The organism is Pseudomonas sp. 2024-210, from assembly GCF_045062345.1.
Taxonomy (GTDB): Bacteria; Pseudomonadota; Gammaproteobacteria; order Pseudomonadales; family Pseudomonadaceae; genus Aquipseudomonas.
In genome coordinates, this window is record NZ_JBJGEJ010000003.1 from 222,671 (window position 1) to 446,584 (window position 223,914).

At 55.5% G+C, this 223,914-nt stretch carries 202 protein-coding genes and 3 pseudogenes; 108 read left to right on the forward strand and 97 right to left on the reverse strand.

Annotated elements, in window-relative coordinates:
• Positions 1-3: 3 nt before the first annotated feature.
• Positions 4-420 carry a hypothetical protein gene (locus ACI7MX_RS05735; RefSeq protein ID WP_405584212.1) on the reverse strand — a complete coding sequence of 139 codons (417 nt, stop codon included), beginning with the start codon at positions 418-420 and terminating at the stop codon, positions 4-6.
• 119 nt (positions 421-539) lie between these two features.
• Between ACI7MX_RS05735 and ACI7MX_RS05740 the strand changes: the two genes are divergently transcribed.
• Complete coding sequence (locus tag ACI7MX_RS05740; RefSeq protein ID WP_405584209.1) at positions 540-1,589, forward strand: aminopeptidase; 1,050 nt, start codon at positions 540-542, stop codon at positions 1,587-1,589.
• Here the strand turns inward: ACI7MX_RS05740 and ACI7MX_RS05745 are convergent.
• Entirely contained in the window at positions 1,586-2,221 is a 636-nt protein-coding gene (locus ACI7MX_RS05745) for a dual specificity protein phosphatase family protein (RefSeq protein WP_405584206.1), read from the reverse strand. The two genes, ACI7MX_RS05740 and ACI7MX_RS05745, sit on opposite strands and share 4 nt — an antisense overlap.
• A gap of 290 nt (positions 2,222-2,511) precedes the next feature.
• On the opposite strand from ACI7MX_RS05745, the gene ACI7MX_RS05750 reads away from it, so the two are divergent.
• Genes ACI7MX_RS05750 through ACI7MX_RS05760 form a run of 3 tightly spaced genes read left to right on the forward strand, consistent with a single transcriptional unit; the run spans position 2,512 to position 6,302 of the window.
• Positions 2,512-3,249, forward strand: coding sequence for a gluconate 2-dehydrogenase subunit 3 family protein (locus ACI7MX_RS05750; RefSeq protein ID WP_405584203.1), 738 nt, complete (start codon positions 2,512-2,514; stop codon positions 3,247-3,249).
• A gap of 2 nt (positions 3,250-3,251) precedes the next feature.
• Complete coding sequence (locus ACI7MX_RS05755) at positions 3,252-5,036, forward strand: GMC family oxidoreductase (RefSeq protein WP_314482925.1); 1,785 nt, start codon at positions 3,252-3,254, stop codon at positions 5,034-5,036.
• A gap of 12 nt (positions 5,037-5,048) precedes the next feature.
• The gene (locus tag ACI7MX_RS05760; protein ID WP_405584199.1) at positions 5,049-6,302 is read left to right on the forward strand and encodes a c-type cytochrome; all 1,254 of its coding nucleotides are present in this window, start codon (positions 5,049-5,051) and stop codon (positions 6,300-6,302) included.
• A gap of 93 nt (positions 6,303-6,395) precedes the next feature.
• On the opposite strand, the gene ACI7MX_RS05765 is transcribed toward ACI7MX_RS05760, so the two are convergent.
• The 5 genes from ACI7MX_RS05765 to ACI7MX_RS05785 all read right to left on the reverse strand — a co-directional run bounded on the left by ACI7MX_RS05765 (position 6,396) and on the right by ACI7MX_RS05785 (position 10,664).
• Entirely contained in the window at positions 6,396-7,625 is a 1,230-nt protein-coding gene (locus tag ACI7MX_RS05765; RefSeq protein WP_314482920.1) for a nucleoside recognition domain-containing protein, read from the reverse strand.
• A gap of 101 nt (positions 7,626-7,726) precedes the next feature.
• Positions 7,727-9,046, reverse strand: coding sequence for a glutamate/aspartate:proton symporter GltP (gene gltP, locus ACI7MX_RS05770; protein ID WP_314482916.1), 1,320 nt, complete (start codon positions 9,044-9,046; stop codon positions 7,727-7,729).
• 600 nt (positions 9,047-9,646) lie between these two features.
• Positions 9,647-10,111 (reverse strand): inhibitor of vertebrate lysozyme family protein, encoded by a 465-nt coding sequence (locus ACI7MX_RS05775; protein WP_314482913.1) that lies wholly within the window; start codon positions 10,109-10,111, stop codon positions 9,647-9,649.
• 2 nt (positions 10,112-10,113) lie between these two features.
• Complete coding sequence (locus tag ACI7MX_RS05780) at positions 10,114-10,278, reverse strand: DUF1328 domain-containing protein (RefSeq protein WP_122786217.1); 165 nt, start codon at positions 10,276-10,278, stop codon at positions 10,114-10,116.
• Between the two features lie 86 nt (positions 10,279-10,364).
• Positions 10,365-10,664, reverse strand: a complete 300-nt coding sequence (locus ACI7MX_RS05785) for a hypothetical protein (RefSeq protein ID WP_314482909.1) — start codon at positions 10,662-10,664, stop codon at positions 10,365-10,367.
• A 420-nt stretch (positions 10,665-11,084) separates the two neighbouring features.
• Between ACI7MX_RS05785 and algB the strand changes: the two genes are divergently transcribed.
• The gene (algB, locus tag ACI7MX_RS05790; protein WP_314482907.1) at positions 11,085-12,431 is read left to right on the forward strand and encodes a sigma-54-dependent response regulator transcription factor AlgB; all 1,347 of its coding nucleotides are present in this window, start codon (positions 11,085-11,087) and stop codon (positions 12,429-12,431) included.
• Positions 12,432-12,441: 10 nt separating this feature from the next.
• Complete coding sequence (locus tag ACI7MX_RS05795; protein ID WP_405584192.1) at positions 12,442-14,229, forward strand: ATP-binding protein; 1,788 nt, start codon at positions 12,442-12,444, stop codon at positions 14,227-14,229.
• A gap of 13 nt (positions 14,230-14,242) precedes the next feature.
• Here ACI7MX_RS05795 and ACI7MX_RS05800 read toward each other — a convergent pair whose 3' ends face one another.
• The 5 genes from ACI7MX_RS05800 to ACI7MX_RS05820 form a co-directional block, all read right to left on the reverse strand.
• Complete coding sequence (locus ACI7MX_RS05800) at positions 14,243-15,025, reverse strand: N-acetylmuramoyl-L-alanine amidase (protein WP_314482903.1); 783 nt, start codon at positions 15,023-15,025, stop codon at positions 14,243-14,245.
• 76 nt (positions 15,026-15,101) lie between these two features.
• Positions 15,102-17,090 carry a GGDEF domain-containing protein gene (locus ACI7MX_RS05805; protein ID WP_405584189.1) on the reverse strand — a complete coding sequence of 663 codons (1,989 nt, stop codon included), beginning with the start codon at positions 17,088-17,090 and terminating at the stop codon, positions 15,102-15,104.
• Positions 17,087-17,965, reverse strand: coding sequence for an endonuclease/exonuclease/phosphatase family protein (locus ACI7MX_RS05810; protein WP_405584186.1), 879 nt, complete (start codon positions 17,963-17,965; stop codon positions 17,087-17,089). The genes ACI7MX_RS05805 and ACI7MX_RS05810 overlap by 4 nt, the downstream gene beginning before the upstream one ends.
• A 15-nt stretch (positions 17,966-17,980) precedes the next feature.
• Positions 17,981-18,628, reverse strand: coding sequence for a thiol:disulfide interchange protein DsbA (gene dsbA / locus ACI7MX_RS05815; protein WP_314482898.1), 648 nt, complete (start codon positions 18,626-18,628; stop codon positions 17,981-17,983).
• Positions 18,629-18,826: 198 nt separating this feature from the next.
• Complete coding sequence (locus tag ACI7MX_RS05820) at positions 18,827-19,447, reverse strand: c-type cytochrome (RefSeq protein ID WP_314482897.1); 621 nt, start codon at positions 19,445-19,447, stop codon at positions 18,827-18,829.
• A gap of 463 nt (positions 19,448-19,910) precedes the next feature.
• Here ACI7MX_RS05820 and yihA point away from each other — a divergent pair, with 463 nt between their 5' ends.
• Positions 19,911-20,564, forward strand: a complete 654-nt coding sequence (gene yihA / locus ACI7MX_RS05825; RefSeq protein WP_314482896.1) for a ribosome biogenesis GTP-binding protein YihA/YsxC — start codon at positions 19,911-19,913, stop codon at positions 20,562-20,564.
• 214 nt (positions 20,565-20,778) lie between these two features.
• Here the strand turns inward: yihA and rpiA are convergent, their stop codons facing one another.
• Positions 20,779-21,450, reverse strand: a complete 672-nt coding sequence (rpiA, locus tag ACI7MX_RS05830) for a ribose-5-phosphate isomerase RpiA (protein ID WP_405584182.1) — start codon at positions 21,448-21,450, stop codon at positions 20,779-20,781.
• A 267-nt stretch (positions 21,451-21,717) separates the two neighbouring features.
• Here rpiA and ACI7MX_RS05835 point away from each other — a divergent pair, with 267 nt between their 5' ends.
• The 8 genes from ACI7MX_RS05835 (at position 21,718) to ACI7MX_RS05870 (ending at position 31,869) form a co-directional block, all read left to right on the forward strand.
• Positions 21,718-22,299, forward strand: a complete 582-nt coding sequence (locus tag ACI7MX_RS05835; protein WP_314482891.1) for an alpha/beta hydrolase — start codon at positions 21,718-21,720, stop codon at positions 22,297-22,299.
• A gap of 49 nt (positions 22,300-22,348) precedes the next feature.
• Positions 22,349-23,245, forward strand: coding sequence for a sigma 54-interacting transcriptional regulator (locus ACI7MX_RS05840; protein WP_314482888.1), 897 nt, complete (start codon positions 22,349-22,351; stop codon positions 23,243-23,245).
• A gap of 138 nt (positions 23,246-23,383) precedes the next feature.
• Positions 23,384-24,166, forward strand: a complete 783-nt coding sequence (locus ACI7MX_RS05845; protein ID WP_405584177.1) for a MetQ/NlpA family ABC transporter substrate-binding protein — start codon at positions 23,384-23,386, stop codon at positions 24,164-24,166.
• A 152-nt stretch (positions 24,167-24,318) separates the two neighbouring features.
• The gene (locus ACI7MX_RS05850) at positions 24,319-25,449 is read left to right on the forward strand and encodes an RHS repeat-associated core domain-containing protein (RefSeq protein WP_405584174.1); all 1,131 of its coding nucleotides are present in this window, start codon (positions 24,319-24,321) and stop codon (positions 25,447-25,449) included.
• Positions 25,450-25,578: 129 nt separating this feature from the next.
• Positions 25,579-26,670 (forward strand): efflux RND transporter periplasmic adaptor subunit, encoded by a 1,092-nt coding sequence (locus tag ACI7MX_RS05855; RefSeq protein WP_314482880.1) that lies wholly within the window; start codon positions 25,579-25,581, stop codon positions 26,668-26,670.
• Positions 26,667-27,746, forward strand: coding sequence for an efflux RND transporter periplasmic adaptor subunit (locus ACI7MX_RS05860; protein ID WP_405584171.1), 1,080 nt, complete (start codon positions 26,667-26,669; stop codon positions 27,744-27,746). Before ACI7MX_RS05855 ends, ACI7MX_RS05860 begins: the two co-directional genes overlap by 4 nt.
• Positions 27,743-30,805 (forward strand): efflux RND transporter permease subunit, encoded by a 3,063-nt coding sequence (locus ACI7MX_RS05865; protein WP_405584168.1) that lies wholly within the window; start codon positions 27,743-27,745, stop codon positions 30,803-30,805. The genes ACI7MX_RS05860 and ACI7MX_RS05865 overlap by 4 nt, the downstream gene beginning before the upstream one ends.
• Positions 30,806-31,128: 323 nt before the next feature.
• Positions 31,129-31,869 (forward strand): SDR family oxidoreductase, encoded by a 741-nt coding sequence (locus ACI7MX_RS05870; RefSeq protein ID WP_405584165.1) that lies wholly within the window; start codon positions 31,129-31,131, stop codon positions 31,867-31,869.
• A gap of 78 nt (positions 31,870-31,947) precedes the next feature.
• Here ACI7MX_RS05870 and ACI7MX_RS05875 read toward each other — a convergent pair whose 3' ends face one another.
• The 5 genes from ACI7MX_RS05875 to dadA form a co-directional block, all read right to left on the reverse strand.
• Positions 31,948-32,367, reverse strand: coding sequence for a c-type cytochrome (locus ACI7MX_RS05875; protein WP_405584162.1), 420 nt, complete (start codon positions 32,365-32,367; stop codon positions 31,948-31,950).
• A gap of 169 nt (positions 32,368-32,536) precedes the next feature.
• Positions 32,537-33,085 (reverse strand): cupin domain-containing protein, encoded by a 549-nt coding sequence (locus ACI7MX_RS05880; RefSeq protein ID WP_122786198.1) that lies wholly within the window; start codon positions 33,083-33,085, stop codon positions 32,537-32,539.
• A gap of 127 nt (positions 33,086-33,212) precedes the next feature.
• On the reverse strand, positions 33,213-34,286 hold the full coding sequence (gene alr, locus ACI7MX_RS05885; RefSeq protein WP_314482864.1) for an alanine racemase: 1,074 nt from the start codon (positions 34,284-34,286) through the stop codon (positions 33,213-33,215).
• Positions 34,287-34,386: 100 nt separating this feature from the next.
• Positions 34,387-34,740: a RidA family protein gene (locus tag ACI7MX_RS05890; protein ID WP_314482861.1), complete on the reverse strand. Its 354-nt coding sequence runs from the start codon at positions 34,738-34,740 to the stop codon at positions 34,387-34,389.
• The gene (dadA, locus tag ACI7MX_RS05895; protein WP_122786195.1) at positions 34,712-36,013 is read right to left on the reverse strand and encodes a D-amino acid dehydrogenase; all 1,302 of its coding nucleotides are present in this window, start codon (positions 36,011-36,013) and stop codon (positions 34,712-34,714) included. The genes ACI7MX_RS05890 and dadA overlap by 29 nt, the downstream gene beginning before the upstream one ends.
• Positions 36,014-36,169: 156 nt before the next feature.
• On the opposite strand from dadA, the gene ACI7MX_RS05900 reads away from it, so the two are divergent.
• Positions 36,170-36,658, forward strand: coding sequence for an Lrp/AsnC ligand binding domain-containing protein (locus ACI7MX_RS05900; protein WP_122786194.1), 489 nt, complete (start codon positions 36,170-36,172; stop codon positions 36,656-36,658).
• A gap of 186 nt (positions 36,659-36,844) precedes the next feature.
• On the opposite strand, the gene ACI7MX_RS05905 is transcribed toward ACI7MX_RS05900, so the two are convergent.
• Positions 36,845-37,198, reverse strand: coding sequence for a YkgJ family cysteine cluster protein (locus tag ACI7MX_RS05905; RefSeq protein ID WP_026014186.1), 354 nt, complete (start codon positions 37,196-37,198; stop codon positions 36,845-36,847).
• Between the two features lie 147 nt (positions 37,199-37,345).
• On the opposite strand from ACI7MX_RS05905, the gene ACI7MX_RS05910 reads away from it, so the two are divergent.
• Positions 37,346-38,647, forward strand: coding sequence for an FAD-binding oxidoreductase (locus ACI7MX_RS05910; protein WP_314482849.1), 1,302 nt, complete (start codon positions 37,346-37,348; stop codon positions 38,645-38,647).
• Positions 38,648-38,651: 4 nt separating this feature from the next.
• On the opposite strand, the gene ACI7MX_RS05915 is transcribed toward ACI7MX_RS05910, so the two are convergent.
• Complete coding sequence (locus tag ACI7MX_RS05915; protein WP_314482846.1) at positions 38,652-38,897, reverse strand: DUF1127 domain-containing protein; 246 nt, start codon at positions 38,895-38,897, stop codon at positions 38,652-38,654.
• 169 nt (positions 38,898-39,066) lie between these two features.
• Between ACI7MX_RS05915 and ACI7MX_RS05920 the strand changes: the two genes are divergently transcribed.
• Entirely contained in the window at positions 39,067-40,503 is a 1,437-nt protein-coding gene (locus ACI7MX_RS05920; protein WP_314482843.1) for a PLP-dependent aminotransferase family protein, read from the forward strand.
• Positions 40,504-40,515: 12 nt separating this feature from the next.
• Positions 40,516-42,069 carry a phospholipase D family protein gene (locus ACI7MX_RS05925; protein WP_405584153.1) on the forward strand — a complete coding sequence of 518 codons (1,554 nt, stop codon included), beginning with the start codon at positions 40,516-40,518 and terminating at the stop codon, positions 42,067-42,069.
• Between the two features lie 80 nt (positions 42,070-42,149).
• Here the strand turns inward: ACI7MX_RS05925 and ACI7MX_RS05930 are convergent, their stop codons facing one another.
• The 8 genes from ACI7MX_RS05930 to ACI7MX_RS05965 form a co-directional block, all read right to left on the reverse strand.
• A complete protein-coding gene (locus ACI7MX_RS05930; RefSeq protein ID WP_405584150.1) occupies positions 42,150-43,040 on the reverse strand; it encodes an ABC transporter permease subunit in 891 nt (296 codons plus the stop codon).
• Entirely contained in the window at positions 43,037-43,918 is an 882-nt protein-coding gene (locus ACI7MX_RS05935; RefSeq protein ID WP_405584625.1) for an ABC transporter permease subunit, read from the reverse strand. The genes ACI7MX_RS05930 and ACI7MX_RS05935 overlap by 4 nt, the downstream gene beginning before the upstream one ends.
• 35 nt (positions 43,919-43,953) lie before the next feature.
• A complete protein-coding gene (gene potA / locus ACI7MX_RS05940; RefSeq protein ID WP_122786187.1) occupies positions 43,954-45,096 on the reverse strand; it encodes a polyamine ABC transporter ATP-binding protein in 1,143 nt (380 codons plus the stop codon).
• Between the two features lie 69 nt (positions 45,097-45,165).
• Positions 45,166-46,260 (reverse strand): polyamine ABC transporter substrate-binding protein, encoded by a 1,095-nt coding sequence (locus tag ACI7MX_RS05945; RefSeq protein WP_405584146.1) that lies wholly within the window; start codon positions 46,258-46,260, stop codon positions 45,166-45,168.
• A 186-nt stretch (positions 46,261-46,446) separates the two neighbouring features.
• On the reverse strand, positions 46,447-47,559 hold the full coding sequence (locus tag ACI7MX_RS05950; RefSeq protein WP_314482829.1) for a polyamine ABC transporter substrate-binding protein: 1,113 nt from the start codon (positions 47,557-47,559) through the stop codon (positions 46,447-46,449).
• Between the two features lie 183 nt (positions 47,560-47,742).
• Positions 47,743-49,107, reverse strand: coding sequence for an aspartate aminotransferase family protein (locus ACI7MX_RS05955; RefSeq protein ID WP_405584143.1), 1,365 nt, complete (start codon positions 49,105-49,107; stop codon positions 47,743-47,745).
• A gap of 57 nt (positions 49,108-49,164) precedes the next feature.
• The gene (locus tag ACI7MX_RS05960; RefSeq protein WP_314482824.1) at positions 49,165-50,523 is read right to left on the reverse strand and encodes a glutamine synthetase family protein; all 1,359 of its coding nucleotides are present in this window, start codon (positions 50,521-50,523) and stop codon (positions 49,165-49,167) included.
• A 36-nt stretch (positions 50,524-50,559) separates the two neighbouring features.
• Positions 50,560-51,336, reverse strand: a complete 777-nt coding sequence (locus ACI7MX_RS05965) for a gamma-glutamyl-gamma-aminobutyrate hydrolase family protein (protein WP_405584140.1) — start codon at positions 51,334-51,336, stop codon at positions 50,560-50,562.
• A 278-nt stretch (positions 51,337-51,614) separates the two neighbouring features.
• Here ACI7MX_RS05965 and ACI7MX_RS05970 point away from each other — a divergent pair, with 278 nt between their 5' ends.
• The 3 genes from ACI7MX_RS05970 to ACI7MX_RS05980 all read left to right on the forward strand — a co-directional run bounded on the left by ACI7MX_RS05970 (position 51,615) and on the right by ACI7MX_RS05980 (position 54,593).
• Positions 51,615-52,991: a glutamine synthetase family protein gene (locus ACI7MX_RS05970; RefSeq protein ID WP_153377536.1), complete on the forward strand. Its 1,377-nt coding sequence runs from the start codon at positions 51,615-51,617 to the stop codon at positions 52,989-52,991.
• 178 nt (positions 52,992-53,169) lie between these two features.
• Positions 53,170-53,898, forward strand: a complete 729-nt coding sequence (locus ACI7MX_RS05975) for a carbonic anhydrase (protein WP_405584137.1) — start codon at positions 53,170-53,172, stop codon at positions 53,896-53,898.
• A gap of 47 nt (positions 53,899-53,945) precedes the next feature.
• Entirely contained in the window at positions 53,946-54,593 is a 648-nt protein-coding gene (locus ACI7MX_RS05980; protein ID WP_314482814.1) for a TetR/AcrR family transcriptional regulator, read from the forward strand.
• 115 nt (positions 54,594-54,708) lie between these two features.
• On the opposite strand, the gene tauD is transcribed toward ACI7MX_RS05980, so the two are convergent.
• Genes tauD through tauA form a run of 4 tightly spaced genes read right to left on the reverse strand, consistent with a single transcriptional unit; the run spans position 54,709 to position 58,232 of the window.
• Positions 54,709-55,542: a taurine dioxygenase gene (gene tauD, locus ACI7MX_RS05985; protein ID WP_314482811.1), complete on the reverse strand. Its 834-nt coding sequence runs from the start codon at positions 55,540-55,542 to the stop codon at positions 54,709-54,711.
• Positions 55,543-55,597: 55 nt separating this feature from the next.
• Positions 55,598-56,434, reverse strand: a complete 837-nt coding sequence (gene tauC / locus ACI7MX_RS05990; RefSeq protein ID WP_314482808.1) for a taurine ABC transporter permease TauC — start codon at positions 56,432-56,434, stop codon at positions 55,598-55,600.
• Complete coding sequence (tauB, locus tag ACI7MX_RS05995; protein WP_405584132.1) at positions 56,431-57,225, reverse strand: taurine ABC transporter ATP-binding subunit; 795 nt, start codon at positions 57,223-57,225, stop codon at positions 56,431-56,433. The genes tauC and tauB overlap by 4 nt, the downstream gene beginning before the upstream one ends.
• Before the next feature lie 29 nt (positions 57,226-57,254).
• Positions 57,255-58,232, reverse strand: a complete 978-nt coding sequence (tauA, locus tag ACI7MX_RS06000) for a taurine ABC transporter substrate-binding protein (protein WP_314482803.1) — start codon at positions 58,230-58,232, stop codon at positions 57,255-57,257.
• 501 nt (positions 58,233-58,733) lie between these two features.
• On the opposite strand from tauA, the gene ACI7MX_RS06005 reads away from it, so the two are divergent.
• The 9 genes from ACI7MX_RS06005 to ACI7MX_RS06045 all read left to right on the forward strand — a co-directional run bounded on the left by ACI7MX_RS06005 (position 58,734) and on the right by ACI7MX_RS06045 (position 68,431).
• Positions 58,734-60,092, forward strand: coding sequence for an OprD family porin (locus tag ACI7MX_RS06005; protein ID WP_405584128.1), 1,359 nt, complete (start codon positions 58,734-58,736; stop codon positions 60,090-60,092).
• 295 nt (positions 60,093-60,387) lie between these two features.
• On the forward strand, positions 60,388-61,026 hold the full coding sequence (locus ACI7MX_RS06010) for a peroxiredoxin (RefSeq protein ID WP_314482796.1): 639 nt from the start codon (positions 60,388-60,390) through the stop codon (positions 61,024-61,026).
• A 288-nt stretch (positions 61,027-61,314) separates the two neighbouring features.
• Positions 61,315-63,417, forward strand: coding sequence for a TonB-dependent siderophore receptor (locus tag ACI7MX_RS06015; protein WP_405584125.1), 2,103 nt, complete (start codon positions 61,315-61,317; stop codon positions 63,415-63,417).
• Between the two features lie 326 nt (positions 63,418-63,743).
• A complete protein-coding gene (gene ssuE / locus ACI7MX_RS06020; protein ID WP_314482791.1) occupies positions 63,744-64,337 on the forward strand; it encodes an NADPH-dependent FMN reductase in 594 nt (197 codons plus the stop codon).
• A gap of 79 nt (positions 64,338-64,416) precedes the next feature.
• On the forward strand, positions 64,417-65,382 hold the full coding sequence (locus ACI7MX_RS06025) for a sulfonate ABC transporter substrate-binding protein (RefSeq protein WP_314482789.1): 966 nt from the start codon (positions 64,417-64,419) through the stop codon (positions 65,380-65,382).
• A gap of 32 nt (positions 65,383-65,414) precedes the next feature.
• A complete protein-coding gene (gene ssuD, locus ACI7MX_RS06030) occupies positions 65,415-66,563 on the forward strand; it encodes an FMNH2-dependent alkanesulfonate monooxygenase (RefSeq protein WP_314482786.1) in 1,149 nt (382 codons plus the stop codon).
• Between the two features lie 40 nt (positions 66,564-66,603).
• Positions 66,604-67,377 carry an aliphatic sulfonate ABC transporter permease SsuC gene (gene ssuC / locus ACI7MX_RS06035; RefSeq protein WP_405584622.1) on the forward strand — a complete coding sequence of 258 codons (774 nt, stop codon included), beginning with the start codon at positions 66,604-66,606 and terminating at the stop codon, positions 67,375-67,377.
• Positions 67,374-68,180: an aliphatic sulfonates ABC transporter ATP-binding protein gene (gene ssuB / locus ACI7MX_RS06040; protein ID WP_314482781.1), complete on the forward strand. Its 807-nt coding sequence runs from the start codon at positions 67,374-67,376 to the stop codon at positions 68,178-68,180. Before ssuC ends, ssuB begins: the two co-directional genes overlap by 4 nt.
• A gap of 35 nt (positions 68,181-68,215) precedes the next feature.
• Positions 68,216-68,431 carry a molybdopterin-binding protein gene (locus ACI7MX_RS06045; RefSeq protein WP_003444581.1) on the forward strand — a complete coding sequence of 72 codons (216 nt, stop codon included), beginning with the start codon at positions 68,216-68,218 and terminating at the stop codon, positions 68,429-68,431.
• Positions 68,432-68,504: 73 nt separating this feature from the next.
• Here the strand turns inward: ACI7MX_RS06045 and ACI7MX_RS06050 are convergent, their stop codons facing one another.
• The 6 genes from ACI7MX_RS06050 to exbB form a co-directional block, all read right to left on the reverse strand.
• Positions 68,505-69,914 carry an HDOD domain-containing protein gene (locus ACI7MX_RS06050; protein WP_405584118.1) on the reverse strand — a complete coding sequence of 470 codons (1,410 nt, stop codon included), beginning with the start codon at positions 69,912-69,914 and terminating at the stop codon, positions 68,505-68,507.
• 70 nt (positions 69,915-69,984) lie between these two features.
• Entirely contained in the window at positions 69,985-72,060 is a 2,076-nt protein-coding gene (recG, locus tag ACI7MX_RS06055; RefSeq protein WP_405584115.1) for an ATP-dependent DNA helicase RecG, read from the reverse strand.
• Between the two features lie 11 nt (positions 72,061-72,071).
• Positions 72,072-72,992 carry a LysR substrate-binding domain-containing protein gene (locus ACI7MX_RS06060; RefSeq protein ID WP_314482774.1) on the reverse strand — a complete coding sequence of 307 codons (921 nt, stop codon included), beginning with the start codon at positions 72,990-72,992 and terminating at the stop codon, positions 72,072-72,074.
• Positions 72,993-73,151: 159 nt separating this feature from the next.
• Complete coding sequence (locus tag ACI7MX_RS06065) at positions 73,152-73,898, reverse strand: energy transducer TonB (protein WP_122786163.1); 747 nt, start codon at positions 73,896-73,898, stop codon at positions 73,152-73,154.
• Positions 73,895-74,320 carry a TonB system transport protein ExbD gene (exbD, locus tag ACI7MX_RS06070; RefSeq protein ID WP_405584111.1) on the reverse strand — a complete coding sequence of 142 codons (426 nt, stop codon included), beginning with the start codon at positions 74,318-74,320 and terminating at the stop codon, positions 73,895-73,897. The genes ACI7MX_RS06065 and exbD overlap by 4 nt, the downstream gene beginning before the upstream one ends.
• A gap of 6 nt (positions 74,321-74,326) precedes the next feature.
• The gene (gene exbB, locus ACI7MX_RS06075; protein ID WP_405584108.1) at positions 74,327-75,307 is read right to left on the reverse strand and encodes a tonB-system energizer ExbB; all 981 of its coding nucleotides are present in this window, start codon (positions 75,305-75,307) and stop codon (positions 74,327-74,329) included.
• 188 nt (positions 75,308-75,495) lie between these two features.
• Here exbB and ACI7MX_RS06080 point away from each other — a divergent pair, with 188 nt between their 5' ends.
• A complete protein-coding gene (locus ACI7MX_RS06080) occupies positions 75,496-76,350 on the forward strand; it encodes an SDR family oxidoreductase (protein WP_405584105.1) in 855 nt (284 codons plus the stop codon).
• 50 nt (positions 76,351-76,400) lie between these two features.
• On the opposite strand, the gene ACI7MX_RS06085 is transcribed toward ACI7MX_RS06080, so the two are convergent.
• The 7 genes from ACI7MX_RS06085 to ACI7MX_RS06115 all read right to left on the reverse strand — a co-directional run bounded on the left by ACI7MX_RS06085 (position 76,401) and on the right by ACI7MX_RS06115 (position 82,614).
• Positions 76,401-77,144: a hypothetical protein gene (locus ACI7MX_RS06085; RefSeq protein ID WP_314482761.1), complete on the reverse strand. Its 744-nt coding sequence runs from the start codon at positions 77,142-77,144 to the stop codon at positions 76,401-76,403.
• 68 nt (positions 77,145-77,212) lie between these two features.
• Positions 77,213-77,593, reverse strand: a complete 381-nt coding sequence (locus ACI7MX_RS06090; protein WP_122786158.1) for a RidA family protein — start codon at positions 77,591-77,593, stop codon at positions 77,213-77,215.
• A gap of 24 nt (positions 77,594-77,617) precedes the next feature.
• On the reverse strand, positions 77,618-79,723 hold the full coding sequence (gene spoT / locus ACI7MX_RS06095; RefSeq protein ID WP_153377556.1) for a bifunctional GTP diphosphokinase/guanosine-3',5'-bis pyrophosphate 3'-pyrophosphohydrolase: 2,106 nt from the start codon (positions 79,721-79,723) through the stop codon (positions 77,618-77,620).
• Between the two features lie 60 nt (positions 79,724-79,783).
• Entirely contained in the window at positions 79,784-80,047 is a 264-nt protein-coding gene (rpoZ, locus tag ACI7MX_RS06100) for a DNA-directed RNA polymerase subunit omega (protein ID WP_003437783.1), read from the reverse strand.
• A 167-nt stretch (positions 80,048-80,214) separates the two neighbouring features.
• Entirely contained in the window at positions 80,215-80,835 is a 621-nt protein-coding gene (gmk, locus tag ACI7MX_RS06105; protein WP_314482753.1) for a guanylate kinase, read from the reverse strand.
• Positions 80,836-80,848: 13 nt separating this feature from the next.
• A complete protein-coding gene (locus tag ACI7MX_RS06110; protein ID WP_405584099.1) occupies positions 80,849-81,712 on the reverse strand; it encodes a YicC/YloC family endoribonuclease in 864 nt (287 codons plus the stop codon).
• A 149-nt stretch (positions 81,713-81,861) separates the two neighbouring features.
• A complete protein-coding gene (locus tag ACI7MX_RS06115; RefSeq protein WP_314492611.1) occupies positions 81,862-82,614 on the reverse strand; it encodes a hypothetical protein in 753 nt (250 codons plus the stop codon).
• A 149-nt stretch (positions 82,615-82,763) separates the two neighbouring features.
• Between ACI7MX_RS06115 and ACI7MX_RS06120 the strand changes: the two genes are divergently transcribed.
• Genes ACI7MX_RS06120 through ACI7MX_RS06130 form a run of 3 tightly spaced genes read left to right on the forward strand, consistent with a single transcriptional unit; the run spans position 82,764 to position 84,666 of the window.
• The gene (locus ACI7MX_RS06120; protein WP_405584096.1) at positions 82,764-83,399 is read left to right on the forward strand and encodes a 2OG-Fe(II) oxygenase; all 636 of its coding nucleotides are present in this window, start codon (positions 82,764-82,766) and stop codon (positions 83,397-83,399) included.
• A complete protein-coding gene (locus tag ACI7MX_RS06125) occupies positions 83,396-83,920 on the forward strand; it encodes a DUF523 domain-containing protein (RefSeq protein ID WP_314492605.1) in 525 nt (174 codons plus the stop codon). The genes ACI7MX_RS06120 and ACI7MX_RS06125 overlap by 4 nt, the downstream gene beginning before the upstream one ends.
• Positions 83,921-83,952: 32 nt before the next feature.
• Positions 83,953-84,666, forward strand: a complete 714-nt coding sequence (locus tag ACI7MX_RS06130; RefSeq protein WP_314492603.1) for a carbonic anhydrase — start codon at positions 83,953-83,955, stop codon at positions 84,664-84,666.
• Positions 84,667-84,675: 9 nt separating this feature from the next.
• On the opposite strand, the gene ACI7MX_RS06135 is transcribed toward ACI7MX_RS06130, so the two are convergent.
• Positions 84,676-85,311, reverse strand: coding sequence for a hypothetical protein (locus ACI7MX_RS06135; RefSeq protein ID WP_314492600.1), 636 nt, complete (start codon positions 85,309-85,311; stop codon positions 84,676-84,678).
• Between the two features lie 328 nt (positions 85,312-85,639).
• Between ACI7MX_RS06135 and coxB the strand changes: the two genes are divergently transcribed.
• From coxB to ACI7MX_RS06175, 8 genes are all read left to right on the forward strand, one after another.
• Positions 85,640-86,764 (forward strand): cytochrome c oxidase subunit II, encoded by a 1,125-nt coding sequence (coxB, locus tag ACI7MX_RS06140; RefSeq protein WP_405584091.1) that lies wholly within the window; start codon positions 85,640-85,642, stop codon positions 86,762-86,764.
• A gap of 46 nt (positions 86,765-86,810) precedes the next feature.
• Entirely contained in the window at positions 86,811-88,397 is a 1,587-nt protein-coding gene (gene ctaD, locus ACI7MX_RS06145; protein ID WP_405584088.1) for a cytochrome c oxidase subunit I, read from the forward strand.
• Between the two features lie 528 nt (positions 88,398-88,925).
• Positions 88,926-89,450: a cytochrome c oxidase assembly protein gene (locus ACI7MX_RS06150; RefSeq protein ID WP_314488016.1), complete on the forward strand. Its 525-nt coding sequence runs from the start codon at positions 88,926-88,928 to the stop codon at positions 89,448-89,450.
• An 11-nt stretch (positions 89,451-89,461) separates the two neighbouring features.
• A complete protein-coding gene (locus tag ACI7MX_RS06155) occupies positions 89,462-90,349 on the forward strand; it encodes a cytochrome c oxidase subunit 3 (protein ID WP_405584085.1) in 888 nt (295 codons plus the stop codon).
• A 12-nt stretch (positions 90,350-90,361) separates the two neighbouring features.
• Positions 90,362-91,099 carry an SURF1 family protein gene (locus ACI7MX_RS06160; RefSeq protein WP_314488011.1) on the forward strand — a complete coding sequence of 246 codons (738 nt, stop codon included), beginning with the start codon at positions 90,362-90,364 and terminating at the stop codon, positions 91,097-91,099.
• Complete coding sequence (locus ACI7MX_RS06165) at positions 91,074-91,667, forward strand: hypothetical protein (protein ID WP_405584082.1); 594 nt, start codon at positions 91,074-91,076, stop codon at positions 91,665-91,667. The genes ACI7MX_RS06160 and ACI7MX_RS06165 overlap by 26 nt, the downstream gene beginning before the upstream one ends.
• 12 nt (positions 91,668-91,679) lie before the next feature.
• The gene (locus ACI7MX_RS06170; RefSeq protein ID WP_405584079.1) at positions 91,680-92,696 is read left to right on the forward strand and encodes a COX15/CtaA family protein; all 1,017 of its coding nucleotides are present in this window, start codon (positions 91,680-91,682) and stop codon (positions 92,694-92,696) included.
• 47 nt (positions 92,697-92,743) lie between these two features.
• Positions 92,744-93,379: an SCO family protein gene (locus ACI7MX_RS06175; RefSeq protein WP_405584076.1), complete on the forward strand. Its 636-nt coding sequence runs from the start codon at positions 92,744-92,746 to the stop codon at positions 93,377-93,379.
• A gap of 54 nt (positions 93,380-93,433) precedes the next feature.
• Here ACI7MX_RS06175 and ACI7MX_RS06180 read toward each other — a convergent pair whose 3' ends face one another.
• From ACI7MX_RS06180 to ACI7MX_RS06190, 3 genes are all read right to left on the reverse strand, one after another.
• The gene (locus ACI7MX_RS06180) at positions 93,434-94,207 is read right to left on the reverse strand and encodes a MetQ/NlpA family ABC transporter substrate-binding protein (protein WP_405584073.1); all 774 of its coding nucleotides are present in this window, start codon (positions 94,205-94,207) and stop codon (positions 93,434-93,436) included.
• A gap of 82 nt (positions 94,208-94,289) precedes the next feature.
• Complete coding sequence (locus ACI7MX_RS06185; RefSeq protein WP_122783473.1) at positions 94,290-94,964, reverse strand: methionine ABC transporter permease; 675 nt, start codon at positions 94,962-94,964, stop codon at positions 94,290-94,292.
• Positions 94,964-95,971: a methionine ABC transporter ATP-binding protein gene (locus tag ACI7MX_RS06190; protein WP_405584069.1), complete on the reverse strand. Its 1,008-nt coding sequence runs from the start codon at positions 95,969-95,971 to the stop codon at positions 94,964-94,966. The genes ACI7MX_RS06185 and ACI7MX_RS06190 overlap by 1 nt, the downstream gene beginning before the upstream one ends.
• 249 nt (positions 95,972-96,220) lie before the next feature.
• On the opposite strand from ACI7MX_RS06190, the gene katE reads away from it, so the two are divergent.
• Positions 96,221-98,362, forward strand: a complete 2,142-nt coding sequence (gene katE, locus ACI7MX_RS06195; RefSeq protein ID WP_314488023.1) for a catalase HPII — start codon at positions 96,221-96,223, stop codon at positions 98,360-98,362.
• 69 nt (positions 98,363-98,431) lie between these two features.
• Here the strand turns inward: katE and ACI7MX_RS06200 are convergent, their stop codons facing one another.
• Genes ACI7MX_RS06200 through ACI7MX_RS06215 form a run of 4 tightly spaced genes read right to left on the reverse strand, consistent with a single transcriptional unit; the run spans position 98,432 to position 101,237 of the window.
• Positions 98,432-99,148: a PA5502 family lipoprotein gene (locus ACI7MX_RS06200; protein WP_405584066.1), complete on the reverse strand. Its 717-nt coding sequence runs from the start codon at positions 99,146-99,148 to the stop codon at positions 98,432-98,434.
• A 37-nt stretch (positions 99,149-99,185) separates the two neighbouring features.
• A complete protein-coding gene (gene znuB, locus ACI7MX_RS06205) occupies positions 99,186-99,974 on the reverse strand; it encodes a zinc ABC transporter permease subunit ZnuB (RefSeq protein ID WP_314487991.1) in 789 nt (262 codons plus the stop codon).
• Positions 99,967-100,755 carry a zinc ABC transporter ATP-binding protein ZnuC gene (gene znuC, locus ACI7MX_RS06210; RefSeq protein WP_314487988.1) on the reverse strand — a complete coding sequence of 263 codons (789 nt, stop codon included), beginning with the start codon at positions 100,753-100,755 and terminating at the stop codon, positions 99,967-99,969. The genes znuB and znuC overlap by 8 nt, the downstream gene beginning before the upstream one ends.
• Entirely contained in the window at positions 100,755-101,237 is a 483-nt protein-coding gene (locus ACI7MX_RS06215) for a Fur family transcriptional regulator (protein ID WP_122783479.1), read from the reverse strand. Before ACI7MX_RS06215 ends, znuC begins: the two co-directional genes overlap by 1 nt.
• A gap of 66 nt (positions 101,238-101,303) precedes the next feature.
• Between ACI7MX_RS06215 and znuA the strand changes: the two genes are divergently transcribed.
• Positions 101,304-102,224, forward strand: a complete 921-nt coding sequence (gene znuA / locus ACI7MX_RS06220) for a zinc ABC transporter substrate-binding protein ZnuA (RefSeq protein WP_405584061.1) — start codon at positions 101,304-101,306, stop codon at positions 102,222-102,224.
• A 121-nt stretch (positions 102,225-102,345) separates the two neighbouring features.
• Here znuA and ACI7MX_RS06225 read toward each other — a convergent pair whose 3' ends face one another.
• Together ACI7MX_RS06225 and ACI7MX_RS06230 are read right to left on the reverse strand one after the other, a co-directional pair.
• Entirely contained in the window at positions 102,346-103,296 is a 951-nt protein-coding gene (locus ACI7MX_RS06225; RefSeq protein ID WP_405584058.1) for a homoserine kinase, read from the reverse strand.
• A 57-nt stretch (positions 103,297-103,353) separates the two neighbouring features.
• Positions 103,354-103,629: a DUF2782 domain-containing protein gene (locus tag ACI7MX_RS06230; protein ID WP_314487978.1), complete on the reverse strand. Its 276-nt coding sequence runs from the start codon at positions 103,627-103,629 to the stop codon at positions 103,354-103,356.
• Between the two features lie 74 nt (positions 103,630-103,703).
• Here ACI7MX_RS06230 and polA point away from each other — a divergent pair, with 74 nt between their 5' ends.
• On the forward strand, positions 103,704-106,472 hold the full coding sequence (gene polA, locus ACI7MX_RS06235; protein WP_405584055.1) for a DNA polymerase I: 2,769 nt from the start codon (positions 103,704-103,706) through the stop codon (positions 106,470-106,472).
• A 71-nt stretch (positions 106,473-106,543) separates the two neighbouring features.
• On the opposite strand, the gene ACI7MX_RS06240 is transcribed toward polA, so the two are convergent.
• Both ACI7MX_RS06240 and ACI7MX_RS06245 read right to left on the reverse strand, forming a co-directional pair.
• Positions 106,544-107,449 carry an SdiA-regulated domain-containing protein gene (locus ACI7MX_RS06240; protein ID WP_405584052.1) on the reverse strand — a complete coding sequence of 302 codons (906 nt, stop codon included), beginning with the start codon at positions 107,447-107,449 and terminating at the stop codon, positions 106,544-106,546.
• Positions 107,450-107,539: 90 nt separating this feature from the next.
• Complete coding sequence (locus ACI7MX_RS06245) at positions 107,540-108,472, reverse strand: SdiA-regulated domain-containing protein (RefSeq protein WP_314487969.1); 933 nt, start codon at positions 108,470-108,472, stop codon at positions 107,540-107,542.
• A gap of 532 nt (positions 108,473-109,004) precedes the next feature.
• On the opposite strand from ACI7MX_RS06245, the gene ACI7MX_RS06250 reads away from it, so the two are divergent.
• The 7 genes from ACI7MX_RS06250 to ACI7MX_RS06280 all read left to right on the forward strand — a co-directional run bounded on the left by ACI7MX_RS06250 (position 109,005) and on the right by ACI7MX_RS06280 (position 116,397).
• Positions 109,005-109,769 (forward strand): hypothetical protein, encoded by a 765-nt coding sequence (locus ACI7MX_RS06250; RefSeq protein ID WP_314487966.1) that lies wholly within the window; start codon positions 109,005-109,007, stop codon positions 109,767-109,769.
• Between the two features lie 214 nt (positions 109,770-109,983).
• On the forward strand, positions 109,984-111,225 hold the full coding sequence (locus ACI7MX_RS06255) for an SfnB family sulfur acquisition oxidoreductase (protein ID WP_405584049.1): 1,242 nt from the start codon (positions 109,984-109,986) through the stop codon (positions 111,223-111,225).
• Positions 111,226-111,242: 17 nt separating this feature from the next.
• Positions 111,243-112,439, forward strand: a complete 1,197-nt coding sequence (locus tag ACI7MX_RS06260) for an SfnB family sulfur acquisition oxidoreductase (protein WP_405584046.1) — start codon at positions 111,243-111,245, stop codon at positions 112,437-112,439.
• Positions 112,439-113,800: an LLM class flavin-dependent oxidoreductase gene (locus tag ACI7MX_RS06265; protein WP_405584044.1), complete on the forward strand. Its 1,362-nt coding sequence runs from the start codon at positions 112,439-112,441 to the stop codon at positions 113,798-113,800. The genes ACI7MX_RS06260 and ACI7MX_RS06265 overlap by 1 nt, the downstream gene beginning before the upstream one ends.
• 29 nt (positions 113,801-113,829) lie before the next feature.
• Positions 113,830-114,639, forward strand: a complete 810-nt coding sequence (locus tag ACI7MX_RS06270) for a MetQ/NlpA family ABC transporter substrate-binding protein (protein ID WP_314487955.1) — start codon at positions 113,830-113,832, stop codon at positions 114,637-114,639.
• A 2-nt stretch (positions 114,640-114,641) separates the two neighbouring features.
• A complete protein-coding gene (locus ACI7MX_RS06275) occupies positions 114,642-115,763 on the forward strand; it encodes a methionine ABC transporter ATP-binding protein (protein WP_405584040.1) in 1,122 nt (373 codons plus the stop codon).
• On the forward strand, positions 115,753-116,397 hold the full coding sequence (locus ACI7MX_RS06280; protein ID WP_314487949.1) for a methionine ABC transporter permease: 645 nt from the start codon (positions 115,753-115,755) through the stop codon (positions 116,395-116,397). Before ACI7MX_RS06275 ends, ACI7MX_RS06280 begins: the two co-directional genes overlap by 11 nt.
• Before the next feature lie 4 nt (positions 116,398-116,401).
• Here ACI7MX_RS06280 and ACI7MX_RS06285 read toward each other — a convergent pair whose 3' ends face one another.
• Positions 116,402-117,289, reverse strand: coding sequence for a lysophospholipid acyltransferase (locus tag ACI7MX_RS06285; RefSeq protein WP_122783491.1), 888 nt, complete (start codon positions 117,287-117,289; stop codon positions 116,402-116,404).
• Between the two features lie 162 nt (positions 117,290-117,451).
• Positions 117,452-118,009, reverse strand: a complete 558-nt coding sequence (locus tag ACI7MX_RS06290) for a DNA-3-methyladenine glycosylase I (protein ID WP_314487944.1) — start codon at positions 118,007-118,009, stop codon at positions 117,452-117,454.
• Positions 118,010-118,090: 81 nt separating this feature from the next.
• Here ACI7MX_RS06290 and glyQ point away from each other — a divergent pair, with 81 nt between their 5' ends.
• The 4 genes from glyQ to ACI7MX_RS06310 all read left to right on the forward strand — a co-directional run bounded on the left by glyQ (position 118,091) and on the right by ACI7MX_RS06310 (position 122,489).
• Entirely contained in the window at positions 118,091-119,044 is a 954-nt protein-coding gene (gene glyQ / locus ACI7MX_RS06295; protein WP_019828634.1) for a glycine--tRNA ligase subunit alpha, read from the forward strand.
• Positions 119,041-121,095, forward strand: a complete 2,055-nt coding sequence (gene glyS, locus ACI7MX_RS06300; RefSeq protein ID WP_405584034.1) for a glycine--tRNA ligase subunit beta — start codon at positions 119,041-119,043, stop codon at positions 121,093-121,095. The genes glyQ and glyS overlap by 4 nt, the downstream gene beginning before the upstream one ends.
• Positions 121,096-121,099: 4 nt before the next feature.
• Positions 121,100-121,639: a D-glycero-beta-D-manno-heptose 1,7-bisphosphate 7-phosphatase gene (gene gmhB, locus ACI7MX_RS06305; protein WP_405584619.1), complete on the forward strand. Its 540-nt coding sequence runs from the start codon at positions 121,100-121,102 to the stop codon at positions 121,637-121,639.
• 79 nt (positions 121,640-121,718) lie between these two features.
• The gene (locus tag ACI7MX_RS06310; protein WP_405584031.1) at positions 121,719-122,489 is read left to right on the forward strand and encodes a lysophospholipid acyltransferase family protein; all 771 of its coding nucleotides are present in this window, start codon (positions 121,719-121,721) and stop codon (positions 122,487-122,489) included.
• A 331-nt stretch (positions 122,490-122,820) separates the two neighbouring features.
• Here ACI7MX_RS06310 and ACI7MX_RS06315 read toward each other — a convergent pair whose 3' ends face one another.
• Positions 122,821-124,443, reverse strand: a complete 1,623-nt coding sequence (locus ACI7MX_RS06315; protein ID WP_405584028.1) for an MFS transporter — start codon at positions 124,441-124,443, stop codon at positions 122,821-122,823.
• A gap of 91 nt (positions 124,444-124,534) precedes the next feature.
• Positions 124,535-126,190 carry a GMC family oxidoreductase N-terminal domain-containing protein gene (locus tag ACI7MX_RS06320; RefSeq protein ID WP_314487933.1) on the reverse strand — a complete coding sequence of 552 codons (1,656 nt, stop codon included), beginning with the start codon at positions 126,188-126,190 and terminating at the stop codon, positions 124,535-124,537.
• 123 nt (positions 126,191-126,313) lie between these two features.
• Here ACI7MX_RS06320 and ACI7MX_RS06325 point away from each other — a divergent pair, with 123 nt between their 5' ends.
• Positions 126,314-127,201, forward strand: coding sequence for a LysR family transcriptional regulator (locus tag ACI7MX_RS06325; protein ID WP_405584024.1), 888 nt, complete (start codon positions 126,314-126,316; stop codon positions 127,199-127,201).
• A gap of 117 nt (positions 127,202-127,318) precedes the next feature.
• On the opposite strand, the gene gyrB is transcribed toward ACI7MX_RS06325, so the two are convergent.
• The 4 genes from gyrB to dnaA are packed head-to-tail and all read right to left on the reverse strand — an operon-like array spanning position 127,319 to position 133,526.
• A complete protein-coding gene (gene gyrB / locus ACI7MX_RS06330; RefSeq protein WP_405584021.1) occupies positions 127,319-129,736 on the reverse strand; it encodes a DNA topoisomerase (ATP-hydrolyzing) subunit B in 2,418 nt (805 codons plus the stop codon).
• A 5-nt stretch (positions 129,737-129,741) separates the two neighbouring features.
• On the reverse strand, positions 129,742-130,845 hold the full coding sequence (gene recF, locus ACI7MX_RS06335; protein WP_405584018.1) for a DNA replication/repair protein RecF: 1,104 nt from the start codon (positions 130,843-130,845) through the stop codon (positions 129,742-129,744).
• 21 nt (positions 130,846-130,866) lie between these two features.
• The gene (dnaN, locus tag ACI7MX_RS06340) at positions 130,867-131,970 is read right to left on the reverse strand and encodes a DNA polymerase III subunit beta (protein ID WP_122783501.1); all 1,104 of its coding nucleotides are present in this window, start codon (positions 131,968-131,970) and stop codon (positions 130,867-130,869) included.
• 38 nt (positions 131,971-132,008) lie between these two features.
• Complete coding sequence (gene dnaA, locus ACI7MX_RS06345; protein WP_405584014.1) at positions 132,009-133,526, reverse strand: chromosomal replication initiator protein DnaA; 1,518 nt, start codon at positions 133,524-133,526, stop codon at positions 132,009-132,011.
• 564 nt (positions 133,527-134,090) lie between these two features.
• On the opposite strand from dnaA, the gene rpmH reads away from it, so the two are divergent.
• The 24 genes from rpmH to cfaB all read left to right on the forward strand — a co-directional run bounded on the left by rpmH (position 134,091) and on the right by cfaB (position 158,935).
• Positions 134,091-134,225 carry a 50S ribosomal protein L34 gene (gene rpmH / locus ACI7MX_RS06350; protein WP_003213577.1) on the forward strand — a complete coding sequence of 45 codons (135 nt, stop codon included), beginning with the start codon at positions 134,091-134,093 and terminating at the stop codon, positions 134,223-134,225.
• A gap of 16 nt (positions 134,226-134,241) precedes the next feature.
• A complete protein-coding gene (rnpA, locus tag ACI7MX_RS06355; protein ID WP_199750893.1) occupies positions 134,242-134,643 on the forward strand; it encodes a ribonuclease P protein component in 402 nt (133 codons plus the stop codon).
• Positions 134,636-134,881 carry a membrane protein insertion efficiency factor YidD gene (gene yidD, locus ACI7MX_RS06360; protein WP_048402126.1) on the forward strand — a complete coding sequence of 82 codons (246 nt, stop codon included), beginning with the start codon at positions 134,636-134,638 and terminating at the stop codon, positions 134,879-134,881. The genes rnpA and yidD overlap by 8 nt, the downstream gene beginning before the upstream one ends.
• Positions 134,882-134,883: 2 nt before the next feature.
• Positions 134,884-136,572 carry a membrane protein insertase YidC gene (yidC, locus tag ACI7MX_RS06365; protein WP_405584009.1) on the forward strand — a complete coding sequence of 563 codons (1,689 nt, stop codon included), beginning with the start codon at positions 134,884-134,886 and terminating at the stop codon, positions 136,570-136,572.
• Positions 136,573-136,652: 80 nt separating this feature from the next.
• The gene (gene mnmE, locus ACI7MX_RS06370; protein WP_405584006.1) at positions 136,653-138,020 is read left to right on the forward strand and encodes a tRNA uridine-5-carboxymethylaminomethyl(34) synthesis GTPase MnmE; all 1,368 of its coding nucleotides are present in this window, start codon (positions 136,653-136,655) and stop codon (positions 138,018-138,020) included.
• 157 nt (positions 138,021-138,177) lie between these two features.
• On the forward strand, positions 138,178-139,794 hold the full coding sequence (locus tag ACI7MX_RS06375; RefSeq protein WP_405584003.1) for an ABC-F family ATP-binding cassette domain-containing protein: 1,617 nt from the start codon (positions 138,178-138,180) through the stop codon (positions 139,792-139,794).
• A 503-nt stretch (positions 139,795-140,297) separates the two neighbouring features.
• Entirely contained in the window at positions 140,298-142,190 is a 1,893-nt protein-coding gene (gene mnmG / locus ACI7MX_RS06380) for a tRNA uridine-5-carboxymethylaminomethyl(34) synthesis enzyme MnmG (protein ID WP_122783576.1), read from the forward strand.
• A complete protein-coding gene (rsmG, locus tag ACI7MX_RS06385) occupies positions 142,187-142,831 on the forward strand; it encodes a 16S rRNA (guanine(527)-N(7))-methyltransferase RsmG (protein WP_405584000.1) in 645 nt (214 codons plus the stop codon). Before mnmG ends, rsmG begins: the two co-directional genes overlap by 4 nt.
• A gap of 18 nt (positions 142,832-142,849) precedes the next feature.
• On the forward strand, positions 142,850-143,641 hold the full coding sequence (locus tag ACI7MX_RS06390; protein WP_122783507.1) for a ParA family protein: 792 nt from the start codon (positions 142,850-142,852) through the stop codon (positions 143,639-143,641).
• A gap of 9 nt (positions 143,642-143,650) precedes the next feature.
• Positions 143,651-144,523 carry a ParB/RepB/Spo0J family partition protein gene (locus ACI7MX_RS06395; protein ID WP_314492950.1) on the forward strand — a complete coding sequence of 291 codons (873 nt, stop codon included), beginning with the start codon at positions 143,651-143,653 and terminating at the stop codon, positions 144,521-144,523.
• A 147-nt stretch (positions 144,524-144,670) separates the two neighbouring features.
• Positions 144,671-145,078: a F0F1 ATP synthase subunit I gene (locus ACI7MX_RS06400; protein ID WP_003437994.1), complete on the forward strand. Its 408-nt coding sequence runs from the start codon at positions 144,671-144,673 to the stop codon at positions 145,076-145,078.
• Positions 145,079-145,094: 16 nt separating this feature from the next.
• Positions 145,095-145,964, forward strand: coding sequence for a F0F1 ATP synthase subunit A (gene atpB / locus ACI7MX_RS06405; RefSeq protein ID WP_122783509.1), 870 nt, complete (start codon positions 145,095-145,097; stop codon positions 145,962-145,964).
• A gap of 123 nt (positions 145,965-146,087) precedes the next feature.
• Entirely contained in the window at positions 146,088-146,345 is a 258-nt protein-coding gene (gene atpE / locus ACI7MX_RS06410; RefSeq protein ID WP_002555987.1) for a F0F1 ATP synthase subunit C, read from the forward strand.
• A 57-nt stretch (positions 146,346-146,402) separates the two neighbouring features.
• Positions 146,403-146,873 carry a F0F1 ATP synthase subunit B gene (locus ACI7MX_RS06415; protein ID WP_323369157.1) on the forward strand — a complete coding sequence of 157 codons (471 nt, stop codon included), beginning with the start codon at positions 146,403-146,405 and terminating at the stop codon, positions 146,871-146,873.
• A 12-nt stretch (positions 146,874-146,885) separates the two neighbouring features.
• The gene (locus tag ACI7MX_RS06420) at positions 146,886-147,422 is read left to right on the forward strand and encodes a F0F1 ATP synthase subunit delta (protein WP_153377605.1); all 537 of its coding nucleotides are present in this window, start codon (positions 146,886-146,888) and stop codon (positions 147,420-147,422) included.
• A gap of 21 nt (positions 147,423-147,443) precedes the next feature.
• Positions 147,444-148,988, forward strand: coding sequence for a F0F1 ATP synthase subunit alpha (atpA, locus tag ACI7MX_RS06425; RefSeq protein ID WP_122783511.1), 1,545 nt, complete (start codon positions 147,444-147,446; stop codon positions 148,986-148,988).
• A 50-nt stretch (positions 148,989-149,038) separates the two neighbouring features.
• Complete coding sequence (gene atpG, locus ACI7MX_RS06430; protein ID WP_122783512.1) at positions 149,039-149,899, forward strand: F0F1 ATP synthase subunit gamma; 861 nt, start codon at positions 149,039-149,041, stop codon at positions 149,897-149,899.
• A gap of 27 nt (positions 149,900-149,926) precedes the next feature.
• Positions 149,927-151,306, forward strand: coding sequence for a F0F1 ATP synthase subunit beta (atpD, locus tag ACI7MX_RS06435; protein WP_122783513.1), 1,380 nt, complete (start codon positions 149,927-149,929; stop codon positions 151,304-151,306).
• Between the two features lie 56 nt (positions 151,307-151,362).
• Positions 151,363-151,782 (forward strand): F0F1 ATP synthase subunit epsilon, encoded by a 420-nt coding sequence (locus tag ACI7MX_RS06440; protein WP_405584615.1) that lies wholly within the window; start codon positions 151,363-151,365, stop codon positions 151,780-151,782.
• Between the two features lie 112 nt (positions 151,783-151,894).
• Entirely contained in the window at positions 151,895-153,262 is a 1,368-nt protein-coding gene (gene glmU / locus ACI7MX_RS06445; protein WP_314489947.1) for a bifunctional UDP-N-acetylglucosamine diphosphorylase/glucosamine-1-phosphate N-acetyltransferase GlmU, read from the forward strand.
• Positions 153,263-153,550: 288 nt separating this feature from the next.
• The gene (locus tag ACI7MX_RS06450; RefSeq protein WP_314489948.1) at positions 153,551-154,318 is read left to right on the forward strand and encodes a DeoR family transcriptional regulator; all 768 of its coding nucleotides are present in this window, start codon (positions 153,551-153,553) and stop codon (positions 154,316-154,318) included.
• A 9-nt stretch (positions 154,319-154,327) separates the two neighbouring features.
• On the forward strand, positions 154,328-156,163 hold the full coding sequence (gene glmS, locus ACI7MX_RS06455) for a glutamine--fructose-6-phosphate transaminase (isomerizing) (RefSeq protein WP_405583987.1): 1,836 nt from the start codon (positions 154,328-154,330) through the stop codon (positions 156,161-156,163).
• 156 nt (positions 156,164-156,319) lie between these two features.
• Positions 156,320-157,654: a serine hydrolase domain-containing protein gene (locus ACI7MX_RS06460; RefSeq protein ID WP_405583984.1), complete on the forward strand. Its 1,335-nt coding sequence runs from the start codon at positions 156,320-156,322 to the stop codon at positions 157,652-157,654.
• A 99-nt stretch (positions 157,655-157,753) separates the two neighbouring features.
• A complete protein-coding gene (gene cfaB, locus ACI7MX_RS06465; RefSeq protein WP_122783518.1) occupies positions 157,754-158,935 on the forward strand; it encodes a C17 cyclopropane fatty acid synthase CfaB in 1,182 nt (393 codons plus the stop codon).
• Here cfaB and ACI7MX_RS06470 read toward each other — a convergent pair.
• Both ACI7MX_RS06470 and cls read right to left on the reverse strand, forming a co-directional pair.
• Positions 158,926-159,408 (reverse strand): hypothetical protein, encoded by a 483-nt coding sequence (locus ACI7MX_RS06470; RefSeq protein WP_405583980.1) that lies wholly within the window; start codon positions 159,406-159,408, stop codon positions 158,926-158,928. The two genes, cfaB and ACI7MX_RS06470, sit on opposite strands and share 10 nt — an antisense overlap.
• Before the next feature lie 134 nt (positions 159,409-159,542).
• Positions 159,543-160,982 carry a cardiolipin synthase gene (gene cls, locus ACI7MX_RS06475; protein ID WP_314489955.1) on the reverse strand — a complete coding sequence of 480 codons (1,440 nt, stop codon included), beginning with the start codon at positions 160,980-160,982 and terminating at the stop codon, positions 159,543-159,545.
• A 134-nt stretch (positions 160,983-161,116) separates the two neighbouring features.
• Here cls and ACI7MX_RS06480 point away from each other — a divergent pair, with 134 nt between their 5' ends.
• On the forward strand, positions 161,117-161,638 hold the full coding sequence (locus ACI7MX_RS06480) for a DUF3617 domain-containing protein (RefSeq protein ID WP_405583976.1): 522 nt from the start codon (positions 161,117-161,119) through the stop codon (positions 161,636-161,638).
• A gap of 45 nt (positions 161,639-161,683) precedes the next feature.
• Here the strand turns inward: ACI7MX_RS06480 and folE2 are convergent, their stop codons facing one another.
• Positions 161,684-162,580: a GTP cyclohydrolase FolE2 gene (folE2, locus tag ACI7MX_RS06485; RefSeq protein ID WP_405583973.1), complete on the reverse strand. Its 897-nt coding sequence runs from the start codon at positions 162,578-162,580 to the stop codon at positions 161,684-161,686.
• Between the two features lie 141 nt (positions 162,581-162,721).
• On the opposite strand from folE2, the gene zigA reads away from it, so the two are divergent.
• The 3 genes from zigA to ACI7MX_RS06500 all read left to right on the forward strand — a co-directional run bounded on the left by zigA (position 162,722) and on the right by ACI7MX_RS06500 (position 165,631).
• Positions 162,722-163,930 (forward strand): zinc metallochaperone GTPase ZigA, encoded by a 1,209-nt coding sequence (gene zigA, locus ACI7MX_RS06490; protein WP_405583970.1) that lies wholly within the window; start codon positions 162,722-162,724, stop codon positions 163,928-163,930.
• A complete protein-coding gene (locus ACI7MX_RS06495; protein ID WP_405583967.1) occupies positions 163,927-164,580 on the forward strand; it encodes a DUF1826 domain-containing protein in 654 nt (217 codons plus the stop codon). Before zigA ends, ACI7MX_RS06495 begins: the two co-directional genes overlap by 4 nt.
• Before the next feature lie 61 nt (positions 164,581-164,641).
• Complete coding sequence (locus ACI7MX_RS06500; RefSeq protein ID WP_405584612.1) at positions 164,642-165,631, forward strand: CobW family GTP-binding protein; 990 nt, start codon at positions 164,642-164,644, stop codon at positions 165,629-165,631.
• A gap of 251 nt (positions 165,632-165,882) precedes the next feature.
• Here the strand turns inward: ACI7MX_RS06500 and ACI7MX_RS06505 are convergent, their stop codons facing one another.
• Positions 165,883-166,290 carry a DUF3301 domain-containing protein gene (locus ACI7MX_RS06505; RefSeq protein WP_314489961.1) on the reverse strand — a complete coding sequence of 136 codons (408 nt, stop codon included), beginning with the start codon at positions 166,288-166,290 and terminating at the stop codon, positions 165,883-165,885.
• A 114-nt stretch (positions 166,291-166,404) separates the two neighbouring features.
• On the opposite strand from ACI7MX_RS06505, the gene pdxY reads away from it, so the two are divergent.
• Positions 166,405-167,277 (forward strand): pyridoxal kinase PdxY, encoded by an 873-nt coding sequence (pdxY, locus tag ACI7MX_RS06510; protein ID WP_314489963.1) that lies wholly within the window; start codon positions 166,405-166,407, stop codon positions 167,275-167,277.
• A gap of 57 nt (positions 167,278-167,334) precedes the next feature.
• Here the strand turns inward: pdxY and ACI7MX_RS06515 are convergent, their stop codons facing one another.
• On the reverse strand, positions 167,335-167,820 hold the full coding sequence (locus tag ACI7MX_RS06515; protein ID WP_153377625.1) for an acyl-CoA thioesterase: 486 nt from the start codon (positions 167,818-167,820) through the stop codon (positions 167,335-167,337).
• 286 nt (positions 167,821-168,106) lie between these two features.
• Between ACI7MX_RS06515 and ACI7MX_RS06520 the strand changes: the two are divergent.
• Positions 168,107-169,867: pseudogene (locus ACI7MX_RS06520) on the forward strand (cation:proton antiporter).
• Positions 169,868-169,959: 92 nt separating this feature from the next.
• On the opposite strand, the gene ACI7MX_RS06525 reads toward ACI7MX_RS06520, so the two are convergent.
• The 3 genes from ACI7MX_RS06525 to uvrD form a co-directional block, all read right to left on the reverse strand.
• Positions 169,960-170,367, reverse strand: coding sequence for an SMI1/KNR4 family protein (locus ACI7MX_RS06525; RefSeq protein WP_122783528.1), 408 nt, complete (start codon positions 170,365-170,367; stop codon positions 169,960-169,962).
• A 134-nt stretch (positions 170,368-170,501) separates the two neighbouring features.
• Positions 170,502-171,353 (reverse strand): Tim44 domain-containing protein, encoded by an 852-nt coding sequence (locus ACI7MX_RS06530; RefSeq protein ID WP_405583962.1) that lies wholly within the window; start codon positions 171,351-171,353, stop codon positions 170,502-170,504.
• 337 nt (positions 171,354-171,690) lie between these two features.
• Complete coding sequence (uvrD, locus tag ACI7MX_RS06535; RefSeq protein WP_314489969.1) at positions 171,691-173,874, reverse strand: DNA helicase II; 2,184 nt, start codon at positions 173,872-173,874, stop codon at positions 171,691-171,693.
• 433 nt (positions 173,875-174,307) lie between these two features.
• Between uvrD and ACI7MX_RS06540 the strand changes: the two are divergent.
• The 3 genes and pseudogenes from ACI7MX_RS06540 to ACI7MX_RS06550 all read left to right on the forward strand — a co-directional run.
• Positions 174,308-175,984 (forward strand): annotated as a pseudogene (locus ACI7MX_RS06540) (putative bifunctional diguanylate cyclase/phosphodiesterase); the annotation flags it as partial.
• A gap of 136 nt (positions 175,985-176,120) precedes the next feature.
• On the forward strand, positions 176,121-176,987 hold the full coding sequence (gene hexR / locus ACI7MX_RS06545) for a transcriptional regulator HexR (RefSeq protein ID WP_314489971.1): 867 nt from the start codon (positions 176,121-176,123) through the stop codon (positions 176,985-176,987).
• Positions 176,988-177,130: 143 nt separating this feature from the next.
• Positions 177,131-177,343: a PA3496 family putative envelope integrity protein gene (locus ACI7MX_RS06550; protein WP_314489973.1), complete on the forward strand. Its 213-nt coding sequence runs from the start codon at positions 177,131-177,133 to the stop codon at positions 177,341-177,343.
• Here the strand turns inward: ACI7MX_RS06550 and ACI7MX_RS06555 are convergent.
• Positions 177,285-178,247 carry a LysR family transcriptional regulator gene (locus ACI7MX_RS06555; RefSeq protein WP_314489975.1) on the reverse strand — a complete coding sequence of 321 codons (963 nt, stop codon included), beginning with the start codon at positions 178,245-178,247 and terminating at the stop codon, positions 177,285-177,287. The genes ACI7MX_RS06550 and ACI7MX_RS06555 overlap by 59 nt on opposite strands.
• 190 nt (positions 178,248-178,437) lie before the next feature.
• Here ACI7MX_RS06555 and ACI7MX_RS06560 point away from each other — a divergent pair, with 190 nt between their 5' ends.
• Positions 178,438-179,853, forward strand: coding sequence for an acetyl-CoA carboxylase biotin carboxylase subunit (locus tag ACI7MX_RS06560; protein WP_122783536.1), 1,416 nt, complete (start codon positions 178,438-178,440; stop codon positions 179,851-179,853).
• Positions 179,854-179,864: 11 nt separating this feature from the next.
• Positions 179,865-181,673: a sodium-extruding oxaloacetate decarboxylase subunit alpha gene (gene oadA, locus ACI7MX_RS06565; RefSeq protein WP_405583955.1), complete on the forward strand. Its 1,809-nt coding sequence runs from the start codon at positions 179,865-179,867 to the stop codon at positions 181,671-181,673.
• A gap of 112 nt (positions 181,674-181,785) precedes the next feature.
• Here the strand turns inward: oadA and ACI7MX_RS06570 are convergent, their stop codons facing one another.
• The 4 genes from ACI7MX_RS06570 to ACI7MX_RS06585 all read right to left on the reverse strand — a co-directional run bounded on the left by ACI7MX_RS06570 (position 181,786) and on the right by ACI7MX_RS06585 (position 185,110).
• Positions 181,786-182,763, reverse strand: coding sequence for a hypothetical protein (locus ACI7MX_RS06570; RefSeq protein ID WP_405583952.1), 978 nt, complete (start codon positions 182,761-182,763; stop codon positions 181,786-181,788).
• A gap of 564 nt (positions 182,764-183,327) precedes the next feature.
• Positions 183,328-184,008 (reverse strand): GNAT family N-acetyltransferase, encoded by a 681-nt coding sequence (locus ACI7MX_RS06575; RefSeq protein ID WP_405583949.1) that lies wholly within the window; start codon positions 184,006-184,008, stop codon positions 183,328-183,330.
• A 14-nt stretch (positions 184,009-184,022) separates the two neighbouring features.
• Positions 184,023-184,475, reverse strand: a complete 453-nt coding sequence (locus tag ACI7MX_RS06580; RefSeq protein WP_314491396.1) for a GNAT family N-acetyltransferase — start codon at positions 184,473-184,475, stop codon at positions 184,023-184,025.
• A 5-nt stretch (positions 184,476-184,480) separates the two neighbouring features.
• Positions 184,481-185,110: an FMN-binding negative transcriptional regulator gene (locus tag ACI7MX_RS06585; RefSeq protein ID WP_405583945.1), complete on the reverse strand. Its 630-nt coding sequence runs from the start codon at positions 185,108-185,110 to the stop codon at positions 184,481-184,483.
• An 89-nt stretch (positions 185,111-185,199) separates the two neighbouring features.
• On the opposite strand from ACI7MX_RS06585, the gene ACI7MX_RS06590 reads away from it, so the two are divergent.
• Positions 185,200-186,747, forward strand: a complete 1,548-nt coding sequence (locus tag ACI7MX_RS06590; RefSeq protein ID WP_405583942.1) for a PLP-dependent aminotransferase family protein — start codon at positions 185,200-185,202, stop codon at positions 186,745-186,747.
• A 48-nt stretch (positions 186,748-186,795) separates the two neighbouring features.
• Here the strand turns inward: ACI7MX_RS06590 and ACI7MX_RS06595 are convergent, their stop codons facing one another.
• The 5 genes from ACI7MX_RS06595 to aspA all read right to left on the reverse strand — a co-directional run bounded on the left by ACI7MX_RS06595 (position 186,796) and on the right by aspA (position 193,353).
• Positions 186,796-187,833, reverse strand: coding sequence for a histone deacetylase family protein (locus tag ACI7MX_RS06595; RefSeq protein ID WP_405583939.1), 1,038 nt, complete (start codon positions 187,831-187,833; stop codon positions 186,796-186,798).
• A gap of 146 nt (positions 187,834-187,979) precedes the next feature.
• On the reverse strand, positions 187,980-188,972 hold the full coding sequence (locus tag ACI7MX_RS06600) for an AraC family transcriptional regulator (protein WP_314491407.1): 993 nt from the start codon (positions 188,970-188,972) through the stop codon (positions 187,980-187,982).
• Between the two features lie 62 nt (positions 188,973-189,034).
• Positions 189,035-190,039, reverse strand: a complete 1,005-nt coding sequence (locus ACI7MX_RS06605) for an asparaginase (RefSeq protein WP_405583936.1) — start codon at positions 190,037-190,039, stop codon at positions 189,035-189,037.
• Positions 190,040-190,097: 58 nt separating this feature from the next.
• Entirely contained in the window at positions 190,098-191,519 is a 1,422-nt protein-coding gene (locus ACI7MX_RS06610) for an alanine/glycine:cation symporter family protein (RefSeq protein ID WP_314491410.1), read from the reverse strand.
• 409 nt (positions 191,520-191,928) lie between these two features.
• Positions 191,929-193,353 (reverse strand): aspartate ammonia-lyase, encoded by a 1,425-nt coding sequence (gene aspA, locus ACI7MX_RS06615; RefSeq protein ID WP_405583933.1) that lies wholly within the window; start codon positions 193,351-193,353, stop codon positions 191,929-191,931.
• A 180-nt stretch (positions 193,354-193,533) separates the two neighbouring features.
• On the opposite strand from aspA, the gene ACI7MX_RS06620 reads away from it, so the two are divergent.
• Complete coding sequence (locus ACI7MX_RS06620) at positions 193,534-194,445, forward strand: LysR substrate-binding domain-containing protein (protein ID WP_314491414.1); 912 nt, start codon at positions 193,534-193,536, stop codon at positions 194,443-194,445.
• A gap of 54 nt (positions 194,446-194,499) precedes the next feature.
• Here ACI7MX_RS06620 and ACI7MX_RS06625 read toward each other — a convergent pair whose 3' ends face one another.
• Both ACI7MX_RS06625 and ACI7MX_RS06630 read right to left on the reverse strand, forming a co-directional pair.
• Positions 194,500-196,251, reverse strand: a complete 1,752-nt coding sequence (locus ACI7MX_RS06625; RefSeq protein WP_405583929.1) for a dermonecrotic toxin domain-containing protein — start codon at positions 196,249-196,251, stop codon at positions 194,500-194,502.
• A gap of 561 nt (positions 196,252-196,812) precedes the next feature.
• Positions 196,813-197,055: a hypothetical protein gene (locus ACI7MX_RS06630; RefSeq protein ID WP_405583926.1), complete on the reverse strand. Its 243-nt coding sequence runs from the start codon at positions 197,053-197,055 to the stop codon at positions 196,813-196,815.
• A gap of 581 nt (positions 197,056-197,636) precedes the next feature.
• Between ACI7MX_RS06630 and purE the strand changes: the two genes are divergently transcribed.
• The 4 genes and pseudogenes from purE (at position 197,637) to ACI7MX_RS06650 (ending at position 200,181) form a co-directional block, all read left to right on the forward strand.
• Entirely contained in the window at positions 197,637-198,128 is a 492-nt protein-coding gene (gene purE / locus ACI7MX_RS06635; protein WP_122783549.1) for a 5-(carboxyamino)imidazole ribonucleotide mutase, read from the forward strand.
• 11 nt (positions 198,129-198,139) lie between these two features.
• A complete protein-coding gene (locus tag ACI7MX_RS06640) occupies positions 198,140-199,225 on the forward strand; it encodes a 5-(carboxyamino)imidazole ribonucleotide synthase (protein WP_405583922.1) in 1,086 nt (361 codons plus the stop codon).
• Positions 199,226-199,330: 105 nt separating this feature from the next.
• Positions 199,331-199,579, forward strand: a complete 249-nt coding sequence (locus ACI7MX_RS06645) for a GlsB/YeaQ/YmgE family stress response membrane protein (protein WP_314491425.1) — start codon at positions 199,331-199,333, stop codon at positions 199,577-199,579.
• An 82-nt stretch (positions 199,580-199,661) separates the two neighbouring features.
• Positions 199,662-200,181 (forward strand): annotated as a pseudogene (locus tag ACI7MX_RS06650) (DUF3299 domain-containing protein).
• 164 nt (positions 200,182-200,345) lie between these two features.
• Here the strand turns inward: ACI7MX_RS06650 and ACI7MX_RS06655 are convergent.
• Together ACI7MX_RS06655 and ACI7MX_RS06660 are read right to left on the reverse strand one after the other, a co-directional pair.
• Positions 200,346-201,245 carry a D-hexose-6-phosphate mutarotase gene (locus ACI7MX_RS06655; protein WP_405583918.1) on the reverse strand — a complete coding sequence of 300 codons (900 nt, stop codon included), beginning with the start codon at positions 201,243-201,245 and terminating at the stop codon, positions 200,346-200,348.
• A gap of 58 nt (positions 201,246-201,303) precedes the next feature.
• Positions 201,304-201,705, reverse strand: coding sequence for an acyl-CoA thioesterase (locus ACI7MX_RS06660; protein ID WP_314492991.1), 402 nt, complete (start codon positions 201,703-201,705; stop codon positions 201,304-201,306).
• Between the two features lie 373 nt (positions 201,706-202,078).
• Here ACI7MX_RS06660 and ACI7MX_RS06665 point away from each other — a divergent pair, with 373 nt between their 5' ends.
• From ACI7MX_RS06665 to ACI7MX_RS06695, 7 genes are all read left to right on the forward strand, one after another.
• Positions 202,079-203,368, forward strand: coding sequence for an MFS transporter (locus ACI7MX_RS06665; RefSeq protein WP_314492994.1), 1,290 nt, complete (start codon positions 202,079-202,081; stop codon positions 203,366-203,368).
• Between the two features lie 156 nt (positions 203,369-203,524).
• Positions 203,525-204,511: a phosphate ABC transporter substrate-binding protein PstS gene (locus tag ACI7MX_RS06670; protein WP_094999526.1), complete on the forward strand. Its 987-nt coding sequence runs from the start codon at positions 203,525-203,527 to the stop codon at positions 204,509-204,511.
• Positions 204,512-204,731: 220 nt separating this feature from the next.
• The gene (locus ACI7MX_RS06675) at positions 204,732-207,017 is read left to right on the forward strand and encodes an ABC transporter permease subunit (protein WP_405583913.1); all 2,286 of its coding nucleotides are present in this window, start codon (positions 204,732-204,734) and stop codon (positions 207,015-207,017) included.
• Between the two features lie 15 nt (positions 207,018-207,032).
• Positions 207,033-208,703 carry a phosphate ABC transporter permease PstA gene (gene pstA / locus ACI7MX_RS06680; RefSeq protein ID WP_405583910.1) on the forward strand — a complete coding sequence of 557 codons (1,671 nt, stop codon included), beginning with the start codon at positions 207,033-207,035 and terminating at the stop codon, positions 208,701-208,703.
• A 111-nt stretch (positions 208,704-208,814) separates the two neighbouring features.
• The gene (gene pstB, locus ACI7MX_RS06685) at positions 208,815-209,648 is read left to right on the forward strand and encodes a phosphate ABC transporter ATP-binding protein PstB (RefSeq protein WP_122783559.1); all 834 of its coding nucleotides are present in this window, start codon (positions 208,815-208,817) and stop codon (positions 209,646-209,648) included.
• A 112-nt stretch (positions 209,649-209,760) separates the two neighbouring features.
• Positions 209,761-210,522 (forward strand): phosphate signaling complex protein PhoU, encoded by a 762-nt coding sequence (phoU, locus tag ACI7MX_RS06690; protein WP_314491233.1) that lies wholly within the window; start codon positions 209,761-209,763, stop codon positions 210,520-210,522.
• A gap of 118 nt (positions 210,523-210,640) precedes the next feature.
• On the forward strand, positions 210,641-211,528 hold the full coding sequence (locus ACI7MX_RS06695) for a response regulator (RefSeq protein WP_314491232.1): 888 nt from the start codon (positions 210,641-210,643) through the stop codon (positions 211,526-211,528).
• Positions 211,529-211,659: 131 nt separating this feature from the next.
• Here ACI7MX_RS06695 and ACI7MX_RS06700 read toward each other — a convergent pair whose 3' ends face one another.
• From ACI7MX_RS06700 to ACI7MX_RS06745, 10 genes are all read right to left on the reverse strand, one after another.
• Entirely contained in the window at positions 211,660-213,609 is a 1,950-nt protein-coding gene (locus ACI7MX_RS06700; RefSeq protein ID WP_405583905.1) for a DUF4105 domain-containing protein, read from the reverse strand.
• 8 nt (positions 213,610-213,617) lie between these two features.
• The gene (locus tag ACI7MX_RS06705; protein WP_314491226.1) at positions 213,618-213,938 is read right to left on the reverse strand and encodes a DUF2388 domain-containing protein; all 321 of its coding nucleotides are present in this window, start codon (positions 213,936-213,938) and stop codon (positions 213,618-213,620) included.
• A 26-nt stretch (positions 213,939-213,964) separates the two neighbouring features.
• Positions 213,965-214,258 (reverse strand): DUF2388 domain-containing protein, encoded by a 294-nt coding sequence (locus tag ACI7MX_RS06710; protein WP_314491223.1) that lies wholly within the window; start codon positions 214,256-214,258, stop codon positions 213,965-213,967.
• A gap of 102 nt (positions 214,259-214,360) precedes the next feature.
• The gene (locus ACI7MX_RS06715; RefSeq protein ID WP_314491220.1) at positions 214,361-214,678 is read right to left on the reverse strand and encodes a DUF2388 domain-containing protein; all 318 of its coding nucleotides are present in this window, start codon (positions 214,676-214,678) and stop codon (positions 214,361-214,363) included.
• A gap of 300 nt (positions 214,679-214,978) precedes the next feature.
• The gene (locus ACI7MX_RS06720; protein WP_122783566.1) at positions 214,979-215,194 is read right to left on the reverse strand and encodes a DUF1127 domain-containing protein; all 216 of its coding nucleotides are present in this window, start codon (positions 215,192-215,194) and stop codon (positions 214,979-214,981) included.
• A gap of 316 nt (positions 215,195-215,510) precedes the next feature.
• Positions 215,511-217,001: an acetyl-CoA hydrolase/transferase family protein gene (locus ACI7MX_RS06725; protein ID WP_314491215.1), complete on the reverse strand. Its 1,491-nt coding sequence runs from the start codon at positions 216,999-217,001 to the stop codon at positions 215,511-215,513.
• Between the two features lie 181 nt (positions 217,002-217,182).
• Positions 217,183-218,619 carry an NAD(P)(+) transhydrogenase (Re/Si-specific) subunit beta gene (locus ACI7MX_RS06730; protein WP_314491212.1) on the reverse strand — a complete coding sequence of 479 codons (1,437 nt, stop codon included), beginning with the start codon at positions 218,617-218,619 and terminating at the stop codon, positions 217,183-217,185.
• Positions 218,616-218,939 (reverse strand): NAD(P) transhydrogenase subunit alpha, encoded by a 324-nt coding sequence (locus ACI7MX_RS06735; RefSeq protein ID WP_048381665.1) that lies wholly within the window; start codon positions 218,937-218,939, stop codon positions 218,616-218,618. Before ACI7MX_RS06735 ends, ACI7MX_RS06730 begins: the two co-directional genes overlap by 4 nt.
• A gap of 11 nt (positions 218,940-218,950) precedes the next feature.
• Positions 218,951-220,072 (reverse strand): Re/Si-specific NAD(P)(+) transhydrogenase subunit alpha, encoded by a 1,122-nt coding sequence (locus tag ACI7MX_RS06740; protein ID WP_314491207.1) that lies wholly within the window; start codon positions 220,070-220,072, stop codon positions 218,951-218,953.
• Between the two features lie 436 nt (positions 220,073-220,508).
• Positions 220,509-221,405 (reverse strand): LysR family transcriptional regulator, encoded by an 897-nt coding sequence (locus ACI7MX_RS06745; RefSeq protein ID WP_405583896.1) that lies wholly within the window; start codon positions 221,403-221,405, stop codon positions 220,509-220,511.
• Between the two features lie 157 nt (positions 221,406-221,562).
• Here ACI7MX_RS06745 and ACI7MX_RS06750 point away from each other — a divergent pair, with 157 nt between their 5' ends.
• Both ACI7MX_RS06750 and ACI7MX_RS06755 read left to right on the forward strand, forming a co-directional pair.
• Positions 221,563-222,744 (forward strand): acyl-CoA dehydrogenase, encoded by a 1,182-nt coding sequence (locus ACI7MX_RS06750; RefSeq protein ID WP_122783571.1) that lies wholly within the window; start codon positions 221,563-221,565, stop codon positions 222,742-222,744.
• Positions 222,745-222,758: 14 nt separating this feature from the next.
• The coding region (locus tag ACI7MX_RS06755; RefSeq protein WP_405634560.1) for a CaiB/BaiF CoA transferase family protein at positions 222,759-223,914 on the forward strand (1,156 nt) is incomplete at its 3' end.

Genomic DNA, 223,914 nt, shown 5'->3' on the forward strand with positions numbered 1-223,914 from the left:
TCGCTACGGCAAGCAGTTCACCCGTCGCTCCTCGGTCAACACCTCACCCTGAGCGTTGTACAGCCGGGCGTACGCGTTGAATCCCAGAGAGCGTGCTTGCAGCCGGTAACGTTGTCCCGGCTGGAAGTTGTCGTAATCCAGCGTGATGTAACACAGGCGCTCCTGAGGGTCGCTGAACAGACTCCTGCCACCGACCATCACCTCATAATCGAAACGCACCATCAACTCATGCCCCCCGGGCGTGACTTGAAAATAACGCCCGTCTGCCACGCGCTGGCCATCTAGACGTTCAGCCATCACCAACTTGCCCGAAAGTGTCTGAAGATCGACCCACGCCATGTTCGGGTCTACCGGGGGCAACGGCGTGCTGGCACAGGCACTGAGCAAGCAGCCTACGAGCAACAACAGAAGGGTGCGCATGGTGTTATCCACAAGATGATGAAAGATAAGCATAGCGTTGAACGCTCGCAGAGGCTGCAAGGCTGTTCTCTTGAGTGCCCTCCCAGTAATCTTGCCTCACACCCCCACTGGAACGCGTTATGACAATGCGTATTCGCTGCCTGCTGGCCTTCGCCTTGCTGTTACTGCTCAGCGGTTGTTCCAGTGTGCGCTATTACTCACAACTGGCCACTGGCCAATGGCATTTACTGAAGTCACGCGAGTCGGTTGAGGCGCTGATTGCCGACCCGCAACAGCCCATCGCTTTGCGCCAGCAACTGACCCAAGCACAGGCGGCGCGCACCTTCGCCACCCAGCAGTTGCACTTGCCCGATAACCAGAGCTATCGCCTGTACGCCAATCTTCAGAGACCCTTTGTGGTGTGGAATGTCTTCGCCACGCCAGAATTTTCACTGACGCCTATCACACACTGTTTTCCTATTGCCGGGTGCGTGGCCTACCGAGGCTATTACAGTCAGGGCGACGCACGAGGCGAAGCGGCCCTTGCGCGCCAGCAAGGCAGAGATGTGTTTATCAGTGGCGTCGAGGCCTACTCCACCTTGGGTTGGTTCGACGACCCGATCCTCAACACCATGCTGAACTGGGGCGATGAGCGTTTGGCGACGCTGATTTTTCATGAATTGGCGCATCAGCGGGTTTACGTCAAAGACGACACGGCGTTCAACGAGTCTTTCGCCAGCTTTGTTGAGCAGGAAGGCACGCGCCAATGGCGAGCACACCAAGGCTTGCCACCCCTCCGCACGAAAGGCACGCAGCAACGCGATCAATTTATTGAGCTGGTGTTGGGCACCCGTCAGCGCTTGCAAACACTCTATGAACAACCCTTGCCAGAGCCCGTCATGCGCCAGCGTAAAGAGCAAGAATTTGAGCGTATGCGCCATGAATACCGACAGCTGCGCGACCAGCAATGGGGCGGTAATCGCGGCTATGAGGCATGGGTCAATTCACCGATGAACAACGCAAAGCTTCTGCCGTTTGGCCTCTATGACCAATGGGTGCCCGCCTTTGCCGCCCTGTTCAAAAAATCGGGAAATGATTGGCAGGCATTCTATGCCGAAGTTGAAAAGGTCGGCCAATTGCCGCCTCTTCAGCGTAACGCCGCTTTACGCCAGTGGGCCGCCGCCCATTAGCGGGTCTTTAACCAGGCCATCAAGGCACAAGACGCAAACGCGCTGGTGCTGCAGGCACCACTGCTTAAGGCAGCCCGTAGTCGTGGAATATCGGCTTTCATCATGTAACTCGCCCCATCCTTGAAGTGCGCGTTTTCGCCATAACCGCCCTGAGTCATCTCCTCCAGGGCGTCCTCTTTACTCCAGTCCTGCACAACCACCCGGTACATGGCAGCTATCAAGCCCGTGCGATCCACGCCGTGCTTGCAGTGCATCAGCACTGGGCCTTGCGCTTGTGCTGTCTGAATGGCCCGCAAAGCGGCCACTACATCGGCGTCATCGACATGATGGGTGCGATACGGCAACTGGACTTGTTGGATGGCAGAGGTTTTCAACCAGCGGTCATCTGACTCCGACAAGAAGTTGATAACGGTGCGGATGTGCAGCGCGTCAAGCAGAGGGTTAGCGGCGTCGTCCGGCAAGGCGCTGCGGTACAAGGTCGGCGACATTTGATACAGGTTGTAGTGCTCATTAATGGGTTGGGCCCATTGATTGAGCCGGGGTGGTGATGGCTCATCGGCCCACGTCAGGGGCATCGTACACGGGGATAAAAGTGTCAGGCACAGCGCAATCAAAAACCGGGACTTAGGCATTTCTGTTCGATCACTTCATCTGGAAATTATTGTAAGAGGTGATCAGGTTGTGCAAATCACGATCAAAATCGCGTGAGTAGTTTGTAAAAGAATCATGACGGGGTGGCATTCAGGTGCGGCAAAATTACGCATGAAACGATTCATCGACTGCCCGGGCCTGTTAGTATTTGTAACTAATAGTTGCCTGCGTGTGCTGTTTGCCGATCGATTTCGGTTCGTGCTGCTACCAAAACGACAAACTGCCATTGAGCAGTTGTAACCCGTGATTGCCCGATGAGAGGCCCCCTTGAATGTCTGATCAAGACAACCCGCGGCGTGAGTTTTTGCGCAAAACCCTGACCCTGATTCCCGTGGTCACCGTTGCCAGCACTGGCTTGGGTGGCTCCATGATGATGACCACGCCTGCGGTCGCCGCGCCTGAACCACAACCGCGCCATACAACCCCTGCCCAAGCGTATGAGCCAACTTGGTTCACCGCTGAAGAGTGGGCGTTTGTAAACGCGGCCGTAGCACGCTTGATCCCGGCTGACGAGCAAGGCCCCGGCGCATTGGAAGCGGGTGTACCTGAATATATTGATCGGCAGATGAACACCCCTTACGCCACCGGCGCTCTGTGGTTTATGCAAGGCCCTTTCAATGCCGACGCCGCACCCGAGATGGGCTGGCAGAGCAAACTGGTGCCTCAGCAGATTTATCGCTTGGGCATTGCCGCTACGGAGGCACTGTGCAAAAAGGCCTATAACTCAACATTTGCTGGCCTAGACAGCGCTACCCGAGACAAAGTACTCATGCAGTTGGAGGCTGGTAAGCCTGACTTCGAGAGCGTCCCGGCCAAAATGTTTTTCAGCTTTTTGCTGCAAAACACCAAGGAAGGCTTCTTTTGTGACCCCATTCACGGCGGCAACAAAGGCATGGTCGGCTGGACCATGATCGGCTTCCCCGGCGCTCGCGCTGACTTTATGGATTGGGTAGAACGCAATGAGCAGTACCCCTTCCCCGCCGTATCCATTCGCGGCGAGAGGGCTTGAGCATGTCGACCGTTATGAAAAAAGTTGATGCAGTCATTGTCGGTTTCGGCTGGACCGGCGCGATCATGGCCAAAGAGCTGACGGAAGCGGGCCTGAATGTTGTGGCCCTTGAGCGTGGCCCGATGCAGGACACTTACCCGGACGGCAATTACCCGCAGGTCATCGACGAACTGACCTACAGCGTGCGCAAGAAGCTGTTTCAGGACGTCTCGAAAGAAACCGTGACCATTCGCCACAGTGTCAACGATGTGGCGCTGCCCAATCGTCAGCTGGGCGCTTTCCTGCCGGGCAACGGAGTCGGTGGCGCGGGCTTGCACTGGTCGGGCGTGCACTTTCGAGTCGACCCTATAGAACTGCGCATGCGCAGCCATTACGAAGAGCGCTACGGCAAAAAATTCATTCCTGAAGACATGACCATTCAAGACTTCGGCGTCAGCTATGAAGAGCTGGAACCGTTTTTTGACTATGCCGAAAAAGTCTTCGGCACCTCGGGTCAGGCCTGGACTGTCAAAGGCCAATTGGTAGGGCAAGGCAAAGGCGGCAACCCTTACGCGCCGGACCGCTCCCATCATTTCCCGCTCGAATCACAGAAAAATACTGTCTCGGCGCAGTTGTTTCAGAAAGCCGCCAATGAAGTAGGTTACAAGCCTTACAACTTGCCCTCTGCCAACACCTCAGGGCCTTACACCAACCCTTATGGCGCGCAAATGGGGCCGTGCAATTTCTGCGGCTTTTGCAGCGGTTATGTCTGCTACATGTATTCCAAAGCGTCACCCAACGTGAACATTCTGCCCGCGCTCAAGCCGTTGCCCAACTTTGAGCTGCGCCCCAATGCTCATGTGATCCGGGTCAATCTGGACAGCACTAAAACCAAAGCCACGGGGGTTACCTACATCGACGCATCGGGCCGTGAAATCGAGCAACAGGCCGATCTGGTGATTCTGGGTGCGTTCCAGTTTCACAATGTGCGGTTGATGCTGCTCTCGGGTATCGGCAAGCCATACGACCCAAAAACCGGTGAAGGTGTGGTGGGCCGTAATTTCGCTTATCAAAACATGGGCACCATCAAGGCCTATTTCGATAAAGACGTGCACACCAATAACTTTATCGGCGCGGGCGGCAACGGCGTGGCGATTGACGACTTCAACGCAGACAACTTCGACCACGGCCCGCACGGCTTTGTCGGCGGCTCGCCGATGTGGGTGAATCAGGCAGGCAGCCGCCCGATTGCGGGCACGTCCAACCCGCCGGGGACCCCGGCCTGGGGCAGCGCCTGGAAAAAAGCCACTGCCGATTACTACACCCACCAAGTGTCGATGGACGCCCACGGTGCGCATCAGTCTTACCGTGGCAACTACCTTGATCTTGATCCGGTGTACCGCGATGCCTATGGCCAGCCGCTCCTGCGCATGACCTTCGACTGGCAAGAAAACGACATCAAAATGAACCGTTTCATGATGGAAAAAATGGGCAAGATCGCCGAGGCGATGAACCCCAAAGCCATCGCGCGTATAGGCAAGCAGGTGGGTGACCACTTCAACACCGCGTCGTACCAGACCACTCACCTCAACGGGGGAGCGATCATGGGCACCGACCCGAAAACCAGCGCGCTCAATCGTTACTTGCAGAGCTGGGATGTGCATAACGTATTTGTGCCGGGCGCATCGGCCTTCCCGCAAGGTTTGGGCTACAACCCCACAGGTCTGGTGGCGGCTCTGACCTATTGGTCGGCGCGGGCAATCCGCGAGCAATACCTGAAAAACCCCGGCCCACTGGTTCAGGCATAAGGAGCGATGACCATGAAAGCAGTTGTTATCGCGACCCTGACCTTGCTGGGCAGTTTCTCGGCGGTTGGCGCTGAAGTTGACCCGCAGGCGCTGATCAAGCAAGGCGAATACCTGGCCCGCGCCGGCGATTGCGTGGCCTGTCACACGGTCAAGGGCGGCAAGCCTTTCGCTGGCGGCCTGGCGATGGAAACCCCGATTGGCACCCTTTACTCGACCAATATCACCCCTGATCCGAGTGGCATCGGGGCTTACAGCTTTGATGATTTCGACAAGGCGGTGCGTCATGGCATTGCCAAAAATGGCAGCACCTTGTATCCGGCCATGCCCTACCCGTCCTATGCGCGGGTTAATCAGGCCGATATGCAGGCGCTGTATGCCTACTTTATGAAAGGCGTTGAGCCCGTCGCTCAAGCCAACAAAGATTCGGATATTCCCTGGCCGATGAGTATGCGCTGGCCTCTGGCGATGTGGCGTTGGGCCTTTGCGCCCGCGGTAGCGGACTTCACACCAGTAGCAGGGCAAGATCCAGTCGTGAGCCGTGGTGCTTATCTGGTGGAAGGGCTTGGACATTGCGGCGCTTGCCACACGCCCCGGGCACTGACCATGCAGGAAAAGGCGCTGGGTGCCAACGACGGCAGCGCATTCTTGTCGGGCAGCGCCCCGCTGGAGGGCTGGATCGCGAAAAATCTGCGGGGCGACCATAAGGATGGACTCGGCAGTTGGGACGAAGCGCAACTGGTGCAGTTCCTGAAGACGGGGCGCAGCGACCGCAGTGCGGTCTTTGGTGGCATGAGCGATGTGATTGAACACAGCATGCAGTACATGTCGCAGGCTGATTTGACAGCCATTGCCCGCTATTTGAAGTCCTTGCCTGCCGTCGACCCGGCAGACAAACCGCATAAATACGATCCCGCGGTGGCTGATGCCTTATGGAACGGGGATGACAGCAAGCGCGGCGCGGCGGTGTATATCGACAACTGCGCCGCGTGTCATCGAACCGACGGTAACGGTTACAAGCGGGTATTCCCTGCGTTGGCGGGTAATCCGGTGTTGCAATCAGAGGACCCGACTTCGCTGATTCATATTGTGCTTAAAGGTGGAACACTGCCCGCCACCCATACCGCGCCTTCGACCTTCACCATGCCGGCCTTTGACTGGCGCCTGTCGGATCAGGAGGTGGCCGATGTGGTCAATTTCATCCGTACCAGTTGGGGCAACAAGGGCGGCGATGTGATGGCGGATGATGTTAAGGGCATGCGCGACTAACCGTCTTTTGCCAGGGCTCCCACCGTTTTAATACCTGCTGAGCCAGGGGTGGGAGCAGGCTTGCCTGCTCAGCCCAACACCCGCCAGATCAGGTTAGCCAAAGAACCAGTAGCAAACGCTAATGGCCGCCACCACGCCCGCAAACTCGGCCAGCAAGGCACACCCTACCGCATGTCGCGCACGCTGAATGCCCACGGCACCAAAGTACACGGCCAGTACATAAAAGGTGGTTTCCGTACTGCCCTGAACCGTCGCCGCCACCAGTGCCGGAAAGCTGTCCACCCCTTGGGTCTGCATGGTTTCGATCAGTAAAGCGCGGGCCGCACTGCCCGAAAACGGTTTGACCATCGCGGTCGGCAAGGCGTCGACAAAACGAGTGTCCCAGCCCAGCCATTCAACCGCATGACGAATGCCGTCCAGGCCAAAATCCAGCGCCCCCGAAGCCCGTAGCACCCCTACCGCACACAGCATGGCAACCAGATAAGGCAGCAGGTTTTTTGCCACATCGAAGCCTTCTTTGGCGCCTTCGACGAATGCTTCGTAGACCTTGACCTTGCGCAGTGCGCCTATCACCAGAAACAGCATGATCAAACCAAACAGCGTCAGGTTGCCCAGCAGGGAAGACAGGCTCGCCAGTGCCGCCGCCGACAAACTCGCCAGCAATGCCATAAACCCGCCAAGGATCAACGCCCCCGGGATGAGGTACGCCAACACCACCGGGTCCCACAGGCGCAAGCGCTGCATAACGGCCACCGAGAGCAGGCCAACAAGTGTCGAGGCACTGGTCGCCAGCAGAATAGGCAGAAACACCAGTGTCGGGTCGGGTGCACCCTGCTGAGCCCGATACATGAAGATGGTGACCGGCAATAACGTCAGCGATGATGCGTTGAGCACCAGAAACAGGATTTGTGCATTACTGGCACTGGTCGGGCTGGGATTCAGCTCTTGCAAGGCGCGCATGGCTTTAAGGCCGATCGGCGTGGCCGCGTTATCCAGACCTAAACCATTGGCCGCAAAGTTCAAGGTAATAAACCCCAGCGCGGGATGGCCAGAAGGGACTTCCGGCATGAGGCGTTTGAACAGAGGCCCCAGCGCCCTGCCCAGCCAGTCTACGATCCCGGCCTTCTCGGCAATACGCAAAAACCCCAGCCACAAGGTCAGCGTACCGAACAGCAGCACCATGACTTCAACCGAAAGCTTGGCCATGGCGAAGATGCTTTCCACCATCGCCGCGAAAATTCCGGCATTGCCACCCACAAGCCATTGGGCAAGTGCCGACACCGTAGCGACGACAAAAAAGCTGAGCCATAGGCCGTTGAGCATCGGAAAACTCCTAGAAAGTACGGCGAATGATAGCGGCCATAACCCAGAAACAACAAACCCCGGACAAGTCCGGGGTTTGGGAGCGAAGCAGCCTTGAGCGATTATTCGCCTTTTGGCAGGGCTTCCTTGCTGCGCCAGTGCGGCAGCGAGTTCCAGTAACGTTCGCCTTTGGCCTGATCGTACATGCCTTCCCAGCGGGAAATAACCAGCACGGCCAACGCGTTACCAATCACGTTCAACGCGGTACGGGCCATGTCCATGACACGGTCGACACCGGCGATAAAGGCAAGGCCTTCCAGCGGGATACCGACACTGCCCAAGGTGGCCAGCAGCACCACAAAGGAAACGCCCGGTACACCGGCGATGCCTTTAGAGGTCACCATCAAGGTCAGTACCAGCAGCAGTTGCTGGCTGATCGACAGGTCAATGCCATACAACTGGGCGATGAAGATCGCCGCAATGCTTTGGTAGAGCGTCGAACCGTCAAGGTTGAACGAGTAGCCGGTCGGCACCACAAAGCTACAGATCGCTTTCGGGCAGCCGTAGGCTTCCATCTTCTCGATCACACGCGGCAACACGGTCTCAGAGCTGGCGGTGGAGTACGCCAGTACCAGTTCGTCCTTGAAAATGCGCATCAGCTTGAGCACAGAGAAGCCGAACAGCTTTGCAATCAAGCCCAGTACCGCAAACGCGAAGAACAGAATGGCGGCGTAAACCAGCACCACCAGTTTGGCCAGCGGCACCAGCGACGCGAAGCCGAAGTTGGCCACGGTGACAGCGATCAGCGCAAACACACCAATGGGTGCGTAGTTCATGATCATGTGTGTCACTTTGAACATTGACTCGGACACGCCCTGAAAGGTTCTCACCAGCGGGTCGCGCAACTCAGCGTTCAAGCTGGACAAGCCAAGACCGAACAGCACCGAGAAGAAGATGATCGGCAACATTTCACCGCGAGCCATGGCCGCGAAGATGTTGGAGGGGATCAGGTTAAGGATGGTCTCGATGAACGCATGTTCATGGGTGACCTCGGCGGCGGTGGCTGCGTATTTCGAAATATCGACCGTGCCCAGGGTGCTCATGTCGATCCCGGCACCAGGCTGGACCACATTGGCAAGCACCAGACCGACCAGAATCGCGATGGTGGTCACGACCTCGAAGTAAATGATGGTTTTAAACCCGATACGACCAAGCTTCTTCGCATCCCCAACGCCTGCAATCCCGACAACCAGTGAAGAAATCACAATTGGGATCACGATCATCTTGATCAGACGGATAAAGATATCGCCAGCAGGTTGCAGAACGTTACTGATCCACCAGGCCTTTTCAGCACTGAAATGGTTGAGCAGCGCGCCGATTGCAATCCCGAGGACCAGACCGATGAGGATCTGCCAGGCGAGGCTAAGTTTTGCCTTCTTCATGTCATTACCCTTACTTCAAGTGGACTCGGGCAGAAGCACAAGCTAGAGCGCTCAGAAAGCGCACAAAGCCAATGCATCCACCCCCGTAGAAGGTCGCCCAAAACGAACCATACTGGCTCTTTGGCAGGCGAAAAAAGGCGCAACTATTCCCATGCAGGAGTAAACCGTCTAATGCCGTAAACGCCTACCCTATGCCGAATCGGCATGGGGATTGTCAGACAAGAGCTTATACACCTGGACGTTAGAACGGTAATAGTAGACGACATAAGCGCCGTACACCGGCTGTTTCAAGGTCTTTGATGTAGCGATTGGCGGTTAAATTTCAACCTCAGCCATCAGAAATATCTGACAACACAAATCGGAAATGCAGAAGAAATGATTTTGCGGATAGTCGATATACGGTCGACGTTTCTCACACCTGTCCAAGCCACATTCAGAATGAAAAAAATCAATTGGCTGAAGGGATTAGGAGAAATACGAGAGGGGGGACAACGCTTGAAACGAATGGCTTCAACGCACAGTTTGCACCCCGAAAGAGCGCTGCGATAAACGCTATACCGCTTATCGCAGCGTCCTGTGCTGCCTGATCGGTGTTAGCGATCAATACCAGTTGGGGTCTTTCTTCAACTGCTCTTTAAGCAAGGCCTGAACACCTTCATCAGGCTCGCCCAAAAAACGGTAATCGGCATGACGCGTCGGTGACTTGTCGGCAGGTAACCCTGCAGGCACCTCTACTAACATCGCGTAGGCATGTTTCTTGTCAAAGCTGACGGCCACAATCAGGCGCTTGTTAAGGCACGTTTGCGCTGTTTCACATAAAGGGCCGACCAAGTATTTGTCGCCATCTTCTATGACCGCGGTCATTTGCTCAGCACTGCCTGAAAGGTTAATCACCCACTCAGGAAGGCGCTCTTCCTTTTTCACGACCTGCTGCCACGCCTGCCGATATTCAGGATCATTCAGTAAATGGTCAGCATACGACTGGCCTGCATTATCGGCCAAGGCCATGGCACTGCCGCCCATCAACAGGGCGGCAACCATTGCCTTATAAGAGAGGCTCAACATACTCAGCCTTTACCGCGACGGCCAAAGATGAAGGACACCACGAACATTACCAGGAACACGACAAAGAGAATCTTGGCGATGCCGGTCGCGGTGCCTGCAATACCACCGAAGCCCAAGACTGCAGCGATGATGGCGATAATCAGGAAGGTAATAGCCCAACTCAACATGGTGATTCTCCTTATTTACTGTGCGAAAGGGGTAAAGCCAGTCTTGCTACATGAAACCCCAACCAGGGCCTCATGGTTGTGAACACTTAAAACACCCAACGTTCCGGTGCAGGTTGCGAATTTGCAATCTGCGTGTCTTCAGCCGCAGCCAGATCAAATCGACCTGCGTCCTGCACCCGGGTGACCAAGGCATTGGACTTGATCGCGGTGAAATGCTTCTGCTGCTTATTAATCACGGAGTAAGCGGCGTCAGGCGCCTGGGCTTGCTCCCAGCGAGCGAATTGCTGACCACCGATCAGCGTCACCATCAACGTCAGGCTGGCGAACAGACCCTGTTGAAGATGCCGTGAAGAGATACGCATGCCGGCGAAACCTTGACGATTCATGCTCAAACTCCTGCCAATCAGTGGTTAATAAAGGGGGAGGTCGACAGCGATAGCCCGCTGTACGACTTCGTAACTATGTATTGCAGGGCACATGCCAACTTTTATAAAAACAAAAAAGACATATATATCAATGACTTACAATCGATTATCGAACTGAGTAACGCTCATCCTGCACGATGCCCGAAAGATCGGTCGTGCGTTCTGCACGACTCTTGCGGTGTAATAAATGAAGACCTTGGGTAAACACGAGACAGGCACTCAACGTAAAATCTGGCAGGCGCAGTTAATTCTTCAAAATCAGCACGTTAGGGAATGCAGCGGTGCGTCTTCCCTGCTAGCCTCCAAACAATCCTGAAAAATCATGCAACTTGCCCGATTATTCCGACACTAACGAAGATCACTTATTGAGGAAGGCCGGACATGGAATCAGCCAAAGAAAAGCAGGGCCGCATTCTGCTGGTCGACGACGAGTCCGCCATCCTGCGCACATTTCGCTATTGCCTCGAAGACGAGGGCTATACCGTCGCCACAGCCAACAGCGCGGCGCAGGCCGAAGCGCTGTTACAACGCCAGGTGTTTGACCTGTGCTTTCTGGACTTGCGCCTGGGCGAAGACAATGGCTTGGATGTTCTGGCCCAAATGCGCACGCAAGCACCGTGGATGCGGGTGGTGATCGTCACGGCTCACTCGGCAGTCGATACCGCGGTCGATGCTATTCAGGCCGGTGCGGCAGATTATCTGGTTAAGCCCTGCAGCCCTGACCAGTTGCGCCTGGCCACCGCCAAACAGCTGGAAGTGCGCCAACTGTCGGCCCGCCTCGAAGCCCTTGAAGGTGAGGTGCGTAAACCCAAAGATGGGCTCGACTCCCATAGCCCAGCCATGATGGCGGTGCTGGAGACCGCCCGTCAGGTGGCCGCTACGGATGCGAATATTTTGATTTTGGGTGAGTCCGGCACGGGTAAAGGCGAGCTGGCCAAGGCAATTCACAGTTGGAGCAAACGGGCCAAAAAAGCGTGCACCACGATTAACTGCCCATCACTGACCGCCGAACTGATGGAGAGCGAACTGTTCGGTCACACCCGAGGTGCGTTCACCGGCGCCAGCGAAAGCACATTGGGCCGGGTCAACCAAGCGGACGGCGGCACATTGTTCCTGGACGAAATTGGTGACTTCCCGCTGACACTACAACCCAAGCTACTGCGCTTTATTCAGGACAAGGTGTATGAGCGTGTAGGTGACCCCGTGACCCGCAATGCCGATGTGCGCATTCTGGCGGCCACCAACCTCAATCTTGAAGACATGGTGCGTGATGGCCGTTTCCGCGAAGATCTGCTCTATCGCCTGAATGTCATTACCTTGCACCTGCCGCCTCTGCGCGAGCGCAGTGAAGACATCTTGACCTTGGCCGACCGCTTTCTGGCACGCTTCGTTAAAGAATATGCCCGCCCGGCCCGAGGGTTCAGCGAAGCGGCGCGCCTGGCGCTGGCCAATTACCGATGGCCGGGCAATATTCGCGAGCTGCGCAACGTGGTGGAGCGCGCAAGCATTATTTGCCCTCAAGAGGTGGTCGAAATCAGCCACTTGGGCATGGCCGAGCAAACAGTGCCAAACACCCCGCGCATCGGCGCGGCACTGAGCCTCGACCAACTGGAAAAAGCCCACATCGGCGCAGTGCTGGCCACCAGTGAGACGCTGGATCAAGCTGCCAAAACCTTGGGCATTGATGCTTCTACGCTCTACCGCAAGCGCAAGCAGTACAACTTGTGAGCCAGCTGCGATGAAACTGGCGATCAAGTTACGAACCAGGCTGTTTCTCAGTATCTCGGCATTAATCACGGTGGCGCTGCTGGGGCTAGGGCTCGGCGTCGTCAGCGTGATGCAAATGGCCAAGACCCAGGAAGCATTGATCCGCAATAACACCGTCACCCTTGATCTGGGACTCAAGCTGCGTCAAACCTTGGGTGACCACCTCATCCTGCTGTTGCGCAACCACGAGGATCCTCAGGCTTTACAAGCCGCAACGCGCCAATACCTGGCCTTGCTGGACCAGGGCATTGAGCATGAGCGCAATAACCATCTGCACAGCGGTTTTGCTCAGGCCCGTATCGATTACGAAAACTTTTTAACCGCCCTGGATGAAGCCCAGCGTAATACCTTGGACCTGAGCTCTGACAGCGAACTGACCAATCGCTTCAATCAGTTGCGCAACGGCTTGATCGCCGAACATCGCCAAGCACTCGACAACATCTATAACGCGCAGGCTGCCGCCCGTGACCGCGCGCTGATCATTGCCTTGTTGCTGGGGCTGATCGGGCTTGCGGTGCTGATCATCGGTTTTATTACCGCTCATGGCATTGCCCGACGCTTTGGTGCACCCATCGAAGCGCTGGCCAAAGCGGCTGACAATATAGGCAAGGGCAACTTTGAAGTGGTACTGCCGCTCTCTTCAGCCGCCGAAATGAACCTGCTGACACGGCGCTTCGGAATCATGGCCGAGGCCTTGCGACAGCATCAGGCGACTAATGTCGATGAGTTACTGGCCGGCCAGCAACGGCTTCAAGCCGTGCTCGACAGTATTGATGACGGCTTATTGATGGTTGATCCGCAAGGACGCCTGGAATTATTGAATCCGGTGGCTCAACGCCAATTAGCCTTGACTGACGCGCTTCAGGGTCAATCACTGGGCGAAGCGTTCAGCCGCCCGGAGTTGGATCAGCAACTGCGCACCGTTTTGCGCGGAGGCAGCCTTGAGCGCGCGCCTGAAGATTTGAGCGTAGTGATTGAAGGTGAAAATCGACTGCTGACCTACAGCCTCACACCGGTAAGTCAACCTAAAGGCCCCATTCTGGGCGCAGTCATGGTGCTGCATGATGTGACCGAGCAGCGCGCGTTTGAGCGTGTGCGCAGTGAATTTGTGCTGCGGGCGTCTCATGAATTACGAACACCGGTGACAGGCATGCATATGGCCTTTGGGCTTTTTATGGAGCGCGCGCGCTTTGACCCGCAATCCCGTGAGCTGGACTTGTTAAACACAGTCAGCGAAGAAATGCAGCGGCTCATGCAGCTCATCAATGATTTGCTGAATTTCTCCCGTTATCAAAACGGCATGCAAAAGTTGTCGGTGGCACCTTGCGACATTGAGCAAATGCTCAAAGACACACGCGAACGTTTCGCCGTAGAGGCCGCGGGCAAGCTGATAGAGATCCAGATCGACCTGCCAGTACCGTTGCCAGCGCTTAACGCCGACCGAGCGCAACTGGATCGAGTGCTGGATAATTTGGTGGAAAACGCTCTGCGGCATACCCCAAGCGGCGGGCAAATCCGGCTACAAGCACGACGTCATGGCGAGCGAGTCATTATCAGTATCGAAGACAATGGCGAAGGCATTGCCTATGGCCAACAAGGGCGCATATTCGAGCCCTTCGTTCAGGTAGGCCGTAAAAAAGGCGGTGCAGGGCTTGGCCTGGCGCTGTGCAAAGAGATTGTGCAGCTGCATGGCGGCCGCATTGGCGTGTACTCCCGCCCGGGCCAGGGCACGCAGTTCTACATGGCCCTGGCGCTATAACCTGTGCGTCAATTCATCGGCTTTTTTGGGTGTTGAGCACGTTCAAAATGGCTGCACTTTCAGCATCGGGCGTGCCATCGAATTTCGAGGGACGGAAATGCATCTGAAAGGCAGCCAGTACATGACGGGTGGCCACATCCAGTTCCCCCGTCTGCGGCGTTTCGTAGCCCAATAACGCTAACTGTTGCTGAAACCAGGTGATGCTAGGCATCTCGCTGGCAAATCGTGCTTGCTCGCGGGCAACGGCCTGTTCATTTGGCCAGACACCAAAGCCCGCTTGTGCCAATCGCTTCCACGGAAATAGCGGGCCGGGATCAAGCTTGCGCAGTGGCGCAATATCACTGTGGCCAATAATATTTTGCGGATCAATTTTGTAGCGCGTCGAAATGTCCTTGAGTAGCGCGATCAGTGCTTGAATCTGCCCTTCGGTGTAGGGGTACCAAACTCGCCCGCTTGGCGTATCTCGATAGCCTTTATTGACGATTTCGATACCGATGGAACTGGAGTTGAGCCAGGTACGTCCTTTCCATTGGCTTTCACCCGCGTGCCAGGCCCGCTGGTTTTCATCCACCAGCTTGTAAATCGTGGGCGGTGCATCGCCAATCAAATAATGGCTGCTGACCGGGCCTGTCGTCAGCAATTGCAAAGAATGCTCAAGGGAGGTCGAGGTGTAATGAAGCACCACAAACTGCACACGACTGTCCTGATTGGCCGAAGGATGGCTGGTATCCATACGAGGGCCGCTGGCGCAGCCAGCCAGCAGTGCAAGAGACATGAGAAGCGCAGGTAATTTCATGGCAGAGGCCACACAGGAAAATGTTAATGGGCCAGCATACCTTACTGATCCTGTCTGTATCTGACACCGCATGCCTTTATAACGCAGTGCCCTGTTCATCTGAGGGCTGCACAGCCTTGTCTGAAATCGACTCAACACAATTTCGGCCTTTGTATTTAGCCTGATAGAGCGCTTCGTCAGCCCGTTTGAGCACCTGTTCGCCCCGATCGCCCGCTTTGAACGCTGAGACACCGATTGATACGGTGATGGTGACCGGCTCGCCTTTGAAATGGAACGGGCAGGCCTCGATTGCAGCCCGCAATTTTTCGGCGAGTGCAATGCCCTCAGCCAGCGCAGTACCGGGCATTAACAGCACAAACTCTTCGCCACCAAACCGGGCCATAAAGTCGCCCGCCCGCAGGTGTTTGCGCAGTTGTGCCGCGATGATTTTGAGCACCTTGTCACCCGCCAGATGACCGTAACCATCATTGATGCGTTTGAAATGATCAAGGTCGAGCATGGCGATCAGCAGGGGGTTGCCGCGAGTCTGCCAATGGGCAACTTCCAGCGCCAGCCGCTCGGCCCAGGCGGCACGATTAGGCAAACCGGTCAGCGGGTCGATCAGGGCTTTCTTGCGTTGTTCTTCCAAGTGGTCTCGGTAACTTTGGGCCTGCTGTTCCATTTGCACCACGCGCTCGGCCAGCCCATGCAGATGCACCGCGACTTCTTGTTCGCGCGCGTCCCGTTGCTGGCGGTGCTGGTTCAGCGTGCCGAGCAGCCCTTCAAGACGATTATCCAATAAATGCTTAAGGCTCGGCAGGTCGACGGCGTCGTGCAGGCTGCTTTGCAACCCGTCGACGTGTTCGCGCAACTGGTCATGCAGGTCAGCCGCTGCACTGCGACCTTCTGCGTGACCTTCACTCGCCGCTTGCAGGTTGTTCTGGATGACCTCAAGACGCCCATCGAGCTGCTTGAGGTAAGCCTCGAATTCATGCTGGCCACTGTCGGTCACGGCTAACATCAACACGGCCAGATCGTCGAGAATAGGCAGCAATTCGTACCAGTTAAGGCCTTTTTCGAGACGTAATTGCAAAGCTTGCGCTTGCGGCCGATGGTGCTCGGGCAGCGACAGGTCGCTGAGTAACCCGAGCAGTGTGGACTCAATATGCACCGCAACCGAGCTATAGGACGGCTCAGGGGTTTCTGGCAAGGCATACCCGGTATCTGAATCGGCTGGGGCACAAGCTTCGGCGATCTCAATGGAGGCGATGTCGCTCTGATCTTCAGGCAGGCTACGTGCGGCGTCACTTTGCGGCGTATCAGGCTCTCGTGCGCCCTTTGAAGCGTGTTCAATACAGGTTTCAGGTGCACGTATCTCTGGCTCCGCCAACCGCTGCTCAGGCGGCTGCTCAACGTCCAAAGACGTGTGACCATCTTCAACAGCGGGTTGCTGCCCGTCGTCAACAACCCGTAAAGGCTCGCCGGGGTCCCCGCAAGCAGTGGGCCGAGGTGAGGCGACTTCAAGCAATGGAGCAAGTTCGGGCGGCCTCGTTTGCCTGCCATCAGCCCCGAACAGCCGTTGAAACAACCCTGGCTTGACGGGCTCAGACTCGTGTACTTGCCGTCCCAGTACCAAACCTTGCAACTGGCTGAGTTCGCCAAGCAACAGGGGGATTTCGCGCGTCTGGGTCACCCGGCTGTCGAGCTGCTTGGCAAACGCCTTTAGCGGCTTGCTGACTTCTCGGGGCAGCGGCATGGCTTGCAACTGGGTGACCAGGGCAGTGAGCGCGGTGCTGATTTGCTCGACACGGGTTTCGCGACGCTGCTCGGAATCGAGCACGGCCTTTTCGAGGCGCGGCAGCAAAGCCGCCAGCGCAGCGTCCATGTCATCCGTGCGCACGGCTTCGCGCATCTCTTTCATGCACTGGTCGACGGTACGGTCTGTACCCTCGGCGGCCAGCGTGCTGCGTACCAAGCCACGGCGCAGCAAGTCAAAGCGGGCATTCCAGCGCCGCTCAAGCTTTTCGTGTTGCTCGATACTTTTGAGGTACTTTTCTTTCCAGCGCTCAGCGTCGTCGGCGGTCATGCAAGGGGCTCATTGCCGGTCGGGCTTGCCACGGGCAACGAATCGACGCCCACAGAACCGGGCAGGCGTATATCAACCGCCACAGGCAAATGGTCAGAAATGGGTTGATCCAATACCTGCACGCGTTCAAGTGTCAGGCTGGGACTGAGCAAAATATGGTCAAGGCAACGTTGTGGCCGCCAGCTGGGGAAAGTGGCCTCCAGTTGTGGCGCCAGCAAACCGAGGTCGCGCAAAGGGGACGTTTGTAACAGGTCTGCGGCATGGGTATTCATATCGCCCATCAGCACTTGATGCTGATAGCCGCTCACCAGCTCGCGAATATAGGCCAGTTGCAGCGTTCGGGTTTTGGTGCCCAGCGCCAAGTGCATGATCACCACAGCCAGCGCGTCTGCACCTTCACCAAAGCGCACCAGAATGGCACCACGGCCCGCAGGGCCGGGCAGGGGATGATCCTCAATCGCTGAAGGACGCAGCCGGCTGAGCACGCCGTTGCTATGCTGGGCCAAGCGTCCGAGGTTGCGATTGAGTTGTTGATACCAATAGGGGAATTCGCCCTGCTGGGCGAGGTACTTCACCTGATTGACGTAGCCAGATCGATGGCTGCCGCCATCCGCTTCTTGCAATGCCACCAGATCAAAGTCGCTCAGCAAATCGCCAATTTTATCCAGATTACTCGTCCGCCCTTTGTGTGGCAGCACGTGCTGCCAACTACGGGTCAGATAATGGCGGTAACTTTGCGTGCTGTTACCGACCTGAATATTGAAACTGAGCAACCGTAAACGTCGGTCATCCGGCAACCCGCAGGTCGCCAGATGATCCTCATTGACCTGCGCTTCGTGCAGACCAACGATTCGTTCGCTTCTCCAGCGGCGCATAGAGGAGGGCGCCGCTTAGTTTTTAGCCGTTTTTGCTGCGCGTTCTTTGGCGATCAATTGATCAGCAACGTTCAACGCCTGCTCAGGGCCACCTGCCGTGCCGAGATCAAAGCGGTATTTGCCGTCAACGACCATGGTCGGCACACCCGAAATCTCATATTTTTTAGCGAGATCTTTGGCTTTGGCAATCTGACCCTTGATCGCAAACGAGTCGAAGGTCTGCAGGAATTTTTCTTTATCGACGCCCTGAGTGGCCAGGAAATCAGCCATTTCGGCCTTGTCGGTCAGACGCTTGCCTTCTTTCTGGATGGCGTTGAAAACCGCCGCATGAACCTTGTGCTCAACACCCATGGCTTCAAGGGTCAGGAACATTTGACCGTGTGCGTCCCAAGGGCCGCCAAACATGGCGGGCAGGCGAACAAAATTCACGTCGGAAGGCAGTTTCTCAGCCCAAGGGTTAACGACAGGTTCAAACGCGTAGCAATGGGGGCAGCCATACCAGAACAGCTCTACCACTTCGATTTTGCCGGGCACGGCAACGGGTACAGCGTTGCTCAGCTCAATGTATGTTTTACCCGCTTCGAGCGGTACATCAGCAGCGTGAGCGGTCATGCCAAACAGGGTGGCACTGACGAGAGCGGCGCTGAGAATCAGGTTACGCATGCTTTACTCCTGGACATCGTGAGGTCGCTTCAACGTGACCTGTCTGACAGGCCCGTTGTAACTTGAGTTCGGTAGTGTAGCGGTAGATGCTACGAAAAAGGGCAGCCTAAGCTGCCCTTTCAGGTTCACAGTCATACATTAAACGATCGTTAACGTCGCCAAAAGCACCGGCCTTGGGCGTTGACGACCGTTCAAGCTTCAGTGCAGACCTTGAATGTAACTGGCCAGCGCCTTGATGTCCTTGTTACTCAGCTTGGCTGAAATGCTGCGCATGGTCATTGTGTCGCCGTCATTGGTGCGGTCGCCTTCGCGAAAACCGATTAGCTGTTTCTCAATGTAATCGGCGTGTTGGCCGCCCAGATGTGGGAAACCGGCAGCGGCATTGCCCACGCCATCCGGGGAATGGCAACCCGTGCAGGCGGGCAGGCCTTTACTCAAGTCTCCCCCGCGGAACAAGGCTTGACCCCGGGCAACCAGCGCCGGGTCAGCAGCGCCGACCGAATTTTTCTGTTGCGCATAGTAAGCGGCAATATCCGCAAGATCCTGATCGCTCAGGTTGGTCAGCTGGCCAGTCATTTCCAGCACCTGACGCTTGCCATCCTTGATGTCGGTCAGTTGCTTGAGCAGGTAGCGCTCACCTTGCCCTGCGAGTTTTGGAAAGTTTGGGGCCGCGCTATTGCCGTCCGGGCCATGACAGGCACCGCATACGGCGGTTTTTGCCTGACCGGCTGATGCATCGCCCACAATGGCGGCACTTGCCGCTTGAGCCATACCGGTCACGCCCAAGGTCAACAGCAGACTCACGAATAATTTGCTCATCAGCTAATCCAACTACGGCTAAGGGTTAAAGAGTTGTGGCCGGGCTTACTCCGTCATCCAGAGGATGAATCTTCGGTAATCCTCGGCACAGCGGTCCATGCACACACTTCACGCGGCGGCATCGCCTTGAAACCCCGAGTCACGCGCTGTAACAGCGTCTGCATGCCGTGCTGGAACATGGCGTGCGCCGGTTAAAGGGCTACAGGCAAACCTGTATGGCAAACAATTTAACGCGGTTGAACACGGTCTTCGATTGCGGTGTAGCCTGAATGCTGACAAATGGCATCAAGACACGGGGAGCTGGCTGCGTTCTAATGCGCAACCTGGTTTTAGCTTCCGCGTACTTCATCCTGCGCTGGGACAAAGCACACACAAAATCTGCGGCATTATATACTGGCGCCACTGAAACGGAAACGACACGCTCGCCGCGTCCCTTCCTGACGCCGCTCACATCGGAAATCCCATGCAACTCAAGAACCCCATTCTCGGTCTGTGCCAACAGGCTACCTTTATGCTCAGCGCTGCCAAAGTGGAGCAATGCCCTGACGACGAAGGTTATGAAGTCGCTTTTGCCGGGCGCTCCAACGCCGGCAAGTCCAGCGCACTCAACACTTTGACCCACGCCAGCTTGGCCCGCACCTCGAAAACGCCGGGTCGTACTCAGTTGCTGAACTTCTTCAAGCTGGACGAAGAACGCCGCCTGGTTGACTTGCCGGGCTACGGTTACGCCAAGGTGCCGATCCCGTTGAAGCTGCACTGGCAGCGTCACCTTGAAGCCTATTTCGGCAGCCGCGAAAGCCTTAAAGGCGTGATTTTGATGATGGACATCCGTCATCCAATGACTGATTTCGACCTGCTGATGCTCGACTGGACAGTTTCCAGCGGCATGCCGATGCATATTTTGCTCACCAAGGCAGACAAACTGACGTACGGCGCCGCAAAAAATACGCTGCTCAAAATACAGTCTGATATTCGCAAACAGTGGGGCGATGCAGTCACCATCCAGTTGTTCTCCACACCCAAGCGCATGGGCCTTGAAGAGGCTTACACCGTGCTGGCTCGCTGGATGGAGCTGCCCAACAAGGGCGAAGAACTGGTTGAAGAGGCCGCAGAGTAAGAAATTGCAGGCAAAAAAAACCCCGGACTTCGTATTGGGGGGAGAAGTTCGGGGTTCAAGTGCTGGACCGCTAGGTCCAGCCATCTGCCAACACTTAACACAACATTAGGAGCATTGAAGGGCTTCATCAGCCATTCAAAAAATCTGAGTCGTGTTGGACAGATTTAGTTCCTTGAGGCGGAAAAATTTCGCCTCAAAGGCGAAGTCCTGCGGGTTACTTGCTGAGGGTTTTGACGCCCTCAGGAGTGCCCAGCAGCAGCAAATCAGCCGAGCGGGCAGCAAAGAGCCCATTGGTGACAACACCCACAATGTTGTTGATTTGACGTTCGAGTTCTACCGGATTGGTGATCTGCATGTTGAACACGTCGAGGATGATATTGCCGTTGTCTGTCACCACGCCCTCACGGTAAACCGGGTCACCGCCCAGTTTGACCAGCTCGCGGGCCACGTGGCTGCGGGCCATGGGAATCACTTCTACCGGCAACGGGAATGCACCCAACACAGGCACCAGCTTGCTGGCATCCGCGATGCAGATAAATGTTTTGGCCACCGCCGCAACGATCTTCTCGCGGGTCAGAGCTGCGCCCCCGCCTTTGATCAAATTCAGGTGCTCGTCGCTTTCATCGGCCCCATCAACGTAAAACTCCAGGTCACTGACGGTGTTCAATTCGTACACGGGAATACCGTGACCTTTGAGGCGTGCAGCAGTCGCTTCAGAACTGGCCACGGCGCCGTCGAATGCACCTTTGTGCACTGCCAAGGCGTCAATGAAGCAATTCGCCGTGGAGCCGGTACCGACACCCACGACGCTCTTGTCATCCAGTTTTGGAAGGATGAAGTCGACAGCAGCCTGGGCAACGGCCTGTTTGAGTTGATCTTGGGTCATACGGGCTCCGGAGCGGGACTGGAAACAGAAAGTGCGCATTATACGGTGATGTGCACGGGATCAAATGCCCCAATGGGTGCTGATTGGCTGTTATCCACAGAACCTGTGAAATCTTCGCCATTGATGGCATTCCCCTATTGATGAAGGGCGTATCACACGCAACAACCTGCTTTTTAGTTATTAACAAATAGCTTCTTATTCCTTAGCGAATCTAAAAAGCGTCCCTATACTGGCTTGGTAACACCCCTACAGCAGGAGGCGCCCCCCATGGGAAACGAGTCGATTCGCTATTTGATAGTGCCGGGCTGGCAAGGTTCGTCTGACGATCATTGGCAAACCCACTGGCAAAACAGCTTGCCGAACAGTGCCCGTGTGGAGCAGGCCGACTGGCTGACGCCGCGCCTTGAAGACTGGATTGCAGCACTCGCCGAGGCCATCGCCTGCGACAACACACCGGTCATCCTGATTGCCCATAGCTTGGGCTGCATCACCGTCGCGCATTGGGCCCAGCGTGCGCCTGCCAGCCAGCTGAGTCAGGTACGCGGGGCTTTGCTGGTCGCCCCGGCCGATGTCGAGCGTCCTGCCTGCGTCCCGGCCTTGCGTAACTTTGCACCGATCCCTGGCCAAAGGTTGCCGTTTCCCAGCCAGATTGTCAGCTCCGACAACGACGCAGCCGTCAGCGCCCCCCGGGCAATGGAGTTCGCTCAGCAATGGGGCGCCAAGATCGGAATTATCAGCGGTGCCGGTCACATCAACGTCAAATCCGGGCATCAACGCTGGGAGCAAGGGTTCGCTTACCTGTACCTCCTGCAAACCCGCATCGAGCACGACGCCCTGCGCCGCGCGTAATTTTTAGTAACGCCCGCGCCCACCCTCCGGCGGCGGGCGGGAGCCTGCCATGAGCCTGCACGAAACCTTTGGCCAGCCATTGCTGACCTTTCCCGACGCTGAAAAAAGCCCCCTGAGCATCCGCGCCAAGGCTCTGGTGTTTGTCGACCCGCGCTCGCGTCAGTTGCGCGACGACCTGGAGCGTTTGGCGGCGCGTGCGCTGCCCGTGTTGATACGCGGAGAAACCGGCAGTGGCAAAGAACTGCTCGCCCGACACATTCACCGTGCCAGCGACCGGACCGGGCTGTTTGTCTCAGTGAATTGCGGGGCCATCAGCCCTACTTACGCCGATGCGGAGCTGTTTGGCTACGCCCCGGGGGCGCACACCAGTTCGGCCAGCAGCCGCGCGGGGTGGTTCGGCTCCGCCAATGGCGGCACCTTGTACTTGGATGAAATCGGCGATTTGCCACAGGCCATTCAGGTCAAACTGCTGGCCGCGCTTGAAACGCATGAAGTGACGCGAGTCGGGGCCCACCACCCCAATCCGGTGGATGTGCGTTTGGTGGCCGCTACCAGCATCGATCTGGCGCAAGCAGTGAAGGCCGGCAAGTTCCACGAACGTTTGTACCACTACCTCAGCGAGGGCCGTCTTGACTTGCCGGCGTTGCGTGAGCGAGTGGGCGATATCATGTCGTTGGCCGAGTACTTCTTGGGTATCTACAGCCAGCGTTTGAATTTACCGGTGCCGTTTATCAGTGACAGCGCGCAGCGTGTGCTGGAACGCCATAGTTGGCCCGGTAATACCCGGGAGTTGGAAAATGTGATTCATTTTGCGTTGCTGGTGAGCACGGGCGATGAGATTTTGCCCGAGCATTTAAACCTGCCTGATTCGCTCAGCCAGATGGCGGCCTTCGTGCAAGGGGCGACGCCGCAGGAATTGGCGGCGCTGAAAAAACTGCTGACTTGAACGACAAAAGGCAAGTGAACTAAATGGAATAAGAAGCTGAATAAATATTATTGTTCGGGAATAAAGATTCTCGGTATTGTCCGCTTCGTCTTCCAAAAAAAACCGTCACTCAAGCGGTCACTCACGTAAGGGCATTGCATGAAAAAGGTTCTGTTGTTTACCGCATTGGCGGCTGCTTTAACGGCAGGCCTGGCGCAAGCGGGCGAAAAACTGGTAGTGGCTGCGACCCCGGTTCCGCACGCCGAAATCCTTGAGCTGATCAAGCCGACCCTCGCCAAAGAAGGCGTTGACCTGGAAATTAAAGTATTCACTGATTACGTGCAGCCCAATGTGCAGCTCGATCAGAAGCACCTGGACGCCAACTATTTTCAGACAAAGCCGTACCTGGACAGCTTCAATAAAGGCAAAGGCACTGATCTGGAAACAGTCATCGGCGTTCACGTTGAGCCGTTCGGTGGCTACTCGAAAAAATACAAAAGTCTGGCTGAACTGCCAGATGGCGCAACGATCGCCATCCCTAATGAAGGCAGCAACAGCGGCCGTGCTTTGATTCTTCTGCAAAAAGCCGGTTTGATCGAACTCAAAGACCCGACCAACGCTGTTTCTACGCCAAGGGACATCGCCAAGAACCCGCGCAACTTCAAGTTCAAAGAACTTGAATCTGCCATGCTGCCGCGCGTACTCGACCAGGTTGATCTGGACATGATCAACACTAATTACGCACTGGATGCCGGTCTGAAACCGAGCACAGATGCACTGGTTATCGAGGGCGCGGATTCGCCATACGTCAACTTCCTGGTGGCTCGCCCCGATAACAAGGACAGCGTTGCAATCCAAAAACTGGCCAAGGCGTTGACCAGCCCTGAAGTAAAAGAATTTATTGCCAAAAAATACGACGGCGCAGTGTTCCCGGCGTTCTAAATTAACCCGCGCGTCACTGAAAACGCCGACCGCATTATTAATGCTGTCGGCGTTTTTTATTGCCTGCAAAAAACTACCTGCCCTTTTCAACAGGTAGTCAATTATTGGTCAGAGGTCGACTCTACAGCTCTATTACGTGAGGAGTCGCCATCATGGCCAAAAAAAACAGCTTGATAAAAACCTATGCCTACGACCCGCTTGACCGGCTTACGGAGGCACGCTCAGGGCAAAAAAAACATGAGCAGTTTTTCTATAATCGCGAGCGTCTGATTACCGAGACGGAAGGGGGGGTATCGCGTTCGTTGATGCACGTTCAAAACCAATTGCTGGCGCAGACGTGCATTGACAATCAGTCGTGCGAGACAATGCTTTTGAGCGCCAACCGCCAGTGCAGTGTTTTACATTCAGTGAGCCTTTCAACTGTACACACTCAAGCGTTCACGCCTTTCGGGCATCATCACATTCAGGAAGGGGCGCAAGGTTTACCGGGCTTTAATGGCGAGCGTCCTGACCCGCTCACCGGGCACTATCATTTGGGTCAAGGCCATCGTGCTTATAACCCGCATTTGATGCGCTTCAACAGCCCGGACCAGTTGAGTCCTTTCGATGCGGGAGGCCTGAATGCCTACGCTTATTGCGCCGCAGACCCTGTTAACCGATCCGATCCGAGTGGCCGGGCTTCTATCAACGATATTCTTATAGCTGGCCTGGGCGTGGTAGGTGTATTAGGGGGCGGGCTCGGGATGTATGCGACTCTAAAAGCCGCGCGTGCAATGAAAACTGCCAGGCTCAGTACCGTTGTGGCTACTAAGGTCGCCGGCTCAGCGTTGACCATTGCAGGTGGTTTGATCGGGGTTACCCGACTTTCAATGGGGGCCTCGGGAGAAGACTCGGGTAAAAGTGGAATGGTTATTGCGAGTACAATTCTGGCCCTATCTGGGTTTGGACTATCCGCATTTGGTACCCGCCTCGGTGTGGTGAACGCTCGGCGTCAGAGGAAGCTTGCCAATGTTAAAATCGGTTCAAATTCGAATTCAAATTCAAATATAAGTAACTCTTCGAGCAGCCACTCTACAGTTGAAACGCCCCTGTCCTCCACATCATCAGGGTCGGAAACGTCATCCAATTACAGTGGCTCAAATACGCTTGCCTCAGCACCGTCCCAGAGCCAACTCCTGCAAGACGTTATCGTGAGGCAAAACGAAATGATCTTCAGATCGCTACCGAGCAGCAAAAATCAAATAACCACCAAAAGCGGTCTCATTAGACGCGATTCAATTTGACCTGGCCCTACACTAAACCCGCTACTTCAGTTCAAGGCCAGCGCCAATAAGAGTCCCACAGTTACTGAACGCTGTTCTACGCTGTCAGTCGTATCGGAATGTTAATCAGCATCACGCAAAGGAGCATGCATGGCGGGTCCACTGAACACGAGCATTTTGGGCTTGAGCCTGTTGGTATTCCTGACAGCGTGCAGCAAGGAAGGCCCCCAAGAGCCGCTGGCACCACGGGTGTATGTGCAGCAAGTGAGCACCCGCGAACTTGCGCCCCCCATTCAGCTCAGCGGCGATATTCAAGCGCGGGTTGAAACGCAGCTGTCTTTTCGCGTGGGCGGCAAGATTATCGAACGCAAGGTGGATGTGGGCGACCATGTCCAGGCCCATCAAGTGTTAGCCCGCCTTGACCCCAAAGACCTGAAAATTCAAGTCGAAACAGCGCAAGCTGGCGTTAATGCGCAACAAGCCCAAGTGGTGCAAACCCGCGCTGCGTTTATTCGCCAGCAAAAATTGCTGCCCAAGGGGTACACCAGCCAAAGCGAATACGATGCGGCCAATGCGGCCCAATTGAGTGCAAAAAGCGCATTGGCAGCGGCACAGGCGCAACTGGCCAACGCGCGCGAACAACTCAGTTACGCTGATTTGGAAGCGGAGGCGCCGGGGGTGATTACGGCGCGGCAGGCCGAGGTCGGTCAAGTGGTGCAGGCCACCATGCCGATTTACACCCTGGCCCGGGATGGCGCCCGCGACGCGGTGTTCAACGTGTATGAATCGCTGTTTATCGAACCGCCCAAAGACCCCACCGTGCAGGTTACGTTGCTGAGCAACCCGGCCATCACCGTGAACGGACAGATTCGCGAAATCACCCCCACGGTGTCGGCACAAAGCGGCACCTTGCAAATCAAGGTGCAACTGGACGCACTGCCCAAAGGAATGGATTTGGGCTCAATCGTTACCGTTAACCTCACCCCGCATCCAAGCCCCAGCATCGAGTTGCCGTGGTCTGCCTTGACCAAAGATGTCAGCGAACCCGCCGTGTGGATTACGGATGCACAAAACAATGTGCGGCTCCAGCGCGTCAAAGTCGGCCGTTACCTGACCGGCAGCGTGATTGTCAGCGAAGGCCTCAAGGATGGAGAAAACGTCGTGGTCGCAGGCGGTCAATTGTTACACCCCGGCATGAAGGTCGAAGTGGTACCGCTCCCGGCGCAGGGGACACAATTATGAGCCGCATTCCCCGCCACCCGTTATGGCTGCTGCCACTCGCTGCCATCCTGCTGGGTTGCTCTGAAAAAGAAGCGCCAGAGCCCATTCGTCCGGCGTTGTATGTCGTGGCGCAACCCTTGCTCAGCGACAACCTGGGGCGCTTTGCCGGTACGATCGAAGCGCGCTACGAGAGCACCCTCGGCTTTCGGGTGCCGGGACGTATCGTGCGGCGCAATTACGATGTCGGCGCGGTGGTCAAACAGGGCGATATTCTGGCTAACCTCGACCCCACCGATCAGCAGAATCAGTTGCGTGCAGCCCAAGGCGATCTGGCTAAAGTACAGGCCCAACTGATCAACGCCCAAGCCAATGCCCGTCGCCAACAAGAATTGTTTGACCGAGGGGTTGGCGCTCAAGCGCAATTGGACACGGCACAAGCGGATCTCAAAACCACGGCAGCTTCGGCGCAGCAAGCCCAAGCGGCCGTCAATCAGGCCAAGGATGAGCTCAGTTACTGCAACCTGCGCGCCGACCATGACTCCGTCATCACTCAATGGCAGGCCGAGGCCGGGCAAGTGGTGAGCGTCGGTGAGTCGGTGGTGACCTTGGCCCGCCCGGACATAAAAGAAGCCGTGATTGATTTACCGGGACCGTTGGCCGAAGCCCTGCCCAAAGGTATTGAGTTCCGCGTCGCCGGTCAGCTCGACCCGGGCGTCAACACGCTGGCACATGTGCGAGAAATTGCTCCGCAAGCCGACAGCGCCACCCGCACCCGGCGCACGCGTCTGACCCTGGATCAAACGCCGCCAGCCTTTCGCCTGGGCAGCTCGGTCAGCGTGACCGTCACCTCACCAATTGCCGAACACTACTCATTACCGCTCACCGCCGTGCAAGAAACTGACGGCCATACCCGCGTGTGGATCATCGACAAAACCACCCACACCGTTACCCCGCAGGACGTCAATATAGTGCGCCGCAATCAGAAAACCGTGCTGCTGGAAGGGGGATTGAAAGCCGGCGATTACGTGGTCAGCTATGGCGTGCACAGCCTTACGCCCGGACAGACCGTCAAACTCGATAAGGAAAGCGCGCAATGAATGGCAACTTCAACCTGTCCGAGTGGGCGCTCAAGCATCAGTCTTTTGTCTGGTATCTGATGTTCATGGCCGCCGTTGCCGGGATTTTTTCTTATATCAACCTAGGGCGCGCAGAGGACCCTTCCTTCGCCATCAAAACCATGGTGATCCAGGCTAAATGGCCGGGCGCCACGGTCGATGAAACACGCCTGCAAATCACTGATCGCATCGAGAAAAAGCTCGAAGAACTGGACTCGCTCGACTACGTGCAAAGCTACACGCGACCGGGCGAATCAACGGTGTTTGTGTTCCTCAAAGACACCACTAAAGCGGATGCCATCCCGCATATCTGGTACGAGGTGCGGAAAAAAATCGGCGACATTCGCGGCGATTTCCCCCAAGGCATTCAAGGCCCTGGGTTCGACGATGAATTCGGTGATGTGTACGGCACCATCTTCGCCTTTACCGGCGATGGATTTACCATGCGCCAGCTGCGCGATTACGTCGAAAAGGTACGCACCGGCATTCGCGACGTGCCCAATCGCGGCAAGATCATGACCATCGGCGAGCAGGACGAAACCTTCTACCTGGATTTCTCCACGCGCAAACTGGCCGCGCTGGGCCTGGATCAACAACAGGTGCTCTCAAGCCTGCAAGCACAGAATGCCGTGACCCCGGCGGGTGTCATCGAGGCGGGGCCGGAGCGCATGTCAGTGCGCACCTCGGGTCAATTTCACAGCGTGGCCGACCTTGAGGCGGTCAACTTGAGGGTCAATGACCGCTTTTATCGACTGGCCGACATTGCAGACATTAGCCGCGGTTACGTCTACCCGGCCACGCCGATGTTCCATTACAACGGTAAACCCGCGATCGGTCTGGCCATTGCCATGGTCGATGGCGGCAACATCCAGGAGTTTGGCCAACAACTGCAACAACGCATCAACGACCTGACCGCAGAACTGCCGGTAGGCGTGGACGTGCACATGGTGTCCGATCAGGCGCAAGTGGTTGAAGTGGCCGTGAGCGGCTTTACCAGCGCGCTGTTTGAAGCGGTGATCATCGTACTGGCCGTGAGCTTTATCAGCCTTGGCCTGCGCGCAGGGCTGGTGGTCGCCATCTCGATCCCCTTGGTGCTGGCCCTGGTGTTCGTGTTCATGGAGTTCACCGGCATTGCCATGCAGCGTGTGTCACTGGGTGCACTGATCATCGCCCTCGGCCTGCTGGTGGATGACGCGATGATCACGGTAGAAATGATGATCACGCGGCTCGAACTGGGCGAAACCAAGGAACAGGCCGCGACCTTCGCCTACCATTCCACGGCGTTTCCGATGCTCACCGGCACCCTGGTCACGGTGGCCGGCTTTGTGCCCATTGGCCTCAACAACAGCTCGGCGGGTGAGTACACCTTTACTTTGTTCGCCGTGATTGCCGTAGCGATGTTGGTCTCCTGGGTGGTGGCGGTCTTGTTCGCCCCCGTTCTGGGCGTGCACATCCTCAGCGCCAAGGTCAAACCCAAGTCCGAAAAACCGGGGCGCCTGGCCCATGCCTTCGACACCGGTCTGTTGTGGTGCATGCGCAATCGCTGGTGGACCATTGGCGCGACGGTGCTGATGTTTGTGCTGTCGATCGTCGGCATGACGTTTGTACAAAATCAGTTCTTTCCGGCCTCTGACCGCCCGGAAATACTGGTGGACCTGAACCTGCCGCAAAACGCCTCGATTGAAGAAACCCTCAAAGTCACCCAGCGCTTTGAAGACACCCTCAAGGGTGACCCGGACATCCTGCGCTGGAGCTCCTATATCGGGGAAGGGGCGATTCGTTTCTACCTGCCACTGGATCAGCAACTGCAAAACCCCTTCTATGCCCAACTGGTCATCGTCAGTAGCGGGCTTGAAAGTCGCGATGCCCTGATGGATCGTCTGAACAAACGCCTGCGCGAAGATTTCGTCGGGGTCGGCAGCTTTGTCCACACCCTCGAATTGGGCCCGCCCGTGGGGCAGCCCCTGCAATACCGGGTCAGCGGCAGCAATGTCGATCTGGTGCGCAAATATTCTCTGGATCTGGCCTCGGTACTCGACGCGAACCCCAACGTGGGCGAAACCATCTTTAACTGGAACGAACCGGGCAAGGTGCTGCGCGTCGACATTGCCCAGGACAAAGCCCGCCAGTTCGGGTTGTCGTCCGAAGACGTTGCGAACGTGATGAACAGTATTGTCAGCGGCGCGGCCGTGAGCCAGGTCAAAGACGATATCTACCTGATCAACATTGTCGGCCGGGCCATTGGCAATGAACGCGACACCCCACAAACCCTGCTTAACCTGCAGATCACCACGCCGAGCGGCACTTCCATCCCGCTTTTGGCATTTGCCACCGTGCGCTATGAGCTGGAGCAACCGCTGATCTGGAGCCGTGACCGCATCCCCACCTTGACCCTCAAGGCCTCGGTCCGCGGTTCAATCCAACCGACGGATCTGGTCGCACTGCTTAAACCTGAGGTCGATAAGTTCGCCGCTAACCTGCCGCAAGGCTACACCCTGCAAACCGGCGGTACAGTCGAACAAAGCGCCAAAGCCCAAGGCCCTATCGCCAAAGTGGTGCCCTTGATGCTGTTTCTGATGGCCACTTTCCTGATGATCCAGCTACAAAGCGTGCAGAAAATGTTCATCGTGGTGAGTGTCGCGCCGCTGGGCCTGATCGGCGTGGTGCTGGCGCTGGTGCCTACGGGTACGCCGATGGGCTTCGTGGCGATATTAGGGATCTTGGCGCTGGTGGGCATCATCGTGCGTAACTCGGTGATTCTGGTCACTCAGATCGACCAATACGAACGGGACGGCTATGACCCGTGGCACGCCGTGATGCAAGCCACCCAGCACCGCCGTCGGCCGATTTTGTTGACGGCGGCGGCGGCCAGTCTGGGCATGATACCCATCGCCCGCGATGTGTTCTGGGGCCCGATGGCCTACGCCATGATTGGCGGCATCATCTCCGCCACCTTGCTTACCCTGTTGTTCCTGCCAGCGCTGTACGTGGCCTGGTACAAAATCAAGGAGAGCAAAGACACACCGCCTGCGCACGCATAAGATGACTTTGCAGGAGCCGTCGGTTGAGGCTCCACAACGCTTCATCCAACTTTGTAGACGCTTGTAGTCGCTGATGAAGGCTGCGATCGAGCGAGAAGCGGTCGCGAAATGAGACACCTTGTTGCGTCAGGTTTTAGGGCGGCTTTACCGCCCATCGCAGCCTTCGTGCCTCGTCAGCGGCTTCAAACTCAGCTTGACCCGCAACAGAGCGCCTACAGGGATTATTGTGAATTTACGAATACCGCTATCAAATTCTCCCTCTTTATCCCAGAAACCTGACATGCAAACCTAGCCAAACGCCTTAGACATTGCGGAGTGTTGCCATGAGTACAGCCAACCCTAAAGTCGCCCTCATCACGGGCGCTTCACGCGGCATCGGCGCCGTCATTGCCCAGCAATTGGCTAAAGAAGGTTTTGCTGTCGTCATCAATTACGCTAACAGCGCCAGTGAAGCCACAGCGCTGGTGGCTGAGCTGCGAGAGGCCGGGCATCAAGCCATTGCGGTGCAGGCCAATGTGGCCAATGCCACCGACGTGGCGCGGTTGTTTGATGAAACCGAACAACAGTTGGGCAAGGTGGATGTGTTGATCAATAACGCCGGTGTGCTCAAGGTTCTACCCTTGGCCCACTACAGCGACGAAGATTTTGAACAGACCTTCAGCATCAACACTCGCGGCACCTTCAACACCTTGCGTGAGGCGGCCACCCGACTGAACAGTGGCGGGCGAATTGTTAATTTTTCCAGCAGCACGGTGGGCATGAACCTGCCCGGTTATGCGGTGTATATCGCCAGCAAGGCGGCAGTAGAATCGCTGACCCACGTGTTTGCCAAAGAATTACGTGGTCGGCAGATCACCGTCAACGCCGTTGCACCGGGGCCGGTGGCGACTGAATTATTCCTGCACGGCAAGACCGAAGAACAGATTGAGGCGTTTTCAAAAATGCCGCCTCTGGAGCGTTTAGGTCAGCCACAAGACATTGCCAATATCGTCTCGTTCCTGGTGAGCCCGGAGGCGGCATGGGTCAACGGACAAGTGCTAAGGGGCAATGGCGGTCTGGTTTAAACCGGCTATTGGCGTTGATACAGATAAATCGAACTAAAAAGCCGCTTTTCAGCGGCTTTTTTTGCATCAGATCGCTTATTACAAACCCGACATCTTCTCGATGGCTGACTTCAACTCGGCATCTGAACATTCAGAACAGGTGCCTTTAGGCGGCATGGCGTTCAACCCGGTAATGGCCTTGGCCAAAAGCCCATCTAGCCCGCCTTCCTTGTCAGCACGTTCTTTCCAGGCCGCGGTGTCACCCACTTTGGGCGCTCCCAATAAGCCAATGCTGTGGCAAGCGGTGCAATGGGTTGCAATGATGTCGTCAGCCGATTTAGCAGCACCTGCGGCAGAAACGGCCACGTCCATCCCTTGGCATTCCTGACCCTGCACGCACACTTTACCCACCGGTTCGAGACGCTTGGCAATGTCGTCGTGGGTTGAGGCTTGAGCGGTGACGGCCCAAAGGGCTAACACGGCGGCTGGTACAGCCAGCATTTTCGAAATCAGGTTCACGCGTTCACCCTCAATGGTGGCTATTCACGCCCACAACCACGGTTTTGCAGGCGGCGAAAGTATAACGGTTAGCCCGCCACTGTGAAACAACCCTATATTTAAAGGGGGCATTAGCGGTGGCGAAATACAACAACGGGTGCCTCTGCACGTGTGCAGGGCGCCTCTTTTCTTAGAAATTCGCCGGAGTGGCTGCGCTGATTAGCCGCGCTGCAACGTCGAACGGGTTACGAAAACGATGTGGCTTGGCGCTTTCAAAATAATAGCTGTCGCCGGCTTCAAGCACGAAAGTCTCAAGACCTACGGTCAATTCCAGCCGGCCTTCAACCAAAATGCCGGTTTCTTCGCCTTCATGGGTCAGCATTTCGTCCCCGGTATCTGCGCCCGGTGGATAAATTTCGTTCAGAAAGGCAATCGCGCGACTCGGATGGGCCTTACCGACCAGTTTCATGGTCACGGCGCCATCAGAGATATCGATCAGTTCATTGGCTTTGTAAACAATCTGTGTCGGTTTTTCCTGAAGGATCTCTTCGGAAAAAAACTCGACCATAGACATGGGAATGCCACTCAGCACTTTTCTCAGGGAGCTTATTGAAGGGCTCACGCTGTTCTTTTCGATCATCGAAATAGTGCTGTTGGTGACGCCCGCGCGCTTGGCGAGTTCACGCTGTGACAAGCCTTTGAGTTTGCGGATGGATTGCAGTCGTTCACCGACGTCCAATGCGGGAGCCTCCTAGGGATCAGATTCAGGTCGAGAAGTCGCCATCATGGCGATAGCGTTCAGTATTTACAACACTTCGACTTCAAACCTGTGCGCCCCATTGGCCCCACACGTTGGATACAACCTATCAAGCCCCGGAATAGACGCGTGGCACTCGTTTAAGGTTGCAAAATATCTGGTAAGGAATGGTGTCCGCCTGAGCGGCCACTTCGCTGGCAAGAATGTTTTTACCCCACAACTCAACGGTTGAGCCAAGACCGGCGTGCGGCACATCGGTCAGATCGATGCACAGCATGTCCATCGAGACGCGGCCCAACAACTGGCTACGAACACCGTCCACCAGAACCGGCGTCCCGGTGGGTGCCTGACGTGGGTAGCCGTCGGCATAACCCATCGCCACCACGCCAATACGCATCGGTTTCGGGGTAACGAATTTAGCGCCATAACCCACCGGTTCGCCCGCCGGTAACTCACGCACGCAAATGACCTTGGATTCCAAGGTCATGACCGGTTGCAGGCGCGCGGCGACAGCCTGCGGCTCTTCAAAGGGCGTGGTCCCGTAAAGCATCAACCCAGGACGTACCCAATCACTCGGCACCTTCGGCCAACCCAGCACAGAGGGCGAGTTGCGCAAACTGACTTCAGCTGTCAGAGCAGCGCGAGCGCCGAGAAATACAGCCACTTGTTCGACGCTGCGCACACTGTCCAGCTCATCGGCGCGGGCGAAGTGGCTCATCAGTACTATTTTGGAAACATTGGCGCTGGCTTGCAGGCGCTGATACGCGGCCTGGTAATCACTGGGGTGCAAGCCAACCCGGTGCATGCCGCTGTCCAGTTTTAACCACACGTGAATCGGTTTGCTGAGCGCGGCCTGTTCAACAGCGTCGAGCTGCCACAACGAATGGACGACGCACCACATGTCGTGTTCAACGATCAATGGCAGCTCATCGGCTTCAAAAAAACCTTCAAGCAGCAGCACCGGCGCACGAATGCCCGCCGCCCGCAACTCCAGCGCTTCTTCGATACAGGCCACAGCAAAACCATCGGCCTCGGCTTCCAGCGCTTGGGCACACTGCACGGCACCATGACCGTAGGCATCGGCCTTGATCACAGCGAGCGCCTTGGCTCCTGTCACCTCGCGGGCCAGTTGATAGTTATGACGCAGGGCTTGAAGGTCGATCAGGGCACGGGCTGGGCGCATGGCGGCGGACTTCTAACGGCTATTGAATAAAAAAGCGGCGCTCACCCGTGGCAAGCCACGTGCTGCACCGCAAGAGGGACTCTTTACTGCATCAATGGATCTAGGGCAGCGCGGCGATAACGGACAGTTCAACCAGAATTTCCGGTTCGCACAATTTGGCTTCAACCGTTGCGCGGGCAGGGGCAACGCCTTTCGGCAGCCATTGATCCCACGCACGGTTCATGGCCACAAAATCGGCATCGATATCTTTCAAATAAATCGTCACTGAAAGAATGCGTGTTTTGTCGGTGCCTGCCAGATCCAGCAAATGCTCAATATTTTTCAAGGTTTCACGGGTTTGCTGTTCAACCCCGGCGGTCATGTCATCGCCGACTTGGCCGGACAGATAAACAATCCCGTTATGAGCCACAATCTGGCTCATGCGTTCATTGGTGAGCTGGCGCTGGATTGCCATGTTTTGCAGTCTCCTGGTGGTTTCCGTAACGGGAAATATCAAGGCCTTCGGCGCTGATCTGTGGCGTCTTTTTGGCCATCACGTCAGCGAGGAAGCGACCGGAGCCGCAGGCCATGGTCCAGCCGAGTGTGCCATGCCCGGTGTTCAGGAACAGGTTTTTAAACGGGGTGGCGCCCACAATCGGCGTGCCATCCGGTGTGGTTGGCCGCAAGCCTGTCCAGAAGCTGGCTTGAGACAAATCACCGCCCTGAGGATAAAGGTCGTTGACGATCATCTCCAGCGTTTCACGCCGACGCGGGTTCAGCGACAGGTCAAAACCGGCGATTTCAGCCATGCCGCCGACGCGGATGCGGTTATCGAAACGGGTAATGGCGACCTTGTAGGTCTCATCCAGAATCGTTGAAGTCGGCGCCATCGCCGGGTTAGTGATCGGGATGGTCATCGAATAACCCTTGAGAGGGTATACCGGCGCCTTGATCCCCAGCGGCTTGAGCATCTGCGGCGAGTAGCTGCCCAGTGCGAGTACGTAGCGGTCAGCGGTTTCGAGCTTGCCGTCGATCATCACACCGTTGATGCGATCGCCCGCGTAGTCCAGACGCTGAATATCCTGACTGAAACGGAATTCGACACCCAGATTCTTGGCCATTTCAGCCAGGCGTGTGGTGAACATCTGGCAATCACCCGTCTGGTCATTGGGCAGACGCAGGGCACCGGCCAGAATGTCGGTCACACTGGCCAGCGCTGGTTCAACCCGGGCAATGCCGGCGCGGTCGAGCAGCTCGAACGGAACACCTGACTCCTTGAGCACGGCAATGTCTTTGGCGGCACCATCAAGCTGAGCTTGAGTTCGAAACAATTGCGTCGTACCGAGGTTTCGCGCCTCGTAAGCAATACCGGTTTCAGCGCGCAGTTCATCAAGGCAGTCGCGGCTGTATTCGGACAGGCGAACCATGCGTTCCTTGTTGACGGCATAACGGCTGGCGGTGCAGTTACGCAGCATCTGCGCCATCCACAGGTATTGATCAATGTTGGCTGTGGCCTTGATCGCCAGAGGCGCGTGACGCTCCAGCAGCCACTTGATCGCTTTGAGCGGTACGCCCGGCGCAGCCCACGGCGAAGCATAGCCAGGAGACACCTGGCCGGCGTTAGCAAAGCTGGTTTCCATGGCAACGGCTGGCTGACGGTCGACGACCACCACTTCGAAACCGGCTCGGGCCAGATAATAGGCGCTGGCAGTACCAATAACGCCGCCACCCAATACCATAACTCGCATATTTATTTCCCTCATCGCGGCCAGCCGCAGACGTTTATTGTTCAAAGCGAAGATGAGCGAAGTATAAGAAGCATTGGTCAGTGGATTTCACTGTATAAGCAGCTATATTTGGCGACAATTCTCGGCGAAAACGCTTTTCACAAAGGAGAATCTCCTATGCGTACAAATCATCAAACAAAGCGGGAATTGGACAAGATTGATCGCAACATTTTGCGCATCTTGCAGGCGGATGGGCGCATCTCGTTTACCGAGCTTGGAGACAAGGTCGGGCTGTCGACCACACCTTGCACAGAGCGGGTACGCAGGCTGGAACGCGAAGGCATCATCATGGGCTACAACGCCCGGCTTAACCCGCAGCATTTGCAGGGCAGCTTGTTGGTGTTTGTCGAGATCAGCCTGGATTACAAGTCAGGCGATACCTTTGATGAGTTTCGCCGCGCAGTGCTGAAACTGCCCCATGTGCTGGAATGCCATCTGGTGTCGGGGGATTTCGACTACCTGGTAAAAGCGCGTATCAGCGAGATGGCCTCGTACCGTAAATTGCTGGGCGATATTTTGCTCAAGCTGCCCCATGTGCGCGAATCCAAGAGCTATATCGTAATGGAGGAAGTGAAAGAGAGTCTGTGCTTGCCGATTGCGGATTGACTGCCCCCTCACCCCAGCCCTCTCCCGAGGGAGAGGGAGCCCTATTGGGGTGCTGCACAGCTCTGTTTTTGCCTTTAGTCCTCCTATTTTTTAAATAAGGAGAAGGCCCCAATTGTGGTGTTGCACTGCTCTGTTTTTGCCTTTAGTCCCCTCTCCCTTTGGGAGAGGGTTAGGGTGAGGGGCCTTTTAAACCAACACCTGCCGCGTACTGGCGATGTATTCATGCACCAATTTTTCGGCGCTCGGGTGAATCAGCTCGACCGGGCGCCGACCATTGGGGCACGGCAACGTCGGGGTTGTGCCGAACAGGCGGCAAATCAGTGGGCGCTCTTCATACACCGTGCAGCCGTTAGGCCCCAAGTGCACACAGTTCAATTCATCCATAGCGGCTTCTTGCTCTGCCGCCGTTTTGCGCGGCAAGCGTGCCATTTCTTCGGATGAGGTGGTCACCGGCCCACAGCAATCATGGCAACCCGGCACGCAGTCGAATGACGGAATTTGCTGCCTGAGAAAGCGGATTTTATGACTGTTGCAGCTCATCTAAGGCTTACCGGATGTGAAAAGGCCGCAAAGTCTGCCCCAAAAGCCATGCAATGAACAACGCCGTCTGGCTGTTCTTGCCCCATGTGAAGGGCGCGGCTTATGCTCCGTAAAATTTTCCAAACACACCTAATCGGGATTACGCACATGGACGCCCCTGTTCAGCGCAGCCAGCACACCGCTTCTTACTACGCCGCCAGCAGCCTGCCGCAGCCTGATCATCCGGTGCTGCAAGGCGAGTGGGTGGCCGATGTCTGCGTCGTGGGCGGCGGCTTTTCTGGGCTCAATACGGCACTGGAACTGGCCGAGCGCGGCATGAGTGTCATCCTGCTAGAAGCTCACAAGATCGGCTGGGGCGCCAGCGGTCGTAACGGTGGTCAACTTATTCGCGGTGTCGGCCACGGCCTTGAACAGTTTGAAGGCGTCATCGGCAAGGAAGGCGTGCGGCAAATGAAACTGATGGGCCTGGAGGCGGTGGAAATCGTTCGCCAGCGCGTCGAGCGTTTCAATATTGCCTGCGACCTGACTTGGGGGTATTGCGACTTGGCCAATAAACCCAGCGACCTCGAGGGTTTTGCCGAAGAGGCCGAAGAATTGCGCAGCCTGGGTTATCGCCACCCAACACGCTTGCTCCAAGCCAGTGAGATGCGCAGCGTGGTGGGGTCTGACCGTTATGTCGGTGGCCTGATCGACATGGGCTCAGGCCATTTGCACCCGCTGAATCTGGCGTTGGGCGAAGCAGCGGCGGCGCAACAGCTGGGCGTTCAACTGTTCGAGAACTCCGCCGTTACCCGCATCGACTACGGCCCAGAAGTGAAGGTTCATACGGCTTTAGGGACGGTGCGGGCGAAGAGTCTGGTGCTGGGGTGTAATGCCTACTTGAAAGACCTCAACCCGCAACTCAGTGGCAAAGTGCTGCCTGCAGGCAGTTACATCATCGCCACCGAGCCATTGAGTGAAGCCCAAGCACACGCCTTGTTGCCACAAAATATGGCCGTCTGCGATCAGCGTGTGGCGCTGGATTACTACCGGCTTTCCGCGGATCGGCGTTTATTGTTTGGCGGCGCATGTCATTACTCGGGCCGTGACCCGCAAGATATTGGCGCTTACATGCGGCCGAAAATGCTCGAGGTATTCCCGCAGCTGGCTAACGTTAAAATCGACTACCAGTGGGGCGGTATGATTGGCATCGGCGCCAACCGTTTGCCGCAAATTGGCCGCCTGCACGATCAGCCTAACGTGTACTACGCCCAGGCCTATTCGGGTCATGGCGTGAACGCCACCCATTTGGCAGGCAAGTTACTGGCCGAAGCGATCAGCGGCCAACACAGTGATGGCTTCGATTTGTTTGCTAAAGTCCCACACATCACCTTCCCCGGCGGTAAATACCTGCGCTCACCCCTGCTGGCTCTGGGCATGCTGTGGCATCGACTCAAAGAGCTTCGTTAAGTGCTCATGAACGCCAAAACGGCTTGCAGCCTTCTCTTCGGGCCTGCTCTTGATTCAATCCAACGTCGCGCAGTTGATCTGCGTCCAGAGTGCGCAAGACACGACGCGTGTTGAAACGATGGGCAAATAAACCCCAGCGCCCCAAACCGGCAGGGGCGCTGCAGGCTCGAAAAACGTCTTTCACGGCTTCGTGCTCGGCTTCTAACTGAGGGCCGTGCAACGTCAGGCGCACATCGCTCAAACCATTCATCAGGCAGCTCCTTTTGACTCAGGTGACAGGAGTCAGCATCATGGCCGCGAGCTATAAACCATGACAGATTCAGCAAGTAGTTATTAAAGCCATACAGAAACCCTTGCCGAGGCGCTGAATCCTTAGTTTTAGCGCCATCTGTACTGGTTATTCTTCAGAGAGTCGGGCCATGACCCTTTATGTGAATCTTGCGGACCTTCTGGGTACGCGCATCGAGCAAGGTTTTTATCGTCCCGGCGACCGTTTGCCTTCGGTGCGCGCCTTAAGCGCTGAACACGGGGTGAGCCTGAGCACCGTGCAACAGGCTTACCGCTTGCTGGAGGACAACGGCCTTGCCTCACCTCGCCCCAAATCGGGCTATTTTGTGCCGATGGAGCGTGAGCTGCCGGCACTGCCGGGCATGGGCAAACCTGCCCAGCGGCCTGTAGAAATTTCTCAGTGGGAACAGGTGCTGGAGTTGGTGCGTTCGGTGCCACACAAGGACGTCATTCAGTTAGGCCGCGGCATGCCCGACGTCACCACGCCCACGTTGAAACCATTGCTACGCAGCCTGGCGCAGATCAGTCGGCGTCAGGATGCGCCTGGGCTGTATTACGACAACGTTTACGGCGTGCTAAGCCTGCGCGAGCAATTGGCGCGTTTGCTGCTCGACTCGGGCTGCCAGTTGGGTGCCGAGGATCTGGTGATCACCACGGGTTGTCATGAAGCGCTGTCCTGCAGCATTCGGGCAGTGTGCGAACCGGGCGATATTGTGGCCGTCGACTCGCCCAGTTTTCACGGTGCCATGCAAACCCTAAAAGGGCTGGGCATGAAGGCGCTGGAAATTCCCACCGACCCGCTGACCGGCATCAGCCTGGAGGCTTTGGAGCTGGCCCTGGAGCAATGGCCGATCAAAGCCATACAGCTCACCCCAAGTTGTAATAACCCGCTGGGTTACATCATGCCCGAGGCACGCAAACGGGCGCTTGTAACACTGGCGCAGCGCTTTGATGTGGCCATTATCGAAGACGATGTGTATGGCGAGCTGGCCTACACCTACCCACGCCCGCGCACCATCAAGTCGTTCGACGACGATGGCCGGGTGCTGTTGTGCAGCTCGTTCTCCAAGACCCTGGCCCCCGGGTTACGCGTGGGCTGGGTCGCGCCCGGGCGCTATCTGGAGCGTGTGCTGCACATGAAATACATCAGCACTGGCTCCACGGCGCCACAACCACAATTGGCGGTGGCCGACTTTTTGAAAAACGGTCATTTCGAACCCCATCTGCGCAAAATGCGCACTCAATATCAGCGCAATAGAGACCTGATGCTGAGCTGGGTGAGCCGCTACTTCCCCGCCGGTACTCGCGCCAGCCGACCGCAGGGCAGCTTTATGCTGTGGCTTGAGCTGCCGGAAGGGTTTGACAGTTTACGCCTCAATCGCGTGTTGCTTGGCCAAGGTGTACAGATCGCCGTGGGCAGCATTTTTTCAGCCTCGGGCAAGTACCGTAACTGCTTGCGGATGAACTACGCTGCCAAGCCTACGTCTGAGGTTGAAGAGGCCGTGCGCAAGGTCGGGGCCGCGGCCAGCGCGCTGTTGATGGATGTGGTTGAACGTGCTGACAGTTGAGCGGGGCATCGCATGTTGAAAGCACTCTGCACACTGTTCTTCGCACTGTTACTGGGAGGGTGCAGCACCTTGGATGAACCCCGACAATCGAGTCAGGCCACGCCTGCAGCGACGTCATCCTTTGGGCGGTCCATTCAGAGTCAGGCAGCGGCCTACAATGGCCGCTCGGGTTTTCGCTTGCTGCCTAACAGCAGCGAAGCATTCCGGGCCCGTGCCGAACTGATCCGCAGGGCGCAAAGCAGCCTGGATTTGCAGTACTACATTGTCCATGACGGCTTGAGTACCCGCATGCTGGTGGATGAACTGCTCAAAGCGGCAGACCGCGGGGTGCGCGTGCGCATACTGCTCGATGACACGGCAAGCGACGGACTGGACGAGATTCTGGCCACGCTGGCCGCCCATCCCAATATTCAGGTTCGCGTGTTCAACCCGTTGCAACTGGGCCGCAGCACGGGCGTAACCCGGGCCGTGGGTCGTCTGTTCAACCTTTCACGCCAGCACCGGCGCATGCATAACAAGCTGTGGCTGGCAGACAACAGTGCGGCGATTGTCGGCGGGCGCAATTTGGGCGATGAATATTTCGATGCTCAGCCTGACCTCAATTTCACCGACATCGACTTGCTGGGCGTTGGCCCGGTGGCCGAGCAACTGGGGCAAAGCTTCGATCAATACTGGAACAGCGCCCTGAGCCAACTCATTGGCGATTTTGTCTCGACCCGCCTTTCAACCCAGGAACTGGCTCAGGCACGCGCGGTACTGGAGGCGTCGCTGAAACTGGCAAAACAGAGCAACCCTACGCTCTATCAACAATTGGCATCTTATGAAACCAACCCGCAGTTGGACGCATGGCGAAAAGACCTTATCTGGGCCTGGAATCAGGCGCTTTGGGATGCTCCGAGCAAGGTCTTGGCCAAGGATGAGCCTGACCCGCATTTATTGCTGACAACGCAGCTGGCGCCGGATCTGGCGGCGGTGAACAAAGAACTGATTTTGGTCTCGGCCTATTTTGTACCGGGGGAAACAGGGCTGGTGTACCTCACCGGCCGGGCAGACGCTGGCGTCGATGTACGTTTATTGACCAATTCGCTGGAAGCCACCGATGTGCCCGCCGTGCATGGCGGGTATGCCCCGTATCGCAAGGCATTACTTGAACATGGCGTTAAGTTGTACGAGCTGCGCCGCCAGCCGGGCAGCACCAGCGGCAGCGGCCCCCATCTGTTCAAGACCAGCATGAGCAGTGACTCCAGCTTGCACAGCAAAGCCATGATCTTCGATCAGCAAAAGTCATTTATCGGCTCATTTAACTTCGACCCGCGTTCCGGATTGTGGAACACCGAGGTCGGTGTATTGGTTGATAGCCCTGAGCTGGCCGCTCAAGCTCGCGAACTGGCGTTGCAGGGCATGGCACCCGACCTCAGTTATGAGCCGGTTCTGGAGCAGGGAAAAATTGTCTGGGTGACTGAAGACAATGGCCAGTTGCACACCTTGCGCCATGAACCGGGCAATTGGTGGCGCCGACTTAATGCGTGGTTCAGCAAACGTGTCGGGCTGGAGAAGATGCTCTGACCGCAGGGAGCGGGGAGCAAGTGCAAGGCCATAAAAACCTCGCCCCCGTTAAAGGGAAGCGAGGCTTTCAGAGAACGACCTTAAACCGCGTTTGGCGATTTAGGTCGGCGTACATCCGGTTGCTTCCAGGACTCGGCCATCGATTCATCGATGGCTTGCTGGATGGCTTTTTTGCGGTGTTCTTCTGCACGGCGGCTGAAGAACCACACCAGGAAGGTCACCAGCGACACCGCCAGCAGAATCAAGCTGGCCACAGCGTTGATCTCAGGTTTAACCCCCAGACGAACCGCCGAGAACACTTCCATCGGCAAGGTTGTCGACCCCGGCCCGGACACAAAGCTGGCCAGTACCAGATCGTCCAGAGACAGGGCAAAGGACATCATTGCACCCGCCGCCAGCGATGGCGCAATCATCGGGATAGTGATCAGGAAGAACACTTTCCAGGGCTTGGCGCCCAGGTCCATGGCGGCTTCCTCAATCGACAGGTCCAGCTCACGCAAGCGTGCAGACACAACGACTGCCACATAGGCCGCACAGAAGGTGGTGTGGGCGATCCAGATGGTGACGATACCGCGCTCTTGCGGCCAGCCAATCATCTGCGCAATGGCCACGAACAACAGCAGCAACGACAGGCCGGTGATCACTTCAGGCATCACCAGCGGTGCCGTCACCAGCCCGCCGAACAACGTGCGGCCCTTGAAGTGCGAGATACGCGTCAGCACAAAGGCTGCCAACGTGCCCAATGCCACTGCTGCAATCGCCGTGTACAAGGCGATTTCCAGCGAGCGCATCACCGAGCCCATCAGTTGCGTGTTATCCAGAAGGCCCGTGTACCACTTCAGCGACCAGCCGCCCCACACGGTGACCAGCTTGGAGGCGTTGAACGAGTAGATCACCAGAATCAGCATCGGCAGGTAGATGAACAACAACCCCGCGACCAACATAAAGCTAGAAAAACGGAAGCGATTCATATCTTGCCCTCCAGTTCTTTAGCCTGGCTGCGGTTGAACAGAATGATCGGCACAATCAGGATTGCCAGCATCACCACGGCAAGCGCGGACGCTACGGGCCAGTCACGGTTGTTGAAGAACTCTTGCCACAGCACTTTACCGATCATCAGCGTTTCCGGACCACCCAGCAGTTCCGGGATCACGAACTCGCCCACGACCGGAATGAACACCAGCATGCAGCCGGCGATGATGCCGTTTTTGGACAACGGAACGGTGATTTTCCAGAAGCTGTTGAACGTGCTCGAACCCAAGTCAGACGCCGCTTCCAGCAAGCTGTGATCGTGTTTAACCAGGTTGGCGTACAGCGGCAGGATCATGAATGGCAGGTACGAATACACGATACCGATGTACACCGCGATATTGGTGTTGAGGATCTGCAAGGGTTCGCTGATCCAGCCCATCGACATCAAAAAGCCATTAAGCAGGCCGTTGTTGCTGAGGATGCCCATCCACGCGTAAACGCGAATCAGAATGGCGGTCCAGGTCGGCATCATGATCAGCAGCACCAGTACGGTCTGCATCTCTTTACGCGCATTGGCAATCGCATACGCCATCGGAAAGCCGATCAGCAGGCAGAGCACCGTGCTGAAAAAGGCCATCTTCAATGAGCCCAGATACGCGGCGATATACAACTCATCGTCGCCCAAAAGGGCGTAATTGCCGAGGTTCAGCAGGATCTGAATCTTTTGATCAACGTAGCTGTAGATCTCGGTGTAAGGCGGAATCGCCACGTCCGCTTCTGCAAAGCTGATCTTCAGAACGATGAAGAACGGCAGCATGAAGAACAGAAACAGCCACAGGAATGGAATCCCGATCACCGCATGGCGGCCATCGGGGATTATTCGATGCAGTCGACGTTTGAATTTGCGCATGTTCATGAGCGCAATACCACGCCGCTGTCGTCTTCCCACCACACGTAGACTTCGTCATCCCAAGTCGGACGCGCGCCGCGACGTTCAGCATTGGCCACGAATGATTGCACCAGCTTGCCGCTCGGCAGCTCGACGTAGAACACCGAATGGCCACCCAGATAAGCGATGTCATGCACTTTGCCGCGCGACCAGTTGTACTCGTAGGTCGGCTTTTCGGTGGTGACGAGCATTTTTTCCGGGCGAATGGCGTAGGTGATGTGCTTGTCTTCAACCGAGGTGCTGACGCCGTGCCCGACGTAGATGTCGTTTTCCAGCTCCGGGCAGTCGATGCGCGCATAACCTTCGGCGTCGTCGACCACTTCACCCTCGAACAGGTTGACGTTGCCGATGAACTCGCACACCAGACGGCTGACCGGGGTTTCGTAGATGTCGATCGGGCTGCCGATCTGGGCGATCCAGCCTTGATGCATGATCGCGATGCGCTGGGCCATGGTCATGGCTTCTTCCTGATCATGGGTCACCATGACGCAGGTCACGCCAACGCGCTCGATGATTTCCACCAGTTCCAGCTGCATTTGCGAACGCAGTTTTTTGTCCAGCGCGCCCATCGGCTCATCAAGCAGCAACAACTTTGGACGCTTGGCCAGGGAGCGGGCGAGGGCAACACGCTGACGCTGACCGCCAGACAACTGGTGCGGCTTGCGCTTGGCATACTGGGTCATGTGCACCAGTTTGAGCATTTCGCCGACGCGAGCGTCAATCTCGGCAGTGGACATTTTGTCCTGCTTGAGACCGAACGCGATGTTCTGGGCCACGGTCATGTGCGGGAACAGGGCGTAGGACTGGAACATCATATTGATCGGCCGTTCATACGGCGGCATATCAGTGATGTCTACGCCATCGAGGAAAATACGGCCTTCTGTTGGGCGCTCGAAACCGGCGAGCATGCGCAGCAAGGTGGATTTGCCCGATCCCGATCCGCCGAGCATGGCGAAAATTTCGCCTTTGTTGATTTCCAGGGACACATCGTCCACGGCAATCGTCTCGTCGAATTTTTTCGTGACCCGGTCGATTTTGACCAGCACCTGTTTAGGGGTCTGGTCGCCCTCGAGGGCTTTCTTATAGGCGCCGGAGGCAACAGCCATTTACGAAACTCCCAACAAATTTAGCAGCCCGATCAAGAGTGTCGGGCCTTGGATAGGTGGTCAGGCGAGCTATTTGCCCGTTTTGACCTTGGTCCACGTACGCGTCATCAGACGCTGAACTTTCGGCGGCAGCTCGGTCGAAACGTAGGTTTTGTCCAGCACCGCTTGTGTTGGGTAAACCGCCTCGTCGGTGCGGATGGACTGATCCATCTCCTTGTCAGCTGCCGGATTAGGGTTGGCATAGCCGACATAATCACTGACCTTGGAGATCACCTTGGGGTCCAACAAGTAGTTGATGAACGCGTGAGCTTCCTTGACGTTGCTGGAGTCCTTAGGAATCGCCAGCATGTCAAACCACAGTGCGCCGCCTTCCTTGGGAACGATGTAGGCGATGTTGACGCCCTTTTTCGCTTCCTCGGCACGGGACTTGGCTTGAAATACATCACCGGAGAAGCCAATGGCCACACAGATATTGCCGTTGGCAAGGTCCGAAATGTATTTGGAAGAATGGAAGTAGGTGACGTAAGGGCGCACCGACATCAGGGTTTTTTCTGCTTTTTTGTAGTCTTCAGGGTGAGTGCTGTTGGCATCCAGGCCCAGATAGTTGAGCACAGTCGGCAGCATTTCATCGGCGGAATCAAGGAAAGCCACGCCACACGATTGCAGCTTCTTCATGTTCTCGGGTTTGAACACCACGTCCCATGAGTCGATCGAATCGACACCCAGCACTTCCTTGACCTTGTCCACGTTGTAACCGATGCCATTGGTGCCCCACAGATAAGGCACGGCATATTGGTTGCCCGGATCGTTAGCCTGAAGACGCTTGAGCAGGGCCGGGTCGAGGTTGGAATAGTTAGGCAACTGAGACAGGTCGAGTTTTTGGAACGCGCCCGCTTTAATTTGCTTGCCCAGGAAGTGGTTAGACGGAACGACCACGTCATATCCGGTACGTCCGGCCAGCAGTTTGCCTTCCAGCGTCTCGTTGGAATCAAACACGTCATACACCGGTTTGATACCGGTGGTTTTCTCGAAATCAGCCAGCGTGGTCGGGGCGATATAGTCCGACCAGTTATAAATATGCACGGTAGGTGCCGCTTGTACGCTGACGGCAAGCGTCAAACCAGCTCCGACCAGCAGGGTCTTGCGAAACAAAGATTTAGACACGTGGTGGTCCTCAAAATAGTTGGGCTTGGGTTGCCCGCGTCACACGGCAGCAAAACCGCCAAAGACAAAACCGGCGCGCAACTTACCCTCGATAAACCGACACAGCAAAGTTTTCTGCAATTAATTGCATATGCGTCCGATTCTGTAGTCGCTGCCGCAGGCTGCAACAGCGTCTACAGAGCCTGTTTATTTACCGGATTTGATCTTGGTCCAGCTACGTGTCAGCAGCCGTTGCGTGGCAGCCGGCAGATCGCTGATGGCATACAGCTTGGCTTTCACTTCATCCGACGGGTAAATAGCTGGATCACCCGAGATGTCTTTATCTACCAGTGGCGTTGCCGCCTGGTTACCGTTCGGGAAACGCACGCTGTTGGTGATTTCAGCCATCACTTCGGGTTGCAACAGGAAGTTCATGAACTGGTAAGCCGCGTCGACGTTCTCGGCATCCTTGGGAATGGCGACCATGTCGTAGAAGCTGCCAGCACCTTCTTTAGGAATGCTGTAGGCCAGTTTGACTTTGCCACCCGCCTCGGCCGCACGGGTTTTGGATTGTTCAAGGTCACCCGAGTAACCCACGGCGATGCAGATGTTGCCATTGGCCAGGTCGGAGATGTACTTGGACGAGTGGAAGTAACCCACTGAGGGACGGATCTTCAGGAACAGATCTTCGGCTTCCTTCAATTGCTTCTTGTCTTGCGAATCGGTCGGGTAGCCCAAGTAATGCAAGGCCACCGGAATCATTTCGGTTGGCGAGTCGAGGAAGCTTATGCCGCAGCTTTTTAGCTTGGCTGCGTTTTCTGGCTTGAACAGCACGTCCCAGGAGTCGATGGTGTCGACGCCCAGCGCTGCTTTGACTTTCTCAGGGTTGTAACCAATGCCGATAGTGCCCCACATGTACGGGAACGCATGTTTATTACCCGGGTCACTGGCATCGCCCACGGCTTTAAGCAACGCAGGGTCGAGGTTTTTCCAGTTAGGCAGCTTGGACTTGTCCAGCTCCTGGTAAACCCCGGCCTTGATCTGCTTGGCCAGGAAATTGTTCGACGGCACGACGATGTCGTAGCCGGACTTGCCCGCCAGCAGCTTGGCCTCAAGGGTTTCATTGCTGTCGAAGACGTCGTAGACAACCTTCACACCGCTTTGTTTTTCAAACTTGGCCACGGTGTCTGGCGCGATGTAATCGGACCAGTTGTAAATGTGCAGCACCTTATCTGCCGCCTGTGCCGCCCCGGCCATCACACCCATCAAGGACAGGGCAAGAAGGGTCTTGCCCGCTTTTTTAAAACCTGATGCCTTCATCTGTAATGCTCCAATTGTTCTTTTAAAACCACCGATTAACGACCTGAACTCAAGGTGGCTAAAGCTGGCGGCTAGTCTGGCAAGATACAGGGCAGGCTTTCAAGGGAAGAGCCTTGATTCTTAAGGCTCCGAACGCATTTACCTACGCTAAAGCTGCAGATGTCTGCGCTCAGAGCCAAAACGTCAACCTTGCAAAGTTTCCAAGGTCAAATCCAGGCACTTACGAGCCTTGGTCACTAGCTCATCGATCTCGTCTTTGCTGATGACCAGTGGTGGCGAAATGATCATGGTGTCGCCCACGGCACGCATGATCAGTCCGCTATCGAAGCAGAATTGGCGGCAGATCATGCCGGCTCCACGGCCTTCGTAACGTTTACGAGTGGCTTTGTCCTGCACCAGTTCAATGGCACCCAACAAGCCCACACCCCGTACTTCGCCCACCAAAGGATGATCGTTCAGTTCACGTAACCGCTTTTGCAAATACGGTGCCTTTTCGTTGTGAGCCTTCTCAATAATTTTTTCGTCGCGCAGGATGCGAATGTTTTCAAGCGCAACGGCGGCGGCTACCGGGTGACCCGAATAGGTAAAACCGTGGTTGAAGTCGCCGCCCTCGTTCAGCACGGCCACGACTTCGTCGCGCACAATCAAACCACCCATTGGGATATAGCCCGAGGTCAGGCCCTTGGCGATGGTCATCATGTCCGGTTTAAGGTCATAGAAATCGCTACCAAACCACTCACCGGTGCGACCAAAGCCACAGATCACTTCGTCGGCCACGAAAAGAATGTCGTACTTGGCCAGGATCTCTTTGACACGAGGCCAGTAAGTCTCTGGCGGCACGATCACGCCACCTGCGCCTTGAATGGGCTCGGCAATAAATGCACCGACATTGTCCACGCCAATTTCGAGGATCTTCTCTTCGAGTTGGTTGGCAGCCCAGACCCCGAACTCTTCCGGCGACATGTCGCCGCCTTCGCCGAACCAGTACGGTTGCGCGATATGGGTGATGCCCGGAATCGGCAAATCGCCTTGTTCATGCATATAGGTCATGCCGCCCAGACTGGCGCCAGCAACGGTTGAACCGTGATAGCCGTTCTTGCGGCTGATGATGACTTTTTTGTTTGGCTGGCCCTTGATCGCCCAATAGTGGCGAACCATTCGCAGCATGGTGTCGTTGCCCTCGGAGCCGGAGCCGGTGAAGAACACATGGTTCATGCCTTCAGGGGCAATCTCGGCAATCACTTTGGCCAGCTCCAGCACGGGCGGGTGAGCGGTCATGAAGAACAAGTTGTAGTAGGGCAATTCGCGCATTTGCTTGCTGGCGGCATCGGCCAGCTCGTCACGTCCGTAACCAATGGCGACACACCACAGGCCGGCCATGCCGTCGAGAATTTTGTGGCCTTCGCTGTCCCACAGGTACACGCCCTTGGCGTGCGTAATAATGCGTGGGCCGACTTCCTTGAGCTGCTTGAAGTCGCTGAACGGTGCCAGATGGTGATCGTTACTCAGATTTTGCCAAGCGAGGGTTTGCGGGTTTTTATTTGTCATACAGCGCTCCTTTATTCAGTTGGGGGGCTGACACTCCTGAAGTCAGCCCCCTGCGTGTCAGACGGCGAACAGCAGGAATTCCCGCTCCCACGAACTGATGACGCGTTTGAAGTTTTCATGCTCGGCACGTTTGACCGCGACGTAACCGGTGATGAATTTGGTGCCCAGATACTTTTCGACCGTCTTGCTGTTTTCCATCCGCTCCAGAGCGTCTTCGATGGTCAACGGCAGGCGCAGGTTGCGGCGTTCATACCCGCGACCGACCACGGGTGCACTCGGATTGATGTGTTCGACCATGCCGATGAAACCACACAGCAAGCTGGCAGCAATCGCCAGATACGGGTTGGCGTCGGCCCCCGGCAAGCGGTTTTCAACCCGGCGGTTTTGCGGCCCGGCATCGGGTACACGCAAGCCAACGGTGCGGTTCTCTTCGCCCCACTCCACGTTTACCGGCGCAGACGTATCTGGCAGGAAGCGGCGGAAGGAGTTCACATTGGGTGCAAACAAAGGCAGCAGTTCAGGGATGAACTTTTGCAACCCGCCAATATGATTGAGAAACAGCTGGCTCATGGTTCCGTCTTCATTGGAAAAGACGTTTTTGCCGGTCTCGATGTCAATAATGCTCTGGTGCAAGTGCATGGCACTGCCGGGCTCGCCGGTCATGGGCTTGGCCATGAACGTGGCGGCAACATCGTGCTTGAGCGCGGCTTCACGCATGGTGCGCTTGAACACCAGAATCTGGTCGGCAAGCGACAGTGCGTCGCCGTGACGGAAGTTGATTTCCATCTGTGCCGTGCCGTCTTCATGGATCAGGGTGTCCAGATCCAGTTCTTGCAACTCGCACCAGTCGTAAACGTCTTCGAACAGCGGATCGAATTCGTTGGCGGCTTCTATAGAGAAGGATTGGCGACCTGTTTCTGGCCGCCCTGAGCGCCCTACTGGCGGCTGCAACGGGTAGTCCGGGTCATCACTGCGCTTGGTCAGGTAAAACTCCATCTCTGGCGCTACGATCGGCTGCCAGCCATGGTCGGCGTAGAGTTTCAGTACCTTTTTGAGCACGTTGCGCGGCGACAACTCAATCGGGTTGCCCTGCTTGTCATAGGTATCGTGAATCACCTGAGCCGTTGGCTCTATCGCCCAAGGCACGACAAATACGGCGTTCTGATCGGGACGGCAAACCATGTCAATGTCAGCCGGATCGAGAAGCTCGTAATAAATATCGTCTTCGACGTAGTCGCCCGTCACGGTTTGCAGCAGGACGCTTTCGGGCAGGCGCATGCCTTTTTCGGCAATGAACTTATTGGTCGGCGAGATCTTGCCGCGAGTAATCCCGGTAAGGTCGGCGATCATGCATTCGACTTCTGTGATCTTGTGGTCTTTCAACCAATCGGTGAGCTGGTCGAGGTTGTTACTCATAAATGCCTCTGGGCTGAGTGTCCTGACTTGAATAAGTCAGGGGTTTACTGACGCATCGGCGTCGCGTTGTGTTGCGCGCCGCCTGCAGGCATCTCCAAATGCCTGAAAGATGGCGAGATAAAACGGGTTAGAGCTTACCTGCCATTCGGGGTGCCATTGAACCGCTAAAGCAAAAGCCTTGCCGCCGTCGACCGAAACGGCTTCTACCAGGCCGTCCGGGGCAGTGGCTTCAACCCGCAAGCCGGGGGCCAACTGATCAATACCCTGGGTGTGGATCGAGTTGACCGCCAAGGTCGTCGGCAAGCCTAGACCCGCCAAAACGCCGCCGGGTTGAATATGCACGGCATGGCTGGGACCGTACTGCACGTCGACCGGTGCGCTGGTGTCTTCTCGGTGCTCGATAAACCCTTCGACTTCATGCAGTTTCTGGTGAAGTGAGCCACCCAGGGCTACATTCAATTCTTGAAAACCGCGACAAATGCCGAGCACAGGAACACCGGCGGCCAAGGCGGCGCGGATCAAGGGGAGAGTGGTGCGATCACGATCAGGGTCATGCAAGGTGCCAGGTGCGCTGGCGGGGCCGTGATACAAATGGGGCTCGATATTGGACGGTGAGCCTGTAAAAAGCAGGCCGTCCAGGCCGTCAAGAATATCGGCCGGATCAATCAGTTCCGCTAATGAGGGAACAATCAGAGGTAAGCCTTTGGCTGCCACTGCAACAGCTCGCACGTACTTGTCACCCGTGACGTGATAAGGATGCAAACCGATCTGCTTGGTGCAGGCGGTGACGCCGATTAACGGCAGGCGTGGCATGTAGCACCCCGGTATTATTGCTGTTATGGGTTTGAATCGAGCTTAGCCTTGTTCATTTTTTTCCACAACACCCCCGTAAAAAATACTACACGGCCCGCTCAAGCCAGCGGCAGGCAAGCTTTATTTAAGTGCAAAGCCGCCCTAAAAAGCGTCAAAAATGGCCCTCCGGCGCTTTTTTAGGGCAGAAAATCAGCTGCTTGACTTCGGTAGGGCGTTCGGGTTGACTGAAACCCGTAGCGCTCAATGATTGATATTTTTAACAACAAAGGTGTTGCATCATGTCGGTACCCCCGCGTGCCGTTCAGCTTAATGAAGCGAACGCGTTCCTTAAGGATCATCCTGAGGTTCTGTACGTAGACCTTCTAATTGCGGATATGAATGGTGTGGTGCGCGGTAAGCGCATCGAACGCACCAGCCTCCACAAGGTTTACGAGAAAGGCATCAACCTGCCTGCCTCTTTATTTGCACTGGATATCAATGGCTCGACCGTAGAAAGCACTGGTCTGGGTCTGGATATCGGTGACGCTGACCGAATCTGTTATCCAATTCCTGACACCCTGTGCAACGAACCTTGGCAAAAACGCCCCACCGCGCAATTGCTGATGACGATGCACGAACTAGAAGGTGAACCGTTCTTCGCCGATCCGCGCGAAGTGCTCCGTCAGGTTGTTACAAAATTTGACGATATGGGCCTGACCATCTGCGCCGCTTTCGAGCTGGAGTTCTACCTGATCGACCAGGAGAACGTTAACGGCCGTCCGCAGCCACCCCGTTCGCCGATCTCCGGCAAGCGTCCACACTCGACTCAGGTTTACTTGATCGACGACCTCGACGAATACGTCGACTGCCTTCAGGACATTCTGGAAGGTGCTAAAGAGCAAGGTATTCCTGCTGACGCCATCGTCAAGGAAAGTGCACCGGCGCAGTTCGAAGTGAACCTGCACCACGTCGCGGACCCGATCAAGGCGTGCGACTACGCGGTACTGCTTAAACGTCTGATTAAAAACATCGCCTACGACCATGAGATGGACACCACCTTCATGGCCAAGCCTTATCCGGGCCAGGCGGGGAACGGGCTACACGTTCATATTTCGATTCTGGATAAAGAAGGCAAAAATATTTTTGCTAGCGAGGATCCCGAGCAGAACGCCGCATTGCGTCATGCGATCGGCGGTGTGCTCGAGACCCTACCGGCGCAAATGGCGTTCCTGTGCCCTAACGTCAACTCGTACCGTCGTTTCGGCGCACAGTTTTACGTGCCGAACTCGCCGTGCTGGGGGCTGGATAACCGCACTGTGGCTATTCGGGTACCGACCGGCTCAGCCGACTCGGTGCGTATCGAACACCGGGTTGCCGGCGCCGATGCCAACCCGTATCTGTTGATGGCCTCTGTGCTTGCCGGTATTCACCACGGCCTGACCAACAAGATCGAGCCGGGCGCGCCCGTCGAAGGCAACAGTTACGAGCAGAACGAACAAAGCCTGCCAAACAATCTGCGCGATGCGTTGCGCGAACTGGATGACAGTGAAGTCATGGCCAAATATATCGACCCGAAATACATCGATATCTTTGTAGCCTGCAAAGAGAGTGAGCTGGAAGAGTTCGAACACTCCATCTCCGACCTCGAATACAACTGGTACTTGCATACCGTGTAAGCGATTGCAGTCTGGAAAAAACGCCACCGGTTCACGCCCGTGGCGTTTTTTCTGTCTGATCGATAGTCAATTTCTCAACTTCTTAAGGAAATGGCCTACATAAATAAATACTAAAAGCTTCCAAGATTCGCGGCGTATTTAACTTGCCACGACGGCCCCCCTTATGAAGTTTCACTTAATGCCTGTGATGGTTTTTCTACTGGGGGTGAGTTTCGGTACAAAAGCTTATTCAAACGAACCCACGTGGAGCTATTCCGGAGCCACCGGCCCTGAACACTGGGCTGAGCTAGACCCTGCCTTCGCGTTATGCCGCTCAGGCAAGTTTCAATCCCCGATCAATATCGACGACACCTCCCCTGCAGAGCTGCCAGCACTGAATCTCAACTACTTGCCGAGCCCTTCAACCCTCCTGCACACCGGGCATACCCTGAACATCAAACCTTCTTCAAAGGGCTGGATCAGTGTAGGGCCAGATATTTTCGATTTTCAGAGCGTGAACATTCATACGCCCAGTGAAGTACAGGTAAACGGTCGACGTTTTCCTCTCGCCGTGTACCTGGAGCACCGTAACCCGGCGGGCCAGCCCTTAATGGTGGTCATCCTGTTTGAGATCGGTGCCAAAAACCTTGTGCTGGAGCAATTTTTCTCCTCAATCCCTGCTCAAAGAGGCGACGTCCTGACGCTGGGCCGTTTTGATGTGACGCAGTTGTACCCCGCACAGCGCGATTACTATGACTTCAGTGGGTCAATGACCACCCCACCTTGCAGCGAGGGCGTACGTTGGATAGTCATGAAGACACCTGTGCAACTCTCTGAAGCTCAGTTGTATACCTTCCAGCTGACGTTCCCGATGAGTGCCCGCCCCATCCAGCCGTCCAACAACCGCACCATACAGGTCGGTGGCTAACATCAAACCCGGCTCGTACAATGCCGGCTGCCCCGCAGGAGACAGCCATGACGCGCCCCGCCCTTCCACGCCCTCGCAAGCCCCGCGCAGGTAGCCAGAGCCGAATCGACACTATTCTTGATGCTGCCCGTGCATTGCTCGCCGCAGAAGGTGTGAGCAGCCTGTCGATTTACAGCGTGGCCGAACGTGCCGCAATGGCGCCCTCATCGGTCTATCACTTTTTTGCCGGCGTACCGGCCTTGCTTCAAGCGTTGACGGGGGATGTGCATGCGGCGTTCCGCGCGTGCCTGCAAGCGCCGATTGCGCATGAGTCACTGAAAAGCTGGCGCGACCTGTCGCAGATCGTTGAGCACCGCATGTTGGAGATTTACAGCAACGATGCGGCGGCCCGGCAGTTGATTTTGGCCCAGCACGGGCTGACCGAAGTGACACGGGCTGATCGTCAGCACGACCTTGAATTGGGCCAGTTAATGCAGGGGTTGTTTACGCGCCACTTTGAATTGCCCGTATTGCCGCACGACGTCGATGTGTTTGCACTGGCCATGGAGTTGGGCGACCGGGTGTATGCGCGGTCTATACAGATTCACGGCGTTATCACCGAGCGCATGGCGGAAGAAGGGGCGCGGGTGGTGGATGCGTATTTGGGGTTGTACTTGCCGCCTTTTTTGCCAAAACGCCAAAGCCCCTCACCCTAACCCTCTCCCGGAGGGAGAGGGGACTAAAAGCAAAAGCAATAGTAAAGCAGACCAAGCCCCCTCTCCCTCTGGGAGAGGGTTGGGGTGAGGGAAAAGGGTTTGCGTGGACTTCAAATCAAAACGGCGCATCACCCAAAATAGTCGCTCGGTGCATCACACGCCGGTTCGGTCGGTAATCATCTACCGCGTAATGCTGGGTCACGCGGTTGTCCCAAAACGCGACGTCATTTTCCTGCCAGCGCCAACGAATGGTGTACTCGGGCCGGGTAGCGTGGGCGAACAATAACTTCAGAATGGCTTCGCTTTCCGCCTCTGACAGTTCATTGATTTTGGTGGTGAAACCTTCGTTGACGAACAACGACTTTCGCCCACTCACCGGATGCGTACGAATCACCGGATGAGACAGAGGCGGGTTGTTTTTGCGGGTTTGCTCCCAGCGCGCCAAATCCTCTGGCGTCGAACCAAAACGCTCCAGCGGGAAGGACTTGGTGAAATCGTGGGTCGCCGTCAAGCCATCCAGCAACACTTGCAAGGGCTTGGACAAGCCTTCAAACGCCGCAATACCGCTGGCCCATAACGTATCGCCACCAAATGCGGGCAATTGCTTGGCGCTCAGCACCGCGCCCATTGCTGGCGTCGGCAAAAAGGTCACGTCGGTGTGCCACACCGCATTATCACGCACGTCAGTGACGGCCGTATCCAGCACCAGTACCTCGGGTTGCTCAGGCACATTGGGGTAAATCGGGTGAATATGCAGATCGCCAAAGTTGGCGGCAAAGCGCGCCTGTTGCTGTGGGGTGATCGATTGGTCCTTGAAGAAAATAACCTGATGCTTAAGCAACGCCTGCTCAATGGCAGTGCGCTGTTCCTCACTCAAGGGCAGCGTCAGGTCAACGCCGTCAATTTGGGCGCCAAGGGCAGAGCTAAGCGGGGTAATGGTCAGGCTCATGGTGATCTCTTCATCAGCGCGCCGATTGATCAGCGTCGAATGTTACTAAAAAGGGTTAGTGAGCCTGGCCGTGCCACGGCACCAGCTTGCGTTGCAGGGCGCGCAGACCCATTTCCATGGCGAAGGCGATAACAGCGATGACCAGGATGCCCAACACCACCACGTCGGTGACCAGAAATTGCGCCGCCGATTGCACCATGAAACCCAGGCCACTCGTGGCAGCGATCAGTTCGGCGGCCACCAACGTCGACCAGCCCACCCCGAGACCAATGCGCACACCGGTCAAAATATCCGGCAGGGCGCTAGGCAAGATCACATAGCGAATCAATTGCCAGCGGCTTGCACCTAGCGACTGGGCGGCGCGCACTTTGGCCGGGTCGACCGTGCGTACGCCGGTGGCGGTGGCAATGGCGATCGGGGCGAAAATCGCCAGATAGATCAGCAACACTTTCGACAGCTCGCCAATGCCGCACCAAATCACGATCAGCGGCAGGTAAGCCAACGGCGGAATAGGGCGGTAAAACTCGATCAGCGGATCGAAAATGCCTCGCGCGATACGGTTGTGACCAATGGCTATACCGACCGGCACGGCTGTTAAAATCGCAAACCCCAGACCTAGACCGATACGGGTCAAGCTCGCGCCCAAGTGCTGCCACAAGGTGGCATCCATGTAACCGGTGGTGGCCAGTAACCAGCCTTTTTCCAGCACGGCGCAGGGCGGTGGCAAAAACAGCGGCTCAATCAAACCCGCCGCTGTGACGGCCCACCACGTGGCGATCAATGTCAGCAGAGTCAGCACGCTGATCCAGCGCGTGCTCAGGCTTCGTTTGGCCGGACGCGGCGCGGGGGCAGCGACAATCGGGGCGCACGGCGCCGCTTCATAGGTACTCATGCGCGCTCCTGCCGCTGGGCGGCACCGCGTTGTGAAAAGACCCGCTCCAATACGTGCTCACGGGTTTCGATAAAACGAGGGTCGGACTTGATGGAGCGCGCCGACTCGCCTGCGTTGTAACGCTGGCCGAAGTCCAGCGTCAGGCGCTCAACGATACGACCCGGGTTGGGTGCCAACAGGACCAGGTCCGTGGCCAGAAACACGGCTTCTTCGATGTCGTGAGTGATCAAAAAAACCGGTTTGTCGGTGCGTTTGCACACTTGCAGCAACAGTTCTTGCATCTGTTCGCGGGTGAATGCATCGAGTGCGCCAAAGGGTTCGTCCATTAGCAACACACGTGGATCAGCAGCCAAGGCGCGAGCCAGACCGACACGTTGTTTTTGACCGCCGGACAACTCCCACACACGTCGCTGCTCGAAGCCCGACAAGTCCACCAATGCCAACATTTCACGGGCGCGAATTTCGCGTTTGTTGCGCGGTACGCCGGCCAGTTCCAGGCCAAAGGCCACGTTGGCCAACACGTCCTGCCAAGGCAGCAGCACATCATCCTGAAACACCACGCCGCGTTCAGCGCTTGGGCCTTTAACCGGGGCGCCATCGAGGGTGATGCGCCCGGCGCTTGGCTCAACGAAGCCTGCAATCAAGTTAAGCAACGACGTTTTGCCGCTGCCCGAAGGGCCGAGTGCGACCAGCAGTTGCTGAGGGCCAAGGTTGACGGAAATATCCGAAAGCACAGGCTCAGCGGCGCCTGGGTACTGTGCGCTGATACGCTCCAGTGATAACAAGGCCATGACGGTCGACTCCTGTGCGGCAAAAATAATTAATTAACAAACGTGGCGTTAACTGCTGGCGCATAGTCCGGCAGTACGGCATCAACCTTTTTCTGCTCCTTCAGGAACGCGGCCGTGTCGGCCAGGGCTTTGCGGGTTGGAGCGCCCAGCAATACCGCCTGATCAGCGGCCAGTGGGTACACGTTGCCCTGCAGCAGCAACGGAATGTCCGCTGCTTTAGCGCCCGAGAGTTTCACCACTTTGTCGATATTGCCCTGATTGGCCAGCCAGGCTTTCGGGTCTTTGTTGTAGTCGGCGTAAGCATCCAGGGTCACTTTGGCAAAGGCCTTGACCACCTCAGGGTGCTGTTTGGCGAAGTCTTTGCGCACAATCCAGGCGTCAAAGGTCGGTGCGCCCAGCTTGCCCAGCTCGCCCGACGTAATCAGCACTTTGCCGTTTTCCTTGGCGGTGCCCAGCGCAGGGTCCCACACATAGGTCGCATCGATATCGCCGCGCTTCCAGGCCGCCACAATGGCCGGCGGGGCAAGGTTCAAAATGGTGACTTTCGAAGGATCGATATTCCAGTGCTTCAGCGCCGCCAGCAGGCTGTAGTGGCCGGTGGAAACAAACGGCACCGCGACCTTCTTGCCGACCAGATCCTGCGGGCTGTTGATGCCCGAACCGTCACGCGCAACCAGCGCTTCAGAGCCGCCAAGCTGGGTGGCAATCAAAAAAGTTTCAACCGGTACGTTGCGAGTGATCGCGGCAGTCAACGGGCTAGAACCCAAGTAAGCGATTTGCACATCACCGGAGGCAATGGCCGCAATGATGTCGGCGCCGTTATCAAACTTGCGCCATTTGATATTGGCGCCCGTGGCCTTTTCGTAAGCACCGTCCGCTTGAGCCACTTTGGCCGGGTCGGCTGAGGTCTGATAAGCAACGGTGACATCAGGAGCGGCCTGTACGAAAAAGCTGGCACCTGCCAGGGATAAAGCGGCCAAAAGGCGTAGGGGAGAACGCAATTTCATGGTGTAGCTCCTCGGCAGGCGACCGGATATCGGCAGAGCGCGAGGTTAAATGATCTAAGAATGAGTAAATAAATAACTTTTAGGCATTAGCTTATGAAGTTCTGAATCCTTCTGTAACGCGTGCGCGCACGCGAGCAGTTATAGGTTTTAACTCGGTCAGGGATTCCTATAGCCGCCAATCAGCAAGCCATCTTAAAAATTTAATAAAAATGTGTTTAGCCCTTAGACCAAAGGCCTATAGCATCCCCCGCGCCAGAGAGTAGGAAATTTCCTGACATATACCTATTGGTTATGAACATTCCATAAATAATTCTTTTTGGCTTTATTAGATTGCCTTTACCCTGCGTTCCCGCAGGCAGCGACTAGACAATAGTCGTAAACATGATTGGTTACGATTGACTTGCCAGTCAGGGTCTGGCGCTAATCGCGCATCTGAAGCACTCGGACGTTAGATCCGGGACTAAAGAACTACAAAAATTAGAAATACAAAGGAGCAACACCATGAACAAGTCCACCTTGGCCATCGCTGTGGCCGTAGGTTTATTGGCGCAGCAAGCGAGCGCAGCTGGCTTTATCGAAGACAGCAAAGCGACCCTCAAACTGCGTAACTTCTATATCAACAACGATAACCGCGACTCGGCAGCACCTAAAAACTCTAACTACACCGCGGAGTGGGGCCAAGGCTTCCAGCTGGATTTCGCCTCGGGTTTCACTCAAGGCACAGTGGGTTTCGGTGTCGACGCGATTGGCCTGCTGGGCGTCAAGCTGGACTCCAGCACTGCTAAGCACGGTAACCCTTTGGGTACATCGGCTGGTGGTTCTGTTTTCCCAAGCGACGGCAATCACGCTGTCGATGATTTTTCCAGCTTGGGCCTGACAGCCAAAGCCAAGGTTTCACAGACTGAATTGCGCATCGGGACCTTGCAGCCAAAACTGCCGGTTATCGTGACCAACGACGGTCGTATGTTGCCGCAAACCTTCCAGGGCGGTCAGATCACCTCTAACGAGTTCAAAGACCTGACCTTCACCGGCGGTAAAATTGAACACGCCAAAGGTCGTAACTCGAGCAACAACGAAGGCCTGTCGATTGCCGGTGCCAACGGTGGCTCCAACTACGATACCGGCAAATTCGTTAACAAGTTTTACTACGGCGGTGCCGACTACAAGGTCAACAAGGACCTGCTGTTGCAGTACTACTACGGCAATCTGGAAGATTTTTACAAACAGCACTTCCTGGGGCTGACTCACAACTGGGCAATCGGCCCGGGTGTATTGAAGTCTGACCTGCGTTACTTCCACAGCACTGACGACGGCAAGAACGGAAGCGATTCCGCCTTCTATTCGTCAGGTGATTATCGCGGCTCGATCAGCGGCAAAGGCAAAGTCGACAACAACCTCTACAGCGGCTTGTTCCTGTACACCGTTGCAGGTCACACCTTTGGCGGTGGCTATCAGGTCAGCAATGGCAGCAGCGACTTCCCTTGGCTGAACCAGGGCGACGGCTCATCTGCTTACATCATTACCGACATGCAAATCCAGAAGTTCGCCCGTGCTGGCGAGCGCACCTGGCAAGCACGCTACTCCTATGACTTTGCAACAGTGGGCGTTCCAGGCCTGACAGCAGGCATGGTTTACCTGCGTGGCGACAACATCGACACAGTAGGCGCTAACCGCCAAGTCACGGGCACTGGCCGCTCCGAATGGGAACGCGACATTACCTTGGCCTATGTGGTGCAGGACGGTCCGTTGAAAAATCTCGGCGTGATGTGGAAAAACGCCATGTGGCGCAATGATATTCCGAGCCAGCGCGATCAAGATGAAAACCGTCTGATCGTCAGCTACTCGATCCCGTTGTTGTAAGCCGGTTGTAGCACAAGGTTAGAAAAATCCTGCCCGGCGCAATGCCGGGCAGGGTGTTTACCGAAGACCGAATCGATCTATTCGCAACACCTCTAAATGTCGCAGCTCCCTGCCGCTCCCCTTGCCTAAACCTGACTCAAGAGTGAACCGCAGGCGTGGGCGCGTCCAATGAAACACTTTTTAATATGCCATTTGAGTATAGATACATCGATATATATTCTTTTTAAATAGCTTTTAGTGCAGGCAGAGTAGGTCCGTAACGCCCTGCCAATCCCTAAAAAAAAGGAGCTGCACCATGAGCCTCAGACTCGGCGACATCGCCCCCGATTTCCAACAGGATTCCAGCGCGGGGCCGATTCAGTTTCATGAGTGGCTGGGCGACAGCTGGGGCGTTCTGTTTTCGCACCCTGCGGACTTCACGCCGGTGTGCACCACTGAGTTGGGCTTTACCGCCAAGCTTAAGGATGAATTTGCAAAACGTGGCGTGAAAGCCATCGCATTGTCAGTTGACCCCGTGGACTCCCACCGCGCATGGATTGACGACATCAACGAAACCCAGAATACCGTGGTCAACTTTCCGATCCTGGCCGATGCTGATCGCAAGGTGAGCGACCTCTACGACCTGATTCATCCCAATGCCAGCGACACCCTGACCGTGCGCTCGCTGTTCGTGATTGATCCGAACAAAAAAATCCGTCTGACCATCACCTACCCGGCGAGCACCGGCCGCAACTTCAATGAAATTTTGCGGGTGATTGATTCATTGCAGCTCACCGACACCTTCAAAGTCGCCACCCCGGCTAACTGGCAGGACGGTGACGACGTCGTGATCGTACCGTCGCTCAAGGATGAAGCTGAGATCGCTCAGCGCTTCCCCAAAGGCTACCGCGCCGTGAAGCCGTATCTGCGTCTGACGCCGCAGCCGAACAAATAAACCCCAATTTCTTTTCCCGTAGCAGCTGCCGCAGGCTGCGTCACCGCCTAAAGCCGCAAACCAGACCTGGCAGAAAAACACGAGGCTCAGGTTTTACGATCGCTGCGCAATCGGACGCAGCCTTCGGCAGCTGCTACGGTGCGGGACAACTTTCAAGTGCAACAGGGTTTAGGCCGTTTCGACGGCCTTTTTTAAACATTAAATGTTACAAAAAAACCGCCCATCGCTATACGTAATAATCATTCTCAAATAGTATTCGGGCGCATCCGCATTCAGAGACTCGCCGCCTTGAAAACTTTCTTGCCCGTTTCAGCCCTGCTGACCGTTGTATGGGCCGCCGCTCCTGCCGCTTTTGCCGACCCTCTGACCCTGCCCAAGACCGACGTGCAAGCCAGTTCTGAGAGCGACGTTTCGGCGTACGGCTACCAGCAGCCGCTCGACAGCACCACCACGCGACTGGGCCTTACGCCCAAGGAAACCCCCCAAGGCGTCACCAGTCTGTCCCGCGAACAGTTGAATGATTTCAACCTCAACAGCGTCAAGGACGCGCTGCGCAGCGCGCCTTCCGTGACGGTCGAGCAGTATGAAACAGACCGCACCAACTTCACTTCGCGTGGGTTCGACATCAATAACTTCGAATACGATGGCATAGGCGCGCCCTTCAGCGCCGGGTTGCTGAGTGGCGACCTGGACATGGCCGAATATCAGCAGGTCGACATCCTCCACGGCGCCAACGGCTTGATGAGCGGCACCGGTAACCCCTCGGCCACGGTCAACTTTATCCGCAAGCGCCCCACCTACACACCGCAAGCCCAGGTAAAAGTCTCCGCGGGCTCGTGGGATACACGCCGTATAGACCTCGACGTGTCCGGGCCTTTGACCGACAGCGGCAACGTACGCGGGCGTTTTATCTACGCCAACGAAACGGGCAACTCTTATCTCGACCGCTACTCACGCGAGAAAAACGTGCTGAGCGGCATGCTGGCGTTTGATCTGTCCGACGCGGACACCCTCACCGTCGGTCTTTCAGACAGCAAGAGCAACTCCAATGTCAGCAGTTGGGGCGGGCTGCCACTGACCGATTACCAGGGCAACCTGATCCACTACAGCCGACGCGGATCCAACGTGGGGCAGGACTGGAGCTACTGGGACGTGCATACCCTGCGCGCGTTCGCTGAACTGACCCACGACTTCGGCAATGGCTGGAAGAGCAAACTGAACATCACCGCAGTCGATCAGCGTCAGTCGGCCAATATGTATTACCTGATGGCGAACGATGAGAGCCAGCCCTGGCTGGCTGACCCAAGCCACACCCACGCCGATGAAAAACAACTGCTGGGTGAAGCTCAACTCAGCGGCCCCTTCAGCCTGGGCGGTCGCGAGCATGAGTTGACGGTGGGCGTGGATTACGGACGTTCGCGTCATAAAGAGCGCGGCTACTACAACAGTGTTGATGAATTTATGCCCGCTGATTTGGGCCAGACCCTTGGCGGCCACGTGCCGAAGCCCGATTTGTCGTACACCGACGACGACACCAAAATGGCCAACTTCACCGATCGCCAAAAAAGTGTCTATGCCGGGGCGCGTTTTAACCTGACGGATAAACTGCACTGGATTGCCGGGGCGCGCATGCTCAGTGTCGACAGCGATGGCACCGATTACGGGCCGCCCCGCGATGTGCGCATTCACGGCAAAGTCACGCCCTACACCGGGCTGGTCTACGACCTCAACGATCAGTACTCGGTCTACGCCAGCTACACCAAAATCTTCAACCCGCAATACGTGATCGACGCGCAGAGCAAAGTGCTCGCGCCGCTGGAAGGCAAAAGCTATGAAGTCGGGGTCAAAGGCAGCTTGCTGGATGAGCAACTGGACGTCTCGGCGGCGGTATTCAAAACCGATCAACGCAATGTCGCCGAAGCCACAGGGGAAATGATCGGCACCCAGTCGGTCTACCAAAGCGAAAACTTCAAGAGCCGTGGCATCGAGTTGGAAGCCAGCGGCCAGTTGGCCCCGGGATTACAGGTGCAAGGCGGCTATAGCTATGTCCACATCGAAGACCCGGAGGGTGACAAAGCCCGTCAATACGTACCGACGCACACCGTGCGTACCAGTTTGACCTATCAATTGCCGGACATGCCCAAAGCCAAAATTGGCACCCGTGTGGCCTGGCAGAGCGCGATACAAGTGGACAGTGACAGTCGCATTCGCCAGAACGCTTACGCGCTGGTTGATGTGATGGCCAGCTACGACATCGACTCGCATTGGAGTACGGCGCTCAATCTGAACAACGTCAGCAACCGCAAATACCTGATGAGCCTGTACAGCGGCGGTTCGGGATTCTATGGCCCGTCACGCAACGTCACAGCGTCGCTGAGTTACAACTTCTGACCTCAGCCTTGTGGTCATGGGGGAACGCATTACTCGTAGCCGATGACGAGTAATGCGAGGCTGCGTTCGGCGGCGCAGTCATCGTGGAACTTTTCAATTTGGGATGTCAGATTCACCACGTTCATAGACCTTGCGACGATTGCATCGTCGAACGCAGCCTCGCGTTGCTCGTCCGCTGCTACGAGGCTCAGAGCCTCTTATGCAATCGCGGAATAAACAAATGAATAAATATGATTTATCGATATATAAATCACCTGTTATGTTCTCCCCACACAAGCGAAAACGCTGACAGCAATTTGCACTAATTCACTCAAGGAATTGCCTAGATGCTGGTCGTGACACTCGGAGGAAGCCCCAGCCAACGATCCCGCTCCGGGGTGTTGCTGGATCGCGCCAAAAGCTGGCTCAACCAGCAAGGCGTCGAAGTAGTGAGTTATCAAGTTCGTGACTTCCCGGCTGAAGATTTACTGCATGCCCGCTTTGACAGCCCCCACATCATCAACCTCTTGGAGCAGATAGAGCGTGCTGATGGTTTGGTTATCGCCACACCGGTCTACAAAGCCTCATTTAGCGGTGCCCTCAAAACGGTTCTGGACTTGCTGCCCGAGCGCGCACTGAGTCACAAAGTGGTCTTGCCCATCGCCACCGGCGGTAGCATTGCCCACATGCTGGCCGTGGATTACGCACTCAAACCCGTGCTGTCTGCGCTCAAAGCCCAGGAAATGCTGCACGGCATCTTTGCCGAAGACAGTCAGATTGCCTACGGCGAGGGCAGCGCCCAAGCCCAGTTGGTGCCGGTGCTGGAACAACGGCTGAACGAATCGCTGGAGCACTTTTACAGCGCGCTGGCCCGCCGTCCGAAACCGCTGGACCCGAACATTCTCAACGAACGTCTGATCACGTCTCGCTGGAGCATCTGAACGCAACACCCTCACCTTACTGAACCGCTAACGGCTCGGCAGGTGCTACCCGAATCTCGAATAACAAAAGGAGAGCGCCATGCGCCCTGTCATTTTGCGTCGTGGTCTGGTCGCCCTGTTCGTGGCGGCAGTGTCCCTCGGCGTTACCCTGCAAGCTCAAGCTGACACCGTACGCATCGGTTATCAAAAGTACGGCACGCTGTTGCTGCTCAAGACCAAAGGCACGCTGGAAAAGCGTCTGGCCGAGCAAGGCGTGGACGTTCAATGGACTGAATTTCCCGGCGGCCCGCAACTGCTTGAAGGCTTGAACGTAGGCTCAATCGACTTCGGCGTAACGGGCGAAACCCCGCCTGTATTTGCTCAGGCGGCCGGTGCTGATTTGCTCTACGTCGCTTATGAACCACCGGCCCCGACCAGCGAAGCGATTCTGGTGCCCAAGGATTCGCCGATCACCTCGGTGAAAGACCTTAAGGGTAAAAAAGTAGTGCTCAATAAAGGCTCCAACGTGCACTACCTGTTGGTGCGCGCCCTTGAGGACGCCGGTCTCAAATACACCGATATCCAGACGGTATTCCTGCCGCCTGCCGATGCCCGCGCGGCGTTCGAGCGCGGCAGTGTCGATGCCTGGGTGATCTGGGACCCGTACCAAGCGGCCGCGGAACAACAACTGCACGCACGCACCCTGCGTGATGCCAGCGGCATTGCCGACAACCATCAGTTTTACCTGGCCACCAAACCCTTCGCCGAACAGCACCCCAAGGTGATCGAAACCCTGGTCGAAGAAGTGCGCAATGTCGGTGATTGGGCCAAAGCCAATCCTGAAGACGTGACGAAGCAAGTGGCGCCGATTCTCGGCCTGTCGCCTGAAATAACCCTGACAGCGGTAAAACGCCAAGGCTACGGCGCGCAATTTCTGACCCCCGAAGTGGTTAACGCGCAGCAGAAAATCGCAGACACCTTTCACCAGCTCAAGTTAATTCCAAAGCCGCTGGTGATTAAAGACGTGATCTGGACCCCACCGGCCGCTGTGGCCAACGCTAACTAACGCTTGCAGAACCCCATTTAGGAGACCACTCCATGAGCCTCAATATTTTTTGGTTCCTGCCAACCCACGGTGACGGCCATTACCTTGGCACCAGCGAGGGTGCCCGCGCCGTAGACCACGGCTATCTGCAACAAGTAGCGCAAGCCGCAGATCGCTTGGGTTTTGGCGGGGTGCTGATCCCCACCGGTCGTTCGTGTGAAGACTCGTGGCTGGTGGCCGCATCGCTGATCCCTGTGACTCAGCGCCTGAAATTTCTGGTGGCTCTGCGCCCAGGCATCGTTTCGCCCACCGTGGCGGCCCGTCAGGCGGCGACACTGGATCGTCTGTCAGGCGGCCGCGCGCTGTTCAATCTGGTGACCGGCGGTGATCCGGAAGAATTGGCCGGCGATGGTTTGTTCCTCAGCCATGAAGAGCGCTATCAAGCGTCGGTGGAGTTCACCCGAATCTGGCGCCGTGTGCTTGAAGGCGAAACCGTGGATTACGACGGTCAGCACATCAAGGTCAAAGGCGCCAAGTTGCTCTACCCACCGGTTCAGCAACCGCGCCCAGCCCTGTACTTCGGCGGGTCGTCGGAAGCGGCGCAAGACTTGGCCGCCGAGCAAGTAGAAATGGTCCTGACCTGGGGCGAGCCACCGGCTGCCGTAGCCGAGAAGATTGAGCAAGTGCGGGCCAAGGCCGCCAAACTGGGACGCACCGTACGCTTCGGCATTCGCCTACACGTCATCGTGCGTGAAACCAACGACGAAGCCTGGAAAGCCGCCGACAAGCTCATTTCCCACTTGGACGACGAGACCATTGCTCGCGCGCAGGCTTCACTGTCGCGCTTTGATTCCGTCGGTCAACAGCGCATGGCCGCCCTGCACGGTGGCAGCCGCGACAACCTCGAAGTCAGCCCAAACCTGTGGGCAGGCGTGGGCCTGGTACGCGGCGGTGCCGGTACGGCGCTGGTCGGTGACGGCCCTACCGTGGCCGCGCGGGTCAAGGAGTACGCGGACCTGGGCATCGACACGTTTATTTTCTCGGGCTACCCGCATCTGGAAGAGTCCTACCGCGTGGCTGAACTGCTGTTCCCGCACCTTGATATCGAGCGTCCGGAACTGCCGAAAAGTGCGGGTTATGTGAGCCCGTTCGGCGAAATGGTCGCCAACGACATTCTCCCCAAAGCTGCGTCGCAGAGCTGAGGCGGCCATGAGTACGGCGAAGGCGCTTAGCCTCAATTCTATGGCTCACGAAGCAGCGCCATGGGTCTTGCCCGTGTTGCTGCTGGCGGTGTGGCAGTTGTCTGTCTCTGCGGGCTGGTTATCGACGCGCATCTTGCCGGCGCCCAGCGCCGTGTTTGCGGCAGGCGTCGAGTTGGTGCGCAGTGGCGAGATCTGGAAGCACCTCGCCATCAGCGGCTGGCGAGCAGGGTTGGGGTTCGTGATCGGTGGCAGCATCGGTCTGGCTTTGGGGTTTATCACCGGCCTGTCGAAATGGGGCGAGCGCCTGCTCGACAGCTCGGTGCAAATGATCCGAAACGTTCCTCATTTGGCGCTGATTCCGCTGGTCATCCTGTGGTTCGGAATTGACGAGTCGGCGAAGATTTTTCTGGTGGCGCTGGGGACCTTGTTTCCCATCTACCTCAATACTTATCACGGCATTCGCAACGTCGACCCGGCACTGGTCGAAATGGCTCGCAGCTACGGCTTGTCCGGTTTCAGCCTGTTCTGGCAAGTGATCCTGCCCGGAGCGCTGCCTTCGATTCTGGTCGGCGTTCGCTTTGCGTTGGGCTTTATGTGGTTAACGCTGATCGTGGCCGAAACTATCTCTGCCAGCTCAGGTATTGGCTATCTGGCAATGAACGCCCGGGAGTTTTTGCAAACCGACGTCGTCGTCCTGGCCATTGTTTTGTATGCGGTGCTCGGCAAGTTGGCCGACAGCGCGGCCCGTGGTCTGGAACGCGTGTGGTTGCGCTGGCACCCGGCGTATCAAGTGGTTAAAGGCGGTGCAGCATGACAGCTCAACAACCTCCACACTTGCGCCAAGGTATCCCGCTGGTGGTGCAAAGCCTGAAGAAATCCTTTGGCGATCGTCAGGTCTTGAAGGGCATCGACCTGCACATCCCAGCGGGCCAATTTGTTGCCATTGTCGGGCGCAGCGGTTGCGGTAAAAGCACCCTGATGCGCCTGCTGGCCGGTCTCGATCAACCCTCAGGCGGTGAGTTGCTGGCCGGCAAGGCGCCGTTGCAAGACGCTCGCGAAGACACGCGGTTGATGTTTCAGGAAGCGCGCTTGCTGCCCTGGAAGAAAGTCATCGACAACGTGGGCCTTGGCCTCAAAGGCGACTGGCGGCCAAAAGCCCTCAAAGCGCTGGAAGAAGTAGGCCTGGCCGAGCGGGCGAATGAGTGGCCGGCGGCGTTATCGGGAGGGCAAAAACAGCGGGTGGCGTTGGCACGTGCCCTGATTCACCAACCCCGATTATTGCTACTGGATGAACCGCTGGGTGCACTTGATGCGCTGACCCGAATTGAAATGCAGCACCTGATCGAACGCCTGTGGCGCCAGCATGGTTTCACCGTATTGCTGGTGACCCACGACGTCAGTGAAGCGGTGGCCATTGCCGACCGCGTCATTTTGATCGAAGACGGCGAAGTGGGGCTGGACCTCACGGTTGAACTGCCGCGCCCCAGAGTGCGGGGCTCACATCGACTGGCCGCACTGGAAACCGAAGTGCTGAACCGAGTACTCGCTTTGCCTGGCTCGCCCCCTGAGCCAGAACCCGTTGCGCCGTTGCCCACGCAATTGCGCTGGGCGCAATAACCTCACTTTTCTATCCCAAGACAGGAATCGACACCATGACCATCAAAGCCATTAACGTTCGTAACCAGTTCAAAGGCCACATCAAGGAAATCGTGCTGGGCGACGTGTTATCAGAAATCGACGTACAAACAGCCTCTGGCATCGTCACCTCGGTGATTACCACCCGCTCGGTCAAAGAGCTGGAACTGGTGGTCGGCAGCGAAGTGATTGCGTTCGTGAAATCCACCGAAGTGTCCATCGCCAAGCTCTAAACCGTGGCTTACCCACCCCCCCCGAAAGGCGTGAGCCCTTCGGGGTTTTTATTGCTCACGGCCCACGTCTAGTTCACGCCCGACTGAAAAGCGCGGCCATTTCGCGTAACAGTGTTTCTGCTTCAAGGACTTTATCCACCACCGCTTCACCCTCATCGCGCGTCACGCCCAACCGTTCGAATATGGCCTCAGGCAAAGGTTCGCGCGAGCCATGCCCCATCCCCCGACTGCGCAGCAGTCCCAGCGCGACGCACACCAGATTAGGGTAGGGCGCATCATCACCGCGATAACCCGGGTCGTGCTGAAAACGCACAGCAATGACCAACTCCTGCGGCATGCCCCAAAACCGCATCAGCCATGCCCCCATCTGCTCGCGGCTGATGCCCAGCAAGTGCTGCTCTATTTCGCTATGACTGGCGTGAGGATTGACCTCAAGGTGACGGCAAATCAGTGAGAAGTGTGGCGGGAAGACATGGGCCAGCAGTAAATAGCCAAAATTGTGCAGTAACCCCGCCAGATAGGTCATACCGATTTCCGGGCGTTGATTGCGAGGCATGGCACGGGTCAGCCCTTCGATGACTGCGGCCGTGTAAATGGACTGCTGCCAGTAAGGCATGCTGGATTGCGGGTGATCCTTGGGTAAGCCCAGGCTCTTGTCCAACGACAGACTCAACGCAAGATTGACTACGACATCGACTCCCAACACACGAGAAATTGCGTCTTCCACCGACCGAATCTTGCTCTTAGGCGCGTAGTACGAAGACGACGCCCAGCTTATAAGTTGCGCCGCCAATGCCGGGTCGGTTTCGACAACGCTTGTTACTTCGTCGATGGAGATGTCTGGATTGGCACGAAACTGGATGAGCTTGCGGATGCTTTCCGCCAAAGGCGGCAACTCAATGGTCGCTTCAAGCCGCTGTTGAATGCGCCGCGTGGTGAAGGCTTTAACCGCTCGGGTGATGGCTTCGCCATCGTCTACCGCCTGTTGAAGGCTGAGGCGGATATCACTCAGGGGCTCACCAAAACGGCCGACCGTGGCTTTACTGAGCAGGCGTTTGAAGTCTTCAACGGTGACTTCCAGGAGCAAACCGGGTTCGCCGCCGCTGATAAACAGCAGCGGTTGATGCAAGAGACGCGCTTCGTACAGGCAGGTTGAACCGGTCACTGCTGGCACGCCCGGCAAGATGCGCAGCTGGTGCTTGGCGAGCAGCTCTGCAAGCCGGTCAGCTGCCACCGCGGTCATGTCTCGCCCAATCAAATCGGCGAGTCGATTGAGGTCGAGCAATTGGCTCTGGGCGAACAGCACCATCAGCTCGCCAACCGAATCGTTGAGCAATACCGCTTGCACCTTGCAGGCCGGGTCGAGCCCAGGCTGATCAATGACTTCACGGTACGCGATGGACAACTCTGCTAACACCCGCTGTAGAGCGGGCGGCGTGCTCAAAAGGGTTGGCACGCCAGCGACGTCAGTTGTGGTTTGCATGGGGTCTTATTAACTCAAAAGGGTAAAGCCATCACTGAATCGGCTGCGGGCTCATTGGCTGAACGTGCATTTAGACTTGCCCGTATTGCTGACCGTGGCGTAGCCATCGGTCGAGCAGGGGGCTGACATGGTTTGGCCAGCGTTCAAGCAAGGCCAGCGCCGCTTCGCGCACGGCCGGCAGCAGGTCGGCATCACGCATCAAATCGGCCACTTTGAACTGCAACAACCCGGTTTGCCGAGTGCCGAGCATCTCTCCTGGGCCGCGCAACTCCAGGTCTTTTTCTGCGATGACAAAACCGTCATTGGTCTCGCGCATGATGCCCAAGCGTTGACGCCCCACCTGCGACAGCGGCGGATGATAAAGCAGCACGCAGTGACTGGCCGCGCTGCCCCGGCCTACGCGCCCGCGTAATTGGTGCAGTTGCGACAAACCCAAGCGCTCAGGGTTTTCAATGATCATCAAGCTTGCGTTGGGAACGTCCACGCCCACCTCAATGACCGTCGTGGCAACCAGCAATTGCAGTTCACCTGCCTTGAAGCGGGCCATGACCTCGGCTTTCTCGGCGGCCTTCATGCGTCCGTGGATCAAGCCCACACGCAGTTCGCCCAGCGCGCTGGTCAGGTCTTCAAAGGTGGTTTCGGCGGCCTGGCAGGTCATCTCTTCGGATTCTTCGATCAGCGTGCACACCCAATAGGCCTGTCGCCCTTCGGCGCAGGCAGCCCGCACCCGCTCAATCACTTCGACGCGCCGTGTGTCGACCACCAGCACGGTATTGACTGGCGTACGGCCGGGCGGCAACTCATCGAGAATCGAGGTGTCCAGATCGGCGTAAGCACTCATGGCCAGCGTGCGAGGAATCGGCGTGGCCGTCATGATCAATTGGTGCGGGCACATCACCCCGCCCACCCCTTTATTGCGCAGGGCCAGACGCTGCTGAACACCGAAGCGGTGCTGCTCATCAATGATGACCAGTGCAAGGTTTTTGAACTGAACCTGATCTTGAAACAGCGCGTGGGTGCCTACCACCATCGGTGCGCCGTTGGCGATTTGTTCCATGGCCGCCGTGCGCGCTTTGCCTTTGAGCTTGCCAGCCAGCCAGGCGACTTCGATGCCCAGCGGTTCCAGCCAGCGTTTAAAGCTGATGAAATGCTGCTCGGCGAGAATTTCAGTGGGGGCCATCAAGGCCACCTGATAACCCGCCTCCAATGCTTGCAAGGCTGCCAGCGCTGCCACCACGGTTTTACCGGCGCCGACGTCGCCTTGTATTAGGCGCAACATGGGTTCGGGCTGGCAGAGATCGTAAGCGATTTCATTGCCCACGCGAATTTGAGCCCCCGTGGGTGCAAAACCTAGATTGGCGAGGAATAGGGCGGGCAGCTTTATTGCCTTGGGCAGTACCGGCGCCTGCTGGGAACGCAGGCTTTCGCGCAGACGTTGCTGAGAGAGCTGATGGGTCAGCAGTTCTTCAAACGCCAAACGGTGTTGCGCCCAGTGATGACCCAGTGCCAACTCTTCCACATCGGCATCTGCCGGGGGCTGATGCAAATAGCGAATGGCTTCGTCGAGCGGGGCCAGTTGGTAGTCTTTAGCCAGTTCGGGCGGGAGCCAATCGGGCAGGCTGCGAGGGCCGAGCATGGCCAGACTTTGCTGGCTGAGCTGACGCAGGCGCTGCTGAGTCAGGCCTTCGGTGGTCGGGTAAATGGGCGTCAGGGTGGTATCGACGGGCGGCGGCTCGTCACCGGTAATCGCGCGGTATTCAGGGTGATAAATTTCCAGACCTGAAGCACCCGGCCGCGCTTCGCCATAACAACGCACCTCAGTGCCCCGTTTCAAACTTTCTTTTTGCGCATTGCTGAAGTGATAGAAGCGCAGGCTCAGGCCGCCCGTACCGTCATTAATGCGCACCAGCAAACTGCGACGCTTGCCCATGACCACATCAGTGCCGATGACACGCCCCTCCACCACCGCATCCTGACCCGGGCGCAAAGCGCCAATCGGCACCACACGCGTGCGATCCTGATAGCGCAGGGGCAAATGAAACAGCACGTCCTGGACGGTTTCGAGACCCACCTTGGCCAGTTTCTCGGCCATAGCCTCGCCCACGCCCTTGAGCGCGGTGACCGACACATTCGACAACTCGGACATCGGCGCCGCTCTTAGGTCGCGGCAGGTGGCTTGGCCACCGAGCACAGACGGATGGAGTCCGCGAGGATTTCAATCGCCTTGGGACGTGGAAAGCTGGCGCGCCAGGCAATCGCCACCGTGCGGAACGGCACCGGCGGAGTCAGCGGACGCACGGCCAGTACGCCAGGGGCGTAGTGGTGACTGTCGACAGCCGACAACGGCAGGATAGAAATACCCAAGCCTGAAGCCACCATATGACGAATGGTTTCCAGCGAGCTGGACTCAACGGTGGTGTGGCTGGCGCCGTCCTTGCCTTTGGTCAGGGTCGGGCAGGCTTCAAGTACCTGATCGCGGAAGCAGTGACCCTCACCCAGCAACAGCAGGCTCTTGTCATTCAACAGGCTGGCGTCGATGGTGTCGCGCTTGGTCCAAGGGTGCTCACTGGGCATCAGCACGTAGAACGGCTCATCGTAAAGCGGCAGGGTCAGTACATCGGCCTCCTGGAACGGCAGGGCGATGATGATCGCGTCCAGTTCACCATTGCGCAGTTTGTCGCGCAGCACGTGGGTGAAGTTTTCTTCGATATACAACGGCATCTGCGGGGCTACCCGGTGCAGTTGCGGAATCAGGTGCGGGAACAGGTACGGGCCAACGGTGTAGATGGCGCCGACCTTGAGCGGTGCGGTCAGCTGGTTTTTACCTGCTTGGGCCAGCTCGCGAATGCCTTGGGCTTGCTCCAGCACTTTTTGCGCCTGGGCGACAATCCCTTCGCCGACTGGCGTGAGGCGCACGGCACTTTTGCTGCGCTCAAAAATCAGCACACCGAGTTCGTCTTCCAGTTTTTTCACGCCCACCGACAGGGTCGGTTGGCTGACATGGCAGCGTTCGGCAGCGTGGCCGAAGTGTTGCTCTTGGGCGAGCGTCACGATGTAACGTAATTCTGTAAGCGTCATAGCGGGCGTCCCTGTGGTTGCGGGCCAAGAATAGCGGCTGCAATCGATAGACGCACGTTATCAGACATTCTCCTTACAGCTAAAGCGGCTAATGGCTGTCAGGCGTTTTTATCTGTCGGGCAGAAGCACAAAGGGCACCCTGAGGTGCCCTTTGTAGTGTTACCGCCGACGTTTATCGATGGAGTAAACGAACGGTGCCACGATTTCGATGGTGCCGTTGGTCAGCATCTCCGGCGGTGGCTTGGGCAATGGCTGCGCCCGACGGATCATTTCCAGAGTAGCCCGGTCCAGATCCGCATTACCAGAACGTCCTACCAGTTCGTAAGACAGCACCTTACCTTCAGCGTCTACCACGAAGCGCAGACGGTTCAGGCCTTCCTTGCCTCGCGACTGCGCGGCAGCGGGGTACTTTTTGTACTTGCCCAAGTGCGCGAGCAACGTACCTTCCCAACTGGCTTTGGCGGCCAATTGTTGAGCCGATGGGCCTGGGGCCGGTGCGGCAGACTTCTCAGTCGGTGCTTTGGTCGGTGTCGCGTCGCTCGGTTTCTCTTCTGAAGGCTTTTCTTTGACCGGCTCGGTTTTTTCCACAGGCTTGGGCGGTTGAGGCTTCTGCTTGGGTTTAACCGGCTTGGGAACAGCAATCTTCGGCTTGGGCGCTTCCGCCAGCTTGGGGATCGGCAACTCTTCCACGGGGGCCGGCGGTTGTGGTGGGGTCACCACTTTCGGCGGCGCAGGCGGCGGCGGTGCTGGCAGCGGTGCCAGATCAACCATCATCGCTTGCGGTGGGAGTTCGACAGTCCGCGGGGTTGACCATTGCAGGGCAAGAATCACTGCCACTGCGTGGATCGCCAACACCGCGGCCAAACTGATTGCGTAACGCGTCATCTTTTGGCGCGCTATGGTCATTTCTTGGCTGCCGTCTCAAGTCCGACCAGACCTACCTTCAAATAACCCGCTGAGCGCAATGCATCCATCACGCTCATCAAGTCACCGTAGTCCACACCTTTGTCGGCCTGGAAGAAGATGGTCGTGTCTTTGTTGTTGTGCGTTCTGGCATCAAGGGTTGGACCCAGCGCTTCAACCGTCACCGGGTCTTCACCCAGATACAGACGCTGGTCAGCCTTCACACTCAGGAACACGGGCTTCTCGGGGCGCGGCGCCGGCTTGGCCGACGACGCAGGCAGATCAACCTTGATGTCAACGGTGGCCAGCGGTGCGGCCACCATAAAGATGATCAGCAGTACCAGCATCACGTCAATAAAAGGGGTGACGTTGATTTCATGATTCTCGGCGAGATCGTCATCGCCTTCTTTTAAATGCAGGCCCATGGTCTATTACCCCACTTTGACCATGTGCGGTTGCGAGCTGCGCTCGGGCGGCAGGTGATCGAGATCACGGCTAACCAACAGCAACACCTCTGCCGACGCATCAGCCACTTGGGCTTTGTAGCCCGTGATGGAGCGCGCGAACACGTTGTAGATCACTACCGCTGGAATCGCTGCAACCAGACCCAATGCGGTGGCCAGCAGGGCCTCGGCAATACCGGGCGCGACGACGGCCAGGTTGGTGGTTTGGGTTTTGGCGATACCGATAAAGCTGTTCATGATGCCCCACACCGTACCGAACAGACCGACGAACGGAGCCGTCGAGCCGATGGTGGCGAGGATGCCCGTGCCGCTGCTCATGTTGCGGCCACACGCGGCCACCAGGCGTTCAAGACGGAAGCTGACGCGCTCTTTGATGCCTTCTTTCTCGCGGCTATTGGCCGACAGGCGCATCTCTTCGAGGGCGTCCTGTACCAGCAAGTGAGCTAGCGTGCCTTCTTTACCGGCCGTCTCGCTGGCTTCTTTGAGGGTGCGGGCTTTTTTCAGTTGAGCGATTTCGATGCGCAGGCGGCGTTTGGCGCCCAGCACTTCGAAGCCTTTGGCAATCCAGATGGTCCAGGTAATGATTGAGGCGATGGCCAGGCCGATCATGACGATTTTGACAATAATGTCGGCGTTCTTGTACATGCCCCAAGGCGACAGATCGTGAGCCATGCCCAGGCTGTTGTCTTCTGCGGCAACGATCTGCGGCGCGTCATCGGCTGGAGCCACAACGCCTTCAGCCAAAGCAGGATCAGTTGCACCCGGCGTTGCAACAGGCGCCGGAGCGACAGATTCGGTTGCCGGCTGAAGGGCTGGAGTGGCAGGCTCGTCTGCAAAGGCCGCAGCGGGTGCCAGCAACAGGCTGAACATCAGCGCAGCTAGCCCGCGCCAAAGGCGTGTCGGGCTTAACAGCGGGGTTGGCGAAGCGTTGGGATGATTGCGTGTCATGCTAGCCGGACCTGAGAAAAGTAAGAAGGTTTTGCCCTACGACGCGTCTTAAGACCCAGGGCAATTGATGCGTTATTATTGCAAGTAATTCTTGTTAACAAAAGCAATAGCCTTTGTTTTTTTCGTAAGTCACTACCTTGGTAGTGCCTATCCACGTAGATTTGTAACAATTTGTTAGGAGTTTTGAGATGTCCAAACCCTCAGTACTCATTGCCGGATGCGGCGATATCGGCAGCCGTTTGGCCACTCAATTGCTGGACACAGGGTGGCAAGTCTATGGCCTCAGGCGCTCTGTTGAGCGGTTGCCAGCAGGTGTCACAGGCATCGCGGGCGATCTGTTCAGCGCACAGTGCCCCGCTCAGTGGCCTAAAGGTCAGATCGACTATGTGGTCTATAGCGCTGCCGCGACCGACCATGATGAGGCGGGTTATCAAGCCGCTTATGTCGACGGGCTGAAGCACACGCTGGCTTGGCTAAAACAAAACGGTCAGCAGCCAAAGCGCCTTTTGTTTGTCTCAAGCAGCGGCGTTTATGGTCAGAAAAATGGCGAATGGGTCGATGAAATGTCTCCTGCTCAAGCGTCCAGTTACTCGGGCCGGATCATGTTAGAGGCCGAGCAAGTAGCGCTGAAGAGTGGCATTCCTGCCAGCACTGTACGTTTGACCGGTATCTATGGCCCTGGCCGCGAGTGGATGCTGGGGCAGGTGCGCAAGGGTTACCGCGTGGCTGTCGATCCGCCGCTGTATGGCAACCGGATCCATGCGGATGATGCGGCCGGCTTACTGGCCTTCTTGCTTGATGCGGATTTGCAAGGCAAAACCCTGGACCACTGCTACATCGGCGTCGACAACGACCCGGCCCCGCTGGCAGAGGTGGTGGGATGGCTACGCGAGCGTCTGGGTGTGACGGCGTGGGCAGAAGAAGCCAGCGTACGCAGGGCGGGTAGCAAGCGTTGCAGCAATGCCCGCGCCAAAGCGTTGGGATGGGAGCCTCGGTACCCGAGCTACCGCGAAGGGTATGGGAGGCTGTTGACTGAGCTGTAAGCTGCAAGCTTGCGGCTTGCGGCTTGCGGCTTGCAGCTCGAGGTCAAGGCTTACAGCTGCTTTTCCAACAACCATTCCCGTTTGCCGGGATACAGCTGGGGCATTTCGTCAGGCTTTGCGGAGTCCAGGGCCTGGAATATTTCCAGTTGGCGACCTTTGCGTACGAAGATGTGGGCCGCCCCCACTTCGTCCTGTTGCAACCAAAGGCTGTCGTACTCGCCACTCATCGAAGCGCAGTCGCCAGCCAAACACAGGGCGTAAGCATTGGCATCGGGCAGTCCTTTCACTTGGCCATCTGCCAAAAAAGTCACTTGATTGCCCTGGCCCTTACCGCTGACCACACGCCACTGACCACCCAGATAAGCAGACTTGAGCGCATGTTCGAAATGCGTGCCCAAAGGCGCATCGCTTGCCAGATTAACGGTCGATCGCATGAATGATTGTCGAGGATCGCCATCGCCGGCCGCTTGGATCAGTTGGTTACCGTTGATGCTCAAGTCGGTAGACCCACTGCCATAAAAGCCGACCTGCCAGACGCCGTCTTTCTCAGGCATCAGCTTGCCTTCAACCCACTCGAATCCATTGGTGTAATTGGCTTTGGCTTTTTGGCTGTCGATATCCCATTCAAGGTTCGGCCCGTTAGCCAGCAAGGCTTCACGCAAGTTGCCGCCTTTAGCTGCTTGATCAATCGCTGCCTGGTTGATCCATACACCACTGATATCGCGAGCGGCGGGGTCGCTGGCACAGCCACCCAGAAAAATGGCAAGCAGTGACATAGCGAGCGCATTGCGCATGGTGGAATCCTTTTAAAGCGGGGGAAAGCGGGGGTTGGCGCAGCAGGAAGGCGCTGCGCCGAGGGGTGTTACTCAATGACCAGAATGGCGTCCATCTCAACCTGCGAACCTTTTGGCAACGCAGCAACGCCAATGGCAGCACGGGCCGGGTAAGGCTGTTCGAAGTACTGGCCCATGATTTCGTTGACCTTGGCGAAGTGGCTCAGGTCGGTCAGGAAGATGTTCAGTTTGACGATGTCTTTGAACGAACCACCTGCAGCCTCTGCCACGGACTTCAGGTTTTCGAACACCTGAATGGTCTGGGCTTCGAAGCCTTCAACCAGTTCCATGGTTTTTGGGTCCAACGGGATCTGACCGGACATGTAGACAGTATTGCCAGCTTTGATCGCCTGAGAGTAAGTACCGATAGCAGCAGGTGCCTTGTCGCTGGTGATAACAGTCTTGGACATGGGTGACTCCTTGTAATGGGATGGCTACGCACGCATACGTGTGATGCGAATAACCCCGGTTAGGGCGCGCAGTTTTTTGATCACGCGGGCCAGGTGCACGCGATCGTGCACGCTGACCACCAGTTGGACCACGCTGATACGACCATCGCGTTCGTCCATGCTGATTTTTTCGATGTTACCGTCCGCCGCATTGACGCTGCTGGCCAGCAACGCAATCAGGCCACGCTGGTGTTCCAGCTCGACGCGCAGCTCGACATTGAATTCGCCGGTGACATCCTTGGCCCACGAAAGCTGGATGCACTTTTCGGGGTTGTGCCGGATTTCACTGATATTGCGGCAGTTGTCCAGGTGCACCACCATGCCCTTGCCCGCAGACAGGTGACCCACAATTGGGTCGCCGGGGATCGGCGTGCAGCATTTCGCGTAGCTGAGCACCAAACCTTCTGTGCCGCGAATTGCCAGGGGCCCTTCAGGGCTTGGCAACTGGTCGCCTTCGCCCAGCAGACGGCGTGCAACGACATAGGCCATGCGGTTGCCCAGGCCAATGTCTTCAAGCAGGTCTTCGACCTGCTCCAGGCGGTATTCCTGAAGCATGGCCTGAATGCGCTCGGCCGGAATTTTGTCCAGCGCGCTGTTAAAGCCGTTGAGTACTTTGTTCAGCAGACGCTCACCCAAATTGACCGACTCGGAGCGGCGCTGCAATTTAAGCGCGTGGCGAATGTGCGTACGTGCCTTGCCGGTCACTACAAAGTTGAGCCAGGCCGGGTTTGGACGGGCGCCCGGGGCGCTGACAATCTCGACCGTGGAGCCACTTTGCAGCGGCTCGGACAGCGGCGCGAGTCGGCGATTGATCCGGCAGGCAATACAGCTGTTACCCACGTCTGTGTGCACCGCGTAGGCAAAGTCGACCGCTGTGGAGCCTTTGGGCAGCTCCATGATTCGACCTTTAGGCGTGAAGACATAAACCTCGTCCGGAAACAGGTCGATCTTCACGCTTTCGATAAATTCGAGCGAGTTGCCAGCGCGTTGCTGCATCTCCAGCACGCCTTTGACCCATTGCCGCGCTCGGGCATGAGTGCCCGTGTGCTGTTCGTCGCCACTGGATTTATACAACCAGTGGGCGGCAATGCCGTTGTTGGCCATTTCTTCCATTTCACGGGTACGGATCTGGATTTCAATCGGTACGCCGTGCATGCCAAACAGCGTGGTATGCAACGACTGGTAGCCGTTAGCTTTGGGGATGGCGATGTAGTCTTTGAAGCGTCCCGGCAATGGTTTGTACAAATTATGTACAGCACCCAGCACGCGATAGCAGGTATCGACCTTGTCGACGATGATCCGGAACGCGTAGACGTCCATGATTTCGTTGAAAGCCCGACGCTTGCCACGCATTTTTTTGTAAATGCCGTAGATGTGCTTCTGACGACCGCTGACTTCGCCCTGAATGCCATCAACGGCCAAACAGTGGCTCAGCGACTCTTCAATTTTGTTGACGATTTCTTTGCGATTACCCCGAGCACGTTTAACGGCTTGATAGATGCGCGCAGAGCGCATCGGGTACATCGCTTTAAAGCCGAGGTCTTCGAATTCGATTCGAATGCTGTGCATGCCCAGCCGATTGGCAATGGGTGCGTAGATTTCCAGGGTTTCCTTGGCAATCCGCCGACGCTTTTCGCCGGACAGCACTTCGAGGGTGCGCATGTTATGCAGGCGATCAGCCAGCTTCACCAAAATAACGCGGATATCCCGCGCCATGGCCATGGCCATTTTCTGGAAGTTTTCAGCTTGGGCTTCGGCCTTGGTTTCGAAGTTCATCTGAGTCAGCTTGCTGACTCCATCGACCAGTTCAGCCACAGTCTCGCCAAACTGCGAAACCAGTGCTTCCTTGGCAATGCCGGTGTCTTCGATCACATCGTGCAACATGGCGGCCATCAGACTTTGATGGTCCATGTGCATGTCGGCCAGGATATTGGCGACTGCCAGCGGATGCGTGACATAAGGTTCGCCGCTACGTCGGCGTTGGCCGTCGTGGGCTTGCTCTGCGTAGAAGTACGCTCGTCGGACCAGATTGACCTGATCCGCACTGAGGTAAGTCGACAAGCGATCGGCGAGGGCGTCTATGCTCGGCAAGAGGGAGCCTCCTGCCAAAACTGTGAACCCTTCGCCGTACTACGTCGACCGGGCATAGGCTTAGTTCGCCTCGTTGGACTCGTCCTCGAACGCTGCGAACAGCGGTTCGTCTTCGACGATTTCAGCGTTGGCGATAAACTCGTAGCTCATCAGGCCTGCAGCGATTTCACGCAGGGCAACGACGGTAGGCTTGTCGTTTTCCCACTCAACCAAAGGCTCTTTACCGCCTGTGGCCAGTTGACGGGCACGCTTGGTAGAGAGCATGACCAGCTCAAAGCGGTTATCCACGTGTTCTAGACAGTCTTCAACGGTTACGCGGGCCATGGTCTTCCTCGTAGCAAATGCAATATGCGCGCTGCCCGGATGGGCGAGCGGACTGAACAGTTTAAAAAATCACCAGCCATTAGGGAAGCGCTGATTTTTCAAGCCACGCTTCAAAACCTCTGTAAGCGCCAATGTAAGGCCCTTGCAGGGGTTTTGGGAAGCGCTGATTAACCCAGCAATTCAGCCAGTAATTTGCCAAAACGCTGCTGCTGACGTTTTTGCTGGAGCCGATTGGCGTGGAAAATGGACTTCAGATCTTCAAGGGCCAGCGCAAAATCGTCATTGATGATCAGGTAGTCGTAGTCGACATAGTGGCTCATTTCACTCACGGCTTCACGCATGCGCCCGTCAATGATTTCGTCGCTGTCCTGCCCGCGGTTATTCAGCCGCTCGCGCAGTGCTTGCTGACTCGGTGGCAGGATGAAGATCGAGCGGGCTTGCGGCATCAATTTGCGAACCTGCTCGGCGCCCTGCCAGTCGATTTCCAGAATGAGGTCGTGGCCTTCATCCAGCGTCTGTTGCAAGTAGCTCTGCGATGTACCGTAAAGGTTGCCGAAGACTTCAGCGCGCTCCAGGAAATCACCGTGTTCGATCATCTTCACGAACGCTTCGCGCGAGACGAAGTGATAGTTTTCGCCGTCTACCTCACCCGGACGCATAGCCCGGGTGGTGTGTGATACCGAAACGCGAATCTGCGGCTCCAGGTCGATCAGGGCTTTGACCAAGCTGGTCTTGCCTGCACCCGAGGGCGCAGAAACGATATAAAGGGTGCCAGTGCTGTGGGTCATGTCAGGGGAAGCCTTACTCAATATTCTGTACTTGTTCGCGCATTTGCTCGATCAACACTTTGAGGTTGACCGCCGCTTGGGTGCTGCGCGGGTCGAATGCTTTTGAGCCCAGTGTATTGGCCTCACGGTTAAGCTCTTGCATCAGGAAATCGAGACGTCGACCTGCAGCACCCGCAGACTTGAGCACGCGGCGCACCTCAAGAATATGGGTGCTCAAACGGTCGAGTTCTTCAGCGACATCGCTTTTTTGCGCAAGTAAAACCATTTCTTGCTCAAGGCGCTGGGGATCAAGCTCGGCTTTCATGTCAGCAAAGCGATCAAGCACCTTTTGACGCTGGGTAGCGAGCATCTGCGGCACTAATTCACGCAGGGTTTCGACATCGCTTTCAATCGCGGTCAAGCGGTCGCTGATCAAGCGCGCCAACTCCGCACCTTCGCGCTCACGGCCGTTTTTCAGCTCTTGCAAACCTTGCTTGAACAGCGCCAGCGCCTGCGCGTTGAGCGCTTGCGGGTCATTGGCATCCGCGACCAGTACACCGGGCCATGCCAGCACTTCGAGCGGATTGAGTGGCGCAGGCTGCTTGATCAGACCAGCGATGGTCTCAGCGGCGGCCACCAATTGCGCGGCACGCTCACGGTCGACCTGCAGCGGCTTGCCTGTAGTTTCCTCAGTGAAACGCAAGGTGCATTCCAGTTTTCCCCGAGAAATACCTTGGCGCAGCGCTTCACGCACGGCACCTTCCAGGTCACGAAACGATTCAGGCAGGCGCAGGTGCGGCTCCAGGTAGCGGCTGTTGACCGAGCGCAACTCCCAGCTCAGGGTGCCCTGAGTGCCGGCGCTTTCGACGCGGGCAAAGGCGGTCATGCTATGCACCATGGACGGTACCTCGCGATTCAATGAATTAAGCCTGACGGCTATTTAGGCGGCGGATTGTAACGCAGTGCGACGGGCTGTCCCAAATGACGTCCGTCGCAAAGGTACATCCATGATGAGTGTGCCCAACCTGGGCAGCTACAAGGTGGCTCTTAGGGGTTCAAGCTAGAGGTGCTCTGCCCCACAGCCAACCCGGCGCGAATCGCAGCCAGTGCCGCCTGATAATAAGCTTTACCGTCGGGCGACTCGGCAAAGGTGACGAATTCTTCCAGCTCAGGGTCAGACAGGTCGCGATACACGTAGAGCAACGTGTTATCCAGTTCGCCGCCAATTTGCTCCATCAAGCGCTGGCGCTGACTATTGAGCATGCCGGGTGCCAAACCACCCCCCAATATGCCCGGAATCATTGCACTCAAGCTGTCTGCTGCAACACCCGCGATGGCCAACGTGATTTCTGCACCCGCTTCGCGGGCCGGCAATGCCCGGGACAAATGATTAATCAGCAACTGACGAGTGGCGCTGGCCTCAATGCGTGGCAAGCCTCGTGCATGTTTGGCCAGTTGATCGGGACGCGTGGCGAGCAGTTCCGCCGCCACAATTTTGCGGCCCAAGGGCGATTGAAAAAAGCTCAGTGCAGGGTTGGGGTTTGGCAGATTGTTGCGCATCTGCTCTTTGGCCCGCTTATCCATAGCGTCAGGGTCAAAGCGCTGGTTGCTGTTATTCATCAAAGCCTGATAGACAGCGGGCGGTAACGTAGTGCGGTAACGCTCCTGGGTGGCGCTGAGCGCATCATTGAAATGCGCGCGTTGCTCTGGCCAACCAGCGACCTGAAACAGATCATCGAAGCTGTCTGCCCATGCGGGTAACGTACACAACATCATTAAAACGAATAACAAACGGCGCATGGGGGACTCCTGTCAGCAAGGCGCTATTGTCCGGGTGTGGCGTAGGACTTGTCGAGAATCCTGTTACCCAAGCAGTTTTAAATGTCGGGCCAACTATTTACACATTGTCAGCTAGACGGAGCTGTCAGATTTTAAGGGCTGTGGATATTATGCGGCGCATGCAAATACCCTCTGATCATCCGCTGTTGCTACGCATTGTCGACGACCTGTACGCGCAGGGATGGTCACAGCAAAACATTTTTCTGCCCGAGGCTTTGACCCTCGAACTGGCGGCTGAGTGCCACAAACGTTCTGCCGAGGGTGAATTGACCCCGGCGGCAGTCGGGCGCGGTCTTACCCAAGAGGTTCGAGAGGGTATACGCGGCGACCATATTCAATGGCTGGAGCCGGGAGAGGCTCTAGCCTGCGACAGTTATTTAGGCTTGATGGAAAGCCTGCGGATCGCCATGAATCGCAGGCTTTTTTTGGGCCTGGAAGACTTCGAAAGTCACTTCGCGCTTTATCCGCCAGGTGCGTTTTACCTTAAACACCTTGATCGTTTCCGCGATGATGACCGGCGCATGGTGTCGGCCGTCGTGTACCTCAATCAAGCGTGGTTGCCCGAGCACGGCGGCCAGTTGCGCATGTACCTTGAAGACAACGTCGATTACGACGTACTGCCGACCGGCGGCAGTCTGGTCGTGTTTATGTCAGGCGAAGTCCCTCACGAAGTCATGCCCGCCACCCGAGACCGCCTGTCATTGACCGGCTGGTTTCGCCGCCGCGCCACTGAGGTGGTGATATGAGCCAAAAACTGTTGGTCAGCCGCTGCCTGCTGGGTCATCGAGTGCGCTACGACGGCGGTGCCAGCGGCCCTTATGCACAGCTGGCCCTGTGGCAAGACCAGGGCCGGGTTATTGCCTTGTGCCCGGAAGTTGCAGGCGGGTTACCCACACCCCGTGCGGCGGCTGAAATTCCCGGTGGTCAAGGCGCTCAAGTGCTCAAAGGCTTTGCGCCAGTGATCACCACGGACGCCGAGGATGTCACCGCCGCCTTTGTGTCGGGTGCACAACAAGCCTTGGCACTGGTAAGGCAGCACGGCATCCGCATCGCGATCCTCAAGGCCAACAGTCCGTCTTGCGGCAATGTTCTGACCTATGACGGCACCTTCAGCGGGGTCAAAGTCAAGGGGCAGGGCGTAACGGCAGCGCTGCTGACGCAAGCCGGCGTGCAGGTGTTCAACGAATTGCAGTTGGCAGAAGCCGCTCAAGCGTTAGCGACGCTTGAGTCGCTGGCGAAGGCTGCTACGAAGATTGAGTTCAGGTAACATTCGCTACCACTTTGCCCAGGGATATTACGATGACAGACAAGCCTAAAACGCAGCCTTCGGACACGGCTGAAAGTGCCGATTCAGCACTGCACCATATCGTTGACGGCTTTTTACACTTTCACCACGAGATCTTTCCCGAACAAGAAGCCTTCTTCAAGAAACTCGCCACAGCGCAAACTCCGCGGGCAATGTTTATTGCGTGCGCCGATTCGCGAATCGTCCCCGAGCTGATCACTCAAAGTGCCCCGGGAGACCTGTTTGTCACCCGCAACGTCGGTAATGTCGTCCCGCCCTACGGCCAGATGAACGGTGGTGTTTCCACCGCCATTGAGTACGCAGTACTGGCGCTTGGCGTGCAGCACATCATCATTTGCGGGCATTCGGATTGCGGCGCAATGCGCGCGGTATTGAACCCCGCTAGCCTGAAAAAGATGCCCACGGTTAAAGCCTGGTTACATCACGTAGAAGTGGCGAAAACCATGGTGCAGGAGAACTGCAACTGCGCCAATGAAGCAGAAAGCATGCACGTGCTGACCGAAGAGAACGTGATTGCCCAGTTGCAGCATTTGCGTACACACCCGTCGGTGGCATCACGCATGGCCAACGGGCAGCTGTTCATTCACGGCTGGGTATACGACATCGAAACCAGCGAGATCAAAGCGTACGATGCCGACAAAGGGGCATTCCTGCCGCTGGATGGCACCAGCCCAATCCCGAGTGCAACGCCTAAAGCGCGGTTCTGACGCAATCGGTCAAAACGTCAGACCAACGCCTAATTGCTTGGACATGCACGGCCATTGGCTCCATGCCGTGCCTGTGTCCGGGCTGACGAGTTTTTTACGGTAGGCTTCGACCGCTTCCAGGGCAAAGTTCTCGTCGTCGAGCATCTCATCGACCGCGAGGTGTACGGCTTCGTCCAGCTGATTGGCAAACGCTTCACCGATCAATTGGTGGGCGATGATATTGGCCACGGTCGTGTCCAGCGGTATCAAAGGCTGACCGAAATGCTTGATGTAGACGTCATTGACCTCTTCGACAAGCCGATGCGCCAGATACGCTTCGTCCAGCAAAGCCTCAAGCCCTTCGTGGCCCTTAAGCAACGCTTGATCATCGGTAAAATAGTGCTCGGCGATGCGCAGTACCGGGGTAATTTGCGATTCGATACCGGCCTTGTGTGCCACATCATTGGCAGCATCAAGCAAATCGGGCACTTGCTCGATGTAGGCGCTGACAAAACGCGTCATGACTTCATTTTTGTCGAAATCAGGCAGTTCAATCGCGGTATGAAGCTGCGGCAATTGCGTGGCCAAATGCTTGGCGAGCAGGCCCGTTGTTGCCTCATGTGTTTGGGCACACAAGATCTGCGCACGGATGGCGGCGGTGTTCATGGGAACTCCAGGGGAGGGACGCTAGACAGGGAAGAACTTTAAAAATAGCCCTTAAAACGCAAAGGGTGTTTTTCAGGGGCAGTATTGTTATTCATTTTGTGACGCGATAGTGAGTGCCATTTGTCGATGTGGCCTTATTTGGCTGATTTAACCCCTCTCAGTGCAGGGTTTATGTCGCTGTCTATACTCGTGTCTAGATACCGATTTTCGATGATGCCCGACTGCCCGAGCAGACGAGGCCAGGCGCCCAAACCGCCCCCTTGTAAAAATAGCTGGCACCCAGGCATAGACCGGCGCACTAACAAGAAAAGCCAAGGGGAACACCGCGATGCGACATCCAAACCTATGGATGGGGCTGTTGTTGTGGTCAGTTTTCAACCCGGCCTACGCTGCTTGGACGGTGAACATGTCACCGGGCGCGACCGAGGTCAGCCACGCCGTATTCGATCTGCACATGACCATCTTCTGGATCTGTGTGGTCATCGGCATCATTGTGTTTGGGGCCATGCTGTGGTCAATAATCGCTCACAGACGCTCGACCGGGCAGCAAGCGGCGACGTTTCATGAGAGCACCAAGGTTGAAATTCTGTGGACGGTCGTGCCCCTGATCATCCTTATCGTGATGGCCATCCCGGCTACCAGAACCCTGATCAACATTTACGACAACAGTGATTCGGATATCGACATCCAGATCACGGGTTATCAGTGGAAGTGGCATTACAAATACTTGGGCCAAGACGTCGAGTTCTTCAGCAATCTGGCCACCCCTGCTGATCAAATCCGCAATCAGGCCCCCAAAAGCGAACATTACCTGCTTGAAGTGGATGAGCCGCTGGTGCTGCCCATTGGCGCCAAAATTCGTTTTCTAGTGACCTCCGCCGACGTGATCCACTCGTGGTGGGTGCCGGCGTTTGCGGTCAAACGCGATGCCATTCCGGGATTTATCAACGAGGCCTGGACCCGCGTCGAAAAACCTGGTCTGTATCGCGGTCAGTGCGCCGAATTGTGCGGTAAGGATCACGGATTTATGCCCATCGTGGTGGACGTCAAAACCCGCCCCGACTACGACGCCTGGCTTGCTGAGCGTAAAGCCCAGGCTGCGCAGCTCAAGGAACTGACCAGCAAAGAATGGACCCTTGAGGAACTGATGGCCCGGGGTGACAAGGTGTATCACACCACCTGCACGGCCTGTCATCAGGCAGAAGGCCAGGGCCTGCCGCCGATGTTCCCCGCGCTCAAAGGCTCGCCCATTGCCATTGGCCCTAAAGAAGACCATCTGCACCGCGTGTTCTTTGGCAAGCCGGGCACCGCGATGGCCGCTTTCGGCAAGCAACTCTCAGAAGTCGATATTGCCGCGGTGGTGACGTACGAACGTAACGCTTGGGGCAACAATAAAGGCGACATGGTGACCCCAAAAGACGTGCTGGCGCTCAAACAGGCGCAAGGCAAATGAGCCGGCGGGCGCGCAACGACCTATGGCCCTTTGCAGGAGTCAGGACATGAGTGCGGTTATCGACGATCACACAGCGGCTGACCACGCCCACGGCCCGGCAAAAGGCCTTATGCGCTGGGTACTGACCACCAATCATAAAGACATTGGCACGCTGTACCTGTGGTTCAGTTTCTGCATGTTTTTGCTGGGTGGCTCATTTGCCATGGTGATTCGTGCCGAGCTGTTCCAGCCAGGCTTACAGATTGTCGAACCAGCGTTCTTCAACCAGATGACCACCATGCACGGCTTGATCATGGTGTTTGGCGCAGTGATGCCGGCGTTTGTGGGGCTGGCCAACTGGATGATCCCGTTGATGATCGGCGCACCCGACATGGCCCTGCCGAGGATGAACAACTTCAGCTTCTGGCTGCTGCCTGCGGCCTTTTTAATGCTGGTCTCGACGCTCTTAATGGCCGGAGGCGGGCCGAATTTTGGCTGGACGTTCTATGCGCCTTTATCCACCACCTACGCACCCGAAAGCGTGACTTATTTTATTTTTGCCATCCATTTGATGGGCATTAGCTCCATCATGGGCGCGATCAACGTCATTGCGACCATTCTCAACCTGCGCGCCCCCGGCATGACGCTGATGAAAATGCCGCTGTTCGTCTGGACGTGGCTGATCACAGCCTTCTTGTTAATTGCCGTGATGCCAGTGCTGGCAGGCGTGGTGACCATGATGTTGATGGACATCCATTTCGGCACCAGCTTCTTCAGTGCCGCGGGTGGCGGTGACCCGGTGTTGTTCCAGCATGTGTTCTGGTTTTTTGGTCATCCCGAGGTGTACATCATGATTCTGCCGGCGTTCGGGGCTATTAGCGCGATCATTCCAACCTTCTCGCGTAAACCTCTCTTCGGCTACACCTCAATGGTTTATGCCACGGCGAGCATTGCTTTTCTGTCGTTCATTGTTTGGGCTCACCATATGTTTGTGGTGGGCATTCCACTCGTCGGTGAGCTGTTCTTTATGTATGCCACGTTACTGATCGCGGTGCCGACCGGGGTCAAGGTGTTCAATTGGGTCAGCACCATGTGGCAAGGCTCGCTGACGTTTGAGACACCTATGCTGTTCGCCGTGGCCTTTGTGATTTTGTTCACCATCGGTGGTTTTTCCGGGTTGATGCTGGCCATCGCCCCTGCTGACTTCCAGTACCACGACACTTACTTCGTGGTGGCGCATTTCCACTACGTACTGGTGCCCGGCGCCATCTTCGGGATCTTCGCTTCGACCTACTACTGGCTGCCGAAGTGGACCGGCCACATGTATGACGAAACCTTGGGCAAGCTGCATTTCTGGCTGTCGTTTGTGGGCATGAACCTGACCTTCTTCCCCATGCATTTTGTGGGACTGGCGGGCATGCCGCGCCGGGTTCCGGACTACAACCTGCAATTTGCCGACTTCAACATGGTGTCGTCGATTGGTGGGTTTATGTTTGGCACGACGCAGCTGTTATTCCTGTTTATCGTCATCAAATGCATTCGCGGAGGTCCGAAAGCGCCCGCCAAACCGTGGGACGGTGCTGAAGGCCTGGAGTGGAGCGTGCCTTCGCCCGCGCCCTATCACACCTTTACGACACCGCCCCGGATTGATTGAGTGCTTGGCTTAAAGGCCCCTCACCCTAACCCTCTCCCGGAGGGAGAGGGGACTAAAAGCAAAGCAGATTTGCGCAGCGCCACAGATCAAGCTCCCTCTCGCCATGGGAGAGGGGACTAAAAGCAAAGCAGATTTGCTGCAATGCCACAGATCAAGCTCCCTCTCTCCACGGGAGAGGGGACTGAAAGCAAGGCAGATTTGCGCAATGCCACAGATCAAGCTCCCTCTCGCCAGGGAGAGGGGACTAAAAGCAAAGCAGATTTGCTGCAATGCCACAGATCAAGCTCCCTCTCGCCACGGGAGAGGGGACTGAAAGCAAAGCAGATTTGCGCAATGCCACAGATCAAGCTCCCTCTCGCCAGGGAGAGGGGACTAAAAGCAAAGCAGATTTGCTGCAATGCCACAGATCAAGCTCCCTCTCTCCACGGGAGAGGGGACTGAAAGCAAGGCAGATTTGCGCAATACCACAGATCAAGCTCCCTCTCCCTCCGGGAGAGGGTTGGGGTGAGGGGCTTTTGGGAGTAGATCATGAACACGTCAACGCCGATCAAACGCCTGGTATTACGCCTGTCACTCATGGTGGTGGTGATGTTTGCTTTCGGCTTTGCATTGGTGCCGATCTACGACGTGATGTGCAAAGCCTTCGGCATTAATGGCAAAACCGCTGGCCAATATGAAGGTGTGCAAGTGGTTGATCCGAGTCGTCAGGTGCGGGTGCAGTTTTTAGCCACCAATAACGTCAACATGGTGTGGGAGTTCTACCCCAAGGGCGATCAATTAGTGACCAACCCCGGGGCGGTCAACGAGATGATCTTTGTCGCCTTCAACCCCTCTGACCACCCAATGAAAGCTCAGGCGATACCCAGTATCTCGCCTGCCGAAGCGGCTCAATATTTTCACAAGACCGAATGCTTCTGCTTTACCCAGCAAACCCTGCAACCGGGCGAGCGGATCGAAATGCCCGTACGTTTTATTGTCGACCGCGACATGCCCAAGGAAGTGAAGCACCTGACGCTGGCTTACACGCTGTTTGATATCACCGCTGCCCGATAGGAGGACGCGCCATGGCAAGTCACGATCACTACTACGTGCCGGCCCAAAGCAAGTGGCCCATCATCGCCACGCTGGGGTTGTTGGTCACGGTGTATGGCCAGGCGACCTGGTTTAACGACCTGAAGGCGGCGCGGCCCGAGTCCCATGGCCCATTGCTGTTTTTTATCGGCGGCCTGATCGTGGCCTTCATGCTATTTGGCTGGTTTGGCGCGGTGGTTAAAGAGAGCCGCGCCGGACTTTACAGCGCTCAACTGGATCGCTCGTTTCGATGGGGCATGACCTGGTTTATCTTTTCCGAAGTGATGTTCTTCGTGGCCTTCTTCGGCGCGCTGTTTTATGTGCGGCATTTTTCCGGCCCTTGGCTGGGGGGCGAAGGCAGCAAAGGGGTGACGCATATCCTCTGGCCAGATTTTCAATTCACTTGGCCGCTGCTGCATACCCCAGACCCCGCGCTTTATCCCCCACCCAAGGGCACCATCAGCCCGTGGGGCTTGCCGCTGCTCAACACCGTGTTGCTGGTCACTTCCAGTATCACCCTCACGCTGGCGCATCACGCCCTGAATAAAGGTCAGCGCGAAAAGCTGAAATTCTGGCTCGGTGTGACCGTGTTGCTGGGCATCGGATTTTTAGGGTTTCAGGCTGAGGAATATCTACACGCTTACAAGGAACTGGGGCTGACGCTGGGCTCCGGCGTTTATGGCGCCACCTTCTTTATGCTCACCGGCTTTCATGGTGCGCACGTCACCATTGGTGCCCTGATCTTACTGGTGATGCTGATTCGCATCGCTCGCGGACACTTCAATGCCGAGCATCAGTTCGGTTTTCAGGCGGCGACCTGGTACTGGCATTTTGTAGACGTGGTGTGGCTCGGCTTGTTTCTGTTCGTTTATGTGTTGTGAGTGGGGGTGCCCATGTCGCACTTTCGCCCTGGAATGTTGCCCACGCTGGTCGTCATGGCGTTGCTGCCCGTATTGGTGTCACTGGGCTTTTGGCAGCTAAGCCGTGCTGAGCAAAAACGCGTGCTGTTGACCCGCTATGCCGAACACCAGCACGCCGCACCGCTGACAGTGGATCAAGTCATGGCCAGCGTTGAGCCGGTGTTTCGACGGGTGCAGTTGCGCGGGCATCTCGACGCCGAGCACAGCCTGTTGCTGGACAACCGAATACGAGACGGTCGGCCCGGCGTCGAACTGCTGCAACCGTTTCAAGATCAAGGCAGTGGGCAATGGGTTCTGCTCAATCGCGGCTGGCTGCCGTGGCCCAATCGCCGTACGCCACCGGTATTTAGTACGCCGCAAAACACGCTTGATGTTTTGGGCTGGGTGTATGAATCGCCTGGCGCGGTGTTCCAGTTACAGGCTGATCCACTGGCCGCACCGTGGCCGCGTCTCATCACGGCGGTAGCGCCCGCCGCTCTCTGGGCTGAACTGGGCCGCGAAGGCTTTGCCGATGAAGTGCGTATCGCGCCAGGCGTTGGCGCGTATCAAGCCGACTGGCCACTGATATCCACAGGCATGGGCCCGGAAAAGCACACCGCCTATGCCGTGCAATGGTTCGCGATGGCGCTGGCGTTGCTGGGGCTGTTTGGGTACTTCGGTTGGCACCATGCGCAGGAGAAACCTCATGACAAGCGCCAGCAATCACTCTGATATCACTCGCTCGCCCAACCCTGCCAAGCGGCGGCGCGGACGTTTGCAATTGCTCCTGATTTTGCTGCTCACCCTTGGCCCTATGGTGCTGGCCACGAGTATGTACATGCTCAAATTCTGGGTGCCCGACAGCCGCAGCTATCACGGCGAACTGATTGGCAACGGGCAAGGCCGCGCAGCGTTGGGCGTCACCAGCGATGAACAGCGCTGGCAGTTACTGGTGACCGCCCCGCAAGGGTGCGACCGGGATTGCCAGCAGTTGGTGTATCTGGCCCGTCAACTCCAAATCGGCCTGGGCCGCGATGCCTCACGGGCGACCCATGCGCTGGCGGTGGGGCAGCCGGTAGACGCGGCTTACGCCACCCGGTTGCAACGTGAATACCCGCAACTGCAGCGCTATACCCTGCACGTGCCGACTTATACACAGAGCGCAGAAGGCAATGGCTCTGCGCAACTGTGGATCGTCGATCCCCACGGCAATTTGGTGTTGCGCTACGACCCTCAGGTCAAGGGCAAAGACGTGCTCACAGATCTGCGCCACCTGCTCAAGCTGTCCAATATCGGATAGGGAGGCCATGTCATGGCCAAAGCCGGATTTCGCCTTGCCCTGTTGGCCACATTAGTGGCCCTGTTGGTCGTGTTGCTCGGTGCCTACACCCGACTGACCCATTCAGGCTTGGGTTGTCCGGACTGGCCGGGCTGTTACGGGTTTATCAGCGTGCCCAGCACAGACGCGCAATTGGTCCATGCCGAACTGCATTTCCCCCAGGCGCCGGTTGAGGCTGCAAAAGGATGGAGCGAGATGGTTCACCGCTATTTCGCCGGCACCCTTGGGTGTCTGATCCTGTGGTTGGCTGTACGCGCCTGGAAACAGAGAAAACGGCATGATCAGCCGCTGAAACTGCCGCTGTTTATTCTGCTCGTGGTGATCATCCAGGCAGCATTTGGCATGTGGACCGTGACACTGAAATTATGGCCACAAGTGGTCACAGCGCATTTGTTGGGAGGTTTTGCGACCTTAAGTCTGCTGTTTTTGCTGACCTTGCGCTTGTCCGGATGGCTGCCTGCTCTGGCCATACCACGACGCTTGCAGCGTTGGGCGACGGCGGGTCTGGTGCTGGTCATCCTGCAAATTGCGCTGGGAGGCTGGGTCAGTTCCAACTATGCCGCCGTGGCTTGCGTCGATCTGCCGACCTGTCATGGTCAGTGGTGGCCAGCTGCCGATTTCACCAATGGCTTCCATCTGACCCAACACATCGGCCCCAATTATCTGGGCGGTCAATTGGACAGCGAAGCACGCACGGCCATTCACCTCGCTCACCGACTCGGGGCGGTCCTGCTGACGTTGGCATTGGTCGGGCTGGCCTGGCAACTGCGCAAAGTTGGCATGCCACGATTGGCCGGGCTTGTGCTGCTGGTCCTAGCCATACAAATAAGCCTGGGATTGAGCAATGTATTGTTCGGCCTGCCTTTGGCCTTGGCGGTGGCACACAACGCGGGTGGGGCTGCCTTGATGCTCACACTGGTGCTGGTCAACTACCACGCACGCACGGTGTTAGTCCGGGCCAAGAGCGGACACTTTCTGCAATGGGCGTAGGTGCTGTACCGTTGCGCTTAATCGATGACTACCCAGTGTTGAACCTTATGACTAAAACGCAAAAAACTGTCTATATCCTCGTCGCGTTGGTGGCTTTGGTCATGGGCCTGACGTTTAACAAAATGATGTCGAGCCAACAGCAAGGCGATAACACGTCATTGATTGATGCCGGAATCATTTTGCTGCCGCAAAGCCGTCAATTGCCGGCTATTGAAATGACTAACCAGGACGGCCAGCCGGTGGCAATCAATGAGCTGAAAGATAAATGGAGCCTGCTTTTTTTTGGCTACACCTTCTGCCCGGACATCTGCCCGACCACCCTCGCACAGCTGCGCCAGATCAAAAGCGAACTGCCGGAAGCTGTAAGGGACAAGGTGCAGATTGTGCTGGTCAGCGTCGACCCGAACCGTGATACGCCCAAGCAGCTCAAGCAATACCTGGGCTATTTCGATCCGCAGTTTGTGGGCCTGACGCCGAGATCCATTGATGAACTGCAAACCGTGGCGAATGCGCTGAGCATTCCGTTTATCCCGGCGGACACCAGCAAGCCGGGTTATACCGTTGATCACAGCGGCAATTTGGCGCTGATCGGGCCGGACGGCACACAGCGAGGGTTTATCCGAGCACCGCTCAACACCCAGAAAATGGTCGCCCAATTACCGGAGTTGGTGCAGAGAAAATAAAGGAGAGAGTTGTAGTCGCTGCCGCAGGTTGCGACAGCGACTACAAAGTTATGCTTAGAACGCGGGAACGATAGCGCCTTTGTACTTCTCGTTAATGAACGCTTTCACTTCCGGGCTGTGCAGTGCGGCAACCAGCTTTTTCATGGCGTCCGAATCTTTGTCATCCGGGCGCGCCACCAAAATATTCACGTAAGGCGAATCGCTGCCTTCGATGACCAGCGCATCTTTTTTAGGGTCAAGTTTGGCTTCCAGCGCGTAGTTGGTGTTGATCAGCGCCAGATCGACCTGGGTCAGCACACGTGGGATGGTGGCCGCTTCCAGCTCTCGGAATTTCAGACCTTTAGGGTTTTCGTTGATGTCTTTGACCGTGGACAGGATATTGGTCGAGTCCTTGAGCTTGATCAGACCGGCTTTGTCCAGCAACAGCAAGGCACGACCGCCGTTGGTGGCGTCGTTCGGGATCACAACCGTAGCGCCGTCTGGCAGTTCGTCCAGCTTCTTGTATTTGCTGGCGTAAGCACCCAGCGGCTCAAGGTGAACAGCTGCAACGCTGATCAGGTTTGTGCCCTTGGCTTTGTTGAACTCAGTCAGGTACGGCTGGTGCTGGAAGAAGTTAGCGTCCAGACGCTTTTCGGCCACTTGCACGTTTGGCTGAATGTAGTCGGTAAAGACCTTAACTTTTAGGTCCACGCCTTCTTTGGCCAGCGCGGGTTTCACGAACTCCAGGATTTCAGCGTGAGGTACCGGGGATGCGGCGACCGTCAGCGTGTCCGCGGCATGAACTGAAAACGCCGCAACAGCGGCCACAGCAGCAATTAACTTCTTCATTCAGCAACTCCTTATGAACACCTGATTTCAGGCGCCTGCCAGCATGAAGCTGGCGGTTACGTTTATTAACGAGAGGTCGCGCTTATTTGCGCGAAAAGTGCACCACCAGTCGATCACCAACGGTTTGCAGAATCTGCACCAGAATCAGCAACAGCACGACCGTGACGATCATGACGTCCGTCTGGAAGCGTTGATAGCCGAAGCGGATGGCCAGATCACCCAGCCCCCCTGCGCCGACCACGCCCGCCATCGCGGTGTAACCCACCAAAGTAATGGCCGTCACGGTAATCGCCGCATAGATGCCAGGGCGCGCTTCAGGCAACAAAGCACTGGTAATAATCTGACGCGTGCTCGCGCCCATGGCCTGCGTGGCTTCAATGATGCCGCGGTCCACTTCACGCAGCGCCGTCTCTACCAGACGGGCGAAGAAGGGTGTCGCGCCCACTACCAACGGAGGAATGGCACCGGCAACGCCCAGCGAGGTGCCGGTAATCAATACCGTCAGCGGGATCATCACAATCAGCAGGATGATGAACGGCAACGATCGCAGAATATTTACCACCAGCGACAGCACCGAATACACGGCCTTTTGCTCGAACAGCTGGCGCGGACTACACAGAAACAGCAGCACGCCCAACGGCAGACCGAGCAGGATGGTGAACAGCAGCGAGCCGCCGAGCATCATCAAGGTGTCACCCGTGGCCAGCCAGATTTCAAGCCAGTCAATATTGGCGAAGAAGCTCAATAGGGATTCCATTAGCGCAGCACCTCCATATGAACGTCAGCCGCTGTGAAGCGCGCAAATGCGGCCTCCATGTCGCCACCGGTGATGGCGAGGGTCAGTTGCCCATAAGGGGTGTCTTTGATGCGGTCGATGCGACCCGCCAAAATGCTGTAGTCCACACCTGTTTCGCGAGCAATAGTACCCAGCAACGGTGCGTAGGTGGCTTCGCCCTGGAAAGTAAGGCGCACGATGCGACCCGGTACATGGGCAAAATCGTCGCGCTGCTCACTTTCGTCGATTTGTTCATCTTCCTGCACAAAACGCTTGGTCGTCGGGTGGGTGGGGTGCAAGAACACTTGCGACACCGGGCCTTGCTCGACGATCACGCCCGCGTCCATCACCGCCACTTCATCGCACACACGACGGATCACATCCATCTCGTGGGTGATCAGCACAATGGTCAACTTCAGTTCGCGATTGATCTCAGCCAGCAGTTGCAACACAGAGGCCGTGGTTTGCGGGTCGAGGGCACTGGTGGCCTCGTCGCACAGCAATACTTTGGGCTTGGTGGCCAACGCACGGGCAATACCCACGCGCTGTTTTTGGCCGCCTGACAGCTGCGCCGGGTATTTATTGGCATGGTCGGACAAACCCACTCGCGCCAGCAACTCAGCCACGCGCGCGTCAATGGCGCTGCGGTACAACTCACCAGCCAGCACCAGAGGCATCGCGACATTCTCCGCAACGGTCTTGGACGCCAGCAGGTTGAAGTGCTGGAAGATCATGCCCACTTGTTGGCGAAAACGCCGCAGGCCTTTGGCATCCATCGCCGTCACGTCTTCATTGTCGACAATGATTTGCCCGCCGCTCGGCGTTTCGAGGCGGTTAATCAGACGCAGCAGGGTACTTTTACCCGCACCGGAGTGGCCAATCAGGCCAAACACCTGGCCGCTCTCAACACGCAATGTCGTGGAGTGCAGCGCGGGAATGTCCTTACCGGCGACCCGGTAAGTTTTATGAACGTTATGGAACTCAATCACGTAGCGAACCTTGTGGGGCGCGAAAATAGAAGTCAGCGGTAAGCCGGGCGCGCATTTTAGCCTGTCCGTATAGAGGTTCTTAGCATTTATTTGCGCTTGAACCTTTGATTTGGCAATAAGACGACTAAAGGTCAGAAAAAAGGAACGACGCCAGACACTATCAGTCACTAGTTGAGCAACTCGTATCCCGCCTCGGGAAATTGTCTGGAAGGCCCAAACCGTGGGGCTTTCGCCAACAAGGAGTTATGTCTGATGAGCAACAAAAAACCGTCTTCCGGCAAGAGCCAAATGGCCGGGACCGACACCCTGGATCGTAGTAACACCAACGTCAAACTCGACAGCCTCGAAACCTTTCGTGACGATGCAACGGATCAAGCGTTGCGTACCAATCAGGGGGTGAAGATTGCTGATAACCAAAACACCCTGAAGGCTGGCGCTCGCGGCCCGTCGTTGCTGGAAGATTTCATCATGCGTGAAAAAATCACGCATTTTGACCACGAGCGTATTCCAGAGCGCATCGTGCATGCCCGAGGCACGGGTGCACATGGCTACTTTGAGACGTATAAATCCCACAGTGCCCTGACCAAAGCCGGTTTCCTGCAAGACCCGGGCAAAAAAACGCCTGTTTTCGTACGCTTTTCGACAGTACAAGGCCCTCGGGGCTCCGGCGATACGGTGCGGGATGTACGTGGATTCGCGGTCAAGTTTTTCACCGACGAAGGCAACTTCGATCTGGTCGGCAACAATATGCCGGTATTTTTCATTCAGGATGCGATTAAGTTTCCCGACTTCGTGCACGCGGTTAAACCAGAGCCCCATAACGAAATCCCCACCGGAGGCTCTGCCCACGACACCTTCTGGGACTTTGTCTCGCTGGTACCCGAGTCAGCGCACATGGTGATTTGGGCCATGTCTGACCGCGCCATTCCTAAAAGCCTACGCAGCATGCAAGGTTTCGGCGTCCACACCTTTCGGCTGATCAATGCTGAGGGCAAGTCCAACTTCGTCAAATTCCATTGGCGTCCTAGTGCGGGCACCTGTTCGTTAGTGTGGGACGAAGCGCAAAAACTGGCAGGCAAAGACACCGATTACCATCGCCGAGATCTGTGGGAGTCGATTGAAACCGGCGATTATCCTGAATGGGAATTCGGCGTTCAGATCATTTCGGAGGAAGACGAGCATAAATTCGACTTCGACATTCTTGATCCGACCAAATTGATCCCCGAAGAACTGGTACCGATCACTCCGCTGGGCAAGATGGTGCTTAATCGCAACCCCGATAACTTCTTCGCAGAGACCGAGCAGGTCGCGTTTTGCCCAGGGCACATCGTGCCGGGTATCGACTTCTCCAATGATCCGCTGCTGCAAGGCCGTCTTTTCTCGTATACCGATACGCAGATCAGCCGTTTGGGTGGGCCGAACTTCCACGAAATCCCGATCAACCGGCCTGTTGCGCCTTTTCACAATAACCAGCGTGATGCCCAGCATCGCAGCACGATCCATAAGGGCCGTGCGTCCTACGAGCCTAACTCCATTGATGGCGGTTGGCCGAAAGAAACCCCACCCGCCGCCCAAGATGGGGGCTTTGAAAGCTACCCGGAACGCATCGACGCCAACAAGATTCGTCAGCGCAGCGACTCATTCAGTGATCACTTCTCTCAGGCCCGGCTGTTCTTCAACAGCATGAGCAAGCACGAGCAAGAACACATTATTGCGGCTTATAGCTTTGAACTGGGCAAGGTCGAGCGTGAACACATTCGCGCACGACAGGTGAACGAGATTTTGGCCAACATCGACCTTGAGCTGGCCAAGCGCGTGGCGGAAAACCTGGGGTTGCCTGCGCCTAAAGCAGGCACTGTAGACGCGCGCAAAACGAGTGTCAGCGAATCGCCTGCTTTAAGTCAGGCCAACTTGCTACCGGGCAATATCAAAACCCGTAAAGTGGCGATTCTGGCTGCCAACGGTGTCGATGGACAGGCAATCGAGGCCCTCAAACAAGCGCTCGCCGCCGAAGGTGCACATGCCAAACTGCTTGGCCCAACCTCGGCACCCGTGAAAACCGCTGACGGCAAGTTGCTGCCAGTGGACGCGTCCATGGAAGGGATGCCTTCGGTGGTATTCGACGCGGTATTCGTGCCGGGTGGCGCGGCGTCAATCAAGGTATTGAGCGGCGATGGTGTTGCCCTGCATTACCTGCTTGAAGCCTACAAACATCTCAAGGCAATTGCCTTGCACGGTGAAGCCAAGCAATTGCTGGATGTACTGCATTTGCAAGCGGACGAAGGGTTGTTGGCGGTCAAGGATGCCAAGGACCTGAAAGCGTTCTTTGCCGCTATTGCGCAGCATCGTGTATGGGCACGGGAGCCTAAGGCCAAGGCCATCCCGGCTTAAGCAACACGTACCCGTAACAGCTGCCGAAGGTAGGATTCGGCCGCTGTTACGGTTTTTTTTTGCTCGAAATCAAGGCTTGCTGGGAATCAGGACCATTTGCGCAGGCACATGGCGAATGATTTGGCGATTCAATTTAAGGTCAAACCCGGGGTCGAGCTTTTTGACCCGCTTGTTGATCAAGGTCGCCAGCCATGGGTAGTCGGCGGTGCGTGGGACCTGCAAAGTCACGCCACACTGATAATTGACGATATCTTGCGCGATCAAATCCAGTTGATGACGAAGTTTCTTGATATCGGCGATGTTCAGCGCCACGGTGGTGCTTTCTGCCGCTGGATCGAGCACTTTGGCCGGTGGCCGTGCTTCAGCTGCTTTTAAAGCGGCTTCGGCCTTGTCCAGCTCAGCTTTACGGGCATGAGCAATGGCGCTATTAACACCACTGGTCAGCGCCGGTGCTTTGGGCATTAACGTTCGCGCTCGGCTAAGTGCCGTAGCAGCGGCGTTGACATCGCCTTTTTGCAGAAAGATCTGGCTGCGTTGCAGGTAGGCTTCAGCCAGCTGACGCTGATACTGCACCCACTGAGGATCGTCCGGCGACTGAGCCTGCAAGGCAGCCAGTTCGTCTTCGGCGGTCGCCAGTTCGCTGCTGGCCAGGTTTTGCTCCAGCTGTGCGATGGCCGCAGCACGCTGTTGCTGCGCGAGTTGGTCGGCAGTCGGTGTGCTTTGGCAGGCCCCCAGCAGCGAGGAAAATGCGGCCAGGAGCAAATAACGGGAGTTAAACAGCTTCATTCCTGCGGCTCTCTAAGTGCGCAAAAAACGAGCAAGTCTACACCCCTCGACGGGGCAGAACAAAACTCAGCAAAAACAACGCGGCGGCACACACCACAATCGATGGCCCCGCGGGTGTGTCTTTGAACCACGACAGCGCAAGGCCCCCACACACGGCCATCATGCCCAACACACTCGCCCCCAGGGCCATCTGCTCCGGAGAGCGGGCGTGTCGTTGAGCAGCAGCAGCCGGGATGATCAGCAGCGAAGTAATCAGCAACACGCCGACGATCTTCATGGCCACCGCAATCACAATCGCGATCAACAGCATCAGCGCCAAGCGAAGGGCCGCGACCGGCAGGCCCTCAACCGTCGCCAACTCTTCATGCACGGTAATGGCCAGCAATGGGCGCCACAGCGCCACCAACAATGCCAGAACCACCGCACTGCCACCGATGATCCACATCAAATCATTAGGGCTGATGGCTAAAAGATCGCCAAACAGGTACGCCATCAGGTCGATCCGCACTTCATGCATGAAGCTTAGTACGACCAGTCCGAGGGACAAGGTGCTGGGTGCGAGAATTCCGAGCAACGTGTCAGAAGCCAAAGGCTGGCGTTGTTGAAGGGTGACTAATATCACGGCCAGCAAAAGACAGCCAACGGTAACGGCGATGGTCGGACTTACATCCAGCAAAAAGCCCATCGCCACGCCAAGCAAAGCGGCGTGGGACAGTGTGTCGCCGAAATAAGCCATTCGTCGCCACACCACAAATGAGCCCAAAGGCCCCGCAACAATCGCTAAAGCCAAGCCTGCCAGCAGGGCGTACAACAGAAAATCAGCCATGCTTGCAGCCTTCTCCATGAACGTGGGCGGACGCCGCCGGCGCGTCTTCGCTGACCACAGCGCCATGCAAATCATGGGCGTGGTCGTGATGATGATGATAGATCGCCAGGCTTGGCGCATTTTTACCGAACAGCTCTACGAATGCCGGGTCATTGCTGACTTGCTCAGGATGACCCGAGCAGCACACGTGGCGGTTAAGGCACACCACCTGATCAGTGGTGCTCATCACCAGATGCAAGTCGTGAGAGACCATCAGCACGCCGCAGCCATGTCGGTCGCGAAGGCGGGTAATCAGGCTGTACAACTCGGCCTGACCCGCCACGTCCACCCCCTGAACGGGCTCGTCGAGTACCAGCAGTTCAGGCTTGCGCAGCAATGCACGCGCCAGCAACACGCGTTGCATTTCGCCACCCGAAACACTTTGCACCGGGCTGTCGATGACCTTCTCGGCGCCGACTTCTTTCAGCGCCGCCAACGCTTGGGCCCGATCAACCCCCGGCACCAAACGCAAAAAACGCAGCACCGACAAAGGCAGCGTCGGATCGACATGCAGTTTTTGCGGCATATACCCCACACGTAGCTTGGGCTTGCGCCATACGCTGCCGCTGGTCGGTTTCAGCAGGCCCAATACGGCTTTGACCAATGTGGTTTTGCCTGCACCATTAGGGCCGATCAAGGTCACGATCTGACCCGGCTCAACGCTTAACTCAATATTATCGAGTACGTTTTGCCCGGCGAAGGTCACACACACCTGTTGCAAATGAATCAATGCAGCGCTCATCAGGCCTCCCGGCAACCCGAACACAACCCCACCACTTCAACGGTTTGGGTTTCGACAGTAAAGCCGACATCTCGTGCGCTGTGGATGATTGCGTCGCTGATGGACTTTTGCTCAAGCTCGATGGCGGCGTGGCAGTTACGACAAATCAGGAACTGACCCTGATGCGCATGCTCTGGATGACTGCACCCCATAAAGGCGTTAAGCGAAGCAATACGGTGTACCAAGCCATTTTCCAGCAGGAAATCCAAAGCCCGATAAACCGTCGGAGGTGCTGCACGACGACCATCCTGCTCGCTCAGTACGGCCAGAATATCGTAGGCGCCCAACGGCTTGTGGCTTTGCCAGACCAGCTCCAGCACCCGACGACGCAAAGCGGTCAGACGCAGCCCTTTTTGAGCACACAAAGCATCTGCTTCAGACAGGGCGCTGTGCACACAATGGGAGTGATCATGGGGACGACTGGCAAGTGGGGTAGTAGGCATGGGCGGCGACGATTTCCGAGAGAGACGTTATTATGTTACCTGTTTAAACCACTCTGAGTGATCATCGTGCCCCGTCTTTTTGCGATTTTTATTGCTTTGTCCGCCAGTTTACTGGTGGTAAGCCCGGCTCAGGCCGAGGTAACCGTGCTCACCAGCATCAAGCCTTTGCAGCTGATTGCCACAGCGGTACAGGAGGGTGTGGGTAAACCTGAAGTGCTTCTGCCGCCTAATGCATCGCCGCATAACTACGCCCTGCGTCCATCCGACGTACGGCGCGTACAAAAGGCCGATTTGCTCTATTGGATCGGCCCGGACATGGAAGGGTTCCTGCCGCGCGTGATCAAAACGCGCACAAAACCCTCTGTATCCGTGCAAACCCTGCCAGAGCTCAAGCTGCGTCATTTTGCCGAAGATAGCCACTCTCACGCAGAAGATGCCGCCGAGCATGACCACGATCATCGTCCGGGCACTCTAGATGCGCACTTGTGGCTGGCACCTGACAATGCCCGAGTGATCGCAGCAAAGATGGCGGCCGATCTGAGCCAGCTAGATCCCGCCAACGCTGCCAAATATCAAAGCAACCTCAAGGTCTTCAATCAGCGTCTGGATGCTCTGGATGCGCGCCTCAGAACACGTTTGGCCGGGATTGCCGGCAAACCGTTTTTTGTCTTTCATGAAGGCTACGACTACTTCGAAAGCGCCTACGGCCTTCAACATGCAGGCACGTTTAGCGTGGCATCAGAAGTACAGCCGGGGGCACAGCACGTTGCGGCCATGCGCAAGCGATTGCAGGAAGCAGGCAAGACGTGTGTATTCAGTGACCCGCCATTGCGCCCACGTCTGGCTGAAACCTTGACCGCCGGCTTGCCGGTGAAGTTGGCGGAGCTGGATGCATTGGGTGGCTACACCGAGGCCACCGCACAAGGTTACGAGCAATTGCTGGAAAAACTGGGCAACGACTTGGCAGGCTGCCTGGAAAGCTTGTAATAAGTCCCGTAGCCGCTGTCGCAGACTTCGATGGGTTGCGCAGCGACCCCCGTTTCCGAATGCACAGCGAAGGGCCTGAGGCCCTTAACGCAGCCTGCGGCAGCGGCTAAACAGCCTAGGTTTACAGCGCGAACGGCAGTTGAATCTTGACTGCCTGATGCGCTGCCAAGCGTATTTCAAATTCTCGCGGATCATGAATCAGCACATCCTGACCGGCAAACGTATGCGCGGCGATCAGGCGTGACAGCCAGAAGCGGACGCAGGCAACACGCAACATGGTTGGCCACAGCTCGGCTTCGCTGGCGGTGAATGGGCGCAGTGCTGCATAAGCTCCCAGCAAGGCGCGAGCACGTGGCGCATCGATCTGGCCGTGTTCGTCGGCGCACCAATCATTCAACGCAATCGCGACGTCGTACAGCATCGGTCCGGAGCAGGCGTTGTAAAAGTCGATCAGGCCTGTGAGATGCGTCCCTTCGAACATCGCGTTATCGCGAAACAGGTCGCCGTGCAGGTTGGCACGGGGCAGGGCCATGATCTGTGCGTGGCGCGCCGTCATTTCATCCAGCGCCTTTTGCAGCAGCTCGGCGGCCGCGGGCTCCAGATCGGCTTTCAGCGCCGGGCCTTCGGTCAGCATCCAGTCCAGACCTCGATCCGTATTGCGCTCCAGCACATTGTCGCGAGTGGCCAGATGCAAATGCCCCAGCAGCTCGCCCACCTGCGCGCAATGCTGCGCATTGGCGTCACGAATGTGTTTGCCTGCCAGACGCGGTTGCAACAATGCCGGCTTGCCTTTGAGTTCGCGCAGGGCCTGACCGTCCACGGTGCGTAAAGCGAAAGGTACGGGCAAGTCAGCGTCATGCAGCACGTCCAGCAGCTCAATGAAGAACGGCATCTCTTTGACGGGCCCGCGCTCAACCAGTGTCAGAACATACTCACCCTGCTCAAGGCTGATGAAATAGTTGGTGTTTTCGCTACCTGCGGCAATCCCCTGGAAATCGAGCAGGCGGCCGAGATTGTAAGGCGCAAGGAAGGTTTCCAACTCAGGACGAGTCAGTGGCGTGAATACAGACATGATTTAGATTGCCAGTACGGGCGCCGCGTTAAGGCGGCGCCAATTAAAGTTAAGACGCTACTTCCATTCGAAAATTTTCCACGAAGGAATCAGCATATCCGGCTGGTCGGAACGGATGAAATTGGCATCAGTACCATCAGCACGCACTAAAAAGTACGGCGGCGCTCCTTTTGGGGTGACCTTGATGGCATAGAGGAAACCGTTTTGACGGTATTCCTGAATGGTTTTATCGCCTTCCGTGCGAATCGTGACTTCTGGATCATCGGCTGCAAAGGTTAACAGCGGAGCGAGTGCAAACAAACCGGTCAGCAACAGTCGATTAAGTGTACGCATGATAACCTTGTCCCTTTGTCGTCATTGGTCCGGACATTCTAGCGCCGGACTCGCCGAAAAGGTTGATCCTGCTCATGAGCCAAGCACCCCTCGTCCTGGTGGACGGTTCTTCATATCTCTACCGCGCTTTCCACGCACTGCCGCCGCTGACTACCTCCAAAGGTATGCCGACGGGTGCCGTGAAGGGCGTGTTGAACATGCTCAAAAGCCTGCGCAAACAGTATCCGGACAGCCCGTTTGCCGTGGTGTTCGATGCCAAGGGCGGGACATTTCGCGATGACATGTACGCCGAATATAAGGCTAATCGCCCAAGCATGCCTGATGACATGCGGGTTCAGATCGAGCCTTTACACGCCAGCGTGATCGCGCTGGGCTTCCCGTTGTTGTGCGTTGAAGGCGTTGAGGCTGATGACGTTATCGGCACACTCGCCCGCAGCAGCGCTGCCGCAGACCGCCCGGTGGTGATCTCGACCGGCGACAAGGACATGGCGCAACTGGTCGATGGCCACATTACGCTGGTCAATACCATGACCGGCAGCACCCTCGACGTTGAGGGCGTTAAAGAGAAATTTGGCGTCTCACCTGAGCAGATCATCGATTACCTCGCGTTGATGGGCGACTCGTCGGATAACATTCCGGGCGTCCCCGGCATTGGCCCAAAGACCGCTTCTGGCTTGCTGGTGGGCGTCGGTGGTGGCCTGGTCGACCTGTACGAAAAACTCGATATCGTGCCGACCTTGCCAATCCGCGGCGCTAAAAACCTGCCGGCCAAGCTCGAAGAACATCGTGAAATGGCCTTTCTGTCGTATCAACTGGCCACGATCAAAATCGATGTGCCACTGGATATCGGCCTGGAAGACTTGCACCTCAAAGAGCCCGACTGCGAAAAACTGATCGAGTTGTACACCGAACTGGAATTCAAAAGCTGGATCGCTGAAGTCGAGCGTGAGGCCAAGCGTGCCGGTCAGGTGATTGTTCATGAAGCGCCAGCGGTCTCGGCAGAGACGGAATCGCAGTACGAAACCATCCTTGATCAAGCGCGTTTTGAGGTTTGGCTCAAGAAACTCAGTGACGCGACGCTGATTGCTTTTGATACCGAAACCACCGGTCTGGATGCTCAACAAGCACAATTGGTTGGTCTGTCATTTGCCGTGAAGCCGGGTGAAGCGGCCTACATTCCGTTGACCCACTCGTATATGGGAGTGCCGGAACAACTGGATCGCGACACGGTACTGCGCGCACTCAAACCCATCCTGGAAGATCCGAGCAAAGCCAAGGTCGGTCAGCACGCCAAGTTCGACATCAATATTCTGGCCAACTGCGCCATTGGTGGTGATCAGGCCTGCGCAATCATGGTACAGGGCGTTGCCTTCGACACCATGCTCGAATCTTACGTACTCGACTCGACAGCCACGCGGCACGACATGGACAGCCTGGCGCTCAAATACCTGGGCCATGGCACCACCAGCTTTCAGGACATTGCCGGCAAGGGTGCCAAGCAACTGACCTTTGACCAGATTTCACTGGAGCAGGCCGGCCCGTACGCGGCTGAAGATGCCGATGTCACCCTGCGTCTGCACCACGTACTGCATGAAAAGTTGACGGCAATTCCAAGCCTTAACACGGTTTTGACCGATATCGAGATGCCGCTGGTGCCGGTACTGGCGCGTATCGAGCGTCAGGGCGCGCTGGTGGATGCCAACCTGCTGGGCATTCAGAGCGTTGAGCTGGGCGATAAGATGGTCGCACTGGAACGTGAGGCTTTTGCCATTGCCGGCGAAGAATTCAATCTCAGCTCACCCAAGCAATTGGGTGTGATCCTGTACGAGAAGTTGGGGCTGCCAATCCTCAGCAAGACAGCCAAAGGGCAACCGTCTACCGCTGAAGCGGTGCTCGCCGAATTGGCCGAGCAGGATTACCCGCTGCCCAAGGTGCTGATGCAGTACCGTTCGATGAGCAAGCTGAAAAGCACTTACACCGACCGATTGCCAGAGCAGATCAATCCGCGCACAGGCCGGATTCACACGTCTTACCATCAGGCAGTCACCGCGACAGGCCGCTTGTCCTCCAGCGATCCAAACTTGCAGAACATTCCGATTCGTACGGCGGAAGGGCGCCGGATTCGCCAGGCATTCATCGCCCCTAAAGGCTACAAATTGCTGGCGGCAGACTACTCGCAAATTGAACTGCGGATCATGGCGCATTTAGCCAAGGACCCCGGTTTACTGAACGCCTTCCGTAATAACCTGGACGTGCACAGTGCAACGGCCGCTGAGGTTTTCGGGGTTGAGCTGAACGAGGTCACCACTGATCAGCGCCGCAGCGCCAAGGCCATTAACTTTGGTTTGATCTATGGCATGAGCGCGTTTGGCCTGGCCAAGCAAATTGGCGTCGACCGTAAACAGTCACAAGCCTATATCGACCGTTATTTCGCTCGTTATCCGGGTGTACTGGACTACATGGAGCGCACGCGCACCCAAGCCGCCGAGCAGGGTTATGTCGAGACCATCTTTGGTCGTCGCTTGTACCTGCCGGACATCAACGCAAAAAACCCGGCGCTGCGCAAAGGTGCGGAACGAACCGCAATCAACGCTCCGATGCAGGGCACTGCGGCCGACATCATCAAGAAGGCCATGGTGTCTGTGGATAACTGGCTGACGGCCTCAGGCATTGATGCCCGCGTCATCTTGCAAGTACACGATGAACTGGTACTGGAAGTGCGCGAAGACCTGGTGGATCAGGTACGCGAAGAAGTGCGTAGCCACATGAGCAAAGCGGCAACACTGGACGTACCGCTGGTGGTTGAAGTGGGCGTGGGCAACAACTGGGATGAGGCGCACTAAGCCAAATTCAGTTTTGCGCTGACCTTGTTGATACTCTGTTGCCGCTCGATCGGCAACAGAGTATCCACTCACTATTCTTTAGGCTTTTTGAACACGTAAAACAGGTTCGGCTCACTCACTACATACACCGTCCCGTCCTCGTCCATCGCAACGCCTTCAGCCTGGGGCACTGATTTCTCCAAGCCATGCCTGCCTTTTTTCAGCGACAGCGTGCTGATCGGCCGCCCGTCCAGATTGAGCTCAAGTAACAACTTGGACTCATCTGATAACGCTAATAAATGGCCACTGCGCTCATCGAATTGCAAGCTCGACAGGTCCCGCACAAACAAACGGGCATCTCGTCGCGGGTTGCTCACCACATGGGTGGCATAAGGTTGTTGAGGGTTGTCATGGGGGAAGCCACGCACTTCGTATATCAGCATCGGGTCGCGCTCTTTGGCCACGAATAAACGCTTGCCCGCTGAGTCATACGCCAACCCCTCAAAGCCTTTGTTCCCCGACTGGTTGATCCCCAGTGTCAATTGTTCGGCTTGACCGGCATTAAGCTCACGTGTGGTGTCATCAATGGTCACTTTGATCAGCCGCTGTTGACGTTCGTCAGTAATGACATAGGTGTTGGGGCCAATAAACTCCACCGCCTCAGCATCACCAAAACCAACCAATGCGATACGGCGTAAAATCCGGCCATCCAGGGCCAACTCCACCAGTTCACTTTTCTGGTTGGTGACCGTAAACAAGCTTTTGCGCAGCGGGTCGTAAGTCAAAGCGGACACATCGTCTTCAAGGCCGTCAATTTTCTTGCCTTGCAAGACGGCACGATACTGACCCAAGTTGATCGCCGCAGGATCAGTGGGCTGCCACAGCAGACTGATTTGAAACCACGTGCGCTCGAATAGACGAAAATGTTGTGCAACAGAGCCAGCAACCAGGATGGCCACCAGCATTAAACAAATAACCAGAGGACGTGTACGGCGCATGGGGTCGAACTCTTAATCAGATCAGAGACGATAAATATCACGATAGCCTGAATTCAACCTTAACCGTTTAAACCCACCTGTATCTCCCAGTTACTTGGCCTTCTTCTCGAAGCGATAAAACAGGTTGGGCTCACTCACCATATACAAGGTGCCGTGCTCATCAATCGCCACACCTTCTGAACGCGGGATAGTGTCTTTCAAACCATTGAAACCGCGCAGCAACGTCATGAAACTCACCTGCTCACCCAGCTCATCAAGCTCAAGCAACATATGAGAGTCCGCCGACAACACCAGCAAGTGGCCGGTTCTCGGGTCAACGCTCAACGCTGAAAGATTGCGTAGGTCCAGTTCATCGCTGGGCAATTTCTGCTTCTCTCCGGTGAGCACCTGACTGCCATTGCTTTTCCACACAAACAATTGGGGCGGTCGCTCTTCACCGAGGATTAACTGCTGGCGTCGCGGGTCCCAGGCAATGGCCTCAAAGGCTTTGTTCTGGTTTTTCGAAGGGCCTAAATCGTACTTTGGGAAATCAGCAATATTCAACGTCTTGGTGTTTGCATCGACGTTGACGATGCTCAGCATGTGATCACGCTCATCGACAATGGCCAGCAGACCGTTTTCCATGACCGTTAAGCCTTCAGGGTTACTCCAGCCCACTAAAGGCATTTTACGAAGTACCTCACCCTCAAGGCTCAACTCCACCAGAAACGGGTTTTTACCCATGACTGAAAACAGGGTTTTAGTCAGCGGGTTATAAGCCAGATCAGACGCCTCGTCTTTTTCCATGCCCGGCAACGTTTTGGCATCAATCACCGTGACATAGTCAGGCAACCACACGCTTTCTTTTTGCTCAGACGTGCTTTCAAAGCGCTCAAGTACCCACAACGCTCCACGGTCATCCCAGTGCATGATGAACGCGACCCCATAGACCACTGCACCCAGCAAAAAAAACCAGTGATACCAACGCAGGTTAGGGCGCATGGATCGGCGCACGGGAGGGGTTTGCTGTGGGTTTACTGCCATTTGAATGATCATCCGGGAAATGAGACAACTACTGAGTACTCATAGCGAGCTGGACTGCCTCGCGCACGTATTATGCCAATCAAGATGTGAAATAAATCGTAAAAATCCAACGTTCAAAGCCCAAGCCGCAATTGAAGGCGACCTGAGGCAAGACTGGCAAAACGCATCGACTGCTCAGTTTAAGACGGCACTGTACTTCTATCTGGCACACATATCGCCTCTAGATATATATAGTTTTTTGGTTAACTCTCTCTACCTAAAAATCTTAAAGCACTAACCCAGTAGGAATCGTCTGAATCAAGCGACGACATTTATATTCAGACCCTCCCGGCTTGACACTCATGCGAAGAGCCTCTTATCTAATAAGCACAACTGGCCAAACCGTATAAAGAAATTTAAAACATCACTTAAGAGATGCTCGCCCGGCATTTGATCTAAATGACTCGGCCGGGCGACACCAGCCTTCTTCACATCGTGTGAAACCTGTACAGACGCGGCCCGTTACCCATCAGCACGACAGGAACTCTAATCAATGCCCTTCACATCCCATGTTAATAAGTTAGCGGCACCGACTCTTTCCAATACTGGAAAACACACTATTTGTGCACGCGCGGCCGAACAATTATTTATTCATATAGCACCGTATATAAATATGGAGGAGGGTGATTTAATCGAACTCTTCTGGGACGGCTGTTATGTTACATCGCAACAAATTTCCAAGGCCGATATTGGTCAGCCTGTGGCCCTTAGAGTGCCCGAAAGTTTTATTCAAAACGGTACAGCACGACTTTATTATCGCGTCATGCATATAGGCAGTAGCCCGGCTCTTTCTGCACAACTTAAAGTCCTGATCAAGCTGGATTGTCCCGGCGGGCATGCCATCGGCGAAGAAAACCAGGGTCTGGCGCCTTTAATGATCCCGGAACCCATTCAGCGCTATGGGGTAAACCCCAGTCAGATGAAACGCGGGGTACCCGTTAGCATCGAGCCCTATCGCAACATGGCCGTTGACGATGAAATCACCCTGCTTTGGGGGGATGTGCGAATGGACCTGCCCAAGCTGCGCAAGGCCGATGTTGACCAGCCCATCAGCGTATTCGTGCCACCCCAGATCATTCAAGAAGCCGGGGAAGACCCAAAACTGGAAGTCACTTATTGTGTGATTGACCGCGTGGGCAATAACTCTCGCTGGGCTCCCGCCCGAACGCTCAAAATCGGTGCCAATAAATACTACGTGAACCCTGCACCGCGCGAAGTGCTGCAGGCAGCAGAGCCGCGACCCAATTGGCGCAGTTAGGGCGACAGCTAATCATCTATGCATATTCCTAAAAGTTAGTTCTTTTAATTTTTATAATCACTTAGGGTATATACACCGGGCCACCGGACTCTCTTGCTTTGTATCCGCGCCGCGCAAGCGGCGCTCCAGTAAAACGTGAGGTAGGTATGGCCCGTAAAACAATCACCCTTGTGCATAACGCCAGGGCATTGAGTGCAGCCAAGGAGCAGTACTAATGTCTAACTTGGCCGATGCACATCTGCAAAGCGACCTGGATGTCGCCCCCTTGTTGCTCGAAGCGCATCACCTGCGCACGGACAACGACGCCCTTCAAGCGGCTCATGATCTGGCAAACGCTGCACGGGAACACGCAGCTAAGCGAGACCAGCAGCGAAAGCTACCGTGGTCTCTGATCGAACAATTCACCCGCTGCGGCTTGGGCAGTATTTCCATCCCCCGCGAATTTGGTGGACTAGAGGTCTCGTTCGTCACCTTGGCCGAAGTCTTTGCCATCATCTCGGCTGCCGACCCGGCGCTGGGGCAAATTCCTCAAAATCAGGTGGGTATCCTCAATCTGATTGCCAGCACCGCCACGCATACGCAAAAAGAACAGCTATTCAGCCACGTTCTCAGCGGCTGGCGAATTGCCAATGCAGGGCCGGAGCGAGGCAGCAAAAACACCCTCGATTTAAAAGCACGCATCACCGCCGATGGCGATGATTTCGTGATCAATGGCCAGAAGTTTTACTCAACGGGCTCACTGTTCGCCCACTGGATAGCCGTCAAAGCGCTCAATGATGACGGCAAGCAAGTAATGGCCTTTGTTCGTCGCGGCACACGGGGCCTGCGCGTGGTTGATGACTGGTCCGGTTTTGGCCAGCGCACCACCGCCAGCGGCACCGTGCTCCTCAACAACGTACGGGTCGATGCTGAGCTGGTCATTGATAACTGGCGACTGAACGAAACCCCAAATATTCAAGGTGCCGTCTCGCAATTGATTCAGGCGGCCATAGACCTTGGCATCGCTCGCGGCGCCATCGATGACACGGTGAGCTTTGTGCGCGAGCGTTCCCGTCCCTGGATCGATGCTAACGTCGAACGCAACAGCGATGACCCTTATGTCATTGCCGACATCGGCAAGTTGAAGATTGAGCTTCACGCCGCCCAAGCGCTGCTGCACAAAGCAGGGCGCGTGCTCGATCAGGTCAGTGCAGCCCCGATTGATGCGCAGGCTGCCGCTCGCGCCTCGATTGCCGTCGCCGAAGCCAAAGTGCTGAGCACTGAAGTGTCGTTGCTGGCCAGTGAAAAGCTTTTCGAGCTGGCCGGAAGCCGCGCCAGCCTTGCCGAATTCAACTTGGACAGGCACTGGCGCAATGCCCGGGTTCACACCCTCCACGATCCGGTGCGCTGGAAGTATCACGCCATAGGCGCCTATCGCCTCAACGGTACGTTGCCTGCCCGGCATTCCTGGATCTGAACTCGGAGCCTATCCTCATGACACTGATATCCAAACAGGTTCCCGTCATCCGTAGCGATGCCGAGGCCCTTAATGTAGCCCGTGAGCTAGCGGCCCATTTCAAACGCGAAAGCGTTGTTCGTGATCGCGAGCGGCGCCTGCCCCATGATGAACTTGAACTCTTTTCCCGCACCGGCCTGTGGGGCATTACGGTGCCCAAGGCCTACGGTGGCGCGGGCGTTTCCAATGTCACACTGGCGCAGGTCGTGGCGCTGATCGCCGCAGCAGATGCCTCTTTGGGGCAAATCCCACAAAATCATTTTTATGCACTCGAAGTCCTTCGGGTCAACGGCTCAGAAACGCAAAAACAACGCCTTTACGCGGAGGTATTGGCTGGCCAACGCTTCGGCAACGCCCTGGCAGAGCTGGGGACTAAAACTGCGCACGAGCGCACCACTCATCTGGTCAACGCTGAAACCGGTTACCGCATCAATGGCAGGAAGTTCTACGCCACCGGGGCGCTCTATGCGCACCGCATCCCGACCTCAGTCGTGGATGACCACGGCGTTCACCTGCTGGCCTTTGTAAGGCGCGACAACGAAGGGTTGAACGTCATCGATGACTGGAGCGGATTTGGTCAACGCACCACGGGCAGCGGCTCAGTGGTGTTCGACAACGTGTTTGTGGCTCGTGAAGACGTGATCCCTTTTCAGACTGCTTTCGAACGCCCGACGCCCGTCGGCCCGCTCGCCCAGATTCTGCACGCGGCCATCGATACCGGAATTGCGCGTGCGGCTTTTGAAGATTCGCTGCACTTTGTCCGCACTAAAACCCGGCCATGGATCGACGCCACAACCGACATCGCCAGCGAAGATCCCCTGACCCTTAAAAGTTTCGGCCATTTGAGCGTGCGTCTACACGCAGCAGAAGCGCTGCTGGAGCGTGCAGGCGAATACCTCGACACGGCGCAGGCCAACCCCACCGCCGAGACCGTGGCCGAAGCGTCCATCGCCGTCGCCGAAGTGCGTGCCCTGAGCACCGAAATATCTCTGGCAGCCGGTAGCACACTCTTTGAACTGGCCGGCAGCCAAGCGACTCTCGCCGAATACGGCCTTGATCGTCACTGGCGCAACGCACGTGTGCACACCCTGCATGACCCTGTGCGCTGGAAGTACCACGCTGTGGGTAATTTCTACCTCAATGGCGAAAATCCACCGCTGCGGGGGACGATCTGATGAGCAAAAAGAAAATTTTGATCAACGCCTTCAACATGAACTGCATTGGTCATATCAACCACGGCATGTGGACTCATCCTAAGGACACGTCCACGCAATTCAACACGCTGGAATACTGGACCGAGCTGGCGCAGCTACTGGAACGCGGACTCTTTGATGGGCTCTTTATTGCCGACATCGTGGGCGTGTATGACGTTTATCAACAATCGGTTGATGTTCCGCTCAAAGAGTCCATTCAGTTGCCGGTCAACGATCCGCTGTTGCTGGTGTCGGCCATGGCGGCCGTCACCAAAAACCTAGGCTTTGGCCTGACGGCTAACTTGACCTACGAACCCCCCTATTTATTTGCACGCCGCATGTCGACCCTTGACCACCTAAGCCGGGGCCGGGTGGGCTGGAACATCGTCACCGGCTATCTGGACAGCGCCGCCAAGGCCATGGGCCTGACTGAGCAAGTCGAACACGACAGGCGCTACGACCAGGCCGATGAATACCTCGAGGTGCTCTACAAACTGTGGGAAGGGAGCTGGGAAAACGACGCGGTTCTTAATGATCCGGTACAACGCATCTACGCCCAACCCGACAAAGTGCACAAGGTCAAACACGCGGGTGAGTTCTACCAGGTTGAGGGGTATCACTTGTGCGAGCCATCACCTCAACGCACACCCGTATTGTTTCAAGCCGGCAGTTCAGAGCGCGGCCTGACGTTTGCCGGACGTCATGCCGAATGTGTGTTTATCAGCGGGCAAACCAAGGCGGCCACCAAAGCACAGGTCGATAACGTACGCGCCAGCGCTGTTGCGGCGGGCCGTAACCCGGATGACATCAAAGTGTTTATGGGCCTTAACGTCATCGTTGCCCCCACCGAAAGAGAAGCCTTGGCCAAGCGCGATGAATATTTGAGCTACGCCAGCGCCGAAGCCGGTGTGGCGCACTTTTCCAGCTCCACCGGCATCGACTTTGCCGACTATGAGCTGGATGAGCCAATTCAGTACGTGAAAAACAATGCCATTCAGTCGGCGACCAAAATGCTGCAAAACAACGACTGGACGCGCCGCAACTTGTTAGAGCAACACGCACTCGGCGGGCGTTACATGACCCTGGTGGGTTCCCCGGAGCAGGTCGCTGACGAACTGGAATCATGGATTTCGGAAACCGGCCTCGATGGCTTCAATTTGACCCGCATCGTCACGCCACAAAGTTACATCGACTTTATCGACCTGGTGGTGCCTGAGTTGCAACGCCGGGGGTCCTACAAAACGGCGTACGACACCGGCAGTCTGCGGCAAAAGCTGTTTGTTGAGGGCGACGCACACTTGCCCGAGCGGCATACCGGCGCCGCATTCAGACACCACGCGTAATTCGTTTTAGCATTGACTGGAATCCAACCATGAATAAAAAGTACCTCACCCACCCAGTCAAAGCACTGGTTGTGGCACTCGGCTTGTTTAGCGGTCTGGCTTTCGCCGATACGGCGCCGCTCAAGGTAGGCACCACGGCGGCCTTTGCCATCCCGCTGGAAACAGCAGTGGCCGAAGCCGATAAACAAGGCCTGAAGGTCGAGCTGGTGGAATTCACCGACTGGATCGCCCCCAACGTCAGCCTCGCCAGTGGCGATATAGACGTGAACTATTTCCAGCACATTCCGTTTCTGGAAAATGCCAACGCAGCCGCTGGCTTTAATCTGGTGCCCTACGCAAAAGGCGTGATCAACAACGTGGGTTTGTATTCAAAAAAATACAAAAGCATTGATGCTTTACCACAAGGCGCCACTGTCGCCATTGCTAACGATCCGATCAACAGTGGCCGCGGTTTGCAGCTGCTGGCCAAGGCCGGGCTGATTACCCTCAAGCCCGGTGTCGGCTATAAAGCCACTGAAGAAGACATCATCGCCAACCCGAAGAAGCTCAATATCCTCCAGGTGGAAGCCGTACAGCTGGTTCGTGCGTATGACGATGCCGATCTGGTACAGGGTTATCCGGCCTATATTCGCCTGTCCAAAACCTTTGATGCCGAGTCCGCTTTGTTGTTCGATGGCATCGATCATCCTGAATACGTGATTCAGTTTGTGATCCAGCCACAAAACAAAGACGACCCGCGTTTGGCCAAGTTCATCGATATTTATCAGCACTCGCCCGTCGTCAAAGCCTCGCTGGATAAAACCTACGGCACCCTGTACCAAGCCGGTTGGGGAGGTTAACCATGAGTGTGGCTATTGCTCGCGAGCGGCTCGAACCGGTGCCAGCCGATGCGAACCCCACCGAGTTGCACCCGCAACTGAGTAGCGCGCACGTGCGCTTTATTAACGTGGGCAAAATCTATGAAGGTCGGCAAGGGCCGGTCAACGCCCTCAAAGGCATTGACCTGACCATTGCGCGCGGCGAAATCTTCGGGATTATTGGCCGTAGCGGGGCGGGTAAATCCTCGTTAATCCGCACCATCAACCGCCTTGAACAGCCCAGCAGCGGCCGGGTGCTGATTGATCAGATCGACATCAGCGACTTCGATGAGAACACGTTGGTCGCCTTGCGCCGTCAGACCGGCATGATCTTTCAGCACTTCAACCTGATGTCAGCCAAAACGGTGTGGCAGAACGTTGAATTACCGCTCAAGGTGGCGGGCGTGCCCAAACTTCAGCGCGAACAGAAAGTGCGCGAACTGCTCGAACTGGTGGGGTTACAGGGCAAACACACGGCCTATCCGGCGCAGTTGTCTGGAGGGCAAAAACAGCGCGTCGGCATTGCAAGGGCTCTGGTACATGACCCGTCGATTTTGCTCTGTGATGAGGCCACCTCGGCCCTCGACCCGGAAACTACCCAGTCGATTCTCGGCCTGCTGCGTGAGATCAATCAGCGGCTGGGCCTGACCATCATTTTGATCACCCATGAGATGGCGGTCATTCGCGATATTTGCCACCGCGTGGTGGTACTCGAACAGGGACAGATCGTAGAGCAAGGTCCTGTGTGGCAGGTGTTTGGAGACCCACAGCACGCGGTCAGCAAAACCCTGCTCGCACCATTGCAAGACAGCCTGCCCGAAGCGTTGCATGGGCGCATTACAGCACAGCCGATTTCGGCAAAGTCGCCTGTGATATTGCGCCTTCGCTTTACCGGCAACCAAGTCCAGGAGCCTGATTTAGGGGCGTTGTTCAGCGCACTTGGCGGGCAGGTTCGTCTGCTGCACGGTGGCGTTGAACACATTCAGGGGCATGCGCTGGGCCAGCTGTTGCTCAGTGTGAGCAGCACAGCCTTGAGCGCAGTCCAGTTACGCCAGCGCGCCGAGCACTGGGCACAACACGTCGAGGTGGTGGGTTATGGGGTTTGATCGTTTATGGCAAGGGGTGATCGACACGTTTCTGATGGTCGGGGTGTCGTCGCTGATTGCATTGGTTCTGGGCATTCCACTGGCGGTGATCCTGGTCACCAGTGACAAGGGAGGCATTTACCAGGCACCCGCGCTGAACAAAGCACTGGGCGCCTTTGTGAATTTATTTCGCTCAATTCCTTTTCTGATTCTGATGGTGGCGTTGATCCCTTTCACTCGCTTGATTGTCGGTACAACCTATGGCGTTTGGGCGGCCGTTGTTCCCCTGACCATCGCCGCAACACCGTTCTTCGCACGCATCGCCGAAGTCAGTCTGCGCGAAGTGGACCATGGCTTGATCGAAGCCGCACAGGCCATGGGCTGCAAACGCCATCACATCATCTGGCATGTGCTGTTGCCTGAAGCGTTGCCGGGCATCGTCGGTGGCTTCACTATCACGTTGGTGACGATGATCAACTCATCAGCCATGGCTGGAGCGATTGGTGCCGGAGGCCTGGGCGACATTGCCTATCGCTACGGTTATCAACGTTTTGACACGCAAGTGATGCTCACCGTGATCGTTCTGCTGGTGGTGCTGGTCGCCGTGATTCAGCTCGGCGGCGACCGTTTAGCCCGGGTACTCAACAAGCGCTGACGTATCAGTACCAGCGCGCTTCGCCTGGCGGACGCTTTTTGAAGCGCTTCATGCTCCACATGTACTGGCTCGGATAGGCCCGCACATATTTCTCCACCACTTTGCTCATCGCTGCGCAGGCGGTTGCCGTGTCGGTGCTGTACATCTCTTCGGGTGCCGCTTCAAGAATCACTTTGAAACCGGAGCCGTCGGGCAGGCGTAAGGCATGCAGGAAAACGCCTACGGCTTTACCGCCTGCCAGCATGTTTGGCACAAATTTGCTGGTGAGCGCCATGGTGCCCAGAAAGGGCACAAAAATACCGGCCGACTCTGCGGGTTCAGGGTCTGCCGGTATGCCCACCTGGCCCCCTTTGCGCACCTCTTTGATGACACTCAAGATGCCTTCTTTGGTAGACGCTGCGACACGGTTACCTAACTGAACGCGCTGCTTTTGAAGCAGTTCGTCTACAGCCTTGAGCTTGGGCGGGCGGTAAAAGATGATTGGCTTGCACTGGCTGCAATAAAAGTGATTAAGCACTTCCCAGTTGCCCAAATGACTGGTGATTCCCACCACGCCCTTGCCCGAGGCCAGTGCCTCTTTGAGAACATCGAGGCCTTCGACCTCGCGCACCAGGTCAATTGAACGCTGAGCCGGCCAGATCCATGCGCACGCGCTCTCGGTCAGGCTTTTACCGATGTCTTTAAGACTTTGTCCTACCAGTTGCTCACGGGCGACTGGGTCCATTTCCGGAAAGCATTTAGCCAGATTGATGCGCACCACCTCGCGTGAGCGATTGGGCAGCTTCCACATCAGCCAGCCGATGGCTGAGCCGACACGTTGCACGGCGCCCCAAGGCAGCATGGCAAACAATCGTAAAGCCCCGACCAGCAGGGCGCCTTTAAACTTTTCCACAGACAGATCTCTCACAAGTAACGTCATTGTGTAGCCGCTGCCGCAGGCTGCAATAAGGGCCGCAGGACCTTCGCTTTAATTTAAATAAGCGGGGTCGCTACGCAACCCATCGCAGCCTGCGGCAGCGGCTACAAAATTTCGGGTCAGCACATTTCCCGCATTCTACCCGCCTTTGGACAGCTCAGCGTAGCGGTCGCATGTGGTGGCGTGGTCCATGACCATGCCGCTGGCTTGCATAAAGGCATAACAAATAGTCGGCCCGACGAACGTGAATCCGGCTTTTTTAAGCGCTTTGCTCATGGCCTCAGCCTCGGGCGTCACTGCCGGGAACTCTTCACGTTCGGTGAAGTGATTGATCTTGGGTGTCCCGCCCACGAATGACCACAGAAACGCCACCGGATCTTCCAGCGCCAGCCAGACTTGGGCATTGCGGCGGGCTCCGGTTACTTTGAGACGGTTGCGAATGATCCCCGGATCCTGCAGCAACACCTCAATTTCGGCATCGCTCATGACTGCCAGGCGCTGCACATCAAAGCCGAACATGACCTTGCGATAGTGCTCACGTTTCTTTAAAACCGTGATCCATGACAGACCCGCCTGGAACCCTTCGAGCAATAACAACTCGAACAACCCATGCGCATCGCGCAGCGGCACGCCCCACTCTTGATCATGATAGGCCACATACAAGGGGTCATCCGAACACCAGAAACAACGTGCCATAAAGGCTCCAAGAGGTGGAGGCGCGACCGAATCGGGTATACTCCCGCTCTTTAAATCGCAGCCCAAGAAACAGGTGAATTTGTGAGCCAGCCTACGCCAGCAGTGCGTACCTTCCAAGACTTGATCCTCGCCCTCCAGCAATACTGGGCCGAGCAAGGTTGTGTGGTGCTTCAGCCCTACGATATGGAAGTGGGCGCCGGCACTTTCCATACCGCCACGTTTTTGCGCTCCCTGGGCCCAGAAACCTGGAACGCCGCTTATGTGCAGCCCAGTCGTCGCCCGACTGACGGCCGCTACGGCGAAAACCCGAACCGTTTGCAGCATTACTACCAGTTTCAGGTGGTTCTCAAGCCGAATCCGCCTAACTTTCAGGAGCTGTATCTGGGCTCGCTGAAACACATCGGTCTCGATCCGCTGGTGCACGACATCCGTTTCGTCGAAGACAACTGGGAATCGCCGACACTGGGCGCTTGGGGTCTGGGCTGGGAAATCTGGCTCAACGGTATGGAAGTCACGCAATTCACTTACTTCCAGCAGGTTGGCGGCATTGAGTGCTACCCCGTAACCGGCGAAATCACCTACGGTCTTGAGCGTTTGGCGATGTACCTGCAAGGTGTCGACTCCGTCTACGACCTGGTCTGGACTGACGGCCCGTTCGGCAAAGTGACGTATGGCGATGTGTTCCACCAAAACGAAGTCGAGCAGTCGACTTACAACTTTGAACACGCCAACGTCGACAAACTGTTCGAGCTCTTCGATTTCTATGAAAGCGAAGCCAAGCGCCTGATCGAACTCGACCAGCCGCTGCCGTTGCCAAGCTACGAAATGGTCCTCAAGGCCTCGCACACCTTCAACTTGCTGGATGCCCGTCGCGCCATATCCGTGACGGCCCGTCAGCAATACATCCTGCGTGTGCGTACTTTGGCGCGCGCGGTCGCTCAAGCCTATCTTGAAGCACGCGCCAAGCTGGGCTTCCCGATGGCTCCACCCGATTTGCGTGATGAAGTGTTGGCTAAGTTGGAGGCTGCACAATGAGTGCTCTAGATTTTCTGGTTGAACTGGGCACTGAAGAACTGCCGCCAAAAGCCCTTAACACCTTGGCTGACGCTTTTCTGGCCGGGATTGAAAAAGGCCTGCAAAGCGCTGGGGTGAAATTCAGTGCTAAAAAAGTCTACGCGGCACCCCGTCGTCTGGCCGTGCTGCTAACCCAGCTCGAAACCCAGCAACCGGACCGCAGCATCAACATCGACGGCCCGCCACGACAGGCAGCGTTCGATGCAGAGGGCAATCCGACCCAAGCCGCCCTTGGCTTTGCCAAAAAGTGCGGCGTTGAACTGAGCGAAATCGATCAGAGCGGCCCAAAACTGCGCTTCAGCCAAGTGATCGTCGGCAAGCCGACCGCCAGCCTGTTGCCGACCATTGTCGAAGATTCCCTGAACGACCTGCCGATTCCCAAGCGCATGCGCTGGGGTGCGCGTAAGGTTGAGTTCGTGCGTCCGACCCAATGGCTGGTCATGTTGTTAGGCGACGAAGTGATCGATTGCACGATCCTCGCGCAAAAATCCGGTCGTGAATCCCGTGGTCACCGCTTCCACCACCCGGAAAATGTGCGCATCAGCGCGCCAGCCAACTACGCAGAAGACCTGCGTAAAGCTTACGTGCTGGCCGATTTCTTTGAGCGTCGCGAGCTGATTGCCAAGCGTGTAGAAGAGCTGGCGACCTTGCAGGAAGGTACCGCAATCGTTCCGTCTGCACTGCTTGACGAAGTGACGGCGTTGGTTGAGTGGCCCGTACCGCTGGTGTGCTCGTTTGAAGAGCGCTTCCTGGATGTACCGCAAGAAGCCCTGATCACCACCATGCAGGACAACCAGAAATATTTCTGCCTGCTGGACGCTGAAGGCAAGTTGCTGCCGCGCTTCATCACCGTGGCCAACATCGAAAGCAAAGACCCGCAGCAGATCATTTCCGGTAATGAAAAAGTGGTGCGTCCGCGCCTGACCGATGCTGAGTTCTTCTTCAAGCAAGACAAAAAACAGAAGCTCGAAAGTTTCAACGAGCGCCTGAAAAACGTGGTGTTCCAGGCGCAACTGGGCAGCGTTTATGACAAAGCCGAGCGCGTGTCCAAACTGGCTGCGTTTATCGCAGCGCGTATTGGCGGCGACGCACAACGCGCAGCCCGTGCAGGGTTGCTGTCCAAGTGCGACCTGGCCACTGAAATGGTTGGCGAGTTCCCGGAAATGCAAGGTATTGCCGGTTACTACTACGCACTGAACGACGGCGAGCCAGAAGACGTTGCCTTGGCGTTGAACGAGCAGTACATGCCGCGTGGCGCTGGCGCGGAGTTGCCAAGCACCCTGACGGGCGCTGCGGTGGCTATCGCTGACAAACTCGACACACTGGTGGGCATTTTCGGCATCGGCATGTTGCCAACCGGCAGCAAAGACCCGTACGCACTGCGTCGTGCGGCGCTGGGTATCTTGCGCATCCTGATCGACAAAAAACTCGACCTCGACCTGACCGACGCCGTGAAATTCGCCGTGAGCGCATTCGGGGCCAAGATCAAACCAGCCGGCCTGGCGGATCAAGTGCTGGAATTCATCTTCGATCGCTTGCGTGCGCGTTATGAAGACGAAGGCGTGGATGTGGCCACTTACCTCTCGGTACGTGCACTCAATCCTGCCTCGGCATTGGACTTCGACCAGCGCGTGCAGGCCGTTCAAGCCTTCCGTCAATTGCCGGAAGCTGAAGCACTGGCAGCGGTGAACAAACGCGTTTCTAACTTGCTGAGCAAAGTTGAGGGGACGGTTTCAACTCACGTTGAAGCGCGCTACTTCGACAATGCCAGCGAGTTCTCCTTGTTCTCGGCCATTCAGAAAGCTGACGAAGCCGTACAGCCAATGGCTGCTGCTCGCCAATACAACGAAGCGCTGACCCGTCTGGCCTCGCTGCGCGAACCCGTGGATGCGTTCTTCGAGGCGGTCATGATCAACGCAGAAGACCCGAGCGTGCGGGCAAACCGTTACGCCTTGCTGGCACGTCTGCGCGGCTTGTTCCTCGGTGTTGCCGATATTTCGCTGCTGGGCTAAGGGGCTGCTGTTGAAACTGCTGATTCTCGATCGGGACGGAGTGATCAATTACGACTCCGACGCTTACATCAAGTCAGTTGAGGAGTGGATTCCACTTCCCGGCGCGATCGAGGCCATTGCGCAGTTGAGCAAGGCCGGCTGGACGGTGGCGATTGCCACTAACCAGTCCGGCATTGCTCGCGGCTACTACGATGTCGCCACGCTCGACGCCATGCACGCTCGTTTACGTGCGTTAGTGGCGGAGCAGGGTGGTGAAGTCGGGCTCATTGTTTACTGCCCTCACGGCCCTAATCAGGGGTGTGACTGCCGCAAGCCCAAGCCTGGCATGTTGCGCACCATCGCCGCGCATTACGGTGCCGATTTGACCGGATGTTGGTTCGTGGGCGACAGTTTAGGTGACTTGCAGGCTGCAGAGGCCGTCGATTCTCAGCCAGTTTTGGTAAAAACCGGAAAAGGCCTACAAACTTTAGCCAAAGTATTTCCGGTTAATACTCTAGTATTTGACGATCTGGCGGCAGTCGCCGCAGAACTTATCAACAAATAAAGCCGCTTTGAACCATGGCCTGCCTCGTGAGTGCAGGCCTTGTTCGGGCAGGTTTTAGTCAGCAACGGTAAAAGTCGCTATGTCGATCCTGCAGGCCATCAGAACTTTTTTCTTTTACCTGCTGTTGGGTACCAGTTCTTTGTTGTGGTGCTCGCTGAGCTTTTTTGTCGCCCCCTTTCTGCCCTTTCGTGCGCGTTATCGGTTTATCAACGTGTATTGGTGCCGGTGTGCGCTATGGCTGACCCGGGTGTTTCTAGGCATCAACGTCAAGGTCTCCGGTGCTGAAAACATTCCTGAGCGCCCTTGTGTCATTTTGGCCAACCATCAAAGTACCTGGGAGACATTTTTTCTCTCGGCTTACTTTCAGCCGTTGAGCCAGGTGCTTAAGCGCGAGTTGCTGTACGTGCCGTTTTTTGGCTGGGCAATGGCGATGCTGCGTCCGATCGCCATCGACCGTGAAAACCCGAAGGCTGCGCTCAAGCACATCGCCAAAAAAGGTGATGAGCTACTTAAGGACAATATTTGGGTGCTGATCTTCCCTGAAGGCACTCGTGTTCCCTATGGACAGATCGGCAAGTTTTCCCGCGGCGGTACAGCTCTGGCGGTCAATGCTGATTTGCCGGTACTGCCGATTGCTCACAACGCGGGCAAGTTTTGGCCCAAGACGGGTTGGGCTAAAAAGCCTGGGACCATTGAGCTGGTGATTGGTCAGCCTATGTACGCCAACGGCACAGGGCCGCGAGCAATCGCCGAGCTGAATGACCGGGTCCAAGCCTGGAATGAAAATGCTCAACGAGCCATGGGTTCATTGCCGCCTGTAGCTGCTCCGGAAGAAACAGCGGTCATCTGAATAATTGTGGATAACGTGTGCGCAAGTTTTTTATTTCGCTCAAAAAATATACGTAAGCTAATGATTTATAAGCTAATTTATTGATATTCCTTTTTAGCGAAAACCGTGCATAAGTTTTTTACGAGCCATAAAAAAACCGACTTTTCAGTCGGTTTTTTTGCCTGTGACATTCCTTATCTTTGTCTACCTCTACTGGCCCTCTCCCGGAGGGAGAGGGCACCGATTGCAGGTACGGAAATCTATGTATCTACCCCATCGATCAGGTTGAATCAGGCGCCAAGCCCCCTCTAAAAGGGCATTTATCATTTTGGGTGCGTAAACCGCCGTTATCTCAAACTTTATCAATATTCACGTTTTTGGTTTCCTTGAGAAACAGCATCCCCACCACCAAGCTCACGCCAGTGATGACCACCGGGTACCACAGCCCGTAGAAGATATCCCCGGTGAAGACCACCAGCGCAAATGATACCGTCGGCAGGAATCCGCCAAACCAGCCGTTACCGATGTGGTAGGGCAGGGACATGGAGGTATAACGGATGCGGGTCGGGAACAGTTCAACCATGACCGCCGCCAACGGACCGTAAGTCATGCAGGCGATGATCGTCAGCAGCAGCATTATCAGCACCACCATCGGCTGATTCACGGTGCTCGGGTCGGCTTTGGCCGGGTAGCCAGCAGCGGTAATAGCAGCGCGCATGGCCGCTTCATCGAACCCTGTGATCTGTTGCTCACCCACCGACACTTGAACATTAGTGCCCGCAGGGGCGGACTCCGAGGTGTAAGGCAGACCCTGTTTCACCAGGAAGGTTTTGACCTTGTCGCACGGGCTGTCAAAACGCGCTTTACCCACCGGGTCGAACTGGAAGGTGCAGGTCGACGGGTCGGCCATCACCACAATCGGTGACTGGCGGCTGGCAGCATCAATCTGCGGGTTGGCGTAGTGGCTCAAGGCTTTGAACAGCGGGAAGTAAAGTACGGTGGCCAGTAACAGGCCCAACATCAGAATGGGCTTGCGTCCTACGCGGTCAGCCAGCCAGCCGAAGAAGATGAAGAAAGGCGCACCAATCACCACGCTGATAATCAGCAGCATGTTGGCCTGGGCCGGGTCCATCTTGAGCATCTGCGTCAGGAAAAAGAGCACGTAGAACTGCGCCGTATAGAAGGTCACGGCTTGGCCTGCGTTTATGCCGAACAGCGCGATCAGCACAATTTTCAGATTTTCCCATTTGCCGAACGATTCACGAATTGGCGATTTGCTGGTTTTACCTTCAGCCTTCATTTTTGCGAAAGCAGGCGACTCGTGCATGCTCATGCGAATCCAGGTCGAGATGCCCAGCAGAACGATGGACAGCAGGAACGGCAGTCGCCAGCCCCAGACTTCAAACTGATCACCCGTGAGATAGCGGCAGCTCAGCACGACCACCAACGACAGCAGCAAGCCCAGGGTCGCGGTCGATTGAATCCAGCTGGTATTAAAACCGCGCTTGCCAGGGGCAGCGTGTTCGGCCACGTACGTTGCGGCCCCGCCATATTCACCGCCCAGCGCTAACCCTTGAAGCATGCGCAGCAGCACCAGCATGATCGGTGCTGCGATGCCGATGCTGGTGTAGGTCGGCAGCAAGCCGACAGCAAAGGTCGATAAGCCCATCAGTATGATGGTCATGAGGAAGGTGTATTTTCGCCCGATCATGTCGCCCAATCGGCCAAAGACCAACGCGCCGAATGGGCGCACCAAAAAACCGGCTGCAAAAGCCATCAAAGCAAAGATAAACGCAGTGGTGTCATTCACCCCGGCAAAAAACTGCTTGCTCAGGACCGTGGCCAAGGCGCCATACAAGAAAAAGTCATACCACTCGAAAACGGTCCCGAGTGATGACGCAAAAATAATCTTACGTTCTTCACGCCCTGTTGTTCCCTTGGCGGGAGCGGCGGTTTGTGCAAGTGAGTCCGACATATTCAATGCCCTCGGCCTTTTAAGGCCACAGTGATTATTGTTGTTGTCCACTGTCGGTTTCGGATGACTGCGACCGAAACCACGACCGCCTTCAGGCGACCGGTATTACTGTTTCGCGGGTGTTGTCTGTATCTTTTGTATGCATGGGCTCTGCAAGAATCATCTGCGCAGCTTTTTCCCCAATCATCAGGGTAGGTGAACACGTATTGCCTGACACAATATTGGGCATGATTGACGCATCAGCGACTCTCAGTCCCGCAACACCGTGGACCCGTAATTCGGCATCCACCACAGCCTCAGCGCCCTGGCCCATGCGGCACGTGCCCACCGGGTGAAAGATAGTGGTACCTATGCGGGCGGCGGCTTCGTGCAACTGCTGCTCGGATTGCAATTCGATGCCCGGCAAATACTCTTCAGGGCAAAAGGCCTGGAGCGCTGGGCTGGTGACAATTTTTCGGGTCAGGCGGATGGCATCGGCGGCAACTTTTAAATCGTCGGGATGGCTCAGGTAATTAGGGTCGATCAAGGGGGCGTCGTCAGGATCGGCGGAGCGAATATCAATACGCCCACGACTTTTAGGCCGTAAGTTACACACCGAGGCCGTAAACGCCGCAAAGGTGTGTAACGGTTCGCCAAAGCGCTCAAGTGAAAGAGGTTGGACGTGGTACTGCAAGTTTGCAGAAGGTTGCCCGGGATCAGATTTGACGAACGCCCCGAGTTGGCTCGGCGCCATCGCTAGTGGCCCACTGCGGTCGTAGGCATAACGCAGGCCCATACCGACTTTGCCCCATAAGCTGTTCGCTACCTGGTTAAGGGTTCGAGCGTTCGTCAGTTTGAAGATCAGTCGTAATTGAAGATGGTCTTGCAAGTTGCCGCCTACGCCGGGCAACTCGTGCAGAACGGTTATCCCCCTACTTTCCAGCAAAGGGCGAGGGCCTATACCGGAGCGCTGCAAGATGCCTGGAGAGCTGACGGCTCCGGCACATAGAATAATTTCCCGGCGCGCAGTGAACTTCGTATCGGCACCTTTCCAACGGGCGCATACCTGTGTGGCGCGTAGGTTTTCGAGCACCACCTTGTCGACTCGAACATGGGTCAACACAGTTAAATTCGGGCGTTTGAGCACAGGCCGCAGGAAAGCCTTTGAAGCATTCCAGCGCACACCGGCACGTTGATTGACCTGAAAGTATCCACAGCCCTGATTATCGCCGGTGTTGAAGTCGGCCACCGTGGGAATTCCGCTTTGTGCAGCAGCCTCGCGGAACGCATCCAGAATCGACCACGAGTATCGCTGTTGCTCAACCCGCCATTCGCCGCCCGCACCGTGCAAATCCGAGTCGCCCCCATGATGTTTTTCGCTGCGTTTAAAGAGCGGCAAAACATCTTTCCAAGCCCATCCCGGATTGCCTTGCTCGGCCCAACGATCGTAATCGTCTGCCTGGCCTCGCATGTAAATCATGCCGTTGATTGACGAACTACCGCCCAACACTTTGCCTCGGGGGTAACTCAGGCTGCGCCCTTGCAGACCGGCCTGCTCTTGGGTTTTAAAGCACCAGTCGGTACGCGGATTACCAATGCAGTAGAGATAACCCACAGGAATATGAATCCACGGGTAGTTGTCGTCTCCGCCCGCTTCGAGCAGCAGCACATTATTTTTTGGATCAGCCGACAGCCGATTCGCCAGCACAGAGCCCGCAGGACCTGCACCCACAACGATGTAGTCGTACACCTGATGGCTTGATGTCATGCAACACCTTTTTTTATTCTTGTCCTGCACCATCGTATTGATTAATTTCGAGTTTGAAACGCGTGATTTCGCCCACGGCATGTGCGTTTTTGCACAATCAATCGTGGAGCGCTGGGGAATGACATGTTCGATTGGAACGACCTGCGGTACTTTCTGGAGCTGCACCGAGGCGGTCGCCTGCTCAGCGCGGCTAAACGGCTGAACACTACCCACAGTACGGTAGCGCGGCATATTGAGCAGATTGAGCAACACCTCGGGGCAGCGTTGTTTGTACAGCACGCACAAGGGTATGAGTTGACACCGGCAGGGCAGGCGCTGCTCAAACATGCCGAAGCGATGGAAAACGTCGCCTTGCTGGCGCAAGAAGAAATCAGTCAAGCCATCGCGCCGTTGGGCAAAATCCGCCTTGGCGTCACGGAAGGCATTGGAATCATGTTTATTACCTCACGGCTGGGCGGGCTATTCGAGCGCTACCCCGGGCTGGAGGTAGAGCTGGTTGCCGTTCCGCGCTTTGTTAGCATCCTCAACCGCGAAGCTGAAATCAGCATCCACTTGGAGCGTCCCAACGCTGATCTGTTGATAACTCGCAAACTCACGGACTACCGCCTCGCGCTTTACGCCAGCCAGCAGTACCTCAATAAAGCACCGCCGCTCACTACTCGCGAAGACCTGGCTAATCATCACTGGATTGGTTACGTCGATGATTTGTTGTTCAGTCAGGAATTGCTCTTCCTTAACAACTTTTGCCGCACCCCGACCGTGACCTTTCGCAGCACCAGCGTCATCGCGCAACAACACGCTGCCCGTGCAGGGCTGGGCATCGCCGTGCTGCCCAATTACATGGCCAGCAACGACCCGGAACTGGTACGCGTATTACCTGAGGAAGCCGTACAGCGCAGTTACTGGATCAGCACCCGACGCGAGTTGCACAAATCCGTAAGGTTAAGGGTGGTGTGGGATTACTTGCTGGAACTGTGTGCCAAGGAACATGAGGTGTTATTGGCGCAGTAACAGGTGCTATCTATCAGTGCACGAACTTATCCACACACAAAAAAAAACCCCGCCCTGTCAGGTGACAGAGCGGGGTTTTTAAGCTGTGGATAAATAGTTATCCCAAGCCTCTACGCATCAGAAGTCCAAATTGGACACTGCCAATGCGTTGCTCTCGATGAACTCACGACGCGGTTCTACGGCGTCACCCATCAAGGTGTTGAAGATCTGATCGGCGCCGATCGCATCTTCAATGGTGACTTTCAGCATGCGACGCACGCTTGGGTCCATGGTGGTTTCCCAGAGTTGGTCCGGGTTCATTTCGCCCAGTCCTTTGTAGCGCTGGATGGTATGACGCTTGGTGCTTTCAGCCATCAACCACTCAAGTGCCTCTTTGAACTCAGTCACTTGTTTGCGACGTTCGCCACGCTGAATGTAAGCACCTTCGTCGAGCAACGTGCTCAGTTGAGCGCCCAGTGTTACAACCGTTTTGTAGTCGTTGCTGCCGAAGAAATCACGGTTGAACGTGATAAACGTCGAGTGTCCGTGGGAGATCAGCTCGACCTCTGGCAACCACACATTTCGCTCGTGGTCTTCACGCAGTGTGGCTTTGTAGACCAAGCCTGATTTCTCGTTCAATCGCAGACGGGCTTCGAATTTGGCCATCCACTCCTGCATCGCAGCATGGTCGCCAAGCTGCTCGAGGGTAACGGCTGGCAGGTAGATGAAGTGCTCGGTCAACTCCTGTGGGTACAGGCGCGACAAACGTTTGAGAGTCTTCATTACCATGCGGAAGTCGTATACCAGACGCTCCAGCGCCTCGCCCGAAATACCCGGTGCTTCTTCATTCAGGTGCAGGCTGGCGTCTTCCAGAGCCGACTGGGTCATGTACTCTTCCATGGCGTCGTCATCTTTGATGTATTGCTCTTGCTTGCCCTTTTTCACTTTGTACAGCGGCGGTTGAGCGATGTAGATGTAGCCACGCTCAATCAGCTCCGGCAACTGACGGAAGAAGAAGGTCAGCAGCAAGGTACGGATGTGCGAACCGTCGACGTCAGCATCGGTCATGATGATGATGTTGTGATAGCGCAACTTGTCGATGTTGTACTCTTCGCGACCAATACCGCAGCCCAATGCCGTGATCAAGGTGCCTACTTCTTGCGAAGAGATCATCTTGTCAAAGCGGGCTTTCTCGACGTTGAGGATTTTACCTTTCAACGGCAGGATGGCTTGGGTACGGCGGTTGCGTCCCTGCTTGGCGGAGCCGCCAGCAGAGTCACCTTCCACGAGGTACAGTTCGGACAGTGCCGGGTCTTTTTCCTGGCAGTCGGCCAGTTTGCCTGGCAAGCCTGCGATGTCCAGCGCACCTTTGCGGCGGGTCATCTCGCGGGCTTTACGTGCCGCTTCACGCGCACGGGCTGCATCGATCATCTTGCCGACAATCAGCTTGGCTTCGTTCGGGTTTTCCAGCAGGAAGTCGGAGAAGAACTTACCCATTTCCTGTTCAACCGCAGTCTTCACTTCGGAAGACACCAGCTTGTCTTTGGTCTGGGAGCTGAATTTAGGGTCCGGCACTTTCACCGAAATAATGGCCGTCAAGCCTTCACGAGCATCATCACCCGTCGTGGCCACTTTATGCTTCTTGGCCAGACCTTCAGCTTCTATGTAGGTATTGAGGTTACGCGTCAGGGCAGAGCGGAAGCCCACCAAGTGCGTACCACCATCGCGCTGCGGAATGTTGTTGGTGAAGCACAACAGGTTCTCGTTGAAGCTGTCGTTCCACTGCAAGGCGATTTCTACACCAATGCCGTCTTCACGTTGAACGTTGAAGTGGAATACCTGATTGACTGGCGTTTTGTTGGTGTTCAGGTAGTCAACAAACGCGCGCAAGCCGCCTTCGTACTTGAACAGTTCTTCCTTGCCGCTGCGCTCATCCTTAAGGACGATACCCACACCGGAGTTGAGGAAGGACAGTTCACGAATGCGCTTGGCCAGGATGTCCCAGCTGAAGTGGATATTTTTGAATGTTTGATCGGACGGTTTGAAATGAATCTGGGTTCCGGTGGTTTCGCTTTCACCCACAATGGCCATCGGTGCTTGCGGCACGCCATGGACATAGGTCTGTTCCCAGATTTTGCCGCTGCGGCGAACGGTCAACACCAGCAATTCGGACAGGGCGTTTACAACGGATACACCTACACCGTGCAGACCGCCAGAAACCTTATAGGAGTTGTCATCGAACTTACCGCCGGCGTGCAGTACGGTCATGATGACCTCTGCTGCGGAAACACCTTCTTCTTTGTGCACATCCACCGGAATGCCGCGGCCGTTGTCGCGCACGGTAATGGATTCATCCGGGTGAATGGTAATGGTGATGTCGTCGCAATGGCCAGCCAGCGCTTCGTCGATGGAGTTATCGACTACTTCAAACACCATATGGTGCAGACCGCTGCCATCGTCAGTATCACCAATGTACATACCGGGACGTTTGCGTACGGCATCCAGGCCTTTCAGCACTTTAATGCTCGTTGAGTCGTACGTATTTTCTTCGCTCAATGCCTTCACTCCCGATGGTCGTGGGTCTGGGTGATACAGCCCTGTTCCACGTGGAACAGGGCAACTGGCGTTTCCGTCTGCCAGCCTTCCCTCAATAATTCGTGATCTACACAGGTGATAAAGACCTGGCAGCGTAAGTCTTCCAACAAGCGACACAGTGCATGCCGATGCTGCTCATCCAACTCGGACGGCAAATCATCTACCAGATAAATACATTGGCCACGCCGTGCTTGGCTAACCAAATGGCCTTGGGCAATACGCAGCGCACAGACCACTAGCTTTTGCTGACCCCGCGACAAGATTTCAGCGGCGTTGTGTGCACCGATTTTTAGGCGCAAATCAGCTCGTTGTGGCCCAGCTTGGGTATGCCCCATTTGCTGGTCACGGTGGACAGACCCGGCGAGCACGGCGCTCAGCTCTCGGTCTTTGTCCCAGCCTCGGTAATAACTCAGCGTTAGCCCGTCCAGTTCAAGCAACTCGCTCAAGGTCTGTTCAAAGACTGGTTTCAAGGCTTTGATATAGGCGCGGCGGTATTCATCTATTTCAGCACTGGCCAGGCACAGTTCCCGGTCCCAGGCCGCTTGTGAAACGGCGTCAAGTGTACCATGCCGCAGCCATGAGTTCCGCTGCCGTAGGGCCTTCTGCAGGCGCTGCCACGTGGACATAAAGCGAGGTTCAACATGGAACACGCCCCAGTCAAGAAATTGCCTACGAATCTTTGGAGCGCCTTCCAGCAGACGGAAGCTGTCCGGGTTAATCAATTGCAGGGGCAAGATCTCTGCGAGTTGCGCAGCACTGCGAGCATTTTGCCCATCAATACGAATTTGGAATTCGCCCTGACGGTCTCGTGAAATGCCCAGCGCACTGTGCCCACCTTCCGCCAGTTCAACCTGACCAAACACGGTACATGTCTGCTGTTCGTGCTGAATCACGGGGTTAAGCCGCACACTACGGAAGGAACGTGCCAACCCTAGCAAGTGGATGGCTTCCAGCACGCTGGTTTTTCCGCTGCCGTTGGCGCCGTACAAGATATTGATGCGGGGGGAGGGTGAGAAGGTCACCGGGTGCAGGTTACGCACCGCGGTGACTGTGACACGACTGAGGGACATCTAGCGCAGGCTGTGCATAAGTTACAGGCGCATCGGCATAACGACGTAAGCCGAATCGTCGTTATCGGACTCTTGCACCAAGGCACTGCTGTTGGAGTCAGACAGGATCAGACGCACTTGTTCAGTGGTCATCACACCCAGCACGTCCAGCAGGTAGCTCACGTTAAAGCCGATTTCCAACGAGCCGCCATTGTAGTCAACGCCGACTTCTTCTTCTGCCTCTTCCTGCTCCGGGTTATTGGCCTGGATTTTCAGTTGGCCGTTGGCCAGTTGCAGACGAATACCGCGGTACTTTTCGTTGGAAAGGATCGCCGTGCGGCTGAACGCTTCTCGTAACGCCTGACGGTCGCCGATCACAATCTTATCGCCGCCTTTAGGCAGGACACGTTCGTAATCCGGGAACTTGCCGTCAACCAGTTTGGAAGTGAACGTGAACTCACCGGTGGTCGCACGAATGTGGTGAGCCCCCAGCACAATGCTCACTTCGCCGTCAGGTTCAGTGAGCAAACGCGCCAGCTCAAGGATGCCCTTACGCGGCACGATAACTTGATGACGGTCTGGCTGACCAATGTCGGCCTTCATCGAGCACATGGCTAGACGGTGACCGTCAGTCGCCACAGCACGGATGATTCCGGCAGACACTTCCAGCAGCATACCGTTGAGGTAATAGCGCACGTCTTGCTGCGCCATGGCGAAGCTGGTTCGCTCGATCAGGCGACGCAGTTTGCTCTGCTGAAGGCTGCAAGTCAGCGAACCTGGGCCTTCTTCAACGGTCGGGAAATCATTGGCTGGCAATGTCGACAGCGTAAAGCGGCTACGACCCGCTTTAACGACCAGCTTCTGGTCATCGAGCTTAATGTCGATCAGCGCATCGTTCGGCAAGCTTTTGCAAATATCCATCAGCTTGCGCGCTGGCACGGTGATTTCGCCTGGTTCAGCCGGTTCTTCAAGCTGTACGCGACCCACCAGTTCGACTTCAAGGTCGGTACCGGTCAGCGACAGTTGCTGGCCTTCGACAACCAACAGCACGTTGGACAATACCGGCAAGGTCTGGCGGCGTTCAACGACGCCTGCGACCAGTTGCAGGGGTTTCAACAGGGCTTCGCGTTGAATGGTGAAATGCATGGTCTAGTCCCTTGCCTTAATAAGCTGCGGTGTTGTCATCAAGTTGTCAGTGTACGCAGCAGGTTCTTGTAGTCCTCACGGATGTCCGCGTCGGATTCCTTGAGTTCGTTGATCTTGCGGCACGCGTGCAAAACCGTTGTGTGATCACGACCGCCAAACACATCGCCGATTTCCGGCAGGCTGTGGTTGGTCAGTTCTTTGGAAAGTGCCATCGCGACCTGTCGAGGGCGCGCTACCGAGCGCGAGCGGCGCTTGGAGAGCAAGTCCGAAATTTTGATCTTGTAGTACTCAGCCACTGTGCGCTGGATGTTATCCACAGAGACCAGCTTGTCTTGCAGCGCCAGCAAGTCTTTAAGGGATTCGCGAATCAGCTCGATGGTGATATCACGGCCCATAAAGTGCGAGTGAGCAATCACGCGCTTGAGCGCACCTTCAAGCTCACGCACGTTGGAACGGATGCGCTGTGCAATAAAGAAGGCGGCATCATGAGGCAGGTCGACTTTGGCCTGATCGGCCTTTTTCATCAGAATTGCCACACGAGTTTCAAGCTCAGGGGGTTCGACGGCTACGGTCAAGCCCCAACCAAAGCGCGATTTCAAACGCTCTTCGAGCCCCTCGATCTCTTTGGGGTAACGGTCACTGGTCAGAATCACTTGCTGACCGCCTTCAAGCAAAGCGTTGAAGGTGTGGAAAAACTCCTCTTGAGACCGTTCTTTGCGGGCAAAGAATTGAATGTCATCGATAAGCAGTGCATCTACCGAACGGTAGAAACGCTTGAACTCGTTGATAGCGTTGAGCTGCAAGGCCTTGACCATGTCCGCTACAAAACGCTCAGAGTGCAGGTACACCACCTTGGCATTCGGGTTCTTCTTTAACAGGTGGTTACCCACCGCGTGCATCAAGTGAGTCTTACCCAGACCAACGCCACCATAGAGGAAGAGCGGGTTGTAACCATGTTTAGGGTTATCCGCCACTTGCCACGCCGCAGCGCGCGCCAGTTGGTTGGATTTACCCTCCACGAAGTTTTCGAAGGTAAACGTACGATTCAGATAGCTGGTGTGCTTAAGCGCACCTTCAACTTGAACCGTACGTTGCTCGGCGCGCACAGGGGCCTGTTGCGAGCTGGCACCCGCCATCGGATCAAAGCTGGCACGCGAAGGTTCTTCACTCGCTTGCGCTACCTGTTTAGCGGCAGAAGCGGGGGCAGCCGTTGCGTTGACCGGAGCACTCGGCGCTGGAACTGGAGCAGGAGCCTGTTGAGAGGCTGCGGCGGCCAGTGGCGCATTGGGTGCTGCACGAGGTGCCGAGCTGCGTTTGCTGCCTATTAATAAGGAAAGCGCTGGCGCCATGCCATTGCTGTGCTCATTCAGCAGCTCAAGTAAACGGCTCAGGTACTTCTCATTAACCCAGTCGAGTACAAACCGATTGGGTGCATACACACGCAACTCGTCGCCTTCGGCTTCGACTTGTAGTGGACGGATCCAGGTGTTGAATTGCTGGGCAGGCAGCTCATCGCGCAAAAGCTCTACGCACTGCTGCCAAAGTTCCACTGACACGGATATCCCCTAAGTTGAAAGCCGGTGAGGCAAAAACAGGCGCCATTGTAGCGATCACTCGCGCACTTATCCACATGTAGGTTGAGTCTCTATAAGAAGATTCTCTATTTTTTCTGGCTAAAAAAGCGACAAATGGTATGTGCATAAGCTCTGTGGATAAGCGGGCCTAAGCCCGTTGCACAAGTGGGGTAGAAAGTCTGTGCGTAACTCGCCTGTGGATAAAAAGGCCTTTCATGCACAGCTTTTCCGAGGTTGCAGCACAGGCAGAGCACGGTTTGTGGACAACTTTGTCATCCTCTGTAAGCCTTGCTTTTAAAGGGCTGCCTGTAGTTATCCACAGAAAATTGCTTCTGTAAGAGTAATAAGATCTTTAAAAAAGCTTTAAATACTTCATTTTTTTATTTCTATAACTAGCTAAGGTTTGAGTTGGCTAAACACGGCCGACATCTATTTAGCAGGAAAGGTTGGTTGGAAATTGACCTATGGGCCTGCATTCTCTAGAATCGCCGGTCTCTTAAAACGGGGGCCATTCCGGCCCGTTGTGGACGAACCAGGTAGCACGACATGAAACGTACTTTCCAACCAAGCACTATCAAACGCGCCCGCACTCACGGTTTCCGTGCTCGCATGGCTACTAAAAACGGCCGTGCAGTCCTGTCGCGTCGCCGCGCCAAAGGCCGTGCACGTCTGGCAGTTTGATAATCAGACAATGGTGGTGAGTCAGGACTTCAGTCGGGAAAAGCGGTTACTCACTCCCCGACACTTCAAGGCAGTCTTTGACTCCCCCACCGGCAAGGTTCCGGGGAAAAATCTCCTGCTCCTTGCGCGTAGCAACGAACTGGATCACCCCCGCTTGGGGTTAGTGATCGGTAAAAAGAGCGTAAAGCTCTCCGTTGAGCGCAATCGCCTTAAGCGTTTGATGCGTGAATCGTTTCGTCTCCACCAGGATTTACTGGTTGGTTGGGATATCGTAATCGTCGCGCGCAAAGGTTTGGGTGACGTAGAGAACCCCGAATTGATTCAGCATTTTGGCAAACTCTGGAAGCGTCTGGCTCGTAACACGCCAGTTCCAGCGGTGAAATCCGAAACTGTAGGGGTAGGCAGTCCTGATGCGTAAACTGGCACTCGTTCCGATCCAGTTTTATCGTTATGCCATTAGTCCTTTGATGGCCAGCCACTGCCGTTTCTACCCCAGTTGTTCCTGCTACGCGTTGGAAGCCATCGAAAATCATGGCGTTCTTCGCGGCGGCTGGCTGACCTTTCGTCGTTTAGGTCGCTGTCACCCGTGGAATCCCGGTGGTTACGACCCGGTTCCACCTATCCCTACCTCCCGTTCTTCTTCGATGGCCGAGTAATCATGGATATTAAACGCACGATCCTGATCGTCGCTCTCGCAGTCGTGTCCTACGTTATGGTTCTCAAATGGAACCAGGACTACGGTCAAGCTGCCCTGCCGACTCAGAATGTTGCCGCCAGCAGCACCACCGCGCCGGCTTTGCCCGACACGGCTACAGGTAACAATGCTGCTAACAGTGCCGATGTCCCGAGCGCCAATGCTGATACCAGCACGCCAACCGAAACTCCGGTTGCAGCTGCAAGCAAAGACCTCATCCATGTAAAAACGGATGTTCTGGATATCGCGATTGATCCACAGGGTGGTGACATTGCCCAATTGCGACTGCCGCTTTACCCGCGTCGCCAGGATCGCCCGGATGTTCCATTCCAACTGTTCGACAACGGTAACGAACGTACTTATCTGGCCCAAAGTGGCCTGACCGGTACTGATGGTCCGGATGCACGTGCAGGTGGTCGACCGGTTTTCAGCACTGAGAAAAAGACCTATGAACTGGCTCCAGGCCAGGATCAGATGGTGGTTGATCTCAAATTCAGCGAAAACGGCGTTAATTACATCAAGCGCTTCACGCTCAAGCGTGGCCTTTACGATGTACAAGTCACTTATTTGATTGATAACGAGAGCGGCAAGCCGTGGAACGGCAACCTGTTCGCGCAATTGAAACGTGACGCCAGCTCCGATCCTTCTTCCAGCACCGCCACCGGCACTGCGACTTACCTGGGCGCTGCCCTGTGGACAAGTTCTGAGCCGTACAAAAAAGTGTCGATGAAAGATATCGACAAGGGCCAGCTGAAAGAAACCGTTCAAGGTGGCTGGGTTGCCTGGTTACAACACTACTTTGTGACTGCGTGGATTCCTCAGAAAGGCGATAACAACGTCGTTCAGACCCGCAAAGACAGCCAAGGCAATTACATCATCGGTTTCACTGGCCCTACGTTGACCGTTGAGCCCGGCAAAACCGGCGAAACCAGCACCGTTCTTTACGCAGGTCCAAAAAGCCAGGCGGTACTCAAAGAGTTATCCCCAGGCCTGGAACTGACTGTCGACTACGGCTTCCTGTGGTTTATTGCTCAGCCTATCTTCTGGCTGCTGCAACATATCCACGAGCTTGTGGGTAACTGGGGCTGGTCGATCATCTTCCTGACCATGCTGATCAAAGGGATTTTCTTCCCTCTGTCGGCCGCCAGCTACAAGTCGATGGCTCGCATGCGCGCTGTGGCACCAAAACTGGCTGCTCTGAAAGAGCAGTTTGGTGATGACCGCCAAAAAATGTCGCAAGCGATGATGGAGCTTTACAAGAAAGAGAAGATCAATCCACTGGGTGGCTGCTTGCCAATTCTGGTGCAGATGCCGGTCTTCCTGTCCTTGTACTGGGTACTTCTGGAAAGTGTTGAAATGCGCCAGGCGCCTTTCATGCTCTGGATTACCGACCTGTCGATCAAAGACCCGTTCTTCATTCTGCCGATCATCATGGGCGCAACCATGTTCATCCAGCAGCGTCTGAACCCGACTCCTCCGGATCCGATGCAGGCCAAGGTCATGAAGCTGATGCCTATCATCTTCACGTTCTTCTTCCTGTGGTTCCCGGCTGGTCTGGTGCTGTACTGGGTTGTGAACAACTGCTTGTCCATCGCTCAGCAGTGGTACATCACGCGTAAAGTTGAAGCGGCTACCAAAAAAGTCGCTGAGTAACTTACTCTGATAAGCACCACTCAAAACGCCCCCTAGTGGGGCGTTTTGCTATCTGTCACTTTCTATTTTGAGGCCTGTTTATGAGTGTTCCGGCTGAAACCATTGCCGCTGTGGCGACCGCTCAAGGGCGAGGTGGCGTGGGGATCGTGCGTATTTCCGGGCCACTCGCCAGTGTTGCGGCGCAAGCGTTCAGTGAACGTGAACTGAAACCTCGCTACGCCCATTACGGTCCGTTTTATGGCGAAAACCGTGAAGTGCTGGATGAGGGTATTGCGCTGTATTTCCCCGGCCCCCATTCCTTTACCGGCGAAGACGTGCTGGAACTGCAAGGCCATGGTGGCCCGATTGTTCTGGATATGTTGCTGCAGCGCTGCATTCAACTGGGTTGCCGCTTGGCTCGCCCAGGTGAATTCAGTGAACGTGCGTTTTTGAACGACAAGCTCGACCTTGCCCAGGCCGAAGCGATTGCTGACTTGATCGAGGCCAGTTCTGCACAGGCGGCACGTAACGCATTGCGTTCCTTGCAGGGCGCTTTCTCACAGCGTGTGCATAACTTGACCGAGCAATTGATCGGTTTGCGTATCTATGTCGAAGCGGCGATTGATTTCCCGGAAGAAGAAATCGACTTTTTGGCCGATGGCCATGTGCTTGGGATGCTGGATAAGGTTCGCGAAGAGTTATCCACCGTTCAGCGGGAGGCCGGACAAGGGGCCTTGCTGCGCGATGGCATGACTGTGGTGATTGCGGGCCGACCCAACGCTGGCAAATCGAGCTTGCTCAATGCCCTGGCCGGGCGTGAAGCGGCCATCGTGACCGAGATTGCCGGTACCACCCGGGACGTATTGCGTGAACATATCCACATTGATGGAATGCCGCTGCATGTGGTCGACACTGCAGGTCTGCGAGATACAGACGACCATGTGGAGAAAATCGGTGTGCAACGAGCACTCAAAGCCATTGGTGAGGCCGATCGAGTATTGCTGGTAGTCGATGCCACTGCACCTGAAGCAGACGACCCGTTTGCCTTATGGCCAGAATTTCTGGAGCAGCGTCCCGATCCGGCAAAAGTCACGTTGATCCGCAATAAGGCAGATCTCAGCGGCGAAGCCATCGCCCTTGAGGTCAGCGACGATGGCCATGTAACAATCAGCCTGAGCGCAAGATCAACGGAAGGCCTGGACTTGCTGCGTGAACACCTCAAGGCCTGCATGGGTTACGAGCAAACGTCTGAAAGCAGCTTCAGCGCACGCCGTCGGCACCTGGAAGCGTTGCAGCAGGCAAGCAAGGCACTTGAGCACGGCAGGGCGCAACTGACCCTGGCGGGCGCTGGGGAGTTGCTGGCGGAGGATTTGCGCCAAGCGCAGCATTCGCTGGGCGAGATTACCGGAGCCTTTAGCTCGGACGACTTGTTGGGACGGATTTTCTCCAGTTTCTGTATAGGTAAGTAAACTCGTAGCAGCTGCCTCGCTCCTTCGGCAGCTGCTACAGTTATCCACATTCCACCGAGGTGTTAGTCCAATGCGCCATTGATGCCGCCGCAATGCTTGCGGCCAGTTCTTGACTCCCCTGCAACAGGGGGTAGATCTGTGCATCTCTGGAGTGCGTATGGCTCTCATTACTTGTGTAACGCTGGAAAGCGTTTCTTATCACCTGCCCGACGGCAGTTCGCTGTTCACAAACCTTGATCTGCATATCGACCAGCGCCGTACCGGTCTGGTAGGGCGCAATGGTGTGGGCAAAAGCCTGTTGGCACGCCTGATTGCCGGTCATATCTGCCCCTCCTCAGGCCGCTGCACACGGAGTGGCACCGTGTATTACCTGGCCCAGCACGTTAGCCACGAACCCGGTCTTACCGTTGCTGACATTGCCGGTGTACGGCCCATTATTAGCGCCCTTGAGCGAATAGAGCAGGGCAGCGCCGAGCAAGCAGATTTCGATTGCATCGGAGAACGCTGGGGCATCCGTCAGCAACTGCTCGACCATTTGGCCCAAAACAACCTTGCACACCTGACCCCCTCAACCCCTGTTTCAGCCCTTAGTGGAGGCGAAGCCATGCGCGTGGCCCTGATGGGCGCGTTCTTGTCTCAAGCCGAGCTGTTGATACTGGATGAACCCACCAATCATCTTGATCACACTCACCGTCGTGCGCTCCTTGAGCAGTTGCTGAACTGGCCCAACGGCTTGCTGTTGATCAGCCACGATCGCGACTTATTGGAGCACATGGAGGTTATTGTTGAGTTGTCTTCCTTGGGGCTCACTCGTTATGGCGGTGGTTTTTCGTTTTATACGCATGCAAAAGCCGAACAATTACAGACTGCGCAGCAACGACTGGCGTCAGCCAGGCTTGAACGCAAGCGACAGGAACAAGCACTGCGTGAGCAAAGGGAGCGCCTAGAACGCAGTCAATCCCGCGGCCATAAACAGGCCAGTGATGCTAACCAGGCCAAAATTTTGCTGGGCCGGCAAAAGGAGCGTAGCCAGGCCAGCAGCGGCAAGCTGCGGGTACAACAGGACGCGGTACGGGAACAATTGTCTGCTCAAGTACGCCAGGCCGCGCATCAGGTAGAAGAGCAACAGGCCATATTGGTCTATCCGCCTCAAGCGTGCCAAAGCGCACCGGTGCAAATCGCTGAGTTCATCGATGCTCGTCTGCCACAGGGGGCTGAGCATTTACGCTCGATCAATCTCACACTGACTCGTGGCCAGCGAATTGCCCTGGTGGGGCCGAACGGGTGCGGCAAGTCGACCTTGCTCAAGGTAATGGCCGGTCAACTGCCAGTTGTTGCAGGGCAAGCCCGGACCTTGGTAACCACCGCGTATCTCGACCAGCACTTGGGACTGTTAAAGCCTGAGCAATCAGTTCTTGAGCAGTTGCAATCCCTCAGTCTCCAGCTCAATGAAGGAGCATTACGCACCCGGCTGGCGCAACTGGGCCTCAATGCGGATCGTATCAACCAGCCATGTAACCGGCTGAGTGGCGGTGAGCGCCTGAAAGCTGCGATGGCTTGCGTGTTTTATGCCGCGCGCCCGCCACAGCTGTTGTTACTCGATGAACCCGCCAATCACTTGGATCTTCCTTCGGTTCAGGCGCTGGAGAGCATGCTCAAACAGTACTCGGGAACTCTGGTTGTCACCTCCCACGATGAGGTGTTCCTGACTGCAATTGGGATGACTCACAGACTTGAGGCATCACCCACAGGCTGGCTGATTACGCTTCAATAGCGGTAGTGGCTTATACCGTTTATCACTTTAATCACTGATCGATCGTCTGACCGCTTGAGGGTTTGACCCTTCATGCGGTTTTCGGCTGCCTGTTTATTGACCAAAAACCCTCTGATCCGTCGAATAAGCACTGTGCATAACTGCCCTTCAGGTCAGTGGGTAAGTAGGCCTGAAAACTGAAGATAACCACCCCTGTGGATAAGCACCTGTTTTATCCACAGGCTTAAACCACTTATTCACGCCCCTCATTGGCACATGACCACAGGCTTTTGAATCTCTGTACAGTACGTAAAATAAGGCTCTTAGCAATCTATCCACAGAAATGTGCCTGCATAGAAATAAACATAAAAACAAAGCTTTATAAATTTCTTCTCTATTTATTTATCTATCTTGGCCTTATCCACAGCTGGTTAAATTTTGCGCAAAGGGTTCTTTAAGAAGGGCGAAGTCCCTATACTTCGCGGTCTATCCAAAAACCCCTAGTAACAGGCACGAGGTGCGTGGTGAATTTCCCTTCCCGTTTTGCAGTGATCGTCATCGGCGGCGGTCACGCCGGAACCGAGGCTGCACTTGCTTCAGCACGCATGGGTGTAAAAACCCTGCTGTTGACCCATAACGTGGAAACCCTCGGGCAAATGAGCTGCAATCCTGCCATTGGCGGGATTGGTAAAAGCCATCTGGTAAAAGAGATCGATGCCCTCGGTGGAGCAATGGCGATTGCCACCGATAAAGGCGGCATCCAGTTCCGTGTACTCAATGGCCGAAAAGGCCCAGCTGTGCGCGCAACCCGTGCACAAGCTGACCGCATCCTCTACAAGGCGGCTGTACGCGAGATTCTGGAAAACCAACCGAACCTGTGGATATTTCAACAAGCGGCTGATGATCTGATCGTTGAACAGGATCAAGTACGTGGCGTAGTGACCCAAATGGGCCTGCGGTTCATGGCTGATGCCGTTGTTTTAACCACAGGTACGTTCCTCGGCGGACTTATCCACATTGGCATGCAGAATTATTCGGGCGGCCGAGCCGGTGATCCTCCTTCGATTGCCTTGGCTCAGCGCCTGCGTGAATTGCCATTGCGTGTCGGTCGCTTGAAAACCGGAACCCCGCCGCGAATTGATGGACGTTCAGTAGATTTCTCGGTCATGACCGAGCAACCTGGCGATACCCCGATTCCAGTGATGTCGTTCATGGGCAACAAAGAACAGCACCCGGCTCAGGTCAGTTGCTGGATCACCCATACCAACGCCCGCACCCACGAAATCATTGCCTCCAACCTTGATCGCTCGCCGATGTACTCAGGCGTGATCGAGGGTATTGGCCCGCGTTACTGCCCATCCATCGAAGACAAGATCCATCGCTTTGCTGACAAGGAAAGCCATCAGGTGTTTATCGAGCCGGAAGGTTTGACCACGCACGAGCTGTACCCGAACGGTATTTCGACGTCCTTGCCGTTCGATGTACAGATCCAGATTGTTCAATCGATTCGCGGCATGGAAAACGCTCACATCGTGCGACCTGGTTACGCCATCGAATACGACTATTTCGATCCGCGCGACTTGAAGTACAGCCTCGAAACCAAAGTGATTGGTGGTTTGTTCTTTGCAGGGCAGATCAACGGCACGACGGGTTACGAAGAAGCCGGAGCCCAGGGTTTGCTTGCTGGCGCTAACGCCGCACTGCTTTCGCAGGGTAAGGAAAGCTGGTGTCCGCGTCGCGATGAAGCGTATATCGGGGTACTGGTCGACGACCTGATCACATTGGGGACTCAAGAACCGTATCGGATGTTTACCTCACGTGCCGAATACCGCCTGATTCTGCGTGAAGACAATGCTGACATGCGTTTAACCGAAAAAGGCCGCGAATTGGGTCTGGTTGACGACGCCCGTTGGGCCGCTTTCTGCACCAAGCGTGAAAGTATCGCGCTCGAAGAACAGCGTTTGAAATCGACATGGGTGCGTCCGGGCACTGAGCAGGGCGATGCCATTGCAGCCAAATTTGGCACGCCGTTGACCCACGAATACAATTTGTTGAATCTGTTGACCCGTCCAGAAATCGATTACGCAGGGTTGGTCGAAGTGACTGGCCAAGGTGCTGAAGATCCGCTGGTCGCTGAACAGGTTGAGATAAAAACCAAGTACGCCGGTTACATTGATCGTCAACAAGACGAAATTGCACGCTTACGCGCCAGTGAAAACACCAAACTGCCTGTGGATATCGATTACACGAACATTTCCGGGTTGTCGAAAGAGATCCAGAGCAAGTTGGGGGCCACACGTCCCGAAACCCTGGGTCAGGCTTCGCGCATTCCGGGCGTGACACCGGCAGCTATTTCGCTGTTGATGATTCATCTGAAAAAACGCGGCGCTGGCCGCACGTTGGAGCAAAACGCTTGAGTTCGCTGGTCACTGCACAAAACGCCGAAGAGTTATCCACAGGTGCACGCCAACTGGGCGTCGCGCTGACTGAAAGCCAGCACGAGCAATTGCTGGGTTATTTGGCCCTGTTGATCAAATGGAATAAGGCTTACAACCTCACGGCTGTGCGTAACCCGGACGAAATGGTATCTCGCCATTTGCTCGACAGTTTGAGTGTGATGCCGTTCATCGAAAACGGCCGTTGGTTGGATGTGGGCAGTGGCGGCGGGATGCCTGGCATTCCATTGGCGATCCTGTTTCCCGAGTCGCAAGTCACTTGTCTGGACAGCAACGGTAAGAAAACCCGCTTCCTGACCCAAGTCAAACTTGAGCTTAAACTGGACAACCTGCAAGTTATCCACAGCCGCGTCGAGGAGTACCAGCCGGAGCAGCCGTTCACAGGAATTGTGTCCAGAGCTTTCAGCAGCATGGAGAACTTCACTAGCTGGACGCGCCACTTGGGCGACAGTGAAACACGTTGGTTGGCAATGAAGGGCGTTCATCCGGCCGATGAGCTGGTAGCATTGCCGTCTGATTTTCGTCTCGATGGCGAACACGCCTTGACCGTTCCGGGTTGCCAAGGCCAACGCCATCTGCTGATACTGCGCCGCACGGCATGATTGGGAACGCAAGCAAGAATGGCTAAGGTATTCGCAATAGCGAACCAAAAGGGTGGTGTGGGTAAAACCACCACCTGTATCAACCTCGCAGCATCGCTGGTCGCAACCAAGCGACGCGTGCTGCTCATCGACCTCGATCCACAAGGCAACGCCACCATGGGTAGCGGTGTGGACAAACATGGTCTTGAAAACTCAGTCTATGACCTGCTGATCGGCGAATGTGATCTGGCTCAGGCCATGCATGTGTCCGAGCACGGTGGTTATCAGCTCTTACCCGCCAACCGCGATCTGACCGCGGCTGAAGTCGTGCTGCTCGAAATGCAGATGAAAGAAAGTCGTCTGCGTACAGCATTGGCGCCTGTTCGCGAGAGCTATGATTTCATCTTGATCGACTGCCCGCCGTCACTGTCGATGCTGACCTTGAACGCGCTGGTTGCTGCCGATGGGGTCATTATCCCCATGCAGTGCGAGTACTTCGCATTGGAAGGTTTGAGCGACCTTGTGGATAACATCAAGCGAATCGCCGAGTTGCTGAACCCGAATCTTAAGATCGAAGGTTTGCTGCGCACCATGTTCGATCCGCGCCTGAGCCTGATGAACGACGTGTCGGCTCAGCTCAAGGAACACTTCGGCGAACAGCTTTACGAGACCGTGATACCGCGCAATATTCGCCTGGCCGAAGCACCGAGCTATGGCATGCCAGCGCTGGCGTATGACAAAAATTCCCGTGGCGCGATAGCCTACCTTGCCCTGGCCGGCGAGCTGGTTCGCCGCCAACGTCGAACCTCCCGCACTGCTCAGCCTACTTAAGGAAATCCCATGGCCGTCAAGAAACGAGGTCTCGGACGCGGACTGGATGCACTGCTAAGTGGTCCAACAGTCAGCTCGTTGGAAGAGCAAGCGGTCAAGGTTGATCAAAGTGAGTTGCAGCACCTGCCACTGGATCTGATTCAGCGCGGCAAATATCAGCCACGTCGTGACATGGATCCGCAGGCCCTTGAAGAGCTTGCCAATTCAATCAAGACCCAAGGCGTGATGCAGCCGATCGTGGTTCGCCCGATTGCTGATAATCGTTTTGAGATCATCGCCGGTGAACGCCGCTGGCGTGCCAGCCAGCAGGCGGGCAAAGAGACTATCCCGGCGATGGTGCGCGATGTGCCGGATGAAACCGCGATTGCGATGGCGTTGATCGAAAACATCCAGCGCGAAGACCTTAATCCGATTGAAGAAGCCGTGGCCTTGCAGCGTTTGCAGCAAGAGTTCCAGCTGACTCAGCAACAAGTGGCAGACGCTGTGGGTAAGTCCCGAGTGTCTGTGGCTAACTTGTTGCGATTGATTTCATTGCCGGAAGTGATCAAAACCATGCTCTCCCATGGTGACCTGGAAATGGGTCATGCGCGGGCATTGCTGGGTTTGCCAGAACCTCAACAGGTTGAAGGGGCGCGACATGTTGTCGCACGTGGCCTGACAGTGCGTCAGACCGAAGCCCTTGTTCGGCAGTGGTTGAGTGGTAAACAGGAAGCGGTAGAACCTGTTAAAGCCGATCCGGATATCACCAGACTCGAACAGCGACTGGCTGAGCGCCTAGGCTCTGCGGTGCAGATCCGCCACGGAAAGAAGGGAAAAGGCCAGTTAGTAATTGGTTACAATTCTCTTGATGAGCTTCAAGGAGTGCTTGCTCACATCCGTTGAAACATTTCCTTATGTAGCGCGCAGTCGGAAATCACTACCTGACAGTTGAATAGGGGCCTCGTCGCCCCTATACTCTGCGCGCATTTTGTCGGCACAAATTATGCCAAGTTAATACTTTTTGGTAGCCGACCTTTGAGGAGCATTGTGATGGAAACCCGCACGCCAAACCGCTTGCCGTTCCATCGCTTAGCGGTTTTCCCGGTTTTGCTGGCTCAATTTGTCGTTTTATTGCTGGCTGCTCTGGGGCTCTGGCAATGGCATGGAGTCGTCGCCGGATATTCAGGACTCTGCGGAGGCCTGATAGCTTTGCTACCCAATGTGTATTTTGCTCACAGGGCATTCCGGTTTTCCGGCGCTCGAGCAGCGCAAGCCATCGTCCGGTCGTTTTACGCTGGCGAGGCAGGCAAGTTAATTTTGACGGCAGTGCTGTTCGCGCTGACGTTTGCAGGTGTGAAGCCATTGGCGCCGCTCGCTGTATTCGGCGTATTCGTGCTGACCCAACTGGTCAGTTGGTTCGCTCCCCTGCTAATGAGAACAACACTTTCGAGACCTTAGGGCGTTTGAGGCAACCATGGCAGAAACAACCGCTTCGGGCTATATCCAGCACCACTTACAGAACCTGACCTTCGGGCAGCTACCTGACGGCGGCTGGGGCTTTGCTCACACCGTTGCAGAAGCTAAACAGATGGGCTTTTGGGCATTCCACGTCGATACACTTGGCTGGTCTGTGTTTGTCGGCCTGCTGTTTGTCCTCGTATTCCGCATGGCGGCCAAGAAGGCAACTTCCGGTCAACCAGGCGCACTTCAGAACTTCGTAGAAGTACTGGTGGAATTCGTTGATGGCAGTGTCAAAGACAGTTTCCACGGACGCAGTGCTGTTATTGCTCCGTTGGCGCTGACTATATTCGTTTGGGTGTTCCTGATGAACGCCATCGACTTGATCCCGGTTGACTGGATTCCTCAGTTGGCCATCTTGATCACAGGCGATGAGCACTTCCCGTTCCGTGCCGTACCGACGACTGATCCTAACGCTACCCTGGGCATGGCCCTGTCGGTATTCGCTTTGATCATCTTCTACAGCATCAAGATCAAGGGCATCGGCGGCTTCATTGGCGAATTGACCCTGCATCCTTTCGGCAGCAAGAACATTTTTGTTCAAGCGCTGCTGATTCCGGTGAACTTCCTGCTCGAATTCGTGACGCTGATTGCCAAGCCAATCTCGCTGGCACTGCGTCTGTTCGGCAACATGTACGCTGGCGAACTGGTATTTATCCTGATCGCCGTAATGTTCGGCAGCGGCCTGCTTTGGCTTAGCGGTCTGGGCGTGGTGCTGCAATGGGCGTGGGCTGTATTCCACATCCTGATCATCACCTTGCAAGCGTTCATCTTCATGATGTTGACCATCGTTTACTTGTCGATGGCGCACGAAGAGAACCACTAAGACCCGTCTCGGCGAGTCTTGCGCCCTCCCGCTCCCCGGCGGGTGGGCGTCGCAAAATGATTTTTTGTTTTACCGCTTTAATCTAAAAACCTAAACCATACGACGTAAAAGTCGGGAGGAAAGATGGAAACTGTAGTTGGTCTAACCGCTATCGCTGTTGCACTGTTGATCGGCCTGGGCGCACTGGGCACCGCAATTGGTTTCGGCCTGTTGGGTGGCAAGTTCCTGGAAGGCGCAGCGCGTCAACCAGAAATGGTTCCAATGCTGCAAGTTAAAATGTTCATCGTTGCCGGTCTGCTCGACGCCGTAACCATGATCGGTGTTGGTATCGCACTGTTCTTCACCTTCGCTAATCCCTTCGTTGGTCAACTCGCTGGCTAATCACTCGATAATTCGAGTTGATTGAAGTGATAGACAACGAACGAGCGAGGTGTTGGCGTGAACATTAATGCAACCCTGATTGGCCAGTCCGTTGCGTTCTTCATCTTTGTACTGTTTTGCATGAAGTTCGTGTGGCCTCCGGTCATCGCGGCATTGCAAGAACGTCAGAAGAAGATTGCGGCTGGACTGGACGCTGCTAACCGAGCAGCTCGCGACCTGGAGTTGGCCCAAGATAAAGCGGGTCAGCAACTGCGCGAAGCTAAGGCTCAAGCAGCTGAAATCATTGAGCAAGCCAAGAAACGCGGTACTCAGATCGTAGACGAAGCCCGTGAACAGGCTCGCGTTGAAGCTGAACGTGTGAAGGCTCAGGCTCAGGCCGAGATCGAACAGGAACTGAACAGCGTCAAAGACGCCCTGCGCGCCCAATTGGGTGGCCTGGCTGTTGAAGGTGCTGAGAAGATCCTGGGTGCCACAATCGATCAAAACGCGCACGCGGAGCTGGTTAATAAACTGGCTGCTGAAATTTAAGCGAGGGCGATCATGGCAGAATTGACCACGTTGGCCCGACCTTACGCTAAGGCAGCCTTCGAGCACGCCCAGGCCCACCAGCAACTGGCCTCTTGGTCAGCCATGCTCGGCCTGGCTGCAGCAGTGTCGCAAGACGACACTATGCAGCGCGTGCTCAAGGCCCCGCGACTGACGAGCGCAGAAAAGGCCGCCACGTTTATTGACGTGTGCGGCGACAAGTTCACTGTAGAAGTACAGAACTTCATTAACGTCGTTGCCGAAAACGACCGTCTCCCGCTTTTGCCGGAGATTGCCGCTCTGTTTGACCTGTACAAGGCTGAACAAGAGAAATCGGTAGACGTAGAAGTGACCAGTGCTTTTGCATTGAACCAAGAACAGCAAGACAAACTCGCCAAGGTTCTCAGTGCACGACTCAACCGGGAAGTGCGCCTGCAAGTTGCGGAGGATGCCAGCCTTATAGGTGGTGTCATCATCCGCGCCGGCGACCTGGTTATCGATGGCTCGGTTCGCGGAAAACTCGCAAACCTTGCCGAAGCATTGAAATCTTGAGTTTGAAGGGGCAGCAGAGCAATGCAGCAACTCAATCCTTCCGAAATAAGTGAAATTATCAAGGGCCGCATCGAAAAACTCGATGTGACCTCCCAAGCCCGTAACGAAGGCACTGTCGTCAGCGTATCTGACGGCATTGTGCGGATTCACGGTCTGGCCGACGTAATGTACGGCGAGATGATCGAGTTTCCAGGCAGCGTCTTCGGTATGGCTCTCAACCTGGAGCAAGACTCTGTAGGTGCCGTTGTATTGGGCGCTTACACGACTCTGGCTGAAGGCATGAGCGCCAAGTGCACTGGCCGCATTCTGGAAGTTCCGGTTGGTAAGGAACTGCTGGGTCGCGTAGTCGACGCACTGGGTAACCCAGTTGACGGCAAAGGTCCGCTGAACAACACCGAGACTGATGCAGTCGAGAAAGTTGCTCCAGGCGTGATCTGGCGTAAGTCGGTAGACCAGCCTGTACAGACTGGCTACAAGGCTGTCGATGCCATGATTCCTGTCGGCCGTGGCCAGCGTGAGCTGATCATCGGTGACCGTCAGATCGGTAAAACCGCTCTGGCGATCGACGCGATCATCAACCAGAAGAACAGCGGCATTTTCTGTGTATACGTAGCGATCGGTCAGAAGCAATCGACTATCGCCAACGTGGTTCGCAAGCTGGAAGAAAACGGCGCGTTGGCTAACACCATCGTCGTTGCTGCCAGTGCTTCCGAATCCGCAGCGCTGCAGTTCCTGGCACCGTACTCCGGTTGCACCATGGGCGAATACTTCCGCGACCGCGGTGAAGACGCGCTGATCGTTTATGACGATCTGTCCAAGCAAGCAGTGGCTTACCGCCAGATTTCCCTGCTGCTGCGCCGTCCACCAGGCCGTGAAGCTTACCCAGGCGACGTGTTCTATCTCCACTCCCGTCTTCTGGAGCGCGCATCCCGCGTTTCTGAAGAGTACGTAGAGAAGTTCACCAATGGCGCAGTGACCGGCAAAACAGGTTCCCTGACCGCATTGCCGATCATCGAAACTCAGGCTGGCGACGTTTCCGCGTTCGTTCCGACCAACGTGATTTCCATCACTGACGGTCAGATCTTCTTGGAATCGGCCATGTTCAACTCTGGCATCCGTCCAGCTGTGAACGCCGGTGTTTCGGTATCCCGTGTGGGTGGTGCCGCTCAGACCAAGATCATCAAGAAGCTGTCCGGTGGTATCCGTACCGCTCTGGCTCAGTACCGTGAACTGGCGGCATTCGCCCAGTTCGCTTCTGACCTGGACGAAGCGACCCGTAAGCAACTTGAGCATGGTCAGCGCGTTACCGAGCTGATGAAGCAGAAGCAATACGCACCAATGTCGATCGCTGACATGGCGCTGTCGCTGTATGCCGCTGAGCGTGGGTTCCTGACTGACGTCGAAATCACCAAGGTCGGTAGCTTTGAACAAGCGCTGATTGCTTACTTCAACCGCGATCACGCCGAGCTTATGGCGAAGATCAACGTTAAAGGTGACTTCAATGACGACATCGATTCTGGCATCAAAGCCGGTATCGAGAAGTTCAAGGCCACCCAAACCTGGTAAGCCGCAGCGGGAGTCGCAAGGCTCCCGCTTGCTAACCTGATAGGTGTTACATGGCAGGCGCAAAAGAGATTCGCAGTAAGATTGCGAGCATCAAAAGCACGCAAAAAATTACCAGCGCCATGGAAAAAGTGGCGGTCAGCAAAATGCGCAAGGCACAAATGCGCATGGCTGCTAGCCGTCCTTATGCGGAGCGCATCCGCCAGGTTATTGGGCATTTGGCCAACGCCAACCCGGAATACCGCCACCCCTTCATGATTGATCGCGCTGTCAAGCGTGCCGGTTATGTGGTTGTGAGCAGTGACCGTGGTTTGTGCGGTGGTTTGAATACCAACCTGTTCAAGGCTTTGGTCAAGGACATGGCGGTAAACCGCGAAAACGGCGTCGAGATTGATCTGTGCGTGGTCGGCAGCAAAGGTGCGGCTTTTTTCCGTAACTTCGGCGGTAACGTCGTCGCTGCAATCAGCCATCTGGGTGAAGAACCGTCGATCAATGATTTGATCGGCAGCGTTAAGGTGATGCTGGATGCATACCTGGAAGGCCGTATTGATCGCCTGTCCGTGGTATCCAACAAGTTCATCAACACCATGACGCAACAGCCGACTGTGGAGCAATTGATTCCACTGGTGGCGACCCCGGATCAAGAACTCAAGCACCACTGGGACTACCTCTACGAACCAGATGCCAAAGAGCTGTTAGACGGCTTGATGGTGCGTTACGTGGAGTCGCAGGTGTACCAGGCGGTGGTCGAGAACAGTGCAGCTGAACAAGCTGCGCGGATGATCGCAATGAAGAACGCCACTGATAACGCCGGTGATTTGATCAGCGATTTGCAGCTGATCTACAACAAGGCGCGTCAGGCTGCGATCACCCAAGAGATCTCGGAAATCGTCGGCGGCGCTGCCGCGGTTTAACGGTTCAAATATTCAGAGGATCCAGCTATGAGTAGCGGACGTATCGTTCAAATCATCGGCGCCGTGATCGACGTGGAATTTCCACGCGAAAACGTACCGAGCATCTACAACGCGCTGAAAGTACAAAGCGCGGCCGGAACCACTCTGGAAGTTCAGCAGCAGCTGGGCGACGGCGTGGTTCGTACCATTGCGATGGGTTCCACCGAGGGCTTGAAGCGCGGTCTGGAAGTCACCGACACTGGCGCAGCCATCTCCGTACCAGTAGGTAAAGCTACCCTGGGCCGGATCATGGACGTTCTGGGCAACCCGATCGACGAAGCTGGCCCGATTGAAACCGAAGAGCGTTGGGGCATTCACCGTCCTGCACCGTCCTTCGCTGAACAAGCGGGCGGCAACGACCTTCTGGAAACAGGCATCAAGGTTATCGACCTGATCTGCCCGTTTGCAAAAGGCGGTAAGGTTGGTCTGTTCGGTGGTGCCGGTGTAGGCAAAACCGTAAACATGATGGAACTGATCCGTAACATCGCCATGGAACACAGCGGTTACTCTGTGTTTGCTGGTGTGGGCGAGCGTACCCGTGAGGGTAACGACTTCTACCACGAGATGAAGGATTCCAGCGTACTGGACAAAGTGGCACTGGTTTACGGTCAGATGAACGAGCCGCCGGGTAACCGTCTGCGCGTAGCACTGACTGGCCTGACCATGGCCGAGAAGTTCCGTGACGAAGGTAACGACGTACTGTTGTTCGTTGACAACATCTACCGTTACACCTTGGCCGGTACTGAAGTATCCGCACTGCTGGGCCGTATGCCTTCTGCAGTAGGTTACCAGCCGACGCTGGCTGAAGAGATGGGCACTCTGCAAGAGCGCATCACTTCGACCAAAAACGGTTCGATCACTTCGATCCAAGCGGTATACGTACCTGCGGATGACTTGACTGACCCGTCGCCTGCGACCACGTTTGCCCACTTGGACGCTACCGTCGTTCTGTCCCGTGATATCGCTTCCCTGGGTATCTACCCAGCAGTAGATCCACTGGATTCGACTTCGCGCCAGCTGGATCCGAACGTTATCGGCCAGGAACACTACGACACCGCTCGCGGCGTTCAGTACGTGTTGCAGCGTTACAAAGAACTGAAGGACATCATTGCGATCCTGGGTATGGACGAGCTGTCGGAAACCGACAAGCAGTTGGTATCCCGCGCTCGTAAGATCCAGCGTTTCTTGTCTCAGCCGTTCTTCGTGGCTGAAGTCTTCACTGGCGCTTCGGGTAAATACGTTTCCCTGAAAGACACCATTGCTGGCTTCAAAGGCATCCTCAACGGTGACTACGACCACCTGCCAGAACAAGCGTTCTACATGGTCGGCGGCATCGAAGAAGCGATCGAGAAAGCCAAGAAACTGTAATTCGAGCGCCCGGAAACGGGCGCTAATCAGGTTGAGGCAATCAGATGGCTAATATGATGACAGTCCATTGCGATATCGTCAGCGCGGAAGGAGAAATCTTCTCCGGTCTGGTTGAGATGGTGATTGCACACGGCAGCCTGGGCGATCTTGGTATCGCTCTTGGTCATGCTCCGCTGATCACTGAACTCAAACCAGGTCCGATTCGCCTGATCAAACAGGGTGGGGAAGACGAGGTGTTTTACATCTCGGGTGGTTACCTCGAGGTTCAGCCGAACATGGTCAAGGTTCTTGCCGACACCGTGCAACGCGCCGCCGACCTGGATGAAGCCTCCGCTCAAGAAGCCGTCAAGGCTGCTGAGAAGGCGCTGAATGAAAAAGGCGCAGACTTCGATTACGGAGCTGCTGCTTCACGACTGGCCGAGGCTGCAGCACAGCTGCGCACCGTCCAGCAGATCCGCAAGAAGTTCGGCGGCTAAGCCTCCTGCTTATTGCGTGATTGATTAAAAAGGGTAGCCTCGGCTACCCTTTTTCTTTTTCCGCGTATTAATTTGGTCGCAGCCGCTGACCACCCAGGATTGGTAGCCAGTTATGTCTCTCGATATCGTTATTCTCGCTGCAGGCCAAGGCACTCGCATGCGTTCCGCTTTGCCCAAGGTTTTGCACCCCGTAGCCGGCAATTCAATGCTTGGGCATGTTATCCACAGTGCCCGGCAACTCAAGCCTACCGGTATCCACGTGGTGATCGGTCATGGCGCAGAGTTGGTCCGTGAGCGGCTGGCGGCTGATGACCTAAATTTTGTGCTGCAAGACAAGCAGTTGGGTACCGGCCATGCCGTGGCTCAAGCGCTGCCATTTTTGACCGCCGAGAACGTCCTGATTCTTTACGGCGATGTTCCGCTGATTGAAGTTGAAACCTTGCAACGCTTGCTCAAGCAAGTGGGACCTGAGCAGTTGGGGTTATTGACCGTCAATTTGGCCGACCCTACCGGTTATGGCCGCATCGTTCGCGATGAGCAAAACACCGTATGCGCCATCGTTGAGCATAAAGATGCCACGGATGCGCAGCGTGCCATCAAGGAAGGCAACACAGGCATTCTTGCTTTGCCGACTCAACGCCTGGCTGACTGGATGAGTCGCCTGTCAAACAACAATGCTCAAGGCGAGTATTACCTGACTGATGTGATTGCCATGGCGGTAAACGACGGTTTGGTCGTGGCGACGGAGCTTGCTCTTGATCCGATGGAAGTGCAGGGCGCCAATGACCGCAAACAATTAAGTGAACTGGAGCGGCATTACCAATTGCGCGAAGGTCGTCGGTTGATGGCATTGGGCGTCACCCTGCGTGACCCGGCACGGTTTGACGTGCGCGGTGAGGTGACGGTAGGCCGTGATGTGCTTATCGACATCAATGTGATTCTCGAAGGACGCGTGATCATTGAAGACGACGTTGTCATTGGCCCGAACTGCGTGATCAAAGACAGCACATTGCGTAAAGGGGTCGTGGTCAAAGCCAACAGCCACTTGGATGGAGCGGTGATGGGCGAGGGCAGTGATGCGGGTCCATTTGCTCGACTGCGTCCAGGCAGCGTGCTTGATGCTCGCGCCCATGTGGGTAACTTCGTTGAATTGAAAAACGCCCATCTGGGTGAAGATGCCAAGTGCGGCCATCTCACCTATCTGGGTGATGCCGAAGTCGGGCCACGCACTAATATTGGTGCGGGTACCATCACCTGTAACTACGATGGTGCCAACAAGTGGAAAACCGTGTTGGGGGCTGATGTATTTATTGGCTCTAACAACTCCCTGGTCGCTCCTGTGGATATCTCTAGCGGTGCGACCACCGCTGCCGGCTCGACGATTAGCCAAAATGTAGAGCCAGAGCAATTGGCGGTGGGTCGTGCACGCCAGCGTAATATCGACGGATGGAAGCGGCCGGTTAAACAGCCAAAACCATGATTTTAAGAGTGCAGGTGGCTCGAAACATAGTTATCCACAAGGTTTTTCGCATGGATCCGCTGTAAACGAGTCATCGTATAACTGTTTAAAATCAGTAAGTTATCATAAGCCTTATCGACGATCTGTGGATAAGGCTTATTTTTTGGCCTATTCATCGGCAATAAAACCCCTGTATACAGAGTTCAGACGAGTTATTCACAGAAAAAACTGGCAATAATTTCTTGACGGCCATTTCGAGATAGGGTCTCATTGCTTTCGTTATCTTTCGAAACGAAACTTAATTCCGCTATGTCAAAACGTAATACGCCACAGCGCAGACACAACATATTGTCCCTCCTCGCTGAGCAAGGCGAAGTCAGTGTGGATGAACTGGCCAAACGTTTCGGAACCTCTGAAGTTACGATTCGCAAGGACTTGGCCGCGCTCGAAAGTAACGGCCTTCTACTTCGCCGCTATGGTGGCGCTATCACTATGCCGCAAGAATTAGTCAGTGAGTCGCCGCAGCCCATCTCTCTCTATAAGCAGGCCATAGCCCGAACTGCCGTGGGTCTGATTAAAGAGCACGCGCGCATCATCATTGACAGCGGCAGCACCACCGCGTCGATGATTCCACAACTGGGCCTGCAACCGGGTTTGGTGGTGATGACTAACTCTTTGCACGTCGCTAACGCCCTGAGCGAACTGGAACATGAACCTGTGTTGCTGATGACCGGCGGAACCTGGGATCCGCACTCTGAGTCCTTTCAGGGGCAGGTTGCTGAGCAGGTTTTGCGTTCATACGACTTCGATCAACTGTTCATCGGTGCGGACGGCATTGACCTGCAACGTGGGACGACAACCTTTAATGAGTTGTTGGGCCTGAGTAGGGTCATGGCTGACGTCGCACGAGAAGTGATCGTGATGGTCGAGTCGGACAAAATTGGTCGAAAAATACCCAATCTGGAGCTGCCCTGGAGCAGCTTCCACACCCTTATTACCGATGATCGCTTGCCCTTTGAGGCTCGTGAACAAATTCAGGCCCGGGGCATAACGTTGTTATGCGCCGAGCTTAACTAGGAGAACCTTATGTGTGGAATCGTTGGCGCAGTCGCTGAACGTAATATCACGGCCATTCTGCTGGAAGGCCTGAAGCGTCTTGAATACCGTGGTTATGACAGCGCAGGTGTTGCTGTTTTTGCGAATAGCGGCACGCTGGAGCGCGTTCGCCGTAACGGCAAAGTGGCCGAACTTGAGCAAGCATTGGCAGGCGAACCGTTGGTTGGCCGTTTGGGTATTGCCCACACCCGTTGGGCGACTCACGGTGCGCCGTGCGAGCGAAATGCCCACCCACATTTTTCGGGTTCCGATCTGGCTGTAGTCCACAACGGCATCATCGAAAATCATGAGGCCTTGCGCGAGCAGCTAAAAGGTTTGGGGTATGTGTTTACTTCAGACACTGATACCGAGGTCATTGCGCACTTGCTGGAGCACAAGCTCAAAGAGCAAAGCGATTTGACCGCGGCGTTGAAGTCGACGGTTAAAGAGTTGCACGGAGCTTACGGTCTGGCCGTAATCAGTGCCAAGCAACCTGATCGTCTGGTGGCCGCACGCAGTGGTAGCCCGCTGGTGATTGGACTGGGTTTGGGCGAGAACTTCCTGGCCTCCGATCAATTGGCCCTGCGCCAGGTTACTGACCGCTTCATGTATCTGGAAGAGGGCGATATTGCCGAAATTCGTCGTGACAGCGTTCATATCTGGGATGTGAACGGGCAGACCGTCGAGCGTGAAACCGTGCAGTACCGTGATGGTGCCGAAGCAGCCGATAAGGGCGAATATCGTCACTACATGCTCAAAGAAATTCATGAGCAGCCTGCGGTCGTTCAGCGCACGCTGGAAAACCGTCTGGGTCAGGATCACGTTCTGGTTCAGGCGTTTGGCCCACAGGCTGCTGAACTGTTCGCCAAAGTGCGCAACGTACAAATCGTTGCCTGCGGTACCAGTTACCACGCAGGCATGGTTGCGCGCTACTGGCTCGAAAGTCTGGCAGGCATTCCGTGCCAGGTAGAAGTGGCCAGTGAGTTCCGCTATCGCAAAGTGGTGGTACAGCCAGACACGCTGTTTGTCTCTATTTCCCAATCGGGTGAAACCGCTGACACCTTGGCTGCTCTGCGTAACGCTAAAGAGTTGGGGTTCCTCGGCAGTCTGGCTATTTGTAACGTGGGCATTAGCTCGTTGGTTCGTGAGTCAGATCTGACGCTACTGACACAAGCCGGCCGTGAAATTGGCGTGGCATCGACCAAAGCGTTTACCACGCAGTTGGTTGGTTTGTTATTGCTGACGCTGTCGCTTGGCCAAGTTCGCGGTACGCTCGAAGCCGGTGTTGAGGCGCAACTCGTGGAAGAATTGCGCCGCTTGCCCACACGTTTGGGTGAAGCATTAGCGATGGATACCACCATCGAAAAAGTCGCTGAACTGTTTGCTGATAAACATCACACTCTGTTCTTGGGTCGCGGTGCTCAGTTCCCAGTGGCGATGGAAGGCGCTCTCAAGCTCAAAGAAATTTCGTACATACACGCCGAAGCGTACCCGGCAGGCGAGTTGAAGCACGGCCCTCTGGCGCTTGTGGATAACGACATGCCAGTGGTGACGGTGGCGCCGAACAATGAATTGTTGGAAAAATTAAAATCCAACCTTCAAGAGGTTCGTGCGCGTGGTGGTGAGTTGGTGGTGTTTGCCGATGAGCAAGCGAATATGAGCGATGGCGAAGGCACTCATGTCATCAATATGCCGCACATCCACGATGTGCTGGCGCCAATCCTCTACACCATCCCGTTGCAACTGCTGTCTTACTACGTTGCTGTGCTTAAAGGTACAGACGTCGACCAGCCTCGCAACTTGGCTAAGTCGGTGACGGTGGAATAAACCAGCAGCAACAATAAGTCGCATCAAAAAGACCCGCTTTGCGGGTTTTTTTGTTTGTGGGATTTGGGCAGCGGGGGCATGAATAAAAATAAAAATTTATAAGGTCTACGCTAATCCCATTAGGCCGCTATCTAGTTACTTTATTGAGGCGTTTGTATGTTCAAAAAAAATGTTAAGCAGGCACGTAGCAGTGCCGTTGTTTTGATCACGTGTCTTGCCGCTTCAGGGGCTAACGCCGCCGGTGACACGACGTATCCAGATGCTGCTGCCAGCAACCCTGCAACAATGGGCTGGATGGTCGGCGCGCCGCCGCCGCCGGACCGCATTATTCGCTTTGCCGATGGCAGTTATTTCAAATTCCCGGCCATGCGTTGGAGCGTTTCAAATTTCCGTCAATTAATGCCCACCACAAATGTTTCACGCGGTTTGAATGCTCCGGTTCCGTTAGCACAGGCGTTGCGTACCGATATCGATAAATTGACGTTTACGCCCTTAGGTAGCACGCAACCCATGACATGGGAGCAGTCGCTAGCGGCCAATTACACTGACGGCATCGTAGTGTTGCATCGTGGAAAAATTGTTTACGAACGTTATTTCGGTGTACTCAACCCGGAAGGTCAACACGCGGCAATGTCGATGACTAAATCTGTCGTGGGCACTATGGGGGCTATGCTGGTAGCTGATGGCACGCTGGATGCCAATAAACAGATTGCGGACTACGTGCCCGAGTTGGCCAAGTCGGCGTTTGGTAATGCGACGCTGCGTCAGGTACTGGACATGACCACGGGGCTTGATTACAGCGAGGATTATGCCGACCCGGATGCTGAAGTCTGGAAACACTCAATGGCGGGCAATCCGCTGCCCAAGCCAAAGGATTACACCGGCCCGCAAACCTACATGGAGTATTTGCAGACCGTGCAGCCTCTGGGTGAGCACGGGAAAGCATTTGCTTATAAAACGGTTAACACCGATGTTCTGGGTTGGGTGATTGCCCGAGTGACTGGACGGAATGTCGCTCAGTTGTTATCTGAAAAAATATGGCAGCGTCTGGAGGCTGAGCAATCTGCCTATTTCACCGTTGACTCGATTGGCACGCCTTTCGCGGGTGGTGGCTTGAACACTGGGCTGCGTGATATGGCACGGTTTGGTGAAATGATCCGCAATGAGGGTCAGTATTTGGGGCAGCAAATTGTGCCCAAGTCAGTCATTGATGATATTCGTGCCGGCGGCGATAAAGCGGCCTTTGCCAAAGCTGGCTATGACTTGCTCAAGGGTGGCAGCTATCGAGATATGTGGTGGGTTACTCATAATCCAGACGGTGCTTTTATGGCCCGTGGGGTCTACGGCCAACGCACGTACATCGACCCCAAAGCGGAGATGGTCATCGTGCGGTATGCCTCTAACCCTATCGCCAGTAACGCGGCAAACGACCCGGTCACCATTCCGGCCTTTGAGGCGATGGCACAGCTATTAATGAAGCATCCAGACTAACGCGAGCTCTAACTTACGGCTTTAGGCTTACAGGACACTGACAGTTACAGTTCTTCGTCTACCCTATAGTTTCAATGCCTAATGAAGGAGGACTTACTGATGCTCGCGCAACTGCCACCAGCTTTACAGAAACTTCAGCTTCCATTACGCCTAAAGCTATGGGACGGACTCGAGTTCAATCTCGGTCCTTCACCCAGTGTCACCATTGTGGTCAAGGATCCACAAATCGTGTCTGAGTTCACGCACCCCAGTCTTGACCTGTTGGGCACTGCGTTTGTTGAAGGGCGACTTGAGCTCGAAGGCTCCATTAGCGAAGTGATTCGAGTCTGCGATGAGCTGAGCCAAGCGCTAGTTGAGGACGAAGGCCAGGCACCGGTGCGCACCGTTCATGACAAGGCTATGGATGCGGCGTCCATTTCTTACCACTACGACCTGTCCAACGAGTTTTACCAGTTGTGGCTCGATCGCGACATGGCCTATTCCTGTGGCTATTTTGAAACGGCTGAAGAAAGCCTAGATGAGGCGCAGCAGGCCAAATTCCGTATTTTGTGCCGCAAGCTTCGACTAAAACCGGGTGAGTACTTATTAGATGTGGGCTGCGGGTGGGGAGGCTTGGCACGTTTTGCAGCGCGTGAGTTTGGGGTCAAGGTGTTTGGCATCACCTTGAGCAAAGAACAATTGGCTTTGGGGCGCGAGCGCGTTAAAGCCGATGGTCTGCAAGACAAGGTTGATCTGCAATTGCTCGATTACCGAGATCTGCCCCAGGATGGCCGATTCGATAAAATTGTCAGTGTCGGTATGTTTGAGCATGTGGGTCACGCTAACCTGCGCGAGTACTGTGAAATCCTGTCCAAGGCAGTTCGTGAAGGTGGCCTGGTAATGAACCACGGTATTACCGCCAAGCACACGGATGGTCGTCCTGTCGGCCGTGGGGCAGGGGATTTCATCGATCGCTATGTGTTCCCCAACGGCGAGTTGCCGCATCTGTCCATGATGACGGCCGAGATCAGTGAGGCCGGGTTGGAGGTGGTCGATGTCGAGAGTTTGCGCCGGCATTACGCACGCACGCTGGAGCACTGGAGTCAGCGCCTGGAAAACAATCTTGAAGCCGCGGCCAAATTAGTCCCCGAGAAAACCTTGCGGATTTGGCGGTTGTACTTGGCAGGCTGTGCGTACGCCTTTGCCCACGGCTGGATTAACATCGATCAGATTTTGGCGACCAAACCCTACGCAGATGGGTCACTTGAGTTGCCACTGACACGAGATGATATTTATCGCTGAGGCTGAGATTGCCACGTGATAGGGACAGGGTTTTCGACCGGGTTGGTTTCTTGGGTGAAGGTTCCGTATTGCAACGGGATGTTCTGATCCACTTGAGCAAGGGCTTTCTGTTTGAATGTCAGAGAGCCCTTTGTGAAGGTCAGATCGTGGCGGGCAACATTCCCGCCCCAATCGGCTGAGGGCAGTGAGATATAACTGATGCTGTATTGAGCATCGGTGAAAGCTCCCTCGACCACGTATACGCCGTAGTGGTTTTCACCTGGAGAAATGATTTTGTAGAGGCCGTTGTCGTAGTAATACAACACGGCCTCTTCAAATGGTTTTTCGCTGTACATCTTTTTATAGTGAAGTCGATGGATGTAAGTGGGCTTTCCAACCTCCACGGCAATCGTGGGTTGGGTGGTTTGCACCGGGGATTGGGCGTGGGCGAGTGAAGTCACGCTGAACAACAATCCCATCAAAGAGAATTTCATCTTTTGTCCCTATGCACATCATGAGCGGCCGGTTTGGCCGGGCCGCTCAGCTTAGGTAATGAAGATGTAAACGTCTGGGCTGCACTTAGCTTTCAGCCATGACCTACTCAAGATACTGATTCTGCCTACACGCTCTATAAGACCGGTGAGACCAAACGTGCCACGCGCATCGCCAATTGTTGTAAGCGGTGGGTCGCTTTTATATCCGCTTCGGTTATCTCTTTTGCCAGCGCAAAATCATCGAGCAGCATGTGCTCGACTTCAGTGGCGAACGCATCGTCTACGGTGAGTAGCATCACTTCAAAGTTAAGACGGAATGAACGGTTGTCCATATTGGCACTGCCAATGGCGCTGATTTCGTTATCGATTAACACCACCTTCTGATGCAAAAACCCAGGCTGGTATCGAAATATTTTTACACCCGCGCGCACGGCTTCAAAGGCATACAAGCTTGACGCCGCGTAGACGATTTTATGATCCGGTCGAGACGGTATCAAAATGCGCACATCTACCCCGCGTAACACGGCCAGTCTCAAGGCTGAGAACACCGCTTCATCAGGGACGAAGTAAGGGGTTGTAATCCACACCCTTTCGTTAGCAGCGTGAATGGCTTCGACAAAAAACAGAGAGCACGTTTCATAGGGATCGGCAGGGCCGCTGGCTAGAAATTGGCACAGTACGCCGACTTCCGGATAGCTTTGTGGAAGTATCAGTGGTGGTAATTTCCGAGCTGCCCAAAACCAGTCTTCAGCAAATGATTCCTGCAAACAGGCCACCACCGGCCCATTTACTTCAACATGGGTATCTCGCCAAGGGGACAGCGGTGGCTTGGCCCCTAGGTACTCATCCCCTACGTTATGGCCACCTACAAATCCTTTGGTGCCATCGACCACAACAACTTTACGGTGGTTGCGAAAGTTCACTTGGAACCGACTGATCCAACCACCGCGGGTGGCAAATGCCTGGGCCTGTACACCGCCTGCGCGAAGGGTCTCGGCATAAGCGTTGGGTAGGGAGTGGCTTCCAATGCTGTCATAGAGCAAATAGACAGCGACCCCTTGAGCTGCTTTCTCCAGTAACAGGGCATGTAACTTCATGCCGAGTTCGTCATCGTGGATGATAAAAAACTGAACCAGCACCACTTCTTTAGCCTCGCGAATGGCGCCGAAAATAGCATCAAACGTAGCCGTGCCATTAATCAGCAAGCGTACTGAGTTGTTTGCCAGGCAGGGCATACGTCCCAACCTTGGCATCGCCCTAAGTGAGGTATAGGCAGCAGACTTTCGGGCGGCCAGGGCTTCTTCAACCCAGGGCCTCCAGTTCAGATCGATGATCGCTTCACGCATTTCCTGATTGGCATCCCGGCGTGCGCGAATGTAATCGTCGAATGTGCTGCGGCCAAAAATCAGATAGGGGATCAATGTTAAGTAGGGAATGAAGAACAGAGACATTGCCCAGGCTATTGAGCCCTGTGCCGTTCTGACGGTGAGTATTGCATGCACAGCCGCAATTAAGCCTAAGCTGTGGACCAATAAAATTAGGTATCCGAAAAAGTGCGGGCCTAGATAATCCATGCGTATCCTTGCTCCTCAATGTTCAATGCTTAGTACAACAGACCATGTTCTGCTATGAATGTCCTAATACTTTACGGCTGCAACCTCGGCCAGTTTTCAGCGTCTAATACGGATGATCCCGTAGGAGTGACTCGATGAATGTTCGTCTGCTTGGACTAATTTTGGCCGGTGGTATTTCTCTCCCAATGGCTGCTCAGGCCCAGATGCTACAACCCGGTCTCTGGGAAGTGACCTCCAGTAACATGCAAGTAGATGGCCAGCAGTTGCCTGATTTGCAGCTAATGCTTGGCCAGTTACAGGGCATGATGACGCCTGAGCAAAAAGCGCAGCTGGAGAATCAGGGACTGACTATGGGGGGCAAAGGCGTTCGAGTGTGTCTAACGCCAGAGCAAGTTCAGACCAACGATATTCCGTTGACTGACCCCAAGTCTGGTTGTACTCAGCAGATTACTGAGCGTAGTGGAAATCAGTGGAAGTTTCGCTTTAGTTGTCCAAAAGCTCAGGGGGCAGGCGTTGCAACGTTTGCGGGTGATCGTGAGTTCACAACTCGCGTGAGTGGGACTTTCAATGCGACAGGAATTCAGCAAAAAGGCAGCATGGATACGCGCGCAGTTTGGCTAGGCCAAAGCTGTGGAACCGTCAAACCTCGAGCATGATGCTCTGAATGTCGACAGCTCGAAAAGAGCTGTCGAAATACCTGCCTATTCCATCAAGCCATCCCAATGACTTTCCGCCACAGCATCGTGGCTGTGTAAACTTTCGGCATGTACCACTTTCACGTGAAAGCCGTTAACCCCTTCCAGAGTCTTCAGCACTCGATTCAACCGCCGCGCTGCATCTTCACAAAACATTAAATTCTGTCCATTAGCTAAGGCGAATGCTTGTTCGTCTGCACGTTTCACCGCAGTTTGAACGGCCGTGCCTAATGCCTTCTCCGCCGAATTAATAATTAAACCTATGGGTAACATTTTCAGCTCTGGCTTGAGTTGGATTCGCAAGTGGGCCGTGCTCCTTTGGCTATGCGGTGTGGCCACAATGCCTAATGGGCTTCCCAGCCATGCTAGTACTTCAGAGTGCTGCAACGATTGATCAGCAAAGTCCTCGACGAATTTTTGCTGAATCAGTTGCCTAGCCAAGGCGGCCGAACAAGGGCAAGTAGATGAATACTTCAGTTCCACGTTTAGTTCCACGTGGAACATTCCGTTTTTCAATGATGCATCGAGACTCATTGGGTAGCTCCTCCAGCCACTCAGTGAGCTGACTAGAGCTGGCTGCTTTAGAAGTACTTGAGTGTGAATTCGCAGGAAGGCGCAGACAGATAAACCTTCGTGGCTATCGAGAAATTGCTGAAGAATTTCTTTCAAAAGTAGGGGGTTCAGCTCCTGTGACTCTAGGTTTTCTAGCGCTAAATAAAGGCGCGACATATGAATTCCGCGCGCGGAATCATCATCCAGGCTGACGCCTGCATCAGCAGTTGCAGTCAGCTGTTGGCCATTAATGACAATGGGGAGAGCAATACCGCACATTCCGACCCAATCCAAAGGGAGCGTCTGTTGGGTGTTTTGCGAGGCGATATCGGGCAGGGCTAAAGCAGTCATAGGAATTCCATTGGAAGGTAGGGTGTTACAGGATAACAATTGTGATGGGGTGTATTGTTATAATGTATCATTATCGAGAGCCAATTTTGGCTGCGCCAATGAGCGGGCGTTTTGACCTGCCACCCCTGATGAGGAACTCCCATGCCAAAATGTCTTCCGGTGACTGTGTTGTCCGGTTTTCTGGGTGCAGGAAAAAGCACCCTGCTGAATTATATTTTGCGTAATCGCGAGAATTTGCGTGTGGCCGTCATCGTCAATGACATGAGTGAAATCAATCTTGATGGCGCAGAAGTTCAGCGCGATGTCAGTCTCAATCGCGCAGAAGAAAAATTAGTTGAAATGAGTAATGGCTGTATTTGTTGCACCTTGCGTGAAGACTTATTGATAGAGGTCACCAAGCTGGCCAAAGAGGGACGTTTTGATTATCTGCTGATCGAGTCGACTGGGATTTCCGAGCCGCTGCCTGTGGCTGAGACCTTTACCTTTAGCGACGAATCCGGTCATAGCCTGGCCGACAGTGCGCGTCTGGATACCATGGTCACGGTAGTCGATGGCCTGAGTTTTATGCAGGATTTTCAAGCGGCAGAAAGTCTGGCATCGATGGGCGAAACCCTGGACGAAGAAGACGAACGCGCCATTACCGACTTATTGGTTGAGCAAGTTGAATTCGCTGACGTAATTTTGATCAGCAAAATTGATTTGATCAGCCACGAAGATCGCTTGGAATTAATTGCCATTCTTGGGCGCCTGAATGCACAGGCAGAAATTATTCCGATGGTGATGGGCGAAGTGCCGCTGAAAAAGATACTTAATACGGGATTGTTTAACTTTGAGCGGGCAGCTCAGGCACCTGGCTGGTTGCGAGTGTTACGCGATGAGCACGTACCCGAAACAGAGGCCTATGGCATTGCTTCGATGGTCTACCGGGCGCGTCGGCCCTTTCACCCAGGGCGTTTTTTTAATTTTATTAATCGCTCGTGGACCCACGGAAAACTACTGCGCTCCAAAGGGTTCTTTTGGCTGGCCAGCAAGTATCAGGAGGCGGGCAGTTGGTCACAGGCCGGGGGGTTGATGCGTTATGGCTACGCTGGCCGCTGGTGGCGTTTTGTGCCGCGTGATCAATGGCCTCAAGACGCCGAGACCAAAGCTGTAATTCTTCAAAAGTGGCTTCCCGAAACTGCCGATTGTCGTCAGGAATTAGTCTTTATCGGTCAGCACATGGATTTTGATGTGCTGAAAGAGGAGCTGGATAGCTGTTTGCTCAATGATGAAGAAATGGCCTTGGGCATCGAAGGCTGGCAACTGATGAGCGATCCTTTCGGTGAATGGCACGAAGGGGTAGCTGCATGATCAGTGCGAGCACGCTGACCGCACCGCCACTCATCCATCAAGTGATTGGACCGAGCCCTGAAATACTTGCGCATATTCTCGATAACAACACCAATCTGACTGTCTGGAACCGTCAATTACCCCTGCATATCGCTGATTTTGCAGCGCGATTGTTATCGCTTGATGAGCCCCTAAGCGATGTTATTTCATTCGATATTTCCGACGAGCGGTCATCGGTAGACCTCAAATGCTTGGCTTCCCGATTTAATGATCTGGAAGGCTATGAGAGCTTTATTGTCGACATTGACTGGTTGGTGAGTGCCTACGCATACCTGCTGGGCGCAAAACGCATAGGGCTGCGTCTCAGAGCCCTGGATACGGCGATGTGTCCTCGGTTTCATGTTGATCATGTGCCCGTACGGCTGATAACGACGTATGCGGGTGCAGGCAGTCAGTGGTTGAGGGAGAGCGTCTTGGAGCGTCCTCAACTCGGTCAGTTGCCTACTGAACCCCTGCACGATTCGCAGATTGAACATATGGATGCCGGTGACGTTGCCTTGCTCAAAGGAGAAAAGTGGCAAGGTAACGAAGGCTTCGGGTTGATCCATCGTTCACCGACTTTATCGCAGGGTGAACGCCGGCTGATCTTGACCCTTGATTGGCTCGCCTAAACATCAATAGGTCGTTTATTCAGGCATATTGTGGGCTTTGATCAACCAGAAGCTGGCGATGATGTTGCATAACATTCCTACCCATGTGATTGCCGGCCCACTCGGCGCGGGTAAAACCAGTCTGATACAGCATTTGATGGCTCACAAACCCGCTCACGAACGCTGGGCGGTTTTGGTCAATGAGTTCGGTCAGATAGGGCTGGACGCTGCGCTGATGAGTCAGGGCAACGACACAATTGCTATTGCTGAAGTGGCAGGCGGATGCGTGTGTTGTGTCAATGGCGCACCCTTTCAAATTGGCTTGAGCCGCCTTTTGCGCAAATCTCGTCCCGACCGGCTGTTTATAGAGCCGTCGGGCCTAGGCCATCCGGTACAAATTCTAAACCAACTCAATAGGGCTCCTTGGCAAGGAGTTCTGGCGTTGCAACCCTGCGTCATGGTGCTTGATGCGCAAGCGATGGCGCAGGGAAAACGCTTGCCAGAAACGCAGCAAGAAGCCCTGAAAAGTGCCGGTTTAGTGGTCATGAATAAATCTAATAGTGTGAAAAAAGCACAACGTGAGCAGATTGCATACAGCCTGCCAAAGTGCCCTGTTTTATGGGTCGACCATGGCTGCATCCCTTTAAATTCGCTGCCTGCAGGGCATATGAATGATATTCATCCTGTGGATAAATCATTGATTTATAAGGATTTAAATCAGACTCGCAGTATTTTTATCAGCCCTGAAACCCCTATCGTCATGATTCAAGCTCAGCCGCAAGGGTGGAGCATGGGTTGGCGTTGGCACCCTTCCATCCATTTCAATCTATGTCGGGTGCAGGAGTGGCTTTCAAGCCTTAATTACCTGCGTGCGAAGCTGGTCATCCATACCTCGCAGGGGTGGTTTTCGTTTAATTCTGTGGATAACTCGTTAGCTCAGTGGAAATCCAGTGAGTGGCGTGAGGATTCGCGCTTAGAACTCATCTTTGAAAACCCTCAAGATCAAGGTGGGCTAAAAAGTGGTCTAAAAAATTGCCTGGAGTCAGTTGAGGATAAGATTTTAGGTGGTTGAGGAGGGGGGTGAGCGGCGTAAAGCGTGCTTTTGAGTCGTTCTGTGCTGGTAAAATTGTCCTACAAAGACAACTGTACGAACGAAAATTACCTTCTTATAAATCGTTATGAAGGCTCTAATTCAATGGTTTTAGGCTGATGCAATGCGTGGATGCAGTTTTCACAACCAAGTTATCCACAGATGCTCTACCCCTAAGCACAGAACGGCTGTTCCAGGAGGAATGCCCTGAACAACCTTTCATGCTCATGGAGTCAGTGGCGAGTTTTGCTGTGATCCTGACGCCATTGGCTAAGCTCAATGACTTTTGCGCTGGAAATCTCTCTCGCATCAGGCTCTGACGCGGTTTGAATGGGGTAGGGCGGTAAGTCTATCTTTGCGCTATGGGCCCCAAATTGCGTGATGGTCCCGGTATGGCGGTGTTCACCCGTCACGGTAAACTCAAAGTTATACACACGGGCCAGGCGTTTGCGGCCGTTGGCATCCGCAATAAAGCCGATTTTTTTAAGCGCAACGTTTTCATCCAGCAATTCGATATCAAGCGTCTTGCAGTGCTGTTTGACTCGCGCCAGCGCACGTTCACGAAGGCCGTGGTTGTGCCATAGCCAGGCAGCACCTGCGGCTAACAGCATCAGCACAAACATATTTCCAAGGGTCAGCATTTACGTGCGCTCCAACAGATTGGGTTCAGCTTAACTGCGTCTTCAGTCTGTCGTATAGGTTGTGTTTAGTCGCATACTGCGCGGCTTGAATCCATCCGCAGTCTGGAATCCGGCATGAAACGTACACCTCATCTACTCGCCATCCAATCCCACGTGGTTTTCGGCCATGCCGGCAATAGCGCTGCCGTGTTTCCCATGCAGCGCGTCGGGGTAAATGTCTGGCCCTTGAACACCGTACAGTTCTCCAATCACACTCAGTATGGCCAGTGGGCAGGCGAGGTGCTTGCCCCTGAGCAGATTCCGGCGTTGGTTGAGGGTATTGCGGCTATTGGCGAGCTGGGCAACTGTGATGCCGTTCTGTCCGGCTATTTGGGCAGTGCCGCTCAAGGTCGGGCAATTCTCAGGGGTGTAGCACGCATCAAATCAGTAAACCCGCACGCGTTATACCTGTGTGATCCGGTGATGGGGCACCCTGAAAAAGGCTGCATCGTGGCCCAGGAAGTCAGTGATTTTCTGCTTGAAGAGGCCGCGGCGATGGCCGACTTTCTTTGCCCCAATCAGTTGGAGCTGGACAGCTTTTGCGGTCGTCACCCGCAGTCTTTACTCGACTGCCTGGCGATGGCCCGCAGTTTGCTGGCACGCGGTCCCAAGGCGGTGTTGGTGAAGCATTTGTCCTATCCCGGTAAGCCAGCAGATAATTTTGAAATGCTGCTGGTGACCGCCGAGGGCAATTGGCACTTGAGCCGCCCATTGCTGGCGTTCCCGCGTCAGCCTGTGGGTGTAGGTGATCTAACCTCCGGACTGTTTTTGGCGCGCGTGCTGCTAGGTGACAGCCTGGTGGCTGCATTTGAATTTACCGCCGCTGCGGTGCATGAGGTCTTGCTGGAAACGCAGGCCTGCACCAGCTACGAGCTACAACTGGTGCGTGCCCAGGACCGTATTGCGCACCCGCGTGTGCGCTTTGAGGCGGTACCGATCAATCTGTAAAGCGAAGCGTCAGATTGTAGGGGGCGAGTGTGTTCGTACCCTACAGACAAAGCGGTTCTACATCGTTTCGTCTTTCAATTCCTGATAGCGTTTTTCCAGCTCCTGACGGATCTGGCGACGTTGTTTGCCCTGAATAAAACGACGCTTATCTTCGCTGTTAACCGGTTGCAAAGGCGGCACGGCAGCCGGTTTACGGTCGTCGTCCACGGACACCATGGTGAAGAAGCAACTATTGGTGTGGCGCACTGAGCGTTCACGAATATTTTCTGTAACGACTTTAATGCCGACTTCCATCGAGGTGTTGCCGGTGTAATTAACCGATGCAAGGAAGGTCACCAGCTCGCCGACGTGAATAGGCTCGCGAAATATCACTTGGTCTACTGACAAAGTGACCACGTAACGGCCGGCATAGCGGCTGGCGCAGGCGTAAGCGACTTCATCGAGGTACTTGAGCAGGGTTCCGCCGTGAACATTGCCAGAAAAGTTGGCCATGTCCGGGGTCATCAAGACCGTCATCGAGAGTTGGGCGTTTCCGGGTTCCATAGCAGCAGGCTCGCGGTAGTGTTGCAGCATTGAAATGGGTACCTCTGCGGATACTTGTCGATTTTTGAAACAGTACTTAACGGGACGCTGCTGCTTTGGCAGCCGTCACGCTCAGCTGTATCTGTTTCCATATATTGCACCGCCTTTCTAGGGGAAGTCGCGGTGTTAACCTGCAAAAGCCCGATAAGCGGGTAATTCCTACGATACAAACAGTCTATACACACAGTCATAAAGGCTGTGTCCGACGGACTGTTGCTGCGAAACACTCAAAAAGGAGCACCACGCCATGCATGCCATCAGTTTTATTCAGGATCTGGCAGTGATCATGCTGGTCGCAGGTGTGGTGACCATTCTTTTTCACCGATTCAAGCAGCCCGTGGTGCTTGGCTACATTGTGGCCGGATTTATTATTGGCCCACATACCCCGCCTTTTGGCTTGATTCATGATGAGCAAACGATCAAGACCCTCGCTGAACTGGGCGTGATATTCCTGATGTTTTGCCTGGGCCTGGAGTTCAGCCTGCGCAAGTTATTCAAGGTGGGGGCCACGGCTTTTATCGCAGCGTTTATGGAAATAACGCTGATGATCTGGATTGGCTACGAGATTGGCCGCTGGTTCGATTGGAACACCATGGACTCGTTGTTCCTGGGCGCGATTCTGGCCATTTCTTCGACCACGATCATCGTTAAGGCCCTGAATGACCTCAAGATGAAAAACGAGCGCTTCGCGCAGCTGATTTTTGGCGTGTTGATTGTTGAGGATATTTTGGGGATCGGAATCATTGCGTTGCTGTCGAGCATCGCAGTGAGCGGGAGCGTTAGCCCGGAAGAAGTTTTTTCGACCGTCGGAAAACTTTCTTTATTTATGATTGTGGCCTTGGTTATCGGTATTTTGCTGGTGCCCAGGGTGCTGGCGTATGTGGCCCGCTTTGAAAGCAACGAGATGCTGCTGATTACCGTGCTCGGCCTGTGTTTTGGCTTTTGCCTGTTGGTGGTCAAGTTGGAATACAGCATGGTGCTCGGCGCTTTTTTGATCGGCGCTATCATGGCCGAATCACGACAACTGCTGAAAATCGAGCGTTTGATTGAGCCTGTTCGGGATCTCTTCAGTGCGATTTTCTTTGTCGCTATAGGCCTCATGCTCGACCCTGCCATTCTGTGGGAGTACGCCTTGCCAATACTGGTCATCACCTGTGCGGTGGTACTGGGCAAGATGCTTTCTTGCGGGTTGGGCGCCTTTATCGCCGGTAACGACGGTCGCACTTCATTGCGAGTTGGGATGGGACTGTCACAAATTGGCGAATTTTCTTTCATCATCGCAGCGCTGGGTATGACGTTACAGGTCACCAGCAGCTTTCTGTACCCCGTAGCGGTCGCTGTGTCCGTGTTGACGACGCTTATGACCCCTTACTTGATTCGTGCCGCAGATCCGCTCTCGCTCACGCTGGCGCAGGTCATGCCTAAACGTGTATCCCGGGTTTTTGGAATGTACGGGGAATGGCTCCGCAGTATTCAGCCGCAAGGAGAGAGGGCGATTCTCGCCGCCATGATCCGAAGAATTTTGTTGCAGGTTGGGGTTAACCTGGCCTTGGTTATCGCGATTTTTTTTACCGGTGGTTATTTCGCGCCAAGAATCACCGAGTATTTGCAGGGGTGGATGATTAAATCGAGCTGGCAACACGGAATTATCTGGGGGGCTGCCTTGCTGGTGTCATTGCCGTTCCTGATTGCGGCTTATCGCAAGCTCAAGGCGCTTTCCATGTTGCTGGCAGAGATGGGGGTCAAACCTGAAATGGCTGGGCGCCATACACAACGGGTGCGACGGATCATTGCTGAGGTCATCCCGATTCTGTCGTTGCTGGTGATTTTTTTGCTGCTGTAAGCATTGTCGGCCAGCATTCTGCCCACCAATGAGTTGCTGATCGTGATTGCGGTTGTGGCGGCGGGGGTTGCTGCGGTGTTGTGGCGTTGGTTTATCCGGGTCCATACGCGCATGCAGGTGGCGTTGCTGGAGACGCTTGATAACCATAAAGAGGGCGGTCATTGACGTTGCCCTGTGCTCTGTAGAAGCGAGCTCGCTCACGGTCGTGTTGCGGGAGCTGCCGGCTCGCTTCTACGGAGTTTCACTGCATTCAGGTATCAGCTTTCCAGCCAGACATCCCGAGCCCAGTGCCAGACCGATTCCCACGTTTCTTCGGTCACCAGTTCTTCTTCGCCAGACCACAGCACCACGGTGCCGTCTTCTTCTACGCAGTAGTAGTCGTCGCCGTCCTGACAAATCGGGATCAGTTCACGGGGCACGCCCAGGTCCCATGCAGTCGCGGCCACTTCAGGCAGATAGGTATGGGACTGTGGATCCGTCACGGTTACGGGTTCCAGGCTGCCATACACCACGTCGCTGACGGTCAACAAAAACTCTTTGAAGACAAACGGAATGTCGATGAACAGTTGTTCTTCGATTTCAACCAGTTGGTCTTCGTCTGGCAGTTCCAGGGGAACCGGCACAGGCTCATTTTTTTCACGTAGTTCTTCGATGATCTCTTCCACGACCTCTATCCTCATACTCTATGGCGCGGTTTTATAAGACGCGCTTTATACAGTAGCTTGTTATAAGTGCAATCGTGAAATGCAAAGCCCCGGACAAGTCCGGGGCTTTGATTACAACATGTGATAGGTGCAGATCAACCGTTTTGGCGGATACCGGCAACCAGCCAAGGCTGGTTCTCGCCTTGCTGGCGCTCCATGTTCCAGCTCTCGCTGAAAGCTTCGCCCTGATCAAAACGCGAAGTTTTCGAAACGCCGCTGAATGTCAGTGTAGCGATGGTCTTGTCGGCGCGATCATCCAGGCCGTCCAGTTGCACGGTCAGGTTGTCGATGTAGGTGGACTGGAAGCCATCACCCAGATCAGCGCGTTCACGCTTGAGGAAATCAAGCATTTGAGGTGTAACGAACTCGGCGATTTTATCCATTTCGTTGGCATCCCAATGCTGTTGCAGGGACTGGAAATGGTTACGTGCAGCTTCCAGGAAGTTCTGCTCGTTGAACCAGGCCGGAGCGTTGATCACCGGGCGTGCTGCCGGAGCGGCTGAACCACCGCCGAATATCGACGAAGTGGCAGGCTTGGCATCGAACGTTTCACGCTGCATCGACGCAGGACCTGCTGGAGCCATCATTTCAGTTTGTTGCTTGCGGCGACGGGCGGCAATGAAGCGGAAGATCAGGAAGGCAATGACTGCCATGATCAAGATGTCGAAGAACTGCATGCCCTGGAAGCCACCGCCCATAAACATGGATGCCAGCAGGCCACCGGCAGCGAGGCCAGCCAGAGGGCCTAACCAGCGCGAAGCACCACCGGCTTTAGCGGCAGCGCCTGCAGCAGCAGGGGCTGCGGCGGGTGCAGGTGCGGCTTGACGAGTTTGGTGGCTAGGGGCCGAGCCAAAGCTTTTGCCACCGCCAAAGCGTTTGGCGTTAGCGTCGAGGCTCATCGTTAAACCGATGCACAACGCCATGGCGATGCTAAGAAAACGTTTCATAAAGGGAATTCCCATTTGTGGATGACACGCGCGCCATGTTGCACAGGTCAAGGGTGACTGGCTAGCGGTGAAGTGTTTCGGGCTTTTGCCCGATAGCGTGTAGGAAGGTTCTGTTTAATTTGTAGTCGATACCTCTGGCTTCCCAGCCTAAGCCAGCGAAGCTACAAAAGGCCTAGCCTTTTAATGCCAGTCGCAGGACGGTACGTAAGGACGTGGCGACATCAGAACTGACATGCTTAATCCCTACGTTGGCAAACATCGCAGTCAGCGCCGCGAACGTAGCTGACAGAAGGGCCTATATTACCCACCTTATTGTCAGCTAGCTGTCCGGCGGCTGTCAGACCGCTTCAAGTTTGGCGTAGCCCATCATTAGCCACTTGCTGCCTTCCGGGAAGTTCACCTGTACACGTGCCTGAGCGCCGGCGCCCTCGAAATTGAGGATTACGCCTTCGCCGAAGACCGCGTGGCGAACCAGTTGACCCAGCTTGAATTCGGTTTCGGGAATATCCGAACCGCCAAACAAGGTGCTGGCGCTTTGCTTCTGACCGCCGCCGAAAGGACGGCTGACACTGTTGGACAATCGAACTTCCTGTATCAACCCTTTGGGTATCTCGCGGACGAATCGTGAAACCTTGTTGTAGGTTTCACTGCCGTAGAGGCGACGGGTTTCAGCATAGGTCATCACCAGGTTTTGCATTGCCCGAGTGATGCCCACGTAGGCCAGACGGCGTTCCTCTTCAAGGCGGCCGGGTTCTTCAAGGCTCATCTTGTGTGGGAACAGGCCCTCTTCCATGCCCACGAGGAACACATACGGGAACTCCAGACCTTTGGCGCTGTGCAGCGTCATCAACTGGATACCGTCTTCGTGTTCTTCTGCCTGTGTGTCGCCAGCTTCCAGTGACGCGTGGCCAAGGAATGCGGCTAATGGCGAGAGCTCTTCGTCTTCTTCGTTGTTCTCGAAGTTACGTGCAGCGCTGACCAGCTCCTCAAGGTTTTCTACCCGGGCCTGGCCTTTTTCGCCTTTTTCGGCTTGATGGTAGGCAATCAGTCCACTTTGCTCGATCACCGTTTGAGTCATTAGGTGCAGCGGCATCTCCATGACCTTCGCTGCGAGGCCTTCGATCAGTTCAATAAATCCTGAGATGGCGCCCGAAGCACGACCAGGCAACGCTTTATTGGCGATGAGCTGGCGCATGGCTTCCCACATGGAGACATCGCTGTGACGCGCGTGCTCACGAATGGCCTCAACTGTTTTTTCGCCGATTCCGCGAGCAGGAACGTTAATGACCCGCTCCAGTGCCGCATCGTTGCCGCGGCCTTCCAACAGTCGCATGTAGGCCATGGCATTTTTGATTTCTGCGCGTTCAAAGAAGCGCTGACCACCGTAAATTCGGTATGGAATACGTTCACGCAGTAACGCTTCTTCAAGCACCCGTGATTGAGCGTTGGAGCGGTACAAAATGGCGATGTCTTTGTGAGCCAGGCCCGTTTTCAGAGCGCTTTCGATGGTTTCGACGACGTAACGCGCTTCATCGTGTTCGTTGAAAGCTGCGTACAGATTAATCGCTTCGCCTTCGCCGCCATCTGTCCACAGCTCTTTACCCATGCGCCCACTGTTGTTGGCAATCAGGGCGTTGGCCGCTTTAAGAATGCCGGCAGTTGAACGGTAGTTCTGTTCCAGACGAATGGTTTCAGCGTCCGGGAAGTCAGTGGAATATTGGTAGATATTTTCAATCTTCGCGCCACGCCACCCATAGATCGACTGATCGTCATCGCCCACGACCATCAAGCTGTCGCCGCCCTGTGCCAGAAGACGCAGCCACGCGTACTGCACGGCGTTGGTGTCCTGAAACTCGTCCACCAGAATATGCCGGAAGCGTTTCTGGTAGTGCGCCAGTAATCCCGGGTTATCCCGCCACAGATCAAGCGCCCGCAGCAGCAGTTCAGAGAAATCAATCACGCCTGCCCGCTGGCACGCAACTTCATAGGCTTCGTAAATGCTGCGCATGGTGGCCAGGAACAAATCACCACTGGCCTGAATGTGTTGTGGTCGCAGGCCTTCATCTTTCTGGCCGTTGATAAACCATTGCGCCTGTCGTACAGGCCAGCGCTGTTCGTCCAGCCCCAGTTCACGGATCACACGTTTGACCAAGCGTTGCTGGTCATCGCTGTCGAGAATCTGGAACGTCTGGCTCAAACCGGCTTCCTGCCAGTGAGCACGCAGCAGGCGGTGAGCCAGGCCGTGGAACGTACCCACCCACATACCGGCCGGGTTGATACCCATCAGCTGTTCGATGCGATGGCGCATCTCGGCAGCGGCCTTGTTGGTGAAGGTCACCGACAGCACTGAGTGCGGGGACGCATTTTCGACCTGGATTAACCAAGCGATACGGTGCACCAGCACACGGGTTTTGCCGGAACCTGCGCCGGCCAGAACCAACTGACGCCCGACACTGGCCGTGACGGCCTGACGTTGGGCATCGTTGAGAGAATTTAACAAGAGAGAGAGATCATCGCGCATCTGAGCATTCTAGGGCGCGCGGCCAACCCCGGCAAACCCCAATGCCAATCGGGTCCGCCTTATTTTGTCGTCCCTAAGGCTGTTTATATGAACAGGTATACCGGGAGGCATGTATTTATTTGAATTGTTTTGGGAAATTGGATCCATTCATAAGCGTTTTATCCCGTTTGGTCATGTGCATTGCTTGTGTATGCTCAGGGTACTTTTTAGTCACCCACTTATAAGAATTTTGCTGATGATTCAGGGTTTTAGCTCGCTGGGTATTTCTTTTGGCGTAGGCGCTGGGTGTTTGCTGTCCTTGGGCGCTGTTCTTGTCTGGCAAGTCAAAAAACGCTATGTCGCAGGGAATGCGCAGCAACAAAAACTCTTGGAAGATCTGCAACTCGCCAACACTCGCAGCGAGCAATTGAACGCTGTGCTTGCGCGAGAAATAGAACAGCGGCGTTTAGCGGCAACCGTGTTTGAAGCGGCCAGTGAAGGCATCGTTATTCTTGATCCTGCCTACACCCTACTGGCAGTCAATCAAGCTTTTAGCCGTATCAGCGGTTATTCGGTTGAGGAGTTGGTGGGGTATCGGGTGGCTGAACTGGCGTGTGGTCGCGACGCCTTTCGGCATTCTCCGATCATTCAACAATCGCTTGATCAACAGGACAGTTGGCAGGGTGGGTTAGTTGAGGCCCGTAAAAGTGGCGAGCTTTACCCGCAATGGTTGCAGCTCAAAGTGGTGCGCGATGCCGCCGATACAATCAGTCATATCGTGGCTTTCATTAGCGATTTGTCGGCGCGACGGATTTCTGAAGAGCGAGTGCGGCACCTCACTCATTTTGATGAACTGACGGGGTTGGCCAACCGCCTTTTGTTTAAAGAGCGCCTTGAAGAAGCTAATCAACGTTTGCGACCAGGCTCACGCAGCCTCGCATTGCTGCACATCGACCTTGACCGTTTCAAACGGCTCAATGACAGCCTTGGCCATGAGCTGGCCGACCAAGTACTGCAGCATGTTGCTGAGCGCATGAAAAAGGCCATGCCCGAGGCCTACACCATTGCGCGATTATCGGGTGACGAATTTGCAGTGTTGTTTGACACCTATGGCAGCTTGACCAGCCTGGCGCGTGTCACTACTCGACTGTTAAGCAAGCTTGGCAAGCCACTGTTGATTGATGGTCATGAGTTGGTGATCAGTGCATCAATTGGCATTAGTTTGATGTCTGACAGCGTTCGTGACGGTGCGATGCTGGTCAATCAGGCCAGTCAAGCCATGCAGCAAGCCAAACATATAGGCGGCGGTACTTTTCAGTTTTTCAGTCATAGCTTGCAGCACAGCACACTGGAACGATTTCAGCTGGAGAATCTGTTGCGCAAGGCGATTGTCGAAGGCCAGCTCAACGTGTTCTATCAACCTAAGTTATGCCTGAAAACAGGTCGTTTGCATGCCGCTGAAGCCTTGGTACGTTGGGATCATCCACAGTTGGGCAGCGTGCCCCCCAGCGACTTTATCGCACTGGCTGAAGAAACAGGTCTGATCGCTGCAATTGGCGGGTTCGTCCTTCGTGAAGCCTGCCGTCAGGCGTGTGAATGGCAGCGTGCAGGGCTGGCGTCGATACGGGTATCGGTGAACGTGTCGGGGCATCAGTTGCGTCAAGGGAAGTTGGTCAGTCAAGTGCGACAAGTCCTCGAAGAAACCGGATTGGCACCGCACTGCCTTGAGCTTGAGCTAACCGAAAGTCAGTTGCTCGACAATGTCGAAAGCGTAATCGTGGCCTTTCAACAATTGCATGAGTTGGGTGTGAAACTGGCGATTGATGATTTTGGCACCGGCTATTCGTCCCTCAGCTATCTCAAGCGATTAGCTGTCGACTATGTGAAGATCGATAAGACGTTCATTCGCGGTGTAGGGCATTGCAGTGAAGACGATGCGATCACCATAGCGATTATTGCTATGGCCCACAGTCTCGACTTGCAGGTGGTTGCTGAAGGCGTTGAAGACGAGACACAGCTTGCTTTTCTTAAACAGCAGCAGTGCGACGAAGTGCAGGGGTACTTGATCAGCCGACCGGTTAACGCAACGGCTTTGGGCGATTTATTGCGTTGCGGTGTGGTTATTTTGTAGTGCTCATAAGTGAGGCTTCACAGGGGGTACAGGTTTTTAGATGACGTATTGGTTGGGCAAAAAGCGAATTCTTGTAGTATAACTACAAGATTGCTACATCCCCGGCGCCTGCCGCTTACAGACCGAGTCCAGTCCTTTGAACCTGCTGCAACATATTGCCCAGTCACGCCACCTGTTACGTAAATCGGAACTCAAGGTTGCCGATCACGTGCTGCTTGATCCTGCGGCTGTAATGCACAGTTCCATGGCAGACCTTGCGCATAGCGTCGGAATCAGCGAACCCACCATCGTGCGTTTTTGCCGTGCGATTGGTTGTTCAGGGTTTCAGGATCTAAAACTCAAGCTTGCGCAAAGCTTGGCCGCGGGCGCCAGTTTTGGTCAATTTGCGATCCATGAAGACGATTCGGTTGCTGATTACAGCCTGAAAATCTTTGACACAACGTTGCACACGTTAATGGACGTGCGCGAGAAACTTGACCCAGTTGCATTGCAGAAGGCTGTGACGGCCATGTCGCAGGCTCAACGTGTTGAGTTTTATGGTTTCGGAGCGTCGGGAGCTGTAGCCGCAGATGCCCAACACAAGTTCTTTCGCCTGTTACTGACGGCGGCTGCGTATTCTGATCCGCACATGCAAGCCATGTCGGCCGTCACGTTAAAGCCTACCGACGTGGCGGTCTGCATTTCACAGTCAGGTCGCTCCAAGGATTTACTGATTACCGCCAACCTCGTACGCGAAAGCGGCGCTACGTTGATTACGTTATGCCCTAGCCAAACACCCTTGGCTGAACTGGCGACCATCAATCTGGCAATTGATGTGCATGAAGACACCGAAATCTATACGCCGTTGACTTCTCGTATTGCTCACCTGGTGGTGATCGATGTGCTGGCGATGGGCGTTGCCATGGCCCGCGGCCCGAGCTTGGTCAACCACCTCAAAAGCGTTAAGCGCAGCCTTCGCAGTTTGCGCCTGTCGCCTAAATCGCTCAAAAGCCACGAAGACTAAAGCCCCTCACCCTAGCCCTCACCCAGAGGGCTAGGGTGAGGGGATTTGGATTTTGCTTTCATTTCCCTGTCATCTCACCTTCGCAATGCCGTCACAAACAAAGCGCATCGTAAAGCTCCCGTACACGCCTTGGGAGACTCGAAATGGCCCAGCCTTACGAAGAACGCAACAGCGCCGTCAAAACCCGCCGTCAGCAAGAAGATCAGCGCCGCATGGCTTTTCGTCGCGCGATTGAAGATCGTACGGACCAGCGCCAGCTGCGTCTTGAGACAGAAGATTATCCTGACCTCAACGGCCTCAATTATTGGCATACCGGCCCGGCAACTGCCCGTCGAAGCGTTCAACCAACGCGCTGATTTGCTGGCGTTCCGAGCGTATAAAGCCCAGAAATGCATGCGCCACGGGTGACAGGCGTTTCGCCTTGGCCTGCACCACGCACCAACTGCGATACAGCGGTAACTCTTCAATCGGCAACTCACGCAACAGGCCGGTCGCCAGTTCCAGGCTGACGGCGTGGCGGGTCAACAACGCCACGCCCAATCCTGCCACCGCACATTCGCGCTGTGATTCGTTGGATGACACTTCAAGGGTTTGACCGAAGTGCACGCGCTTCTCTTTGAAATATTCTTCGCACGCCAATCGAGTGCCCGAACCTTGCTCACGCATCAGCAAGGTGTAGGGCTCCAAGTCTTGCAAGCGCAGTGGGCCGCGTTCACACAACGGATGATCAGCGGGCGCTACCGCGACAATCGGATTATTCAAAAACGGCAAAAACTCGAGGCCCATGTCTTGCGGCACCATCGACATGATCACCAAATCATCACGGTTATCTGAAAGCCGGCGAACGGCCTGAGCCCGGTTGACCACTGTGAGCTGCAAATTAACCTCGGGATGCTGGCGCTTGAACGCTGCAAACAAATGCGGCACAAAATATTTTGCACTCGATTCGATGGCTAATTTCAACTGGCCCTGCAACGAACCCAGCATGTCCGATAACTGCATATCGAGGTTTTCAAGTCGCCCAAAAATGTCACGACTGGCCAGCTGAAGCGCTTCAGCGGCCTCGGTCATGTACAGCTTTTTGCCTACGTAATCGAATAATGGCTGACCAATCAGCTCTTCCAACTGACGAATTTGTAGACTTACGGCGGGTTGCGTCAGCGACATTTCCTCTGCTGCTCGGCTATAAGAGCGCAAATCACAGACTTCATTGAAGATCTGTAATTGTCGAAAAGTTATACGCATCAATGACTTACGCATTTTATTGAAGTTATCCGAAGCAATAAGTTTTCTGACTATAAGTCTTTACTTATGCACGACCCAAGAATTATTGATTTTTGTTTATTGTTGCGTGGGTCTAGTGTGGCAACACAACGGTTCAGACACATTTGGACACGTGCCGACCTGGTCTAGCAGGTCGTTTGTTCCATGGGCTTTAGGGAAAATCCAAGTGATAAAAAAGATCCTGATCGCCAACCGCGGAGAAATTGCTGTCCGTATCGTGCGTGCTTGCGCAGAGATGGGCATTCGTTCCGTAGCCGTCTATTCCGAGGCAGACCGCCATGCTCTGCACGTAAAGCGTGCCGACGAAGCGCATAGCATTGGCGAAGACCCGCTGGCCGGTTATTTGAACCCGCGCAAGCTGGTGAATCTGGCGGTCGAAACAGGCTGTGATGCATTGCATCCGGGCTACGGTTTCCTGTCGGAAAACGCTGAACTGGCAGATATTTGCGCCGAGCGCGGAATCAAGTTCATCGGCCCGGCCGCCGAAGTGATTCGCCGCATGGGCGACAAAACTGAAGCCCGTCGCAGCATGATCAAGGCCGGTGTACCGGTTACGCCGGGCACTGAAGGCAACGTTGCCGACATTCATGAGGCCCTGCTTGAAGGCGAGCGCATTGGCTATCCGGTCATGCTCAAGGCCACGTCAGGTGGTGGCGGTCGTGGGATTCGTCGCTGCAACAGCCGTGAAGAACTGGAACAAGCCTTTCCTCGCGTGATCTCTGAAGCGACCAAAGCGTTTGGTTCGGCAGAAGTGTTTCTCGAAAAATGCATCGTCAACCCCAAGCACATCGAGGCTCAAATTCTCGGTGACAGCTTCGGCAACGTGGTGCATTTGTTTGAGCGCGACTGCTCCATCCAGCGTCGCAACCAAAAGCTCATCGAAATTGCCCCAAGCCCTCAACTGACCCCGGAACAGCGCGCTTATATCGGCGACCTGTCGGTGCGCGCAGCCAAGGCCGTGGGTTACGAGAATGCCGGTACTGTGGAGTTCCTGCTCGCCGAGGGCGAGGTGTACTTCATGGAGATGAACACACGGGTGCAGGTGGAACACACCATCACCGAAGAAATCACCGGCATCGACATTGTGCGTGAGCAGATTCGCATCGCCTCTGGCCTGCCTCTCTCGATCAAGCAAGAAGATATTCAGCACCGTGGGTTTGCCCTGCAGTTCCGGATTAACGCTGAAGACCCGAAAAACAACTTCCTGCCCAGCTTCGGCAAGATCACCCGTTACTACGCCCCCGGCGGGCCTGGCGTGCGTACCGACACGGCGATCTATACCGGCTACACCATCCCGCCGTACTACGACTCTATGTGTCTGAAACTGGTGGTATGGGCGCTGACGTGGGAAGAAGCGATGGACCGTGGTTTGCGCGCCCTCGACGACATGCGTCTGCAAGGGGTCAAAACCACTGCCGCGTACTACCAGGAAATCCTGCGTAACCCGGAATTTCGTAGTGGCCAGTTCAACACCAGCTTCGTAGAAAGCCACCCGGAACTGACCAATTACTCGATCAAGCGCAAACCCGAAGAGCTGGCTCTGGCCATCGCTGCTGCCATTGCCGCCCACGCAGGCCTGTGAGGAATAAAACAATGTCTAAAAAGATTTTCGTTACCGACACCATCCTGCGTGACGCCCATCAGTCGCTGCTGGCCACTCGCATGCGCACCGAAGACATGCTGCCGATTTGCGACAAGCTCGACAAAGTCGGCTACTGGTCGCTTGAAGTGTGGGGCGGCGCGACCTTTGACGCCTGTGTACGTTTTCTGAAAGAAGACCCGTGGGAGCGTCTGCGCCAACTGCGTGCGGCATTGCCTAACACTCGTCTGCAAATGCTGCTGCGCGGTCAGAACCTGCTGGGCTATCGCCATTACAGCGACGACGTCGTTAAAGCATTCGTCGCTAAAGCGGCTGTCAACGGCATCGACGTCTTCCGCATCTTCGATGCCATGAACGACGTGCGTAACCTGCGTGTAGCCATTGAAGCTGTCAAAGCCGCTGGCAAGCACGCTCAAGGCACCATCGCCTACACCACCAGCCCGGTGCACACTGTTGATGCGTTTGTGGCTCAGGCCAAGCAAATGGAAGCCATGGGTTGCGACTCGATCGCGATCAAAGACATGGCTGGCCTGCTCACACCGTTCGCCACGGGCGACCTGGTTAAAGCACTGAAAGCTGAAATCAGCCTGCCGATCTTTATTCACTCCCACGACACGGCCGGTCTGGCAAGCATGTGCCAGCTCAAGGCTATCGAGAACGGCGCTGATCACATCGACACCGCGATCTCCAGCTTTGCGTGGGGCACCAGTCATCCGGGCACCGAGTCCATGGTTGCGGCCCTTAAAGGCAGCGAATACGACACCGGCATCGACCTGGCGCTGTTGCAGGAAATTGGCCTGTACTTCTATGCCGTGCGTAAGAAATACCACCAGTTCGAAAGCGAATTCACCGCCGTCGACACCCGTGTACAAGTGAATCAGGTGCCGGGCGGGATGATCTCCAACCTCGCCAACCAGCTCAAAGAGCAGGGCGCTCTGAACCGCATGAGCGAAGTGCTGGCTGAGATCCCGCGTGTGCGTGAAGACCTGGGCTTCCCACCGCTGGTGACACCGACCTCACAAATCGTCGGCACTCAAGCGTTCTTCAACGTACTGGCCGGTGAGCGCTACAAAACCATCACCAACGAAGTGAAGCTTTACCTGCAAGGCGGCTACGGCAAAGCGCCGGGCGTTGTGAACGAACAACTGCGTCGTCAGGCCATTGGTAACGAAGAGCTGATCGACGTACGTCCGGCTGACCTGCTCAAGCCAGAAATGGTCAAACTGCGTGCCGAAATTGGCGCACTGGCCAAGTCCGAAGAAGACGTCCTGACCTTCGCCATGTTCCCGGACATCGGTCGCAAGTTCCTGGAAGAGCGTGCGGCAGGCACCCTGACCCCTGAAGTGCTGCTGCCTATTCCTGAGGCGGGTGGCGTGAGCAAGGCGGGTGGCGAGGGCGTACCGACCGAATTCGTGATCGACGTGCACGGCGAAAGCTACCGCGTCGACATCACCGGCGTAGGCGTCAAGGCGGAAGGCAAGCGTCACTTCTATCTGTCGATCGACGGCATGCCCGAAGAGGTGGTGTTCGAACCGCTCAACGAATTCGTGGGCGGCGCTTCGAGCAAGCGCAAGCAGGCCAGCGAGCCGGGCCACGTCAGCACGGCCATGCCAGGCAATATCGTCGATGTCTTGGTCAATGTGGGCGATACGGTCAAGGCTGGCCAATCGGTACTGATCACCGAAGCCATGAAGATGGAGACCGAAGTACAGGCTGCCATTGCAGGCAAAATCATCACCATCCATGTCATCAAAGGCGATCGCGTTAACCCGGGCGAAATTCTGATCGAAATCGAAGCCTGATATTGCCTATGATACAAACGCTTTAAACCTCGGGGGAGCATGTGCTCCCCTTTTTTTTTGCCTGTGTGAAATCTTTATTTGCTCTTTAAGCATCAACACGAGTCGCACTAGATCACTGATAAGAATCAACAATTGAATACAGTGAATATCCATTGCGATGTTGAAGCATGTCTGTGTTTGACACGCTTTTCTTATCGTTCGAAGGCTTAACGGCCGACTCAATCAAACTGAGGTATAAGCCCTCAGCGGTTAATAGCCGCATGGGGATATTGATCCATGTGTTGACGCCTTCTGTATTTGCTTCGGCTCCCAGTACAGTGTCAGTGGAGCTCTTGAGGTTTGAGTAAGCTGGGAAGTCTATTTGGCCAATGTCATGTTGAATCATGATCAATTGTGCGTGCGCATACAGCACGTCCGCAGGCTTATAGTCACGCCACACACGTTCGCCTTCACTCATGCCCGAGGCCAGTTGAGCGTCTCGCAAGTAAGCGGTCAGCCCGATCCAAGGGACTTGAACGTCGCGGTGGCTGAGTGGTTTCACGAGTCCAGATGTCTGCTTGCGAAACTCAATATCGCGCTCTGTCAGATCCAGAAACGCGACCTGGCGTTCAATGGGCGTAAACGCTCCGCAAGCATCAAATGCGATGTGTGAAAGCGAAAGCCTGTCCAACCCTTCAAATGGATTATCAGAAGTAATATTGGCATGCAGTTTTTCTTGGCCGTAAAAGGACTTCAAAAGATAGTTGCTCGCCTGCATGGACAGGGCGATACGTTGTCGCGTATGCAGTTCAGGTAACTCCCGCAAGGCTAACGCCTGTTGACCCTGGGTTGAGAGTTGGTGATGAAGGTCTTGAATAAAACCCTCAAATCCCTTTGCCGCTGATGAGTTGTCGACTTCAGGACGTTGCGTTAGGGCGGATATTTGCAGCGCGGCAGAAGACAAGGAAACAGTAACCCCTGTACGGGTAACTATTGCCTTGGCGTCAGCCGCCTCAGGTGTATCGATTACCGGATTGTCATCCATCCTCAGCGTCATACCGGCTGCAACGGATCGGTAGTTCATCAGAAAATTAGCTCGAATTTCGGCCATACGAATTCCTCGGATCCTGCAGGCCACATTCGTTATGCCGCAGATCTGTTTTTATTTGGGAACTATTGAATGCCTGTATCGAAAACTACATCGACACTGTATCGAGATAACTTTAATGAAGTGGCTTCAGTTATACGGTAAACGTAATATTTTCAGAAGTTGTTAATAGTGGAACGCGAAAGTTGCTGTGTAGCTGTAGGGTATTTTTCACCTAGGATTGAGACGTGGACCCTAAATATGTACTACGTGTGAAGCAGAAAACCTGCAGGTTGTATCTATACCTATAGGTTGGCGTCTATAAAGGTTTTATATGTTTCGTGCGCAGTAGGAAATACCGCCAAGAGAAGCTCTTGGGGAAACCTCAGATGAACCTCTTATCCTGCCAAATTCAGGTAATCATGAAGCGGTCGTAAATCCATTTGATCTCGTTTTTCTTTGGCGCGTAGTGTGCGAGGTTGCATGCCTGCAGCAAATTTGGGGCTGTACGGGGATTCTTGTCTGTAATTTTTGTCTCGGCCTAAACAAAAACGCCCAACAGTCCTTGTTGAGCGTATTGATCAAAATTTATACAGCGACACGCCTGCATTCTTCCAGCGTCTTGATTTGACCGTTTTCAGATTGGTTATCCAGTGCCAGCCATTTTTCAAAGCCTGCCGCTATAGGGGGCCATTCCGTACTAATAATGCTGTACCACGTAGTATCTCTATTCTTGCCTTTAACGACCATATGCTGACGAAATACGCCTTCGTATGTGTACCCCAATCGTACTGCGGTACGTTTGGAGCGGGCGTTGTCATTGTTGCACTTCCACTCCAAACGGCGATTGCCCAACGCAAAGGCTTCCTTGGCCAGCAAGTAGACCGCTTCGGTACTTCTAGGCGAACGCTGCATCGTAGCGCCGAAGGTGACGTGGCCGATCTCGATACGCCCGTGATCCGGCACGATGCACATCAGGCTGATGGTGCCTTGAGCGTGGCTGGTCTTTAGATCGATAACGGTATAAAAATGCGGGTCACGGCTGGTCGCGTTGTTTTGCAGCCACGCGTCAAAAGCCTCACGCTCAGTGAAGGGCCCATAAGGCAAGTAATCCCATAGCGTCGGATCGCTTTCAGGCCCTTGAAAGGCTAGCCATAAATCGTCGCCGTGACGGGTCGGGTCGAGCTTTTCCAGACGAATGTAACGCCCTTCAAGTGTTCGGTTGTCCGGGGTCTTGGCCGGTTGCCAGTGTTGTAGATCTTCAGGCATTGCGCGTTCCTTTTTTATGACAAGGCTTTGCGAAACTGAATAAACCCGGGCCGTTCGGCAAGGCGTTCATAGAGGGCAATCGCGGTGGCGTTGGTTTCGTGGGTTAACCAATGAACTTTGGCACACTGTGCCGCGCGGGCCGTGGCGTAAACGTGTTCGATCAACTGGCGGCCCACACCGGTGCCTCGCACGTCCGGGCTGACGAACAGATCTTGCAGGTAGCACGAATTGCCAATGCTCCAGTTGGAGCGGTGATAAATGAACTGGACCATGCCAACCGCCTTTCCACCCTGCCAAGCCAGCGCAAGGTGAGTCGGTTCCACCGGATCTAGAAAGCGCTGCCACGTCGAGTCACTGACCTCGCCAGGCAATTCAGTCTTGTAGAACTGCAAATAAGCCTGCCACAGCGGTCTCCAGGCATCGTGATCGGTGGCGCTGGCAGGTTTTATCTGGATGGACTGCGTCATGAGGGCTATTCCTTAGCGATTAATCTAGCGAGTGCATGGTCGTGCGGGTTGCTGTTGGCCAGCAGCCCATCGCGTACGCCTGCCTGATCGGCTGCACTACGGTTTTGGCTGAGTTTGCGTTTGCCAATGAGGCGCGCGATGGGCAAGCGGAAACCGACGATGGCCTTGAGCATGCTGTCGATGTAGTCCGCAGGCGCATCACTCACCGACCAAGATTTCGGTCGGTTGGCTTCGTGTCGGTTGCTGAGTTGGCTGACCAGCTCAAGCAAGCGAGGTGCATCTTCAAACACGTCAGGCTGCGCGTAGGCGTGTACCGCCACATAGTTCCAGGTAGGCACCGCTTTGCCGTGCTCGGCTTTGCTGGGGTAGAACGACGGGCTGATATAGGCTTGTTCGCCCGCAAAAATAACCAGTGCTTGCGCCCCTTCAGCCAGGTCCTGGCATTGCGGGTTAGCACGGGCCAGGTGTCCGTAAAGCGTGCCGTATAGACCTTCCTCAGGGTTGAGCAGCAAGGGCACATGACTGGCTATCAAACCTTGGCGGCCCTGTGTGATGAGCACCGGGAGGGCAGTGGCCTGCATCTGTTCATGAAGCGTCCGGGTGTCGTTTTCTGCGAAAGCGCGAGGTACGTACATGGAAATTTCCCTTGGCGAATGGCTGCATCCTAGGCAGGCTAATGGTTCGTTGTAAGAGCCACTAACGACCATTTTCGTAGGTCCAATGTATGCCTGACTCTGCGTTGTCCATCGCCTTTAACCCTGCCGGTATTGAGCTTGATCCGAAAAAAGGGTTAAGCCGCCAGCTTTATCAGGCATTGCGCCTGCGTGTGCTAGATGGTCGCTTAAGCAGCGGCTCACGATTGCCCGCCAGCCGTGACTTGGCCGTGGCGTTGGGTATTTCGCGTAATAGCGTCGTCCGGGCATACGATCAGCTTTATGCCGAAGGCTTTATTGAAGGACGAATTGGGAATGGCACTTATGTGGCGCACTTAACCGAAAAAGCAGTGCCCTTGAAAAAGTTGTCCACCAACTTGTCCACAGGCTTTTCAACAAGGTTATCCCCAGTCTTATCCACAAAATCGGCTGATTTACCTGTAATTACATCCAGTAAAGTTATCCACAGTTCGGCTTTGTGCAGGGTCTCCAAACACGCTTTGGACCTGCCTCCGAGTGGCGCGCCGCGTGCTTTTCGAGTGGGTGTGCCTGCGTTCGACTTATTTCCTTTCCCGGTCTGGAGCAAGCTGCAAGCGGCATTTTGGCGCAAGCCCGATCTCGAACAGCTGTGTTACGGCAACCCGGCAGGTGACAAGCGTCTGCGTGAGCTCATTGCGGCTTATTTGCGCACTTCGCGTGGTCTTGCATGTTCTGCTGAGCAAATTTTGATCACCAGCGGTGCGCAGCAGGGAATTAGCCTTTGTGCACAGCTGCTGGTTGAGCCAGGCGAAGGGGTGGCGGTCGAGAATCCTGGCTACCGCGCAGCGGCTCATGCCTTTTCGATTGCGGGAGCAAATGTGCAGGGAGTAGCGGTGGATGAGCAGGGCATGAAGTGCGCTGCCTTGGCGCATTTGAACAATTGCCGACTGGCGTATGTCACCCCGTCACATCAATACCCCACGGGTGTCACCATGAGTCTGGCCCGGCGCCTTGAGCTGCTGGAGTGGGCAGAGCGCTGCCAGGGTTGGATTATTGAGGACGACTACGACGGTGAATACCGGTATAGCGGGGCGCCACTGGCACCCTTGGCGGCGCTGGATCGTCAGGGCCGAGTCATTTATGTCGGTACGTTCGGCAAGATTGCATTTCCCGCATTACGCTTGGGGTATTTGGTGTTGCCTGAAGGTTTGGTCGAGTCCTTTGCCCGGCGGCGCTCTCTGGATATGCGCCATTCGGAGGTCAGCACCCAGGTCGTCATGGCAGAGTTTATGGCCGCGGGACACTTTCAGCGGCATATCCGACGCATGCGCCGCGCGGCGCTGAGTCGACGTAACACGTTACTGGCGCATTGGCCTCAAGGCATAGAGGGTGTCGGGCCGATGCCGAACATTGTCGCAGGGCTGCACGTGGCTGTGCCTGTAGTGAGCCGCGAGCGTGAGCGGGAGTTGCTGGCGCGGGCTAAAGAGGCCGAGGTGGAAATTGTCGGGCTGAGTCGGTATTGGCTGGAGGATAGCGTTGAGCCTGTGGATAACCGTGCAGGCCTGGTATTGGGATTTGCGGCGGTTCCGGAAGTGGAAATCAAGGCGGCTTTGGATCGGTTGGGCAGGGTGTGGCGCTAAAAATACTCGCCCCTTACCACAGGGCGAGGGCGAGCTCAGGGGGCTGTTTCAATCGTCAACACGGCCTTCAAAGCCTTCCAGCACATTGACTGCATTAATGCCGATTTCCTCAACGGCGTAGCCCCCTTCCATTACAAATAGCGTGGGTTTGCCTAGACGCGCAATGCGCTCACCCATACGCAGGTAATCCGTGCTATCGAGTTTGAACTGGGAAATCGGGTCGTTTTTGAACGTATCCACTCCGAGCGAAACCACAATCACGTCCGCGTCGTAGCCTTCTATTTCGATACAGGCCAATTCCAGCGCTTCACTCCAGCGCTCCCAATCGGAGCCGGCGGCCAAGGGATAGTTAATATTGAACCCTTCGCCAGCACCTTCACCGCGCTCATCCTCGTACCCAAGAAAGAACGGAAACTCGGCCTCTGGGTGGCCGTGAATCGAGGTGAACAATACGTCGTTACGTGCATAGAAAATCGACTGTGTGCCATTGCCGTGGTGATAGTCAACGTCGAGGATGGCGACCTTGCGGCGGCCCTGATCAATGAATGCCTGAGCTGCAATGGCCGCATTGTTGAGGTAGCAGTATCCGCCCATTAAATCGCTGGCAGCGTGATGGCCCGGCGGGCGGCACAGTGCAAAAGCGCTGTGCGCGCCATTTTGTATCGCCGCCTGTGCCGTAAGGGCGACTTGCGCAGCGCTGTAGGCTGCCTGCCACGTGCCAGCAGTAATCGGTGCGCCGCCGTCAAAGCTGTAATAACCCAGTTGGCCGTGCAGGCTGGTTGGCAATACGGCGCGAAGTGTACGTGCCGGCCACGTGTAAGGCAGCAAGTCACCGTCACGGCCATGCTCGGTCCAGCGATCCCACGCGCCCTCGAAAAAGGCCAGATACGCCGCGTCGTGTACGCGCAGAATCGGCGCGCGACCAAAGTCATTTGGGGGCTGCACTGCGCCCAGTTGGCGTGCGTGCACTCGTTGCAAAATATGATCCGCACGCGATGGCATTTCGAAGCAAGGTAACAGCTGTCCGTCCATCAACTCGCAGCGGCCATGATGCAGATGGTGATCGTCGGAATAGATAGTCAGCATTTTTGTTGTTCTCCGCGGGCGTAATCAGTGACTTCCAGTGTTGCGGCAACGTGCGTTTCCGAGAACGACAAGAATGGCCAAAAAGGGATCTATAGGGCCGAAATGTATGACCGCTATTCGCCCCATTTTGGCCGTGGATGCCCTGTTCAAGCGCGAAACTGGCTAGGGGCTACGCCGCTCCAGCGAATAAAGGCATGGCGAAAACTGGCGGTCTCGCTAAAGCCCAGCGTCTCCGCAATTCGATAAATAGGCCATTCGGTTTCATGCAGTAACAGTTTGGCCCGCTCAAAGCGTAACTCGTCGAGCAGGTTTTGGTAGCTGCACCCGGCCTCATGCAAATGCCGGCGCAAGGTGCGCGGTGAGCTGTTCATTTGTTCCGCCAGCCCCTCAAGCCCCGGCGCTGCATGGAGCTGGACGGCGAGCAATTTGCGAATTCTCGCCAACCAGGTTTGTCGCCCTGTGAACTCCAGATTTTGCTTGCGACAACGTTCAGCCATTGCTTGATGGGTGATCGGATCAGCGAGTGGCAGGGGTTGATCGAGCCAGTGTCGGGAAAAAGCGAAGGCGTTGTCAGGGGCGTTAAATGAACGAGGGCAGTCGAACGTACTGGCATAGCGCGCGTGATAGTCAGGTTTGCTGTGAGTAAAGCGCGCAGCCTCCAACGCAAACGGCTGACCGATCAAGTCCTCGCAGATCACCTTCAAAGAGGCCAGGCACAGTTCGGCATTGAAAATGGCCAATGAAGGGCTCGCCGTATAGTGATCGGCGCAGAACCACACCTGATTGCCTTCGATCTTCAGGCTTAACTGAAAAAGTGTTCCCAGCAGCGCCGGGTAGCGTAGGGCCAGTTCTAAAGCGTCACCTAACGTTGCACTGGTGAGCAGGGCGTAGCCCAGCATGCCGTAGGACGACACGTGCATGCGCTGGCCTAATTCCAGGCCGATTTCGCGGCGCAGAGCGACGGCGTTGGCGCAGACCTGCATCTCTTGGGTGGTGGTAATACGCGTGTCTGAGCGGCTCAAGTCAGCGGTTCGTATGCCGCTTCCTGCCAGCAGCGTGTCGCAAGGCAAGCCTTGAGACTTGAAGGTGCTGAGCACCAGTGAGACCGCATTGAGGGTGGTGAGGTGGGAATGCAGCATGTTCGCTTCCTGCCTGAGGGTGCAGGAAGCGAGCAAGTTGTGTGCCGTTGCGCAACGTTGACTTACGCCAGCTCCCCACACACATCCAGTTCTATCAACTGACGCACTTCTGCCAGCGGCAGATCAGCACCCAGCAACGCATGCAGCTTGCCGAACACCGCTTCGCGGGTCATGCCGCCACCCGACAGAACGCCAGCCGCACGCAAACGGCTGCCGGCTTCGTACACGTCGAGTTCAACACCGCCTTCGTGGCATTGCGTGATGGCGACCACTAGGATGCCGTTTTCTTGCGCGCGTTGCAGGCTGGCCAGAAAATCGGGGTTATCACTGGGGCCGGTGCCGCTGCCGAAGCATTCCAATACCAGCGCCTCTATCCCGCTGTTGAGCAACGCATCGAGCTGTGCGGCGCCAATGCCGGGTACCAGCGGTAAGACGCCCACACTGGCTTCGTGCTTGGGCTGGCGGTACATCAACTCGCCTGGTAACGCCTCCGCTTTCGGCGCGCCGCCATTGCGCTTAAGCGCCACAAAAGGGTTGCGCCCGAAGCTGCGGACTTTGGCACAGCGCGTTGGAGCCAGCAGTGCGCCGTGGAAGTAAAGCTGAACGCCATTGGGTTGCCCTTGGGCCAGCGCGCTCAAGGCGCCGCTAACGTTTTCCCAGGCATCGCTGTCGGGTACGCCTGCCGGCAGCATGGAGCCTGTGAACAGCACCGGCGCAGGCAGACCTACCAGCTGAAAGCACATTGCCGCAGCGCTGTAGGCTAGCGTGTCGGTCCCATGCAGGACTAATACCGAGTCACAGTCATCTTGTTCGATTGCGTCGATAATTGCCTGGCGCAGACGCAGCCAATAGGCAGGCGTCATGTTGGCACTGTCGATCAGCGGATCCATCTCGCAAAAGCGCCATTGTGGTACTTGCAGGTGGGGTTGGCTGGCGAGGTATTCAGCCATGCGCGCCTCGAAGCCGGACGCGGGAGCCAGACCGTTAGCGCTGGCTTGCATGCCAATTGTTCCACCGGTGTAGAGCACCATCACGCGTTGGGCGCTGGGATGAGGGGCTGGCGTCATTAACAGGGTCTCCATAAGCAAAAACGCGGCGATTCTGTGAAGAATCGCCGCGTGAGTGTCAGCGTTTTATTTCTTCGGCCTTGGCGGCCGGGAGGGGCGGCCAGGCCTTCAGATCGAGATTCAGATCTGGGAATTTACTGGAATCGAACACCGGTGTCTTGATACCCGCACGTCGTTGATCGTCGTAGTCTTTGAGCACGCGCATGCAGATCTTGAACAGCATGGCCAAGGCGACCAGGTTGACGAAAGCCAGCATGGTCATGGCGATGTCTGCGAAGGCAAAGACGGTTTGCAGGTTTTCAATCGAACCCCAAAAAATCAGCACCAACACCAGCGCGCGGTAACCCATCAGTGCCTTGCGGCTTTCACCGACCAGGAAGCGCAGGTTGTTCTCACCCAAGTAGTAGTTGTAGAGCATCGAAGTGAACACAAACAACGCCAGCGCTACGCTGATAAACACACGACCCCATTCGCCCACGACGGCTGCCAGCGAGTTTTGGGTCAGGGCAATGCCGTCCCCTTCAAAGCCCGGCGTGTAAAAGCCGGAAAGAAGAATCAGCAGCGCGGTGCAGGTGCAAATCACGAAAGTGTCGAGGAATACGCTGAACGCTTGAACCACACCTTGTGCGATGGGATGTTCAACGTCCGCCACGGCGGCCACGTTCGGGGCGCTGCCCAAACCGGCTTCGTTGGCGAACACGCCGCGTTTTACACCCATCACAATGGCGCTGCCGATCAAGCCGCCAAACACCGGGTCTAGGCCGAAGGCGCTTTTGACGATATGGCCCAGCATGGCGGGTACGTGATCGAATTGCAGCACGATGACGTACAACGTCACGGCGATGTAAGCCAGGGTTTTGACCGGCACCAGCAGGTCAGCGACCGAAGCGATACGTTTGATCCCGCCAATAAACACAAGGCCCAACAGGACGGCGATGGCAAAGCCCGAGTAGCTCACTTTAAAACCGAAGGCATCTTGCAGGGAGTGGGTGACGGCGTGAGCTTGCAGGCCCATGAAGGCGAAACCGAATGTGATGAGCAGCAGGACGGCCATCAGTTTGCCCATCCAGATTTTGCCCAAGCCATACTTCATATAGAAGGACGGGCCGCCACGCAGTTGGCCTTCAGCATCGCGGCGCTTGTACAACTGGCCCAGCGAACACTCGATCAAGCTGCTGGACATGCCGACCAGTGCGGTCACCCACATCCAGAACACGGCACCGGGGCCGCCGAGTGTGACGGCAATGCCGACGCCAGCAATATTGCCTGCACCCACACGGCCCGCCAGGCTCAGCATCAAGGCTTGAAATGAGCTGAGTTCGCCGGCGCTGCTGCGCAGGCTGTCTTTGAAAACCGAAAACATGTGCAGGAAGTAACGGAACTGTACGAAACGCGAGCGGATCGTGAAGTAGCCACCGAGCCCGACCATGAGCACGATCAGCACTTTCCCTGAGAGGAAGTCATTGATGACTTCAAGCATGGATTATTCCTCGCTGTTTTTATCTGATGGCAAAACGGCCGGATCACGATCACGCATTACGCCCGTCAAGACAGGGCATAAAACTAGGCAATCAAGTGGATACTGGCCTTCTTGCTGCTTGGTTTACGATGCTGTTTCCGTGCTGTTGTTGACCGCTGGTGCTGGGGCCGGGCACAGGAAGAGGGGCGGCACTATACCTAGGAGAGTAGGAATCGTCTCCATAAGTGACGGTTTTTTCATCTGCGAGTCGTCCGAAATGCCCTCAACCTAACGCCTTAGCTCGTTGATAGGGGGGCCATCAAGGTCAAATCGCGGGCAAAAAAAAGGGCCTGCAGACATGTCTGCAAGCCCTCAAAAGGTGAGAGGTGTCTAGTCCCTCGACCTGGTGAGCGTAAAGCGTGTGACAGCATCAGGCCTTTAGAGGCACCAGACGCGGAGCAATCATGTTTTCCGGGCGCAGGATGTCGTCGAGCATGGCGTCGTCGAGCAAGCCTTCTTCGCGCACCAGTTCCAGCACACCGCGACCGCTTTCGAGGGCGATACGGGCGATGCGGGTGGCGTTTTCGTAACCGATGTACGGGTTCAGTGCCGTCACCAGACCAATCGAGTGTTCAACCAGCTCACGGCAACGTGCTTCGTTGGCAGTGATGCCGACGATGCAGTGCTCGCGCAGCATGTCCATGGCGCGTTGCAGCAGGCGGATCGAGTCGAAGATTTTGAAAGCGATCAGCGGCTCCATCACGTTCAGTTGCAGTTGACCGCCTTCGGCTGCGATGGTCAGGGCCAAGTCGTTACCGATGATTTGGAATGCCACTTGGTTAACAGCTTCCGGGATTACCGGATTGACCTTGCCGGGCATGATCGAGCTGCCAGGCTGACGCGCTGGCAGGTTGATTTCGTTGATGCCAGTGCGTGGGCCGCTGGACAGCAGGCGCAGGTCGTTGCAGATCTTCGACAGTTTGACCGCAGTGCGCTTGAGCATGCCGGAGAACAGGACAAAGGCGCCCATGTCGGAGGTGGCTTCGATCAAGTCAGCTGCTGGCACCAGCGGGTGGCCGCTGATGGTCGCCAGACGAGTCACGGCCAGGTGCTGGTAGCGCGGGTCGGCGTTGATGCCAGTACCGATGGCCGTACCGCCCAGGTTCACTTCCGTCAGCAGCTCGGGTGCCAGTGTTTTCAGGCGAGCCAAGTCTTCGCTCAAGGTGGTAGCGAAAGCGCGGAACTCTTGACCTAAGGTCATAGGTACAGCGTCTTGCAACTGGGTGCGACCCATTTTCAGCACGTGGCTGAACTCAACACCTTTAGCGGCGAAGGCTTGAATCAGGCTGTCCAGGCTGGCCAGCAGAGCGTCATGACCCAACAACAGGCCCAGACGAATGGCCGTCGGGTAGGCGTCGTTGGTGGACTGCGCCATGTTGACGTCGTTGTTCGGGTGCAGGTATTGGTATTCGCCCTTCTGATGGCCCATGGCCTCCAGCGCGATGTTGGCGATGACTTCGTTGGCATTCATGTTGGTTGAAGTGCCAGCGCCGCCTTGAATCATGTCCACCACGAACTCATCGTGGAAATCGCCTCGGATCAGGCGGGCACAGGCTTCGCTGATGGCGGCGTGCTTGGCGTCGCTCAGATGACCCAACTCACGGTTGGCGTCAGCAGCGGCCTGTTTGACCATGGCCAGGCCCACAACCAGCTTAGGGTAATGCGAAATCGGAACGCCGGAGAGACGGAAGTTATTCACCGCTCGCAGGGTCTGGATGCCGTAATACGCTTGAGCGGGTACTTCGAGTACGCCAAGCAGGTCTTTTTCGGTACGGAAAGATGCAGCGGAGGACATGATAGAAATCATCTCGATAAGGACCCGGTCAAGGCCGGAACGCTGCGAATCCTAGGCTTGCGGTCTATTTAGGGCCAATGCCTTTAAACACTATCCTATGCAGAAACGGCATAATGCAGACGTGACGCGAACGCAGCGTCGAGCGTGTGACCCAATTTGGTGCGTGTCCGGGAGGACTCAATGAATCTAGAAAGTAAGTGGTTGGAGGACTTCAGTGCCCTGGCCGCCACCCGTAGTTTTTCGCAGGCAGCAGAGCGTCGTTTTGTCACTCAGCCAGCGTTCAGCCGACGCATACGCAGCCTTGAAGCGGCGCTGGGGCTGACCTTGGTGAATCGTTCCCGCACCCCGGTTGAACTGACGGCGGCTGGTCAGTTGTTTTTGGTCACGGCACGCACGGTGGTCGAACAGTTGGGCGAAGTGCTGCGTCACCTTCATCACCTCGAGGGAGGGCAGGGCGAAGTGATTCAGGTAGCCGCTGCGCACTCCCTGGCGTTGGGGTTTTTCCCTCGGTGGATTGCCCAGTTGCGCAATGACGGGTTGAACATTGCGACGCGTTTGGTTGCGACTAACGTCGGAGACGCCGTTCATGCGCTGCGTGAAGGAGGCTGCGATTTGATGCTGGCATTCTACGATCCGGATGCGGCGTTACAGATGGACCCGGAAATATTTCCGTCTTTGCACTTGGGCAATACCGAAATGCTCCCGATCTGTGCGGCCGATGCGGACGGCAAGCCTTTGTTTGATTTGGAAGGCGATGTGAGTGTGCCGTTGTTGGCCTACAGCGCGGGCGCCTTTTTAGGTCGCTCAGTGAATTTGTTGCTGCGCCAGCGTAGCCTGCGCTTCACCACTATCTATGAAACCGCCATGGCCGATAGCCTCAAAAGCATGGCGCTCGAAGGGCTGGGCATTGCCTGGGTACCGCATTTAAGTGTGCGTGCTGAGCTGGCGCGAGGTGAGTTGGTAGTGTGTGGGGGGCCGCAATGGCATGTACCGCTGGAGATTCGCTTGTACCGCTGTGCTTTGGTGCGCAAGGCCAATGTGCGGTTGTTATGGCGCAAACTTGAGGGCGGGTCAGCCCAATCTGCGGTTTGAAAAAAGAAAGGCCTTGTCAGAGGTCTTTCTTCTTAGATGTGCTGGATTTAATTGTCAGGTTAATTGGCTGACGTACTGGCGGATATTTTCACGATTTTTATCGCTGAATCGTTGAGCGTGTCCACGAAGAAAAGAGAAGAAATCGGTGGTGACCCCAGCCATGGGCGAGTCATGCCACCATCCGTTATAGATAATCCCTCCGTCCTCATGAGTGGCTCCGAGCATATGACCTATCTCATGGGCGGCTGTGGAGCTATGTTTTATTGATGCAATGCTAAATTGGCCTTTGTTAAATGCAGTACCTAATATGCGTGAATTGATCTTTTCCTTGGTTAATAACAGATACAGGTTAAGAGGATTAAGAGGATCGGAAAGTTTTAATTTCTTATACATAGCCGCTTTCCAGAGGGCCAGACTGACTTCGGATTTCTCGTTTTTATAGTTGAAGGGTGATTCGTTTGTATCGTAAAAAAATACCAGAGATATGTCGCGTTTGGTTATATGGTTTAGTTCGGTTTTTATCCAGCTTAAATAGTTGTATTCAAGTGTTTCATTATGAATTCCGCTGAGATCTGGATGAACATAAATATTAATATTGATGGGGGCAGGTGAAGACGAGGTGGTCGGTAAGATTGTTTCAATAGGTAGTATATTTTCATCTTGGTCAGGCGCGGTTAGGCGTGTGTTGTTAACATTGGCAAGCGCTTCCTGCCTGAGGGTTGTGGCAAATGTTAGAATCGGCGTTAAATCTGCAGCCGAACGAGTAATGTGTTCTGCCCAATAAGGGGTACGGGTTATTTCTGGTGAGACGGATGCCATCGAATAGATGATGTCCAGCTTTTGCTTTTCAAGAAGACTTCCGATCAAATTAATGTAAAAGTCAGCGTGAGAAGTAATCGGCGCTAAAATAATGGACTCAGCGTCCAGTTCCTCTTCTATTTCTTGTCGCCGACTGTTTAGAGTACAGGCAAGTAATGTGTGCTGAACATTTTCATTGATCAGCCCGGCCAGGTTCATTTTTAATGCGTCGAGCGATTCAAACTCTGTCAATGGCTGGCCGGGAACGAATAATACGCAGGGGTTATCAGGCGTAGAGGAGGCGGCAGAATGTTGACTGATGACAAATGCGCCAACCATATGAATATGATCGTTCATGTCATAGTTTTGTATAAATACGTCGTGTATATGATGCGCGCTGTTTTTGTTCAGAGCGCAGAGTTGAGCAATGAGTTTACGGCCCTCAAGCGACAGGGTTCTTTGACTAAAACTCAGGGTGGCCGCACATTGCAGTTGCGTGGCAAACAGATGTGAGAGATAAGCCTGTTTGCTGACTTGATTCTGGTCCTGAGTGGGTTGCCAATATTCGCTGATGTCATTAATCAAGTATTGAATGCTTTGAAGCTCACTTAGGGTGCGTTTTATTTTTTTCTGGTCGAACTCATCCAGCCGTTCTGGTTTTTGAGCAACGATGCGATAGAAAAAGGATTCTTCACGGTAGTCTTCCGGGATTTTGTTAAAGCGTATGAGATGTTCGAAAATATCGTTCAATGTAGAGGGGTTCACGCTATTTAAGGCGTCTACGTGTACGTTGTCTCGTAAATGAAAGAAATCCTTCAAGCTTGGGTGCTCGGGGTGAGGCGGCAAAGCTTGCGTCAGTGTTTTTAATGCGCTCATACCACGCCATGGCATAGCATTCATAAGGCTGGCAATGCGAGGTTCCAAATGGGTTAGCAAATCTTTGGCAACGTGTGGCGGGAAATTCAAAGCGTGCGCAGCTGTGGGGAAATGCTCAAAAATATCATTCATTGATATGCCTATATATTTGTAGTGTGCAGAAGTCAATTGTCGGGTCAGGTTATAAATTATAAAGGCGGTTGGGCTGGGGTTGTGTATAACTATCTATTTTGATGTGAGGGTTTAGTTATGGTTACAAGGTTTTATATACCCTTTGTATAAGAGAGCCATCTGCATCCTATGCAGAGTTCTCGTATGTGTGGGTGCTACACAAAGAGTTGAGCTGATATGATTTTTTTTGTGATGTGTAAAATACGATCAGGCAGGTCGTAAATTTCGACTCGGTTCGTCAGTTTGTAAGAAGGTCAGGCGTGATGATTGGGAGCGATTGATTGGTCAACCCTTAGCCAAGCCTTCCAATATGCTGTAACACAGGCATCCCTTACGAAGTAAGAGTTGATTCCTTGCAGCACTCGGAATTTACAGTTTCAGTAGGCTAATGAGACTAAATAAACGCGATGTTGAGCGCATCAATTTCGGTTGTAGGGGGGCTTTAGGTTTCTCGGGTATTAAAAAACCCGCATTAAAGCGGGTCAAAAGGATTTCATTTCATCTGTTTCAGATTAGATAATTTTAATTCAGTTGTTCATAGGCTCTATTGAACTGCTGAAAAGTTATTTCATCACCTGGCGCCACCCCCTCCCCTTCAAGCCCCTCTAAAAGTTCGGATATTGAGTAACTAGCTAACAAACCATTAAGAATGGGAGTCCTCAATTTAATTTCAATATTGGTAGAGGTAACGGGGTCATTTGCTTCTGCAGACGTATTGAATATGGTCTCAATTACTGTCTTTTGGAGAGGCTCTAACGTAGGCATAAAATGCTCCATTATTTCTCGAGGGGGGATTGTTCACTTGTGCAAAGCAATGCCACACATTTCTATACATTAAGAATAGTGTCAACTGATATTTATGACAGTTGACACATCATCCAAATTGAAATCTGGAACATTATTATTTAAATGCTCAATGCTTGCAGCTCGGTGTCTAGGTGCCCATATTGATGATTTATAGAAATTCACACCTGTGACGAGCGACGGCCCCGTCTGTTTCATTAACCGTCATAAAATTCTTCCCATGAAATTTCCGGACGCCATAAAACGACGAGCGGCTGACTCAATCAAGTGCTGCAATTTGCCAAAGGTACCACTTGATTTATGCCTGCTGCTGCGCGATTTTGATTTGACCTTTGGGTCAGTCAAGCCGGGCCTTTAAAAGGCTGAGCAGCGTGTAGACAGATGGTCGTTAAAGGTGCTTTTAACGCACTTCTTTCGGGTATACTGCGCGGCCTTCGGCCGGCACGACCGGCCTTAATTCCTATAACAAGCCACGTCGGTTTCCCCGCGTGGCTTGTTGTTTTTTGACGCGCCTGCGGGCGCCCAAGAGAAGAGGCGCGACGATGAGTGCATTAGTAGGCGTGATCATGGGCTCCAAGTCCGATTGGTCCACCCTCAGCCACACCGCCGATATGCTGGAAAAACTCGGCATCCCTTACGAAGTCAAAGTGGTCTCTGCCCACCGCACTCCGGATCTGCTGTTTCAGTATGCTGCCGAGGCCGAAGGCCGCGGAATTGAGGTCATCATTGCCGGCGCCGGTGGCGCGGCACATTTGCCGGGCATGTGTGCCGCCAAAACGCATCTGCCGGTGCTCGGCGTTCCGGTGCAATCGGCCATGCTGTCAGGTGTCGATTCGCTGCTGTCGATCGTGCAAATGCCAGCGGGTATTCCAGTTGCAACCTTGGCCATTGGCAAAGCGGGCGCGATCAATGCCGCGCTGCTGTCAGCCAGTATTTTGGGCGCCAAGCACCCTCAGTTTCATGCCGTGTTGAAAACATTCCGGGCTGAACAGACAGACACCGTGCTGGACAATCCAGACCCACGCGTAGCCTGAGGTTTTTGACGATGAAAATCGGTGTAATCGGTGGCGGTCAATTGGGCCGCATGCTGGCTCTGGCGGGCACTCCGCTGGGCATGAACTTCGCTTTCCTTGATCCAGCGCCTGACGCCTGCGCAGCAGCGCTGGGTGAGCACCTTCGTGCGGATTACAGCGACCCTGATCACTTGCGCCAATTGGCTGATGAAGTGGATCTGGTGACGTTTGAGTTTGAAAGCGTGCCGGCTGAGACCGTGGCCTTCCTGTCGCAATTTGTGCCGGTTTATCCGAGTGCCGATGCGCTGCGTATTGCCCGTGACCGCTGGTTCGAAAAAAGCATGTTCAAAGACCTGGGCATTCCGACCCCGGCGTTTGCCGACATTCAGTCCCAAGCAGATCTCGATGCCGCGGTGGCCAGCATCGGTCTGCCTGCCGTCCTCAAAACCCGCACCTTGGGTTATGACGGCAAGGGTCAAAAAGTGCTTCGTTCTACTGAAGATGTCGTTGGTACGTTTGCCGAGTTGGGCAGCGTGGCGTGTTTGCTGGAAGGCTTTGTACCTTTTACCGGCGAAGTGTCGCTGATTGCCGTCCGCGGCCGTGATGGCGAAACCCGGTTTTACCCGCTGGTGCACAACACTCACGACAGCGGCATTCTCAAGTTGTCCGTGGCCAGCACCGACCACCCGTTGCAGGCACTGGCGCAAGATTACTCCAGCCGTGTGCTTGAGCAGCTGGATTATGTCGGTGTGATGGCGTTCGAGTTCTTTGAAGTCGACGGTGGCCTCAAGGCCAATGAAATTGCCCCGCGCGTACATAACTCTGGCCACTGGACGACCGAAGGCGCTGAGTGCAGCCAGTTCGAAAACCACTTGCGCGCCATTGCCGGCTTGCCGCTGGGCTCGACCGCCAAGGTGGGCGAAAGCGCCATGCTCAATTTTATCGGCACTGTACCGCCGGTAGAGAAGGTCATTGCCATTGCTGACTGCCATTTGCATCACTACGGCAAGGCTTTCAAAGTAGGTCGCAAGGTGGGTCATGCCAACTTGCGTTGTGTCGACATGGCCACGCTGCGAGCGCAGATCCAACAGGTTGAAGCGCTGATCGACGAAGCTTGAATCGTAAATCGGCGGGAACCATTCGGTTGTCGCCGCTCTCAGATGGCGTGATGCCAAAGTGCTGACTAGGCTTTGGCTTACGCCATCAAATGAGAGGACGCGTCTATGGGCATCATCGGAACCATTTTTATCGGCCTGATCGTTGGCCTGCTGGCTCGTTTCCTGAAACCAGGTGACGACAGCATGGGCTGGATCATGACCATCCTGTTGGGTATCGGCGGCTCGTTGGCGGCGACCTATGGTGGTCAGGCGTTGGGTATTTACCACGCAGGCGAAGGTGCCGGGTTCATCGGTGCGGTGATTGGTGCGGTAGTCTTGCTGGTGATCTACGGCCTGGTTACGAAAAAGAGCTGATCGCGTGTTTAGCCCTCTCTGCGCCAAGCCCGGAGGGGGCTAAACTGCACGCCGTCTTCAGCCCTTCTTGATCGAGCCTGTCATGCGACGTTTTGTAGTAATCCTTCTTTTACTGGGCGCAGGCCTGGTCCACGCGGCAGAACTGCCCGAAACCGACTGGCTGGAATTGATGCCCAAGTCGGATCAAAAAGCCCTCGAAGAAATGCCCGAAATCGACCATGACTCGCCTGAGGCCATGGGTACGTTTACCGAAAAGGGCGGAATGAAGCAAAGCAAAGGCCTGCCAGCCGTCATGTATTCCACTAAAACGGTGCCTGCCATGAACGGCAAGACGTCCTGTGCCGCTGGAAACTGACTCAAAGGGACGCAGTACGTTGTTTTTCCTGGTGCCTTACCCTGGCGCATGCATTCACGTGCCACCGCCACCGCCTAATCAATTGGTGCTGGTGCGTTATCCAAAAGGCTTGCAGCTGGACGATATTTATACGCCGCTGTGGGTCATGGGCACGTTAAAGGTCGAGAGTGTGAGCAATGATTTGGCTGATGCAGCCTATGCGCTGGACGCCAGCAAGGTGCGGGTTGTGGTTGAGGAGGATTTGTAAGCGATCCGTCACACCCTCACCCGAGCCCTTTCCCAGAGGGAGAGGGAATCGATTGAGCGATGCTAAAAGTTGATAGCAATCTGACAGAACGGCTTTGAATCCAAAATCGACTCTGTCAGTCCCCTCTCCCTCTGGGAGAGGGCTAGGGTGAGGGCAGGTCTTACCTACCCCCGCAAGCGCCCACTGCCAATGCTCACGCCCAACGTATGACTCGCCCCCGGCGCCAGCGTTATCACATCGTCCATCACATTGGCCGTTTCGATACAGAGCATGCGCTGCCAGCCATCCGCGGCCATATCGCTGAACGTGGCCGTTTTGTCGATCCACGGGTTCCAGATCACGGCAGAGCGTGAGCCACGACTGGTCAATTCAATGCGGCGCGACCACTTGGGATCAACGATGCTGAGCTGCTCAGGTGTGTCGAGATAGATTCGATCGGTCTCGCTTGTGAAGGTCAAGTCGCCCGTTTGCTCAACACGCTTCCAGTCGTCGAGTGTTTCGATATAGGTCAGCCCGTCGACGCCTTCTACCTTCACCTGGCGTACATCGCTCACCGCAAAGTAGCTGTGCAGCGCTTGGCTGATACTGACCGGGATGCGGCTTAGGTTGTGACTGGTGAGGCTGATATGCAGTTGCGAGTCCAGACGTACAGTCATCGTCAGTGCAACATCGTGTGGCCAACCGGGCAGGCCGCCTTCGACCTTCGGCAGTCTCAGTTCGATATGCAGTGCTTCTCCCGCATCATCAATCTCAACCAATTCCCACTCACGGGTGCGCACCAGGCCGTGTGCCGAAGCGGGTTCATCCGACTCGCGCATGGCTTGAACGCTGGCCGGGTTGAGTGCCAGATTGCCAAACCATGGCCAGCACACCGGAACGCCGGTACGGATACCTTTGCCGTGCTTGTACTGCGCTTTCTCGTTGAGCCAGATAATCGGCGGCTCATCGCCCACTTGATAGCTGAGCACCTGAGCGCCTTGTTTAGCGATCAAGAGTTGTGCCTGCCCATGCTGGAAGTGCCAGCACTCCAGTTCGTCCAGGGTGACTGACTCAATATGATGCATGACAGGCTCTCTATTTCAGTAGTAAGGGCGGCAGTAGACAAGCATTTAGCGACGAGGTTTAACCGCGAGAGGGAACCGCGCGCGTCCGGCCGCTGCCATCAATCGCCACGAATACAAATACGGCCTCGGTCACTTTGCGCCACTCGCTGGACAGCGGGTCGTCGCTCCACACTTCAACCATCATCTGGATAGAGCTGCGGCCAATTTCCAATGCTTGCGTGTAAAACGACAGCTGTGCACCGACGGCCACAGGAACCAGAAATGCCATACGATCAATTGCGACTGTGGCTACACGGCCGCCGGCAACTTTACTGGCCATTGCGGTGCCCGCAAGGTCCATCTGAGACACCAGCCAACCCCCGAAAATATCGCCAAAGCCGTTGGTCTCGCGGGGTAGGGCAGTGATTTGCAAGGCCAGATCGCCCTGCGGGATTGGATCTTCTTGTTCGAGCTCTAACATGCCGAAGGGCCTCTGACCCGTGATTCATTAAGGTAGTGCGGGTGAATAAGCGTCTTTAGAAAAACGATTCAGCCCGAACATACTACGTTCGTCACGTTCTTCATAAGCCGCGCGAAAGAAAACTCTGCGAAATCGGCTGGAGGTTACCCAGCAGGCGCTTTAGCACAGCAATCTTAGTGTTTCAGGATGTTTGTGCGGTCAACGAGTATATCGGGGGATAGCCGGGCCGACGACCTTCTGATTTTGCTTTTTGAGTGAGTCATGCGTCTAGCTCTACGCATTTGCAAACAATTTGTTATCTTTCAACGCCTGCCCAATCCCTGCCGGTGCTGTTGCAGCTTTGCGCCGAGCCTAATAAGAGATACCTGACCCCATGATCACCGAAGCTTCCAGTGCTGCGCCGCCATCGCGGCCGTTAACCCGTAATGATTACAAAACCTTGTCGCTGTCTGCTTTGGGCGGTGCGCTGGAGTTTTACGATTTCATTATTTTTGTGTTCTTCGCCACCGTGGTCGGGAAATTGTTTTTCCCGGCGGATATGCCCGAGTGGCTGCGCCTGATGCAAACCTTCGGCATTTTCGCCGCTGGCTACCTTGCCAGGCCGTTGGGTGGCATTGTCATGGCGCACTTCGGCGATTTGCTGGGGCGTAAAAAGATGTTCACCTTGAGCATCTTTATGATGGCGGTGCCGACGCTGATCATGGGCTTGCTGCCCACCTATGAACAGATTGGCATGTGGGCTCCGATTCTGTTGCTGTTGATGCGCGTTATTCAAGGCGCCGCCATTGGTGGCGAAGTGCCGGGGGCTTGGGTGTTCGTGGCCGAGCACGTACCCCCGCGTCATGTGGGCTACGCCTGCGGCACGCTGACGTGCGGGCTGACAGCGGGCATTTTGCTGGGCTCGCTCATGGCGACCGCGATCAATTCGATTTATACCCCGGCTGAAGTGTCTGATTACGCGTGGCGAATCCCTTTCTTGATGGGTGGGGTATTCGGCCTGTTTTCGGTTTACCTGCGCCGTTGGTTGCACGAAACGCCGGTATTTGCCGAGCTGCAACTGCGCAAGGCGCTGGCCGAAGAAGTACCGCTCAAAGCCGTACTGCGTGAGCACCGTGGGGCCATTGTTATTTCAATGCTTCTGACCTGGTTGCTGTCAGCCGGAATTATCGTGGTCATTTTAATGACCCCGACCGTTCTGCAAACCGTGTACGGGTTTTCCGCGACAACCTCGCTGCAAGCGAACAGTTTGGCGATTGTGTTCTTGAGCGCGGGCTGTATTGCTTCAGGTGCTCTGGCTGATCGGTTCGGGGCGGGCAGGGTGTTTGTGATCGGCTGTGCCGCATTGCTGATCACCTCGTGGACGTTCTATCACAGCCTGTTGCAACACCCGGATTGGCTGTTCCCGCTGTACGCATTGAGCGGCTTATTTGTTGGCACCATCGGAGCCGTACCGTATGTCATGGTTAAAGCCTTTCCAGCGGTGGTGCGTTTTAGCGGCCTGTCGTTTTCCTATAACTTGGCCTACGCCATCTTTGGGGGCCTGACGCCAATGGCAGTGACGCTGTTATTGAAAGAAAGCCCGATGGGCCCGGCGTACTACGTCGCTATCATTTGCACCATGGGGCTGCTGGTGGGCGCGTACTTGTGGAAGAAAGGTCGCTGACTTGTCGTCACACTGCCTTGCCCTCTCCCTCGAAAGGCCATCATTTTTCAACGAATGATGGCCTTTCATCTAATTGTCACAATCGGTTCATAGAGTGGTCACACGGCCTCCAGATACTGGCCCCGATTCATCTAACCCGTTTGCTAGGAGTAAGGCATGAAACTGAAGCGTGTGATGGCGGCCCTGACTTTTGTCGCCGCAGGCGTTGCAACTGCAAATGCGGTTGCCGCGGGTGTTGATCCGGCGATCCAGCCGTACGTTAAGACCACCGGTGTGTCGGGTAACCTCTCCAGCGTTGGTTCCGATACCTTGGCGAACTTGATGACGCTGTGGGCTGAGGCCTACAAAAAAGAATATCCCAATGTAAATATTCAGATTCAGGCTGCCGGTTCCTCGACCGCGCCTCCGGCCATCACTGAAGGCACCGCTAACCTGGGCCCGATGAGCCGCAAGATGAAAGACAACGAGCTGGCGGCTTTCGAGCAGAAGTACGGCTATAAGCCTACCGCTATCCCGGTGGCCGTCGATGCCTTGGCGGTGTTTGTGCACAAGGACAACCCGATCAAGCACCTGACGATGGAGCAGGTTGATGCCATCTTCTCGTCGACTCGTTTGTGCGGTGCCAAAGCCGACGTTAAAACCTGGGGCGACCTGGGTGTGACCGGCGACCTGGCCAACAAGCCGGTGCAATTGTTTGGTCGTAACTCGGTGTCCGGCACCTACGGTTACTTCAAGGAAGAAGCGCTGTGCAAAGGCGACTACAAGCCTAACGTGAACGAACAACCAGGCTCGGCTTCAGTTGTACAGTCGATCAGCAGCTCGCTGAACGGTGTGGGTTACTCGGGCATCGGTTACAAAACCGCCAGCGTGAAGACCGTGCCTTTGGCTAAAAAGGGCAGCACTGAGTTCGTCGAAGACACCGAAGAAAACGCACTGAACGGCAAATACCCGCTGTCGCGTTTCCTTTATGTGTACGTGAACAAGGCGCCTAACAAGCCGTTGAACCCGCTGGAAGCCGAGTTCATCAAACTGGTGCTTTCCAAGCAAGGTCAGGAAGTGGTCGTGAAAGACGGTTACATCCCGCTGCCAGCCAAAGTCGCAGCCAAAGCGCTGGCTGACTTGGGTTTGAAAGAAGGCGCATAAACGCTGTAGCCGCTGCCGCCAGGCTGCGATAAGGGCCGCAGGGCCTTCAGAAATGAGGGTCGCTGCGCAACCCTTCGCAGCCTTCAGCAGCGGCTAAAGGTTGTGCGCTATTGCAGAAACACCACAGTTTTTCACTCCGCTGCCCGCACCACTGGGCGGCGGATTTTTTGCGTCACTGCTTTGTCATCTTTCTGTCATACAGGACCGCTAGGGTGTGCGCATGAATGATCTGGCCAATTCCCCAATGACTACGACTTCCGCTCCCAAGCGCATTGATTTCAATACGCCTGAACTGCAACGCAAGCGGCGCATTCGCGCGCTTAAAGATCACCTGACCCGCTGGTATGTGTTTGTCGGCGGTCTAGCCGTGCTCGGTGCAATCACCCTTATTTTCTTCTTCCTTGGCTATGTGGTTTTCCCTTTGTTTCAGGGCGCAGACCTCACGACCAAACAGGCGATGACTCCGGTGTGGATGCAAGATGCCGGCAAGCCGCTGATGCTCTCCGTCGAGGAGCAGAATCAGGTGGGTATGCGGGTCTCGGACAAGGGCTTGGTGTTGTTCTTCAACGTGAAGAATGGCGATGAGCTGTCACGGGTCAATTTGCCGCTGCCGGCTGACACGCACGTCACATCGATTGGTGAGGACCAACCGGGTAACCCGGTGGTGGCGCTCGGCTTGTCCAATGGTCAGGCGCTGGTGTTCCGCCACACTTACCGGGTCAGCTATCCGGACGGAAAAAAGACCATCACCCCGGCCGTTGAATACCCCTATGGCGAAGCGCCAATTGCGCTCGACCCGCAAGGGCGTCCGCTGGATCACGTTAACCTGAGCGTCAACGATTCGACGCTGGTGCTGGCGGGCTCCACGGGCGCGCAGCTGAATGTGGTGTCGCTGGCCAGCGAAGAAAACATGATGACCGGCGAGGTGACGAACTCCGAGACCCGCATTGACCTGCCGCAGATGACTGAGCAGGTGAAAGCCCTCTACGTCGACCCGCGCCAGCAATGGTTGTATGTGATCAACGGTCGCGCGCAAGCCGATGTGTTCAGCCTGCGAGACAAGAGCCTCAACGGCCGGTACAAACTGGTCGATGACGCCACGACCGAAATCACCGCCAGCACCCAGTTAGTAGGTGGCATCTCGTTGATCTTCGGCGATTCCAGGGGCGGTCTGAGCCAGTGGTTTATGGCCCGCGATCCGGATGGCGAGCAACGCTTCAAGCATATCCGTAGTTTCCAGATGGGCACTTCACCGATCGTTGAGATCACGGCCGAACAGCGCCGCAAGGGCTTCCTGGCTCTGGATGCGGCCGGTGAAATCGGTGTGTTCCACAGCACGGCGCACCGCACCCTGCTGGTTGAAAAGGTGGCTGAAGGCCCGGGCATCATGGCGCTGTCGCCCCGTGCCAACCGCATCATCGTAGAAGAGGGCGGCAAGCTCGTCCCCCTGACGCTGAAAAACCCGCACCCCGAAGTCTCCTGGAGCGCGTTATGGAGCAAGGTCTGGTACGAAAACTACGACGAACCTAAATACGTGTGGCAATCGACGGCTGCCAACACCGACTTCGAACCGAAGATGAGCTTGGCACCGTTGACCTTCGGCACATTGAAGGCGGCGTTCTACGCCATGCTACTGGCGGCGCCGCTTGCCGTTGCGGCGGCCATCTATACCGCTTACTTCATGGCCCCGAGCCTGCGCCGCAAGGTCAAGCCGGTCATTGAATTGATGGAAGCGATGCCGACGGTAATTCTGGGCTTCTTTGCCGGCCTGTTTCTGGCGCCGTACGTAGAAGGCCACTTGCCCGGGATTTTCAGTCTGCTGATGCTGCTGCCCATCGGTATCCTGGTCGCGGGCTTCGCCTGGAGCCGCCTGCCTGAGTCGATCCGCCTGCGCGTGCCGGATGGCTGGGAAAGCATGATTCTGATCCCGGTTATCCTCTTTATTGGCTGGTTGTCGCTGTACATGAGCCCGTTTATGGAAGCGTGGTTCTTCGGTGGCGACATGCGCCTGTGGATCTCTCACGACCTGGGCATCACTTACGATCAGCGCAACGCGTTGGTGGTGGGTTTGGCGATGGGCTTTGCGGTCATCCCCAACATTTACTCGATCGCTGAAGATGCCGTGTTCAGCGTGCCGCGCGGCCTGACCCTGGGTTCGTTGGCACTGGGCGCCACACCGTGGCAGACCATGACCCGCGTGGTCATCCTGACCGCCAGCCCGGGGATTTTCTCGGCACTGATGATCGGCATGGGCCGCGCCGTGGGCGAGACCATGATCGTGTTGATGGCCACGGGCAACACGCCAGTCATGGAAATGAACCTCTTCGAAGGTCTGCGCACCTTGGCGGCGAACGTGGCGGTGGAGATGCCGGAGTCGGAAGTGGGCGGCAGTCACTACCGCGTGCTGTTCCTCTCGGCGCTGGTACTGCTGTTATTCACCTTCATCATGAACACACTTGCCGAGCTGATTCGTCAGCGTCTGCGCAAGAAATATTCGTCGCTTTAAGGAAGGTAGAAGTCTGTGAAACAGAATTCCCTCAAAGGTTGGTTCAAGAGCGGCGCTCCCGGTGTGTGGATCAGCGGTGGTGCGGTGTCGCTGGCGGTGATCATGACCATTGGCTTGCTGGCGGTGATCGCCGTGCGCGGGCTGGGGCATTTCTGGCCTGCTGATCTGGTGCTGGCGCAATACAACGTGCCGGGCTCTGCCAATCACGTGGTGCTGGGCGAAGTGGTGCAAAAGGAAGAAGTACCACGCGAACGCCTCAAAAGTGCCGGTCTACCCGTCCCTGATCAAGGCCCCGAGTTTATGACCCGCGAGCTGATCAAGGTGGGCAACCGCGACCTCAACGGTAACGACTTTACCTGGGTGGTGGGCGAGTGGTTGACCAACCAGACCACGCCGCCTGAACTTTTGGCCATTGAGCGCCGCGAATGGGGCAACTTCTACGGTTACCTGGTCAATGTGAAAGAAGACGGCAAGGTGGTCGCTGAAGGCGCTGCTGCGTGGCCAGAGCTGCAAGCCAGGGTCAAGCGCGTCAATGACCTGGCCAAACAACTGAGCCAGCTGGAAAAGAAAGACATTGGCGCCATCAACTATGGGCTAGAGCGTATCCGCCTGCATGGTCGCAAGCTGGAGCTGGAAGGCAAGCTCACGCCACAGGCTCAGGCAGACATGGAAAGCGAGCGCGCCGAACTCAATGCGCGTTACAAAGCCATTGAAGACCGCTTGGGCGACTTGCACGCACAATTCAATCGCGACAGCCTGACGGCCCGCGATGCCAACGGCAAAGAGCTGGAAATCAGCATTGGCAAAGTGGTTAAGGCTTATCAACCGAACGCCATGAACAGCTGGCAGAAGCTGGCCATGTATTTCAGCAACATCTGGGAATTCCTTAGCGAAGACCCGCGTGAAGCCAACACCGAAGGCGGCATTTTCCCGGCGATTTTCGGCACGGTAATGATGACGTTGATTATGGCGGTGATCGTGACGCCGTTCGGCGTGCTCGCAGCGGTGTACCTGCGCGAATATGCGAAGCAGAACACCCTGACCCGTGTAATCCGGATCGCGGTCAACAACTTGGCGGGTGTGCCGGCGATTGTGTACGGGGTGTTCGGTCTGGGCTTCTTTGTCTACGTACTGGGCGGCTCTGTGGACCGCCTGTTCTTCGCCGAGGCCTTGCCAGCGCCGACCTTTGGTACGCCAGGCCTGATGTGGGCTTCGTTGACATTGGCGCTCTTGGCAGTGCCTGTGGTCATCGTGGCCACTGAGGAAGGGCTGGCGCGTATCCCGCGTACCGTACGCGAAGGTTCGCTGGCGCTGGGTGCGACCAAATCTGAGACCTTGTGGAAGATCGTGCTGCCTATGGCCAGCCCGGCCATGATGACCGGCATGATCCTCGCCGTTGCCCGTGCCGCGGGTGAAGTGGCGCCCTTGATGCTGGTGGGCGTGGTCAAACTGGCACCGTCGTTGCCGCTGGATGGCAACTACCCCTATTTGCACCTTGATCAAAAAATCATGCACTTGGGCTTCCATATTTATGACGTCGGGTTCCAGAGCCCGAACGTTGAAGCGGCACGCCCGTTGGTTTATGCGACGGCGCTGTTGCTGGTCATGGTGATTGCAACGCTCAACTTGTCGGCCGTGTGGATACGTAACCACCTGCGCGAGAAGTACAAAGCGCTGGAAAGCTAATAGATAAGCCTCAAGCGGCAAGCTACCAACGGCAAGTCAATGCCGCCGCCGCTTTTGCTCAAAACTTGCAGCTTGCAGCTCGAAGCTTGCAGCTACGAACGGAGTGAGACCATGCAGCATGAAACCTCAACCCACGGCATTAATATGTCTGCCCTGGGTCGCACCAAACAGAGCCTGAACCTGGAAAATGAAGAAGTCGCCATTGAAGTGCCGGGCCTGAATCTTTACTACGGCGATAAGCAGGCACTGTTCGACGTTAACCTGAACATCCCGAAACAACGGGTGACGGCGTTTATCGGCCCGTCGGGCTGCGGCAAGTCCACCTTGTTGCGTACCTTTAACCGCATGAACGACCTGGTTGATGGCTGCCGTGTTGAAGGTGAAATCAACCTGTACGGTAATAACATTTACCGCAAGGGCGAAGACGTGGCCGAGCTGCGTCGTCGTGTCGGGATGGTGTTCCAAAAGCCGAACCCGTTTCCCAAGACCATCTACGAAAACGTGGTGTACGGTCTGCGGATTCAGGGCATCAACAAAAAGCGCATCCTCGATGAAGCCGTTGAGTGGGCGCTTAAAGGGGCCGCCTTGTGGGACGAAGTCAAAGACCGCCTGCATGACTCGGCGCTGGGCTTATCCGGCGGTCAACAACAGCGTCTGGTGATTGCCCGTACCATCGCGGTCGAGCCTGAAGTGTTGTTGCTTGATGAGCCGTGTTCCGCACTGGACCCGATTTCGACGCTGAAAGTCGAAGAGTTGATTTATGAGCTCAAGTCCAAGTTCACCATCGTCATCGTGACCCACAACATGCAGCAGGCGGCACGGGTGTCGGATTACACCGCGTTCATGTACATGGGCAAAATGGTGGAATACGGTGACACCGATACCTTGTTCACCAATCCGGCCAAAAAACAAACCGAAGACTACATCACCGGTCGATATGGCTAGACGCAGCTGCTAAGCCGTTAGCTTCTAGCGGCACGAGAAAGCAGAACGGCGTAACGACACCATTAACTTGTAGCTTGAAGCTTGTCGCTTGAGGCTTTTGCGGAGCAAACCCATGATTTCAAAGGATGGCCTCACCCATCACATTTCCGCGCAGTTCAATGCGGAGCTCGAAGACGTACGCAGCCACTTGCTGGCAATGGGTGGTCTGGTCGAGAAACAGGTTAACGATGCGGTCACGGCGTTGATCGAGGCCGATTCGGGTTTGGCGCAGCAGGTACGTGAGATCGATGACCAGATCAATCAGATGGAGCGCAACATCGACGAAGAGTGCCTGCGCATTCTGGCCCGTCGACAGCCTGCGGCCTCTGACTTGCGCTTGATCATCAGCATTTCCAAATCGGTGATCGATCTGGAGCGCATTGGTGATGAGGCGACCAAAATTGCTCGCCGTGCGATCCAATTGTGTGAAGAAGGTGAAGCACCGCGTGGCTACGTTGAAGTGCGGCACATCGGCGATCAGGTGCGCAACATGGTGCGTGATGCACTGGATGCATTTGCCCGCTTCGACGCCGATTTGGCCCTCTCAGTGGCGCAATACGACAAGATCATCGACCGCGAATACAAGACAGCACTGCGTGAGTTAGCCACCTACATGATGGAAGACCCGCGCTCTATTTCGCGTGTCTTGAGCATTATCTGGGTGCTGCGTTCGCTGGAGCGCATCGGCGACCACGCCCGCAATATCTCCGAGCTGGTGATTTATCTGGTGCGCGGTACCGACGTTCGGCATATGGGCCTTAAGCGCATGAAGCAAGAAGTTGAAGGTACGCGCGGGGATAACGCTCATGTTGTGCCCCTGGCTGACGATAAATAAGACTGCCCGAGTCAAAAAACGCCCGGCTTAATGCCGGGCGTTTTGCTTTTCGGCGTTTATATTCAAGGCACATGGCTATCATTTGGCGCATGGTGGTCGGAATTTCAAGGAGCAGTCGATGAGCAAGGTCAGTGTGCTGGTGGTGGATGATGCGTCGTTTATTCGCGATCTGATTAAGAATTGCCTGCGTAATTATTTTCCGGGCATCAGGATCGAAGACGCCGTCAACGGCCGCAAAGCACAAGCGCTGCTGGCCCGCGAGTCGTTCGACCTGGTGCTGTGTGATTGGGAAATGCCGGAGATGTCGGGTCTTGAGTTACTGACGTGGTGCCGGGAGCAAGATCACCTGAAAACCTTGCCCTTCATCATGGTCACCAGTCGTGGTGATAAAGAAAACGTGATTCAGGCCATTCAGGCCGGTGTTTCTGACTTCGTTAGCAAGCCTTTTACCAATGAGCAATTGCTGACCAAAGTGAAGAAGGCGTTCACCAAAGCGGGCTTACTGGATGCAGTGATGAGCAGCGCGCCTGTTCGTACCAGTACCGGGTTCGCTAATGACTCGTTGAATGCCCTGACGGGTGGCAAGGCTCAAGTGGTTGCGCCTGCTGTACGTCCTGCTGCGGCTCCGGCAGCACCTACCTCGCCGCCCGCTGCCGCGCAACCGCTGTCAGGCCGCGGTCAGGGACAGCTCCGGCTGCCTAACGGAGCGTTGACGTGCGTGATCAAGGCGTTGAGCTTGAAGGAGGCGTTGCTGGTTGTACGTCGTGGCGATGTGCTGCCACAGGTGCTGGCGAGTGCGGTATTGGACCTTGAGCAAGGCGAGAACGCCGAGGTGGCGCGTTTAAATGGTTACCTGCATGCCATTATGGCTTTCGAACCCAAGCCCGACAGCGACTGGCTTCAATTGACGTTTCGGTTTGTGGATCAGGATGCCGAGAAAATGAACTACCTGTCGCGGCTGATTGCCTTCGGTACGGCGCAAAAGCACTTCGTACCGGGTGCGTAACATCGTTACCCAAAGGGTGTAGCCGCTGCCGCAGGCTGCGATAAGGTCCGCAGTACCTTCGCTTTGGATTTAATAAAGCGGGTTACTACGCAACCCATCGCAGCTTGCGGCATCAACTGCAGGTGTTCAGTTCAAGGCAACTGCAATCCACCAGAAGCTTTATGCAGCGCTCGCAGGTGTTCACCAATCTGTTTGACGTTGGCTTCAGTGGCGGCAATTTCAGCGGCACGAGATGGCTCCAGCAAGCTGCGCACCTCTTTGTCCAAATCACCGGTCAGGCGCAGCAGTTGTTGCTGGCGCTGGCTGCTCTCGGACTCAAGCATTTCCCACTCTTTGGCTTGTGGCAGACCATAGCCACTGCTGCCCAGTAATTCGGCCGGGCGACTGAGAAAACCGCTACTGGCCAGAATTTCTTGCAAGGTTTTGTTGGCTTTATCCATGCCGCCATCTTTGATTCCGCGGGCCCCCAGGTACTTCTGTTTAACCTCGTCCTGAGCCAGCAGCAACTGGCGCCTGAAGCCGGCTTGCTCCAGCAACAATAGCGCTGCGCTGGCGCGTATATCCGCCTGTTCGATCCAGGGCCTGCGCTCATCTGCGTTCAAGGCCAGCCAGTCATCAACGTTGTCCTGCTTGATCGGCAACCGGGTCTTTAGCACGTCAAACATGGCCTGATAACGGTCTCGGTAGGAGTCGAACCGATAACCTAAACGCAGCGCTTCTTTCGGATCATCCAGCACGCTGGTGTCTGCCAGCCCGCGAGCTTTGAGCACTTCAAGCAGACCATTGGGCATGATGCTGTCCAAGCCCTGGAGTTGAGTGTTGCCGCTACCACTGCGCAACAGTTTGAGGGTCTCAACCGCACAGTTATTGGAAACAAAGTAATAATCGCCGTCGTAACTCCAATGCATCTCGGCGGCGTGCTCGACCACCTCTTCAATTTCAGAGCGATTTAGATTGAGCGGCACAGAAGCCAGGCTGCGCAATTCTGTCTTGGTGTACTCATCGATGACTTGCGCCAAGGGCAGCACGAACAGCCGTGACGGGTACGCCCCCGTCAGACCATCCCAGCTTGAAAGCTGTACGTCATTTACGAATGCGCGGTAGGACAACACCAAGTGTTCCTGCAAGTCCAGGCGGCAGTCGGGGCCACGTGGGCGGCCAGGAGCACAGATCACCAGGCGCAACATGCTGTGGCCCCAGCGGCTGGCCCACTCTTGGTTGGCTTCTGCCAGCAAGTAGTCAACGGCATATACACGCTCGGGATCGACGGTGCCCAATGGCTGTTTGCCAAAGTCGTTGCCGGCATTAAGAAACGCGAATGCCTTTGGGCACGGGTCTTTATCGGCAGGCGCCCAGCCGAAATGTGCTTTGTAGTAGCGATACAGGGCCGGGCGACGGCATGCGTAGGCCGGGTCAAGGAGAAAGTACTCCATATTGACCGCTACAAATTCTTTGGGGTTGGTGACTTCGTACAGATCGGGACTGCGCACAATCTGGTGGTTATCTTGCTCGCGTTCGCCACGGCGGCCTACGTATTGCTGCCATCCGGCAAGGTCCAGCAGTCGAGGGTCATCACTGAGGGTAAAGCGTCGTTCGGTTTGACCCCGGCACTCATCGGGCAAGCCAATCAAGCCAGCACTGCTGCTTTGTCGAGTGCAACGCTGGATCAAAGTCCGTTGTGTGGCAGGCCAGAGGCGGGCGCGGTCATATAAGTGGGTCAATTCATGCAGTACGGTGGCGAGTAATTCGCGACGAACAGTGCCATGCGGGCGCTGGGTCAGCTGGGTTGCAGCTGATCCGTCTGTCAGCCCCGCCAGTAACTTGCGATTGAGGTCAAGTTCAGACACCAGAGACGCCTGTCCATAGGCGTTACTCGGCATGTCATCGGTCCAGCCCACTAGAATCTGACGATCCAGTTGCTCGACAAAGCGCGGTGGCAGGCTCTGCATGGCTTCATCCAGCAGGGCTTGGCTGGCCTGCTGTTCGGCCGGGCTAAGGCCCTCGCTCTTGAGTTTCAGATGCAGAGCGGCTTGAGCGCTGCCAAGGGTAAGCAGCAGGCCACAGGCGGCGAGCCACCGCATTATCGGCCTCACAGTGCGAGGATGGCTTCGGCGAGTGCTTGGTCGCTGGCGTTGCGAGCCTCAGGTACACGGTCGCGCAATGTATTAAAGGCTGACTCCAACTGTACCCCGCGAATCTCGCCTTTGCTGGCTACGAAAGTGGCGGCGTCGTCGTGGGCTTCGCGCACGACCTTCGAGTCGCGAATGGAGGTGGTGGTGTCAGAGGTGAAGTCGATGGTACGACCAAAAGCCCGAACAATGATGTTACTGGTCTGCACAACGGTCTGCGCGTGTGCGACTTCCGCGAGCAGCAACAGGCCAAGGGTGGCAACAATTAAAGGGCTACGCATGAAACTTCTCCAGAAAACACGGGTATTTATTGGACGAGAATTGCTTGTGCCAGTTCAAGGTCACTGGCATTCAATTTTGGCTGAGTAGTGTGCAAATAGTGCAAGGCGGATTCCAGCTTTGAGCCGCGACATGTGCCATCAGTGGCAACAAAGACGGCGGCATCGTCCTGGGCGGCACGTATTAGTTTTTGATCGAAAGGCGCAGAAGTCACTTTGCTGGTGACGTATGCACTGAGCACCACATTCTGGGTGGTCAGATCGAAGGCGAAGGCTGATGGAATGCAGCAGAGTATGAATAGGGGCAGTAAGAAAAAACGCATGGCTCTCAAGGCTGTTTAAATGAGGCTCAAGGCTAGCAGTAGAACCAGTAAGGCGTAAGGTTAAGTAGCCGCAGCGTTTAGCCGCGGCTACAACTTACAGAATCAGATCGTCAGAATCGCCTGAGCCAGTTGTGCGTCAGTGGCTTGCAACTGAGGTGCTTGCTGACGGATGAATTCGAACGCGCTCTCAAGTCTCACGCCGCGAACGCCCCCTTCGCTGGCCACGAAGCTGGCGGCATCGTCACGGGCAGCACGGACAATCTTGTTGTCACGAAACGAGCCTGTAGCATCGGAGGTCAAGTCTGTCGTTTGCTTGAGTGTGCCCACGATAGCGTCTGTGGTGACGATAAAGCTGGAGGCGTTGGCGCCTGCGGCCAGGGTCAATAATGCTGCGGCGCTGAGAAGGCGAAGAGTGGGCATGGTGAAACTCCAGAACATGAGCTTATTAGAATAGGCAACTTCAACTCGAATAGTAGGCGTACACCTGCGCATAGCAAAGATAGTTTTACTTTTTGCTGTAGGCAATGTGCTCTAGATCAGCCATTACGCAAACTGTACTTGTGCCATTTCAATAAGTATAAAACTGTACCTGTCGTGGATTATCTCACCGTATGGGCTCCCCAAAACGACAAAACCCGTCAGCGGTTACCCGCGACGGGTTTTGTTTTTTCAATTCAGGGTGCTGGCTGTGGACCGGTGGTCAGGGCCAGCGAGCGCTGTTTAGCGCCAGAACGGCTTGCTCAACTCTTCGTAGCGTTGTGCTTCGCTAATCCCGGCGTCAGCCAGAAGACGCGAGTCCAGACGGGCCAGTTGATGGCGGCTGGAGATACGGCGCTGCCACAACATCAGGTTGGCAAGTACGCGCAGAGGCATTGAAGCCTGGGTGTTTACAGCATTGCTTTCGTTGAACAGATCGGAACTGAGTGTACGTTCCATGTCGGCATCCTTCCGCTTGTGGCGGCATTGGCTAGTGGTTTAACTGATGCCAATGATCCTCCTCTATGTCCAGACTCAGTAGATACAGTTCATCTGTATTGCAATGGGCCAGTTAACTGTTTACGAGTGCTGTATGGCTCCAAATGGGCACAACTGTACCTGTCTGCACTTGTTTGGTGCGAAATTGGGATTTTATGAAGGTTTTGGGGGTGTTCTTCTGCGGAATGGACCAGTACAGCAGTACAGTTTTTGACGGTAACCATAAAAAAGCCGCTGCAAAAACAATGTTTTTGTCAGCGGCTGTCTAGAACAGGTGTTACGGCAACATTTTCCCGGTTTCTTCCAGATTGATGTGCCAGCTCAGTGCCTCACGCAGGATATGCGGTGTGTGTCCGCCGATGGCGCAGGCCTTGGTGAAGTAATCGTTCAACGCATCGCGGAAGTCCGGGTGCACACAGTTGTCGATGATGACGCGTGCGCGCTCACGCGGTGCCAGGCCACGCAAGTCGGCCAAGCCTTGTTCAGTCACCAGGATATCCACGTCATGCTCGGTGTGGTCGACGTGGCTGACCATGGGTACCACGCTGGAAATGGCACCTGCCTTGGCAATCGACTTGGTGACGAAGATCGCCAGGTGTGCGTTACGGGCAAAGTCCCCCGAGCCGCCGATGCCGTTCATCATCCGCGTCCCGCAAACGTGAGTGGAGTTGACGTTACCGTAGATGTCGAACTCCAGCGCCGTGTTGATACCAATAATGCCCAGACGACGAACCACTTCTGGGTGATTGGAGATCTCTTGTGGGCGCAGGACCAGTTTGTCTTTGTAACGCTCCAGATTGCCGAACACGTCCGAGTTACGACGTTCCGACAGCGTGATGGAACTGCCCGATGCGAAGCTCATCTTGCCGGCGTCAATCAAGTCGAAGGTCGAATCCTGCAGCACTTCTGAGTACATGGTCAGGTCTTCGAACGGCGAGTCGATCAGGCCGCACATCACCGCGTTGGCGATGTTGCCGATACCGGCTTGCAGTGGCCCCAGTTTGTTGGTCATTCGCCCGGCTTCAACTTCTTGCTTGAAGAAGTTGATCAGGTGGAAGGCGATACCGTCTGTTTCGCTATCAGGCACGGACACAGTAGACGGGGAGTCCGGCTTGTTAGTGATAACGATGGCGACGATCTTTTCCGCCGGGATTGGAATGGCAGTGCTGCCAATACGGTCATCGACCTTCACCAACGGGATCGGCGTACGGGTCGGGCGGTAGGTCGGAATGTAGATGTCGTGCAGACCTTCCAGATTCGGATTGTGCGCCATGTTGATTTCGACGATTACCTGCTTGGCGAAAATCGCGAAGCTGGCGGAGTTACCTACCGATGTAGTCGGGACAATATGACCCTGTTCTGTAATAGCAACGGCTTCGATAACCGCGATGTCCGGCAACTTGAGCTGATTATTGCGCAGTTGCTCAACGGTTTCGGACAGATGCTGGTCGATAAACATCACTTCGCCAGCATTGATGGCTTTGCGCAGAGTGCTATCTACCTGAAACGGCATGCGACGCGCCAGAACACCGGCTTCGGTCAACTGTTTGTCGAGATCGTTACCCAGGCTGGCGCCCGTCATCAACGTGATTTTCAGTGGCGACTTCTTGGCGCGCTCGGCCAGTGCTTGCGGGACGGCTTTGGCTTCGCCGGCACGGGTGAACCCGCTCATGCCGACGGTCATGCCATCTTGGATAAGGGCGGCGGCTTCTTCGGCGCTCATGACCTTATCGTGTAGGGAGTTCAGACGAATACGTTCACGGTACATGGATTGTTATCTCGAGGAACGGAAGCAAGATGCTCAGTCTATTCATTTTCAAAGCCCCACGTCCCGCTACCATGGTCGAATGTCTGGGGCGGGGTAGAGCCTTTGGTCGGCATCCTGCTGGAAATAAAAAAACCCCGGTAATTTTAGCGCCGGGGTTTTCAGTGTTGAAGAGGCGAGGATGTTACTCGACCGCTTTGACCATATCTTCAATAACTTTTTTGGCGTCGCCGAACACCATCATGGTTTTATCCAGATAAAACAGCTCGTTATCCAGACCTGCATAGCCGCTGGCCATGGAGCGTTTGTTGACGATGACGGTCTTGGCTTTGTAAGCCTCAAGAATTGGCATACCGGCAATCGGCGATTTCGGGTCGTTCTTGGCCGCCGGGTTGACCACGTCATTCGCGCCCAGCACCAGAACCACATCAGCCTGACCGAATTCGGAGTTGATATCTTCCATTTCGAACACTTGATCGTAAGGCACTTCTGCCTCGGCCAGCAGCACGTTCATATGGCCAGGCATCCGGCCCGCAACCGGGTGAATCGCGTACTTAACGGTCACGCCGCGATGGGTCAGCTTTTCGGTCAGTTCTTTCAGTGCATGTTGTGCCCGCGCCACAGCCAGACCGTAACCCGGAACGATAATGACCGTATCGGCGTTAGTCAGCAGGAAGGTTGCGTCATCTGCTGAACCGGATTTTACCGGGCGTGCTTCTTGTGCGCCTGCCGGGCCGCCCACGTCGGTTGCACCACCAAAGCCGCCAAGGATCACGTTGAAGAACGAGCGGTTCATCGCCTTACACATGATGTATGACAGGATCGCGCCCGAAGAGCCGACCAACGATCCGGCAATAATCAGCATCGAGTTGTTCAGCGAAAAACCGATACCGGCCGCTGCCCAGCCCGAGTAGCTGTTCAGCATCGACACCACGACCGGCATGTCAGCGCCGCCAATCGGGATGATGATCAGCACGCCCAGTACGAACGCCAGAGCCAGCATCAGGGCGAACGCAGAGAGGTTGCCGGTCAGCATAAAGGTGATGCCCAGGCCGAGAGTGACCAGCCCCAAGACCAGGTTCAGTTTGTGTTGACCACTGAATTGCACGGGAGCGCCTTGAAACAGGCGGAACTTGTATTTGCCCGAGAGCTTGCCGAACGCAATCACAGAGCCTGAGAACGTAATCGCACCAATGGCCGCACCCAAGAACAGTTCCAGACGGTTGCCTGCAGGGATGGCGTCGCCCAAATGCTTAACGATGCCCAACGATTGCGGCTCGACGACGGCGGCGATCGCAATGAAGACCGCTGCGAGGCCGATCATGCTGTGCATGAAGGCAACCAATTCTGGCATTTTGGTCATTTCGACACGTTTAGCCATGATCGAGCCGGCTGTGCCGCCGACCAGCAGGCCGACAATCACGTAACCAATTCCCGCCGTGGCCATTTCCGCGCCCAGCTTGTAGATCAGGCCGACGGTGGTGATAACTGCCAGGCCCATCCCTAGCATGCCGAACAGGTTGCCGCGGCGTGAGGTGGTGGGGTGTGACAGGCCTTTGAGGGCCTGAATGAAACAAATGGATGCGACCAGATAAAGAACAGTGACCAGGTTCATGCTCATGACTTACGCACCTCTTCTTTGGCTTTAGGTGCTTTTTTCTTGAACATTTCCAGCATGCGCCGGGTGACCAAAAATCCACCAAATACGTTAACGGCGGCCAATGCCACCGCCAGAGTGCCCATGGTTTTACCCAGTGGCGTGACGGTCAATGCGGCGGCCAGCATGGCGCCCACAATCACGATGGCGGAGATGGCATTGGTGACGGCCATGAGCGGCGTGTGCAGCGCAGGGGTGACGTTCCAGACCACGTGATAACCCACATAAATGGCCAGCACGAAGATGATCAGGTTATAGATACCGGGGGAGATGAGCTCTTCCATTGTTTTTGTCCTCAGCCGTTTTTGCGCACGACTTGACCGTCGCGGCACATCAGGCACGCAGCGACGATGTCGTCTTCAAGGTTGATCTGGAACTGCCCTTCAGGTGTGAAGACCAGCTTGAGGAAATCCAGCAGGTTGCGGGCATAGAGCGCAGAAGCGTCTGCGGCAACCATTGCCGGCAGGTTGGTGTAGCCGACGATGGTCACGCCATGCTCAACCACAACCTCATCTGCAACTGTTAGCGGGCAGTTGCCACCTTGAGCGGCGGCTAAATCGATCACGACGGAGCCGGGCTTCATTTGAGCGACGGTTTCTGCACTCAGTAACACGGGAGCCTTGCGACCCGGGATCAATGCCGTGGTGATGACAATATCGGCCAGCTTGGCACGCTCATGTACGGCCTGTGCCTGGCGCTGCATCCAGCTGGCGGGCATTGGGCGTGCATACCCGCCTACGCCGACAGCGCATTCACGCTCTTCATCGGTTTCGTAAGGCACGTCGACAAATTTGGCGCCCAGAGATTCGATTTGCTCTTTTACAGCAGGGCGTACGTCTGATGCCTCAATCACTGCGCCCAATCGCTTGGCTGTCGCAATTGCCTGCAAGCCGGCAACACCTGCGCCCAAGATCAAGACGCGAGCGGCTTTTACCGTCCCGGCCGCTGTCATCAGCATTGGCATAAAGCGCGGGTAGTGGTGAGCGGCAACCAGTACGGCTTTGTATCCAGCAATGTTGGCTTGGGATGACAGCACATCCAGACTTTGCGCGCGGGAAGTCCGAGGAGCGGCCTCAAGGGAGAATGCTGTGATGCCATGCTCGGCCAGTTTAGCAATGGTTTCATTGCTGAACGGGTTGAGCATGCCGATGAGCACGGTTCCACTGTTAATGAGGGCAAGTTCGCTGTCATTGGGGGCGACGACTTTCAATACCAGCTCGGCGCTATACGCCTCTGCTGCACTGCCAATGGTCGCGCCGGCGGCTTCATAGGCGCTGTCAATCACGCTGGCGTTAATGCCGGCGCCACGTTGAACAGTCACCTTATGGCCTTGGCCGATCAGCTTCTTGATGGTTTCCGGGGTTGCAGCAACCCGCGTTTCACCCTTCTGGGTTTCGAGAGGAACACCGATGTGCACGTCATATCTCCTGCGTGATCTTTTATAAGAAAGCCAGCGCACTGCGGATGGTGCGTCTGGGGCGGCCGATCAGCACGGTCCCTCTTTAATTTAGGAGGGGCGCCGCATAATGCAGGCGATTTTTTAGCCCTTCAAGAACTTATGGAGGATGACGGCATCTTTACTACAAGTCATGCCGTGACCGAATGTCGCAACGAATCGCTGTAGGCCTTTAACTACGCGGCTCTTGGCTTTAATAAATGAATTGGTGTGTTTTTTCACATTTCTTTTAGTTATCGCTGCATAACTTTGAGAAATACCCCTGTAAGCCACGTGGTTACTGGTCTTCAGCAATGTCGAGCTAGACATTGGTATTGAATGCTGATATGCGACATTTACTTATATATGTAGTGTGTTTTTTATGTTCACTACCTAATTTATCTGGACGATGTATCTTTTAAAGCGGGCTGTAAACAGCAGCTTGTTTGATCAGCCAGTCTCGGAAGGCGTCCAGTGACGCGGACTCTATTTTCCTTTCCGGGATTATCAAGTAATACCCCTTGTTACTGAGCAAGCTGAGCTCATGCGCAATCACTAAGCGTTTCTCAGTCAGTTCGCGCTGGATCAGAAAGGGTGGGATCAGGGCGACTCCCATTTGATGCATGGCCGCCTGTGCAAGCATCGAGAATAGTTCATAGCGCGGACCTGTCATGTCGCGAGGCACATTCATGTCTTGTGCGTTAAACCACTGACGCCACGCATAGGGGCGGGTGGTCTGTTGCAATAAGGGGAGGTTGGCCAGCGCTTGTGGGCTGAGGCTTTGCTGGTCCCCTAGCAGTGAGGGATGGCAGACGGGGACGGGGTTTTCGCTCATCAGGCGGTAGGAAGATGTACCGGACCAATCTGCATCGCCAAAGTAGATGGCGGCGTCAAAGTCGGTGTCGGCGAACAGGAAGGGGCGGGTGCGATTGGTAAGGTTGACCGTGACATCCGGATGCTTGAGTTGGAAGTCTTTAAGGCGTGGTAGCAGCCATTGCGTTCCGAAGGTCGGTACAACAGCCAGCTCAATGGCGTTGGCACCTTGCTGGCCCATGATCGAAAGCGTGTCGCGCTCGACTGCATCAAGTTGAGTGGCTACTCGTCGACTGTAGGACAAACCCGCTTCGGTCAGTTTTACCCCGCGCTTGGAGCGTCTGAACAGCTCCACACTCAGAAACTCTTCAAGGTTGGCAATTTGTCTGCATATGGCGCCTTGAGTAAGAGAAAGCTCGTTGGCAGCCTTGGTAAAGCTTTCGTGGCGGGCCGCTGCTTCAAAGCTGATCAAGGCAGTTGTGCTGGGGATTTTTCGGCGCATGTACGGCTTCCTCACAAAAGGTCGTCAGATATGGCTTTATTGTTTGTTATGGAGTGAGAAATTATCACAAGGCCGTGCTGAATCCTCGTTTGTCCTTCTATATAGAGGAATCTAGGATCGAGTGACGATATTCGATCTATTTTGCGAGGGTTCACTCATGGCGGGTAAGGCTAGTTTCAACTGGATTGATCCACTTTTGCTCGACCAGCAGCTCACTGAAGAAGAGCGCATGGTGCGTGACAGCGCCGAGCAATTCGCTCAGCACAAGCTGGCACCGCGCGTACTTGAGGCTTTCCGTCATGAGAAGACCGACCCTGCGATTTTTCGCGAGATGGGTGAGACGGGCTTGCTCGGTGCAATGATTCCAGAGCAGTACGGTGGCAGCGGTCTTAATTACGTCAGTTACGGATTAATTGCGCGTGAGGTCGAGCGTGTTGATTCGGGTTATCGCTCGATGATGAGCGTGCAGTCCTCTTTGGTCATGGTGCCGATCAATGAGTTCGGTACTGAAGCGCAGAAGCAGAAGTATCTGCCTAAGTTGGCATCGGGCGAATGGATTGGGTGTTTTGGTCTGACAGAGCCTGATCACGGTTCCGATCCTGGGGCGATGGTGACTCGTGCGCGCAAGGTGGACGGAGGCTACAGCCTGACCGGCGCCAAGATGTGGATCACCAACAGTCCTATCGCTGATGTGTTTGTGGTGTGGGCCAAAGATGACGAGGGTGATATTCGTGGCTTTGTGCTGGAAAAGGGCTGGAAAGGTCTGAGCACGCCGGCGATTCACGGCAAGGTGGGTTTGCGTGCATCAATCACCGGCGAGATCGTGATGGACAATGTGTTTGTCCCTGAAGAGAACATCTTCCCGGATGTGCGAGGTCTCAAAGGGCCTTTTACCTGCCTGAACTCCGCTCGCTATGGTATTGCGTGGGGGGCATTGGGAGCCGCTGAATTCTGCTGGCACACCGCGCGTCAATACACGCTGGATCGCAAGCAATTTGGGCGGCCTTTGGCAGCTACGCAGTTGGTGCAGAAGAAGCTGGCAGATATGCAGACCGAGATCACGATGGCATTGCAAGGCTGTCTGCGCTTGGGGCGTATGAAAGATGAAGGTACGGCGGCAGTTGAAATTACCTCGATCATGAAGCGCAATTCCTGTGGCAAGTCGCTGGATATTGCCCGTATGGCGCGGGACATGCTGGGGGGCAATGGGATTTCTGATGAGTTTGGTGTGGCACGGCATCTGGTCAATCTCGAGGTGGTCAATACCTATGAGGGAACACATGACGTGCATGCGTTGATTTTGGGGCGCGCGCAGACCGGCCTTCAAGCGTTCTATTAATAGGAGCGCAGCGCATGGGTGCTTTATCGCATTTGCGGGTGTTGGATTTGTCGCGGGTATTGGCCGGGCCGTGGGCGGGACAGATCCTGGCGGACTTGGGTGCTGAAGTGATCAAGGTCGAGCGCCCGGGCAATGGTGATGATACGCGTGCCTGGGGGCCTCCGTTTCTACAGGACGCTAATGGCCAAAGTACGGGTGAGGCGGCGTATTACTTGTCGGCCAATCGTAATAAGCAGTCCGTCACTATCGACTTTACCAAGCCTGAAGGTCAGCGATTGGTGCGCGAACTGGCTGCGAAGTCGGATATCGTCATCGAGAACTTCAAGGTTGGAGGGCTTGAGGCATATGGATTGGACTATGCATCGCTTAGTGCGCTGAATCCTGAACTGATTTACTGCTCTATCACCGGGTTTGGCCAGACAGGTCCTTACGCTAAGCGGGCGGGTTATGACTTCATGATTCAAGGCTTGGGCGGGCTTATGAGCCTGACTGGGCGGCCTGAGGGTGAGGAGGGGGCCGGTCCGGTCAAGGTAGGGGTTGCACTCACGGATATTCTGACCGGGTTGTATTCAACTGTCGCAATACTGGCTGCGCTGGCTCATCGTCAACATGATGGTGGTGGGCAGCATATCGACATGGCGCTGCTAGATGTTCAAGTGGCGTGTCTGGCGAATCAGGCGATGAATTACCTGACAACAGGCGTTGCGCCGCAGCGCCTTGGGAATGCGCACCCGAATATCGTGCCTTATCAGGATTTTCCTACTGCGGATGGCGATTTCATTCTCACGGTGGGTAACGACAGTCAATTTCGTAAGTTCGCGGCGGTGGCTGGGTGTGCGGAGTGGGCTGACGATCCGCGGTTCTCCACTAATAAGATGCGAGTTGCCAATCGTAAGGAGCTGGTGCCACTGATACGCCAGGCTACGGTTTTTAAGACGACGGCTGAATGGGTTGCGCAATTAGAAGCTGTTGGCGTGCCTTGTGGGCCGGTCAATGATTTGGCTCAAGTGTTTGCGGATCCTCAAGTGCAGGCTCGGGGGTTGGCTTTGGAGTTGCCTCATCTATTAGCAGGGCTGGTGCCGCAGGTAGCCAGTCCGATTCGTTTATCGAAGACGCCGGTGGAGTATCGCAATGCTCCTCCTTTGTTGGGGGAGCACACTGGGGAGGTGC

Coding starts and splice junctions, on each gene's coding strand:
- ACI7MX_RS05735 (WP_405584212.1), bottom strand. CDS start 420: ATGCGCACCCTTCTGTTGTTGCTCGTAGGCTGCTTGCTCAGTGCCTGT.
- ACI7MX_RS05740 (WP_405584209.1), top strand. CDS start 540: ATGACAATGCGTATTCGCTGCCTGCTGGCCTTCGCCTTGCTGTTACTG.
- ACI7MX_RS05745 (WP_405584206.1), bottom strand. CDS start 2,221: ATGCCTAAGTCCCGGTTTTTGATTGCGCTGTGCCTGACACTTTTATCC.
- ACI7MX_RS05750 (WP_405584203.1), top strand. CDS start 2,512: ATGTCTGATCAAGACAACCCGCGGCGTGAGTTTTTGCGCAAAACCCTG.
- ACI7MX_RS05755 (WP_314482925.1), top strand. CDS start 3,252: ATGTCGACCGTTATGAAAAAAGTTGATGCAGTCATTGTCGGTTTCGGC.
- ACI7MX_RS05760 (WP_405584199.1), top strand. CDS start 5,049: ATGAAAGCAGTTGTTATCGCGACCCTGACCTTGCTGGGCAGTTTCTCG.
- ACI7MX_RS05765 (WP_314482920.1), bottom strand. CDS start 7,625: ATGCTCAACGGCCTATGGCTCAGCTTTTTTGTCGTCGCTACGGTGTCG.
- gltP (WP_314482916.1), bottom strand. CDS start 9,046: ATGAAGAAGGCAAAACTTAGCCTCGCCTGGCAGATCCTCATCGGTCTG.
- ACI7MX_RS05775 (WP_314482913.1), bottom strand. CDS start 10,111: ATGTTGAGCCTCTCTTATAAGGCAATGGTTGCCGCCCTGTTGATGGGC.
- ACI7MX_RS05780 (WP_122786217.1), bottom strand. CDS start 10,278: ATGTTGAGTTGGGCTATTACCTTCCTGATTATCGCCATCATCGCTGCA.
- ACI7MX_RS05785 (WP_314482909.1), bottom strand. CDS start 10,664: ATGAATCGTCAAGGTTTCGCCGGCATGCGTATCTCTTCACGGCATCTT.
- algB (WP_314482907.1), top strand. CDS start 11,085: ATGGAATCAGCCAAAGAAAAGCAGGGCCGCATTCTGCTGGTCGACGAC.
- ACI7MX_RS05795 (WP_405584192.1), top strand. CDS start 12,442: ATGAAACTGGCGATCAAGTTACGAACCAGGCTGTTTCTCAGTATCTCG.
- ACI7MX_RS05800 (WP_314482903.1), bottom strand. CDS start 15,025: ATGAAATTACCTGCGCTTCTCATGTCTCTTGCACTGCTGGCTGGCTGC.
- ACI7MX_RS05805 (WP_405584189.1), bottom strand. CDS start 17,090: ATGACCGCCGACGACGCTGAGCGCTGGAAAGAAAAGTACCTCAAAAGT.
- ACI7MX_RS05810 (WP_405584186.1), bottom strand. CDS start 17,965: ATGCGCCGCTGGAGAAGCGAACGAATCGTTGGTCTGCACGAAGCGCAG.
- dsbA (WP_314482898.1), bottom strand. CDS start 18,628: ATGCGTAACCTGATTCTCAGCGCCGCTCTCGTCAGTGCCACCCTGTTT.
- ACI7MX_RS05820 (WP_314482897.1), bottom strand. CDS start 19,447: ATGAGCAAATTATTCGTGAGTCTGCTGTTGACCTTGGGCGTGACCGGT.
- yihA (WP_314482896.1), top strand. CDS start 19,911: ATGCAACTCAAGAACCCCATTCTCGGTCTGTGCCAACAGGCTACCTTT.
- rpiA (WP_405584182.1), bottom strand. CDS start 21,450: ATGACCCAAGATCAACTCAAACAGGCCGTTGCCCAGGCTGCTGTCGAC.
- ACI7MX_RS05835 (WP_314482891.1), top strand. CDS start 21,718: ATGGGAAACGAGTCGATTCGCTATTTGATAGTGCCGGGCTGGCAAGGT.
- ACI7MX_RS05840 (WP_314482888.1), top strand. CDS start 22,349: ATGAGCCTGCACGAAACCTTTGGCCAGCCATTGCTGACCTTTCCCGAC.
- ACI7MX_RS05845 (WP_405584177.1), top strand. CDS start 23,384: ATGAAAAAGGTTCTGTTGTTTACCGCATTGGCGGCTGCTTTAACGGCA.
- ACI7MX_RS05850 (WP_405584174.1), top strand. CDS start 24,319: ATGGCCAAAAAAAACAGCTTGATAAAAACCTATGCCTACGACCCGCTT.
- ACI7MX_RS05855 (WP_314482880.1), top strand. CDS start 25,579: ATGGCGGGTCCACTGAACACGAGCATTTTGGGCTTGAGCCTGTTGGTA.
- ACI7MX_RS05860 (WP_405584171.1), top strand. CDS start 26,667: ATGAGCCGCATTCCCCGCCACCCGTTATGGCTGCTGCCACTCGCTGCC.
- ACI7MX_RS05865 (WP_405584168.1), top strand. CDS start 27,743: ATGAATGGCAACTTCAACCTGTCCGAGTGGGCGCTCAAGCATCAGTCT.
- ACI7MX_RS05870 (WP_405584165.1), top strand. CDS start 31,129: ATGAGTACAGCCAACCCTAAAGTCGCCCTCATCACGGGCGCTTCACGC.
- alr (WP_314482864.1), bottom strand. CDS start 34,286: ATGCGCCCAGCCCGTGCCCTGATCGACCTTCAAGCCCTGCGTCATAAC.
- ACI7MX_RS05890 (WP_314482861.1), bottom strand. CDS start 34,740: ATGGCAATCCAGCGCCAGCTCACCAATGAACGCATGAGCCAGATTGTG.
- dadA (WP_122786195.1), bottom strand. CDS start 36,013: ATGCGAGTTATGGTATTGGGTGGCGGCGTTATTGGTACTGCCAGCGCC.
- ACI7MX_RS05900 (WP_122786194.1), top strand. CDS start 36,170: ATGCGTACAAATCATCAAACAAAGCGGGAATTGGACAAGATTGATCGC.
- ACI7MX_RS05905 (WP_026014186.1), bottom strand. CDS start 37,198: ATGAGCTGCAACAGTCATAAAATCCGCTTTCTCAGGCAGCAAATTCCG.
- ACI7MX_RS05910 (WP_314482849.1), top strand. CDS start 37,346: ATGGACGCCCCTGTTCAGCGCAGCCAGCACACCGCTTCTTACTACGCC.
- ACI7MX_RS05915 (WP_314482846.1), bottom strand. CDS start 38,897: ATGAATGGTTTGAGCGATGTGCGCCTGACGTTGCACGGCCCTCAGTTA.
- ACI7MX_RS05920 (WP_314482843.1), top strand. CDS start 39,067: ATGACCCTTTATGTGAATCTTGCGGACCTTCTGGGTACGCGCATCGAG.
- ACI7MX_RS05925 (WP_405584153.1), top strand. CDS start 40,516: ATGTTGAAAGCACTCTGCACACTGTTCTTCGCACTGTTACTGGGAGGG.
- ACI7MX_RS05930 (WP_405584150.1), bottom strand. CDS start 43,040: ATGAATCGCTTCCGTTTTTCTAGCTTTATGTTGGTCGCGGGGTTGTTG.
- potA (WP_122786187.1), bottom strand. CDS start 45,096: ATGGCTGTTGCCTCCGGCGCCTATAAGAAAGCCCTCGAGGGCGACCAG.
- ACI7MX_RS05950 (WP_314482829.1), bottom strand. CDS start 47,559: ATGAAGGCATCAGGTTTTAAAAAAGCGGGCAAGACCCTTCTTGCCCTG.
- ACI7MX_RS05955 (WP_405584143.1), bottom strand. CDS start 49,107: ATGACAAATAAAAACCCGCAAACCCTCGCTTGGCAAAATCTGAGTAAC.
- ACI7MX_RS05960 (WP_314482824.1), bottom strand. CDS start 50,523: ATGAGTAACAACCTCGACCAGCTCACCGATTGGTTGAAAGACCACAAG.
- ACI7MX_RS05965 (WP_405584140.1), bottom strand. CDS start 51,336: ATGCCACGCCTGCCGTTAATCGGCGTCACCGCCTGCACCAAGCAGATC.
- ACI7MX_RS05970 (WP_153377536.1), top strand. CDS start 51,615: ATGTCGGTACCCCCGCGTGCCGTTCAGCTTAATGAAGCGAACGCGTTC.
- ACI7MX_RS05975 (WP_405584137.1), top strand. CDS start 53,170: ATGCCTGTGATGGTTTTTCTACTGGGGGTGAGTTTCGGTACAAAAGCT.
- ACI7MX_RS05980 (WP_314482814.1), top strand. CDS start 53,946: ATGACGCGCCCCGCCCTTCCACGCCCTCGCAAGCCCCGCGCAGGTAGC.
- tauD (WP_314482811.1), bottom strand. CDS start 55,542: ATGAGCCTGACCATTACCCCGCTTAGCTCTGCCCTTGGCGCCCAAATT.
- tauC (WP_314482808.1), bottom strand. CDS start 56,434: ATGAGTACCTATGAAGCGGCGCCGTGCGCCCCGATTGTCGCTGCCCCC.
- tauB (WP_405584132.1), bottom strand. CDS start 57,225: ATGGCCTTGTTATCACTGGAGCGTATCAGCGCACAGTACCCAGGCGCC.
- tauA (WP_314482803.1), bottom strand. CDS start 58,232: ATGAAATTGCGTTCTCCCCTACGCCTTTTGGCCGCTTTATCCCTGGCA.
- ACI7MX_RS06005 (WP_405584128.1), top strand. CDS start 58,734: ATGAACAAGTCCACCTTGGCCATCGCTGTGGCCGTAGGTTTATTGGCG.
- ACI7MX_RS06010 (WP_314482796.1), top strand. CDS start 60,388: ATGAGCCTCAGACTCGGCGACATCGCCCCCGATTTCCAACAGGATTCC.
- ssuE (WP_314482791.1), top strand. CDS start 63,744: ATGCTGGTCGTGACACTCGGAGGAAGCCCCAGCCAACGATCCCGCTCC.
- ACI7MX_RS06025 (WP_314482789.1), top strand. CDS start 64,417: ATGCGCCCTGTCATTTTGCGTCGTGGTCTGGTCGCCCTGTTCGTGGCG.
- ssuD (WP_314482786.1), top strand. CDS start 65,415: ATGAGCCTCAATATTTTTTGGTTCCTGCCAACCCACGGTGACGGCCAT.
- ssuC (WP_405584622.1), top strand. CDS start 66,604: ATGGCTCACGAAGCAGCGCCATGGGTCTTGCCCGTGTTGCTGCTGGCG.
- ssuB (WP_314482781.1), top strand. CDS start 67,374: ATGACAGCTCAACAACCTCCACACTTGCGCCAAGGTATCCCGCTGGTG.
- ACI7MX_RS06045 (WP_003444581.1), top strand. CDS start 68,216: ATGACCATCAAAGCCATTAACGTTCGTAACCAGTTCAAAGGCCACATC.
- ACI7MX_RS06050 (WP_405584118.1), bottom strand. CDS start 69,914: ATGCAAACCACAACTGACGTCGCTGGCGTGCCAACCCTTTTGAGCACG.
- recG (WP_405584115.1), bottom strand. CDS start 72,060: ATGTCCGAGTTGTCGAATGTGTCGGTCACCGCGCTCAAGGGCGTGGGC.
- ACI7MX_RS06060 (WP_314482774.1), bottom strand. CDS start 72,992: ATGACGCTTACAGAATTACGTTACATCGTGACGCTCGCCCAAGAGCAA.
- ACI7MX_RS06065 (WP_122786163.1), bottom strand. CDS start 73,898: ATGACCATAGCGCGCCAAAAGATGACGCGTTACGCAATCAGTTTGGCC.
- exbD (WP_405584111.1), bottom strand. CDS start 74,320: ATGGGCCTGCATTTAAAAGAAGGCGATGACGATCTCGCCGAGAATCAT.
- exbB (WP_405584108.1), bottom strand. CDS start 75,307: ATGACACGCAATCATCCCAACGCTTCGCCAACCCCGCTGTTAAGCCCG.
- ACI7MX_RS06080 (WP_405584105.1), top strand. CDS start 75,496: ATGTCCAAACCCTCAGTACTCATTGCCGGATGCGGCGATATCGGCAGC.
- ACI7MX_RS06085 (WP_314482761.1), bottom strand. CDS start 77,144: ATGCGCAATGCGCTCGCTATGTCACTGCTTGCCATTTTTCTGGGTGGC.
- ACI7MX_RS06090 (WP_122786158.1), bottom strand. CDS start 77,593: ATGTCCAAGACTGTTATCACCAGCGACAAGGCACCTGCTGCTATCGGT.
- rpoZ (WP_003437783.1), bottom strand. CDS start 80,047: ATGGCCCGCGTAACCGTTGAAGACTGTCTAGAACACGTGGATAACCGC.
- gmk (WP_314482753.1), bottom strand. CDS start 80,835: ATGACCCACAGCACTGGCACCCTTTATATCGTTTCTGCGCCCTCGGGT.
- ACI7MX_RS06110 (WP_405584099.1), bottom strand. CDS start 81,712: ATGGTGCATAGCATGACCGCCTTTGCCCGCGTCGAAAGCGCCGGCACT.
- ACI7MX_RS06115 (WP_314492611.1), bottom strand. CDS start 82,614: ATGCGCCGTTTGTTATTCGTTTTAATGATGTTGTGTACGTTACCCGCA.
- ACI7MX_RS06120 (WP_405584096.1), top strand. CDS start 82,764: ATGCGGCGCATGCAAATACCCTCTGATCATCCGCTGTTGCTACGCATT.
- ACI7MX_RS06125 (WP_314492605.1), top strand. CDS start 83,396: ATGAGCCAAAAACTGTTGGTCAGCCGCTGCCTGCTGGGTCATCGAGTG.
- ACI7MX_RS06130 (WP_314492603.1), top strand. CDS start 83,953: ATGACAGACAAGCCTAAAACGCAGCCTTCGGACACGGCTGAAAGTGCC.
- ACI7MX_RS06135 (WP_314492600.1), bottom strand. CDS start 85,311: ATGAACACCGCCGCCATCCGTGCGCAGATCTTGTGTGCCCAAACACAT.
- coxB (WP_405584091.1), top strand. CDS start 85,640: ATGCGACATCCAAACCTATGGATGGGGCTGTTGTTGTGGTCAGTTTTC.
- ctaD (WP_405584088.1), top strand. CDS start 86,811: ATGAGTGCGGTTATCGACGATCACACAGCGGCTGACCACGCCCACGGC.
- ACI7MX_RS06150 (WP_314488016.1), top strand. CDS start 88,926: ATGAACACGTCAACGCCGATCAAACGCCTGGTATTACGCCTGTCACTC.
- ACI7MX_RS06155 (WP_405584085.1), top strand. CDS start 89,462: ATGGCAAGTCACGATCACTACTACGTGCCGGCCCAAAGCAAGTGGCCC.
- ACI7MX_RS06160 (WP_314488011.1), top strand. CDS start 90,362: ATGTCGCACTTTCGCCCTGGAATGTTGCCCACGCTGGTCGTCATGGCG.
- ACI7MX_RS06165 (WP_405584082.1), top strand. CDS start 91,074: ATGACAAGCGCCAGCAATCACTCTGATATCACTCGCTCGCCCAACCCT.
- ACI7MX_RS06170 (WP_405584079.1), top strand. CDS start 91,680: ATGGCCAAAGCCGGATTTCGCCTTGCCCTGTTGGCCACATTAGTGGCC.
- ACI7MX_RS06175 (WP_405584076.1), top strand. CDS start 92,744: ATGACTAAAACGCAAAAAACTGTCTATATCCTCGTCGCGTTGGTGGCT.
- ACI7MX_RS06180 (WP_405584073.1), bottom strand. CDS start 94,207: ATGAAGAAGTTAATTGCTGCTGTGGCCGCTGTTGCGGCGTTTTCAGTT.
- ACI7MX_RS06185 (WP_122783473.1), bottom strand. CDS start 94,964: ATGGAATCCCTATTGAGCTTCTTCGCCAATATTGACTGGCTTGAAATC.
- ACI7MX_RS06200 (WP_405584066.1), bottom strand. CDS start 99,148: ATGAAGCTGTTTAACTCCCGTTATTTGCTCCTGGCCGCATTTTCCTCG.
- znuB (WP_314487991.1), bottom strand. CDS start 99,974: ATGGCTGATTTTCTGTTGTACGCCCTGCTGGCAGGCTTGGCTTTAGCG.
- znuC (WP_314487988.1), bottom strand. CDS start 100,755: ATGAGCGCTGCATTGATTCATTTGCAACAGGTGTGTGTGACCTTCGCC.
- ACI7MX_RS06215 (WP_122783479.1), bottom strand. CDS start 101,237: ATGCCTACTACCCCACTTGCCAGTCGTCCCCATGATCACTCCCATTGT.
- ACI7MX_RS06225 (WP_405584058.1), bottom strand. CDS start 103,296: ATGTCTGTATTCACGCCACTGACTCGTCCTGAGTTGGAAACCTTCCTT.
- ACI7MX_RS06230 (WP_314487978.1), bottom strand. CDS start 103,629: ATGCGTACACTTAATCGACTGTTGCTGACCGGTTTGTTTGCACTCGCT.
- polA (WP_405584055.1), top strand. CDS start 103,704: ATGAGCCAAGCACCCCTCGTCCTGGTGGACGGTTCTTCATATCTCTAC.
- ACI7MX_RS06240 (WP_405584052.1), bottom strand. CDS start 107,449: ATGCGCCGTACACGTCCTCTGGTTATTTGTTTAATGCTGGTGGCCATC.
- ACI7MX_RS06245 (WP_314487969.1), bottom strand. CDS start 108,472: ATGGCAGTAAACCCACAGCAAACCCCTCCCGTGCGCCGATCCATGCGC.
- ACI7MX_RS06250 (WP_314487966.1), top strand. CDS start 109,005: ATGCCCTTCACATCCCATGTTAATAAGTTAGCGGCACCGACTCTTTCC.
- ACI7MX_RS06255 (WP_405584049.1), top strand. CDS start 109,984: ATGTCTAACTTGGCCGATGCACATCTGCAAAGCGACCTGGATGTCGCC.
- ACI7MX_RS06260 (WP_405584046.1), top strand. CDS start 111,243: ATGACACTGATATCCAAACAGGTTCCCGTCATCCGTAGCGATGCCGAG.
- ACI7MX_RS06265 (WP_405584044.1), top strand. CDS start 112,439: ATGAGCAAAAAGAAAATTTTGATCAACGCCTTCAACATGAACTGCATT.
- ACI7MX_RS06270 (WP_314487955.1), top strand. CDS start 113,830: ATGAATAAAAAGTACCTCACCCACCCAGTCAAAGCACTGGTTGTGGCA.
- ACI7MX_RS06275 (WP_405584040.1), top strand. CDS start 114,642: ATGAGTGTGGCTATTGCTCGCGAGCGGCTCGAACCGGTGCCAGCCGAT.
- ACI7MX_RS06280 (WP_314487949.1), top strand. CDS start 115,753: ATGGGGTTTGATCGTTTATGGCAAGGGGTGATCGACACGTTTCTGATG.
- ACI7MX_RS06290 (WP_314487944.1), bottom strand. CDS start 118,009: ATGGCACGTTGTTTCTGGTGTTCGGATGACCCCTTGTATGTGGCCTAT.
- glyS (WP_405584034.1), top strand. CDS start 119,041: ATGAGTGCTCTAGATTTTCTGGTTGAACTGGGCACTGAAGAACTGCCG.
- ACI7MX_RS06310 (WP_405584031.1), top strand. CDS start 121,719: ATGTCGATCCTGCAGGCCATCAGAACTTTTTTCTTTTACCTGCTGTTG.
- ACI7MX_RS06315 (WP_405584028.1), bottom strand. CDS start 124,443: ATGTCGGACTCACTTGCACAAACCGCCGCTCCCGCCAAGGGAACAACA.
- ACI7MX_RS06320 (WP_314487933.1), bottom strand. CDS start 126,190: ATGACATCAAGCCATCAGGTGTACGACTACATCGTTGTGGGTGCAGGT.
- ACI7MX_RS06325 (WP_405584024.1), top strand. CDS start 126,314: ATGTTCGATTGGAACGACCTGCGGTACTTTCTGGAGCTGCACCGAGGC.
- recF (WP_405584018.1), bottom strand. CDS start 130,845: ATGTCCCTCAGTCGTGTCACAGTCACCGCGGTGCGTAACCTGCACCCG.
- dnaN (WP_122783501.1), bottom strand. CDS start 131,970: ATGCATTTCACCATTCAACGCGAAGCCCTGTTGAAACCCCTGCAACTG.
- rpmH (WP_003213577.1), top strand. CDS start 134,091: ATGAAACGTACTTTCCAACCAAGCACTATCAAACGCGCCCGCACTCAC.
- yidD (WP_048402126.1), top strand. CDS start 134,636: ATGCGTAAACTGGCACTCGTTCCGATCCAGTTTTATCGTTATGCCATT.
- yidC (WP_405584009.1), top strand. CDS start 134,884: ATGGATATTAAACGCACGATCCTGATCGTCGCTCTCGCAGTCGTGTCC.
- mnmE (WP_405584006.1), top strand. CDS start 136,653: ATGAGTGTTCCGGCTGAAACCATTGCCGCTGTGGCGACCGCTCAAGGG.
- ACI7MX_RS06375 (WP_405584003.1), top strand. CDS start 138,178: ATGGCTCTCATTACTTGTGTAACGCTGGAAAGCGTTTCTTATCACCTG.
- ACI7MX_RS06390 (WP_122783507.1), top strand. CDS start 142,850: ATGGCTAAGGTATTCGCAATAGCGAACCAAAAGGGTGGTGTGGGTAAA.
- ACI7MX_RS06395 (WP_314492950.1), top strand. CDS start 143,651: ATGGCCGTCAAGAAACGAGGTCTCGGACGCGGACTGGATGCACTGCTA.
- ACI7MX_RS06400 (WP_003437994.1), top strand. CDS start 144,671: ATGGAAACCCGCACGCCAAACCGCTTGCCGTTCCATCGCTTAGCGGTT.
- atpB (WP_122783509.1), top strand. CDS start 145,095: ATGGCAGAAACAACCGCTTCGGGCTATATCCAGCACCACTTACAGAAC.
- atpE (WP_002555987.1), top strand. CDS start 146,088: ATGGAAACTGTAGTTGGTCTAACCGCTATCGCTGTTGCACTGTTGATC.
- ACI7MX_RS06420 (WP_153377605.1), top strand. CDS start 146,886: ATGGCAGAATTGACCACGTTGGCCCGACCTTACGCTAAGGCAGCCTTC.
- atpA (WP_122783511.1), top strand. CDS start 147,444: ATGCAGCAACTCAATCCTTCCGAAATAAGTGAAATTATCAAGGGCCGC.
- atpG (WP_122783512.1), top strand. CDS start 149,039: ATGGCAGGCGCAAAAGAGATTCGCAGTAAGATTGCGAGCATCAAAAGC.
- atpD (WP_122783513.1), top strand. CDS start 149,927: ATGAGTAGCGGACGTATCGTTCAAATCATCGGCGCCGTGATCGACGTG.
- ACI7MX_RS06440 (WP_405584615.1), top strand. CDS start 151,363: ATGACAGTCCATTGCGATATCGTCAGCGCGGAAGGAGAAATCTTCTCC.
- glmU (WP_314489947.1), top strand. CDS start 151,895: ATGTCTCTCGATATCGTTATTCTCGCTGCAGGCCAAGGCACTCGCATG.
- ACI7MX_RS06450 (WP_314489948.1), top strand. CDS start 153,551: ATGTCAAAACGTAATACGCCACAGCGCAGACACAACATATTGTCCCTC.
- glmS (WP_405583987.1), top strand. CDS start 154,328: ATGTGTGGAATCGTTGGCGCAGTCGCTGAACGTAATATCACGGCCATT.
- ACI7MX_RS06460 (WP_405583984.1), top strand. CDS start 156,320: ATGTTCAAAAAAAATGTTAAGCAGGCACGTAGCAGTGCCGTTGTTTTG.
- cfaB (WP_122783518.1), top strand. CDS start 157,754: ATGCTCGCGCAACTGCCACCAGCTTTACAGAAACTTCAGCTTCCATTA.
- ACI7MX_RS06470 (WP_405583980.1), bottom strand. CDS start 159,408: ATGAAATTCTCTTTGATGGGATTGTTGTTCAGCGTGACTTCACTCGCC.
- cls (WP_314489955.1), bottom strand. CDS start 160,982: ATGGATTATCTAGGCCCGCACTTTTTCGGATACCTAATTTTATTGGTC.
- ACI7MX_RS06480 (WP_405583976.1), top strand. CDS start 161,117: ATGAATGTTCGTCTGCTTGGACTAATTTTGGCCGGTGGTATTTCTCTC.
- folE2 (WP_405583973.1), bottom strand. CDS start 162,580: ATGACTGCTTTAGCCCTGCCCGATATCGCCTCGCAAAACACCCAACAG.
- zigA (WP_405583970.1), top strand. CDS start 162,722: ATGCCAAAATGTCTTCCGGTGACTGTGTTGTCCGGTTTTCTGGGTGCA.
- ACI7MX_RS06495 (WP_405583967.1), top strand. CDS start 163,927: ATGATCAGTGCGAGCACGCTGACCGCACCGCCACTCATCCATCAAGTG.
- ACI7MX_RS06500 (WP_405584612.1), top strand. CDS start 164,642: ATGTTGCATAACATTCCTACCCATGTGATTGCCGGCCCACTCGGCGCG.
- ACI7MX_RS06505 (WP_314489961.1), bottom strand. CDS start 166,290: ATGCTGACCCTTGGAAATATGTTTGTGCTGATGCTGTTAGCCGCAGGT.
- pdxY (WP_314489963.1), top strand. CDS start 166,405: ATGAAACGTACACCTCATCTACTCGCCATCCAATCCCACGTGGTTTTC.
- ACI7MX_RS06515 (WP_153377625.1), bottom strand. CDS start 167,820: ATGGAACCCGGAAACGCCCAACTCTCGATGACGGTCTTGATGACCCCG.
- ACI7MX_RS06530 (WP_405583962.1), bottom strand. CDS start 171,353: ATGAAACGTTTTCTTAGCATCGCCATGGCGTTGTGCATCGGTTTAACG.
- uvrD (WP_314489969.1), bottom strand. CDS start 173,874: ATGCGCGATGATCTCTCTCTCTTGTTAAATTCTCTCAACGATGCCCAA.
- ACI7MX_RS06550 (WP_314489973.1), top strand. CDS start 177,131: ATGGCCCAGCCTTACGAAGAACGCAACAGCGCCGTCAAAACCCGCCGT.
- ACI7MX_RS06555 (WP_314489975.1), bottom strand. CDS start 178,247: ATGCGTAAGTCATTGATGCGTATAACTTTTCGACAATTACAGATCTTC.
- oadA (WP_405583955.1), top strand. CDS start 179,865: ATGTCTAAAAAGATTTTCGTTACCGACACCATCCTGCGTGACGCCCAT.
- ACI7MX_RS06570 (WP_405583952.1), bottom strand. CDS start 182,763: ATGGCCGAAATTCGAGCTAATTTTCTGATGAACTACCGATCCGTTGCA.
- ACI7MX_RS06575 (WP_405583949.1), bottom strand. CDS start 184,008: ATGCCTGAAGATCTACAACACTGGCAACCGGCCAAGACCCCGGACAAC.
- ACI7MX_RS06580 (WP_314491396.1), bottom strand. CDS start 184,475: ATGACGCAGTCCATCCAGATAAAACCTGCCAGCGCCACCGATCACGAT.
- ACI7MX_RS06585 (WP_405583945.1), bottom strand. CDS start 185,110: ATGTACGTACCTCGCGCTTTCGCAGAAAACGACACCCGGACGCTTCAT.
- ACI7MX_RS06590 (WP_405583942.1), top strand. CDS start 185,200: ATGCCTGACTCTGCGTTGTCCATCGCCTTTAACCCTGCCGGTATTGAG.
- ACI7MX_RS06595 (WP_405583939.1), bottom strand. CDS start 187,833: ATGCTGACTATCTATTCCGACGATCACCATCTGCATCATGGCCGCTGC.
- ACI7MX_RS06600 (WP_314491407.1), bottom strand. CDS start 188,972: ATGCTGCATTCCCACCTCACCACCCTCAATGCGGTCTCACTGGTGCTC.
- ACI7MX_RS06605 (WP_405583936.1), bottom strand. CDS start 190,039: ATGACGCCAGCCCCTCATCCCAGCGCCCAACGCGTGATGGTGCTCTAC.
- ACI7MX_RS06610 (WP_314491410.1), bottom strand. CDS start 191,519: ATGCTTGAAGTCATCAATGACTTCCTCTCAGGGAAAGTGCTGATCGTG.
- aspA (WP_405583933.1), bottom strand. CDS start 193,353: ATGTCCTCCGCTGCATCTTTCCGTACCGAAAAAGACCTGCTTGGCGTA.
- ACI7MX_RS06620 (WP_314491414.1), top strand. CDS start 193,534: ATGAATCTAGAAAGTAAGTGGTTGGAGGACTTCAGTGCCCTGGCCGCC.
- ACI7MX_RS06625 (WP_405583929.1), bottom strand. CDS start 196,251: ATGAATGATATTTTTGAGCATTTCCCCACAGCTGCGCACGCTTTGAAT.
- ACI7MX_RS06630 (WP_405583926.1), bottom strand. CDS start 197,055: ATGCCTACGTTAGAGCCTCTCCAAAAGACAGTAATTGAGACCATATTC.
- purE (WP_122783549.1), top strand. CDS start 197,637: ATGAGTGCATTAGTAGGCGTGATCATGGGCTCCAAGTCCGATTGGTCC.
- ACI7MX_RS06640 (WP_405583922.1), top strand. CDS start 198,140: ATGAAAATCGGTGTAATCGGTGGCGGTCAATTGGGCCGCATGCTGGCT.
- ACI7MX_RS06645 (WP_314491425.1), top strand. CDS start 199,331: ATGGGCATCATCGGAACCATTTTTATCGGCCTGATCGTTGGCCTGCTG.
- ACI7MX_RS06655 (WP_405583918.1), bottom strand. CDS start 201,245: ATGCATCATATTGAGTCAGTCACCCTGGACGAACTGGAGTGCTGGCAC.
- ACI7MX_RS06660 (WP_314492991.1), bottom strand. CDS start 201,705: ATGTTAGAGCTCGAACAAGAAGATCCAATCCCGCAGGGCGATCTGGCC.
- ACI7MX_RS06665 (WP_314492994.1), top strand. CDS start 202,079: ATGATCACCGAAGCTTCCAGTGCTGCGCCGCCATCGCGGCCGTTAACC.
- ACI7MX_RS06670 (WP_094999526.1), top strand. CDS start 203,525: ATGAAACTGAAGCGTGTGATGGCGGCCCTGACTTTTGTCGCCGCAGGC.
- ACI7MX_RS06675 (WP_405583913.1), top strand. CDS start 204,732: ATGAATGATCTGGCCAATTCCCCAATGACTACGACTTCCGCTCCCAAG.
- pstB (WP_122783559.1), top strand. CDS start 208,815: ATGCAGCATGAAACCTCAACCCACGGCATTAATATGTCTGCCCTGGGT.
- phoU (WP_314491233.1), top strand. CDS start 209,761: ATGATTTCAAAGGATGGCCTCACCCATCACATTTCCGCGCAGTTCAAT.
- ACI7MX_RS06695 (WP_314491232.1), top strand. CDS start 210,641: ATGAGCAAGGTCAGTGTGCTGGTGGTGGATGATGCGTCGTTTATTCGC.
- ACI7MX_RS06700 (WP_405583905.1), bottom strand. CDS start 213,609: ATGCGGTGGCTCGCCGCCTGTGGCCTGCTGCTTACCCTTGGCAGCGCT.
- ACI7MX_RS06705 (WP_314491226.1), bottom strand. CDS start 213,938: ATGCGTAGCCCTTTAATTGTTGCCACCCTTGGCCTGTTGCTGCTCGCG.
- ACI7MX_RS06710 (WP_314491223.1), bottom strand. CDS start 214,258: ATGCGTTTTTTCTTACTGCCCCTATTCATACTCTGCTGCATTCCATCA.
- ACI7MX_RS06715 (WP_314491220.1), bottom strand. CDS start 214,678: ATGCCCACTCTTCGCCTTCTCAGCGCCGCAGCATTATTGACCCTGGCC.
- ACI7MX_RS06720 (WP_122783566.1), bottom strand. CDS start 215,194: ATGGAACGTACACTCAGTTCCGATCTGTTCAACGAAAGCAATGCTGTA.
- ACI7MX_RS06725 (WP_314491215.1), bottom strand. CDS start 217,001: ATGTACCGTGAACGTATTCGTCTGAACTCCCTACACGATAAGGTCATG.
- ACI7MX_RS06730 (WP_314491212.1), bottom strand. CDS start 218,619: ATGAGCATGAACCTGGTCACTGTTCTTTATCTGGTCGCATCCATTTGT.
- ACI7MX_RS06735 (WP_048381665.1), bottom strand. CDS start 218,939: ATGGAAGAGCTCATCTCCCCCGGTATCTATAACCTGATCATCTTCGTG.
- ACI7MX_RS06745 (WP_405583896.1), bottom strand. CDS start 221,405: ATGCGCCGAAAAATCCCCAGCACAACTGCCTTGATCAGCTTTGAAGCA.
- ACI7MX_RS06750 (WP_122783571.1), top strand. CDS start 221,563: ATGGCGGGTAAGGCTAGTTTCAACTGGATTGATCCACTTTTGCTCGAC.